Here is a 223037-nt window from a genome sequence, read left to right as displayed (position 1 = left end):
AGATGAGATTTCCCAATTAGTAAGACCCCTTGAAGACGACGAGGTTGATAGGCCTGGGGTGGAAGTGCAGCAATGCATGGAGCTGACAGGTACTAATCGGTCGAGGGCTTATCCAAAAAATCACCCCACAAAGTGAAGAACAGCTTCGATGCTGATTCCGAGTACTTTGCGGGGACCCCGAAAAACAAATAGGGGCTAAAACGCAAATACGTTTCGTATCCAGTTTTCAGGTGATCAAACATCTGAACACGTTTGGTGGCGATGGCGGAGGGGTTTCACGCGTACCCATCCCGAACACGACCGTTAAGCCCTCCAGCGCCGATGGTACTTGGACCGAAGGGTCCTGGGAGAGTAGGACGCCGCCAAGCGAAGAAGAAAGAGCACTACCGTATGAAGCGGTGGTGCTCTTTTTGTATGCTCTAATACAAATTGATGCAAATCTGCAACAATTTCCGAACGTTTGAGCCCCGAAAAGCGAAAAGGATGCAAATGTGCAGGAATTTTCGGCCTTTTTCTTGAAGGGAGCCCCAGCAACAAAAAAAGCCTGCAGATTTGCAGGAATTTCGGACAGAAGGGCCATCTACTCCAATAATTCCTGCAGATTTGCAGGAATTTGACCATTCCGCACTTTGCAACCGCTCGCTAGGTGTCGTTACGAGTTTATTTGTTTAAGCTTGAACTTTATGATAAAATTTTTGAGATTTGACAAGGTAGAGGAAATACGGATGAAGGAAGTGGATCATATGGATTTAGTCATTAAAAAAGTAAGTACAGCGGATGGAATGGCGGCGTTGGCGGAATTGGCCTCGGAAATATGGCATGAGTACTATGTTTGTATTTTATCCAATGAACAGATTGATTATATGGTGGACAAGTTCCAATCCAAGCCTGCTATTACGGAGCAAATCGAAAATCAAGGCTATGAATACTATTTCCTGAACGCACTAGGGGAGCATGCCGGTTACATAAGTATTAAAGAGGAAGAGGGCAAGCTTTTTTTAAGCAAGTTCTATATCCGAAAAGAACACCGCGGGAATGGCTACGCCAGCAAGGCAATGGAGTTTCTGGTGGAGTTATGCAAACAACGGGGGCTAGGGCTCATTTGGCTTACGGTAAATCGGCATAATGACGACTCGATCGCAGTATATACGAAAAAAGGCTTCAAGGCCGTTCGCACCCAGATAGCGGATATCGGAAATGGTTATGTCATGGATGATTACGTGATGGAGAAAGAAATCCGGCTGGCTTGACACGAAAGATTAATTAGAACAACTCCCAAGAAAGGTTACAGGCATCTTCAAACCATTCTTGGGAGTTGTTTTGCGTAAGTCTATGTTGTGCAACGCACAGCCAGGTATTAAGCAGGATAAACGCGGATTTCGACGACCTCCGCTCGCGGGCATCCGTTCGTCGCTTCAATAATAAGCCTCAGGGAGGTTGCCGGGATCGGGCGGTCAAGCCGATGGATGTTTTTCCGCTTCCTGTTGTTTTTGAAATGAACGACTTCGATGCTCCCCGAGGACGTCAGAACTTCGATCTTGTAATCCTTCACAAGTTCCGGGACGACTTGAAACGGGGTGCGATGATGATGGAGGTTGATCAGATCCTCGTTCACATCGTCCTGGAAGGTAAGATGAATTTCCCGTATAGTAATCTCTTGTTCCCATTGAAGCTCGATCCAGGCGGCTTTTCCCTCCGTCAGCGGTTCGGATGCCCAGCAGTGCGGACCGCCATAGGGACGGCTGAACCCGTCAATAACCTTATCAGGATCGAGGGCGTGGCCCGTCGGTAACCGGAAGCAAAGAGGGCGCCGGGAAAAAGGAGCGGCATTCCATTGTTGGACTGGTTGGGGAGGCTGGCGGTCACCGTATTCGGCAGACACGATCGGGGTCTGTCCTTTTCGGAAACAAAGCACGCCGGTTAAAGGCTGGGCCGATGTATATAATGCAACATGCGGATTCGCTTTAATTACGATAAAGGCATTGCAGGCTTCCTCCGGAGTCCAATCCAGCGGAACGGAAACCCATTTTTGCTCGCCGGAGAGAAGACGGATTTCAACGGTCTGAACCAAGGCATGAGGAACATAATTTTCTTTCTTGCCCGTATGATAAAGCTCAGCGGTCAGTATTGTGGCTTGCGAGCAATCCGTTAAAAGCTCCAAACCCGTTAAACGGCCATCCACCGGAACCAGGATGCCGAAGTCCGCCTCCAGCGGAACCCGCCCGACGGGGGCAGACGGCGCATAGGCGAAAAGTGTGGACGAGGCGCGAACGGCAGCTCGGGGTGCCAGGTCAGCGGGATCATCGGCTTTCAATCCGATGACCGATGCATCTTGGCGAAGCAGCGTCTGCTGCAAAGCGGCAAGATGAAGCCGTCCCAATTCCCGCGGCGTTACGGATTTGGCCTCGCACAGTGCGGCGGCTGTCCCGGCCGCCTCCCCCAGGATGGCGCAGGTAGCCATTACGCGCGTTGTGCCAAAAGCCACGTGGGAAGCGCTGATGTTCCTTCCGGCAAACAGGAGATTGTTGACGTTAACGGAATAAATCGAACGGTAAGGGATATGATAAATACCATCCGCAAACCAATGCTTGGAGCCATGCTCCTCAGCGTAAACGCCGCCCGGGGGATGGAGATCGATCGACCAGCCGCCAAACGCGATCCGGTCTTCGAAAGGCCGCTGGGCCAAAATGTCGTGCTGCGTCAACGTGTAATCCCCTATAAAGCGGCGATATTCCCGTTTCCCGGGAAGGCTGCCTACCCATTCGAGCGTCAGATTCTCGGATTCGAATTTTCCCGAGTTTTTGATGTAATCCCAGATCCCGTAAATGACCGACCAAAGCTCATCCCGGATGCGTTCATTATCGTGGACCGTATCCAGTTCGCCACCCCATTCGATCCACCAATAGGCGCAGCCGTTGTCCCCGCTGCGAATAATTCGCCGAAGCGGGATGGAGGTCTGAGTAATATCCGTAGCGAAGGAAGGAGGGGTGAAACGGACAGGCTCTCCGGCATCCTTCGTATAGAATAGCAGCGTACTGCCCAGCGTGATGGCATCCGCTTCTTCCGGGGCCCAAGGTTCGCCGAACTCGGTCCTCGACTCCCGGCCGATCCGGTATTTGGCTCCCGCAAGCGTGCCAATCAGTCCATCACCGGTACAATCGAGAAACAAACGGCTGCGAAATTCAATCCTTCGTTCGGAGCCCATCATCCAGCCGGTAACACTGCGGATGTTTCGGTCGTTCTCCGGCCCTTCGGCCTCCACTTCATGGACGTCCGTATTCAAATACAGGGAAAGATTCGGCTCCGCCTTCACAGCCTCCAGAAGAGTAAGATCCCATAGATAAGGATTGCCCTCCATGTTCCGGAACTGGTTTTCTAGAAACAGCTCTCCCATGATACCCGTTTCCCGGGCATACCGATTTACCCCATGTCCGGTTGCGCCACAGACCCAAACCCTCACTTCGCTGCTGGAATTCCCCCCCAAGACCGGGCGATTGTGAACCAAAGCCACGGTTTTCCCCAGCCTAGCTGCGGCTATGGCAGCGCATAAACCGGCAAGGCCGCCGCCGATGACGGTTATATCCGGTGTTACGGTCTCATTTCTCATTGTGAACACACTCCTTTTTTAAGATCGAACGCAGCAACTGACTACATCAAACTATCTTTAATTTCATAATAATAAAGCATATTTACTATACAAATAGCTTGAATTACAATATACATATCCAAAATTTCAAAGAAAGAGGTGAGAGAAGGTTGGGGCAAGGAGGTGTAACTGTCACGGGTTACCGGTATTGGGATTTCAAGCGTCAGTTTGCTTTGGAGAGGGACCGGAACGAAGACTGGGTAATGTTTGCCTTGGAAAGCGGAAGCATTTCCTATGCGGTCGGTTCAGAAGAGGGAGAAGCCGGAGGAGGAGAGGCGGTGATTTGCCCGCCGGGGGTATGGCTGAAACGCGAAGTCTTGAAACCGGTTTCTTTTCATTATGTCTCTTTTCGGATCACCGAGATGTCTAACCATACTAACACCTTGGCCCATTTTGAGGAGTATGACACGCTGCGGATTGTAACTTCCCGATGTCATATCCGTTTTACAGACCGGGAACGGTTCTTCTCAAATTTGCGGATCATGAGAGAAGTGGACAACCTGGGGAAGGATGAGGCGGTACGGTGGCGCAATTATGGATTTGGTGATTTATGTATGCAGGCCTCCTACCAGGATATTGTAAAAAAAACCGTACCCGCCGTGATCGATGTAAGAATGGCGGAAGCCATAAACGAACTGAGAAGCCTAGCCGACGCCCCGTTGGAAATTCGGCAGGTTGCCGCGCGCTACGGAATGACACCGGTTCAATTTATTAGGCGATTCCGTAACGCCACAGGCCAGACTCCGCTTGAGTACGTAACGGCTTTACGAATCGGCAAGGCCTGTCTTTTGCTGGAGGAGACGGATGATACACTTGAGGCGATAGCGGAACAGTGCGGATATGAGAGCGGGTTTTATTTGAGCCGGGTATTTTTGAAACAAAAGGGCATCCGCCCTTCAGAGTACCGCAAGTCTTACAAAGTGTAAGAAATTTGTGCACCCTATTGAACAGATTTGTTGACGGAAGTCTCCGCCCTCTTGAACTACAATCATAGAAAGAATGAATGGCTCAATGAGGATGGAGGAAAATCTGTGATACAATCCGAACAGGAAAATTACGATATGGTGGTTTGCGGCGGGGGGTTGGCCGGATTTTGCGCCGCCGTGGCCGCGGCCAGACTTGGAGCTACGGTATGCCTGATTGGGGATCGGCCCGTGTTCGGCGGCAACAGTTCATCTGAAATTCGGGTAACGCCGCATGGAGCGGCGGCTTTTCATGCGTATGCGCGCGAGACCGGTATCATTTCCGAGTTGTTGATTAAGGAACGCGCTTCTAATCACGAGACGATTCGGGAGAACGGCTGGACCAACAGTGTATGGGATATGACCTTGTATGATATGGCCGTAAGCACGCCAAATCTAACGTTCTATCTGAACACCACGGTCACCGGGGTACAAATGGATGGATCGCAAACGATCCGAAGCCTGACGGCAAGGATCGCCGGAGCCGAGACCGAACTCAGAATCGGCGGACAAATCTTCGTGGACTGCACGGGAGATGGCGTCATAGCGGATGCTGCGGGCTGCGAATGGAGATGGGGCACCGAAAGCAGAGAAGAATTCGGAGAACCGCACGCCCCGCGGATCGCAAGCGGCGACACCATGGGCAGTTCCATCCACTTTAAAGCGAAGGACATGGGCCGGCCGGTTCGGTTCCATGCTCCGGAATGGGCGGTGCGCTATGAGGATCCCGCTTTTTTTGCCGATCAAGGGAGACATTTTTATGAGCTGGAATCGGGCTACTGGTGGATTGAGATCGGGGTACCCTGGAATACGGTGTTCGACCAGGAACAAATCAGGCATGAGTTGACTCGGCATACGCTGGGGATCTGGGATTATATCAAAAACCGGGATCCGGTATTGAAAAAACGCGCCGCCCACCTGGCGTTGGACTGGATCGGCCAGATTCCGGGCAAACGGGAAAGCCGGAGAATTATGGGACGCTATCTGATGACCGAACACGATCCTGCCGGCAAAACGGTGTTTCCGGATGAAATTGCTTACGGCGGGTGGTTTATTGATTTGCATACCGCCGGAGGACTGCTGGCGGGGAGTGCGGAGCCTTCCAGTGCGGAGGGTTACGCCGAAACCTCGGAGTACGCGGTCAAAAGCTACTGCGGCCCTTACGGGATTCCGCTGCGTATCTTGATGTCCAAGGATGTGGAAAATCTGATGATGGCGGGGCGCAACGTTAGCGTTACGCACGCCGCTTTAGGAACGGTTCGCGTCATGGCCACCACCGCTTTGATGGGGCAGGCCGCCGGAACCGCCGCGGCCATTGCTTTGCGGGATAATATCCGCCTGACGGAAGTTCCCGGCCGTTGTATTGCCAAGATGCAGCAGCAGCTGCTGCGCGACGGTTGTTTTCTTCCGAATGTTCGGGGCTGTGACCCTGAGGATTTGGCAAGGGAGGCCCGCGTAACGGCCAGCAGTTCGGAACCGGTGGAAGGCGCCGGCCCGGAGAGCTCCGATGCCACCGGAGGCTTTATCCTTGGCAACAAGGAAGAGAGGCAGCAGGCGGATGAACCGCTGAACCACCGGCGAGGGCAGTGGATTGCCGTCGGTCCGGAAGGAATCCGCTCTCTCTCGGTTTGTTTATCCAATGGCTCGGATAAGGAGCAAATCTTGACCGCGGAGTTAGTTGCCGTAAATCATTTATGGGATTACCGCAGCCAGGGATCGGCCAGACTCGCCCATACCGAGCTGGTCATTCCTCCGGGGAAGAAACAATGGATCCCCTGGAATTTATCTCCGGCAGAAACCGCTCATTTGAAGCAGGGGAGCTATGTGCGTCTGGATCTGCTGCCTTGCCCCGCGGTGGAGTGGCACATTGCGGGAACCGTCATCCCCGGGCATACGTCCGCATACGAAATGGGGGACGGTCGGATGCGCCGTTATCGGGACGGAGGCACGCTCAGCTACAGAGTAACCCCGCCGCAAACCTGCTTCCTTGCGGAAAATGTGCTCACCGGGATCACTCGTCCCTATGATAATACAAACCAGTGGCGCTCGAATCCCGCGGATCCGCGGACCCCGTGGGTGGAGCTGGAATGGAAACAAGCCCGGACCGTCGGCATGATTGAGGTGACTTTTCCAGGCCATCTGTTCCGGGAATACCACAATTATCCTCCTTTCTACCGCGACCCTCAAACGGCGCGGGATTACCGCATTGAGGTTTGGGATGGCCATGCTTGGGGGGAAGTGGTTCACGTGGAAGGGAACGTTCAATGTAAAGTACGCCACAAACTGGATAAGCCGATTTTCATCGTTAAATTGCGGCTAAATATTCTGGCAACCTGGGGGGATCCGGCCGCAGGAGTGTATGAGATTCGTTGTTACGGTCCGTAATTAAAAATACGTTCGTCCCATATCCGTGCCTGTGTTACACTAGCTCTAACCGACACAGGTTAAAGACTATAGAGCATTTCACACAGCTGCCTTTCATGCAATCAATAGTTCCGCTTATATAGGCAGGGGGAATTGAGTTTGAGCTGGAACTGGAACTGGAACATGGCCCTATTAAACCGTCTCAGTCTGAAGCATCGCCTGTTTATCTCCATTTTGCTGTTCGTGCTGATCCCGGCCACCATTGTGCAAATTCATAGTATTTCCCGGCTGGAGACGATGATGAAGGACAACATTGCGGAGCAGAATATCGAGCAGCTGGATTCGTTGAAGAACAGTCTGGAGAATCTTCGGATCGGTGTGCTCGGGGCGATGCTTCAACTGGAACGCGATCCCGAGGTCGTCCGAATGCTCCGTACACCGGGGGAACCGATAACGGAGGAGCGCCGTCTATATTTACAGAACCGCTTATTAAGCGTTAAACAAGGCCTTATGAACGCGGTCGTCCCGGTTGATATCACATTAGCCGATGCTTCAGGCCATGTTTATACGTCTCTGGAGGAGGCGACCGTGGGGACGATGGAAGGGGGAGAGATGTATCAGGAAGGCAGTCCGGAGGGAACAAAGCAGCTTTTTGACGGAGCTACCTTTCAACGGCTGCTGTCTTCAGAAGAGCCTTATTTCTGGGCGGTTCATGCGCCGGAAGACAGGTATGAGAAGACTTTTCCGCCCTCGGAGCTCTTTTCCCTGTACGGCAAACTGCAAACACCCCAGGGGGATACCTTCGGCTACATCCGTATCAGCCTGGATATCAAATCCTGGATGGACTCCATCACGGGGGGATTTTTAATCAAGCAGAATTATTATTTGCTGGATGGAGATGGGCAGCCGATTCTGTTGGAAGCGGATGAAACGGAAGCGGACCATATGCAAACGATGCTGCCCGCATTCAAAAAGAATCCAAGCCGGTATTTCACAGATCATCAGGATCAATACATGTATAATGGAGTTTACATGCCCAATATGAACTGGTATATGTTAAACCGTTTCCCTTTGGAGGCGTTATCGGGGAATGTTTGGTCCATGAAACGGCAGGTCGTTTTTTCCTTCCTGCTGACGGTGGCCGTATTTATGCTGGTCACTTATGCCATCGTTTCCTCCATTCTGCGTCCGCTCCGTCAGTTGCAGCGGAAAATGACGCAAATGGCGGATCAATATATGCATCTTCATCTGCAGGAGTCCGGATATAAAGGCGAGACACGGGAGCTGGCCAGGTCCTTCAACCAGATGACCGATGATATCCGTAAGCTGATCGCCACTTTGCGGGCGGAGGAACGTCAAAAAGAAGCTTTGCGTTTTCAAATTCTGATGTCGCAAATGAATCCCCACTTCTTGCTGAATACCTTAAATACGTTGAAGTGGAACGCGCGGAGCCAAGGGGATACGGGAACTTATGAGATTTGCCAGAATCTGGGCAGGCTGCTGGAATGCGGTTTGAATACCGAGGTAGATCTGGTCCATTTAAAAGAGGAAATCGGACTCGTCCAGTCCTATCTTTATATTCAATCTTTCCGGTACGATCATACTTTTCAGTCGGAGATCGAGATCGGGGAAGGGCTCGATTACGCGTTAATTCCCAAACTCAGCTTGCAGCCGCTGGTAGAAAACTCGCTGCATCACGGATTGATACATATGCGTGAAGGCGGCCGCATTTCCATACGGGTTACACGGGATTCCCGAAAACTGAAAGTGGAGATTCTTGATAACGGGCAGGGCCCCGCCGCCTCCGAGTCTTTGCGTTCCTCAGGAAGGCGAAGGGGAATCGGCATCAGCAATCTAAGGGAGCGCCTTGCCTTGTTGTACAAAGGAGAAGCTCGCCTCGAGCTGATTCCAGCCAATCCGGGAATGCTGGCGGTGCTTGAAATTCCGCTGCTTATATCCTCACCCTATGACAAGGAGGGCATCCAACATGTGGAGTATCCTGCTGGTGGAAGATGAGCCTTTTGTGAGAAGAACGATCCGGAACACGATTCCTTGGGAGGAACACGGCTTTACGATCGCGGCGGAGGCCGCCCACGGTTTGGAAGCTCTAGAGCAAATGGAGACGTTGTCGCCGGACATTGTGATCAGCGATGTGCTTATGCCGTATATGGATGGTATCGAGCTGCTCCAGCAGGCGAGAAAAAGGGGGAATGAGGCGGCGTTTATCATGCTGACCTGTGCCGGTGAGTTTGAGTATGCCCGGATGGCATTGGAGTACGGAGCCTCCAGCTATATTTTGAAATTATCGATGGATGATGATAAGCTGCTGGAAGCGTTAAACAAGGTAAAGAGCCGCCTTCAACGAAAAGTCGAAGAAGAGGCCAGGCTGAAGTGGGACAGTCTGGAGGAACGCCTTCCTTACTTGTGGAAGAAGGCTTGCGGCAAGACGCTATCGTCGATGGAAGCGTTGAAATTAGCGGAGTTAAGCATGCACAAGCTGGGTACCAGACTTGTTTTGCTGACTTGGCTAGAGCGTGAAAAGGGGGTGTCTTGCGAGCAAGTGCGGGAAATGCTGGCTAATGAGGGGCCAGGCTCGTACCGACTTATGACGTTCCGGGCGATGGGGGTCAGTACGTTGTTGATTTGCCCCAGCGATGCAGCCGCTTCCGCCTCATTAACCAAGAAGCTGAGCGGCGATCCCCAAAAATTTGCGGGGGTGTGCCGTACGGTTTATCTGGACAATAAAACGGCGGACGATATCGCAGGGGAATGGGCCCAAAATTTGCGGGAGCTTGACCGAATCTATTATCACGGGTGCCGGACAGTGGTTCACAACGGATATCGGATTGATCGGCAGGACGAATATCCCGCGATTCCTTGGGAGTGGGAGCAGGAGATCCTTCGCAGTTTCGCCAAGGCTGCGGTGAACGAATGTGCGGATAAGCTTACGGAGTTGTGGGCTTTCATGGAAAATCATCAACTGCCGATGGTACAAGTGAAAGAAACGGCCGAACGATTGGAACGGCTTTTCGCTCATATTAGCCGCAAGCCGATTCTTCCCGGTGGGGAAGAAATGACGTTTTATTCCCGCCATCAAGTTTTGCTGGATACCCTTTCAGACCGGATGATCCAGTATTCCAAAGGAAGGACCACGCCGGCTTTGGAGGAAACGGACCATAAAGAAGTTAACCGGGTCATCCACTATGTGCTCGAGCACTATGACGAGGACATCTCGTTGCAAGCGATGGCCCAAAGAGTGAATATGGATGAGAATTATTTAAGCGGACTTTTCAAAAAGAAGACCGGCCAAACGTTCATCGGCTACCTTCAGCAGGTCCGTGTTCAGGAGGCCAAGGGGTATTTGGAGCGGACGGACCTGACGGTGGCGGAAATCGGCGAAAGATGCGGATTTGCCAACCCCAGTTACTTTTTCAAAATTTTTAAGAGGTGGACGGGGCTGCGGCCGAGTGAATACCGTCTTACTTTAAAAAGAGAGGAAGCCGGGCAATGAGCCCGGTTATTCTATTTTTTGCAAAAAAAACGGGTAATTGGGGAGGAAAGTGTAATTCGTTCATTCAGCAAGACAGATTTGTTGATTATGGCCCCAAAAAGGGTCTGATATCATGCCTTTGTAAGCGCTTAACAAAAAAAGAGTAATGGAGGGGTGCCAGGTGCAAGGGAGCTTTGGATCAAAGCGTATCAAAGGGCTGCTGTTGTTCGTGGTGATTTTTTCGTTGTGTTCGGGCGGTTTTATGGGGCCGTCCCCGCTCGTCGCAGCGGATAGTGAGGATGCGGGAGAAAGTGAATATTTCTGGGGGCAGGTGCCGATCGGCGGCGGAGGTTATATCACCGGGATCGTGATTCATCCGCAGGAGCCGGATCTGGTTTACATCCGCTCGGACGTGGGCGGAATTTTTCGCTGGAATGAAGAAAACCGCAGTTGGAAACAGCTGATTGGCGAAGCGGACCGTCAACATGCCAATTTATATGGCGGGGAAAGCCTCGCTATTGATCCGTCCGACCCCGATGTTGTTTATGCCGCTCTGGGAAGGTACGATTACTTGACGCCCAGCGACATTTACAAATCAACCGACCGGGGCGAAACCTGGTCTCCGACCGGGTTGAATCTCGGGGGCAAAGGGGTAAGAATGTCGTCCAACGGACAAAATCGCGCGGCCGGGGAAAGGTTGGCCGTGGATCCCAACGACGGGAACATCGTTTATTTCGGGTCCCGTTATGACGGTTTGTTCCGAAGCGTGAAGGCGGCCGAGCAGGGGAGCTGGATGCGGGTTGAGTCATTTCCTTCTCTGAAGAATGCGCCGTATGGCATCAGCTTTGTCCAGTTCGACCCGTCATCGGGAACCAAGGGAGCGAGAAGTTCCGTCATTTACGCGGGTGCGTACAATTATGGCGTCTATGTCAGCCGTGATGCGGGGAAAACCTGGACATTACTGCCCGGCAGTCCGCAAAAGCCGAACCGTGCCGCCGTTTCGAAAGAGGGTACCTTATATGTGGCTCATGGACAGGGACTGGCCAAATTTAAGGACGGGGTATGGACGAATATGACGCCTCCTGCGGACTCGGGCCAACCGTTCGGTTCCATCGCGGTGGACCCGGCGGATTCCGATACGCTACTGGCCGCTCGCCGGCAGGATGCGCACGGCAATCCGATTTATCGCTCGACCGACGGCGGAGCCACTTGGGCCAAACTGCAGATCAGCCGGAATTCGCTTGTCCCCTGGATGCCCTCCTGGCATTGGTCATCCGCCACGTCCGCTCTGGCCTTCGATCCGTTCCACAAGGGCCGGGTTTGGATGACGGACTGGTATTACGCCTGGAGAACGGAAGACGTGAACAAAGCCCCCTCCCAATGGAGCAATTACGCCAAGGGGCTGGAGACGGTAGTCAATGTAGCGAATCTCGTGAGCCCGCCGCAGGGTAGCCGGGTTCTGCACAGCGGCATCGCGGATAATGGAGGCTTCGACCATCGTTCGCTGGAAAGCTTTCCGGAGTCCACTTACTTTACGTCATCCGGCGGCATCAAGGAGCTGACCACCACCGGTATAGACGTTTCCGCATCCCGGCCTGATTTTGTCGTTCGTGTCGGCACGTATGGATGGAACGGCGACGGCCGGAGCGATCCAGGCGGCGGCGGGTATTCCACCGATGGGGGCAGCAGTTACACGGCGTTTCGCGCACTTCCTTTCAAAGGAGTTCAGGGCGGGAAAACAGCGGTGTCGGCCACTTACTCGAATAACGTAGTGTGGATGCCGCAGAAAGGCTCCGTCTATTATACGATGGACCTTGGAAACTCCTGGATGAAGAGCGCCGGTTTACCGGGAGACATGATTACGGGAGATCATATTTTTGCCGGTTACTATCAGCCGCTGGCCTCCGACAAGGTAAAAGACGGTGTGTTTTATGCTTATGATTACAGGAACGGGAGCTTCTTCCGCAGCGCAAATGGGGGAAGATCGTTTGAGACGGTCTCCGAGTTACCCACACAGCAAAACCCGTGGCATCATGTCCAGGCGGCTCCCGGGATGATGGGAGAGGTTTGGGTAAGCTTGAATGACAAAGGATTGTATCGCTCCGGCAACGGCGGCAGCCGATTTGACCGAGTGGACCATGTGGAGCAGGCGTACCTCTTCAGCTTCGGTAAAGCGGCTCCCGGTCGGTTGAATCCGGCGGTGTTTGTCTTCGGTAAGGTCTCGGGTTTTCCGGACGAAGCCATATATCGTTCTGATGATATGGGGGCAACCTGGGTAAAGGTCAGCGTTTCCGACCCATTCCCCGGCAATGAGCCGAACAGTATGGCGGGAGACATGCAGGTACACGGCCGCGTGTATGTCGGCACCAATGGTACGGGCATCCTGTACGGCGAGCCGGGCAGACCCATTCGGCTTCCCGAATTTAACGACGACAAATCGCCAAAACCGCCGAAAAGCTTGGAAATAATAGCCAAGGGCAATACGTTTCTGGATTTAGGCTGGGACAAGAGCACGGACTCGGGCTCAGGCATTCGCGGTTACCGCATTTCGAACGCGGCTGGGGAGATCCTGGCCGAGACTTACGGAACCTCATACAGCTTTTCCGGTCTGGAGGCCAAGACCCAATATACCTACTTCGTTCAGACAGTAGATCTGGCCGGTAATTTGTCGAAAGCCTCGAAAATTTCCGCCAAAACCGAACCAAATGATGGGACGCCGCCGGAAACGCCGCGGGATTTTCAGGCAGAGGCGATATCTTATGCAGAAATTAAACTGGTTTGGAAAGCGCAGGAGGATGAAGATATCGCCGGCTATCACCTTTACCGCTCGACCGAGCCGACTTTTGAACCGGGGCAGGCAAACCGGATCGCTTATTTGCTGCAGGGCGACAACCATTTGGATTCGGACGGGATAGAGCCTGAAACGGTCTATTACTACAAGTTGACCGCCGTGAACATGTTGGGAAATGAATCGGAGCCCTCCGGAGAGATTCGGGTGGAAACGCCGACGGATCAACGGGTGGACATCATCGTGGATAATCGGGATTCCGGCTTTTCCGTGGACGGTGGATGGCAGAGCAGCACGTACTCCGCCTCCAGGTACGGGGAGGATTATATGCATGACGGAAGAGCGGCCGGAAAGCAGGCCACATGGGTCCCAGACCTGCCGCAGGCCGGGGAGTACAATGTCTATATGCTTTGGAACGCTTCACCGAATCGGACCGCCAAAGCGGCCGTGGAGATCACTCATGAAGAAGGAAGCGAGGCCGGAATTACCGTCAACCAGACGCAAAACGATAACCAGTGGGTGTGGCTCGGGAAGTACCGGTTTGGAGAAGGGTCGGGGGGATCGGTAACCCTCCGGACGGCGGGCGACGAAACAACGATTGCGGATGCCGTCAAATTCTCCCTTGCCGCGCAGGATCCTTTTGGAGAAACACACCCGCGATAAATGAATAGAACACATCACGGTTAAAAACAGAAATATGTGCATGACACTGCTGAGAAATGGCAATATCGATCCTCTTACCTCTCCGTTATGATTGGAGTATATAACGGAGAGGAAGATGGTGAGCATGAAACAGCACGTCAATTTACAAGCCCATTCGCCCCAGCCCGCCGGGGGTATCCCCGGACAGCGGCTGCGCAGACTAACGGCGGACATTTGGAAGATGAAAGCGCTATACCTCATGTTGTTACCCTGTCTGATTTGGTATTTTATTTTTAAATATCTTCCCATGTATGGGGTCGTGATTTCATTTAAGGATTACAATTTTGCCGAGGGAATATTCGGGAGCCCTTGGGCGGATCCCTGGAACAAGCATTTCAAAATGTTCTTTGAATCCCCTTATTTCTCGCAACTTCTGACCAACACGCTGTTAATCAGTCTTTACAAGCTGTTGTTCGGCGTGTTTCCTTCGATTATCCTGGCTATCGTCTTTTTCGAATGCCGCGTGGGCTGGCTAAAACGCTGGGTACAAACGTTGAGTTACATGCCGCATTTTCTGTCCTGGATCGTCATTTACGGCATTTCCATCGCTTTCTTATCGGAAACTACGGGCCTCCTTAACCGCTGGATCACGGAGACGGGAGGGAACGCTATTCCTTTTCTGAACGGGACGGAGTGGTTCCGCAGCATCCTGGTTTTGACGGAAATCTGGAAGGATCTCGGTTGGGGGGCGATCATTTATTTGGCTGCGATCAGCAGTATTGATCCTACGCTGTTTGAAGCCGCCAAAGTGGACGGGGCCAGCCGGCTGAGAATGATTTGGCATATTACGCTGCCCGGGATCCGCAATGTGATTATTTTACTGCTCATTCTTCGGATCGGGAGCGTTTTGGACGCAGGTTTTGAACAGGTTTTTGTTTTTTATCACCCAAGAGTGTACGAGGTCGGGGATATTATCGATACCTGGGTGTACCGGACCGGCCTGGAGCAAATGAATTTTAGCCTCGGCGCGACCGTCGGACTGTTTAAATCGGCGATCGGGTTCGTTCTGGTACTAGGGGCAAACAAGCTGGCCAAAAGATGGGGGGGGAGCATATGGTAAGCAGCCGGTCGGATAAATGGTTCAATGCCGCTATATATGTCATCTTGGTTCTGATTGCCGTTGCCGCTGTTTTTCCGTTGCTTTATGTGATCTCGATGTCTCTGACCCCCTACAGCGAGGTGGTTAAAAACGGAGGTTTTATCGTTCTGCCCCGAAAAATCTCTTTTGAGGCTTACGAACGCATCTTTGCGGACCCGGCGCTGGGTCGATCGATGCTGGTGACTGTAATCGTTACGGTCGGCGGCACGCTCGTCAATATGCTTTTTACCACGTTGGCCGCTTATCCGCTCAGCCGCCGAAATTTGCCGGGACGTACTTTTTTTCTGCTGTACATGGTATTCACCATGCTGTTCAGCGGCGGCTTGATTCCAACCTATCTGGTAATCCAGTCGCTGGGCATGCTCAACACGCTGTGGGCCTTGATCATCCCGGGCGCGATCGCTACGTTTAACGTGCTCATTTTGAAAAGTTTCTTTGAGACATTGCCGGAAGAACTATTCGAATCGGCACGGATTGATGGGGCCAGGGAATTCCGCATCTTATGGCAGGTGGCTGTTCCGCTGTCGCTGCCTTCTATGATGACCGTTGGTTTGTTCTATATGGTGGGGCATTGGAATTCTTTTTTCTCGGCGGTGTTGTACATCACGGATACGGACTTGAATCCGCTTCAGGTGGTCATCCGAAATATGCTGCTTCTGACGCAGTCCAGCGAACTGCAGGCGGAAATTACTGTGCCGACGGCTGCGATGCAGATGGCGGCGGTCATTGCCGGCAGCCTTCCGATCATAGCGGTCTATCCTTTTATTCAGAAGCATTTTACCAAGGGAATGCTGTTGGGCGCAGTGAAAGGGTAATGGACGCGTCGCCGGAGATTTAACCGGGTTGCGGTATTTTAACAATGTAAAGGTGGGACGATCCATGAAAAGAAATCGAATTTGGTCATTATCTTTAGCTTTCGTATTGGCAGCAACGTTAGTAAGTGCGTGCGGAGGAAAGGAGGAGGGAGCGAAAGGAAATGGCTCCGAAGGCACAAAGGGCTCCGGTCCCGTAAAGATCAACGCATCCCAAATCAGCTGGGGGACAAATTTACCGGCCGACGATTTTGTTAAAAAAGAGCTGGACGCCAAAATGGGCATCGAGTTGTCGCAAACCTTAGTGGGGGACCAAGCCGATTATGAGAACAAAATTAATGTGCTCGCCGCTTCCAACAACCTGCCTGACTTGTTTATGGTGACAGGTAAGCCACACTTGCAGAAGCTGGCGGAATCGGGCAGCCTGCTCGATTTGACACCATACCTTGAAAAAATGCCCGATTACACCAAGTTTGCCGGTAGCGATGTGATCAAGAAAGGGCTTGTATCGGAAAAGCAATATGCGCTGCCGAAGGCGGGGCAGGCGGTCTCGTACACGTATTGGGTCCGCAAGGATTGGCTCGACAATTTGAAGCTTCAGCCGCCAACGACCGTGGATGAATTGCTTGCCGTAGCGAAGGCGTTCACGGAGCAGGATCCGGACCAGAACGGAAAAAATGACACTTTTGGCATAACGGGCACCAATTTTCAAACTTTTGATCCCATTTTCGGAGCCTATGGCATTACCAATATTTATGAGGGTTCCAAGCTGTTTGTGGAAGACGGTAAAGTAACGAATACGTTGTATCACCCGAAAATGAAAGAGGCGCTGGCGGCCATTAAAAAATTTGTGGATGCCGGAGTCGTCGATCCGGAGGTCGTGAGCAACAAAGGGACGATGGCGAAAGACAAAGCGTTTCAAGGCAAAGTGGGGATTATCAACCTGGACTGGGCGCAGATCATTAAAGACGATCAGGTGGCGGTATGGAAAGGGGCCAATCCCAAAGCCGAATGGATTCAACTGAATCCGCCAAAAGGACCGGATGGGACGCAGAATTCCAATTCCATCAATATCGGTGCTACCGGCGGGTTGTGGGCCATTCCGAAACGGCTGGAGAAGGAGCCGGAGAAACTGAACAAGATCTTGGAGCTTATCAATTACCTCGCAACGCCGGAAGGCGGCCGACTGGTGCAATTCGGTCTGCAGGACGTTCATTATACACTGAATGGCGAGCAATTAGTGATTACCGACAAAGGCAAACAGGAAGCTGGATTTACGTGGCTGTATCAATTTGCCGGGCGGGAGGAGACGGAGTATTTAAAAACGAAGTTTGCCGGCCAAGCCGAATACATTGAATTTGAGGCAAACCTGCCGAGAATTCAGACGCTCGATGGTTATGTGCAAAGCCCGCCCGGTTACAATGCGGCGGATGCCAACCGTTTTGTTGAGGAAGAAATGATCAAATTCGTATACGGTAAAAGCAGCTTGGACCAGTACGATCAATTCCTCAGTACGCTTGAAAGCACATTCAATTATAAAAATTATATGGATTCGGCTTTGGACCAGTTGAAAAAACTCGGATACGGCAAATAGAAGAATGTACGTTCGCAAACAAGATTGACATGAATTCCCTTTTCAGGTATATTATCTTTAAATCATAACGGAACAAGCGAGAGAAGCACCTCGCAGGATTGGCTGGATAGCCTGTCTTGCGGGGTGTTTTTTGCTTTTGGGGAACCCTGTTATGACATTAACCCATTTTACGAAGGAGTGGTACGGATGAATTTGAGGAAGAGTATAGTTCGGAGGGCTTTAAGGTTCACGCTGCTGATCGTCTTGGCGTTGGCCGTCCTGTCGGGCACCGGATTGTCAACAGCGAAGGCGGATAGCTGGGAGGATGCGCTGCTGACCGTGGACACGCTGCATGACAGTTTCTCCGCACTGGAGAGTGTAATCAAGCTGGCGAAGCTGGAGATGCAGACTCTCAGAAAGCAAAACAACGAGCGGTTGAAGGCGATTCAGGCCAAGATTAAAAATGTCGATAAGGCGAAAATCGACCAACTCAAGGCAAGCTATGATCAGGCGCAAAAGAAACACGCTCCATCGTTGGACCAATATAAGACGTTGACTAAGCAGGCCGCGGCAGCAAGAAAAGCGAAGGATTCCAAGAAGGCCGCCTTGCTTGACTTGAAGAGGAACAGCCTGAAGCCTTCGGTAGACGCGGCTAAGCAGGATATCGCGAACCGGAAATCGGAGCTTGCGGCGGCCAAGAAGCAGGCTGCGGCCAAAGCCAAGGAGATCAGAACGGCGCTGGCCCCGATTCAGCCCGTAAAGAAACAGATCGCTGCGGAGAACAAGTTGATCAGCCGGACCAACAAGAACAAGTCGGCGGCGGAGAAACTCTACCGCGTCGCGGTCAAGAAAGGAAACGCGGTAATGGCGGCGGCCCAGATGACGATCATGTACGCGGAGCTGGGCAAGGTAAATCAATCGCAAAAGAAGATCCATACGTGGGAGAAACAAATCGGCAGCTGCCTTGCTGCGGCCGAGGCCAAGCTGTCATAGGCGACCCCGGAATCCTAGTTGCATCATAGTGGTTTTAAGCCCGGCATATTCGGGCTTTTTTTTGTGGAACAAAGTCTTGACAAATTGTGGAGTACGATTCATAATGCAAATATGAGCACATGATCATATATAAAATAATACATAAGAAGGTTGTGATGACATTGGAAGCGAAGGAACATGCATTTTTAACGGAAGAGGAAGTGGAGTCGGTTTCGCAAATTTTTAAGGCCTTGTCGGATCCGACGCGGATTAGGCTGTTGTATTTGCTTTCGCAGGAGGAATGCTCCGTCAACCATATTGCCGAGGTGCTGGACATGTCGCAATCCGCGGTGTCGCATCAACTCAGTTTCCTGCGGAATAGGCGGTTAGTGAAGAAGAGGCGAGAAGGCAATATGCTGTTCTACAGCTGCGATGACGATCACGTCATTTCACTGCTGCATCAAGCGATTAACCATTGTGAGCATTAGAGAAGGAGGTAACCATTATGCATAACCATTCTCATCACGGGCACCAACACCATGGACATGATCACCATGGGCACCACGGCCATCATCATCACGATCATGCCAGGGAAGGCAATAAAAAAGGGTTGGCCATCGCCCTCTCGATTACGTTCGGCATTATGTTTCTGGAGTTTTTTGGCGGACTGATCACCAACAGCCTTGCACTCCTATCCGATTCCGGGCACATGCTTAGCGACGCCAGCGCCCTTGCGTTAAGCCTGGTCGCTTTATGGTTTTCGTCCAAACCAGCTTCGGCCAAGCGGACTTTCGGATTTCACCGCTTTGAAATTTTGACGGCGTTATTCAATGGTATCGTCCTGTTTATCATTGCGGGATTTATCGTATGGGAGGCCGTACAGCGGTTCAATAGTCCGCCTGAAGTGGCCAGCGGGTCCATGATGCTTATCGCGGCTGTCGGGTTGCTCGCCAATGTCGGCAGTGCCATCGCGTTGATGCGAAAAGGAGATGTGAAGAATAATTTGAATCTCCGCAGCGCATATATCCATGTTCTAGGTGACGCCTTAGGTTCCGTAGGCGCTATTCTGGCGGGAATCGTAATGATGGTTTTTAAATGGTACCTGGCTGACCCGATCATCTCGATCCTTGTGGCGCTCCTGATTTTGAAGAGCGCTTGGGGAGTTATTTCTCACACGATTCACATTCTGATGGAGGGGACGCCTGCCGCCATCGATCAGGGCGAAGTGAAGGAAGCGCTGCTTGCGATTGAAGGGGTCCAGGATGTCCATGACCTTCATATTTGGACAATTACATCCGGCTTCGATTCACTGAGCTGTCACGTGCTGGTTCGAGACGGTGAAGATAACCAAATCATTCTGCAGAAGGCGATTCATATCCTGGAGGAGCGTTTTCATATTGAGCATTCCACGATTCAAGTGGAGACCGCCGATATCCATCATGGGAAGTTAAAATGTTAACGAGCCGTGATCATACGCAACTCACATTTTATCGGCGCAATTCAAAAGCCTCCCCGAACGGGAGGCTTACGCGCGATAGAAGCTAATATATTTCATAAGCTCCGAAATCCCTTGAAACGCCAGCGTTAGATGGCTGTTCAATTTTTGCAGAGCGAACTGAAAGGAGCGTTCGACCCTGGCGAAATCCTGTGTCTCCAGCTCGTATAACAGCTGTTTCATGTTTTCGATGTAGTAGATCGTTTTCCGCAAGCTGCTGATTGCAATGATTTTTCTAAGTTCTGCCGTCGTAAAAATTCGGTACCCATTCTCCTTATTTCGCTTCGAGGCAATTAATCCCTCTTGCTCCCAATGGCGGATCGCCGATGGATTGACCCCGGCAATTTCCGCTACTTCTCCAATGGTCATGGCGTCCGTAACCTTTACGTTGTTGTATTTGGTAAAATCGGCGTTTCGGATCATGCTCATGATTTCTTCCACCCTGTGTTTCTCCATTTGAAGACGATACAGCTGCTGATTGACTAACCAAAGTGCAGGATCTACGTTCCCATGCTTTATTTTCCTCATTACCTCAAATACAACCGGTATTTCAAAGCCGCGCAGTAAAGCTCTGATCGCCGTAAACGCCTGTATGTGAACGGGGCTGTAGCATCTGCGGTTGCTGGGTGTTCTGGGAACGTCGGGAATGAGACCCTGATCCTCGTATCTCCTTAGTGTTGTCGTACTTACTTTCAACGCATGGGCTGCTTGAAGAGGAGTATATATTTCATCCATTGAAACTTCACCTCAAACCTAAAGTAAAACCTTCAAGTGCTTCACCAATATTAAAATTGAATATTTCAAAGATATCAAGGCCATTCGGAAGACAAACCGAAAGATTGCTTGAATGTTATAAGATGGAGATACAAAATGCCGAACAGGAGTGATATCATGAAAAAAATGATACAACTAAACAATCATACCGAAATTGAGGCAGGCCTGGCGGGAAATCCGCAGCGCAAAGTCGTTATGCTGCCGATCGCCAAAAAATCGGTTTACGGGCCGGAGGCCGAAAGCTTAAAACAATGGGGCGTGGATCCTCAGTTGGGGGAGCATTTCGTGGAGGGGTTGGCCGAACAGTTTCGGGTTCTTTATTTTGATTACGAAGGCCATTTATTTCAATATCCAGAGCCGGATCGCCTCACCGCGGAACATATTGTTCGCGATTTTTTGCAAATTGCGGATGAGATGGGCGTCCATAGGTTCAGTTATTACGGTTATTCCTGGCTGGGGCTTATGGGGCTTCAGCTGGCATTAAGAACCGATCGCTTGGAAAGTTTGATGATGGGCGGATATCCTCCTTATGAAGGACCTTATCGCGAAATGACGATCGTGACCGAAAAAACCTATGAGCTGGCTTGGAAGTCGAGTCAAGAGGTCTTCGCTTCCGCCGAAGGATGCCCGGGGCCCGACGACATGGACTGGGAAGAGATCCCGGTTACGATCGACCCGCGCATTCCCCGGCAGTTCCAAAGTTTATATAGAAGTTTAAACGGATTTGACGACCGGTTGGTTCAAGCGAGGCTTACGATTCCGAGACTTGCTTTTGCCGGATCAGGAGATACCCTCGTTTACGGAGAAAAGTTCGGAAATGTCACGGTCGATATTGGCGGAATTCTGCAGAGGAACTGCAGTCTCTTAGAATCTATGGGTTGGGATATAGAAATTCTGCAAGGGGACGGGATGGATCATACGAAGGCCATGCAGCCGGCGGCGGTTCTGCCGCTAATCAAGCCTTGGCTGATGAAAAGTTTGAAGTATATAAGTTGAACTAAAAAAAGCTCTAGGCAATAGTGTGAAATGATTCTGGAGAAGCGTAGCGTTCGCCTTTGTGACCGGATTTCTACCTATTCTGAATTTAATTGATGAGGAAATCTGGGAACAACAGCGATCGGAAGAACATTTCACACGGCTGCCTCATATGCGAATTAATAGTTCAACTTATATAGCAGGCCCGAGAATACGGAACCTCTAGTATTCATCCAGACGTGTAATAGAAATAGAACATAAAATACGTCATGAGGAGAAAAAGAAAGGGGGAGCCGGCAGTGCAGCAAAGCGTGTTATTTATCGTTTCCTCGACGATTTATTTGACCAGCCAACCTTTGAGCTATAGTGCGACGCGTTCCGCTTTCACGATAGAAGAACGGGCGCGGCAAACCTTGGGTACGATCGCGTCGATTCGGGACAAGTTTCCCGCGGCCCGCATATTGTTGATAGAAACAGGGCTTAGGCCAGATGTTCCGCCGGAATTGACGCAAAGTGCGGACCGCTATTTATATCTCGGACATCGAAAAATAATCAGACAGGCGGCGGATGGCCCCTATAAAGGATTGGGTGAGGCGCTCAGCTTATATCTGGCGAATCGGGCCATACGTTCTTTTCAAGCGGATTATTACTTTAAACTAAGTGGACGGTACTACCTGGATGACCATTTTGATCCACAAAATTGGGTAGGGGAGACCGTCATGGGCAGGGAATGCGGAAGCGGCCTGTATACGGTATTGTACGGATTTCCGCGCAGACTGTATGATAATTGGCGGAGTTCCTTAAGACAAAGCATTCCGGTTCTCCTTCGGGGGGAATCCCTTGAACTCATTCAACCGAAGTTTTTTGAAAAACCGATCCGCTATTTGCCGCGGTTAGGAGTTAGCGGCTGGAAGTCACATTCAGGGGAATTTGTGTCATTATAAATGAATAGCAGGAGCAAACCGTCTGAACGACAAATCGTCCGATGACGGTTTTTTTGTTTAAGTCAGATATTTGCGGTTCTGCTTCCTGTTCTCCGCTTTCTTTATTATCGACTTGGGGTATGTTACTATAATAACAAGTGAGTCGCAAGTCATATGATAACATATGATATGATAAAGACTTGCAATATCGGGCCTAGTTTAATTCCGAAGGAGAAAGAAAATAGATGAAATTGAATGTATCCAGTCAAAGTCCACTTTATCTACAATTAAAACAAATTATTAAAGAAGATATTTCCAGAGGCGTATACAAAGCGGGGCAAAAGCTGCCCCCTGAAGCGGAAATCGGGAAGACATACGGGGTAAGCCGTATTACCGTTCGACGGGCCATTACGGATTTGGTGGAAGAAGGGGTTTTGCATAGTCAACAGGGCAAGGGCAGTTACGTGCGTGAACTCAAGGAAAAACGGGAATTGATTTCAGTGGGAAGCTTTTCCGATATGACTACCTTGTCCGGAAAAACACCTAGCTCGCAAATCCTATCGAACCTGGTCATGGAAGCGGATGAAAAGTTGGCAAGCACTTTTAAAATTCAGCTAAATGATCCGGTGCTTAAATTGCATCGCCTTCTGTTCATCGATAACCAACCTTTCATTATTGAAACTTCCTTTTTTCCGCTGGAAATCCTGCCGGACCTGGAAAAATACATCGGGGAGTCTCCCTCCACTTACCACATTTTAAAAGAACGTTATGGTGTTGAACCTGCCTTTTCGGAAAAAACGCTGGAGGTTATTCTCGCGACGGAATACGAGTCAAGCTTGTTCCATTGCGACAGAGGGACCCCGCTTTATTTGCTAGGTAAAATTACTTATGATCAACAAGACAGACCTATGCATTATTCGCAATCCGTTTATATGTCCAGCAAGGTCATTTTTACAATAAATTCCGGGAAACGCAGTTAGCCTCAGGCGCTTAAATCCATACTGTATAAACACATAACAAAATGAAGCTCTCCATCTTCACTCCATCCAACGAGGAGCGAGAATGGCGGGCTTTTTTGTTGACTTGAACTTGGAGGTCGCAAGAATCTATGTAAGTGAATATTACATGGATATTCTGTTTTGGAGTATGAGGCATCAAAAAATGGGTTTATGAAAGATAATGTAACACAATGAAAACACTTACATAGAATTTTATAGTTGACTGGTGTTGTATAGAGATGGTATATCTTATATTATAACAACATATACAATTTGGATAGGAGACAAATACTCACCGAAAGAGGAGGCCGGTATGCGCGTAGCGGGAGTTGGGTTCAGTTGCATTGACAAGTATGATAATTTGGGCAAATACTATCCCACTGGTAACAGCGTTGATTTTGTGATTCATCTAAGCCGATTAGGCTTAGATGTCTCCATGGTAAGCGTCGTTGGCAATGATTTGTACGGGTCTATGATGATTGAGAAGCTTAGGGAAGAAGACGTAAATGTGACCTGTATGCATGTCCGCCCAGGCAAAACGGCGATCTTTAAGATGGATTTGAACGGGAATGACCGGGTGCATAAGGAGAAGATCGAAGGGGTCATGGCCGAATTTGCTTTAACCGAACAGGATTTGGCCTTCATTCTTCAACACCAAGCCATTCACACCAACCTATCCGGCCGGATCAATGAGCATCTTTCGTACTTCCGCAGCAAAGGGGTCAAGGTTATTTATGATTTTTCCACAAGGACCAAGAAGGAAATCGCCGGACCGATCTTGCCGGACACCGATTATGTATTCTTCTCCTATGAACAGGAAGACGACTACATTATGGAATTCATGAAGTGGGCGCACGCCCAAGGACCTTGTATCGTGGTCGTGACTTTGGGAGAACACGGAAGCCTTGCCTACGACGGAGAGTCCTTCTACCGGGGCGAAATCGTCCAAACCAAAGTTGTCAATACGGTCGGGGCCGGAGACTCGTTCTGCGCGGGCTTTATGTACGGGCAGTTGAAGGGGTGGCCGATTCCCGATTCGCTTAGGCAAGGGGCGGTTGTCGCCGCAGGAGTCGTTTCCCGATTCGAACCTTATTAAACACAGCCGGACAGGCGGAAAGGCGGATGATAAATTGATTATCGATGTACACACGCACCCCATTTTTCACAAAGCGATTAGTGATGACAAGCAAGTTTTGGACTACCGCAAAAAAGAGTTTGGTATTTTCAAGCAGTCCCCGAGCCCGCTGGAATCGGTGCTGCAGGAGATGGACTACATGCAAATCAGCCGGTCGGTTCTGCTGCCCATGGACCTGACCACCCAAAGCGGCGGATGGATCGTATCCAATGAAGAGGTCAAGCAACTGGTCGATTTGGCGCCGGATCGGTTTATTGGATTTGCCAGTGTGGATCCGCACCGGAAAGACGCCGTGAAGGTTCTTGATTACGCTTTCCGGGAACTGGGTTTAAAGGGGCTGAAACTCCACCCTTCCAAGCAGAAGTTTTACCCGGGTGACGATAAATTGAAACCGCTTTACGAAAAATGCCTGGAGTTCGATAAACCCATCCTGTTTCATGCCGGCATGAGCTGGGAACCGGATGCGCCATCGAAATATGCCCAGCCCGTGAATTTTGAAGATGTAGCCATAGCTTATCCCGAACTGCGCATGTGTCTGGCACACTTCGGCTGGCCATGGGTTCAGGAAACCGTTATGCTGCTGCTGAAATACCCGAACGTGTTTACCGACACATCGCTGCTTCACATGGATAATGCTCTCGATTTTTACCGGCAGGTGTTCAAAACGAATATGGGGCCCCTCTGGATCGAGCGGAATTTGAACGATAAGGTGATGTTTGGTACAAACAGTCCGCGTTTCAAGGCCAAAAGGCTGCTGCCGGCGCTCGAAGCGATGGAGTTCAGGCCCAAAACACTGGAAAAGATACTTGGCGGCAATGCACAGGTCTTTTTAGGCGAAAGGAGGAATGATCGGCCATGGTTAAACTAAAAACGATCGTATTGCGTTCAACGGCCGAATTTCAAATGATCAAAATTACCGATACAATCCGCAGCTTTGTTGAAGAATGCGGGGTTCAAAACGGGATCGCGGCCGTTATCTCGGCGCATACCACGACCGGGATCATGATTAATGAAGGACTTGAATGTGTGGAGACGGACATTGAGGAACTGCTGGAACGTCTGGTTCCCAAAGATTTCCCATATGCGCATGCGCATTTCCTGCCTTCTTACGGGGCAACGGGCAGCAATTCTCCTTCTCACTTGAAGTCGATGCTCTCGGGCAACAGTTGCTTATTCGTCGTGGAGAATGGCCGAATGATTGCCGGCGACGCTCAGGATGTGTATCTTGCCGAATTTGACGGTCCCAAGAGCAGAAAAGTTTACATTCAAGTCATTGGTGAGTAAGACAAGCCGCGGATAAAAGGACCCTACATTTCAAATCAACTTCAAAAGTGAAAGCGAGGATGGGGTATGAAAAACGAAAGACGCAAAAACGCAGTAGGCCATTGGGTGCTGATGATTTCGCTGAGTATGGTGGTTTTGCTGGCCGGCTGCGGAAAGAACGAAGCGGGCGCCGGCTCCGATGCGAAAGAAACGGACGGTAAAACCGGCAATACGGCGTCAGCCGCGCAGGCGGAAAATTTGCCGGATGCGCTAAAACAGCGCGGTAAGCTGGTCGTTGGCGTCAAAGTCGACTATCCTCCGCTGGGTTATTTGGATGAGAGCGGCAAGAATGCGGGTTATGAAATCGGCGTGGTCCAAAAAATGGCCGAATATGCTTTTGGCGATAAGAACGCGGTGGAATTCGTCCCGGTCAATGCCACAAACCGGATTCCTTATCTGGATTCCAACAAAATCGACTTTATCGCGGCCACCTTGGGTGTAACCGAGGAACGCAAGAAACAGCTGGACTTTTCAACGGAATTTTTTGACGGCGGTGTTGTTACGGTCGTCAAGAAGGACAGCGGCATTAACGCGATTCCTGATCTTGCGGGGAAAAAGGTCATCGTCATCAAGGGCTCTACAGGCTCCACCTATCTTGATGAAAATGTGCCCACGGCCGAGCAGATCAAGATTGAAAGCAATGCGGATGCTTTCCGCGCTTTAAAGGACGGACGGGCCGACGCGATGTTCCATGATGCCGTGCTCATGTCCGAATTCGTAAAAACATCCATGGACTACACGATTGTAGGGGAGCAGGTCGCCTTTGCGCCGATGGCGATCGGTGTCCGCAAAGGCGACGCGGCCATGCTGAAATTGGTCAACGATTCGCTTGAGCAGATGAGACAAGAGGATTATTTTAAATCGCTGATTGAAGAATATATGCCGAAGGCCGGCGATTTGGACCCGATGCAAATGATCCCGAGACCATAACGCCGGCAAAAAACAGGGAGGGGACAGCATGGAAACGAAGCGACCGAAATTATCCATCCGTAATCTGAAGAAGCAGTTTGGGGATAGCCTCATTCTTCGCGGTGTCGATATCGACGTCCATTCCCAGGAAGTGATCGTGATTATCGGGCCGAGCGGCTCGGGCAAAAGTACGCTGCTGCGCTGTATAAACGGTTTGGAGAGCATGAACGATGGAGAGATCTACATCGACGACCAAAAGATCGATTACACACCTTCATCCTTGCAAAAGGTCCGGCAAAGAATCGGCATGGTATTTCAGAGCTACAATCTTTTTCCTCACCTGACGGTCATGGAAAACCTGTTGCTCGCTCCGATGAAGGTGCAAAAACGGGCGAAGAGCGAAGTGCTGCCCCAGGCCAGCGAACTGCTCGATCAAGTCGGACTTCTGGATAAAGCGAACAGTTATCCCGCGCAGCTTTCCGGAGGCCAGCAGCAACGCGTAGCGATCGCAAGGTCGCTTGTCATGAATCCCGAAGTGCTTCTGTTCGATGAAGTTACGTCCGCGCTCGATCCAGAACGGGTACGCGATGTGCTGGATGTCATGAAGGACCTGGCTGCTCGGGGCACAACGATGCTGATCGTTACCCATGAAATGGGCTTCGGCCGCGATGTCGGCGATCGGATTATCTTCATGGACCAAGGCGTTATCGTGGAACAAGGGCCGCCGGAGCAGGTGTTTGGCAATCCGCAGGAAGAACGAACCCGCCAATTTCTTAAAAATGCCATGTAAGATGACACCATGAGGAGGTGCTAAGGCATGAGTTTTGATTTCGGTTATATCATCAACGCGTTGCCCCTCTTGCTAACGGGGCTCCAAATGACCCTTTTTATCAGCGTCATAAGCATTCTATTGTCGCTGGTGATAGGAATGAGCGGCGCCGTCGTCCGCACCTTGAAAATCCCGGTTTTATCCCAAATTGTAGCCGTCTATGTGGACGTGATCCGGAATACCCCGCTATTGGTGCACGTATTCTTCCTCTATTTCGGCCTGCCTGCCTTCGGGATTAAGCTGTCTGCGGTTGCGGTAGGCATCATAGCCCTATCCTTATGGGGCGGGGCGTTTGCGGCCGAAAACTTTCGCGGAGGAACCGACGCCGTGCCGCATGCGTTGATTGAATCCGGTCAATCGCTCGGACTCAGCACCTGGCAGATCGTCCGTCATATTATCGTTCCATTGGGATTTCGGATCAGTTTTCCCGCTTTCAGCAACACCGCCGTATCGGTGATCAAAAACTCCGCCTATATGACAAGTATTGGCGTTGCGGAAATGACTTTTGCGGCGATGGATCGGATCGCCTACGACTTTAAAACCTATGAAATGCTGATTACGATAGCGGTTATCTATCTCCTGCTGGTTTGGGGCACCTCGTATTTGTTCGGGCGTATCGAGCGCAAGCTGGATTACAAAAAAGCAAAGAAAGGCAGGGGGCGAAATGGAAGTATTAGCGAAAAATTCAAACTTTCTCCTCGACGGGTTGATTAATACGATCTTATTAAGCCTCAGCTGCCTTGGCATTGCCCTGCTGCTCGGCATGATCGTCGGTGTGCTGCAAACCGCAAACCATAAGGTTATCGTCTGGATCATGAAGGGATACGCCGAGCTATTCCGCGGCCTGCCGATCGTAATTACGTTGTTCCTGGTGTTCTTCCTGCTTCCGGAAATGGGCGTTCAAGTCAACAGTTACATTTCCGCGATGATCGCGCTCAGTCTATGGAGCAGCGCCAATATTTCCGTTGCGGTGCGCGGGGCTATTCAATCGATACCTCCCACGCAGACGGAAGCGGGAATGGCGCTCGGGCTAAGCCCCATTCAAACGATGCGTTATGTGATATTGCCGCAAGCCATACGGCGGATGCTGCCCTCCGTCATCGGACTGATGTCCAATCTTATTCAATCGACGTCACTCTCCGTCCTGATCGGCAATTTGGACTTCCTGAAATCGGTACAGCTCGTTATCGAGCGGGTCGAGCTATTGGAAGGCTTGTCGATCGCTACGCAGATGTATACCCTGGTGCTTGCCGTGTATTTCCTGATCTGTTATCCGCTTTCCCTATTGGCCAAAAGGATGGAACGGGTGTACCGCTAAAAATTTGGAGGCATCTATATATCGGAGGCGCTGCGGAAATTTTCGCTGCATCTGTACAATCAAGCCCAAGAAGCTGAACAATTCAACCTTATAATAATAGCAGGTCTCTGGGATAGGAGAGAGGCGAATGGGATATGAAAATCTGAGGCTGCGATTGGAACTGCTGCACGCAAAAGCCGGCTTCGGCGATGTGGCGGAGATCGTCAACCGACTCGGCGGTGATATCGTGTCCGTGGAGACGATTCGCTCGGATATCGGTTCCTCCATCCGCGACGTTGACATTCAATTGGAACGGGATGGTTACGAAGGGATCTTGAAAGAACTGGAATCGTTGAATGGGATCCGGATCATTGAGGTTTCCGATCGTGTTTTTCTTGCCCATCTGGGCGGAAAAATTTCCATTCAGCCTACCATGCAGATCAAGACCAATATGGATTTATCCCGGGTTTACACACCAGGCGTAGCCAGAGTATGTGCCGCGATAGCTCAAGATCCCCAAAGGGCGTATTCCCTTACGCTGAAGAGGAATACGGTGGCGGTCGTGACCGACGGCACCGCGGTGCTGGGATTGGGTGATATCGGGCCTAGTGCCGCGGCTCCCGTGATGGAGGGAAAGTCCATGCTTTTCAAACAGCTTGCGGACGTGGATGCTTTTCCGATTTGTCTGGATACGAAGGATACGGAGGAGATTATCCGCACGGTCAAGGCGATAAGCCCTATTTTTGGTGGTATCAACCTGGAGGATATCAGTTCGCCGCGCTGTTTTGAGATTGAGCGCAGACTTCAGGAAGAGCTGGACATCCCGGTTTTTCACGATGATCAACATGGCACGGCCATTGTGGTTATCGGCGGGTTAATGAATGCCCTGAAGGTGATCGGAAAGCGGATGGAAGAGGTTAAGATCGTCGTGAACGGCGTCGGTGCCGCCGGCGTATCCATCTGCAAAATGCTGATTTCCGCCGGTGTCAAGCACTTGATCCCCGTGGACCGGAGCGGAGCAATCGTCCGCGGCGGCAGCTATGAGCATCCGATGTGGAGCTGGCTGGCGGAGCAGCCGCAGGTGGGAGATCGGGCGGGTCAGCTATCGGACGTGATAGAAGGGGCGGATGTATTTATAGGAGTTTCCCGGGCCGGTGTGTTGTCGGCTTCACATATCCAAGCTATGGCGGAGAATCCGATCGTCTTCGCCATGGCGAATCCCGAGCCGGAAATTTCCCCGGAAGAAGCGATGCCGCATGTGCGGATTTTTGCAACCGGACGCAGCGACTATCCGAATCAAATCAACAATGTGCTGGTCTTTCCCGGCGTTTTTCGCGGTGCGCTGGATTGTGGAGCGGGCCTGATCAACGAGGCCATGAAACTGGAGGCGGCCAAAGCGATTGCGGATGTCATAAGCGAATCCGAGCTGAATGAACAGTACATCGTGCCGAGCATTTTCAACGAGAGGGTCGTCGTTAAGGTCAGGGAAGCCGTGATCCGGGCTGCGCTCAAAACGGGCGTGGCCAAAAGAGTCCCTTCCGATTTTAGCGCATCGCTGCCAGAGGAAGGAGAGATGGTTCATGCTGCCGGAATCACATAGAATCGAGATGGATTTTTTGGGAGAGAGACAGGTGCCCCTTGATGCCTATTATGGAATTCAGACGATGCGTTCCGTGGAAAATTTCCCAATCACTGGTTACCGGATTCATGAACGTTTGATCTGTGCCCTGGCCATGGTGAAAGAAGCAGCCGCGAAGGCAAATCGAGAAACGGGGAGGCTGGAGCCCGAAATAGGCACGGCCATCGAGCAGGCTGCCGAGGAGATCCGGGCAGGCCGCTTCCATGACCAGTTTGTGGTCGATCCGATTCAAGGGGGAGCGGGAACTTCGATAAACATGAATGCCAATGAGGTACTGGCCAATCGGGCGATTGAGCTTCTCGGCGGAGTCAAAGGAGATTATACCCGGGTAAGTCCCAATACGCATGTCAATATGTCGCAATCTACCAATGACTGTTTTCCGACGGCTTCGCAAATCGCGGTACTTGGTTTAATGGAGGATCTATTAAGCGAGATGGAATCCATGTATGCGGTGTTTCATGCAAAGGCCGAGGAATTTGATTCCGTGATCAAAATGGGGCGGACTCACCTTCAAGATGCGGTACCGATCCGATTAGGCCAAGAGTTTGGGGCTTACGCCAGAGTGTTTTTCCGGGATATCGGGCGAATTAAACGCGCTAGGGAGCATTTGCTGACGATTAACATGGGGGCGACTGCGGTAGGTACGGGTCTCAACGCGGATCCGAGGTATATCGAGCGGGTAGTCGAAGCGCTGGGCAAGATTAGCGGTTTGCCGCTCCGCCTTACGGAGCACATGCCTGATGCGACTCAAAATACGGACAGATTCACGGAATTGTCCGCCGCGCTAAAAATCTGCATGCTGAACATGTCTAAAATCTGCAATGACTTGCGTCTCATGGCTTCGGGACCAAGCTCGGGTTTTGGCGAGATACATTTGCCGCCCCGTCAGCCGGGCTCCTCGATCATGCCCGGGAAAATAAACCCCGTGATGTGCGAGGTCATCAACCAGGTGGCATTTCAGGTCTTTGGTAACGATCTTACGATCTGCCTGGCCTCCGAAGCCGGCCAGTTGGAGCTGAACGTGATGGAGCCGGTGCTTGTTTACAATTTGCTGCAATCGCTGGAGATTATGAAAAACGCCTTTGGCGCATTTAAAACCCACTGCCTTGAGGGAATAACGGCCAACGAGGAACGCTGCAGCGGCTATGTGAATTCAAGCACCGGCCTGATTACCGCGCTGAATCCATATATCGGCTATGAGACATCGTCCCGAATTGTCAAGGAAGCGCTAAGAACGGGGAAAACGGTTCGCGAGCTGTTGCTCGCTCATCATTTGATCGATCAAAAACAGCTGGAAACTATCCTGGATCCCTATCGAATGACAAGTCCAGGGATAGCTGGGGAGAGAAAAAACGGAATAAGAAGTTGACATTTTGTGCGAAAAAATGTATATGTATATATAATACAACATATAACAACTTAACTATGGAGGCGAGATCATGAGCGTAGCAAATGTATTGACTACAGCGCAGGAGCAAGTGAATCAAATCATTGAGGCCTATAAAGAAAGAGAAATCCGCCGGGTATTTCTGGTGGCTTGCGGCGGATCCTCCGCCTTGATGTATCCGAGCAAATATTTCATTGACCGGGAATCGACCCAAATCACGGCGGAAGTTTACAACTCCAACGAATTTATTTACCGCAATCCCGCAACGCTGGGTTCCGATTCGCTGGTTATCCTTTGTTCCCACAAGGGAAAAACGCCGGAAACGACCGAAGCGGCCAAATTTGCCAAAGGAAAGGGAGCGCTCACCGTTTCGCTGATGTATGTCGAGACCGCTCCATTAGCCGAAGAGTCCGACTTTATTGTAAATTACAGCTGGGCGCCGCCGGGGGAATTGGATCCCCATCCGGAAATCGCCAACTATGCGGTATTGTATCGTTTGACGATGGGGCTGTTGGCTGTTAAGGAAGGAAACAAGAAATACGAGAAGCTGCTAAGCAGCTTGAACAACTTCGGTCAAGTGCTGAAGAAAGCGAAGGAGCAGTCTTTGGAGAACGCCAAAGCTTATGCCCAAGCCTTTAAAAACGAGTCCGTCATCTACACGATGGCAAGCGGAGTGAACTACGGAATAGCCTACTCCTTCGCGATCTGTATTCTGATGGAGATGCAGTGGAAACATTCCCATGCGATTCATGCCGGAGAATTCTTCCACGGACCGTTTGAAATTCTGGATAAGGACGTACCGTTTATTCTTCTGAAAGGGCTTGACGAAACCCGCCCGATGGAAGAAAGAGCGCATAAATTTCTTAAGGAGCATGGCAAGAAACTGTTGATTCTCGATGCCAAGGAATTCGACATGAGTGGAATCGATGAGGAATTGAAAGGATATCTTGCGCCGCTGCTGCTGAACTTTGTTCTTCGCGTTTACGCCGTCGAACTAGCGGCCGCAACCGGACACGCACTTGAAACGAGACGTTACATGTTCAAGGTTCCTTATTAATCCCGTACGCACATTGAAAATAGACAAGAAAAATACAAAAAATGGCTTCCGCTTGCGGAGGCCATTTTTTGTATCATCTTTCGACCTTTCGCCGAAGATTTGACTCAGTCCAGCTTGTTTTTATTAAAGGTACGCCTCATTCGGGTCGTCGCCCAGCTCTTCGAGGATCAAAAAGTCAAATCGGACCTCCAGTTCCTTGCCTTGGGGACTGCAGGCGTACAATCCGGCATAAACCGGGGCACCCGCAGGAAGATCCAAGTGAGCGACGCGGATTTGCGACCAATGCTCTCCATCCCAGGAATAATCGGCATAACTGTTTTGACCGATTTTGGAAATCCGGAAGAACATCTCGATTTCGCCGCCGGAGAGCGAAACGGATTGGGTCGACCAGTCCGAATATCCGCGGTTTGTCACCACCGCTCCGAGTTTTCCGGTCCCTTCCGATATGTACTCCACGGAGGTTTTGATCCATAGATCCTCCGAGAACCGGACCATTAACCCAGCCTGATCGTATCGCGATTTCGGCCGGGCGATGACTTTGGTCGTCATTCTGAAATTATTCTTAGTAGTCGCATATAAGAAATGACCGCTGTCCGCTTGAAAACCGTAGTGAGTCTTTTGCCAAAAGTCCGTGTTCTCCTCGGTATGCAATACAAGCTGGCTAAGTTCCGCATCAATAAACCAGCTTTGAGGCTCGCAATGCCAGGCGAGCCCCTCAGTTAATTGTTGTTTCCGGAAATGTTCGTCCAATAGTAAGGTATTTATCATATTAACTCGAACTGCCCCTTCTGGATTTGTAATAGCCGTGCCCCAGATTTCCGTGACGGTGATGATAGTCGGAGGAGGAGCCCCGGTGCCGGGAATACCCGTGGCTGCTGCTGTACTTTTTACCGTAGTGTTTCGCGGAGCTGCTGTTATGCCTTCGATGATGGCTATGAGAGGAGGAGTGCAAAAGCTTGTCGATCAATTTTCTTAGCATCTTCAACGTCCACCTTTCTTGTTCATAATAATATACTTTAACTTTATTCGGATATTATCACAGATGGAACGGCACCTTCAACTTTTGGTAGATCAGGGAATGTTCATCCAGGGGAGAACTTAAGTCTGCACAAATCTTCTTTAAGTAAAGAAAGGCTAGAATACGGCTGCCGAAGCTTCAGCAAGCGCTCCAGGATCGTTCGAAGTTCCTTGGAGAGGTCCAATTCTTCCCGCCAACTCCGGCCGCTCGTTCCTCCGGCTGCGGTATTGTCCGGTTCATAGGAGGAATAAAGCAAAAACAGCATAAAATGCCCGATGTCAACAAGATCGGCCTGGATTTCTGCGGCTTTGAATTGAGCGGGAGATTGGCGCTTTAAACGAAAACCCTTTCCGGGAGGGGGAACCCGGGGAGGGGGTTCTCCGATCCTTCGGGCCAGCCCAAAATCGATCAGATGCAGGCGGCCATCGTTCACGAGCACGTTCGGGATGCGGAGATCCAAGTGAACGATGCCTTTGCTGTGAATATGTTCCACCAGTTCAAGCAATTTTAGCGTATAACGGACGCAATCCTCTTCGGCCAGCCGCTGGCCTTGATCAAAAATCAAGTCTTCGAACGTATCGCCGCTCAAAAAAGACATGACCAAAAAGGTACCGTTCTTTGCTTTGAACAGGTCAAGGTATTCGGGAATTTGCGGGTGTCTAACGGTTCTCAGAATATCCGCTTCTCTTTCCAATAAACCCGTAGCCCCGAGGCCTTTGCTGGGCCTTGCCTGTTTTACGGCAACGAAGGATCCGCTGATCCGGTCTTTACATTTATATATTAAGCCATAGCTTCCTTCACCAATCAGCTCTTTAACGATATACCGCTCCGCCAGCTTAAGGTTTGCTTCCAAAGGATAATCCCGCCAGGCCATCACAAAAGAGTTTAAATATGAAAATAAGCGCAAGTCCGTTACTCACCTTCCGTTTCCGGGAGTATCACCCGGCGTCTTAAGTAAATTATAGCGTATAACCGCGGGAACCGGCGAATACCTAGACTTTAGTCCAGAAGAAAAAACAGTCCGGAGTCGGTTTTTCATAGGGGTTCGTGTATAATAATCTAGAATAACAACTTTAGATCCTAATCATTTAAATTTTCTATATACAAGCTGAGGGATAACATCGGATGAGCAAAGCGGGAACCCATCAAGCGGAGGCTTGGTACAGGCGGGCCGAGGATAAGGCCGCTCAATATTTTTCGAGACTGCGGGTACAAGTAGAAGAAAAGACCTTTATCCCTGCGCTAATCGAGGATTTTCAGAAGTGGAAAAGGAAGCATGTCCGGACCGGTTCGATGCTGTCCTTTTTTTCACGTGTAAAGAAGCAGCCGGATTCGACAGATTTTCATAGATATATCACTTGGCTGAACTATACCGGAAAACTGGACAGCTATCTGGAACGCAGCATTTCCTATATCTACTTGCGGGATTTGGGAAAAGATCTGAACTCCGATCGGACGAAAGTTAAGGTCAACCGTTTCATCGACGACATGAAGAAGCTGCTTATCGATCCTTCCGAAGCAAAAAAGGGGCGCCAACCGGAATTTATCAGTCTGGCGGCGTTCTACCGGTGGGCTCAAAAGGAAGGCGTAGAAAATGCGGCCATTTGGGTGATCAACAAAATCAAAGGCGTCTCTCCCCGAATCCCCAAAGAGATGAACGCTGAGGAAGCGGAGCGTAAATTGATTAAAATCATCGTTGGCGTCGTCATGCACGCCCTGGATGAAATGGACGAGGTGAAAATTCCTCCTGAAGAACGCTCCCGGAGATTGGATGAGGCCATCCGGCTCGGTTATTTTTACGGGCTAACCTATCCTTTTATCGATGATCTGCTGGATTCCGGGGCATTGCTGGACGAGGATAAAGAACGGTATTCCGCGATCCTGCGCACCACATTGTCCAGCGGTGTCGTGCCGGAACTCGGGGAGTGGACCGGCAATAACCCCGAATTGGTTCGTTTTGTTCATGCCGAGCTTGGGGAGGCTTATGAGTATATCAAAAATTATCAACGTCAGGAGACGCGGGATATTTTTTATGAACACTCTTACGTATTCTTTCATTCCCAGGACGTAGACAGGCTCAAGGATTTAACCGAACCGGGTTATAGCAATGAAGATCTGTATTTGCCCATCATCATCAAAGCCGCTTCCTCCCGGCTGATCGTCCGCTCCGTTCTTAGCGCCCCGAAGGATGAAGGCTTTGATCAGCGGGTGTTTTATTATGGATTGTACAATCAGTTGGCCGATGATTTTGCTGACATGTTCGACGATTTGCGGGACGGAGCGGTTACCCCTTACACCTATTATCTAACCTATCGCCATGAACGGCCCGATTTAATCAACCCGTTTGAATTATATTGGACCGTCATATCTCATCTGATACACCACGTTTATCAATCGGACCCGTTAACGTGCGAGGTCATTCTGGATCGGGCGATCAATGGCTTAAAACGATATCAAAAACGGGTCGGTCAGAAGAAATATAACGAAATCATGGAGATCTTCGCCGCCGGAATGCCGGAATTGAACCGTCTCGTTCAGTTCATGGTCCGAAAAGCGGAGGATGTGGACTTTTTTGATAAGTTGCTGCGTGATCAATTGCTCCTTACAATGAGAACCAGTAACAGGGAGAAGGAAGATTTCCACACTACGATTCAAACAGCGCGCAGGCAAATCAACGAATGGTTGAAGATCCCGAAACCTGAATCTTTGGCGGATGCCAACGGACTGCTGATCGATACGGCCAACTACAGTCTGGAGGGCAGCGGCAAGCGAATCCGGCCCGTACTCTCATGGGTCATGGGGGTAAAAGAATACGGTCTTGACGCTTCCGCCTTAACGCCTTTATTTAGAGCGCTGGAATATATGCACACGGCATCGTTGATATTTGACGATCTTCCCTCGCAAGACAATTCGACTACGCGGCGGGGGAGACCGACGCTTCATCAGGTACACAACAGTGCGATCGCTGAATTGACGGGGATTTACCTTATTCAGAAAGCGATAGAAGAGCAGGCATCTTTGGAGGGCTTTGATCATAAAACCGTACTCCGACTATTGCGGTATTTATCCCGGAAGGCCGGGGAAATCTGTATGGGCCAAGCGATGGATTTGAATTCGAAGGGAAAAGTACTGGCTTTGGAGGAATTAAACACGCTTTGTTTTTATAAAACGGGCATTGCTTTTGAAGTTTCGCTCGTCGCCCCCGCCATGCTTGCACAGGTAAAAGAACCTGAAATCGCATTGTTGAAAAAGGTAGCCTATCATGCGGGAATCTCCTTTCAAATCAAAGACGATTTGCTCGATGGAGAAGGAGATCTTGAATTGCTGGGCAAGCCCACCGGCAAAGATGTGGAAAACAATAACTCCACCTTTGTAACGATTCTGGGACGGGACGGGGCCAGCCAGGCGATGTGGGAGCATTACTGCCTTGCCATGGAAGCGGTGAAGGAACTTCCGCTGAAGACCGGTTTTTTAAAGCACTTGTTGAATTATATCATCGTTCGGGATAATTAGGCTCGACACGAAGAGACGCGAATGAATTTTAGAAAGCGGCCGGGCCGGGAGGCCCGGCTGCGCTTCTCCCGGTTAACGGCGCTGCGTGAAGAGATGGAAGGTAACTCCGAAGCGGTCTTTAACCATGCCGTAAGCCGGGCTGAAATGAACTTGCTGCAAAGGAAAGACGATCTTCCCGCCTTGCGTCAAGGCGTCGAAGAAGTGTCGGGTCGTCACGGCATCCGGTGTTGTAATGCATACTTGGACGGTTTCGTTGTGCTCTGCGGATTTGTCGGTTTCCAGGGAATCAGCCACAAAAAGGTCGGCATCCCCGATTTTTAACACGGAATGGGCTAAACGGTTTCTGAATTCGGCGGGAAGGGGATTTGCGGAGGCGTCCGGCGCTTCCCCATAAGTTTGCTTAAACAACGTCTTGGCTCCCAGAGCCGTTTCATAAAACCGGATGGCTTCCTCGGCTTGGCCGTTTAGCATAATGAAGGGGGTGACTTGAAAAGACACGATAAATCAGCTCCTCGAATAGTGGATATTAACCCGGCTCCTTTTTTCGGATCAGGTTTGTTATCAGTATATCTCCTAATAGTGACAGCTCCTGTCATAGTCCGATGAATATGCGAAAAAAATTGACATTCTCAATAGTGGTAACTATAATGGTTACAACAGGAGGGTGGTTTCCTTGAAACAACTTAGCACGCGTTTTTCTATAGCGGTGCATACCCTTTCCCTAATTGTCGTAAGTCCCGTGGACTGTACAGGAGATTTTATCGCCGGCAGCGTGAATACGAATCCTGTGGTCATCCGCAGAATTATGGGCATGTTAAAAAAGGCGGGGCTTGTGGATGTCCGTCCGGGAGTAGGAGGAGCGGCATTGCTAAGGGGACCGGATCAGATCACGCTCCTTGATATATATCGTGCCGTCAATGTGACGGAAGAGAACCGGCTTTTTCGAATTCATGAGAATTCCAATATTCAATGTCCAGTGGGCCGGAATATCGAGAAAGTGCTGCAAGAGGAGTTGACCGAGGCCCAAACCGCGATGGAGCAAAGGTTGGCACAAACGACGTTGGATCAATTGATCCATAAATTCAACTGAAAATAAGCCTCTTAATGAGGCCTTATTTTATAGATTTGTTGTAACTTACATAGTTATAACAAGAGATATTACAACAATTTATTGGAGGAATGAAATATGAAGATGTTAGTTACAGGCGCCACAGGAAAGCTGGGCAAGAAAGTGGTGGAACATCTGCTGAAGACCGTACCCGCCAATCAGTTGGCCGTTAGCGTCCGGAACCCGGAGAAGGCGGAGAACTTGCGGGCCTTGGGTGTGGACGTCCGTCAAGGCGATTTTGATCTTCCCGAAAGTCTGGATTCGGCTTTTGCGGGAGTGGACCGCATCCTGATCATTTCCGCGGACGGGGACAATGAAACCCGAATCCGTCAGCATGCGAACGCCGTTGAAGCCGCCGTCCGGGCGAAGGTGGGATTCATTGCCTACACCAGTTTGGCGAATGCTCAGGACAGCAAGCTCTTCCTTGCTCCTACACACAAAGAGACGGAGAAAGCCATAATGAAAACGGGGATTCCATACTCTTTTTTACGCAACAATTGGTATTTGGAGAATGAAATGTCGAGCATTCAAGGGGTTTTCGCGGGGGCGCCATGGGTGACTTCGGCGGGTCAAGGTAAAGTCGGATGGGCTTCGCAACAGGATTACGCGGAAGCCGCGGCAGCGGTATTGTCCGGAGAAGGCCATGAAAATACGATCTATGAGCTATCCGGCAAACTGCTCACGCAAGAAGAATTGGCATCGGTGATCGGCGAGGTGCTGGGAAAAGAAGTTCCCGTGCAACAAGTAGATGATGAGACGTATGCGGATATCATGAAACATGCCGGTGTTCCCGACTTCGTCATCCCAATGTTGGTCAGCATTCAACAGGGCATTCGGGAAGGAGATTTGGAGATCCGGAGCGACGATTTCGAGAAAGTGCTTCGCCGGCCGCTAACACCACTGAATGATGTCCTCGGCCAGCTGGTCCGCGAATTGTCCTGATCTGACGGGGTATTTATTGAGCCGCTGCGGCGGACACGGTTGTAAGATAAAGCTGCAAGAAAATCATTTCTTGCAGCTCTTTATTTTTGACAATAATGCCTATCCGGCAGGAAGTAAGAGGGAACCATGGAAGGATGCCCTTGCTTATGGTAGACTTAGATCAAATTTTTGGATTTTATCAGTGTAGAGAATGAAACCAAGGAGTTGAATTCAACTGAAAAACCATGAAAGCGTCATCTTTGAGTCCTCGTCGACTTCCCCTTTAGAGAACCGGATTGCCAGCGTGTTTGTTCATGTTACGGATTTACGGAAATCCGCGGAATGGTACAGCCGTTTGTTAGGCCTTCCGGTTGTGGAGGAGCGGCTTAACGGAGGACCCGTGTATTGGTTTGATTTTGAGGGAACTCACCTGATCCTCGATTCGAATACGGCAAACCGGCAGAATCCAAAGTGGGATGAAGGCATGAGGCCTAGGATGATGTTCAAAACCTCAAATTTGGAGGAAGCTTACCGTTATGTCCAGGAGAAGGGAGAGATCATCCTCGAGCCTGAATATCACGGGACGATGGCCTATTTCAATTTCCGCGACGCCGAAGGCAATGCGCAGATGGTTTGCTGGACCGCTTCTTCGGCCGAGGACATTGAGCTCATGGCGCAAAGCCCGATTTTGCCGAAAATAGGCGGGGTGTTTGTGGACGTGAAGCATATCCCGGAAACGGCACGCTGGTATTCCGATCTGCTGGGCGTCCCGTATGATGCTTCCGCGGCAGGCGGAGCGATATACTCGGTTCCCATGGCTGATGGCGCCGCACTTTTGCTTGATCGGAACCGCTTTATGGATGGCGGTGCAATCACGGAGCTTTTATATTTCGAAACGGAACACTTTGATGCGGCGCTGGAATATATCGCGCGTCAGGGGTTTCAACTGGCGGGGGAGCCCGACTATTTTCCCGATTTGAAGGAAGCGGCCCTGCTGGATCCCGACGGTCATCGCATTATAGTGGCTCAGATAATGAGCTAGGAGGAGAGGGGATCACCGTTTTTATATTTTTTGCTTGACAAAAAACGGGCTCTTGCTTTAATCTGATGAAAATTATGGAAGCTTCGCAGGAAAGGATGTGAACTAGGATGAAAACACGGATGTTTTTCGTTGAAATTCCAAACTTGGAACAGTGGTCCCTTTATGAGGAGAGCCGCTTATTTCTTCGTGCCCTGAATAGATCTTCATCCTCTTCACGCGGAGTGTTCGAAATATCCTCCTGTACTCGTACAGGGACTGCGTAGGCATTCAAAAATATGTCTATATGTTTTGGATATAAGGCCGCTGAGGAAACTCGGCGGCTTTTTTGTATCTATGTTATCGAAAAAAAGTAAAAAAAGGGTTGACATCCAAAAAAACACTGTGATATTATCGAATCAGCAAAACGGTAAAACGTTAAAGCGATAATGTGTGAAAGTGAAACGGGTAACGAAAGTACGACAAATCTACGAAGAAAGGAAGGGATAGGTTATGAAACAGCAGTTAAAATCTCATTACGTCGAGACTATTTTCAATCAGATGCATCCGTCCAATCAAGATTGGCGCGAATGCGAAGTTAGCGAGTTATTGGCCGGCCTGTATGAGGCCTATCTCGAGCCGATCAAGAGTAGCTTTTACGTACCGCGTTTAGTCCGTATCATCCTGAAAAGAGGAGGAACGGTACTGACGTGATTGTGAATTGCGGACCGTTCTGAATCCAAATCCGTAGATCCATAGCTTTGTACGTAAAAGGCTGCTTGCACCTTCGCAAGTGGTCCATTTGTGCTTGCCTTCGTCAGCTCATGAAGTTGAATGAGGCCGGTTCAATGGAACGCTTGGAAGGGGAGTAGTCTTTTTTTGATCCCTATGAGGGAACGTGTGTACCGGTTAATTTCCCAATACTGCCTCTTAGCCAAGCCGGTAAGGCAGCGGCCTTTGAAGCCGCGACCCCAGGTTCGAGCCCTGGAGAGGCAGCCATGCGGTTGTGATGGAATGGCAGACATGCGGGTCTTAAAAACCCGTGAAGCGTTAGCTTCGGTTGTGGGTTCAAGTCCCACCGGCCGCACCAAAAGTACATAACATACGGTTCGCAAAGTGTGAGTCGGTCACTTGTCCGGGTTAGTTATGGTGGTCGAACGAAACACAAGCTGTAAAAAATCAGCGGGAGATAAGCCCGCTCCAAGCCAGGATTTACCGTAGTCCAACAACACAGTTTTACATGGCGTGGTGGTGAAATTGGAGAACACACCGGCCTTTCACGCCGGGATTTGCGGGTTCGAGCCCCGTCCACGTCATATTTCTCCAAATAGGGGTCCATGTCCTCGGCGGCGAGTCTGCCTCCAAAGCAGACTGAGGTGGGTTCGATGCCCACGGCCCCTGCCAATTCTTAATAAGTGCCGATGGGTGAGTGGTTGAAACCGCCAGACTGTAAATCTGGTCCGTGAAAAGAGCGCTGGTTCGAATCCGGCTCGGCACATTTCCGTTCACTTGGCGGCCATAATAACATAAGTATAAAAAACCAACATTGCCGCTCGTTGGGCAAAAATTCGGTCCCGTTCCAGGAACCAAAATCCAAAGCGAAAGGAAGAAGCCAGCCTTGCAGTACAGGTGAATCCCATGAAAAGAAAAATACGACAATACCCATTCATTCATGAAACGACCTTCCGGAATACGACGGAGCAGAATCTGGAATTTAACGACGTGCTGAATCGGATTTCCCGGTTCATGACAGCCGATCCGAGAGGCGTATATGATCTCGTGATCACGACCGACGCACAGACGCATCCGGGACACACCAAATTTGTCACCTACATTGTAGTGTACCGTGTCGGAAGGGGAGCTTGGTTATGCAGCCGTCAGGTAATCTTGCCCCGGGAAATCTATTCTGTCCAGGAGAAATTGTCATTGGAAACCTCCTTCAGTCAGGAAATTGCTGCGCAGTTTGGTTATGAAGAACGAGCCGTCCTCGAAAATATAATCTTGCCGCATATGGAACAAGGCGCGGATATCCGGTTCATCGTAGATATTGACGGCGGCAGCGAACCCAAGAATAAAACCGCTGCCTATTTAGCTGAAATGGTGGGTCGCATTGAAGCGATGGGGTTGATCGCGAGGGTTAAACCGGAGTCGGTAATGGTAAGCATCGCGGACCGCGAAACCAAAAAGCCGTATCCCTTCAAGGTTGTTTAGATTTGAGAACCGCGGCGGTATACAAACTTGAGGCGGAGGCCACGAAATTAGCCATCGCCTCTTTTTTATTGCAATTTTTTCCCCGACCCCGGATGATGGAATTAATAGCTTGTGGAGGGATGGAATATGGAAATCGTCAGGCTGCAGGAAAAGGATATCCGGACAGCGCTCGAGCTGGTATGGTGCGTATTCGAGGAATTCGAAGCTCCGGAGTCTACCGACGAGGGGGTAGAGGCTTTTAAAAAGGTCATCTCATACGAGAATGTGATAGATGGGTTTAGAGAAGAGGAGCTCCACTTTTGGGGGAGTAAGGAAAAAGGGGATTGGACTGGCGTTATAGCCACTTTGGGAGAGAATCATTTATTCTTGCTCTTTGTTAAACGAGAGTACCACCGGCAAGGGATGGCCAACCGGTTGTTCCGCACCGTGGAGGAACGATGCCGAAGCTTCCCTGGTATACAACGGATTACGGTCAATTCTTCGCGCTATGCGGTTCCTTTTTATCGCCGTCTTGGTTTTACGGAGACCGGGATCGAGAGGACGGTCAACGGAATCAGATTTACGCCGATGGAGTTTAGGTTTTAAATTTGGAAATCTGTTACCTGCCATACAAAATCCAAAAAAAGACCGTGCTAAGATGTTCCTCGCGGCAACGCAAACGAAAACTATGAGGAACAGGAGTTGGTTAGGAGTTGAAAAAGGAAATTGCCATACCCGCAAGAAGTCGATGGACCGCGACAGCCCTGGCGTTCTTGATGCTGTTTAGCAGCTTTTTCGCCGCAGAACCGCAAGCGGCCCTGGCGAAAACGGAGGTGACCGCGACGGCGACCGGCGAGAGCGGGGAAGTCCAGCCGGGATCAAGCACGACGATTCAGGTCCATATCACTTCCTCGGAGTCGACCGCTCTAATGCTTGATTTGGGGATCTACGACGCATCCCTGAAGCGGGTCGACCGAATCATTATCGATCCGGTTCACGTCGTGGCCGGTGAAACGAAGACGGTACCGGTCGTCTGGAACATTCCCGCCACATTGGCCCGGGGCGATTATATTGTCAGCTTCGGCGTCTTCGGTTCGGGTTGGAGTTCGAACGTGGATGCGTGGTTCGCCGGAGCGGCGCAACTAAAGGTTGGAGGCGGCGGCACAGGGCCGGTATCGCTCCCGGCGCCAACCGGATTGACGGCCGAACCGCAACAAGCCGCCATCGCTCTGCAGTGGAATTCCGTTACCGGAGCGACGTATTATGAATTGGAAGCGGATGGAGCCGTACTTACTTTAGGTGCGGTTACAAACTACCGGCATACGGGTTTGGAGCCGGATACGCAGCATGGTTACCGCATTCGGGCGAGGAATGCCGAAACGGCCAGCGAGTGGAGCCCGCTTGTAACGGCACGGACACTGTCCGATGTAACTACTCCGGCATCCGACATCAAGGTGGAGGTATCTTCGGATCCATCGGATCCATCCACTTCCATGTTGGGTCCGAATTTTACAGTTACGAATACGGGAAGTCGGCCGATAAAACTGGGTGACCTGAAAGTCCGGTATTATTTTACGGTGGATGACGAAGATATTCCATTGAACATCGGTTTTTGGAGCACGGTGGCAAAAGAAAGCGTGGTTCCGCGCTTTATTACGATGCCGATCCCTTCGGCAAAAGCCGACACGTATTTGGAGCTCGGTTTTAAACCGGAAGCCGGCAATTTGAGCCCGGGCGGATCGGTGATCATCGGGTCGTGGATCTATAAAAAAGATTACCCTAAGTTCGATCAAAGCAATGATTACTCGTTTACAGGCTCGAAAAATTCAATGGTAACGGCAAAAGTGCCCGCCTATTTGAATGACAAGAGAGTGTGGGGCGAAGAACCGGAACCGCTGGATATGCCTTCTTCTCCGACCGGGATCGAAGCAAGTCCTACGGATACGGCGATAACGCTCTCTTGGCAGCCGGTGGATAGAGCGGTTTCCTATGTGGTTAAAGCGGATGGAATCCCGCACGAGGTAGAGGGAACCTCCTTCACTCATGAATGGTTGAGAACGGGAAGCCGCCACACGTACAAAGTGAAGACGAAAACGGCAACACAAGAAAGCGCCTGGAGCGGCCTCGTCACAGTCAAAACGACGGGAGAGCAAGCCATAGCGGCACCCGTGAACATCCGTGCTACCAAAACGGATACATCCATCAAATTGACTTGGGGAGCTCCACCGGACGCGGAAATCACGGGTTATGACATCGAAGTGGACGGTCAAGTATCGGATAATGGTCTCGAGACGTCCTATGCGCACGAAAATCTTGAACCGGGCTCTGCGCATACCTACCGGGTCCGTGCCAAGGAAAACGCTACACTTGGCGCTTGGACCGATCTGCTGACGCAGAACACGACACGGACGCCAACGGGACCGTTCGACGTACGGATCGACGTGGACACGTCGAAGGACCGCGCACCGATCAGTCCCTACATTTACGGCACGAATGACGATTTGACGAACACGGAGAAATGGACCTCCCGCCGTGTCGGCGGGAACCGTTTAACCACCTATAACTGGGAGAACAACGCTTCAAACTCAGGCCACGATGAAAATTATCACAGCGATTACTACGTTGCTCACTACTACGGCGGTGTGCCGTGGAGCGCGAAACCGACGGAGCCGGGGATCGGCATCAGCGGCTTCCACCAAAAATCGCTGCAATACGGTGCATACACGCTCGCTTCATTGCAGATCGCCGGTTATGCGGCGAAGGATGCGGACGGATATGTGCGTGAAGGCGAACAGGCGCCTTCTGCGAGATGGGTTGAAGTGAAGCCGGAAAAAGGCGCACCCTTTGACGTGACCCCGAATCTGAATGACAATGCGGTATATATGGATGAGATGGTGAACTACCTGGTGAAAAAGCACGGGGACGCTTCGGCCAAAACGGGAATTCGCGGATACGAGCTCGATAACGAGCCGGGATTGTGGGTCGATAACCACAAGTATATACATCCTGGACCGGCGGGTGCGGAAGAGGTCTTGAACAAGGGCTTGTCGGCGGCCAAAGCCGTCAAGAAGGTGGATCCGCATGCTGAAATTTTCGGTCCGGCTACCTTTGGCTTCGACGATATGTACAGCATGCAAGCGGCCCCGGATTGGCCGCAGGTGCAAGGCAACTATGACTGGTATCTTGATTATTATCTCGACAAATTCCGGGTGGAACGCGAAAAGCCGGGCGGCAAGCGCCTGCTCGACGTATTGGATATCCATTGGTATCCGGAGACCTCTGCGGGAGGACACCGTATTCAGGAGCTGGAATCCAACAACGTCCTGGAGACAAACCTGGCCCGCATGCAAGCCCCGCGTCAGCTGTGGGATCCGAGCTATTCCGAGTCGAACAGCCGCTTCTTCCTGTTTCACAGTCAGTTTTTTCCGCTGATTCCGAAATTGCGGCAATCGATCGATACGTACTATCCCGGCACGAAGCTCGCCTTTACGGAATATAATTATGGCGCGGAAAACAACGTATACGGCGGGATCGCCCAGGCGGATGTGTTGGGGATCTACGGCAAGTATGGCGTGTACATGGCTCATTTTTGGCGAATGACGGGCGGGGTGGAACCTTCCGCGTATATCACTTTGGCAATGAGACTGTATAACGACTATGACGGCAATCACTCCAAGTTCGGCGATACGAAGGTGAAAGCCGAGACTTCCGATATCGAAAACAGTTCGGTCTACGGGTCCGTATACCGGGACAGCGACGATAACCTGCATCTTATCGTACTGAACAAAAACAATGATTTCGAAATGAACGCGAGCTTTAATATTGCCGGCGGAACCCGCTACAAGTCGGCCCGTGTCTGGGCGTTCGACGGTGAGAACGCGGCGATTACGGAGCGTCAGCCGGTCAGCGATATCGAGAATAACAAGTTTACTTACAAGATTCCGAAACTGACCGCCTGCCATATCGTTCTGAGCACAAATTGAAATATAGGATCCTCGAGCCCGGCGGTAAGCCGGGCTTCTTATACTTCCGTATAGAACAGCTCCAATATTAAATGATCGTTGTAGTTGCCGAAGCCCTTCCCGAATAAAGTCAGGCCCCCGATATGAAGCGACTCATCCTCTACGGATAGCCGTAAGGTCCATTGCCTCCGGCGAATGTCGATATCCTGCAGCGTAATGTCCGATAGCTTCAATCCATCCATATACGTACCCTTGCCGGTAATACGCAGTTGTTTCAGCAAACCGTACTGATTCGTCTGGGAAGGCCACCATTCGGGTGTATATTTGCCACGCTGATCTCCATAGTCTCCGGGGCTCGTCCAGGTACCTAATGTGATGTCGTTAAACCGGAAGGTGATGTCGGAAGGATAATTGTTATTGGTACCGGGTGCTTCCGAGGCTATTTCCATCGTCAACACCAGCTCTGTAGGCTGTTGGCTCGACAGCAAAAAGTTCGGGGCTTTATATTCAATAAAGCCTTTATTGAACCATAATACGGCGGCTTCGATTCTCTCCGGCTCCCAGAAATAGCGGGGATCGTCAAAGCTGCCGATAATTTTGTCGGTGGTCGCCAGGCCGCAGGTCGGTTCAATATAAAAATCGGAGTAATGTCCGACCGGGATTTCAACGCGATGGCTTTGACGGGACGGGAGAGCGTTCCCGAGAAAATGGATTTCCGCCGCGGAGACGGCCAGCGAGCAGATTTTTTGCAGACCGCTTTTGCCGGGCATCATTTGTGTCGCAATAAGCCTCGCTTCGGAGAGCTTGCGGACATGCATCGTCATGATCGCGCTCGATAGGCCTGTGCTCGCGGCCAATTCTTTAATATTCATCGGTCGTTCCGTCAATAAACGCAGTACGCGTAAGCGTACTGGACTGGCGAGAGCCTCATAGACAGGAAGCGACTCCTGTGAAAGGTCAAGTTTCATATTATACACGCCTTTTCCTAATTATGATTAATGAATATATTACTTAAGTTGAACAGGTTTTGCAACACACCGTAAATTTTTGCCGGGAATTTACGTAAAACAATTGACGAAGGTGGAATTAGGTGGATATAATATTTATGAAATTATAAATTAGTTAATGAATATATTAATTATCAAGGAGTGATAATGGTGGTATTACAAGGAATTTTAAACGCCGATCAGAGCCGAGGTAAGATTAACCGCAATATATACGGGCATTTTTCCGAGCATTTGGGCAGATGTATTTACGAAGGAATTTGGGTCGGGGAAGATTCACCCATTCCGCATACAAACGGCATTCGAAACGATGTGGTGAAAGCGCTTAAACAGATTAAAATTCCCGTCCTGCGTTGGCCGGGGGGATGCTTCGCGGACGAATACCACTGGAAGGACGGCATCGGTCCGAAAGAGAGCCGCAAACGCATGATCAATACCCATTGGGGCGGTGTGGTCGAGAACAATCATTTTGGCACGCATGAGTTTATGGAGCTGTGCGCGCAGTTGGAATGCGAACCATACATCAATGGAAACGTGGGAAGCGGCACCGTACAGGAGATGTCGGAGTGGGTCGAGTATTTGACTTTCGGCGGCGTTTCACCGATGTCTGAGCTGCGGGCTCAGAACGACCGCAAGGAGCCGTGGTCGGTTACCTATTTCGGAGTGGGAAATGAAAACTGGGGATGCGGCGGGAACATGCGTCCCGAATATTATGCGGATCTCTACCGTCGTTATCAAACTTATGTCCGCAATTATGACGGCAATAAGATTCACCGGATCGCCTGCGGCCCGAATGTGGATGACTACAATTGGATGGAAGTGCTGATGCGTGAGGCGGGAAGATACATGGATTCCATCACGCTCCACTATTACACGCTGCCGAACGACGACTGGCACGATAAAGGGCCGGCGACGGGATTCGAGGAGAAAGCCTGGTTCTCCACCTTGAGAAAGGCGCTTCGCATGGATGAACTGATTACCCGGCACAGCACGATTATGGACAAATATGATCCGGAGGGTCGGGTTGGATTAATCGTGGATGAATGGGGAACTTGGTATAACGTGGAACCGGGCACGAACCCCGGATTTTTGTACCAGCAGAATACGATCCGCGATGCCCTGGTGGCCGGACTGACGTTTCATATTTTTCATAAGCACAGCGGCCGCGTAAGGATGGCAAACATCGCGCAAACGGTGAATGTCCTGCAGTCCGTGATTTTAACCGAAGGCGAGAAGATGATTTTGACGCCGACCTATCATGTGTTTGACATGTATAAAGTGCACCAGGATGCCGAATCGCTTAATCTCGACTTGGAAACCGGCAGCTATCGGTTGGACGGTGAAGAAATTCCGGCGGTCACGGCTACCGCGTCGCGTGATGCGGAGGGAAACATCCACATCAGCTTCTGCAATTTGCAACCCCAGGCGGAAAGCCGGTTAGAACTCGCCTTACGCGGTCTGACTTCCGGCGAATTCGCGATTGCCGGTTCCACGCTGGCGGGCGGCAGCTTGGATGCGCATAACACTTTTGACCGGCCGGAAACCGTGAAGCCTCGGGTGTTTGACAATTTCGCGGAGGCGGACGGCAAGCTGTCCGTGACGCTGCCCCCGATGTCGGTAACGACCTTAAAGCTGGCCAGCAAGGGTTGATCCGGCATGGCGGATACGTCTTGCAAGGGTTGCCGCGACGATTATAAAGTGACGGAAGCCCAGATGGAACGGTTGCTCAAGACCACCATGTTCGCTCCAGAACGCCGGGTCAGCCAGGAGCGTTATGAGGAACGGCTGCGGCTCTGCGGGGATTGTCCGAAGCTGACGGACGAGGGGACCTGCATGGCCTGCGGCTGCATCATTCCGGTAGTGGCTTGGCTGAAGGAGCGATCTTGCCCCTTGCCGGGCGGAGGGTTATGGCAGGCCGAAACCGGGTCGTGAATAAGTCAGGGAAACCGGCTTCGATGAGCCGACATTGTGAATGAAACGCTGCCGATGATTCTCGGCGGCGTTTTCCTTTTGGCAGGAATTAGGGCAAAGCTCATTTGCATTCTTAATCCTCTTGTACTATTATTTGACACTGAGAAAGAACGGAGTATCGGGGGGCTCTTAATGAGCATGCAAAAGGAAAAAATTATTCAATCCGCAATCAGACTTTTTGCGGAGAAGGGGTACCAGGCAACGTCCATCCAGGATATTGCCGATGATTGCAGTATTGCCAAGGGTTCATTGTACAAGTTTTTCGCTTCCAAGGACGATTTATATATCCATATTCTCGAGAGACGGCAGCAAGATATGATCCTTGCGGTTGAACGGATCAGACTGAAAGAATTGGGAGCAAGGGAGACGTTTCTGGAGGAAATCGCTTGTCAGATCAATTTCTACATCGAGCATGGCTATTATATCGCACGTGATCACAACGAACTTACGATGATCAACAATGATCGTATCGGCCGCGTGATGAGTCAACTGCGCGTTGAAATGTTTCGCTACTATCGGGATATTTTGCAGCGGAGCTACGGAGACGCCATCGACGCTTGGACATGGGATGCCACGGCTTTATTTAGCGGAATGATTCGGGAATATACCTTTCATCTTCTCTTCGGCAGCAAACCGCTCGAACCGATGGTGCTTGCCGCTTTTATCGCGGACAGAATGGACGATCTTGTAGCCGGCGTCATGGAGAAGAAGCCTGCTCCATTACTGTCGGATGAACGGATGTCGGAGTATGCGCGGGTGGAGAACAAGTCTTTGCAAGACCTTCATGAAGCACGAAAAGTAGGGCTTTTTGACAGCTTGACCTCTTTGATTCCTGATTTGACCGTACCCAATTCCAGAAAGAAAGATTTGCTCGGCGTTCTGGAGCTTCTGATGGCCGAAATGAAGGAGGAGCATCCCAGAGCGTTTCTCGTGCATGCTTTAATGAAGGACCTTGCATCGGAAAGCGAGCTTGCTTACTATGTCCATCAGCTCCGTCCTTTGGTATTGGAGCAATTATAAGACCGAAAAGAACCTCCAGGGGCGGAGGTTCTTTTTGCTTGCCGTTCAATGGGCGGTATTTTGTCGAATTCGGCTCAGCGGCATGGATAAGCCGACTTTTAGGACTCTGGCGAAAATCGTTTCGGCTTTCTCAGGAAAAAACTTAATCCCAAACCCGCCAAGGCGATACAAGCCGCCAGCAGAAAGGTGTCGCCGTAGGCGGCCATACTTCCTTGCAACAAGCCGATGGCATCCGAACTATGCCCCTGATTCGCCGTTAACCTGGACGAAAGGACGCCTGTGAATCCGGCGATGGCAAAGGAAGATACAACCTGTTGGGACGCGCTCGTGAGCGGTGTTACCCTGCTGACCAAGGCCGGTGGAGTCGCGTTGAGCACGTGGGTATTCAGCGACATCATAGAGAGCCCCATACCGGATCCGAGTAAGAATAAGGACAGCAGGATCATGACGAGCGGGGAGTCCATCTTTTGAAACGACATCGTGAATAGTGCGGCCGAGATTAACGTCATACCAACGATAAGGGGAGGCCGAGCTCCGACCTTGTCAAACAGTCTGCCCGCCATCGGCATAAAAATCATCGCGCCTATGGCTTGCGGAAGCATAATCAGTCCCGTCTGAAAAGGCGAGTAAAATTTGATTTGCTGAAGAAGGAGCGGAAACAGCAGCACGGTGCCGAACAAGGCGGTTTGCATTATCCATAAATTAATAATTCCCCGCGTAAAATCCGCCGATTTGAATACCCGCAGTTCCATCAGGGGCTGAGGGTGACGAAGGCAGTTTGCGACAAACAGAACCAGTGCCGTTCCCCCCACAATCAGGCCCGTTAGGGTCCGGGTTGAAGTCCAGCTTACGCTGCCTTCGCTGACTCCAAAAGTAATCATGGCAAAAGCCAGCGGTCCCAGAATCACACCAAGGATGTCCAGAGAAGATCCCTTATTGCCGGGGAAAGAAGGCAGGTGCTTTGCACCGACCAGAATGCCTATAATCCCGATAGGGAGATTGATCAGGAAAATCCATTGCCAATTTGCATATTCGACCAGCCACCCGGATAGAACTGGGCCCAAGGCGGGGGCAAGAAGCATGGGAATGCCGAACATGCCGATAACCGACCCTCTTTTATCGGGAGGCGCGAGCCGATACACCATGGCGGTGCCGATGGGGGACACCATTCCTCCGCCAAGTCCCTGGATGATCCGGAAAAGAATCAACTGTTCCGGCGTTCTGGCGAGACTGCACAGAATGGAGCCCAGCGTGAATAATCCTATGGACATCAGAAAAACGCGTTTGGGTTGAAATTTATCCGACAACCACCCGGCCAGCGGAATCACCGCAGATAGGGCGAGAGTATAGGCGGTGACGGACCATTGAATTACCTGAAGAGACGCGTCAAAGTATCTTACGAGTGTAGGGACGGCTACATTTACAGCAGTACTGTCGAGAATAACCATAAAGGTCCCGATAATCACAGCCATCAGAGGAGCGAACAATTGTTTAATAGAAATGTCCTTGGCCTGTGACGAGCTTGAAGTAGAAATAGATGAACTGGACAATTTACATAACCTGCTTTCCGAGATATTTTGGAAGGTAACCTTCCATGTTAATGAAGGGCATTGATAAAAGACCGATCATTCGATATAATGACCAATAAGTTTTACAAAAAACCGACAAGTCAAATATTACTGCTTGAGAGGGGATTATGTCAAACACCATTTTTAATGAAAAGAGAAAATACTTGAAAAATTAACTTTCGTTAATCGTCTGTCGCGGTTTCCTTTGCTAGAATGACCTTTGGGGTAATACGGATTAAGTCGTGTTTATAGGGTTCTATCCTGTTTCTGGTCATCAAAGGTGTTACCTATGTTCCGGCGCTGGTTTTTGCAAGAGGCTTGGATGCAAGTTAGGAGTACGATAAAAGCAATGCTTCGTTAAATATAACTCTCTCTTAACCTACACCCTTCGGTGATATGATTTTTATATATTTCATAATAAATATTATGTAAACTTAATTGCGGAACCCGTTTTTTGGGTTCCTATTTGTTTAAACCGAATATATGTTCTTATTAGGACTTTAGTAGGTAGGGGAGTTTGTCAATATTAGGTATGATATAGAAGAAAGCCCTATAAGATAATTTTGGTAGTGCTGTAAACTTACCGATGGTGGAGGGGAACGACATTTGATGGAGATTACGGAGACTTGGATCGACTCACTGGCACCCAACAGCGCAGCGATTAAGAACGGTCAAGATTTGAACAAAAAAGGAAAATACATAGAACTGCACCGGTCCGAAGACGGGCGGGTACTTTTTGGACTTTGTGCGGGAAGCGGAAAAACGCCATACGCGCCTTCCGCGGATTTCGCGATTCCGGAGAAACCGGTCATGCGCTGCAGCTGCCCGAGCCGGCAGTTCCCATGCAAGCATGTGTTAGGGCTCCTGTACGCCTATGCGGAGGGAAGACCTTTCACGCCTGCGGAGGTGCCGGAAGATCTGGCAGCCAAACGGGAGAAAGCCGGGAAACGGGAGGAGCAGAAAGTGAAGGAGGCCGCCGCGGGAGTCGAAGCCAAGCCGAAAAAAGTCAATAAATCGGCGCTTAAAAAGAAGATCACCGCCCAACTCGAAGGACTGGAGCTGCTCGAAAAGCTGACGCAATCACTGGTTCGGCGAGGCCTCGGTACGCTTGACGCCAAAGAGCTTAAAGTGATTCAAGAGCATGTGAAGCAAATGAAAAGCCACTATCTGAACGGAGCGCAAATTCAGCTCGGCAAGCTGCTTCTCATCCTGTCGAAAAAGGACAATACGGAGCAGTCCTATACCCACGCGTCGGAGCAGCTTGCGGTCATCCACGCTTTTATCAAAAAAGGCAGAGCCCATTTAACCGCAAAGCTCGAAGACCCCGACCTTGCGCTGGATCATGTGTCGTCGATCGAAGAATGGCTGGGACACGCCTGGCAGCTGACCGAACTGAGAGAGGCGGGGTTGGTCGCTCCGGCGAAGGAACTGATTCAGCTGGCATTTACCAGCTATGACGATGCAGCCCGGCAGGAGTATGTCGACTGCGGTTACTGGATTCAGCAGGACAGCGGGGAGATCCACTATACGGTACAATATCGCCCTTATAAAGCCGCGAAATTAATGCGGGAGGAAGACAGCTTCTTCGAAGTCGCTGTTGTGCCTGAGCTGTACTGCTATCCCGGTGACCTGAACCGGCGTGTCCGGTACGATTCCATGACCTCCAGAGCGGTAGAGGAGCAAGACTTGGATTTAATTCGCCGGCATGCCGCGGCGTCGTTTGCCGAGATCGTAAAGCGGGTGAAAAACCAGCTTAAAAATCCGCTGGCAGACCCCAATCCGGTCGGGCTTCTATCCGTTGATCAGGTGGTCACCGACCCGGAGGGCCGGCTGTTTGCAACCGATACGCAGGGAGAAACGCTGGAGCTTCGCGACGTCTTGGAAGACGGAACCGTGCATTTATTGAAATTTTTGCCGGAGGACGCTCTGTGTGAGATGGCGATGCTCGCGATGTTTCATCATGATTCTCTCAGCGGTCGGCTCGTCGTGCAGCCGCTGACGATTTTGACCCGGGAAGAGCTAGTCCGGTTGCTCTACTAACATGCCGAATTGGAGGAACGCATATCATGAGTCAAACCTTACTAATGGAGCTGAACGATGAGATCCGGCGTCTTTATATTGCGGGGAGCGATTTGGCGGCCGGGGATTTCAGATTAAAAAAATTGCTTCCCTCTTTTCAACAGTTGGGGGAGCGGGCACCCGTGTTTAAAAAGCTTGCCGAAGGCATGGAGGCCTTGATCGGCGAAGACAGCGGAGGTGATTCGGCCCGGCGGCTGCAGGACGTCAATCTTCTCCTTCAGTCGGTGCTGCGTACCCAGGGGAAAAGCTCCGCCGAAGGAGAGACGGCCCCGCTGCGCAGCAAGCCCGTTTCGTTGAAAACGACCCGCTCCTTCCGGAAATTGTCGGCGGTCCGGCAAGCCCTTACCACCCGGGGCGGCGGGCGGCACGAAATCGTCGTCGAAGCCTTACGGGAGGGATTGTTTCAAGATCTTCGCCTGCTTCCGCTAGCGATGGACGCTTTGAACGATCCTTATGTGGAAATCGCCGATTTTGCCATGAACGACATTTTACCGTCTTACGGACCCGAAATCGTGCCGCATTTGCTTGAGAGCTTTCAACCGGGCGGGGGGAAACTTGAATCCCGCAAGTTGACCGTCATCGCACGAAATGGCGGTGATCAGGTGCTGCCCGTGATCTCTGAAGCGGCCGTTTCGGGGTCCGATGAAGTGCGTACGACGGCCATTCGCCTGTTAGCGGGGCATGGTGAATATGAGCAGACCTTGCTTGACTTCAGCCGCGACAAGAAGAAGAGCATCCGCGAAGCGGCCTATCAGGCATTGGCGGACAGCGATTGGGCGAGCGCGGCCGAGCGTCTTTATGAAGCGTCCAAAGGGAAAGACAGCGAACTTGTGAACCCGGCGCTAAACCGAAGCCAGTCGGAGCTGCTGGTCAATTGGCTGGCCCGGGACTATGCGGAGCTGCTTCAATCGATCGAAAATGAGCCCCCCGGGGAAGCGGTCGATCGGGAGGTTTCGCTGCAAAGCAGACGTTATCTTTGGGCATTGCACGAAAAAACCGGCCCTGAGCTGGAGCGGTTGTACTTGAACGTTTTACGGAAATATTCTTTTTACGCTCATACGCTGGGCTGGACCTATTTGGCGAACGAAGCGTTTCAGTACATAAGCGGGGTGGACTCGGCGGAAGGGCGGCAGCTTATCAGTGCTGCGGTTGAGCTTGAAATGAGAAAAACGGCAGGAACCAGCGCCTTTGTGCGGGAAACTTTTGTCAAGGCGCAACCCGTTTTGCCTCCGGATCGACTTTACGAGGAATATGCCGGCGTCCTGAAAGACCGGCTGAACGCTTCCGCCTTAAGCAAGAACGCCACCACCTGCAAACAGCTTCTCGACACGATGGAAGATCTGGTCATTCAGCGGAAATATCAGGAGGCCAGACCGGTTTGGGCGGATGAAAAAAAGAACTATATGTTTGTGGTCGAAATGGTTCCGCAGGAGGTGATCGCAGCGGCTTGGGACCCCCGCTGGCTGGATCACTTTATCGCCCTCGATCATCTGGCGTTGGTCAGCGTTTTTGCCCGGCCGGGACATGAAGGAGCCGCTTCCTATCTGCTTAGCAAGCTGAGCAAATCTCCGGAATTCCGCAACCGGTTTGCAAATTTGGCCGTCATGGGTCTGGTTCGCGCGGGGATCCCGGAAGCAGAGCTTCATGAAGCGCTGATGCGTGCGTTGGAGGATGAGTGGAATACGGAGTGTCATGAAATCGAGCCGTTTCTGTTTCATCAGCTATCCCGTTTGCCGGGATCTTATGCGGGCCGGATTCGGACGGCAATGCCCAAATTCGACTCCGATGCCGCCCTCCAGCTCGGATATATATTAAAAGCGATGGAATCGTAAATCATCCATTCCTTCCTAAAGGAGAGAAAACCTTATGAGTAAGACGGAACCCGTGATGCAGGATATCATGCGCAAGCCTGCGGAGGCGCTATATCAGGAAGAATTGCAGGCTTTGATCCGCGAGGATCAAGGTAAAGTTCCGACGGGGTGGCAAATGTCCCCGCAGTCGGTGCTTAAGTTTATTGTCGGCGGGAAAGCGGGAAGCCGGAGTATCACGCCGAAATACATCGGAAACCCGCGCCTCGTGGAGATGGCGATTGCGACGCTGGTGACCGACCGGGCGCTGCTGTTGATCGGCGAGCCGGGAACGGCCAAATCCTGGCTGTCGGAAAATCTTTCGGCGGCCATCTACGGCAGCTCCGGCTTGGTCGTGCAAGGCACGGCCGGAACGACGGAGGAACAAGTCCGCTATTCCTGGAATTACGCCATGCTGCTTGCTCAAGGTCCGACGCCGGAGGCCTTGGTGAGGAGCCCGATTATGCGGGCGATGGAAGCGGGCGGCATCGCCCGGTTCGAGGAAATTTCCCGCTGTGCTTCCGAAGTGCAGGATGCGCTGATCTCGATTTTATCGGAAAAGACGATCTCCATTCCGGAGCTTGGCAAAGAATTGAACGCGCGCAAAGGGTTCAGCATCATCGCTACGGCCAACACCCGCGACCGGGGCGTCAACGAAATGTCCACGGCGCTGAAACGCCGCTTTAATATGATCGTTCTGCCCGCGCCGGCCGATCTCGAAACCGAAGTGGAGATCGTAAAGAAACGGGTCGCCGAAATCGCGGCTTCGTATGATTTGCAAGCGGCGGCTCCTTCCGACGAGGCGCTGCAAAAGGTCGTAACGATCTTTAGGGAGCTGCGCAGCGGTATGACCCTGGACAAAAAGGAGAAAGTGAAATCCCCGGCCGGCGTGATCTCCACGGCGGAAGCGATCTCGCTGCTCACCAACAGCATGGCGCTGGCGGCGAGCTTTGGCGGTGGAGAGATGACGGATGAGGATTTGGCTGCCGGACTGCAGGGAGCCATCGTAAAGGATGACGACAAGGACCGTCTCGTTTGGAAGGAGTACCTGGATAATGTGATGAAAAAGCGCGGAGCAAGCTGGCGCGGCCTTTACAGCGCCTGCAAGGAGATGAATCAATGAAGACGGAGACGGCTAGCGGCGCTGGGGTGCATATTTTTGGCGTCCGGCATCTGTCGCCGGCCGGCGCTTGTCATGTGGGCGAATTTCTGGAGCGTATCCGGCCCACGGCCGTCCTGATCGAGGGTCCATCGGACGCTTCTTCCGAAATCGTCCATCTGACGAATGCCTCGACCCGGCCGCCCGTCGCTCTGCTGGCTTTCACCGAGGAGCTGCCGGTTCGGACCGTGCTTTGGCCCTTTGCCGTGTATTCCCCCGAATATCAGGCGATGCTATGGGCGCATAAACATGGGGCTTACTGTGCGTTTATCGATTTGCCTTCGTCTTCCGCGGTTTGTTTGCAGGATATCCGCGGCGGCGCCCAGGGCGGGGAGCCTGATGGCCCCAAGGATCAGGCTCCCGTCGCCGGACAACCGGTGGAGGAGCCGGGTGCACCGGGCGAGATCGCGGATTCGGAATCCTCCCTTTACGACAGGATCGCGGCCATCGCGGGCGAGTACGATTATGACACCTATTGGGAACGGAACTTCGAGCACAATTTGAACCCGGACGCGTATCGTCGGGTCATTCTGGCCTATTCCGGCGAGATGCGGGAACTGACGGAGGACAAGGAGAAGCGGAGCGACCGGCTGGAATATGCCTACAATGCGGTGCGGGAAGCCTATATGTGCCGGAAAATCGCGGAGGCGGTCGCGGCGGGGCATAAGCCGGAGCAGATTGCGGTCATTTGCGGGGCGTATCACGCTTCGGCTCTCCAAGATCTTAGCCATGCTATGAGCGATGAGGAGTTATCGCGGCTTCCTTCCCGCAAAACAAAGCTGACGCTTATGCCCTATTCTTATCTGCGGCTGTCGTCGCTTACCGGATATGGTGCGGGAAACGTCGCGCCTTATTATTTTGAAATGATGTGGGAACAGATGCGGCAGGGGGCACTGGGAGAGCTGCCCCATCGGTATCTCGCTTCCGTTGCGGCGGATCTGAGAAGAACGGGGACACACCGCTCCACGGCGGAAGTGATCGAGGCGGTCAGGCTGGCCGAAGCGCTGTCGGCTTTGCATGGCGGCAGTTCTCCAACGCTGATGGATTTGAGGGATGCCGCCAAAACCCTGTTGGGGCGCGGAGAGTTGTCCGTGGTCGCCGAGTCGCTCGCGCGCACCGAGGTGGGTACGGCGATCGGCGCTTTGGCCGAGGGCGTCAGCCAAACGCCGATTCAGGATGATGTAGCCCGTCAACTTAAACGCCTGAAATTGGAGAAATATAAAACCGCCGTTGCTCAGGATCTAGTCCTGGACCTGCGCGAAAACCGGAGAGTCTCTTCAGGGGAGGCGGCTTTCCTCGATTTGAACCGGTCATTCTGGTTCCATCGTTTGAAGCTGCTCGGGATTCATTTTGTCAAAGAGCAGAGAAGAACCGCGGAACAGGCCGTTTGGTCGGAGCATTGGATCGTCCAGTGGTCCCCGGAAGTGGAGATCGAAGTGGTGGAGTCCAATCTGCTCGGCGAGACCGTAGAGACCGCTGCGGGCTACATGCTGCAGCAGCGCCTGGAGGAATGCTCTGCGATCAGGGAGGCCTCCGAGCTGATCGCGGTCGCCTATGAATGCGGGATGATTCATCAAATGGAGGCCGCAAGATCGGTCTTGCAGAGGCTCGCGGTCCAAAGCCAGAATGTCGCTGAGATTGCGGCGACAGCGAGAAAGCTGTCGCAGCTGATCACTTTTGGCGGTATTCGAAGAATCGATACGACGCCGCTCGCTCCGCTTTTGGAGCAGCTGTTCTTGCGCGCTTGCCTGTTTCTGCAAGAGGCGTGCCAATGCAATGATGAGGCTGCGCAGGCGATGGCGGAGGCCATGAATGAACTGAACCATATCTCATCCGAACATAGCGACGGGGTCGACGAGGCGCTCTGGGTTCGGGAACTGACCGTCCTGTCGGACAGGGATGATGCCCATCCGAGATTATCCGGTCTGGCCTGCGCGATCTTGCTGGAGCGGGGGGAGCTGTCGGCCGAACAATGTTCAGCCGAGGTATCGCGCCGGCTCTCGCCGGGCATTCCGGCCGACCTTGGCGCCGGCTGGTTCGAGGGGCTGGCGATGCGCAACCGCTATGCCCTTCTATCGCGAATGAGCTTATGGGACCAGCTCAACGCCTATATCTGCTCGCTGGAGGACGACGAGTTTGTGCGGTCCCTGGTCTTTTTGCGCCGGGCCTTCAGCGTTTTCAGCCAGCGGGAAAAGACGATGGTCGCCGAACTGCTCGGCGAATTGTGGGGCGTGGAACCGGAGCGGGCCGCGGAAATGATCACGGAGGATCTGAAGGAGGAAGAAGCCCGGATGTTGGACGAATTGAATGATTTTGATTTTGAGGATTTTTAGAGATGGGCGGAGCGGTAAACCGTGAGGCCCTGTCCCGATGGCGGCTCATTCTGGGCGCGGCCGCCGAAGGGGACCTTGGCCGTTACGCCGGTCAAGGGCAGGTAGCACTCACGGAGGATGAACTGATTATGGACCGGGCGCTTGCCGCCATATATGATCAGACGGACAACGGCGGTGAAGGGACCTCCGGAAGCGGATCGGGGGCGCGCGGCGCGGGAAAGGGGAAATCCGCCCCGCGGCTTGCGCAGTGGCTCGGGGATGTGCGTACTTTTTTTCCGGAGGATGTGGTCTCCGTCATTCAACACGATGCGATGGAGCGTAAAGGCTGGAAGCAGCTTTTGTTCGAACCGGAGGTGCTGGCCACTGTAAAACCGGATATCCATCTTGTCGGTACGCTGCTATCGCTTAAGGGGAAAATACCGGAGAAGACGAAGGATACCGCACGCATGCTTGTGCAGGCCGTGGTGGATGAACTGGTCAAGCGCATGAGCCACGAGCTCCAAAGAGCCGTTACCGGTTCCCTAAACCGCAGGCAGCACACGCCGCTCCCTTCGTTGAGCGGAATCGACTGGAAGCGTACGATCCAGCGGAATTTGAAGCATTATGATGCCGATCGCAAGGCGATCATTCCCGAACGCTTCTATTACTTTGACCGCGCGAAAAGAAACAAGGAATGGACGGTCATTGTGGATATCGATCAGAGCGGTTCCATGGCGGAATCGGTGATCTGGGCTTCGGTGGTCGGCTCCATCTTTGCGAGTATTCCCGCGCTGGATACCCGGGTGGTCGTCTTCGATACCGAGGTGGTCGACCTAACCGAGCAATGCGCCAATGATCCGGTGGATATGCTGTTTGGGATTCAGCTCGGCGGAGGCACGAATATCGACAAATCCGTCGCGTATTGCGAGCAGTTTATTACAGAACCGAAGAAAACACTGTTCATCCTGATTTCCGATCTCTATGAAGGGGGCAATCAGTCCCGATTGGTTCGGAGAATGCGGGAGATGAAGGAGTCCGGCGTCAAAACGTTGTGTCTGCTGGCCCTGTCTGATGAAGGCAAGCCGTTTTATGATGAGCAGTTGGCCCGAGCTTTTGCCAGGGACGGAACGCCTTCGTTTGCCTGCACGCCTGCGATGCTGCCGGAATTGGTGGAAGGAGCGCTGCAAGGAAAAGATTTGACGGAGCTGGTGAAGAGGTTGGAGGGCCGAGGGAGAACAAAGGTCTGATATGCAGGAGGGTGCCGCGGCTGCGGCACCCTATCTGTTTATTTTTACTGCTCGGTCAACTGGGACAGCGCGACCTCTTGCTCTTGTTCTGGCTGATCGAGGGGATAGATCCGGGCGGTTTCTTTACGATCGTCCACATGCTGAATATAGATGGGTACGCCGTTGCAGGTGACGTTTACCATCGTAGGCGAGGCTACGATTTCCTTGGCGCGTTGGCTGTTCATCGCTTATTCCCTCCTGAGTGAGTATCTCGCATTTCCGTAATACGTTGTCCCACCTTTCTGGAATTTATTCGTCATAAAGGCGCGGCTTCGTACTTTCTTGCCAGTTTCGCTATAATGGGGGAAGTGAGCTATTAGAGAGGGATGCCAACATGAAGAAAATCATCGTCATTGGAGCGGGAATACTTGGAGCGTCAACGGCTTACCACCTGGCAAAAATGGGGGCCGATGTCGTAGTGATCGACCGCAAGGACGCCGGACAGGCTACGGATGCCGCTGCCGGTATCCTCTGCCCCTGGCTCTCCCAGCGCCGGAACCAGGCCTGGTATCGGCTGGCAAGAGCAGGGGCCCGCTTTTACACTGATTTCATCGAGGATTTGAAACGCGAAGGCGAAACGGATACAGGCTATGCCCGAGTTGGGGCTCTGCTTATTCACACTGAAGCGGAAAAAATCGATAAACTGGAAGAGCGGGCGAGGCAACGGATCGCGGATGCGCCGGAAATCGGGGAAATCACCCGCCTTTCGGAGCAGGAAACAATAGCCCGATTCCCTGTCCTCGGAGCGGGCTATCAGTCCTTGCACATTAGCGGGGCCGCCCGTATCGACGGGCGAGCGCTGCGCGACGCGTTACTCCGTTCGGCGCAGCGGAAAGGAGCGGTTATGATCAACGGGGACGCCGCGTTACTACATGAGAACAACCACGTGACCGGGGTTAGGGTCGGAGAAGAGAGCTATTTTTCCGACAGTGTTATCGTTTGCGCCGGGGCCTGGGCGGGTGCATTGCTGCAACCGTTAGGCCTTCGCTTTCTCGTCCGGTTTCAAAAGGCGCAGATCATGCATTTGCGTTTGGAGGAGGATCAAGATACGGGAAATTGGCCGGTTGTGATGCCTCCTTCCGATCAATATTTGCTGGCTTTTGACAGGCGGAAGATCATCATAGGAGCGACGCACGAAAATGAAGTGAAAGGCTATGATACACGGATTACGCCGGGCGGCATTCAGGAAATTGTGAATAAAGGGTTAGCCGTGGCGCCGGGACTGGCAGACAGTGCATTTCAAGAAATACGAGTCGGTTTTCGCCCATTTACGCCGGGATTTCTTCCGGTTATGGGTGCGGTCCCCGGCTGGGAAGGCTTGTTTGCCGCCAACGGTTTGGGGGCGTCCGGATTGACCGCAGGTCCGTTCATTGGAAGCCAGTTGGCCAAAATGGCGCTGGATCTGCCGCCGGATATGAATCTCGCCGACTATGATTTACGACAGGCGTTGGATGATGCGCAGCAAGGACCATCATAACCGAGGGGCTAACAAGGAGGCGTGAAGAGAGCTCGAGGACTACCCCCGAGCTCTCTTCAAAATAAATTAATCGGTGCTGAGTTCCACCGGTTCGGAATTCATCCGGCTGCCGGCCGCGCGAATTACGAACGTATAGTTATCCGCGGCGTTGATGTCGTTAACGGTCAAGCTGTAATCCGTCTTGCCGGACTCGACATTAACATAGGCATTCCAGTAGGGCTTGATCTTTCCGTTTGCTTCATAGATTCGGAAGCCTTGTACCGGTCCGGCGCTTGCGGCGGAGAGCTTCCAGGAAATGGTGGCTTTCCCGACGTTCACCCGGATTTTGGCGTCGCTGACTCGGTCCGGTTTGCTGTCCGTCCGTTTGATTCCGTACTCGTCGTATTTTTTGACGCCGTTGTTGCCGGAGGACTCATCCTTTTTGGCGGCGGTGTATGCTTTGATCTTCAGGAGGTCACCGGATACGGACACATCGGTGAACATCTTTTTAAAAGGCTGTTCATTGATCGCGGCAAAATAATCATCGTATCCGGGATATTTGGTATAAAATTTATCCCCGAAGGCGTTGGACATCAGGTAGACCGTTCCCTTGGGGTTGACGGCATTTCCTTGTGCATCGAACGTGATCTGGGCAGGAGGGACTACCTTGTCGTTCAGCATTTGATGAGATCGCATGTACATGTGGTCATGCGCTTCGAATACCAGGTCGATCCCCATTTGGTCGAAGGCCGGGACGAGGGCTTTTTTGTAAAATTGCACGCGGTCATCCTCCCATTCTCCCGCATTGTCACCCGCGGAATAGGGGCCTTTATGAAGGGCCACGAATTTCCATTTGGCATCGCTTTTGGCCACGATATACTTCATCCATTCGACCTGATCCTGAAACTGCCGGTCTTGCTTCTTGATACTTCCGTTACTGGACAGTTCCCCGGCATACTGCGTGTTGAAAATCAGAAAGAGGGCATTTCCGTATTCAAATGAATACACGGAGCCGTCATGCGTATTAGCTACAACTTGTTTCGGCAAATGGAAATGATTATAAAAATTCGAGTTCGGCGTCGTCTCGTCGCCATCATAGTCCTGGACCTCATGCCCGCCGAGCACCGGCACGATCGGGACATTCAAAAGCTGTTCCTGCGGGAGGCCCAGCATCCATTGCCATTGCTCCTCCAGGTCGCCGTTATCCACGAGATCCCCCGCATTGAGGATGAACTTGGGATCCCCGACCGTTTGCAGCGCTTTTCTGAACGTATCGGCCCAAGGTTCGAAGCCCGCCTTACTGGAGGCCTGCGAATCCGCTCCCGCGATAAAACGGAAGGGTTCGGCCTGGGCCGTATCGGTCGTGAAACTGCCGACCCGGCTCCAGCTGTTTGCGGCTCCGCTGCCGACGCGATATCGATACGTCGTTCCGGGCGTCAATGCGGTTGCTGCCACCTTATGGCTGTAAAACTTCTTTTTCTTGTTCGCTTTCCGGTCCGACTTCGTCACATAAGTGGCAATCTCTTCGGTCGTTCCTTGAAAGGTTAAGGCCTCATGCTCGGGGAAATCGCTCCCGGCTGCTTTGGAGGCCTCGACCACTTGCAGGACGGAAGGCGAATGTACATCCGTATACCACGCAAAACTGCGGCTCGTCTTTGTATCTCCGACCAGCGTCATATTGATCAGCTTAGGCTCCGTTTGCGGTTCCTGCGTACCCGTCGCCGTCCCCGTTATACGGATATCCTTGATCAAGCTGGACCCCGTGTCCCCGATGCCCTGACTCCCTTTGGTGTTCGTATTTGAACTTACGATCCAACGGATATAAAGCGTATCCTGATTCTCGGCGGCTGCCGGCAGAGGAGCATTATCAAGTTTGCATGAATTCCCCGGACAGTTGAAACTGGACCGGGCCATCTTCAATGACAGCTCCGGCACATCCGTCCAATTTTTGTTATCGGTGCTGTACTGAACCTTGAAGTCCCGCGGCCCTGTCCCGGAAGAAGTTTGCTGGGAGGAAAGGGCAATGTTCCCATATCCCTTGGTTGAAAGACTGGCGAGCCAGTACTTTTTGTTTTTGCCGTTGTCCCAGCCTTGATAGCTTATCGAGTGCTGGTCGCTGTCATAATACTCGAAATAACCGCCCACATTCCGGAAGCTGGAGGAGTCTTGATGGACGCCGCCCGTCGCAGGAAAAACGCCTTCATTTCCTTCATCGGAAAAGATCCATTCGGACAGCAGCACCTCCGCTTCCGATGAATCCGGTTCAGCCGCGCGCGAAACGCCTTGAATTTGGACGAAGAGCAGCAAGACAGCCAGTAGAGCACAGAAAAGACGGGCTCCGGTTTTTCCTTTACTTGAGAAAGTTAACATGCCAATCTCCTTCCGCTGAATGTTTAAAGCGCTTTAACTTTTTGGGTGTAACGCATCGAAAGGTCCGGCCGGCCATTCGCTGATAAATATATGGGAGGGGGGAGGAAATCAGAACAGAAAAACTCGCTCCATGAATCAAACCTTGTTTCGTGAACACACCATCACAAGCCGAAACATGGCGTTTATACGGAATTGACACCAGGCGTCGCCCATGTTATCATCCAATAAATTAGTGATAGGAGGATCGTTATCTATGTTGCACTCGATGCGTATTCGATAAGCCGGCAATAAAAAAGCGGATTTTCATCCACGAATGTGGGCTTTTTTTGGGCTGCTTATTTTTACGTATGGACACATAGATGGCGATTTGAATAGCTTGATTTGCTATGTCTGTTTCGCTGTGTTTCTTTCGTGATCAATGCAGATCCTGGCTCGCATAATGGCCTAGATCTGTATTTTTTATTGCAAAAAAACAGTCAAACAGCATAGAAAGGAGCTAATAAGTTATTATGCGAAGGATGCATTGGTACTTCTTTATATAATCCTCTCTTCATAATCGCAGGTGGACCTGCGAATCGACGTTACTGCGATTACTGAAGGAGGCTGCCAAGATGGAACTATTGATAAAAGCAAAAGATATTTATATCGAATATATGGGACGGGACGTCCTGGACATTGCTGATTTGGAAATTTACCAATATGATCGTATTGGTTTAATCGGATCGAACGGAGCCGGTAAGAGCACCTTGTTAAAAGTGTTACTGGGTGAAATTTCAATACCGTATGGAAGGATCAGCCGGGAGGGTGATTTTTCATACATCCCGCAATTAGAGGACGCGGCCATACATGAGATAAAGAATTATGCTTTAAAGGGTAAGCTTGGGATCGACAGAATTGAAAAGGATCATATGAGCGGTGGTGAAGAAACACGGCTTAAAATTGCACAGGCTTTGTCGAGTGAGATGCACGGGATCCTTGCCGATGAACCGACCAGCCACCTGGATCGGGACGGAGTAGACTTTTTGATTCATCAGCTTAAATCTTATCTCGGAGCTTTGCTCATTATCAGTCATGACCGATACTTTCTGGATCAAGTCGTCGACAAGATCTGGGAGTTAAAGGACGGGAAGATTACCGAGTATTGGGGCGGATATTCCGAATACTTGGCTCAAAAGGAAGAAGAACGGCAAAAACAAGCCGATCAATTCAGTCGGTTTACCGCTGAGCGTGAGCGCTTGGAGAAAGCTATTGCGGAAAAACAGCATCAGGCCCGGAAAATGGAGCAAAAGGCGAAAGGGGCTTCCCGAAAAAACAACACCGAGAGCGGTGGGCGGCTCGGTCACCAAAAAACGACGGGCAGCAAGCAAAAGAAGCTCTATAATGCCGCCAAAAATATGGAGCGCAGAATTGAAGCGATGGGTGAAGTAAAACCGCCCGAGACCATTCGTTCGGTCTTGTTCAGACAAAGTAAAGCCCTCGAGCTTCATAGTCCGTTTCCGGTCACGGGGACGGATATCTGCAAAAAGCATGGGGGCAGGGTCATTTTTGACAAAGCTTCATTTCAATTTCCGCTGGGTGCCAAGATTGCGATTACCGGACCCAATGGTACGGGGAAAACAACGTTGCTCAGGATGATACTCGATCGCGAACCCGGCATAACAGTATCTCCTAAAGCGGTCCTTGGTTATTTTGACCAAAAGGGTTATAGGTGCGACTGTAGCCAAAGCGTTATGGAGTTTATGATGGAACACAGTGATTATCAGGGGACGGAAATACATGCCGTCCTTGCATCCTTGGGATTTTCTCAACATGATATAAGAAAACGGGTATCCGTATTAAGCGGCGGTGAACTGGTTAAATTGCAGTTGGCTAAAATGATGCTGGGACGCTACAACATTTTGCTTATGGACGAACCGAGCAATTACCTGGATCTTCCAGCCGTCGAAGCCCTGCAAAATTTAATGATTCGCTACGCAGGAACTATCGTTTTCATAACGCATGACGTACAGTTAATTGAGAACGCTGCCGATGTGGTATATGAAATTGAACAGCAAAAAATCATACGGAAAACCTAATGGGTTCCCGCGAAAAAAGCGGGTCTGATTTATCCGTGAACATCATTTCGAGCTTTAGCAATGGACGCTTGTTTATTCCTCAGGCCGGTTTCTTCAGTGGGAAAAACACAGTGAACAATGGGGATATGTCCGTGGGGTACTATAAACTGGTTAATGTGAAGAGCGGTAAACCGGTAGCCCCGCTTCGCGTGATCAAAACTGGTTTATCGTCCCGGCCTCGGAGGGATTCGTTAAATTGATCAATACCAACAGCCGCAAAAATCTTGGGATCCTGGGAGCATCCCTCTCTTCCGGTGCTCCAGCCGTCCAATGGGCTGATAACGGATCGAAGGATCAGCAGTGGCTGTTGGAAGCAACGGGCGGTTATTTTATCGTCAACAATACGGGGAGCGGGAAGGTTTTGGCGGTGGAGCAGGCTAAATGGCGGACGGGGCCAAAATCGTTCAGATGGATGCAACGGGAGTGGCCGACCAGCTCTGGGAGCTGGTTGCAAATCAATAAAACCGGAGCTCGGAGGCGGATGCTTTCGAGCTCTTTCTTTTTAATGATGCGTGGAGGCATTCAGATATTGAGGTTGATGGGAGAGCAACATTGTACAATCGCGGTAAAAACCTTTCTGGTATAGTGGATAAGGTGGAATACATACGAGGAGGTACATTATGAGCAAGGAGATCCGAACGGTCTGTTACGACGCTGAACTGGACGTGGAAGCCTACCGGTTTGAGGGGATTATGCAGAAGTTTCCGCATCATTTTCATGACTATTACGTCTTTGGGTTTATAGAGAAAGGACAGCGTTACCTGGAATGTAACCAACGGGAGTATATCATCCATCCCGGTGATATGATTATTTTTAATCCGAAGGATATCCACACCTGTATGCAGGTTGATGGTGATGTGCTTGACTATCGCTGCATCAATATAGAGACCGACCGCATGCGAGAACTGTCCCTCGATATATTGGGAACGGAGGAGCTGCCGGTTTTTGCCGGACCTGTGCTGCGCGGAACCGAGTTGGCTCCTTTACTGAAGGAACTGCACCAGCTAATCAGTGAGGGCGAAGCGGACTTTATCAAGGAGGAATTGTTCTTTGTATTGATGGGGCAGATCGTCCAGGATTATTCGGAAGTTCGGGCAGAGTCTGCGCGAAGCGGGAAGGCGGCCGAATTTCGCAGGGTGTGCGAATATATGGAGAGTCATTACCCGGAGAAAATAACATTGGATAAGCTTAGCGGACTTGCCGGACTTAGCAAATATCATTTTATTCGTTCCTTTACCCGTGATCAGGGAATATCGCCGTACAACTACCTGGAGACGCTTCGAATCGGCGCCGCCAAAAAACTCCTGGAGCGAGGAATCGCCCCCTCGTTAGCCGCTATGGAGACCGGATTCAGCGACCAGAGCCATTTGACTCATTTTTTCAAACGGTATATCGGGTTAACTCCCGGCCAATATATGAAAATCTTCCGTGAGGAAGCCGCACCTGTGCTTTCAAAGCGGACGGTCAACGAATGAGCGGCCGGCGTCGTACCGCAACTGCACACACGGCCGCTCTTTTGACCATTTTGATATGGGGGACTACATTTATTTCGACCAAGCTGCTGTTGGAGGACTTTCTGCCTCAGGAAATTTTGCTGTTTCGCTTTTTAATCGGGTATTGCGTCCTCTGGGCGATTTACCCGAAGGTTGTCTCTTTGAGACCGATCCGGGAAGAGCTGCTATTCGCGGCAGCCGGGCTTACCGGGGTTACCCTGTATTTCTTGCTGGAAAATATCGCCTTGACGTACACGTTGGCTTCCAATGTCGGCATCATCGTGTCCGCAGCGCCGTTAATTACGGCGGTGCTGGCCCATTTTCTGCTGGGAGAGAAGTCACTGCACCTACGCTTTTTGGCCGGGTTTGCGGTGGCCATGGCGGGAATTGTTCTGATCTCCTTTAACGGAGCCCGTCAATTGGCGCTCAATCCGTTGGGTGATGTACTGGCCTTTCTTTCCAGCGCCATATGGGGGATATATTCGATTCTAATGCGCAAAATCAGTTCACTGGGTATTCCGGCCATAGGCTGTACCCGCCGGGTCTTTTTTTACGGATTGGTTTTCATGCTTCCGCTTTGCTTCTCGCCTGGATTTCGTCTCGGCCTTTCAAGGTTTCAAGACGGTACCCAGCTATTTAACCTAATGTTTCTCGGCTTGGGAGCTTCGGCACTGTGTTTCGTTACCTGGAATTGGAGTGTCGGCGTACTAGGGGCGGTGCGCACGAGCACCTACATTTTTCTGGTGCCGGCGGTAACCGTTATTGCGTCTTTTTCCATTCTGCATGAGCCGATTTCGGTGATCACGGCTTTAGGGATGATGCTGACGCTGGCAGGCTTGCTCTTATCCGATCGATCGATCCATCCGTTCGGGTTCAAGCGTATAAAGCGAAATCCCGGGGGGCACACCGATCTTTAGACGAGCTGGGATAGAAGCTCCGATATGGCGCAGGTGAACCCCGCGCCATATCGGATTTAAAGATAGAATTCATATTACTCTATTCTTCAAAGGAAAGATTCGAAGGTTCGTCCAGAATCTCGTAAACGAGCTCAAGGTTTGTGCTCGGCACGTTGGGATCGACTTCTTCAAACCGGCCCTCCTTTGGTTGTTATGATAACAGAACATGTAGATGGGGGTTTGATATTTTTTGCCCACTTGCAAAGATTTGAATTTCCTTAAGTCTATCAATGAATTTCAATGCAGACCGAACGTAAAATCAAAAGCAAAACCGCCTTCCGGAAAAAGGCGGTTTTTAATTCGTTGTGTTTAGATGGTCTTACCGTTTCTTTGCTAAGAATAAAGTGCTGATAAATTTAAGCGTTACCCTTCCACCATGTTTTAACATGATAGTTGTCGCCTCGTGAATTAATTGGGTTTGATCCGACTCTGGCAGAGCGAGGAAACCGCTCCCGGTTTTTAAAAAGCCAATGAAGCCGTCAATATTGTATTGTTGATTCCAAGGGAAACGATGAACAGAGGGCGTTTCGAAATGTTCACAATTGGAAATTTCTATTGTAATATTATTAATCCTATTTTCGATTTCTTCCAAACTATGAAATGGGAACACATCATAATTAATACAAAGGGAAATTAATTCTTTGTATTGTGGTTCGATTTCACTTAAGTACATATTCCAAAATAAAGCCAGATAACCATTCGTCTTTAAGCTGTTAGCGCACTTTGTATAACCAATAGGCTTTGGTACCCAGTGAAAGGCTTGCGCAGAGAACACCATATCATAATAATGGTTTGGCTCAATCCAATTTTCAAACCGTGTAACAACAAATTCCACCTTTTTGTCCTTGTGTTTATTCATGCCCATCTCTGCTAATTGAGGACTCGGCTCGATACATACAAGGCCATAGCCTCGATTTAAGAACAATTCGGATGCCTTTCCACTGCCAGCACCAATTTCAAGTATTTTTGAGTCCAAGCCAATATTCGAATTCTTTTCTATACAGTGGATTAATTCTTTGGGGTAACTTGGTCTGTAAAGATCGTAATATGCCGCTGTTGCATTAAAACGCTTGCTTTCTTCTTCCCAATCCACCCTTGACATCCTTGTCACACCCTCCCGCTATTTCAGCCGATATTCGGCAAACGGTTCGCTATATACGAATCGGCTGCTTATATCATTCAGCTTGCGCTCCATATCCGTATCATAAGGAATGGATACACTTTGCAGGCTGTCCTGCAATTGTTCTACCCGGGTGGCTCCGACAATCACGGTGGATACCGCCGGGCGGTTCATCAGCCAGGCTAAAGACAATGCGGTCGGGCTGGCCTCTACTTCTTTTGCGATCTCGCCGATTTCGTTGCCGAGTTGGATTCGCTCATCCGTAAGGAACCTCGCAAAATTGGGATCCGTGTCCGCTCTAGATCCGGCTGGCGCCCGATCCGCTGCGTACTTCCCGGTCAAAATGCCTCCCGCCAAAGGGAAATAAGGAATGATGCCGATTCCTTGGTCCAAACAAAGGGGAACCCATTCTTTTTCCGGCGTACGGTCGGCGAGGGAATAGCTGCATTGGAGGGAAATGTATTTCGATAACCGCAGCTGTTCGCTGACACTTAGCGCCTTCATCAGTTCCCAAGCGGCATAATTGGATGCCCCGATGTAGCGGACTTTCCCCAAGGTAATCATATCGTCCAGAGCACGAAGGGTTTCCTCCAACGGTGTGAACGGATCGAAGGTATGTATCTGGTAAAGGTCGACATAATCGGTCCCCAGCCGGCGAAGACTTCCTTCCAACTCCTGCTGCAGATGATGCCGGGAGGAGCCTCTTTGGTTGGGGCCTTGGCCGGTGGGAAGTCCGGCTTTGGTCGCAAGAACAGCCTGTTGCCTTCTTCCTTTAAGCGCTACACCGATGATCCGCTCGGATTCCGTTCCCGCGTAGATGTTGGCCGTATCGATGAAATTGATCCCGCTGTCCAGTGCGAAATGGACAATTCGAATGGAGGTGGGTTCATCGGCGCGTTTGCCGAACGCATTCGTACCCAGGCCCAGAGTGGAGACTTGCAGGCCGCTGCTGCCGAGATGCCGATAGTTCATGGTGATGCCTCCTCTTTTTTCACAATTAAGATTGTATTCATTATCGCAAAGACAAGGAGCGTAATGCAATGACCCCGTATTCCTTAAGAACTACCCGGCGTTTTTCTGAATTTAGTTTGTAAGATTCATTGCATGAAAAAATGAAAGGAGTATAATGATCAGCAGGAAATTCCTGTATATTCAGGTGTCGACCCCGGAAATTATATTTGAAAGAGGATGTTGGATGAAGAAGAATTATATCGTACTGGGATTAACGGCTTTTTTATTGCTGGCGGGTTTTTCGTCAAGTTATGCGGCAACCAGTTTAACTGAAGCAACCCATTTCTCGTATGATCATCAGGAGGAATGGGAATTTGTGTCGGGCAAGATGCAATCTCCCATCAATATTGTTACGTCCAAAGCCGTTAAGTATAAAGGTTCCGATTTGACGTTGAAGTATGATAAGGTAGGGACTTCGGTCGTTGATGACGGACACAGCATCCAAGTCGGTCTGCGCGGTACCGCGGAAATTGATGATCGCACGTTCTCCCTTAAGCAAGTTCATTTTCATGCCGTAAGTGAGCATACGATCAATGGCAAGCATTATCCGCTGGAAGGTCACTTCGTGCATGAATCGCAAGACGGGCGAAAGGCGGTGATCGGAGTGATGTTTAAGGCTGGCAAGGCGAACAAAGCGTTTCAACAAATTTTGGATGCGGCCAAGGCCAATGCGAAAGGGGAAAAGGGGGTAAAGATCGATAAATTGGACATTCAAAAATTGCTCCCCACCCACTTGAGTTACTATCATTATTTAGGGTCCTTGACGACACCTCCATTAACGGAAAATGTGGAATGGTATATTCTGAAAGAGACGGTGGAACTGTCCCAGAAACAACTGGATGAGTTCTATCAATACTACGACGACAATCACCGCAACCTTCAGAAACTCAACGGCCGGACCGTTTTCATAAAATCGTAAATCAATCCTTGGGAAAGGATGCACGTGATGTGCATCTTTTTTCTTTGGGGCTTTAGCCAGTTGAGCTCGAGAAGCGTGCGAAATAAAAAACCACCTGATGGGGTCGTTATCATAGGAGTGTTCAAGCTACTATGTATAATCGAAGTGATATGTCACATACAAAGAGGCGAATAGTCCAAACTTCCAACTCCAAAAAGATGCAAATCTGCAGGTATTTAGGCCGACCCCCGAGGGGATGCGAAAAAGATGCAAATCTGCAGGAATTCTATGTTATCAAGGTTGTTTGACGGGTGGTTATAATTTGGGGCGAAGGATTCGGCATAGGAGTGAAGAAATAAGGGGGATAGCATGGAAAATCATAGAGATTCGGGGGGTTCACATCGATAAACTTGATGAACGTATGAAAGAGTTTGGGAATGGCGAATATCGCCTGATACTTCGTCAATTGTTGGAAACCGCAAATCAAGAGGAACATTTGTATACACTGCTTGAAAAATACATTGAAGCTATACACAAACATAGAATCCAAGCCGAGCAGCGTCAGACCTACGTTCATCTTGTATTTAGTCTTTCGAATGCCGGTTCATTGAAGGTCGCGCTAAGCAAGCTCAATAGGAGTGAGGGACATCGGGTCGTCGCATTTAATGAGTTGTTCTCGGTCGGTCCGATCGCCGATTTGAACACTTTGGGAGGGCAGCGGAATAGGGAACTCTGGATGATGGAACATCTGCCGGATACCTTTTTCGGAGCGAGTTCTAATCAGGAACATCGAATCGATGATGGAGACGTTAAGAAAAATTCCGGTAAACAAGACGATTGTTATCTGGAGCGGGGATAACGCTCACGATCAGACGGGACTCCGTTTCGCCTTGCATTTATTAAGAGAACAAGAGAACCCGATTCATGTCGTCAATGTATCGCAAGCGCATAGAGACATGGGACATTCGGGGCGGCTCCTGTCGCATTAGCCCAGGGCGATTGGGAAAGTTTCCTGGAAGTCGTGAAGAGGTATGGTGAGGGGATTCCCCTGGACTCTCGTCAAAGGAAGCAATATGATCAGGAATGGTTGGAGCTCTCATCCCGGAATCATTTGCTTCGGTTGTGGGATTCGGGGGACATCATCGGCTGCGACGAAAACGAACTGGATCCGGTTATTGTAAGTGCGGTTGCCAAATTGCAAAGCGAAAATACGGAACGCGATTTTATAAAAGGCAGTGATGTCGTATCCGTGTTTTGGAGGAAACACGTCAGCTCATTTCGGTTTCCTTCATCACATATCGCATATGGAAATTGGTCAGCGATCGTGTCCTTAGGTTTCAGGGGTTACCTTGGGCTCCCCATCAATTTTCACTGCGGTTAAACGAAGAATGACCCCGACATAAAAATCCGATTTCCTCAATAAAGGAGGGTCGGATTTTTTGGCTTGTCCGACGCCAATAGTATACAAATTGATACTATATCACATGAATGTGCGTACTGTTCACTACCAAACCTATAGATTATACTGCCGATAACAACAAAAACTACCGTAAACGTAAAGGAGAGAAAAAACATGACGAAAGAGACAATGAAAGCCGTAGGTCTATATAAGTACTTGCCGATTGAGGATCTGGAAAGTCTGCTGGACGTGGAAGTGGGGAAGCCCGTACCGGAGGGGAGGGATTTGCTCGTTAAGGTAAGGGCGATTTCCGTCAACCCGGTCGACTACAAGGTGCGTTCCCCAAAGAACCGCGAGGAGAGCGAGCCCAAAATTTTGGGCTGGGATGTCGCGGGCGTGGTGGAGCAGGTCGGTCCGGAAGTGACGTTGTTCCGTCCGGGTGACGAAGTCTTTTATGCCGGCAGTATTACCCGGCCCGGAGGGAACAGCGAGTTTCATCTGGTGGATGAGCGGATTGTCGGTATGAAGCCGTCCAAACTGGATTTTGCCCATGCGGCCGCATTGCCGTTAACGTCGATCACCGCTTGGGAAAGTTTGTACGACCGGCTTGGCATTTCCCGTAACAAAGCCGATAATGAAGGGAAGACGATTTTGATCATCGGTGCCGCCGGCGGTGTCGGATCGATTGCGACGCAATTGGCGAAATATGCCGGTTTGACGGTCATCGGCACCGCTTCCCGGCCCGAATCGGCCGATTGGGTAACGGGGCTGGGTGCCGACCATGTCATTAATCATTTTAAGGCATTTCTTCCGCAGTTAAAGGCGGCGGGATGGGAGCGGGTCGATTATATCCTCTGCCTGAACAGTACCGAGAAGCATTGGTCGAATATGGCGGAAGCGATCGCACCGCAAGGGAAAATTTGTTCCATCGTCGAAACGGATGAATTATTGAACTTGACCTTGTTAAAGAACAAGAGCGTTACGTTTGTATGGGAATTGATGTTTACCCGGTCAACATATCAAACCCCGGATATGATAGAACAGCATAACTTGTTAAATGAGATCGCCCGGCTTGTGGACGACGGAGTCCTTCGGACGACGACGAACGAAACGCTGACGCCGATTAACGCCGCGAATTTGCGCAAAGCGCATGCTACGCTCGAAACGGGCAGAGCGGTTGGTAAGGTGGTTCTAGAAGGTTTTTAAATATGTTTTAGGAGCGGAGAAGTCATGAGAGACCGAAAGAGCGGATACGGATTTTGCCCCAACGATGAAGGCTGCCCGGTGGAATTCACGCTGGACGTGATCGGCGGTAAATGGAAGGGTGTGCTGCTGTATCATTTGATGTCCGGCCCCAAGCGATTTAATGAATTTCGCAAAATTTGCCCGTCCATTACTCAGCGTATGCTTACCCTGCAGCTTAGGGAGTTGGAGGAAGACGGCATCGTCCATCGCGAGGTCTACCATCAGGTCCCGCCCAAGGTGGAGTATTCTTTGACAAATTTCGGCCAGACTTTGACTCCGATCATTACAGCAATGAAGGACTGGGGAGAGATCTATAAAAGGTCGGCTCACAGCCCGGCGGACCTGGAGACGGCCAATTCCAATCCGAAAGAATAATTGTGGTAAAGGCGGGAAGACGTTGGCCCCCTTTTTGGCCGATCAAGGATTGAAGGTTGCCGTTGTGGAGAAATCTCCGCTGATGTATGGAGGAACTTGCATCAATATAGCCTGCATCCCGACGAAAGCATTGGAACATATGGCGCATTTGGTTTCACAAGAAGAAATGGACCATAAGAAGAAGGCCTTCTTCCGTTTTTATCGATTCCTCCGTTTTCGCACATGTTGGTCTCACGGAAGCCGAGGCCATCGAAAGAGGCTTCAAGGTGAAGGTGGCCAAGCTCCCCGCGGCGGCCTCGCCCCGGGCACGTCAATTGAAGCAAACGGAAGGGCTTCTGAAATGGCCGAGACGTTGAATGACCTGCTCGCCAACATTTAAGATATCAAGTCAAAATTCAATTACTATATCAACGAGCTCGCGGTTACCGTGGAGCTGGAACCCTAACTAAATAAAGACGGCAGTTAGACGGACGATACGTCGTTCGCGACTGCCGTTTTTTTTATTCCGGTTTATAAATTTGTTAGAAATAGGCCGTATGCTGATCTCCAGAGAATAAAGGAAAAGGATGGAGAAGCATGAACGACATTATTTTACAAACTAACCGATTATGTAAAAACTTCAAGGGACAAAAGGCGGTTCATAACGTATCCCTGACGATTCGGCGCAACACCGTATACGGCCTGCTGGGTCCGAATGGAGCGGGAAAGTCGACCACGCTTAAAATGTTGACGGGAATGCTTAAACCCGGATCGGGCGAAATTCTGTTCGAGGGAAAGCCGTGGGACCGCAAAGTCTTATATCAGATTGGAGCGCTGATTGAGGCTCCGCCGCTTTATGAAAATTTGACGGCGCGAGAGAACCTGAAGGTACGAACTACCCTTCTCGGTCTACCGGAATCCCGCATCGATGAAGTCCTGGACATGGTGGATTTGACGAACACCGGACGCAAACGGTCCGGCCAGTTCTCCATGGGAATGAAGCAGCGCTTGGGCATCGCGATCGCCCTGCTGAACCGTCCCAAGCTGCTTATCCTGGATGAACCGACGAACGGGCTGGATCCCATCGGAATCCAAGAGCAGCGGGAGTTGATCCGTTCTTTTCCCGAACGCGGAATTACGGTCATTCTTTCGAGCCACATTCTTTCGGAAGTGGAGCAGATTGCCGACGATATCGCGATCATGGCCGGAGGCGTACTGGCCTATCAGGAGCCGGTTATGCCCGGCGGGCATTTGGAAGATTTATTTATGGAAATTGCGAAAAGACACCGCAAGGAAGGGGTGTAATAGGATGCATCATTTTACAGGCATCGTTCGGGCTGAACATTTAAAGATCAGACGAACGTTTACTCGGAAGCTGGTCTTCATCGCACCGCTGGTTACCCTGATGTTGTGCGTCGTACTGATGGCGGGGCGGTTCTTTCAAAGCGGGAGCTTCAATTGGTGGTACGCTATGATTCTCCCGGGAACTTTGGCTCTCATGTGTATCGGTGTGCTGCAGAAAGATGCCCGGAAACTGCGTTATCGCTCGATTCTTGCCCTGCCGTTATCCCCATCTTTAACCTGGTCGGGAAAAATCGCGGTGGTCTCCAGGCTGTTTCTGGTGTCTTCCCTGTTCTTTTGGTTGATTCTTACGGCGGGGAGCACGGTATTTCCCGGGACCTTGTCGGCGATCACCAGCTTGATGGCCTGCCTCGTCATTTTCGTCACGTTTCTTTGGCAGATTCCGCTTTGGCTTTATCTTGTTGACCGGATCGGCGTATTCGTCACGTTAATCCTCAGCATGATCGGTAATGTGGGGTTGGGGATCATGTTGGCGACTTCCGATTTGTGGTGGTTGATTCCTTTTACGATTCCCGGCCGGCTGATGTGCCCGATTATCCAAGTACTGCCTAACGGCTTGCCGGTTCCGGCGGGCGATCCGCTGATGGACGGCAGCGTCATACTACCGGGATTGCTAATCTCGGTGGGATTGTTTGTTCTGCTGTCCTTCATTACGGCAAAAGCCTTTGATGCCAAGGAGACGAGGTAACATGAAATTATATTTGCGCTATCTGCGTTCCGACCTGATCAAACTGCGGAGGCAGCCCTTATTGTGGATACATCTTGTCATACCTCTGGTTGGAATCGCCGTGTTTCTGTCCTATTATGCGTTCAGCCCCTGGACCTCACAATCCAAGGTTGAAGCCTATTTACAAATCGTAGCTATTTCGCTTCCAGTCATGATCGGGATCGTGTGTGCCTTTGCCGCCGACCAAGAGGCCAATGCGGGGAATTATCAAGTGCTCCTGACCTCGTCCGTCAAACCGCTGCCGTTCGTAAGCAAGATCAGTCTGCTTCTTTTGTTGGGTCTTGGAAGCATTATGCTCGCTGCCGCCGGTTTCGGTTTCGGCTACATCTTTATCCTCGATTCAACCTTATATGATTTGACATTTTATGTTTGCGCGGGTGGGATTCTTTTTATAGGCAGCATTTTTATGTACATTCTTCATTTTATAATTAGCCTTCGCTATGGGCGCGGGGCTTCCATGGGACTGGGGATCGTGGAAAGTATGGTGGCGGCCCTGCTCCTGACGGGGTTGGGCGACTTCAATTGGATTTATGTACCGTGTGCCTGGTCAGCTCGATGGATCACGATTTGGGCGCAATATCCTTATGCCCGGCTTCAAGAGATTCCCCCGGAGATGTTGTTGAACAGAGGGCTCATCCACGTCATCGTCGGGACAGCCATCATCGCGATTTTGTTCAGCGTTTGGCTTTACCGCTGGGAAGGGAAACGTTCGCTGGAGTAGATCGCATCGTAGTACCATATTATTACATCCGACAGCGGGAATGTTATATATAAGAACGGAATGCGTTCCTAGTATACTTGGAAGAGGGATATTTCACCATTGGAAAATATGCCTATTCTTTTTCTGGAGGATGAACATGAGTCATAATTTGTTCCGGGTTGGGGAGAGGGAACGTTTAACATGGATGAACGAACCGACCGGTTGGGAGTATACCGCAGATGGCGGGTTGTGTGTTCATACACCGGCCAAAGCCGATTTTTTCGGGGATCCCGCGGGAAAACACGTGGTTCATTCAGCTCCGTTTTTGCATGTACCGGCCGAAACGTCCTTTCAGCTTACAACACAACTGCAGGTGGAGATGCATCATATTTATGATTCGGGATGTTTGATGTTAATGGCCGACGAGGACAATTGGGCCAAGCTTTGTTACGAATTCAACGGAGAACATGCCACCATCGTTTCCGTCGTGACCCAAAACAGGTGCTCCGATGATTGCAATTCGGAACGGGTAACGGTAGAGAACCCCTTCTTAAGAATCACGAAAAGGGAGAATACGGTTTCCTTTTTCTATTCGGCGAATGGGGAAGACTGGAAACTCATCCGTTATTTCGGGATGAAAACCCCGGTTGGGTTTAAGGCGGGGGTCGTAGCCCAGTCCCCGATGGGAACGGGGTGCCGGGTCGACTTCAAATATCTAAGCATGACCAAGCCGGACACCGACAGCAGATTTTAGGCATTTAAAATCAATAAAAGCCGCCATTCAGGCGGCTTTTTGACTTTAATCCGATGATGCTTCTATTGGCCCGGCAATATAGGCGCTTCGCTGTCTAGAGCGGTTTCCGGCACCGGGGGTTGCTCCGGTTGCTGGTCAAGCTGTCCCGGCGGAGTGTAAGGTTTGACGACCAGCACGCTTGAGGTGAAAGTATGCTCCCCATAAGTGGCCGTCACGGAAGTGAGCCCAGGCTTGATGCCGATGAGATATCCGCGCTCGTCAACTTGAGCAATATCGGGATTATCCATCGTAAACCGGGTTTCTCCGTTCACGATGGACGTATGGCCCGTATCATCGGTAAATAAAGCAAGGACGTCCAATTCACTGCCGATCTCCAGAGAATAATCCTCCGAATCCAGATAGAAACGCCCGGCGTTTTGACCCGGGGTCTCGGAGACGGTTACCGGCAGCGTTGTTGTGTAACCGCCGAATTCGGCTACAATTTCCGTGGTCCCGACAGATAGACCGGTAACGAAGCCATCGGGGTCGACGGCGGCAATTTCCGGGTTGAGAGAAGTAAGGGTGGCCGTACCGGTGATATCCGCAGCGTTTCCGTCGGCATATACGGCCTGTACGACACTCGGCTTACGTTCGCCGATTTGCAGAGTCAGTTCCGGATTCGCAAACCGAATTTCTTTTAATTCCGCGGACGGCTCCTCTGCTTGGCCCGATACTTTAATCAGCAGCATCCGTTGTTTATTGTTCTCGGTCATATTGCCCGAGAGCATAAAACCGCCGTCATCGGTAATTGTTCCTGTACCCGTGCTGGTCAGTCCCGGTACCTCTAATCGCAGACTTCTTATGAGTTCTCCAGTCGTGTCCAATTCATAAATTTGATACTGATGGTGGTAATCGGGGTATTCTCCTGTAGTATATTGACCTATTAACGAGAACCCGTCGGAGGTGGAGACGAGTTCTCCCAGAGCAAAGCTTCCCTCTTCAAGATTAAAAGACTTCTCCCAAAGGACCTCACCGTTGGTTGCTATATTAAGAACAAACACGGTCATTTTATTGTCTTGCCGCTTCGACCCTCCAACGAGATAAGTCCCGTCCGGTGCCAACTGGACGGCATCAGCCGAAATGCCGCTCCCCGGCAAGATCTGCTTTTTGGTCCACTCAATCTCACCCTTGCTGTCAAGCTTCACAATGAGGGAAGCATCGGGGTGTTGTTCGGAGATAAACTCCTCCATCTGCCCGACCGCCAGGATTCCCCCGTCAGGTGTGACTAACAGATCGTTAAAGTACTGAAAATCGCCCATCGGGTACTCCTCATCGGAAAAATGGTAATGTTTGATCCAAACTTCATCTCCATTTTCATCCACTTTCATCAAATAGGCCCAAACCGCTGCCGCTGGATTGATATTATAGCCGGTAACAACAAATCCGTGATCCGGAGTTTCCACGACACTATTTACATATCCGGAGGCCTGATAGTGACGCGTCCATTCGATATTCCCCTTATCATCCAACTTGGCCAACAATGGAACATTGTGGGGTCGGGAACTGTTGTCCGTCGCTGTTCCGCCAACGAAGTAACCGCCGTCGTGGGTAGGGATGACTTCTTCCAGCGAAAAGTTATATACATAAGAATCGTCTTCGGTAATCGCCACTGTTTGCTCCCATTGAAGCTTACCGTTTTCATCCACTTTCACAACATAGCCTGTTTGTTCGGTTTCAAAATTGGAGGACCTGACTTCGTCGACGTTTCCAACGGCGATGTAACCTCCGTCCAAAGTCGGTGTGACCGCATTTCCCGCTGATCGTGCGAAGTTATTGCCGTACGTCGAACTCCATTCTACTTTCGGCGTAAGCGGCTGATCGGGGGATGCGGCCGCAATGCTTGATCCGCCCCAACCGGTCCCAACCAGAGCGGAGCATAGGATCACGGCCGCAAGTCTTTTCGTCAATGATGACATTCGCATTTCTCCTCTCAAATGGGGATATTAAGAAACATTCCCTATCATTATCCAGGAAGACGGCTAGGGGAGAAATCCGCTAAACTCCCTAATTCTATCAAGCTATGAAATGGTTATTAAGTGGTAGAGTTCGGGTTTATATGCATCAAAGGGAGGGGGACGGAAGTGTGGGGAATTTGCGTTTCAAGAATAGGAAGAAAGTGGATTATATGCTACACTATCTAAAATGAATTCAAGGAGATTTCTATGATGTCAAAAACGACATACCGCCTGCGCCGTCCAACCCCGGAGGACGCCCAGGGTGTTTGCGACCTTGTGGCCGCCTGCGATACCGAAGACCTGGGCGCTCCCGACATCGTTCTTGACGATGTTCTGGATATGTGGTCGGGCTTCGATCTCGAGACCCAAGTTTGGGTCGTCGAAGATACGGACTCCGCCCTGATCGGGTATGCTTTTCTCGAGGAAGACAGCGAAGAAAAGCTGTTCAGCTATGGATGCGTGTTGCCCGCCGCGCGCGACCGGGGAGTCGGCTCGGCACTCGTGGCGGCCCTTGAAGCGCGCGCTGCCGAACTTCGGAACGAATCCGGCGTCGCCAAGCGACTGCAAAGCATGGTCCCTACGTTATGCGAAGATGCCGTCCGGCTGTTTGAAAATAGGGGCTTCGCCCCGGTCCGGTACTTCAAGCGCATGGGAATCCGCTTGGACGCCGAACCGGCACCGGCCTACCTGCCGGAAGGCTTCACCGTCATGCCTTACGTGAAGGGGGCCGACGAACGAGCTGTCTACGAAGCCTATATCGAATCTTTCGCCGATCATTGGGATTTTGCGGAGCCGTCTTTTGAGAAATGGGTTGAAAAAACACAACTGCCTACCTTCGAAGAACGGTGGTGGATGATCGCCCGGGACTCGGGTGGAAGTGTTGCGGGCTTTGCGCTCGCCCGTATGCGTGAAGATTTGTTATTCATCGAGAAGGTCGGCGTACGCCGGTCGTTCCGCGGACGCGGACTTGCGCTTGCACTGTTGCAAACCGTGTTCGAGGCATCCTATCGATCGGGGCAGCCGCTCGTTTCGCTTGGCGTGGATGCCGCCAACCCGTCGGGCGCCTATCGTCTTTATGAGAAGGCCGGCATGAAACCCGATTACGAAATCAGCATCTACGAAAAGACGCTGACCTAGACCAGCAGGTCTAAGTCTCTCAAAGGGTCCCTCCTGGTCCAACGAAACTTTTCATCAATACACTTCCTCCAATTACTGGTATTATTTCCTTGAGATGGGAGAGGATCGTTTGAAAAGGAGGAAGCGGATACAGGTGGGGGCACTGGCTGTCGCCATCACGGTAATTTTCACAATGGCTATGGCGGGGTGTAGCAAGGAGGAGGCTCCATCATCGCAACGCGTACTTGTTGCTTCCGATAGCGGAGAATCCAAGAACGGACCGTCAGAGTCTGAGATCTCCGTAATGCCGGAATCCCCAATAGAGGGGGCAGGAACCGTAACCAATCCGAATGCTCCCGAGCTCTCCGAGAATGAAAAGCAGTCATTAGAGCTAGTTTCCGAAAAAGACGGAGAGAAATTTCTGGCTGCACTGAAACAGAAGGACACGAAGGCATTGTCCTTGCTTATGATTTATGCCGAGAACGAGTATCCTGAATCTGATATGACAAAAGTCTTGGAAGGCTTTTTGTTGAGTTTTGACGACTTGAAAGAACTGCAGATGAAATTTAAGTCTAACGAGCAAAATGACGAGTATTATGTTGGACATTACACGATTATCGGCACGAAGGACGGAGAGACTCGCTCTATTCCATTCCAGGTAAAATACGACAAATCCCAGGGGATGGAACGGATTCGAGATGATAACAAGCGCGAGCCGTTGTACGATTCCCCTCTGATCGGACAATACCCCTTTGCCGGGCTGGCAGTTGAACGTTACATTCAAGCGTTGGAGCAAAAGGATGCGGCAAGCGTGGCGCTGCATTTGGGTATGTACGATGACAACGAGGAAACGAAATCGACAGCGGAGCGGGTGATTCAGAAGTATGAGGACTCGCTTGATTTAAGCTCGGTGGGGATCATATCCAAGGGTTACAATGAGCGTGATAATCAATTTAATTACGAGCTTCGTGATGAGAACCGGCAGACGCATGAGCTATATATTGTCGGAGAGGAGCTTAAGATTGTGGACGATTGGGCCACGAATAATATGGCAAAGTAATCCGTTCATTGATGAATCTATAAGCAGCAGGCTGCCGGGACAGATCGGCAGCCTTTTCTGCTTGAAGGGTTCCTCAAGAAATTTCCATCAGCGAAGAACGCGGGAAGTCGTGATCGTACCGCGAAGCTCTTGAATATCCAACATAGGCGGACGTCCATACATACGGGCGTATTCCCGGCTAAACTGGGATGGGCTCTCATAGCCTACGCGGAAGGCCGCATCGGAGGCTTGGATGCTCTCCGTCAGCATTAAGCGCCGGGCTTCTTGCAAACGCACCGTTTTCTGATATTGCAACGGGCTCATCGCCGTAACGCGTTTGAAATGTTTATGGAACGCCGAGGTGCTCATGTTTACGGACTTTGCCAGTTGTTCGACCATAAGTGGACGGTTGTATTGCCGATTAATCACTTGAATCGCTTGAGCGATGTTGTACGCGTGACTGCCGATGACGGCAAATTGCCGAATGATATCGCCTTGCTCGCTCTGCAGCACCCGATACAGAATTTCGCGGGTAATCAGCGGGGCGATAATCGCAATGTCCTTAGGCGTATCCAACAATTGCAAGAGCCGGACAAGAGCTTCCAGTAAGGCAGGAGAGGTTTGATTCACGGTGATGCCGCGGGCTTCGGGGGAACAGGTAAACGGTTCGTTCATTTCTTTCACAATGTCCCAAATAACGTCGGCGTCGAAGCCAAGCTTTAGGCTTAAATAGGGAATTTCCGGGGAGGCATCGACAATTCTGCCGACAATCGGCAATTCTACGGATGTAACGAGGTAAAAAGAAGGGTCATAACGGTAGATCTCATCGGCCAATGCGGCTGTTTTCGCTCCCTGCGCCACGACGCAAATGGACGGTTTATATACCGATTCGAGCGGCTCGGACGACTGTGTGGCCTGCATGAGCGTCAAGGAAGGGACGGCCGTCGGATGCGTGCCGGTTACCGATGCGTGCCGACGTATCAAGGACGCCATTTGTTGCAGCGCTCGCTCTTTGCGCATTAATTCATCCATGTTGCAGATTCCTTTCCGAAAGCATGTTTGTTTATTTTATATTAGCGTGGCGGAAGAGAATTAGGCAAGGATTGAACAGCAATGATCTAACGGGGCGAAGTGAAGGACCCTATAATGAATGTACGAGGTCGAAACAACTGGACAACGGATCGGCCAAATAAATATAAAGGAGAACGTGAACATGAGTTTAAATGAAAAAGTCGCTATCGTCACAGGAGCCTCCAGGGGGATCGGACGTCAGGTGGCCGTTCAATTGGTGCAAGCGGGCGCAAAAGTGGTTGTCAATTATTCCTCTAATCCTGAAAAGGCGGGCGAATTGGTAGATTCCATTGTACTAGCCGGAGGAGAAGCCGTGGCCATTCGCGCCGATGTGGGCGAGATAAGCGAAGTTGAGTCGTTGTTTACGGAAACAATCGAGCGTTTCGGGCATGTGGACATTCTGGTGAATAACGCCGGCATCATGGAATGCAGGTCTATCGAGGACGTGACAGAGGAGATGTTTGACCGGCACTTTGCGATTAATGTGAAAGGAACCTACTTCGCTTGCCAGCAAGCCATGAAACATATGGCTAAAGGCGGAACTATCATTAACTTCTCGACCTCCGTCTCGGGAGCGATGCTCCCGGCGTACAGCGTATACGCGGCAACGAAAGGGGCGGTTGAACAGCTGACCCGCCAATTGGCCAAAGAATTTGGTCCCAGGGACATCGTTATTAACTGCATAGCGCCTGGGCAAGTATCCACCGAGTTATTCTTGAACGGAAAATCGGAGGAACTGATCGAGTCGTACCGCCGAATGAATGGGTTCGGCCGGCTTGGGGAACCGGAGGATATTGCGAATGCGGTTGAACTGCTCGTCAGCGGCAAAGCCCGCTGGATCACCGGACAGACGATACGAGTCAACGGCGGGTTTAACTAAACTCCAAAAACGCGAATATTCAGGAAGAAAGGAGCTTAAGTTTTAAGCCCTTTCTTTTTTTGTTGTTGGATCAACTATTAATGAATTTCGTAAAAAGGAGATATTGCGATATTGCCAAGCAAATAAGCCATGACAGGAGTGTTCAAATGGTCGAATCATATCTTATTCGAGGAAAAAAACGGCAGTGGTGTCTAAGTCCCGTGATTTGTCCATATGTAATCAATGAAGTTTACAAATGAAAACAAAAAAAATAAACAAATGAATCAATTTGTTTTGACATATGTAAATCAAGGTGTTAATGTAGTTTTAGAATCAGGAATAATGTGGGAAATAGAGCAGGGGTTCTTAATATTATGATTGCTGGCTGAAGAGGGGGTTGTAGACATGAACATCGTCGATGATATTATTCATGCTGTTCCGGAATTGAACCGAAATTTTACTCATTATCAGGAGCTTAGCGGCGGGCTTTGCAACCAAACATTTAAGGTTAATACGAAACAACACACGTATGTGTTACGTTTGAACAGCCGGCAAAACGAATATTTGAATCTCACGCGTCATTCCGAAATCGAGGTCATGCGGAAGGCCAGCCAGAAGGGGATAGCCCCCGAAGTGATATTCGCTGATGACCCGCAGCGCTTTATAGTCACCAATTACATCGACGGCCGAATGCTCGAGAAGAGTGACCTTAATAACAACGCTATCAAGAACATGATTATGGATCGTCTAAAGATTATACATAGCATGGAAGGGTTGGATCGGACTTGTACGCCATACGACTTGATTTTTGGGTATCTGAAAGGTGCAGATCTGTTGGGGGTCAAATATCCGAGCGGACTGCTGCAAATTCTCAATCGCATTGAAAAGATAGCCCATATGCGCAGTAATGACAAAACTTACAATAACAAGTTCTGTCACAACGATTCTTTCTTGTGCAACATGATTTTTACAGGCGAGCAGTTACAAATCATTGATTGGGAATTGTCCGGTGTTGGCGATATATTTTTTGAATTGACCCTGATTCCGTTTTCGAATCAATTTAGCGAAGCGGAAGAGCGTGAGTGGCTTACCCTTTACTTCGGTTTATTTGAGGAAGATGCTTTTCGTATTTTTCTGGAAATGAAATTTGTGGCGATGGTCCGTGAGGTGGCTTGGGGCCTATTTTATAGCGGACTAACCAAAGATGATCCTAACCGTAATTTTGATTATTTCAAATTTGCCGAATCTTGCATTCAGCGAATTGAAGAGGGGATTTATCATATTTAATCGCATTTTACGTCGAATCATATCTTATTCGGGATATGACACTCATAGGAGTAAATCGGAGAGAAGAGCATCTCCCCAGAATAGCCGTGAAGTATGTTAAGAATAGTTCTCCATCATTTCATTTAAGTAATTTCGAAAGTCTTGCACATATGTTTTGGGCTCTACGATCACTAGATTTGTACCGAAACTCGCTAAAAATTGAAATCCAATACTGTTTTGAGGGATATGGATTGTCGCTTTTAAAAATTCAGAACTATAGTTTTCTATGCTCTTTCGACCGTACCTTTCAATGATTTGATCTTTAATGCTAGGCGATATCAACGCCTTTATAGCAACCAGTTGCGCTTGAAGACCATTTTTTTATATTATATCAGCGGTTGTGGATCTCATTCCCCTTAGAGAACATATGTGCTATAATAAGTACGCCAAACACGTATTTTGCGCACTTTTGATTTTAAGTGGTTTGTTTATGAGAAGATGGGAGTCAATTTTGTATAATAAACAAATGTTTTTTGCGAGGGAATGCATCGATGAATAAACATGACATAGAAGAAGTCTATTCGGGGCCGATCCAAGCATTTACGATTTGGATGAAGCAATCGGGCTATACCGAGACAACGAGAAAAGAATATTTGAGAGAAGTATACGATTATTTGTCCTCGCTGGATGAACTTCCTGTGCAGCAAGCAGGGAAATTGAATATCGTCAGCTTTCTCGTTTCCAAGCAAGAATCGGCTGGCGATAAGACGAGAAACCGGACTCTATCCGCGATCCGTTCGTTCTATACTTCATTGATCGATTTTGAGCTTGCCTCAAGAAACCCCGCATTAGAGGTCAAGAAATCGAAGACGGAAAAAAATAAAATTCCGGTTTATTTGGAAGAGCAGGATCTCAGGAAAGTACTTTCCTATGTGGATGGACGGTATCGAGATCGAAATTTAGCGATGTTCCTGCTCATGGGTTACTGCGGCTTACGGGTCGGCGAAGTTCACCGGATGAATTTGTCCCATTTTAAAAAAGAAAAGGGAACGCTCGAAGTGTTGGGCAAGGGTCGGAAATGGAATGAGATTCCGCTGCCTGATTTAGTTGTAGAATATCTTGTGAAAGTGGGGGAGGGGCGAATTCAACCTTATAATGCTAGGGAAGAAGCCTTCTTTGTATCCCAGAAAGGGAGAAGACTGTCGATCCGTCAGATTCAGAAGATCACTACGGCGGTTTTCGATGCTTTCAAACAGGATCATCCGCAGATGACCGATTTGAAATTATCCTGTCATAAGCTGCGGCACTCCTTTGCGACAATGCTGCTGAATCACAATGTTGATATCCGGGTCGTAAAAGAGCTGTTAGGCCATGCTTCAATTGAAACAACCATGATCTATACGCATATTAATGACGAACAGAAACGAAGCGCCATGACGACGATTGAGGTACCGACAGTCTGAACGGTTTAAATTTTTTGTCCAAGTTGGATTACCTGACCGCCTAAACTCAATCTGGTTAACATAATTAAATTTTTGTTAATAAGCCCTGCTCTTACATTCAAAACTTGATGCGAGAAACTCGTTCAACTTGTCCAAAGTAGGCTACTATAGGCACCATAGGCGAAAACCCACCATAATATATTGCTAAATAACTACAACAAAGGAGAAGAATGAATGATTCAATATAATGACGCTCCATCAAGTTACGCCCCGTATGGTTACGGTCCATTTGGGTACCCTCAAAACGGCTATCCTTTAGAAACATCCGGCGGCGGCTCAGCACGCCAGCAAGACTTGGGCGTTGAATGGCGTGAACAAGAAGGTGGATGGAGCGGGGTGTGGCGGCGCCGGGGAAGCAGCAACATTTTTGATGCCAGATGGACGATGCCTGGCGCACAACCCATAACGGCAGTTTTGACGATCTATATTTTCGGTAATTTTGTATTTGTCTTGCGGCAAAACAGCAGCGACGGCAATGATTGCGTTTACACCGGAACACTCTCGGGAGACGGGCGTACGGTTACCGGGACCTATCGATGCGATCAAGGGGGAGGGACATGGACCGCTATTATCATTCGGCGCGAAACTATAGGCTTAGGCAGAGTCTGGTATGAACAAGAAGGCGGATGGAGCGGCGTTTGGCGGCGCCGGGGGAACAGCAACATTTTCGATGCCAGATGGACGATGCCTGGCGCACAGGATGTCACGGCCGTTTTGACGATCAATATATACGGCAACAACGTTCAGGTTCTGCGGAGAAACAGCAGTGACGGAAATAATTGCGATTATACAGGTACCCTAGCGGCGGACCGACGAACTGTTACAGGCACCTACACTTGTACTCAAGGCGGAGGGTCCTGGAGAGCCACGATCACTTTTTAAGCCGATACGAAGGACTGCTCAATTAGGGGCGGTCCTTTATTATTTATTTCCGTGATCTGTCATCAAAAAAGGGAATTTAGTATAATGATCGGTAACAGCATACAAAGATTTCCTTTAAAAGATCATTTTGAAAGGTTTGGTGCATTCTATGAAATTTAGCGATTACCATTATGAGCGGCCTGATGTGCAGGTTTTCGAGCAAAAGTTCAGGGAACTCCTGAACGGCTTTACGTCTGCCGGTACTTATGAAGAGCAGGATCGGGCGATGACCGAAATCAACAAGCTTCGGAGCCAGTTCGATACGCTTCAGCAGCTCGCCAGCATTCGGCATTCGATCGATACCAACGATGAGTTCTATAAGGCGGAGCAGGACTTTTTCGACGAGAACGGTCCCGTCGTGCAGGAGTATATTACGGATTATTACCGGGCACTGGTCAATTCCAAATTCCGCGAGAACCTGGAGAAAAAATGGGGGCATCAGCTGTTTCGCCTTGCCGAGCTGTCGCTCAAAACATTCAGTCCTGAGGTTATCGAGGATCTACAGCAAGAGAACAAACTGACGACGGAATATGCTAAGCTGATCGCTTCGGCAAAAATTCCTTTCGAAGGTGAGGAACGTACGTTGCCTCAACTGATTCCTTTTCAACAGTCCACGGATCGGGAGATACGGAAACGCGCCATGGAAGCTTTCAGCGGTTTTATGGCCGAAAATGAGGAGACACTCGATCGCCTCTATGATGACCTGGTCAAAGTCAGAACGAAAATCGCCAAGAAGCTTGGATTCAACAATTTCGTGGAACTCGGTTATGCACGGATGGCCCGTACGGATTACAATGCCGAAATGGTGGCGAATTTCCGGAACCAGGTGCTTGAGCATATTGTTCCTGTCGCAACGAAGCTGAAGGCGCGTCAGAGGAACCGGATCGGCGTGGACCAACTGCTGTATTTTGATGAGAATTTTGCCTTCAAGTCAGGTAACGCAACGCCAAAGGGCGATCCCGAATGGATCGTAAGCAACGGGGCCAAGATGTATGCGGAATTGTCTCCGGAGACGAACGAGTTCTTCACGTTTATGCAAGAGAACGGATTGATGGACCTTGTCGCGAAAAAAGGCAAGCAGAGTGGAGGATACTGCACCTATCTCAGCGAGTACAAGGCCCCGTTTATTTTCTCAAACTTCAACGGCACGTCCGGAGACATCGATGTACTTACTCATGAAGCCGGACATGCTTTTCAAGTGTATGAAAGCCGGGGCTTTGAGGTGCCGGAGTACGGATTCCCGACTTATGAAGCTTGTGAAATCCATTCCATGAGTATGGAATTTTTCACGTGGCCATGGATGGATCTATTCTTCAAGGAGGAAGCCGATAAATACCGTTTCGATCATTTGGCCAGCGCGCTCCTATTTATTCCTTACGGGGTCACCGTCGATGAATTTCAGCATTTCGTCTACGAGAATCCGGAAGCGACGCCGGCGGAACGCAAGCAAGCTTGGCGGGAGATCGAGCGGAAATATTTGCCTCACCGCGATTACGCGGATAACGCCTATTTGGAGCGGGGCGGTTTCTGGCAGAAGCAGGGCCATATTTTCAATACCCCGTTCTATTATGTCGATTACACCTTGGCTCAAATCTGCGCATTCCAGTTCTGGAAGAAGATGCATGAGGATCGTCAGGCCGCTTGGGCGGATTATCTGAAGCTATGCCGTCAGGGGGGAAGTCAATCGTTCACGGAGTTGGTAAAGGTGGCGGGACTGATCTCTCCGTTTGAAGAGAGCTGTGTGACATCGGTCATCGGCAGCATTGAAGAGTGGCTTAATCGCGTGGACGACACGGCACTATAAAGGAAGCAGCAAACAAATTTCTAAAACCACTGATTAGCTGTATGAATCGGTGGTTTTTTTATATGCCGGACAGTCCGGATTATTAGGCAACTGCATAAGATGTAAATCATATATCTTGAAAAAGGAGAATGAAACATGTACCGTAAGGCATTTTGTCAATACCCGCTGGAAGATCCCGGGAATCCCCTGAATTCCCTGCGATATCCGTACCGAGATCAGTACATTAAAATCATGGATTATGGTTTAAGGCCTTTGGTGATAGATATAGAACAGGCTGCAGAGCAGAATCAAACTTTTCGAACCGCTTTATGGACGGGGAAACACTTTCAAGTGACCCTGATGAGCATTAACGTTGGGGAAGATATCGGCCTGGAAGCTCATCCCACAACGGATCAATTCATACGAATTGAAGAAGGACAGGGTCTTGTCCAAATGGGAGACAGCCGGGATCATTTAAGCTTTCAAGCAATGGCCCGTGAAGGTTATGCCGTTATCATCCCCGCCGGGAAATGGCATAACATAACCAACACGGGGAATAAACCGCTTAAAGTTTATGTCATTTATGCTCCTCCCGAGCATCCTTACGGTACGGTACATGAAACTAAAGCAGCTGCCCTGGCTGCCGAGGAACATAGTTGAACACACGAAAAGCAGCCGATCTTTGGGCTGCTTTTGTCATCGAACGAGGCAATACAGGGCAATGGGAACCCATTATGCAAAATTTGACATTCAATATACCGGGTGTATAAACTATAAATAGTTAAATTATTTAAATTTAGATTGTACAAAAAAGGGTAAAGGGCGCATTCCGAGTTTCAACAGACTAATATTTTTGGAGGGAATAACATGCGTTTGGAAGGTAAAGTGGCGGTCGTTACCGGATCTGCCTCCGGTATGGGAAAAGCTATCGCCGAATTATTTGCTAAGGAAGGGGCACGTGTTGTTGTATCCGACGTGAACTTGGAAGGCGCACAGGCGGTGGCCGAGGCCATAAATACAAGCGGTGGAACCGCCTTGGCTCTAAGAACCGACGTGTCCGATCTTAACGAGATCAACACGATGATCGATACGGCAGTCAACCAATTCGGTACGTTGGATATCCTGGTCAATAATGCGGGAATTATGGATAACATGGCCCCTGTAGGTGATGTGGATGACGAGAAATGGGATCGGATCTTCGATATCAATACAAAAGCCGTTATGCGTGCGACACGCAAAGCCATCCCGATTTTCTTGGAAAAAGGTAACGGAGTGATTATCAACACCGCATCGACGGGAGGGTTTAGCGGTGCGCATGCAGGCGCTGCTTATACCGCTTCCAAGCACGCCGTGATCGGCCTTACGAAAAACACGGGGTTCATGTACGCGCAAAAAGGCATTCGCTGCAATGCCATTGCACCCGGAGCAACGATGACCAACATAAGTTCCACCATGAAGAATGTGAATGAGTTTGGAGCTTCGCGAACCCAAGTGACACAAGGCCTCATACCACGAATTGGACAAGCGGAAGAAATCGCCAAAGTGGCTCTTTTCCTGGCTTCGGACGAATCGAGCTTTGTGAATGGCGCTGTAATCGCCGCTGATGGCGGATGGACGGCCGGTTTCTAACCGAGGTTTAACCTGTAAATGGAAGGTTTTCATGATTACCGCAAATCACGACATGCCGGAAAAAATAGGATTCCAATTATTCAGTGGGGAGGACGTGAAGCCTTCCTGTAGAAGACATTAGCTGGGAAGCGACTTTATCCTCGCAGAGTTTAAAATCTTTGCCGGTTTCCTTTTAACGGAAAAAAATGAGATTACATTGAGCAAACTGGCCACTATAATGAGAAGTATTAAAAGAGCTGAGCACCTATGGTGCCTAAAGCGATTGAAGGATGGTTTTTCCTTTAATCGCTTTTCTTGTGACCAATTGCTGGGGGAGCTTCAAAAAGCGCAGATAGACGTGGCTATCCAGTCCGCCTCCGGGCTTGATGTTTACCGGTCCAATCCGCAGCTCAGGGGTCCTTGTCGTCAACGGTTCGGTATTCTATTATTGAGGATGGCCGGTTGGTTGGGAGAGCGGTGATTTATCTGCCCAAATCATATACGGTCCCGTTGCGCATGATTTCAGGTGATTCCCACCTCTTGGTTCAAGTCCACCGTGGCTCATGATCAGGAGAATTACACATAAGCTGCTGGAGGAGAACTGTTATATGAAGTCACAGACCTTAGACCGCATTAAATTTCCGCCGGGATTTTGGGCCGGAATGCATAGGCTGGGGATTGCCGCCCAAGATGTAGCTCGAACAGCGGGATTGCCGGTTACTGTAATTACCGAGCCCGCCGTCACTACAGCTCAATATTTCGCGATATGGCAGGCCTATTCCGAGCTTAAGAATGGACCGGCGGAAGGGATCATCCAGTTGGCGACAGCCTTTGAAGCCGCAAAATACCCGCCAAGCGTTTTGGCGACATACCACGCCCGCGATTATCGTGACGCCCTGAACCGAATGACCCGGTACAAGCCGCTTTGTCCTCCCGAATGCTTGTATATTATCGAGGAGGGCGAGCGCTGTACGATCGAATTGGACTGGCTAGAGCCCGGGAAATCCGGTCCGCAGATCCTGATTGGTATTACGCTGGCCTTTCTTCTCGAGCTTGGACGCCGGGGTACAGGGCAACCTTTGACGGCGAAGCTCGTCGAATTTTCGGACGATATGGGCGATATCCGGGCTTTGGAAGCTTATTTTGGCTGCCCTATCCGGGTGGGCGCAGACGGCAATCGAATGACGCTGCAGCGCAAAGATCTGGACCTTCCCTTTGTCACATACAATGAAGAACTGCTGGAACTCCTCACCCCCGCCTTGGACCGCTCCCTGGCTGAACACCGGCGCAGCCGTTCCTTCACCGAAACGGTCATACGGATGATGAAACGTTCCCTTACAGGGGGACGCCCCGACATTCGTGTAATCGCGAAGGAACTGAACATGAGCGAACGTACGTTGCAGCGTCGGCTAGCGGAAGAGGATACAAATTTCAAGCAATTGCTCGTACAAGCCAGGCATGAGCAGGCGCGCGACTATTTGGCGGATCCGGAGCTCGAGATCAAAGAGGTGGCTCTTTTGGTAGGATATGAAGATCAGAACTCGTTCTATCGGGCCTTCCGCCTTTGGGAAGGGGATACGCCTTCGAACTGGCGCAACCGACAATTGGGGATGTATTGAATTTTCATTTGGCGCAGGATGCAAGTAGTTTGGCGTAACAGACTAGTTACCGACCCATCCCGACAAGGTATGATAATCACGTTCCGGACAAGTAAATGACAAGGAGAAGTTGAAGATGGACATGGGATTATACGGGAAAACAGCTTTGGTTACGGGATCAACAAAGGGGATTGGTAGAGCCATCGCCATTGAACTTGCCAAAGAAGGGGTTCATGTACTGATTAATGGACGAAATCATGAAGAGGTGGAGCGGACGGTCCATGAGATCAAGTTAGCTTACCCGACTACCTCGCCGCAAAATGCAGCAGCCGATTTAGTGGATAGGGGGCAAAGGGAAGCATTGTTTCAAAAATACCCCCACGTCGATATATTGGTTAACAATATAGGAATTTATGAGATTATGCAGTATGGGGATATCGACGAGGAGGTTTGGGACAATTATTTCCGTACCAATTTTTTAACTGCTAACGAATTATCCCGGTTTTATCTGCCCAATATGTTGAAGAAGAACGAGGGCCGTATTATCTTCATCGCCAGCGAAGAAGCCGTAATGCCTTCGGGGCTAATGCCGCAGTATGGGGTGACCAAATCGATGCTGCTGTCCTTAGCAAAAAGCTTATCGAAACTGACAAAAGGTACCGAAGTCACCGTCAATACGATCATGCCGGGACCCCCCCTCTCCGAGAAAGTGCTTCACATTATCGAGGGGGCGTATCCAGAGGAAGAGCTGTCTTTTTCCGAAAAAGAAAAACGTTTTTTGGCGGCCAACCTGCCTCAGTCCGAGCTTCAGCGATTTATCAAGCCGACGGAAATCGGGAGACTGGCTGCGTTTTTATGCAGTCCTTACGCCTCCGCGTTTAAAGGATCCCCCATCCGGATGGATGGGGGGATGGTCCCGACCATTTTCTAAATGCGTAAGGCAGGAAAAATGCCGCGCTCGGTTAGGTTTCGAGATGTTCCATTAAAATTTCCAAACCCTTCCGTAATTCATCCAGAGAAGTTGTGGAAGAAAGCGCGATTCTTAAGTAATTGCCCTGTGTTTTGCCTCCGGTCCAAAAACGGTCCGAATGATAAACACGAATCCCCTTACTCAAAAGAAACTCTCCAGGCGAGTTCCGGTGGCAGGGTCGGATATGGGCAGCCATCTATAATAACTTAGCGGGTGGCCCGTGCGCGGAGAGTGGGGGAACAGCTCGTCGAATAAACGGTTGGCGGATAGCGCCAACCGTTTTTTCTTCTCCGACATGGCGCTGGCCTTTCCGGATAAAATCAGCTCGGTCACGATCTCGGCATCCAAGGATGAAGTTTTGACATTCATATTAAAAATCGCCTCGTGTATCCTCTTTTGAAAAACATCGCCGAAAACAAGATAAGCCACCCTCAGCCCCGAACAAATGGATTTGGAGGTGCTGCAAATATAAATCGTTTGTTCCGGGACAAGCCGATAGATCGGCGGACTATAGAGATCAGGGGTATGGACCGACAAGAAGGCGTGGGGATCATCTTCGATAACGATCAAACGATGTTTCCGAATCAAAGCGGCCAATTCCTTCTTCCGGTATTCCGGCATCACAATGGCTGTCGGGTTGCTGCAGGAAGGCATGACAAACACGCCGTGTATATCCGATTGCTGACACTGATACTCCAGGGCGTGAGGGAGCATTCCATGCTCATCTCCGGGGATCGGAACCAGCTTGACTCGCAGCGATTTCGAAATTTCGATAAAATTCGCATAGGTGTACATGTCTACCGCAATTCTTTGTCCGGGTTCAAACAGACCCAACAACGTGATCGCCAGAGCATTCTGCGCTCCGGATACAATGCACACCTGTTCGATGTCCGCATCCATGCCGAAGCTCTTCATCCAATTCAGCGCGGCCGCTTTTTGGTGGGGCATTCCCGTAGGGTGATTATAATTAAAAAGCTGCTCCAAATAACCTTTCTCCATCACTTTTCTGGCGGCTTCGGCCACAAAGCTGTTGGTTCGTTCAAACGATTCGACAAAACCCAATTCGATGCACTCATGGGACATCTCTTTGGAAATGGTGATGGAGCAGCGTGCGGCATTGGGAGAGACAAACGTACCGCTTCCGGTAACCGCATAAATTAAACCTTTCAATTCGCATAGTTTGTACGCGCGCGTAATCGTCGTAAAGTTGACGTCCAAAAAATCTGCCAGTTCCCTCTGGGGCGGGAGTCTTGTGCCGGGGGCCAGCAAGCCGTTCGTAATATCGTGTTCCAGTAACGAGGCAAGCGACAGGTAAAGTGGGCGTGAAAGCGCCGTTCGCTCCGGTTTCCAAGACATAGGATAATCGGTAAAAGAATTGATGGGCATGGGATAGGGACACCTCTTAAAATTGTAATCCATACAATTATAACATTGATTGTATGGATTTTCGCTGTTAAAATGACTTGGATAAGTCATCTACCAAGGAGTTGCAAGCACCATGAACGACAGAAACGATGTTGCGACGGCGTTTCGCGCCGCCTTTCCCGTTACCCTTCCGATCCTTGCCGGTTTTTTATTTCTCGGGATCGCCTACGGGATTTTTATGAACGTTTCGGGCTTTGGTCCCGTATACGCCATTTTAATGAGCCTGCTTATTTTTGCCGGTTCGATGGAATTTGTGGCGGTCAATCTTTTACTCGGCGGGTTTAATCCGCTTGGCGCTTTATTCCTGACTTTGATGGTCAACGCGCGTCATCTTTTCTACGGGATCTCCATGCTTGAAAAATACAAGGGGACGGGACTTAAAAAGTTATATCTCATCTTCGGCTTGTGCGATGAATCCTTCACTATCAATTACACGGCTCATATCCCGCTGGGAGTGGACAAAGGGTGGTATATGTTCTTCGTAACCTTGCTGAATCATAGTTACTGGGTGATCGGAGCGACGATCGGGGGAGTGTTCGGATCGATCGTACAAATCAATATGGAGGGGCTTGAGTTTGTAATGACCGCACTTTTTATCGTCATCTTTTTGGAGCAGTGGAAGAACGAGTCGGTTCATTACAGCGCAATCATAGGCTTGGGAGCGTCGATCGTATGTCTATTCCTTTTTGGGAGCGGCAACTTTATCATTCCCGCCATGGCATTGATTCTCTTCGTACTCACTTTGACAAGAAAGCAACTGGAAAAGAAAACAGGTGAAACGGCATGACAATGAGTATTTTTGAACAAGTAATCACAATCGGCTTGATCGTAATCGGAACCATGATGACCCGTTTTATTCCGTTTATCGTTTTTCCTCCGGGCCGTCCCACTCCCCGTTACGTGCAGTACCTTGGTAAAGTGCTGCCCTCGGCGACCCTGGGGTTGCTGGTTATCTTTAGTGTTAAAGACGTGAATTTTACGGCAGGCAGCCATGGAGTTCCTGAACTTATGGCGATGGCTATCGTAACTTTCCTGCATTTATGGAGAAGGAATATGCTGTTGTCGATCGCTAGCGGGACCCTGGTGTATATGTTTTTGATTCAGTTTGTTTTTTGAGTTTTAGGGAAGGCGTCAAGGGGTCAACCGATTTTTAGGAGGGGAGTTAGGATGAACCATCGGGAACTTTTTCCCATCGTAGAGAAACTAGAGGAGCATCGGATCAAATACGCCCTGGGCGGCAGCGGATTAATGCATTTCCTCGGCTTGATTGATTCCGTGAATGACTGGGACATCACGGTCGAATGTCCAAAGGATACCTTGCTCAAGGCTATTTCGGGTTATGAATGGATAGAACAAACAAGCGGGGACGGCCTGCAACAGCAGGCGATCGGCATGTATACGAAGGCGGGGTTTGTCAAAGTGGCGGAGCATCCGAGCAACGACTGGGGCAAGCCTTTGCTTGAATTGACGTACGAGTTGAAGTTGGGTTGAGAAGAACGAAACGAAGTTTTCATCGGCAAGAAGAGGGGCAGAGTTTCCAAAAGGAGACTCTGTTTTTTGTCGAGCGTTCCCTTTTATGACATCGGTTTTGCCGTATAATGGCACAGACGAAATCGGGGCAGATTTTTCTTAATTTCTGTTCCCCGTTTTCGGCAAGGCCATGAAACGGCAAAAATCCAGCCAGTCAAGGGTTTAAGAGTGGAGATTTTGCGCCACTTCTCAGTCCTCAAAACTTATTTTATAAGCCAGTCTGAGCAGAAGGGCTGTTATACCCGCTAAGATAGAAAGTGTGATCAGATAACTAAGAGATAATTTTTCCGTATGCAAGATATACTTGTCGATGGCTTTAAACTGGATGAAAGCAGTTATAAAGCCGGTAAGAAAAGCGGTCAGTCGGATGGAGTCTTCTTTTAACCGGAAGTTTCTTAAAGACAGTACTAATATTGCTGATAGATATAGAGATGTAATCGGTATTAATCCAATATAGGTAAAGGTATATTTCTGCGGAGAGAGTACACCGTTTGGAATGATATCCGTAATAAATTCCGATAGTACAATACCGACTGTCCAAAGTAGAAAAAAGAGCAGAAATTCAAGGATAGCCCGATTAAGGTAACTGCTTTTTTCAATGCCGGCTTTTTTCTCTCTGATCACCTGAAAGATAACAAGGAGTAACAGTACCAAACACCAGTAATAGAAAATAATAGGTAAGCTGCCGGAGAAGAAACCGGACAGCAGTTCAATCCCTTGCTGCAATAAGGTTTTAAATAGTGAAAACATCCAATCCCCCCGTAACCTTATAGGTTGAACTATTGATTTGCATATTAGACAGCGGTGTAACTACAGCTGATTGTTTGGTTCGAATTAAAGGGAATTCTTCCCGTTAATTTAGTGCGTATGCGGCGGGAGAGGTGATTTAGCTGGATAACCTCCCGCTAATTCGCCTGAAATTCTGTATATCGGTCATTGGGCCGCGAAATAAATGGAGTTTTTCCAGCTAAATCCGATCTATGAGCCAAAAGAGGTACATTAACGGGAGGTTTTCCCGTTAGCGTATCCGAAACCCTATCACATCCTTGCCTAGCGCCAATTTTTAATTCAATCTATATAATCTGAAAAATTCAGATTTTGAGGTTGGCGGGGGTATTTATCTGCAGTACCCAGTGATTCGGTTACCGGTATATCTTTCCCCACCTCTTCAAAGCTACAAGAACTTAACCAGACCTGTCCATAACCGGATAGAAGAATTCCGATATTAATACGGTTGGCTTCCGGTGGGACATCCAGGACGCAGGCATAATGATTCCATTCCGTTGTACCTTTAATACATCGGGCCTCCATGTTGTCAAAGCCCAGAATATTCTCTGATATATCATCGATACGCATCCACAGACCACTCCAACCGGTGATGTTCTCTGACTTCACAAAACCTGAGAAGCGCATTCTTTTCCCAAGATAATCGGAAGCCTGGAATTGCTGCATGATTGTACTGAAATCATTGTCATGGAAGGTTTCACCTTCATTTGCGCGTATGGTAACGGAGCAGTTACTGTTTATAAAAACTTTCTTGTCCAGTTCGCAAACATATTTCTCTGGTGTGGTACCTGTAAATAACCATCCTTTTACTTTGTTCAATTTCTCATCTCCTTTTTGTTTAACAAATACCCTCATCTGCTCTCTGTATTTTGATGGGGTCAAGCCATATATTTTACTGAATGCTCTGGTAAAAGCTTCATGGCTTTCAAAACCTGTTAATAAAGCAATATCGAGAACTCTTTCGTCGGTGTATAGCAGCAGGTCTACCGCACGGGCCATCTTTCGATAACGGATGTATTCCGAGATATTCTTACCTACATACTTCTTAAATATCCTGTGAAAATGGTATTTGGAAAAACCCGTTTCGTTTGCCAAGTCATCAAGGCTAGGATTCTCATATAAATGCTGCTCAACATAGGAAAGACTACTGTGAATAATTTTCTCGTATATAGAAACCACCTCCTGACAACGATTATCTTACAACATCATAAAATATTCGGCTTGATATATTTTGCTCTGATTGGAAGCAAGGGAGGATTGATTGCAAGGGAAAAGGTGCTGCTCACCTGGGGAGAACCTGCGGGTAAAAGCACGACTGAAGCCAATGGCCAAACCGTAGAAACCTGGGTATACTCCAACTTCGATACCATCGCATTCGTGAACGGCAAAGTTAAGATCATTATTAACTGATAGTTGGAGCGTCTTCGTTATATATAAAAAAAGAAGCGCGGCAGCCAGTTCCCGGTGGCTGCGCTTCTTTGAAGATTATTATTCGCTGTTAGCCAAAGACAAGGGTGTCGGCTGTGGGGAATCAGCGCTTTACCCACGCATGTTTGAGATCCATTTCCTTTATGCATTCATCGGTGTCGTGTCCGTGAATGTCAATCAGTGGCGTCACCGCATACGCAACCATCTCTTCCGCCGAATGAGGGCGCAGAATCGGATCCAAGGCATCCGGATCGTTCGTCTCCTCGTCGAGCCAACGGCTTATGTTCTCCTTCGACAGAATCGCCGGCATCCGGCTCTCAAATTCCCCAATCAGCGGGTTGGCTTCCGTCATGACCAAGGTGCACGTACGTAAAGGCTCTCCGCGCGTATCCCGCCAAATTTCGTAAAGACCGGCCACCCCGAACATCCCGCGGTTTTTCATAACTACCCGAACCGGGTAGGACTTCTTGCCTTCCTGTTTCCAATAGTAAAATCCGTTGCAAGGGATGATGCACCGCTGCTTGTCCACCATTTTACGGTAGGTCGGGTTCTGGTGCACATTCCTGAGATCCGCGTTGATCGCGTCTTTTCCCCAGTAGGGAATGAATCCCCAGCGAAATTCATCCAAAATCCGCTCTCCGTTTTGCTGCAGCACGACCGGCATCGGCTGTGTTGGCCTAATGTTATAGCGATTTCTATAGTAATACATCACACGTTCGATCTGAAAATGCTCTTGAACCTCCGGCAGCTCGGCCGCCATGGAAAAACGTTGACACATGAAGCATCAGCCTCCTCTTGATGACTTATTGTTTGCCAAAGTAAGGAAATTTATCCGTGTTATATTCGTTATGGGTGATTTGGCTAATGAGTACGACACGACTGAACCAGCTACCGACTTCACAATTGAGCGGAATAAAAAAAGAACATTTATAAAAATATATAATTGTTTGAAAAAAAGAATTTTAACAGGGTGAACAGGATGCTCTTACTTAATCAGAAATTAATTTTAATGGTATGGGTCTTTTTAGGCGTGTTTGATTTAACAACTTCTGAACCACCAATTAAAAATGACAAGAGCACGCTTGAAATTGAAATATACCCCATGCGTCATGAGCTGCTTGTTCGAGATCATGGTCGGGTCATAAAGAGCTATTCAATAGCGGTAGGGAATCCAACCACCCCGACTCCTGTTGGAGATTTTAAAGTAGTGTATAAAGGTACGGATTGGGGCCCCTCCTTCGGCCCACGCTGGATAGGTCTAAATGTGCCATGGGGTCATTTTGGAATTCACGGTACGAATAAGCCGTATTCCATCGGACAACACCTGAGCCATGGTTGTATCCGGATGCACAATAAGGATGTAATTGAATTATTCGAATTGATTCCGGTTGGAACCAAAGTAAGAATTTACGGACATGTGCTGGGCGACTTGCACCGCAATCCGAGGGATTTGGCTGAAGGGGACGTTGGCGGAGATGTGCAGCTAATACAATCACGTTTAAAAAGTGCGGGGTATTACCACGGAAATTGTGACGGGAAGTTCAGAGCCAGTACTACCGAGGCGCTTAAGAAATATCAGCGGGACCATCGCCTTGCTCCAAATGGGGTTGTTTCGCGGAAAGTATATGAAGAGTTTGGCCTGTTTGAATGAACGAGAGGGAGCTGTTGCGTTTGCGGCCGCTCTTTTATTTTGATTGGAAACAGAACATATGTTTTGTATAATTATAAATTATAGTATAGATTACTGCACAGCCTGAAATCTAGGCGGGATGGGGGGCCACCAAATGCCTATTGAAATTAAAGAAATGTTATCGAAGAAAATACTGAACGAGGCGAAAGGGTACTTGAATATTGGATTCACTCATTCCTTGAATCCGTATAGCGGATGCGCCTTCTCCTGTAAATACTGTTACGTTCGAGAAATGCCGATTCAACAGTTTAAGGAAATTCCTTGGGGGGCATGGGTGGAAATCAAGACGAACGCGGCTGAAAATTACCGGCGCGAAGTCAGCGGACTTCGACGAAAAAATAAGCCGATCCATCTTTTCATGTCATCCGCAACGGACCCTTACCAACCGATTGAACGAACAGCGGAGATCACAAGGCAGGTCCTTCAGGAAATGATCGAGCATCCGCCCGATTTCCTGCAAATCCAGACAAGAAGCCCGCTCATTACCAGGGACCTTGATTTATTGGTCGCCCTGAAGGATCAATGCGAAATCCTCGTATCCATGACGATCGAAACAGACCGTGAGGATATGAAACGAATCTTTGCTCCAAATGCCCCCGGTATTCAACTACGGCTAAACGCCTTGAAAACAGTCCATGACGCGGGCGTGTCTACCCAAGCTTCCGTTTCTCCGGTACTGCCCTTTACTCCTGATTTTCCGAAATGTCTGGATGGTCTGGTGGACCGCATCTGGATCGACACCCTGAATATCGGCGACGGAATGAAAGGAAAGCGCTCCGAACGGCTGGGAATGCCCGGATTATTTGAAGCGCATGATCTATCGAAGTGGTACCAACAGGATATCCATGTCAACGTGGAAAAGTACTTCAGAAAATTTTACCCCGCTGAAATGATAAACGTATCAAAGAGTGGAGCATTTCCGGTAAGCACGAGGGAGTAAAAACAAATGTAGAGTATCTCATCCTTCGGATTACCTGAACAGATCTTCCTTTAAACTATCAGCAAATCCTCAGTGGCCTTCCACAGCCGACGCTGCATTTTGGGATCTCCTCCGGGCGGCACGGGTTCAATGGATTTGCCGGTTCCGTCATTAAAATATCCGCCGGTTATTTTTTGATATTCCGGCTCTACAATCAATCGGGTAATAATCTCTGCTCCTCTTCGCGGATCTCCGAGACGAAGAACCTTCAACAATCGCTCTAATATGGGGGCGAACCATAATTCTCGTCCGAGTCCGGTCACATTAAATCCCGGATTTAACGCATTTACGCTGATTCCCGTATTCGCCCACCGTCTCGCCAGTTCGGCGGTAAACATAATATTTAACAATTTCGTCTTTCCATAGAAGAGGGAGGAGCCGCGAGCGGTAAAGGAGCTTGTATCGGTTAAATCCTCGGGCAGCTTTAAAGTGCCGTGACGGCGTGAAGCTTCGGAGGCAACATTGACAACTCTGGCTTCACCTGCATTCAGAAGGCTGGATTTTAGCAGATGTGTCAGCAGCCATGGGGCAAAATAGTTGACCGCCATCATTTCGTGAAACCCCTCTGACGTAATGCGGGGCTCAAAAGCATGGATTCCCGCATTGTTCAACAGCACATCAATTTTAGGGTAAGCGGCGGCAATTTCACCCCCAACCCGTCTAACATCATTCAATAGTGATAAATCCCCATGAAAAAAATCAACTTTCGCTTGTGGCGCATTCGCCGCAATCCGCTTTTCCGTAACTCCGGCCCGTTCTTTACTCCTGGCAGTCAACACAAGGTTATAACCGCGTCTCCCCAATTCGATGGCGACAAGCTGTCCAAGACCGCTGGTGGCACCCGTTATAACAACCGTTTTTTTAGGCATCGTCATTTCCCCTTCATGTGATACAATTTTTAAAGTAGTCATTCAAAACAACAGACGAGATATAATTGATATATGTCTACTATATTTATTTTGTTGATATATGTCAATTAAATTCGGGCTGTTTATTGTGTGCAGAAAGGTGACCGGCGATGGAAAAGAATGAATTGGATAAAAAGCCGAGGGGGAAATTGGAACTTGAGCTAGGCGAGCAGATTAACGCGCTCATCAGTGCCTCGCATGCCCTGAATGTCAGAGCTGCAGCGAGATTTGATTCCTCATTACAGCCCGCAGCCTTCCACATTGTTCGTTGGCTTTACTCGTTTGGCCCGACTAACGCCGCCAGTTTAGCGGAGTCGACTGCGATGGATCGAAGCTCGGTAAGTCGCCTTGTCAAACAGCTCCAATCTTTGGGGTATGTGAACAAAGAGGCGTCCCCAAGCGATGGACGGGGAGTTGTATTATCTCTTACCGAACTTGGACAACAGAAAGTGGTTGAAGCGCTTAAGGAGAAAGAGGACGTTTTTTATAAACGAATCTCGGACTGGGAAGATGACGAGCTGCGTGATTTTATCCAAATGCTCAAGCACATTAATGGATTCCAGCAGAATAAAAATGAGAAGAGTGAAAATCATGAGGATAGGATTTTTTGATTCCGGTATAGGCGGATTAACGGTACTCCATCAAGCAATGCGGCTCTTACCCCAAGAGGATTACATCTTTTATGCGGACACTTTACACGTTCCCTATGGCGAAAAATCGAAGGAAGAAGTGCGGGAGTATATACTTCAAGCTGTTGAATTTATCGCTAATCAAAAGGTAAAAGCTTTGGTAATTGCCTGCAATACCGCCACAAGTATTGTGATTGAAGAACTGCGCCAGCGGTATAGCTTTCCTATTTTAGGTATTGAGCCGGCTGTAAAGCCGGCCGTTGAAAAATGGGAGGGGAGACACAAGAAGGTTTTAGTGTTAGCCACCAAACTAACCCTGAGAGAGAAGAAGTACCATGACCTGGTTAGTAAAGTTGATCACGGAGACATCGTTGACAGCTTGCCTTTGCCGGAACTTGTACAATTTGCAGAGCATTTTGAATTCAACGAGGACAAAGTTATCACCTATTTGAAAAATGAATTGTCCGCGTTCGATATAGAACAGTACGGAACGGTTGTATTGGGATGTACGCACTTTCCCTATTTCAAAAGATCCCTTCGAACTCTATTTCCTGGAGATGTTGATTTTATATCCGGAAGTGTGGGGACCGCCAAAAACCTAAAACGCATCCTTGAAGCTAAAAATCAGATTCACGATGGCACGGGTGACATCCAATTTTTTAAATCGGGCATTAAAGTGGAGGACGAAGAAATCTTGTCACAATACAAAGAGCTTTTTGTAATTCTCGATGAATTGGAGAAAGAGCTCACTTGAGCACAACAGTGGGATTAAGCGTAATTTCGAACGCACGCCCCCAGATATACTTCGGATTATTGCATTCCAGGGTAGCGCTGCTGTATTCCGCCAACGACCAGGCAGAACCGCGGATTTGCCGCACGTTATAGGAAGCATCCGTATCACCAATCATAAATGCCGGCTTGGCACGAAGCATAGCCGTATGGGTTTGCATTTGATCCCGAAGCAAAGCGGTTAAATATTGATAATCCGATCGCGAATTGAAAAGAAGCATATTTTGATCGGCTACACTTTGTGGCAGGTTAGCATACTTCATGTGATCTCTTGAATATTTCCGGACTTCGGCTATAGCTGCCGCTTTATAGTAGTAGTCTTTCAGGAAGCGCTTGAAGAGCAGTGATCCATGCGTATTGACAGCAGCACTAAGGGCGGCAGGCCGCGTCTCCGTAACCAGGAAAGCATAGCGTGCCTGTCCCATGCCCAGCGAAATTCCGATTTTATTCCCCGCTGTGTTCCAAGCGCTGTATCCCAAGATCCGCCCGGTGAATGGACTTGCCAGTAACGCCTCCGTCACAGTAGGGTCGGAAGCGCCTCCTCCCACAAAATCAAGAACAACGGTTGCCTTATGATCCGCCCCATTACTATTCACCCGGCAAGCGGCAATAGAAGCCTGGTCGGCGGCGGTGACGGCAATCACTTCCACATCGGGAGAACTTGAAACGAGTTGGCCGCCGATGATGTCCACATGCCGCAGAATATTATCATGTACATTCATATATTCATAAGGATTTATGATCGTGGAGCCGTGAGGACCGTAATATTGAATGCTATACCTGGTTTTGGCGCCGCCCCGGCGCAACTGGTTAGCCATGCGCGCCAAGAGGGAGTGCCCCAAGCCGTCCGCATCCGGCAGTATAATCGCCCGATTTGGATTTTGGCCGCCGCAGCCGCCTAATGAATGATTAATATAACGTTCCACGAAGCGGATTTCATTGATCTGTACGCCCTCGGTTTTCGCGTCGTCTACGCCAACAGCCAGGAAATCAATGAAACCGGGCTTGGCCAGCTGGTCCAATACGTATAAGTTTGTTTTAAACTTGTGTTGCCGAGCGAAGTAGTACTGATTCTTATCGAAGTAGGCGGTGTCTCCATAAGGAACTCCGTCACTCGATAGATTATAACCATGTAAAATATCGTTAAATTCGCTGAAAGTTTGCCGGGGCTGCCCCATAAAACTGCGGGATTCCGTATAGGCGTCAAAATCAAGATCTTCGACAAACGTATTTGTAGCCAACCGCATAATCGTATCTAGCACATAAACCGGCTTGCATGGATATAGCTGTTTAACCTCGCGAATGACATCAAGCAAATTAATCGCAGCGGCATCAAAATCGGGATATGTTCCTCCTCCGTTTGCCCGAAGACGTCTGCTGCCGATCAGCCCGCCATAAACCAGCATATCGATGGAAACAATAAAACCATCAGCCGTTGCGGCATTAGTAAAAATGAACTCACGAATCTTGGCGGTATGGCCGAAGGCAGGTGAAGACGTGCCGATCAGATGATCGCCGCAAGCGTCAGCCACGGAATCAAGCCGATTTCGAATATCGGTCAAGCTAGGCGTAATAAGCTCCAGCCCTGCGGAGTGTCCTTGGCGAATGACATCATCCAAATTAATGGGCCGATCGTCTAAAGGTACATACAAAATTTTCTTCATCATCGTACTCCTTTCAAAATGAAGATGAGCCAAGCTCTCATTTAAATAGGTAATTTTGCAGGCCATTTTACAACTGCTAGAAAGCTAATTTTTTGCTTGAGGCAGAAATTCCGAAAAAATACTGGACTATTCATTCCAGTTGGATTATACTGGTGTTGGAAAGGAGGAGATATCGATGGGACGGACCAAAGAATTTGACCGGGAGCAAGTGCTTCGCAAAGCGATGATCGTATTTTGGGAAAAGGGATACGAAGCAACAAGCATTCCGGATTTGTTGGAATCCATGGAGTTAAGTAGATCCAGTTTGTACGAAACGTTTCAGGATAAACAGACGCTCTATTACGAGGCGGTGCAGGCTTACAAAAAAATGTCGCAAAAAAAACGCGACCTGCTGATCAACGCCCCTTCCGCCATCGACGGGATCCGGCAGTATTTTGAGGTACATATCACTAACGCATTTGCTACGCACGGCGAAGCTTTTCCAAACGGATGTCTGATTACGAACGCATCGATTGGCCTGGATGCCATGGATGAGCCATTGCAGAAAGAGATTCGCCAAAGCTTTACGGAATTGGAGCGGCTCTTTTATGAGAAGTTAAAGAAGGGGCAAGAGACGGGTGAAATAGCCCCCGAGAAAGATATTAAAATGTTCTCGTACCTGCTGCTGAATCTGAACCACAGTATAAACGTGATGGCCAGAATCCAAAGCAGTAACGATAAAGTACGCGCAATGATGTACGCGGTCTTCGAGATGCTATAATTTTTTTTAATCAAATCGGAACGATTGTTCCAAAAAAAGAACCCTCTTTCCAAAGCGTAGAGGGGGAGAAAACCCATTCTTATTTCGGAACAATCGTTCTGATATTGTGAAGTTACATTCTATAATGAGGAGTGTTTTTTGATGAAAGCAATCGCTAAGGAGAAATTGGAGAATTCCGTTTCGTCATGGATCACGCTGATACTTGCTGTAGCGTGCGGTCTAATTGTTGCCAATCTGTACTATACTCAACCTTTAGTGGAATCGATCAGTTCGGCTGTCGGGTTATCTTCGGAAGCTGCCGGTTTGATCGTCACGCTGACCCAAATCGGTTACGGAATCGGCTTGTTATTTATCGTTCCCTTGGGAGATTTGCTGGAGAACCGCAAGCTGGTGATCACGCTGCTGATTTTGACGGCCGTCGTTTTAATCATCGCCGCTGAAGTCCATAGCGCTGCTCTGTTTCTTGCCGCCTCCTTCTTGATAGGGGTTGGGTCCGTCGCGGCCCAGATCCTGGTTCCCTATGCGGCCCATTTATCCCCTGAAGAGACGCGGGGACGCAATGTAGGCAATGTAATGAGCGGTCTGTTATTGGGCATTATGCTGGCTCGTCCGGTTTCGAGTTTAGTGGAAAATTATTTCGGCTGGCACGCCATTTTTATTATTTCCTCCGCCGTGCTGTTGGTGCTCGCCCTTGTTTTGGCCAAAGTGCTTCCGGCAAGACGGCCGCAAACCGCCGTCAGCTATCCGGCGATCATCTCATCCATGCTGCAGTTGTTGAAGACGACGCCGATTTTGCGGCGCCGGGCGCTGTATCACGCTTTTCTGTTCGCGATGTTCAGTCTGTTTTGGACAACGGTCCCGCTCGTTTTAACGAGTCCGCTGTTTCACTTTTCTTCAACAGGAGTTGCGTTGTTCGCTTTGGCCGGGGTATCCGGTGCGGCAGCTGCGCCAGTAGCCGGCCGCTTTGCGGATAAAGGCCTGATACGTCCGGCAACCGCATTATCCATCGCGCTGGTGATTCTTTCGGGACTTTTGCCGATTCTGTTTGCCGGAGGTTCGATTTTCTCCCTGGTGATCCTGGTGCTGGCCGCCATCTTGCTGGATATGGGCGTGTCCGCCAATTTAGTATTGGGACAGCGGGCGATCTTCTCTTTGGGCGCCGAGGTCCGGAGCCGGCTGAACGGCTTGTATATGGCGATCTTTTTTACCGGTGGAGCCATAGGCTCCGCAGCAGGGGGATGGGCTTACGCAATGGGCGGTTGGAAAGCGGCGATGGGTCTTGGCGTTCTTTTTCCGGTCTTGGCGTTGCTGTACTTTTTTACGGAAACAAAGAGAGCAGGGGGCGACAAAAATTGAACTATTGTCGAGTTGGCCTTATTGAGTAGAACAGGAAAGCATCCAATCCGTCTGCGGATTTGGATGCTTTTTTTAGTAACAGATTTAACGATGTAAAGAGCGGTATGCCAGCGGGGTAAGTCCAACTTCCTTTTTAAATAAATGGTAGTAATGGCTTAAATTATTGAAACCGGCTGAAAGAGCGATGTCCGTAATGCTGAGATCGGTGGTTGCCAGCATATATTTGGCATAGTCCAACCTCAGGAGGTTGATGTACTTAACCGGCGTAGTCTGAAGGAATTGCTTGAATACCCGGTTAAGGTGTCCGGGACTGCGCCCGGATAGCTCATACATCCGTTGAACTCCATCGGTAAAGTTATCCTTCCGCTGCATTTGCAGCAGCAGCTCTTCCAGCCAAAGCGGAAAGGCGTCTTCTCTTGTACGCTGATGTCTCCAAAAATACATCATAAGCAGTTCGACCAGGACAGCCCTCAGCAAGCCCGAAACTTGATGCTTGTCCGAGACAAGACGAATCCGGTCAAGACGATCCTTCACGCGCTCCAGTTCGCTTGCCTGCAATACCGTTACCGGGGGCAGAAAAGAGGACAACAAACGGTCGGCATCCACGGCTTTGTCCAGGAACGAAAAAACCTGATGCAAGGACCTGTTTGACCAGGCAAATATTCCCTATCCGTTCCCGGGTTATGCCGATGTGCGGAAGGAAGCCCTTGACCGAAATGTAGGGAAAATTTTCTTGTCACTTTTTTAAAGAAATCTTGGTAAGGTAGGAGCATAGCATTCAAAAAAAGGTGATGAGTTACTATGATGAAGAAACGCTGTTTGTTCTGTGATGAGATTGTTCCCGCTATTTCGGAAAGCGATTATGATAAGTATATGGGCTGTTCCTGTTCACCAGGCGGGTTCTATAACCTGCGGAAAGGCAGCTATGAAGCTATACAATCGTTCCCGCACCAAAAGAAACGCGAATTGTTTCATTTGGTATCCGCTTATATCCGGGAGCAAACGGATGGTAATAAAAAGGTCACTCTATCCGTCAACGATTTGGATTCCATTGCGAAATCTCCCGAAATTCCCGTGACCATTGAAGACAAAGGAAATCGTCTACTCCGGTATTTGTACAGACATTCTAAGGGTCCGGGGGAGACGGTTGTCATTCAACCGCTTTCCAGCAACTATAACCTGACGTATTCCCCCAATCTGCAAGAGTTGGTATATATCATTGATAAGCTGAGAAGCGAGCACTTGCTCATCAGGGAAGGGATCACCTTTCAGCTTACTGAAAAAGGATGGAACGAAGCAGCCGCCAGCGCCGGAGGAAAAAACTTGAAGCCATGCTCTGTTCTTATCCCGGATGAGGGGGATTTGCGTACGGAGTGGCTGGCCGGGCTGTTCCCTATAATCGAGCAGTACGGTTATCTGCCGCGCTTGCTTACACATAAGGAAACGGAGAACCGTGAAGCGCGCTTCATGGAAATGATATCGGACAGTAAACTCGTTATTGCCGATTTAACGGGTCAATCTCCCGAAGTGTATTTTGCGGGGGGATATGCGCTGGGTTTGGACATTCCGGTCATTTGGACCGTGAACAGCAGGGATGCCGATACGCTTCATGTAAAAGTTAATGAGATCCGTCCAATAGCTTGGGATAACGTTGAAGAACTGTCGGTCATTCTCCAGCATAAGTTGTGTCTATAGAGTCGAGCGGGATGGAACCGCTGTCCCTGCTCAGGAATGTCGTGACATAAACTTCGGATACAACATGATGCTTAGGGTCAACCAGCAGCCGCTAATGAAATAGCCTCCGATTACATCAGTCGGGTAATGAACTCCTAAATAGATCCGGCTGATTCCGATGGCGAATATAAACAGAGTACTCAAAAGGATGACTACCGAGCGGCCTAACGAAGTAGACACATGACTCCATATCAGGAATGCTAGGGCACCGTAAAAACTGAACGCAGCCATGGAATGACCGCTCGGAAAGCTGTAGCCTTCAGCTTCGATAATTCGGTGAATGACGGGTCGCGCCCGATGAAACAGCAGCTTTAGTCCCCAATTGATCAGGGTTGAGCCAAACATCACACCGGCCAGAAAAATCAGTTCCTTCCGGTGCCCCAGGACTGTATATAAAACGAACATTACCGTGATTATCAGGAGAAGAACCGGAAGTCCCCCTCCGATAGTTGTAAAAAACTTCATAAGAATCGTCAAAGCTGGTGACTCCCATTGGCGAATCCATGAAATGATAACTGTATCAAAATTGCGTAATGTGTTGTCTTGAACAAACGAGGCTGTCAGTCCAAACCCTAGAGTACATAATATAAGTATAACGAGTGTGATGAAGAGCTTCATTTTGAACATGTCGTACCTGTTTCCTCCGAGACTAGTTGTTATTGATTATTTTAGCATCAAACAAATTGTTTTCATAACAATGGATTTATACTGGACCGAATTTGAAAGAGTGTAATAACATTATGACATGTACTTTTATCACAGTGACATTCCAATCCGCATGAATTATAAGATATACTTGAGTTGCCTGATGTTAGATCCTAAACCTTGTGACATATACATCATTCCTCCGGGCACGTCGAATGTTGGCGTTCGAGGTGGACATTTCGGCAAAAATATAAGAAAGGATGAAACCAGGTGACTTATAACGCGCAAGAGAATCGATACGAGAAAATGGAGTACCGGCGGATCGGACGAAGCGGCGTCAGGCTGCCGGCCATTTCGCTCGGCTTGTGGCAAAACTTCGGCGGGGACAAACCGTTTGAGGATAGTCGGGCAATGATATTACGGGCGTTCGATCTTGGTATCACGCACTTTGATTTAGCGAACAATTACGGTCCGCCTCCCGGATCGGCCGAGGAGAACTTTGGAAGCGTTTTAAAAAAGGACCTTGCACCTTATCGGGATGAACTGTTTATCTCAACCAAAGCCGGCTTTTACATGTGGCCTGGTCCGTACGGTGAGTGGGGATCGAGAAAAAACCTGCTTGCAAGCCTGGACCGCAGCCTTCAGCGAATGGGACTCGACTATGTAGATGTCTTTTACCATCACCGTCCCGATGGTGATACCCCGTTAGAGGAGTCGATAGGAGCGCTTGCCCACGCCGTAAAGTCAGGAAAAGCGCTTTATGTCGGCTTGTCCAATTACGGACCGGAGGAGACGAAACAAGCAGCTGCGATCCTTAAGGATCTTGGTACACCGCTGCTCGTTCACCAGCCTATGTATTCCATGCTGAACCGGTGGATCGAGAACGGACTGCAGGACGTACTGGCTGATGCGGGAGCCGGCACAGTGGCTTTCTGCCCGCTGGGTCGCGGACAGTTGACGGGAAAATATATCGATAAGCTGGAACTGGAGTTTAAAACGGGCCTACGCACGCTGAAACCGGAGGCCGTTTCTCAGGAGCGGATCAACAAATTTCGCGCACTGGAGGCGATCGCGAAGCGCCGCGGCCAAACGCTGCCGCAAATGGCGCTGACATGGGCACTGCGCGAAGGCGGCGTCGATTCAGTGCTGATCGGTGCAAGCCGTGTGAGCCAAATCGAAGAAAACGTCCAGGCGGTACATGCGGATCCGCTATCAACAGCCGATCTTCAGGAGATCGACAAGATTATGCATAATATCGGGGATGTCCCTTGGTAAAAGCAAAAGCAACGGAATAGGATACACCCTCGCTTCGTACGCTGACTAACCCTCTGTATTTAACCTGATAACGCAACCATAATAAAAGAGAATGCTTTATCCAAACGCAGAGGGGAGCAGATGAAGTGAAAAATAAATGGTTGCTGGCGTCGCTGTTAACGTTGGCGCTTGTTATTGGCCAGACGTCGGCAGTAGTATCCGTGCAAGCGAAGGCTGGCGAAAAGAAGGATTCGACTTGTTTAAGTCCCAAAATGGTGCAGTTGAAAGGCGAAATGCAGAAGGCTTGGATCGACCATACAATATGGACGAGAAGCTATATCGTCAGCGCCATATCTAATCGTCCGGACCAGAAGGACGTATTGAACCGGCTTTTGCGGAACCAGCAGGATATAGGCAATGTGATCAAACCTTATTACGGGGAAGCCGCCGGCAACAAGTTGGCTGATCTTCTGAGGGAACATATTCTGATCGCAGGGAAAATTGTCGAGGCGGCCAAAGCGGGCAATCAGGCGGATGTAGCAAAATTAGAGACGGATTGGCATAGAAACGCTGACGATATCGCCGAATTTTTAAGCGCAGCGAATCCAAACTGGCCGTTTAAAACCATGCAAGATATGCTATATACGCACCTTCAGTTGATTACGGAAATAGTCCTGAACTGTATCAAAGGAGATTGGAAAGCGGATATTGCAGCAACCGACAAAAACGAGATCCATATGATTCATTTTGCGGACATCCTGACAGAAGGCATTGTCAAACAGTTTCCTGAAAAGTTCTAAGCGATAGCGATAGACGCTGCAGCGCAGTTTGCTTTGATAATCACTGTCTTAAAAACCAAGAACCAGAATCCATCGGGGATTCTGGTTCTTTTGCTAGTACGCCCAGCATGGGCGTCATCTCTAGGGTGAGAGTCCCGAACGGGGGCTGGCGAGCGCCTACCGTTAGCCAAAAGCAAGGGTGTCCATCGCGAGGTGGAATCTGAAGGAAGCCGGAGGCAAAAGCACGGGCCAAGGTACACGAATTGGATTTGAGGCAGGATTAGTCGGATGAGTTGCCTAGACACAACAAAATCCAAAGCCGCCAAGGGCTAATCTTGTAGACTCCCGTGGTCGCGGGCGGAAAGATGACGCTCTTATCTGGGGAGGCCTGTGGGAAAAGAAAAATGCGAAGTCACTTCGTAACCGCAACCGAGAGGTTGCGCTGAATCCACAGGAGTCAGCAGAGGCCATAGTGCGTAAGTACGGGACGCCGGAAAGCGGAAGGTCGTAAGCCGAAAGGAGAGAGGAAACCGATGCGTTCGAGTGAAGAGCAAAGACAGCCGAATATCCCGGAAGGGAGCTGCCAGCAAAGAGAAACGGTGAAGCCGTCAGGGTATGCTGGAGCGCCGAGCTATCCACCGGCACAAATCGCCCCTTCCTCCCGCCAAGCACAGAACGACTTGCTAGAGCGAATGCTCGAATGCTTACCGAGTATTATTAATTTTTAGTCTCACCAAGCAATAAATCAGCATGACAACCAGCCCTAGTATAAGTCCGATCAGACCTTCTCCGTTAATAAGCAGAAGATTGCCCTGCATGATTCCTTGCGTGTTTTTATAGATGTCTCCAAGAACTGTAGTATTTACAACATTCCATACGGAATGGATGAATAAGACGGGAATCAAATTTTCGGACAGGTAGTAACAATAACAGAAAGGCATGTTAAGCAAAAAGACGACTCCAAACTGAACGACTGTAACCAGTAAAGGATGCTCCATCCCCGTCGCTTTGGCTAAAAGATAAACTACCGGGGCATGATAAAGTGCCCATATGATGCCAATTGTCAAGACAGCCTTAACCTTGCCGTAAACCGTGGTGAGCTTAGGCAGCAAATAACCGCGCCAGCCGTATTCTTCGCCGAGTACGGTAAACAGGTTGAAAAAGATTGTCACCAGCGTCGTAATCACGTGGTCCCAAGAAAACCACTGAGCCGTGCTAGATTGAGCCAAGCCGGTCATCCCGGCAATTCCGGCCGATAAGATGATAAATAGAAGCGGGTATAAAATCCCGAAGGCAAGAGCTTTGATGTTCATGCGTTTGTGAAAGCAGGTCGTCCGGGTGTTGTTGATTTTGTCAAAATAAATGGCGGTAATCGCCGGTACTGCCATTATCACCGCAAAATAGCGTACGCCATTTTCGGGTTGGACAAATAGAATACAGGCAATCGACCAGGTAATGGCAAGGACGGTAAGGGCATAGAGAAACGGGACTTTAGCATTTGTTCGTGCTTGTGTTGAAAAGATCAATGAAATTCCACTCCTGTCTTCATTATTTTGCTTGAATCCCATTCTAACCTCAGTGTCCCTTCACGCATATAGACTTTAGTCATTCCACACTCATTACTTTCGTAATCTATTCCTCCGGAACCCAAGCTTGTATACTACTAAGATAAGAAACCGAAAAAGGATGACGTATCATGAACCTGGTCAAAACCAATTTAACCATCTGGATTCTTCGAATCGTAGTAGTGCTGACCATTGCCATCGATATGCTTTCCAATAAGCATTTTACTTTATCAAAATTTATTTGGCTGCTATTCGGCCTCATGCTGATTCAGTTGAACGATTTGCTGCGGGTATACGTCCTAAAGAATCGAAGAAACAATGGACTCTATCAGCTGTCTTTGGCATTCAGCATTTTATCTATCGCTTTGTATGTGTACTTGTTAGATAGTTTTGCCACGAATATTTATTACATATTTCCCATCTTTGAAATGTTTATGGGCGCCGCTATGGTTAGGCTATGGCTCCTCGCCCTTCATGCCGCCGTTTATCTCGGACTTGTATATTCACTTAATAGCAGCCTTCAGGATACCTTACTTTCCTATCTCGCCACTTTGCTTGTCGTCTTCCTTTTCCGGCAGAACCAATTGGAGAAGAACAAAGTCAAGTCGCTAAATGAAGAACTGCTTACCGCCAATATCAAGCTGCTGGAGAATGCCAGACAACTAAGAGAAATCACGATTGTCAAGGAACGGACAGACATTGCCCAGGAACTTCATGACAATCTTGGTCATTCCCTTGTAGCCCTAAAGATGCACTTGGAGTTCGCTGGGCAAGTACTGGACAATCGACCTTACCGCTCGGCCGAAGCGATAAATAAAGCGCTCGATATTTCGCAGGCTGCTATTTCTTCACTGCGCAAGGCGGTTTCAGTACTGAAAGAGGATGCGCTTAACCGGGGGGTTCAACTGCAAGAATCCATAAATGAATTGATCCGCAGTATGAAAATGGTCAGTAATCTGAAGTTTGATCTGCATTTTGATCCCGCATGTGAAGAAGCACTTCCCGCCCTTAAGGACGTAATATACAGAACCGTACAGGAAGCCGTGACAAATGGGCTGAAACATGGGCAGGCCGAGCGGTTCTGGATTAGTATCGCAGTTGACAAAACCGGTTCAATGATTAAGGTCCTTGTGGAGAATAACGGCGCAAATTGCACGAGTATCGTAAAATCACACGGTCTGCGCGGGATCGAGGAACGAATCCGGCTGCTTCGAGGAACGGTACGATTCAGCTCCGGGCCAAGATCTGGCTTTACCATCGCGGCTGATCTTCCGTATGCTTCGGGAAAAGAGGAGGGTATGAAATGATAGATATTATTATCGCGGATGATCAGGAAATGGTCCGGGACGGTCTGAAAATGATCATGAGTTTATACGAAGACGTCCGTATTATAGGCGAGGCCGCACACGGGGTGGAATTACTGGAACTACTTAAGTCGGTTAGTGCGGATGTGATCCTGATGGATATACGAATGCCGGTCATGGACGGCATCGAGGCGACAATAGCCGTTAAGGAGCGATATCCGGACATTAAGATCATTATCCTGACAACCTTTGATGAAGATGAGTATATTGTTAACGGTCTGAAAGGCGGGGCTTCCGGCTACATTTTGAAAGATTCCAGTTCAAAGGAAATTATGAAGTCTATTCTTGCGGCCCGGGACGGGAATCTGCTGCTTCATCCTCAAGTCTCTTCCAAGATTGTCCATGCGCTCCACAAGGTGACAATAGAAAGTACGCCTCCTCCGCGTATAGATCTCTCCGCTTTGTTAACGCCAAGGGAGCTTGAGGTAGCCAAAGAGATTCAGCAGGGCAAGAGCAATAAAGCAATCGGCGAAGCCTTGTTCTTAACCGAGGGTACCGTGAAGAATTACGTCTCGCATATTTTGGACAAGTTGGAGCTCAGCAGCCGCAGCGAGTTGATCGTATATCTGCAGCATCAGGGGAGTGCCGGATTAGAATAGTCGCGGAAAAGGGGTTCTAAGTTCCCTATTGACTGGGTTCAGGGAAATTTTTCTTGTCTATTTTTTGAAAAAATCTTGGTAAGGTAGGGGGCGGAGCAAACCGTGAAGAGGTGATAAGCTAACATGATGAAAAAACAATGTCTATTTTGCGATGAGATTGTCCCTACTAAATCGGAAAGCAATTATGACAGATATATAGGCTGCTCCTGTTCTCCCGGCGGATACTACAGCCTGCGGTCAGACAGCTACGAAGCTATCCAGTCGTTCACGCACCAAAAGAAGAGAGAGATGTTTCATTTGATATCCGCTTATATTCGGGAGCGGACGGACTCCGATGATAAGGTCACGCTAACCGTCAGCGATTTGGAAACCATCGCAAACTCGCCCGAGATTCCCCTGACTCTTGAGGACAAAGGACGTCGGCTACTTCAGTACTTATACAGACATGCCAGCAATCCGGGGGAATCGGTCGTCATTCATCCGCTCTCCAGCAACTATAACCTGACGTATTCTCCCAATCTGCAAGAACTGGTGTACATTATCGATAAGTTGAGGAACGAGCATCTGCTCATCCGAGAGGGGATCAGTTTTCAGCTTACCGAAAAGGGATGGAGCGAAGCGGCCGCTATCGCCGGAGGAAAAAAACGGACCCCGTGCTCCGTTCTCCTTCCTGTTCAGGAAGAGCTGCGGTCGGAATGGCTCGACGGATTGCTGCCAAATTCGAGCAGTACGGCTATCTGCCTCGCGTTGTTACGCTTTCGGGTGCGAAAAACCGTGAAGAGGAATTCTCTTTGGAAAGGATGTCGGAGAGTAAACGGCTTATCGTTGATTTAACGGGGTATTCTCCCGAAGTTTATTTTGCGGCCGGTTATGCGTTCGGTTTGAATATCCCGATCATTTGGACTGTGCACCACAGCAGTGGGGCCCATGTACAACTTCCCGGAATTGAAGAGATTCGTCCCATTGTTTGGGAGAGCGTAGAAGAACTGGCGTTTATACTCCAACATAAGTTGGGTTAGGTTCTGCCTGAAAATGAAACTTTCATAGCGCCATTGGCGCTTTTTTTTATTTTCTACATCGGAAAATCGCTGTTGGAGAAACCAGGTCAGAGTGGTAAAAAATATGTCGACTTTTGTCGAATGTTTCTATACAATGATTCTCACATACCGTCACGAAAAAACAGAACACTGTGCGGTCTTTGCTCAACATTTTGGGTTTTTGGGGGAGTTTTTTAGATGAAAAAAAAGATCGCCATCCTCGCGGTTTCATCGCTTATCGCTTTGACTCCGCAACATGCTTTCTATGGGCAGGCCCAGGCAAGCCCGATGCAGCCGACATTGCTGCAGGACGGAACTTGGGGAAAGCCGCCCAACGTTATCATGGATATAGAGCAGAACCTTGTGGGAAAATCGGCGGATGCCGTAATGGCGTATTATCGGTCGGCACTCCAATTCCAGCTGCCCGATCTCACCGGGCAGTCGGTTACCTCGGCTAAATTGCGCATTAAAGTCGACGCTATTGAAAAAAGTGATGCTGAACTGATTCCTTTTTTGACGCTCTATGGATCCACGGTCGATAGCTGGGGCGATTCCTTTCCCCTGAATGATACGGACCAAGCGTTGGGAACGAAAACGGGGAGCGATCTTCAGCCAGGCTGGCTTGAATACGATGTCACCGATTTTGTTTCGCGGCAAACGGACGGGATCGTTTCTTTTGCCTTGCTTGCGAATGAGACATTTGGCGGAAACGTGGACTATCTGGAAATATTCTATAATTCCAATGATGCCCCCTTCGATCAACCGGAACTTGTGTTGGTAACGGAAGATGCGGCTCCGCCCGTTACGCCGTCCCAACCGCCAGGCGCGATCTCCGAGACCGTTCAGGAAGATGCTGTGGCTGAAGGGCTCGTCGTTGCCAAGGTTCCGGGAGATACCTCGGATGTGACGCACTTCAAGATCACAAACATTACGGGAGGTAAATTGTACCGCTTTAATGATACGGTCGCCATCCAGGATGGAGAATTCATCACTTCGGCGGAAGGTTCGGCCGGTTTGAAATTCGTCCCGAATCCAAACGCCAACAGCGGCGACGGAGCCTTCTCTTTCCTGATGCAAGCGGCACAGGACGCTACCGGTAAAGGTTTGAGCGGCACGGCTGAGGCGCGCATTACTGTCACCGCGGTGAACGACAGCCCGATCGCGCATGACGACGCGCTTCCGTCGATCGAACAAAATTCGGGGGATTATACGATCCCCGCCTCGCAATTGCTCGGGAATGACGATTCGGGCGCGGTGAACGAGAACGATACGCTGCGGATCGCTTCGGTCTCAACTGACCCGAGTGTCGGCACGGTAAAGATCTCCCAAGACGGAAATAGCGTTATTTTCACGCCCGCGCACAATTACGCAGGACCGGCCTCTTTTACTTATGAGGTACAAGATAACGGATTGACCGGGGGAAATCCCGACCCGAAGACCAGTGAAAATGAAGCTACGGTCACCTTCCAGATCGAAGCTGTCTCCGACATCCCAAGCGTGACCGACGCCACGACGGCTGAAGACCAGCAGACCCAAAACGGTCTGGTCATTACGGCAAACTCGTCGGTCGGGGCGCCAACCAACTACTATAAAATTACCGGAATCACCGGGGGAATCCTGTTTAAAACCAATGGGACCGCTCCTATTGCCGAAGGTTCCTTCATTACGGTTTCCGAAGGACTGGAAGGGTTGAAATTCACGCCGAGTCCTAATGCGTATGGTACTTCCGGATTCGGGTTTTCCGTGCAGGCCGCTCCGGAGACCGATGGCAAAAAATTAAGCGGAAAGGCGCACGCTCAAATTACGGTGACCGAAGTTAACGATCCTCCCGTCGCCCTCAACGATACGTGGGACGATATTGACGAAGACGCCGCTCCCGTGCGTATCCCGATTTCTCATTTGCTGCAAAACGACTCTGCCGGCGCCTTCAACGAGAACGACCAAACCTTGACGGTTAAGCCGGTTAACGATTCGGAGAGCGGAACCGTCAGGTTGGATGGCGGCGATCTGGTCTTTACGCCAAAACCGAACTATAACGGCGCGGCGAGCTTCAAATATAAGTTGACGGATAATGGGACGACCCATGGTGAGCCGTCGCCGGAAGAGACGGAAGCAACCGTTTCGTTCACGATCCGCTCGGTGGCGGACATCCCCGTCGTAACCGATGCCGTCACGGAGGAAGACACACAAACCTCCGAAGGCTTGCAGATCGGACGAAACGCTTTTGACGGAGTGGATGTCCAGTATTTGAAGATCACCGATATTCAGGGAGGCACGTTGTACAAAAACGACGGCACTACCCCGATTCCGGCAAACAGTTATGTAACCATGAGCGAAGGTTCGCTCGGACTGAAGTTCTCACCAAACCTTAACGCCAACAGCCAGGCCGGAGACGCTTTCTCGTTTAAGGTACAGGCTGCGACCGGTCAAGACGGCAGGGGGCTGAGCGACCCCGCGAAAGTGACGATTTCAGTTAATACCGTTAACGACGCTCCGGTGGCGGTCGATGACGATCATCTGGAAGCGGTGCCGGAGAATTCGGGCGAACATACGATTCTTGCGTCCGAGTTGCTCAAAAACGACAGCAAAGGAGCGGATAATGAGTTTGGACAAACGCTGCGGATTACTTCGGTGGAAAAGGTTCGCGGCGGAGATGTGCGTCTTGATGACTTCGGTAATGTGGTGTTCACGCCTGAACCGGGTTTTCGGGATATCGCTTCGTTCCGTTATCGGGTAGAGGATGACGGCGGGGTGGAAAGCCAAGCCCTTGCGTTCATCACCGTAGCTCCGCTCACCGATCGTCCGCAAGTTACCGGGGCGGAGACGGAAGAAGATACCATGAATTCAACGGGTCTCGTGATAATCCCGACGGATGGCGGAGGATCCCCGGCGACGCATTTTAAAATCAGCGGGATCACCGGGGGAAGGCTGTTCCAGCATAACGGTTCAACACCGATCCAGGACGGGGAGTTCATCACCGTTTTGGAAGGTGCCGACGGCTTGAAGTTTATGCCTAATGAGAACGCCCATGGAAGCTCGGGATTCGGCTTCATGGTTCAGGCGGCGGCCGATGGGAATGGAGCATTGCTGAGCGATGCAGCGGAAGCGGTCGTCCATGTGACCGAAGTCAATGACGCGCCAGTGGCGAAAGATGACCGATTAGGCAAGGTCAAGAAAGGGACCGAGCAAGTCAATTTCTCCTTTAACGAACTTACGGCTAACGATGAGGTCGGCCCTCCCGATGAAGCGCTGTGGCAGTCCTTGACGATTACCGACGTTCAAGCGGTGGAAGGAGGGACGGTCGAACTGGCCAACGGCCGCGTCGAGTTCAGGCCGTCGGAGCAGTTCACCGGCCTGGCCAAATTCAATTATACGGTAACCGATAACGGTCGAACCGGTGACAATGACGACCCGAGAACGCATACGGCGGAAGCCAGTTTTTATATATTGGATGAAGATCAGCCGTTTATTACATTGGCCGGCGAACCGTTAATGTATCTGTTGAAGGGTGAGCCATATGTAGAACCCGGCTATTCCGCCGAAGACGAAGTCGACGGTGATTTGACGGAGCGGGTTACCGTAACGGGGGATGTTTACTCCGGCGAAATCGGACCTTATATTCTCCGATACAATGTAGAGGATAATAGTGGAAATGCCGCCCCGGAAACCACCCGGACGGTCCAGGTCGTATCCGGCGAGTTGGTGGATTTGTCGATCGGTTCCGCAACCTTGACCCCTTTGTTCGAACCCGGCGTTACGTCTTATTTCGCCGAAGTTCCCGGTGGCACAAGCTCCGTCACTGTTTCGGCTCAAACGGAAGATCCGGCGGCAACCGTGACGATTAACGGAATGACAGGAACTTCAAGAAGCTTGTCCCTGGCCATCGGGAGCAATCCGGTGACCCTCATTGTCACGGCCCCAGGCGGAGCTATTAAAATATATGACTTGGATATTACGCGAGCGGCCATGCCAAACAACCCGGAGCCGATTCCTGATACGAAACCGGATCCGGTTCCGACGCCGGGACCAAGGCCAGATTCAGGTTCCGGTTCGAATCCGTCCTCGGATTCAGATTCGAACTCAAATTCCAATCCCCCGGGCGCACTTACTCCGACAAGTCCCTCCCCGGCAATCCGTCAGGCCAAGGTAATGGCAGGGGAGAGAGAAGAGAATGTTGCGCGGGTCGAAATTACCCGTACCCTGAAGAACGGGGTTGCCGTAGACTCGGTGACATTCGGAAAATCAAAGGCTGACGAAATCGTGGCGAAAGCCGCAGCCACCGGCGCCGGCATGGCAAGAATCGTCGTCGACGACATCCCCGGCCAGCCTGCCGATGAAGTCAATGTCAGTATTTCCAAGGAAGCTCTTTTGAAGCTTAAAGAGGGGAATTTGGGGCTCGCCATCGAGGCGGGCGGTGCCAAGATCAGTTTGCCTATAGATTCGTTAGGCCAACTGAACGATGATGGAAAAGACCTTTATTTCCGGGTCGTCCCGATTCGTAAACCGTCCGAAACCGAGACGGTTCAAGATCGGGTAGAGTCGGCACAGGAGTTTCGGGAGTACGCCATGGGCCGGAACGCGCGTGCCGTCGGTCAACCGATGACGATCGAAACGAATTACACAAATCGGGCTACGAAAGTCATGTTTCCGTTGACGGGCATTGATCTTCCTGAGGATGCCCAGGATCGCAAGAACTTCTTAAACGGTTTGGCGGTGTTCATCGAACACAGCGACGGAGAGAAAGAGCTCGAGTTCGGACAGCCGGTTTACGATGAAACAGGGCATCCGATCGGCATTGAAATCGACGTCCGGAAATTCAGCACATTCACGATTATTTCTACGGAAGCGGACTACAAAACCTATTTACGGTATATCTCCGGTTATCCGGACGGGAAATTCCACCCTGCCGAATCCGTTACGCGCGCCGAGATGGCCAGGTTGATCGCCATTCAAACAGAATTCAGCGAAGGCGCCGGTGTAAATCCGTACTCCGATCTGGCGGCGTCGCATTGGGCCGCGAAAGCGGTTCTCCAACTGACCGGTGCGGGCATTCTTTCCGGCGATCTGAGCGGGCGGTTCCGCCCGGAGGCTGGAGTGACCCGCGCGGAAATGGCGGTCATTGCGTCCAGACTGCAAGGACTTGAGCTTACCAATACAAGTGAAGCGTTTACCGATACCCAAGGCCATTGGGCGGCCGGCGCCATTAACGCGGTACGTGAGGCGGGATACATGCTCGGATACGAGGATGGTTCATTCCGTCCGAACCAGACGATGTCACGCGCGGAAGCCATCGTTGTACTGAACCGGCTGTTCGATCGCCCGCTGCTGGATCGCCGGGCGATCGGCGAGTCCAGTTGGTCCGATGTCCATCCAGCGAGCTGGGCGGCGCCCGATATCGAATCGGCCTCCCGGAACCTGCGAGTGCATAAGAACGGCAGCGTGGAGATCGCTGCCGGAGATGAGCAGTAAATAGCCAGTTAAGAAGCTAAACAAAAGCCAACCGGTATACCAAATACCGGTTGGCTTTCTTTTGTAAGATAGACGAATACCCAGGGAAGGGATACTATAGAAAAAACGCACCGCCCGCCAATCTGAATCAAGACCATAATGACGATTTGCCCAAAAAGCGAATAGACACTACCGGTATCCACCACGATTAGGCCGTTCACACATATCGCCGAGGTGGCTGTAAATAAAGCATTCAGGAGTCCGACGGATTTCCCAGTGGAGGAAGAATGGGGAAGCGTCAGCAAGGCCGTGCCCATCCAAATTAAAATGAAAAAAACGATCATAATGAGTTGGGGAGGCGTCGTGTTCTTTTTTAGCCTGTTTATAAGGGACTCTGCTTTTAAAAAAGCGGAATGCTGTGGATTATCACTCACATTCTCCAGTTGCTTGTTCACCGGATCCACTCCGTTCTGTTGGGATAAATAAAAAATTTTTATCAAGCATTAGAAAAGCCCGGAGGCAGAGACATTCTGCCACCAGGCTCGGTTTTTCGAAGCATGGACTAGACTAAGTTACAAACATGTTCTCTCCCAAGACGCTGACGAGGTTAGCTGTCGGATTCGGGATTGAGAGTTCCCGTTCTTCCTTTCCCAGAAAGAATTCACCCCTTGAAACGGCCAATGGCCGTGGTTCCCCCGCTCCCCTAAGGGGATTAAGCGATAAGTTTATGAAATTATCGTAATTAATCTTATGTTAAATAGCTCTAAAAGTAGATATGAAGGTTCGATTTAAAGTCGCTCTTAATTCTTATCCATGCCTGTTTCTATCGGTCCTTTAGCTAACCCCAGTCTTTTTACCAAAGGCTTAATACTCAGCCCTTGCGCAAGTAGTGAGAACATCACAACACTGAAGGTCAGCACCAGGATTTCGTCGCGTCCTTCGAAGCTCGGGGGCAGGCTCAGTGCGAGGGCAATCGACAAGCTGCCTTTTAATCCACCCCAATTTAGAATTAACTTCCAGGAAGAGGGGAAGGTTTTCAGAGAGTAGAGACTTGTATAAACGGCCAACGTTCTGCCCACTAGAACAATAAGAATGGCCGCGCCGATTAAGGCCCACTTGTCCGTAAAATCAATATGCTTGATTTCAAGTCCGATCATGAGGAAAATCAGTGAATTGGCCACTAACGTAATCACGTCCCAAAACGAGTTGATATTCGTCTTTGTTGTTTCGGACATGCCAATGCGCGCCCCGTAACTGCCGAAGATCAGCCCGCCTACGACAACGGCGATCACGCCGGACACATGAAAATGCTCGGCAATAAAGAAACTTCCAAAAAAGAGGAGCATGGAAAAGGCGATCTCCAACGGATAATCATCGTAAAAGCGAATGAGCTGGGAAAAAAGATATCCCAAAATGCCGCCAACCGCGATACCGCCTAGGCTGAACTTCAGAAAAAGCAAGACACCGCTGCCAACCCCTCCCCAGCCCATTTCCATATAGGTGAGCAAATATATGGAGGAAATCTGGAATAATACGACGGCAATTCCGTCATTAAAAAGTGATTCTCCTTCAATAATGGTGACAACTTTCTTGGGTACTCCCAAAGACTTGAAGATGGAGATGACGCTGATCGGATCCGTAGCGCTCATGAGCGCCGCGAATGTGAAGGCGACAACGATCGGCAGCCCCGTCAAACCATACATGGCAAAGGCGATTAGGAGAAAGGAAAGCAGAGTGCCTCCGAACGCAAGGGCAATGACCGGTTTGCTCTGTTCCCGCAGATGCGAGAAAGGGAGTTTTAATGTGGCGTCGCCCAGCAGGATAGGAAGGAACAGGGAGATGATAATCGCCTGAAACACATTAGATTGGGTAATGAACGATTCGGCTTGATCCAGGACTGGTATATGTATCAAACCGAGAAGTAAGCCTACTATAACTAACGCTATGGAGTAAGGTTGATTCATTTTTTTGGCGAATGCGATTACCCCCATCGAAATGGCCAGTAAAATCAAGAGTTGAACGAAAACCTCGTTAAAGTGATGCATAGCGGCACCCCTCTTCAAAAATAGAATCTCCATAATATTGTACCCAAAAGATGCAGGAGGTCCAATCCATTGACATTTTGGACTAGAAGCGTTATTTTATGAATATAAAATAAAAATATTCACAGATACACAATGACGAATGTAATGTAGAGGATGTGCGATTTTAGATGCCCAAAAAATTTACCGATCAGGAACGCGAATGGATCCGGCAAAAGCTGTTGACGGAGGCACGCCATCTATTTGAGAAAGCAGGGCTCCGAAAAACGAGCGTTGAAGAATTAACGAGGGCCGCGGGTATCGCTCAAGGTTCGTTCTACATGTTTTTCGGATCGAAAGAGGAACTATATTATGAACTGCTTCAGGAGGAGGAGCAGCGTATCCGCAAGGCCGTTCTGGAATTGTTCCCTCCTAATGATGTATGCACCAGGGCAAGTATTCAGCGCTTTCTGTTATATTCCTTAAGATTGATGGATGAAAGCCCGTTGCTCAGACAAATGATGGATCGGGGAGAAATGGACCTATTACTCAGGAAACTGCCCCAGCACATGCTCGAACGAAACTTTACCCAGGATCAGGATGCACTTCTACCTGTGATCCAGGCATGGAAGAAAGCCGGCATTTTACCTGAGACTGCACCGGAGTCCATCGTAGGCATGGTCCGAGCCTTGGCGCTTCTGGCACTGCACAAGAATGAGATTGGAGAGGCGCAATTTACGGCAACGATCGAACTGTTGGTCGATTTATTGTCGGCCGGCATGCTCGCCGTGTCTAAGCAGCCGAAAGGAGACGGAAAGTCATGATCGAAGTAAGCGGACTTCAGTTTACGTATCCAAACGGGAAGGAGCGAACGCTACGCGGTCTTGACTTTGTCATTCCAAGCGGGGAGATTTTTGGTTTCTTGGGCCCGTCGGGCGCCGGTAAAAGTACGACACAAAAGCTGCTTATTGGCTTGCTGAAGGGATATCAGGGAAGTGCAAAAGTAATGGGCCATGAAATTCGCGATATCGGCCCCGAGTACTACGAGCGAATAGGGGTTGCCTTTGAATTCCCGAACTTTTACAACAAATTTTCGGTGCTTGAAAATTTAAATTTGTTTCGGTCACTTTATAAGGGAAAGACCGAGGAACCCATGAAATTGCTGGAACAGGTCGATCTTGCGGCTGCCGCAAACATGAAGGTTTCCCAGCTTTCAAAGGGCATGAAGATGAGATTAAACTTCTGCCGAGCGATACTGCACGATCCGGACATTCTCTTTCTGGATGAACCGACCTCCGGGTTGGACCCTGTAAACGCCAAACGGATGAAGGATTTGATCATGGCTAAAAGGGCGGCCGGCAAGACCGTCCTTATCACCACGCACCACATGCAGGCGGCAGAGGAACTCTGCGATCGGGTGGCCTTTATCGTCGACGGGGAAATCAAATTGATCGATTCGCCCAGAGAATTGAAACTACGCAAGGGAAAAAAGGCGGTTCGTGTGGAGTACCGAGAGGAGGGGAAAATCGTGGAAGCGGTTTTCCCTATAGATCGACTCGGGGATAATGATCAGTTTCTTCGGCTCATCCGGAAATCTCCGCCCGAAACCATTCATTCGCAAGAGGCAACCCTCGAACAAATATTCATCGAGGTTACAGGGAGGCAGCTTGTATGAAAGGCGTATCCTTATTCTTGTTTGATCTGCGTTTCCAATGGCGTCACGGTTTTTACGGGGTTTATTTGTTCGTTTGTTTCTGCTATTGGATTCTGCTTCGTTTCGTTCCCGAAAATTATCGGGAAATTACGGCCACGGTACTTACCTTCAGTGATCCCGCAGCCTTGGGACTTATTCTTGCAGGCGGTATAGTTTTGCTGGAAAAAGACCAGGGCATCCACGATCCACTGTTCGTAACTCCGGTTTACGTGCGGGACTATTTGCTGTCGAAGGCGACGTCGTTGACGGTATTGTCTCTTACCGCGGGATGGATCATCCATTTGTCGAGCGGCAGCCTCCCGAGTTCTTCATTCGCTTTTTCTGCGGGGGTTGTTCTAACCTCAACTTTTATGACCTTACTATCGATTGGCGTAGCCGCACGCTATAGAACCGTGAATAGCTTCATTTTAATGACACAGGTCTATGCGATGCCGGTTGTCCTTCCGTTGCTCGGCTTTTTTGATCTCTGGCATTCAAACCTGTTTTTGGGGCTTCCCACTGAAGGAACGCTGCGGTTGCTTCAATTTGACCATAACGGATCACCTGGAAATATGTTGTATTCCCTAACAATTTTAACGGTTTGGAATGTTGCGGTTTATTTCTGGGCTCACCGCTCATTTTCCTGTTTTATACTGAGGGAAGCGGGCAAAGGAGGTGGCGTCCGTGGGAATATATAAAACTCTTCTAATTAAGGATTTTCGACACGCGTGGCAAGATCCCGTGTTGATGGCAGCCCTGTTCGGACCGTTGGTGCTCCTGATTTTATCAAGATACGGTTCTCCTCCAGCCATCCATTGGGTCGAAGTGAATTATGCATTCCAAGTCGAACATTACCGTGGCTTTGCCGCATTATTCCTGGCTAGTACTATCCCTATGTTGACAGGTATGCTTACGGGCCTGCTTATGCTTGACGAACGCGACGAAAACATGATTGTTTATTATGCAGTTACTCCTTTGATGCGAAAAGGTTATTTGCTGTATAGAATGTTACTTCCATTTGTGCTATGCGTTGCTTTATCCGCGCTTTATTTGTCTTTTTCCGCTTTGCAGGCGATTGATTGGAACACGCTCACCTTGATTACATTGCTGTTGTTGGCCCTGGAATCGCCGCTGCTCGCGTTATTCCTTGCCACTTTTTCCGCGAATAAGGTGGAGGGGTTGGCCCTATCCAAACTGGGAGGGATATTAGTAGCAGGGCCGGTGGTGGCGTACTTCGTTCCGGGTTACTGGCAGGTATTAGGAGCCTGGCTGCCTAGCTACTGGCCGGCCAAGGTTCTGCAACTGACCAAAGAAAACGCCCCATCCCTAGCTTATGTTTTCTTATTAAGCGGGTTGTTGCTACATGTTATATGTCTATACTTTATGTTTTCTGTATTTAAAAACAAAGCCTCATAAGTTCTCATAAGTAGATGATTTTCATGCAGACTTTTAAACGATCCAACGTAAGGCACGGAATGAATAGCCGATCCTTCCGGTCCCTGGAGTCCCAGGGACCTTTTCAATTTTGTGTGATAAAGCGGACAGCAATATCAAATAATAAATGACGATTAAGACGTATCCGACGCCGGGAGAGAGCAAACGAAAGGAGCACTGCTGATTGGACACATTTTGGCTGCAATATGTATGGGCTTTGCTTATTCTGATTGGGCTGGAAGGTTTGTTGTCGGCGGATAACGCGCTCGTATTGGCCGTTATCGCAAAACACTTATCGGCTGAACAGAGAAAAAGAGCGATAAATTACGGAATCCTTATGGCTTTTGTTTTTAGGTTCGCCGCTCTTTTTGCCATTTCCTTTATAGCCAATGTTTGGCAAGTACAAGCGATTGGCGCAATTTATCTTTTGTATCTCGGATTAAAACACATCATTAAAGCGCGTAAAAGTAAAGATCCGGAGCCGCTGCATGGTGAAACGGCAGAACCACCCGCAGGCAAAGGCTTTTGGCCTACCGTCGGGAAGATCGCCTTTGCGGATCTGGCCTTTGCCATCGATTCCATACTTGCGGCGGTAGCTCTTGCTTTGGGTCTGCCGGATTCCCCGCTGGGGGAGTTTGGAGGGATGGATGGAGGACAGTTTATCGTCATCGTACTTGGTGGCATTGCCGGATTGATTCTGATCAAGTTTGCGGCTACATGGTTTGTGAAATTGCTGGAGCAGCGCCCCTCTCTGGAGACGACGGCCTATGCCATCGTTGCTTGGGTGGGGGTCAAGCTTACAGTAATTACTCTTGCTCATGAAGATATTGGAATATTGGATCCGCATTTCCCGCATAGTACAACGTGGACACTTATTTTTTATGGGGTTTTGATTGTGATTGCACTCCTGGGGTGGTTTGCTCCATATAGTAAAAAGCCGAAAAATGAATAACAGTCGTGGATCACTTTCCATTCAGTATTTTGTTCTTCGTTTTCTTGGGCCGGAGCAACGCGAATAGAAGTAACGGAACGAGAAGTGCGAAGGCTCCGAACAGGATGGGACGGGTCTCCGTTAACTCGCCCAGTTGCACGGCCGAATCGAAGAACCACATGGAACAAACGAGAGCCAATATGCCGACGGGAGCTGCGGCCAGCTTGGCGTTCAAATTCGGTATCATTAAGCATGTGACTTGGCACAAAAAATAAAGGGTGATCCCGATTTTCAGCAGCGCCGTGGGCATCCACGCCGCCGCGATCACCATATCGAGCCGATCCAGGAAATCGGTAACCCGGAGTTGCCGGATCAGTTCATACGGTGGATCCCAAAACATCGTCGTGAGGTCGGGGCCGAACAGCACCAACTCACCTAAAATCATAATGGTCGTGACGGTGATCCCGACGGCGATGCCAGGCAATATTTCAGCAAGGCGGAAGGTCCGTTGTCCGAATAACAAAGGCATCAGCATCAGCTCGGCAAAATGGCCGAAAGCATAAACGGACGCTTCCGCGACGCCGAGCGGACGCTCCAGCACGGGGCTTAAAAAAGCCAAACGGGCTTGTCCTGTCAAAAGTGCCGGAAGGAAAAACACCATAATCACGAATGGCGGCCCCAGAATGACACTCGCTCTAGCCGTTACGACGATGCCGCTTTTGGCGAAAAGCACGGCCGTAAAGACCGCGGTACTGGCAAGGATGAACAAAGGGGTCATCGGAAGCAGGTAAACATTCAGCAAACTGACCAGAAAACGGATGTCGTGTGAAATAGTAAAGATAAAGACGAATCCGTAAAGGAGAAGAACGCCTTTACCGACCCAAGGCCGCCGTGAAATCATGGCGTCAACCAGCGAAACATTCGGGAACCGCCGCTGCACAGCGTCCATTATCCCCAGGGGAAGAAGAACTGCGATTCCCGCTATTATGTATCCCATCCAGGCATCCTGCCGTGCCGCAAGAATCATCGGAACAGGCGGATGTTTGATCCCTATAGACACCATAAACAGCACGGCGATCATATTCGTTTGCAGTTTGGAAACGTTTTGTTGCATCCGGAAACCTCCTAACGAAAGATACCGTCCATCCAATTCCCCGGTCGCGGGAAATCGGGGCGGCTCGTCATCCAAACCCAGATTAGAATGCTTGCTGTATATAGAACCCCGGCAAACCACCGATTCGCCGCGGAGGCGGATTTATATTCTTTCCACTCCGAAATGAGGGAAAAAACAATCAAGACGACGACCGGGGCTAAATCTTTCATGAGGAAGGTTTCAACTCCTTTGATTTTCGGTCGAGCGATCGAATTAACGCTCCGTCATTTTCCATGTTAACGTTTGACTTAACTTTAATCTTGACTTGGGGAAATTCGGACTCCTCCCAGCGATCGCGCAGGCGGGTCCAGTGGTTTCGGTAACGCCGGTGCACCGCGTCTCCGAAGCCTAGAGCATCCGATTTATGCTTTTGCAAGGCGGCGACGGCGTCTTCGACCAACCGGGTGACCTGTTGCTCCGCCGCAGTCTCCAACAGGGCGCGCCGACGGTAGTCCGTTGTATCAGAATCGGACGTATTTTCGGCAAGGTTCGCCGTCATGGTCAACGAAATGTCCATCTCGATCCGGCCGTTCTTGAGCACCGGCCGAATATGCGACTCGGGCTTAGTCATCTGTAGAACAGCTTTTTTCCGTTCCTCTCCTGGAACCAGTACTTCGATCGCCGGATTCCGCGCTTGACCCATCGCCAACAATAAACCGGTAGCTAAGCGGTCCTCCAGTATGATCGCTAATTTATCATGTTTGAATACAGCAATCCCCGCCAACTCAACGGTAGTCTTTTGGTCCTTTTTCAAATTCGCCGCCGCCGGAATTTTACGGATCGCCGGAGCGATCGGGTCAATCCCTTCGGTCAACAGGGAATACACAAAGATTCGCATGTTAATCGGTTCAAGCGTGGCCATTTGAGCAAGTTCACGAATCATTTCCGCAGGGGTTCTCTCGAGCGGAGCTTCCGCGGTGAGCACTTCCTTGGCTTCGCCCATCGCAACGAGCGGGAACGAACTCAACCGGTTTTGGGGAAACCGGAAAATCGAATCGAATAGAGGAATGACGCCTTGCCGAGCAAGCGAATCACTGACGATCAGCACCCGGCGGTGGGAGAAGTGGAGAATCCGCGAAAGATGCTTCTGTTCCGCCTCCCTTGTGGCGGGGATCGTCCGACCAAAGGCGGATTCTACGTGCCATGCTTTCGAACCCGAACTTCCGCCGCCGCCCTGCGGACCTCCCATTTGTCCGACCGCTGCAATCTGCATCGTACTGCGATAGCCTCCATCTTCCATATCGATGGCGGAGCCAACGATAAAGGCAACGTCGTTGATTTCTTTCCGATCCCAACAACCGGCCAGCAGCACCAGACAAACGATCGAGATACCCATTTTTTTCATGGAGACTTTCCACCATCCTTTGAATCACCGCCTTGCGAGAGCCTTCCGTTCTTCATCCGATTACGGTTACGCGACGAAAAGGACGGACGCCGGCTCATTGCCCACCAAGGGGCGCGAATCAGAATATCTTTCTGATCTCCCTTGCGGAATGGCGCGACCCCGGTGAGGTACGGTACACCAAGAGAGGTCAGTCCGCATAGATGGATCACCGTCCAAACCGTCCCCATGACGACGCCATAAACTCCAAACATGCTGGCAAGCAGCATCAACGGAAATCGAAGCATCCGTACAGTAATCGCCAAATTGAACCTAGGAATCGTAAACGAAGCGATACCCGTTAAAGAAACGACGATCACCACCGGGGCGGACACGATTCCCGCTTCCACGGCGGATTGTCCGATCACCAATGCTCCTAATATGCTGACTGCTTGTCCGATGACTTTCGGTAACCGAATGCCCGCTTCCCGCAGCGCTTCGAACGAAATTTCCATAATCAGCGCCTCGATCAGGGCGGGGAAAGGAATCGCTTCCCGTGCCGCTGCGATGCTGAACACTAAGCTGGTAGGCAACATGTCTTGATGGAACGTCGTCACGGCAATATACAGAGCGGGCAAATACAGCGCAACGAATAAGAAACTGTAACGAAGCCATCGCAACAAATTCCCGATAAAATAACGTTCATAGTAATCTTCGCTAGAATGCATCAACTGCCAAAAGGTGATTGGCCCCGACAGGACAAACGGTGTACCGTCGACCAGAACGATCACGCGTCCTTCCAGCAGCATCGCCGCGGCGGTATCCGGCCGTTCCGTGTACTGAAGCTGCGGAAAGGGGGAAAAGGGATGATCTTCGATAAACTCTTCGATATACCCGCTTTCAAGGATGCCGTCGATTTGAATGGCCCGAATGCGCTCCAACACTTTTTGAACGATTTGCTCATCGGCCACACCTTTTAAATAAGCGACATACACCGTCGTTTTGGTTTGCTCCCCAACGAGGGCCGATACCATCTTTAGCTGAGGTGTTTTCATTTTGAAGCGGAGGAGGGCGGTATTTTTTTGAATATCCTCCGTAAACGCTTCTTTCGGACCGCGGATGCTTACTTCCGTCGTCGACTGCTCGACAGATCGTCTTGAGCCACCCTTGACGTGAACGATAACCGCTTCGGCGCATTGATCCATCAACAGAACGGCGCTGCCTTCCGTTAGCTCGCTGACGATATCGGCCAACCGCGTGAAGGTGGTGGAGGACGGAACAGAGAGAAGACTTTCACTCAGAAGCTTCGCCGGAGACGACTCGTCCCCGAGAGCGGTGGAGGCTTCAATGAACGGGCGAAGGGCATTGTCACTCAATTCCTTCGTTTCCACTAATCCGCCGATATAGATAAGGCACGCTTTCGTTCCGTTTACCACGGTTAGTTGCCGAAAGATCACATCGGCACAATCGGTGAATACGTCCTGCAGCGTTTGAACGTTGCGATCCAATTCGAGGACGAGTTTCCCCGTCGGTATGGCGGCTTCTTTATTGGACATCCTGGATCTTCCCCCGTTAACCCGGCTCATAAGCGCTGTTTGAATTCCGCATCATCGACAACCAAAGTTTGCCACAGCAGGAATTTATTTATGCGCTGTTTCTTGGGGGAAAAAGGTAAAATGAAAAAAACAATAACAAAGGCAATCTTCACGGTGACGCACCACCTGAAGATTGCCTTTGTTTTTTCTACAATTTAAGAATTCCGGTGGTGTGCAGCAGCATCAGGAACACGAGTACCGGAGCGATATACCGACCATGAACAGCCACACCCGGAACCAGCCCGCTTTAAGCCCTGCGGCTTCAACAGCGTTCTTCCAGAAATATCCCACAAAGACGGTAGTAATGAGTCCGCCTATCGGCAACAGAATATTCGATGTGATGAAATCAAGCCAGTCAAAGAAACTTTTCCCGCCCATATCCGTTAGAGCCAACGTGATTCCAAAGGAGAAGGCCGAAGGGAGTCCGACCAGCGGCACCAAGACGCTGATCAGTACTACCGACTTCACCCGTCCCTAGCCCCAACGATCCATGGCGAAGGACACCGGTACTTCAAGCAGTGATACCGCGGAAGTTAACGCCGCTATCGCCAACAGTACGAAGAACAGTCCGCCGAAGAAGGCTCCCAGCGGCATCGCCGAGAATGCGGCGGGGAGCGCCATGAAGACGAGGGACGGACCCGCGATGAACGCATATATCAAGACCCCGGCTCCGATCGCAAGCGTAGCCGCTCCAAGGGACTGACGCTTGTCCACATAAGCTCCATAGGTAAGCGTCCAGCCGGCAACGATGGAAAAGGAGGCGGTGAAGAGTTCGCAAGGGGAGGGGAAGGGACTAGTGCCCCTTAAGATATCGTAGTAGAAAAAAAATCGTATTGAACTCACGGAGATCAAGGGGCCGGCCAGGGGCACTTTCCAACCCTTATAACTCCGAAAAGATGCAAATCTGCAGGCATTTTAGGCAGATCACCAGATGGATTCGAAAAAAGATGCAAATCTGCAGGCGTTTCTGGCGATTTTAGAGAACCGAGCCGATTTTGTCGAAAATTCCTGCAGAATTGCAGGAATTTTGAAAATTTTGGCCCCCAACAAGAAAAAACATGCGCATATGCAGGAATTTTATGTTTTCAAGGATGACTGGCGGGGCACTAGAGCTTGCGTTCCTGGCGGCCGTCTTATCGAGACAGTCGAATCGCAGGCATAGTGTCGTCGTCGGTCAAAATCGGCTTCACTTAGAAAAGCTAGGGGAGATCAAATAAAGAGATGGAGGAGTGAAAAATAAAAACCTGATAGTTTATCAGGTTTGTGGATTGCATAAATGTAAGCTCAATGTTATAATCAGAGCGCAAGTCTTTTATTTATTGTTACATGTACCGCATTTTACATCTTAATAGTATCATGGCGGCAAACTCGTGTCAACTGTTTTTTTCTCAAATCGATGGTTAGGAGAGATGTTCAATGAGTTCTATTGTTCTAGGCTTTCAGGAAATGGATAAAACACAGCATTCGCTCGTCGGAGGAAAAGGGTTGAATTTGGGGGAACTATCCAAAATCCAAGGAATACGCGTGCCGGAAGGATTTTGTGTTACAACCGCGGGATATCGACAAGCCATTGAACATAATGAAACGTATCATGCATTATTGAATCGACTAGCCACGCTAAAAGAAGAAGATCGAGAGCAAATTGGTGAAATCAGCAGGAAGATCAGGGAAACGCTGATGGAAGTAGAAATTCCTTCCGATGTTGTGAAAACAGTTACTCACTATCTCTCCCGGTTTGGCGAGGAACATGCTTATGCCGTGCGTTCTAGCGCGACTGCCGAAGATTTGCCGCATGCCTCTTTTGCCGGTCAACAAGACACCTATTTAAATATCGTCGGCGTCGATGCCATCATGCAGCATATCCGCAAATGTTGGGCCTCCCTGTTTACGGAGCGCGCGGTTATCTACCGGATGCAAAACGCATTCGACCACCGTCAAGTTTATTTATCCGTTATCGTTCAAAGGATGGTTTTCCCGCAGGCTTCAGGGATTTTATTTACCGCTGATCCGATGACCGGAAACCGAAAGCTGCTATCGATCGATGCCAGTTTTGGACTTGGCGAAGCGTTGGTCTCCGGCTTGGTATCTGCCGATGGTTATAAAGTACGGGAAGGGGAAATCATCGAGAAGAGGATAGCTACCAAAACATTGGCGATCTATGGACGGAAAGAAGGCGGGACGGAGACCCGGCAGATCGATTCCGATCAGCAGAAGACTCAAACGCTTACTGAAGAACAAATTTTACAACTGGCACGCATCGGAAGACAGATCGAAGCTTATTTCGGCCAGCCGCAAGATATTGAATGGTGTTTGGCTGACGGCACTTTTTATATTGTCCAGAGCCGTCCAATCACGACTTTATACCCGATCCCTGAAGCGAATGATCAAGAAAATCACGTTTATCTATCCGTTGCTCATCAACAAATGATGACAGATCCCATTAAACCATTGGGATTGTCTTTTTATCTGTTAATTACTCCCGCGCCTATGCGTAAAGCCGGTGGAAGGTTATTTGTCGACGTTGCACCTATGCTGGCTTCACCTGCCGGTAGAGAAACTTTAGTAAATACCCTCGGACAATCCGATCCGCTCACAAAAGACGCACTCATGACCATAGTAGAGCGAAATTTTATAAAATTGTTACCAAATAATCAAACAGCACCGGTTCCGGGCAAAAGCAACACAGATATGCTGACCCAACTCGAAAACAATCCGACCATCGTTTCCGAGTTGATTAAGCGTACTCAAACATCTATTGAAGAGTTAAAGCAAAACATCCAAACGAAATCTGGATCTGATTTGTTTGATTTTATCCTGGATGATATCCAGCAGCAATTAAAGAAGATTTTATTTGATCCGCAAAGTACGGCTGTGTTTATGTCTGCTATGGAGGCTTCCTCATGGATCAATGAAAACATGTACAAATGGTTGGGCGAAAAAAACGCGGCAGATACGGTTTCTCAATCCGTGCCAAACAATATTACTTCGGAAATGGGGTTGGCATTATTGGATGTCGCGGATGTGATTCGCCCTTATCCGGAAGTCATAAATTATTTAGAACAAGCAAAAGAGGATGACTTTTGGGGAGAACTGGTTAAGTTTAAGGGCGGACAGGAAACCCGTGATGCGATCTATGATTATCTCGGCAAATACGGAATGCGGTGTACCGGAGAGATCGATATTACGAGAACTCGATGGAGCGAAAAACCAATCACTCTCGTCCCGATGATTCTTGGCAACATCAAAAACTTTGAGCCAAATGCCAGCAGTCGGAAATTTGAACAAGGGCGGAAGGAAGCTTTGGCAAAAGAACAAGAGTTATTGGAACGATTGAAGGCATTGCCTGATGGCGAACAAAAGGCTAAAGAAACCAAACGAATGATCGATCTGATTCGAAATTTCATTGGGTATAGGGAGTATCCCAAATACGGTTATGTTAGCCGCTACTTCGTTTATAAGCAGGCTTTACTGAAAGAAGCCGAGCGACTCGTGCAATTCGGCGTTATTCGTGAACAAGAAGATATCTACTATCTGACTTTTGAGGAACTTCATGAAGTCGTGCGCACCAATCAATTGGATTACCGGATCATCAGCAAACGAAAAGACGAGTACAAATTATATGAAAAACTAACTCCGCCGCGCGTTATTACTTCTGATGGCGAAATCATTACAGGCAGGTACAAACGGGAACATCTCCCCGCCGGAGCCATTGCGGGTCTAGCTGTTTCTTCCGGAGTGATAGAGGGGCGGGCACGTGTCATCTTAAACATGGAAGATGCTGATCTGGAAGATGGAGATATATTGGTCACCGCCTTTACCGATCCCAGCTGGACACCGCTGTTTGTATCCATCAAAGGCCTGGTCACCGAGGTTGGGGGACTGATGACTCATGGCGCGGTTATTGCACGTGAATATGGCTTACCCGCCGTTGTTGGAGTGGAGAATGCCACAAAACTGATCAAGGACGGGCAACGGATTCGCGTGCATGGAACGGAAGGGTATATCGAAATATTGTAATGGGTTGATTGTGCGATGAACCCGACGGCGCATAGGATAGATAAGAAGGATATTTTCAACTTAAGTGCTCAGAATAGTTGCACTAGGCAGGGAGGACCTAAGGATTCGATATACCAACTTTCACTGTTTGTGTTTCTAATTCCTCACATGGGTAATAACTCATAATGAGCACTAACCGATTGCAGATATCTGAAATCATTAAAAATAGAAAGGCGTGATCACGTGTATCAAAAGTATTCTACTTTCATGAAAATCTCGATTTTCGTCATGGTTCTATCGCTTACAGCTTGCTCAGGAGCAACTGAACCTTCCGCCAGCCCTGAAACTTCAACACCGGCTAATGAATCGGCCACGGCTCCTGCGGCTGAGAACGAGAAAGCTCCCCTTCCCGAAGTGACGCGTCCCCAGACCGAAACATTTGATTTGATGACTGGTGAGGGCAACCAATCACACACGGCCACTTTGCATCAAGGTGAGGGCTTTTCTTTATATGTATTCGAAAAGTTTGCATTCGACGCTGCCGAAGGACGTCTGTTTCTTAGCAGCAATCCGGAATACGATGTCAAAATCGGATCGCTACCTGCAAATTATGATCTAAAGCAGCTCGAAACTGCAGGAAAGGCGGAATTGGAAAAGTTCGGCGAAGTATCCGATTTTAGTGGTGAGCTTGTCGAGCATCCCCTGGGTTCCGCCGAGATCTATCTTCAAGCCTCGAGTGGTGAAGGGATTCGCGATTATATCGTGTGGAAGTCGGAAACAGGTGACGCGTTCCTGTTCCGTCTTCGCAATCCAAAAGGTGAGGAAGCTTCGGATTTTGCCGGTCCGGTCCTCGTTTCGTTATCTACGGTTCAAAGGGATTCAAAATGAATGAGGTTCTCGTGCCGATTCAATTTCTCCATCCAGACAACGAGAACTTTGCTAAAGGGACATCCGAGGGTACCCAAAAGCATCCTACTTTATCAAACATAACCGGGCGGGGGACGCCTTAAAGTTGTCAAATGAGAAGAACATATAGATATTGAAAGCCGGAGAAGTTGCGGCTTTTTTGTTTTAGGTCGTTAAGTATACGGAATCCCATGAATAGGATGGGCTCATTAACAAATAATAAGTCAATACATAACAGCCAATCCATTTCCTTTCATAATACTAGCGGTGCTATGTAAAGAACATTAGCGCACAAGGGGGAATTTCATTGTTTCGTTGGATAATTCGCAAAATGACGAATGGTGTAATGGACACCATGGTGGACCATTATATGAAGCGTATGATGCAAGATCCATATACGGAAAATGTGTTTTCCATGTTTACAATTATGCAAAAGCTGACGCCGCAGGTGATCATTGAAGCCGGGATACGGGCGGAAAGCGGAAAAGCAATCAAACGTACTTTGGGAAGTCCGATTGTGTTGTCGGACTGGCAGAAAATTTTGCTTAACCCCGTTCATATGTTCCGCTTGCCCACGCAAGACGACGTACAAATCCAAACAGGCGTCACTATTGGTCCTCAAGCGAAAAAGCCACTACATCTGGAAATTCCTATTCTCATCAGCGGCATGTCTTATGGTGGAGCCCTAAGTTTGAAGGTGAAGGTCGCTTTGGCTCGCGGTGCCAGTAAAGCCGGTACGGCAACCAACTCAGGAGAAGCCCCTTTAATCGAAGAGGAGCGAAGGGAAGCCAAGTTTTTCATCGGCCAGTATCATCGCGGCGGATGGATGAACAACGATGAATCTCTCCGGCAATTGGACGCTATAGAAATCCAGCTCGGTCAAGGAGCTCTTGCGGCCGCCCCGAAATCGATGGGATCGCACCAGATTGAGCAGGATTTGCGGATCGCCAAAAAACTGGAACCCGGCGAAAATGCCGTCATTCATTCCCGTATCTTGGGAGTAAACAAAACGGAGGACATTATTTCACTGGTACAGAACTTGAAAAGCAAATACGGAGTGCCGGTAGGCATTAAAATCTGTGCGACTCATTTTATGGAACGGGAGTTGGAGGTGGCCGTTCAAGCGAAAGTCGATTATTTTGTCGTGGATGGTGCGGAAGCAGGAACGCAGGGAGGTCCGACAACACTTCTGGATGACGTCGGGCTGCCAACGTTATTTGCGTTGGCAAGAACGGTTCAATATTTGGAAGAACGCGGAGTCAAACAAAGCATTTCCGTCATCGCTAGTGGGGGGTTAACGACTCCGGGGCACTTTCTCAAAGCAATGGCATTAGGGGCGGACGCGGTCTACATCGGTTCAATCGCCCTGATAGCCCTACTTCAGACGCAAATGGCGGAGGCGCTGTCGACCGCCCCCCCGCCGCAAATCCCTTTATATTTGGGAAAGTTCAAAGAAGATTTGGACGTTGAAAAGGGTGCTGAACATTTGGCCAATTTCCTCAAGTCGTCCGTCGAAGAAATGAAATTAGTCGCTTACGTCCTTGGCAAAACGGATTTGGCACAAATCAACAAAATGGATCTGGTTACAGTGGACCGGGAATTAGCCCAAGTATTGCAGATCGATTATGCCGGTTTCCCTCCGGGTAAGCAAAAACCCGCCCCAGGAACTAACTTATAATCTGATTATTATATGTTTGTTTTAGATAAAGCAAGCTGATCTTCAGGCAGCGCTTTCGTTGTACCGTCGTGATTAAGAACACTTCGCCATGAATAATGCGGTTCATATCCAAGAATATTCCTGGCCTTATCTATTGCCATCAGCGTCTCATGTCCCTGCACCTCTCTCTTTAAGGACACATTGGGAAAAAATCGTTTGACCAAATCCTGGCTAAGATCCGGCATGATGGTGTCCGGAGCTGTGATATGGAATACCTGATTACCTAAATTGTCCTTCTCTATTGCAAGAAGACAGGCCTTAGCTGCATCTCTAACATCACAATAGGCCCAGGCGTTTTTCTTTTGAATATCCTTTTGTTCATCATTCCAATGCATGATCGGGATTTTTTCATATTCATCAGGTTCATACATATTCGCAAAGCGCAGGGTGACGAGCTGTTGATTCGTAAGTTTGTGATACATGCCAGTTAGGTATTCGGTCAGAAGCTTCGCCATGGCATACGATGACTTTGCTGTAGTTGGATGCTCCTCATCAACAGGAAGGTAATCAAGTTGTTCCGGAACAAAAGGATAGCCCAAAACCGTTTCGCTTGATGCCCATACCAGCTTGGGGATTTTAAAATCTTTACATGCTTCAAGGATATTAAAGTTAACCAGCATATTATTCTCGAATATCGCCTGGGGGGTATTCCTTACATCGGTTGGGATGTTCCCAAGATGGACAACGGCATCTTTTCCCATCAAAAGCTGACAGACTTGACCATAATCACGTAACTCCGCTTGAATAAAATTTTTTGATGCAGATTCCTCCCTTAATAATCGATCTGTGGCTATAACATCATGACCGGCTTCCATTATGGTTCTTACCGCCCATCGGCCGATTTTTCCGGCTGCTCCTGTCACCACTACTTTCATCGTGCTCCACCCCTTATTCATATTTCCGGTCCAGAGTTGACCTGAGATCCTTGTTAGATTTCCCGTTACTTTCCGGTTTTATTACTCTGCAGATCCGCAGCATTTTCTATTCACTTTTGGCGTAAAGCCTGGCACGGTTTTCCGGAATACGATGCCAAAGTTAAACAATGTTGACAATCTCAAAATTCGTGCTATATTTAAACCGTCGGTCGGTTTATTTAATGGAGGTAAAACATGTCAAGATCAAACGATAAATATGAGAATAAAAGAAATGAACTTTCAAAAGAAATATTTGATATTTTTATCAAGTATGGATACGAAAACACAACGCTTTCTTTAATTGTAAAGGAACTTAATATCTCAAAAGGAGCGTTTTATCATTATTTTGCTACCAAGGAAGCATGCGCTGACGCGGCTGTATCATTGTATGCAAAAGATTGTTATCAGAAGGTTACTGGACAGATTAATGGAAAATTACCGGCAGAGGTCAACCTTAAAAATCTAATTATTTCTTGTATTGAATTATTCAAAGAAAATGAGATGAAGTTGGAAAGTATAAATACTACATCTAACGCAATTTTCCATCAAAAATTAATGGTAGCATTGGTTAAAACATTAGCTCCTTTATATGCAAAAATTATCGAACAGGGTATTCAGGAAAAAATATTTGAAACAGAGCATCCACTTGAGACAGCAGAGATGATCCTCACGTTAACGAACTTCTATTTTGATGCGGATTTGTTTGGCTGGGAGCCGAAAGAGATGCCCACCAAATTAAAAGCTTTCGATAACTTCCTTACAAACGCTCTGAAAGCAAAGCCAGGGTTGCTTTCTTTTCTTCACCATTTTGAATAGAGGAGTATTACTATGAACGTATTAATCGTCGGCACCGGCGTGATCGGATCGCTTTATGGATGTGCCTTGTCCCAAAAACACCATGTGTTTCACTATGTCCGTCAGGAGAAGCTGGCACTTTTGAACAAAAATAAAATCACCTTTGATTTTATTGACGAGCGTCAGGATAAAAAACATCAGAATACAACCGGCAGTTATACATATCACTGTGTTGATGATGCGAAGGGCAACTATGATTTAATTATAGTTCCTGTAAAAACCATTCAGCTACCAGAAGTTCTGCGTACACTGGCAGCACAGGTTCCGAATGCAAATTACCTTCTTATGACATTGGATTGGAACATGAGCAGCGAATATGACAAAATACTCGGCAAGAACCATTATGTTGTGGGATACGCAGGCGGAGGCGGGACTTTCCGTGGAAATCAGCTCTGGGCCAATTTAGGAGACGATATGATGCTTGGGGCAGTCTATCCGGAACAGCAGTCGCTTCTAAACAATGTGTCCGAACTGTTTAAAAGCTGTGGTATTATACCTCAAATAGAAGAAAATCCGTTGCATTGGTTATGGGTGCATAATGTTGGATCGGCTCCATTAGGTGCGGCTCTTGCAAAGTATCGCGATATCAATACATTGCTGAGTGATAAGCGGCTTATTAAAACGTCGTTTAAAGCTATGCGGGAATGCTACAAAATTTGTGAAAAACGGGGGGTCAACTTAAAAAAGTATGGGGAGGTAAAAATGATCTCACTTCCACTATTCTTATTGTACCCGATGTTTCGATTAAATTTTACTAAAAATCCTGTAATGCAAAGATATACTGCCCATGCGGTAGATAGCATTGATGAAATGGTGCAGAATTTTAAAGAGATTTTTGAAACCGGCTTAGGATTAGGCATTAATATGCCAAACATGCAATTTCTAATGAATATTGTTTCATCTATGGACAATTCAAAGAATTAAGTTAAGTGCGGCCGCCCCTGATATTTCGAGGGGCCGATCATATGCTTGTCTTAACTCATGCGGAACAACTAGCAAATTGCATCCAACATTTTAACACCGCTGCCTATTTGAGAGTCATTGAAAAGGCGCAGTATACCAACATGGCCGCCATGATTATTTTAAATGGATGTCATAACGTACCAAGAGTTTTTGGAAGAGCGAGCCAAGCAGGTTCCAGCTGAAGGTGCTTATAAACCCTACCGTTCCCAAAAGTAAAGAGAACGAAAGATAATGTAAGTAAGAGGTTGAATAGGGAACAATGAAGGTTGCTGTTACCGTTACTCCCATAAGAACGCCTTTTGGATTTATAAACTGTAAGATGAGGCCTGTAAGGAAAACGTTTCCCATTCCGGTATCGTTTTCCTTATCCCGGGTGGAAATCATATTGTGTTTCAACTCAGTGCGGTTGTGAGTATGGGTGCAAGTTTTGCGCCACCGGTACGATCGGACTGAAAAGAAATTTGACGCCCGACGAAATTACCGATCAATTGCTATATTTTCACTTGAACAGTCACAGCTTGGACAGCGTCTCCTTTATGGGGATGGGGGAGGCGCTCGCTAACCCGCATATTTATGATGCTTTGAACATCTTGACCGACTATAATCTTTTGTGCAATTACCTTATTTCCTTCTGCAACAACATACTTCATTTCGGGGTCCCGCCAACATTTTAACGAAAATATACGCTGAGCCTTCGGAGGTGACCGACTTAGCGTTTTTTCTTACTCTAGGCTAAAGCAATCCTGACCTGACGATCTCAGATGACCACAGTAGTTGGTGGTTAGTACAAACTCCTAAAGATACCGTCGGTACAATTCTTTTCGCCGTTCTCCACGAAGCTGAGCATCAATCTGTGTGGTGGATGCTTTTTCGTGCCCAAGCATTCCCTGGATAAACTCCAGCGGTGCACCGTATAACTGACAGGCGAGGAACACAATGATTCAGCTTTTATCGTATGATACGGTTCAGCTTAACGGTCATATCGGCGAAAGGCGATAGGACCAGCCGCGGCCAGCTCCTTCGTTGATTATAAGAAACATTTTTGATTTTATAAGTAGCTTAATTCATATAATGCTCTGGCTTAGAAGGCTGTCGCTTTGATTAAATCATCGATTTCTATAAATTCATCATTTTGGTGAGAGCTATTTTCCTTACCTGGGAACAGCGCACCATAAGCCACAGCATTTTTTAATAACGATGCATACGTTGCCCCGCCTGATGTTAAAAGCGCGGGTTCATCCCCTGTAATTGATTGATAAGCCGATTGTAGTGCTTTAATCATGGGATGATTGGCGGGGATATAATGCGTACTCATTGTCCGGATATCCTCGTTAGTTCGACTATTTATTTTTCCTTCGTCTTTCAGTACGTTTTTATACTTAAAAAATGGTAATAATAATTTTATGTTACAACATTCCCCTTATTGAAAAGAGTCTTGTTATGAGCCACTTCTGGTCTAATACCATCTGGTATTTGTTATTAGGTGTCACAACCATAATTCAAGTCGTCTATACTTTGTACCTTTCGGAAAACCGCTGCAGAACCTTTGCGTTCTATTTGACTCTTGTCGGCCTTCCTCTATATTTCGAAACATTTATCCTTATTTTCCTAGATGCATATGTATATTACCCAAAGATTATCCGCAGTCCAAACCTTGATCCCTTTAATGATGTGTTAGTGGGCAACCTGTTCTCGCAGACCGCTGTGGCAGCATCTGCGTTGTTATTGGCGGTTCGCCAAAAGCTGTTTTCTTGGTATGTGGTTGTTGCCTTCCTTTACTGTGTAGTGGAAGAATTCTTTAAGGCGTTGGGTATATACAGTCAACATTGGTGGAAAACCTGGATGACATTCATTGGACTGCTCCTGATGTTTGTCATTACGAAATGGATGTACTCCCGCTTAGTCCAGGGGCTTCGAACGATATACTACTATGGCTATATCATATTTGGAATGTTCCCAGTCTGTACTGTACTCTTTTTATGGGGTGTACTCGACTTGTCCGGCCTTATGCGATTTAAGGCAACTTTGCTTTCTAACCCCAAAATAAGCCGGTACGGTCTATATCTAGTCTTTTTTACCATCTCATATCCAATTATGGTATGGGGGTACTTCCGGCAACATTGGATATGGAAAGCAGCAGTCTTTGCCGTTGTAGGTGCTACTATATATTTAGGGTATCTATGTCATTTGTTAATCTTTCGAGAAGGTTGGTTCATACCAATAAGTATCCTCATGATCCTTTGGATATACGTTTCGGTATGGATATTAGATAGCTTATACAGAGGACAATTCTAAAGGGTAAATCAAAGCCAAAGCCTGTCTCAACCGTTCAGATCGGTCATTTGTCTGCGTCGGCCAAAACGGACGAGTTAGCATCTTCCATAAAATGGATGATGCAGAGATAATGAGAAAGTGCAAGTGGCTTTTTCAACCTGTTACAAAGAAATCCCGAAAAGAATTCATCTAACTTACTACTACCCATTTAATAATCCTCTGAATGAAGTATTTGATTCAAAGTTCTTGACTATGACGTTGGGTCATAGTGCATAATTCTCCCTATAAACTACTTGGGGTGGGAGAAATGAATATAAAATCACTGCGTTCAGATCAAATTTATCAAAAAATAGCCCAGGCTTCGCCCGAGGAAAAGCTTGAATTGTTCAGAAACGAAATGATGGCTCCCTTTATGAAACAATGGCAAATTCAACAGATCCGTTTTAGAGCTGAAAAGGCGAATGGTTTTGACGTTATTACGTTTAATAGTATGATGCATCGATCCCCAGATCAGATCAACCAGCAGATTCTACGCGAGGTGGAGTTGATTTCGTCAGATTCTTTTTGGCTAGAATGTGAGGAAACTGTTAAGAAAAGCCTACAACTATTTATTGAACATGAAATAAACCTCCCCGTATCCGACTATTTGTTTACCATTCAACTTGGGAATCCGGAAAACCGTTCCTTAACCATAAACGAGGGATATAGCGGCTTTGGGGGCATTCCCGGGTTTATCTGGGGCACAATCTTGCCAAATGAGTACACGATTCCTCGAATGAAGGCTGCGCTGGCGCACGAATGCAACCATAATGTGAGGTATCAATTTATTCAGTGGGATCACACCGTTAATTTGGGCGAACTAATTGTAAGTGAAGGATTGGCCGAAAACTATGCTACGTTCCTGTTTGGAGAAGAATTGCTCGGCCCTTGGGTAACGAAAACAAACGCAGAAACACTTAACAGGCGCATAAAGCCTGTGCTTAAAGAGCAATTGCAATTAACCGGGTTTGATAAATTTGCTCCGTATCTTTACGGTGACGAGATCGCAAAACTTCGAAACTTTAAACCAGTCAATATGCCTTATAGCGCTGGCTACGCTTGCGGATATTATTTAATCCGATATTATTTAAGAAAAACAGGAAGAACGATCTTTGAGGCCACAGTAACCCCTGCCGCTCAAATACTAGACGAGGTAAAAGGATTTTGGGATGAAGAAACCATTATTAGCTGTTAAAGATATTGTTCAGATTACGGGCATTACAGCTCGGACCCTGCATTATTACGATAGAATTCATTTATTTAAACCGACACATCTGACGGAAAAAGGGTATCGCCTATATGATCGAAGCAGTCTGGGAACGCTTCAGACGATTTTGCTATTCAAGGAATTGGATTTTTCCTTGAAAGAGATTGCGGACATTTTAAAGCTGACCAAACAAGAACAGAAACTAATATTAAAGAAGAAGAGACAAACCCTATTATCGAAAAAACAAAGACTAGAAACCATCATGATAGCCCTCGACGAATACGTTTCGGGGAAGGACATTAGTCAGTTGCAAATCTTTAACAATTCTTCCGTTTTGCCATTGAAAGAACAATACGCAAATGAGGCAAAATTCATTTATGGTGAAACAGAAACGTATAAAGAGTTTAATGAAACGTTGGAAAAATTATCTTCAGAGGATCAAGAGGAACGCTTTCAATCTATGGAGGAAATATTCAAACAAATGGCGGCTTGTATCGATCAGGATCCTGCCTCCGATGAAGTGCAGCGACTCATCGAGGAGTGGAAAGAAAATCTAAGTCAATTCATGACTTGTGATGCAGAGTTACTGGCTTGCATTGCCCATACCTACAAATTCGATGCACGATTTAAAAACTATTTTAATCAGTATGGCAGTGAGGATTTAGCGGATTTTCTTTACAGTGCGATTTTGTATCATATCAATCGGTAAAATTATAACCTCCCGTCTAGGAGCTAATTAAAATATAGCTTCTAGACGGGAGGTTTTGTTATGAAAATGAGCTCTGGATGAGGGAATAGATGAGTATATTTATAGTCGACCTTTCGTCGTTGTCATCTTTTCAAATATGATGTTTATGTATAATTGCGGGTTTAACCTTATTAACAGTGGAATGGAGGGCTTCATAATGAGCGAATTAAAAGCCGCAACACTGACACAGATTTTAAGCAATATGCTCGGTACAAAAATAGTCAGCGCCGATTTTCAAACCAAATCATTGCATGGCGGTACAGTGGGGGATGTACAGGTTGTAACGGGCTATGCCAAAACCACGGATGGCGGGGATTTTCCCTATAAAATCGTTTTAAAGACGCAAAAGAAATGGAAGCGCTACGGTGATCCCGATTCCTGGCGTAGGGAATATGACTTCTATAAATCCAATTTAGGCGTTCTGTTTTCAGAATCATTCCGTTGGCCTGAATGTTATCACGCTGAAATGAACGAAGAACAAAACGAAACGCAGATTTGGATGGAATATATCGATGGCATATCCGGTTTAGACTTGACCGGCGATATGTATGAACGCGCAGCCGAGGAACTAGGGCGGTTCCAAGGCAAGTTATATGCCGAGCAGCCAGTGGTTTTACAGAGCTTGACCAACCTGAGCAACGTGAATTATATGAAGAACTTCTATCTTCATTATGGGTCATGGAATCGAGTGTACGATTATATACGCTCCGACGATTGCGAAATCCCGAAACACTTGTGTAACATGCTCATCGACATTGATGAACAAGCAGATGAAATATTCAACCGTATTGAAAAGCTGCCGATCGTGCTGTGTCACAGGGATTTTTGGGTGGCAAACCTATTCTATTCAGACGGTAAAACCATACTCCTGGACTGGGATACCGCGGGATGGGGTTATTTGGGTGAAGATGTCGCAAGTTTGATCGCGGATGAAGCCGATATTGAACACATGGTTGAATATTACCATAGATGTATCCCGGCGTATTACAAGGGCTTTTCGGAATACGCGGACGTTTCACACCTAACGGATAACTGCGTTTATGAGATGATTCTACTCTTGTTCGGATACAGGCTTGTAGAGTGGTTTATGGACGCAGGATCGGGAAACCACCCCCAAGAACAAAACGATGAAAGAACGCTGCACATCAACACTCTGCAAAAAATCTATGAGATGAGGAATTAGCAGGAAATTCCCTGCTTATCCTCCTAATCAGGAATGGGGGGCCCAATGATGAATTCGAAATTAATCCTGATTGAGGGGTTACCGGGATTCGGGAAAACAACAACCGCTCAATTGGTTCATGAAATACTTACAGAGATGAACATGAAATCGCAGCTATTCTTGGAAGGAAATCCAGAACATCCCGCTGATTACGAGGGAGTCGCCTTTTTTCAGAAATGTGAATTCGATGAGCTATTAAGTACCCATATAAATTTCAAGGACTTGTTAAGTCATCATGTGATAAAACAAAATAACCATTACTTCCTGCAATATCGAAAAATAAAGAATGAGTATGGGGCAGATTTTCCAGATGAATTGCTGCACGCCGTTGCCAAAAACGATGTATATGAATTGCCGTTGGATCAAAACAGGAAGCGGATTGTAGAAAGATGGAAGAAGTTTACGGAAAATGCTTTGAATGGTTCGGAAACGTTTGTTTTTGATTGCTGTTTTATACAAAACCCTGTAACCATGGGGATGATTAAATATGGAGCAAAAAAGGAAGACGTTATAAGTTACGTTACAGAACTCGCAACCATCGTTGAGCGGCTAAATCCATTGTTGATTTACATAGAACAAAACGATCTTGATCTTTCTTTCAGAAGGGCTGTAAAGGAAAGGCCTAAAGAATGGTCAGAGGGATTTATTGAATATTATACAAACCAAGGGTACGGAAAAAAGCATAATTACAAAGGGTTAGGAGGAACTTTGCGGGTTCTTGAAGCTAGGAGGGAATGGGAAGAAGAAATTTTTAACGGCTTAACCATAGCCAAGAAAAAAGTGAATAACTCTTTATATGATTTAAGCGAGTATAAGTATGGTTTGGTGGGGATTTTATCGGAATATATCAACTCATAAAACAGTGAATTTCGAAAAAACCGCATTTCCCCAGTACCTGCACCACTCGGTTGCCATATTATATCTATAGCTCCTCACTGACCAGGAAGGGAGATGAATAGATGACATTTCCTCTTTATATTGTTGCAGGAACTAGCGGTTCAGGGAAATCGACAGCTGTAAAGGTAGTACGTAAAATAATGGGTTCTGGCTTCAATGTTTATGATATGGACACGATCATTGTCGATGGAAATTTCCAGACGGCTTGCCAACTGTGGCTCAGGATTGCATATGCAAACTCATTAAGCGGGAATACGACCATTTTATTTGGAGCCGTTCCTTATCCGTACGATGTAAATATATGTGATCATTTTCATTTCTTTCATCCAGTCCACTATTTACTGCTCCATTGCAATAGCTCCTGCCGAACTGAACGATTGCAGAAACGCGGCAAATGGACGAAACAGGGGATAGAGGGTACGAATATTTACGCGGATCAACTGTATAAAAATTATTTTTACGCAAACTTACCGATCATAGACACTACGAATATACCACCTGCACAAGTGGCGAACCAAATCAAGGAATGGATATTAACGAAGAAGCATAGCTGAGAATACTTTATTGGGCCACGCTGGATGATTACCGCAAATGGACAGGCCGCGTCCCGAACAATCACGCAACGGAAAGTCGCATCCGTTATGCTTGCAAAACCGGCGGGATCGAAAACTCCACTTGGGTGAAACATTCGAAACAAGGTAAGTTATAAGGTTCAATGAGCTATAGAAACGGACTAGCGTTCGACCATACGCTAGTCCGTTTCTGCTTGCATCGAGCCGCAAAATAAACCCAACCGCATGATTATTGTATATTGACAAAAAGGAACAAGACCGATTAGAATCGGAACGGTATGTTCAGTACGGGGCAACTGCGTTAGTGGAAAACGACAGGAACCTATAGAAACCATGGAAAGCCGCATACGTTGCGGTCTTTTTGTTTTAGGTCGGAGATTTTGCCAAAACAAAAACATTGGAAAAAATGTAAAGTAATCATTCAGACATCAGAGAGAGAAGAGGGGATTCATTATGAAAAGTGGTCTGGTCAACGCGATTATCGCGTATATCATGTGGGGGGTTCTCCCGCTTTATTGGAAGTTGTTCGACAATGTGCCGGCAGGCGAAATACTGTCACATCGGGTTGTCTGGTCGTTCGTCTTCATGGGTATTCTCGTCGCAGTCCAGCGTCGCTGGGGTGACATGAAGCGGATTGCCGCCAGCCGCTCGCTCCTGCTGTCGCTCGCCGCCAGCGGCCTGTTGATCGCCGCTAACTGGCTCATCTTCATCTGGGCGGTCAACAGCGGCCATGTTGTCGAGACAAGTCTCGGCTATTACTTGAACCCGCTGCTGAACGTACTGCTGGCGGTCGTCTTCCTTCGTGAGAAGCCAAGCCGCGGCCAATGGCTCGCGATTGCCATCGCTGGCGTTGCGGTGCTCATCATCGCCATCGACTACGGACGGTTCCCGTGGGTCGCGATCTCACTGGCCGTTTCGTTTGGCTTGTACGGCCTCGCGAAAAAGAAGATCGTACAAGACGCTTCTGTAGGCTTATTGTCGGAGACGGCTGTAATCCTGCCCGTCGCGCTCGCCTATTGGATTTATTTGGCCGCCGCGGGAAAGACGACGGCATGGTCGCTACCTGCGTCCACGTTCATCGAACTGCTTCTCTCCGGCGTGGTCACGGCGCTGCCTCTGCTCTTCTTTGCGCGGGCGGCCGCCCGGATGTCGCTGTCCGCGTTAGGCTTCGTACAATACATCGGGCCAACGATAATGCTTGTACTGAGCGTATTCGTGTTCAAGGAATCGGTCTCGCCGGTTCTGCTTATCGGGTTTGCGCTCATCTGGACCGCGCTCTTCGTATACGCTGCGGCATCGGTTCGCAGCTTAAAACTCGCAAAGGCGAGCTGACGGCAAAGGCGCCGTCATAACGGCCATTTCCGTCCAATGGGGCGGAGATGGCCGTTTTCCGTTCGTGGATGTCATCGTCGAACCGATAGCTTGTTATGTTAATAAGGGAAGCATTCAGAGACTTGTTGCGGAGTAAAGGATTTGATTCGATGACCATCAAGGATATCGCACAGAGAGCAACGATGAATTGCACCACCTTTTATGCCCATTATGAATCGAACGCGAGGTTTGCCTAATCCTCCAGGAAAAGGTAATGTTAAGTTGATTCCAATAAAGGTGTGAGGGGCAAAAATGATGCAAAGGGCGGTTTGGTGTTATGTTAAATCGGTTTAGCTGGAAAGAAAACGAGGTATATTTTATACCTGTTACTGAATCTGTTTCAACAGTCATTCAATTGCTGAAGAAGCCATATATTATTCTGTTTAACGCCTTTTCGCAAAATTCTATCACCGCTTGGGACAAGGTCAAATTACAGGATATTCAAGAATTTCGAGTTATCCGAGTGCTGCATTCGGCGGTGAAGCAGACCGCAACGCAAAAATTGAAAGATACCGCGATTGTCCCCACAACAGATGTGGATTTACCGAAACATTTTATCAGTCAAGATTTTGGAAATCACCCGGATTCATTTTCTCCTCGATTCAATTTGGTGTCTATCGATCCCGACACCGGCGATCTGGGAATGGGCAATCCGATTGTGGAAGCGGATATCTATCCCGCGAAATCGCTTGAACGATTAGAGCCTTATGAATTAACGGCATTGCATACGGCCAAAGATTTGATGAATAGGCTTTACTGGTCATACTCCATAAAATTTGGTCTGGATAAATATAAGGAGTGCTACCTGAATCGCATCATCCCCATTCCTGTCGACGAATGGGAGCAAGAGTACCTAAATGCTGGAGGGTATTCAATATGAAAGTAAGCATTCAAGGTTTGGTTTCGTCGGGAACCCCGGAAGCAATCCATCCGTGATCCCGCGCCCAAAGTTCCGGCAGGTTCCCATTCCGTGCATTGAGGGACAAGGTTTGGCTTCAAATTCAGGTCTGCGCGGCACACGTCTTGATCGTAGTAGAAGCCGAAAAACAGCCGATAGACAACCGAGGAACGATTGCTCCCGGTTTGGTTCTCCAATGGTTACGCTTTCTATGATTATTTTGACCAAATCCTGTACAACGTTGACGACGATGTAGTGGTTCCTGTTCAGAACGGGAAACTGTTGTCGCAAGGAAAAATGGCAACGGCGCAAACCGCATCCGAAACCAAGCCGGCAAGTTATGCGAATGATGGCAGCTACCAAACCGAGTGGACCGCCACAAGCAGCTCCTGGCCCCACTGGAGGACAGTAGGGGACAGCCCATTCATACATTTCGACTGATTAAAGCCCTCCTCATTTGGAGGGCTTTAACTTGACGTATTCACTATTGGTTGAGGTCAGTCATCCTTATATAAATTGAATTGCATTTTTTTGAACGATCGGTCGTTAAATTATTGACAATACATTAGGAAAATCCTTATAATGGCCTTAACTCAATGAAGGGGGCCTGAGGGCTATCAAGAAAAGAGATATTACATCTAGTCATATCATCCAAGCAGCATATGAACTTTTTGCAGAGTATGGGATAGAGAGAACGAGTTTGGGCATGATTTCCAAAAGAGTGGGAATTACTAAATCCTCCATATACTACCACTTTGACTCGAAAGAAGAGTTGATTAGCCGAACATTTGAGTATATTTTCAGAGATCATTATTTTGCTGCTTACTTTGATACTGGATCCGTTAATAAAGACAATTTTGTAGAGACGATAATTAGAGGCGGTTTAAAAATGCTGCCAAGCGATGACGAAGAGTACCGATCAACATTAAGAGTACTTAGTGAGTTTTCGATGCTGGCCGAGCGCGATGAGCAATTTAGAGCTCCCTTATTGAAAGTTCAACAAGATTTTGTAAACGGTTTTTTTAATTTATTGTCAAAGGGTTCTGAATTGGGTCTTGTCGAACCATCAAAAATCGAAGTTAGCTCTAAAATTCTTACCCTGCTTATTGATAATTTATCTAGATGTAAAATGATGAAGATGGATATGGAATATCAGATGATTTGGGAAGAGACTATTAATAGAATTATTATGCGAGAAAATACATAGTAGCTTATGAGGAGCGATACGTTTGAAACATATTATTATTACAGGTACATCAAGAGGAATCGGTGAACGTTTGGCTAATCAATTAATCGATAAGAACCACCACCTTATATGCATCTCTAGAACTACTAACCAACGGATTATCGATCAAGCCAAGGAAAAGGGCTGCAGAATTGATTATTTTAATTATGATTTAACAAATATTGGTGATATTGATCAACTTTTCGAAGACATCTTCAATCATATTGAGCTTTATTCCAACGATGAATCGATTTATCTTATCAATAATGCCGCCATGTTGACTCCTGTGAGCCCAATTGAACGGATAGGAACTGCAAAAATAATAAGTAAGGACCTTTTCCCATATGTTAATGAATTCATTCAACTTTCTGAGGAAGGGAAATTACAAACGCCTGAATACACTGCGCACAAATTAATTGAGATTCTATTAAGTGAAGATTTTGGAAAGGCTGTCGTTATAGAAACTATTGATCAATAAGGAATACCTTAAATTCAAAATAACCCTTGAAATATTCTTATCGTGGTATACTCAGAGCATGAGCTAAGCACTATCAAATGGGAGGGGAAATCAGAATGAATCAGGAAGTTAAAGCCTACATCGAAAATCTGCCGAAATGGCAAGGGGAGATTAGTTCAACTCTGCGAGAGATGGTTCATGAGACAATTTCGGAAGTAGAAGAACGGATTCAGTACAAGAAACCTCACTTTTTGAAAAATGGACATTATGCAGCGGTGATCTCACCTTCAAAGGATGCCATTGCGTTCATGATCATGAACGCAGACAGTATCGATTTTCCAAAAGAATTCGAAGGGCCTGCTGAACGAAAGTGGATCAAATTGCGGGAAGGCGACACTCCGGATCTCGCCCTGTTGTCAAGTCTTTTAAAGCAAGCCTCCAGCACGTTGTAACGTACATTATTTCCCCATGCCGCTTCTGAATTTCCATGGTATCTGTCTTTTTAAAACTTCGCGCACATTCGGAGATGCTCAGATGCGTGGCATCGGCAATTTCCTGCAGCGTGATGGTTTCCGTTTCTTTGATCATCATCAAATCTTCGGATACGCCAACCGCAATAGCAGGTATGTATAGGCTTTATATTTCGGCTGTCATCACGCTTCCGTTCATTCCTTGGAAAACGTTCCGCTCCTTAAGCATGAACGCAAATCGGATAATAAAGACGAAACCCACCGTTCAAGGCTGACCGCCTTCGGTGGGTTTTATTTTCTTAAATAACCTGATTCTGTGGCAGAGCAAACCCTATTGACAAACCAGCTACTACGTGTTACTTTATAGCAGTAGTAAGTAATACTTCATACCAGTCATACAGAATAGCAAAGGGTGATTGTATTGGAAAACCTAACGGAAATGCTCAAAGGGGTGCTTGAGGGCTGCGTCCTTGAAATTATAAGCCGCAATGAAACCTACGGTTACGAAATCACGCGGCAACTGAACGCCCTCGGCTTCACGGATGTTGTGGAGGGAACGGTGTACACCATCCTGATCCGGCTTGAAAAAAACAAGCTGGTAGAGGTTACCAAAAAACCCTCCGACATGGGGCCGCCGCGAAAGTTCTTCGCGCTCAATGAAGCGGGGGGCGAGGAGCTGCGGAGGTTCTGGGAAAAATGGGAGTTCGTATCATCAAAACTTAACGAGTTAAAGGAGAAAAAACAATGAATTTTTGGGAGAAAATCACTGGCAGTGACATGAATAAAGAATTCAAAACTTTTGAATTGCGAGCCAAAAAGCTGCCGGTTGATTATCAAGCGGCATGGGAAAAAATTAATGCCTATCTTTGGCCACACTCCGATTTCACCGGTCGCAACCTCATGCCAATTCTTGACGGTGTGCTTGGCCTGCTCGAAGAATCGGCGGCGGACGGTCAGAGTGTCCGAGAGGTTTTGGGTGACGATATCAAAGGCTTCTGTTCAGCGCTGGCCGGCGAAGAAGGGGCAAAGACTTTTCGCGACAAGTGGCGCGAGCAACTCAACCAAAATATTGCAAAAAAATTAGGCAAATAGGAGGTGGATATGATGAGAATACGAGATATCATCGAAGGCAAAAAAGAGTGGCGAGCCCACGTGGCGCGTGTTAAAGCGCTCCCGCAGGACTACCAGATTGTTTATAAAGAGATCCAAAAATATCTCTTTAAGATCGGCCCAGTTGAGCTAACCGACGGGACGGGATTGCTCTCGGGGATTGTCGATCTTTTTGAAGAGGGCGCGGCCTCGGGGAAAGGCGTGCTTGAAGTGACGGGCAGGGACGTAGCGGCTTTCTGTGACGATCTAATCAAAGATTCAAAAACTTACACTGACATTTATCAAGAATCTGTTGGGGGGGATCGGGATGGAAAAAGCAATTAAAGTGAAAGGTCTGCTAAAGTCTTTCAAGGACACAGAAGTCCTAAAGGGCGTCGATTTTGAAGTGAAGCGAGGTGAGATTTTCGCCCTGCTTGGCTCCAACGGCGCGGGCAAGACAACGACTGTCAGAATCCTCGCCACGCTGCTCAAGCAAGACGGCGGAACGGCGACCATTAATGGATTCGATGTTCCAACGCAGCCCGACCATGTGCGGCAGGCGATTAGTCTGACCGGACAATTCGCCGCTGTGGATGAAATGTTGACCGGACGGGAAAATCTGATCATGCTTGCCAAGCTGCGTCACCTCAAAAATCCGCGTTGCCGGTATCCTGCTGATGGCTATTGCAAGCGGTATATCCTATACGGCTTACCGCTTGTTTTTGGATAAACAACGGGGCATCATCGAGCGGTTCCACTCTATGCCGATAGCGCGTTCCGCCGTACTGTGGGGGCATGTGCTGACCTCGCTGGTATCCAATGCGATTTCGGTTGTCGTCATCATTCTGGTTGCTTTGCTTATGGGCTTCCGCTCGTCGGCGGGGTTACTGCCATGGCTTGCCGTAGCCGGTATTCTCATGCTGTTCACGCTTGCCTTGACTTGGGTCGCGACGATTGCCGGAATGTCCGCCAAATCGGTGGAAGGCGCAAGCGCGTTTTCCTATCCGTTAATCTTCCTGCCGTTTATCAGTTCGGCGTTTGTGCCCACCGAGTCGATGCCCCGGATCGTTCGGGCCTTTGCCGAAAATCAGCCGGTAACCTCGATCGTGGAATCCATTCGTGCGCTTCTGTCCGATAAACCAGTAGGCAATGATATTTGGGTCGCTCTTGCGTGGTGCTTAGGGATACTGATCGTCGCATATCTATTTGCGGTGCGCGTCTACAAACGGAAAGAAGCTTAATGTTTACAGGAAGGCTCCGGATTCCGTGACAACGGTGAAATATTAGGAGACGAGTAGGGCGGAGTTCTAAAAGAAAACGGTCAAATTTCAAAGAGATAACGGAATTACTCTATAATATATTTAAAGGAGAATAAAACTAATGAATGTTGACGAAAAGGTAAATAATGTATTTTTAGAAACAAAGAAGAAATATAATTCGCTTCGTGAAGATGAGAGAAAGAAAATCATACGCTATCTATCTGAAAGAGGATTTACAGCTACGAACCGTGGGGGCAATGGACGACCTGATTATACAAATCATCGGCAACTGGAAAAAAGCTATGATTTGACCAACTGGAAATATATTGAAGCGACTAAAGGGGATATTAAATATTTCATTTCATTGCAGGCATTTGATAGGGATATAAAAACTACAAATTATCATGTATTAATGGACAGAATTGGTATCTGTGCTTTTTCCAAGGAAGTAAAAAAGCCAGATTACTTTAGTCTTATGCAGGTGACTTCTTTAGAACTACCTTTCGGAGAAAAGGAACTCGATGAATTGTTAGAAATAATGAACAATATAAATATTATAAATTAAAAATTTCAGAAATACTTCTTGCAATAAAAAAAGGTGAAACTATGTTTTCATTGAGTCCATTCTTGGCTCGGTTTATTCTAGCAGTAATTGGAATTATCATGCTTATCATGGGCGGTAGGCAAGTATTGACAGGAAGATATTGTTAACTATTCAGCTATTTCGTACTTGAAAATACCGTTGTGTTCGTAATCAACCAACTTGGCCTCAGACAATCTGCGATCAAAGAAGGAACGTTTTTGACCATCTTCATCGAATTTTTCTGGAAGAATTAGCGTGGGAGTACAATCAGGAATTGGTTGAGACAGTTGTTCTTTTAAAATATCGATGTGTCGGTTATATACATGGGCATCATCGATACACCAATACAATGTGCCTAAATCATATTCGCATTGATCAGCCATTAATCTATGTAATACTGCATATTGGTAGACATTAAATGGGTGACCTAAGGCCATATCGGCAGATCTTTGTTTAACGTGTAAATCAAGCACATTATTATTTACTTTCCAATTTGTAGCCCAAACACAAGGTTCCAAGGTCATTTCGTCCAAGTCATCAACATCCCAAAGACTGGTCATGATCCTACGTGAACTAGGATTTTTTTCAAGCTGATACAGTACATACTCAACTTGATTTAACTTTTCTACTTGCCAGGAAACTTTACGACATTTCTTGGCAAGTTGATATCCATAAGCCTTACCAATCGTATTTTCTGTGTTTGCCCATTCATTCCAGACCTTACATTTATGGTCTTGAAGCCAAGTCACATCATTTGATAGCTCTTGCCAAATCCATTCTAGTTCAATCAAAGGCGTTTTTTGAAAGACTCGTTTTGAGCGCAAAATTGGTAATCCGTCTTCAGGTTGGATTTTAAAATTGATTCCTTGGATAAACTTAGTTGGTGCAGGACTGCCATCTGCGTATTTTGCGCGAACCAAAGCAGGATCTTGATCAGTGCCGTTTTCAATAATATCCATTATTACATCACGATATATCTTGTCGAACCCTGTGTAATTAAGCATAAACTCACCCTTTTGATTTCTTTATATCAATGTTTATCATAACATATGGGGGACACTCAGGTTAAAAAAATTGTCTGATTGCCCTATGTCACTCGGAATTATCGGAAGCTCATGGAAGTGATGTTTGAAGAAGTCATTGAGGTTTCATTGGTCATTTACATGTGTTAACGGAACTTTACAGCAATATATACAGGTACCGCGGGTCCACTATAAGAAGCAAAAGCTTGTCTTATCGGCAGCAAGTTACTTCAATGACAACGGTACTAATGAATTTTTTAGTAGAGCACAAGCTAATTGTTATAGAACCTTTCCATGAGGATGGTTCGCTCAAGGACGATTTGGAACTGCGGAGCTCTGATTTAACCGATATAGGAAATGTATTCTTCAAAGAAGTTTTCCCCAAATGGTCTGCGTATATTGATCGTGGCGGAGATATTCAAAAAACAACCATTCTTTTAAAGGGATTGAACAAGTTGCAAATATAGCAAATGGGCTTTGACCATTTTTTACAAAGCAATTGAGACATATGTAAAGGAATTGAATTTTTGTAACCGTCGATCTGGAAGTGATTGACGGTTCTTTGTGCAGAAGAATTGACTAGGTATCGATTACCGATTAGGCATAAATCTAATCGTGGTTCAGTGGGACATGCCGAGATCCAGATCGGGCGATTTTACGGGGGGACAATAGAAGGGGCTGCGATCAGTCTCAGGAATGGTTACACTACATGGTTACGTGCTAAGTAAGCGTCTTACAAAATTGAAAGGTAGATGTAAGGAAAGTCGATAGCTTAGGCCAGCATGGTAGGATAATATTGGAACAAGCGAAAATTTTTATAAAGGAGAGTCGAGATGAGGCTGTTTGAACTGTTGCTTTATTTGTCAAACATCGGTTTGTTTGCATTAACAGTCCTATTAAAAAAAGAACGGCGTAGAATTCCAGTATTCGTTGCAAGCGGGATCGCCACACTTTTACTGGTCATTCATTGGATGGTAGAAGGATACAGAGTTCAGCTACTTTTCCCATATTGCATAACGATCATTTTTTTAGCCATTTCGTGTTATAGCTTTTTTAAAAAAACCGGTCCCAAAAAAATCCCACGATTCATGTTGGGTTCAACTTATACCGCTATAGCGGTCATGCTGATCGTTACAGCTGGTCTCATGTATACTTTTCCTGTATTTAAACTACCTGAACCGACAGGCGAATTTAAGGTAGGAACGCAAACTTTTCATCTCGTGGATACAAATAGGGAAGAGATTTTCGACGAAGCCAGAGATGGTAAGAGAGAATTAATGGTTCAGGTATGGTATCCGGCTCAAGCTGGCACCGGTAAGCACACTCCCTTTGTTCCCGATCCCCAGATATTAGATTATATGGCCGCGGACTATGGCCTTCCCGGGTTTACTTTTCAACATCTGAAGTACGTATCCAGTCATGCGTATTCGGGGGCCGAAGTCTCTTCGGCACAGACTTCATACCCGCTGATCCTTGCGAATCCCGGCAACGGCTCCTCCAGGTTCCTCCACACGTCGCAAGCCGAAAATCTCGCGAGTCACGGATATATCGTGGCCGTGATCGACCACACCTACAATACATTTGCAACCGTGTTTCCGGACGGGCGAATCACGACCAGCACAACCAACGACTTATTCTCGCCCAACGATGATTACCGGACGAGTAGAGCAGCTCGCGACAAGCTGGGTAAAGTTCTAACCGACGATGTGGCGTTTGCGCTGGACCAATTTGAACTCATCCAATCGGGGCAGATTCCAAGTCTTCTAAAAGGGAGGATTGATCTCGGTCATGTCGGGGTGTTCGGTCATTCCATCGGCGGAGCGACGGCCTATGACGCTTCTTACGATCCGCGAATCGCGGCTGGGATAGACCTTGATGGAGGGCTTTATCGACTGCGTGACAGAGAGAGTCTGCGAAAGCCGTTTTTGTTCATCAACTCGGAAAGCTATTTCGAACAATTAAAAATGGCGATGGATAACCGGAGCTACACAGATGCAGAGCTTAACCGTATGGGCGAAACAAGAGAGTGGATGGATCAAGTAACGGAAGATAAAAAGTTGGAGCTTGAACGGATGCGCGAAACGGTAGGTGAAGGGGGGCGAGTGCTCTATATCGAAAATACGGAGCATATGAATTTTGCCGACGTACAGCTCATTTCTCCGATTTTCAACAAGCTGGGTATTACAGGAAAGATTGCTCCCGAAAGAGCGAACTCCGTTATCAATGCCTATATATTGGATTTTTTCGATATGTATCTGAAAAATCAAGGCGGAGTCTTATTGAAAGGTCCGGATAACCGCTATCCTGAGGTGAAATTCGCAACCTTATCATTTCGCTAACGGGAGACGATAGCTCAATGAAACAGTGACAGTCTATGACTTTATTTTCACGTCCTGGCTGTCGCTGTTAATATTTTCACGTTCAGTCTAAAACTTATTTTGGGGGTCTAGCGTTTAGTGCTTAATAGTACATATGGAGGTAATTAAGTTTGAAAACTCACTACTATCTCAGTTGGTTTAATGATTTTTTTCCAGAGAAGCTGGTCAAATTGTTGCATGAGGATATAAAATTTCCCACTCAAAGATTCAAAAATTGGTTGAGACGCTCTAATTAAAGTGAGTGGCTGTGACCTAACAGAATTAATTCCTTTTGATGTATAAATTCAAGGCGTACAGCGAATCATCTCAGGTCTCCTCTCTATGATTGGAATACTGTTTGTAAACAGATGCAATCTTAATGTCCCCAGGACTTATTGTCGGGCAGAAATGATAAATTTTTTACCACCAATTTAAGTTGGCCGAATCCTAGCTGATGAATTAAAGAGAAAATAAGAGTAGGGAGTAGATTATGGAATACCTAGTAAGAGAAATCCATATAACCGACTATCAAGACATTTACTTGTTGAATCAAGAATTTAACCCCAATCTTTCAAGTTTTACCGAAGAAAAGGTCAAGGAAAAAATTGGAATTATTACAAGAGAGACAACAGATAAGATTTTTGTATTCGAACTCAATAACGAGATTGTTGGATATATCCATGGAAGTCGCCATGAGTTGCTTTTTGCCGATCCTTTGATCAATGTTTTAGGCTTTGTAGTAAAAGAACGCTACAGAAATCAAGGTATCGGTAGCAAGCTAATGGATTATTTAGAGCACTGGGCGCGGGAAGAGGGTTATTCCGGCATAAAGTTGTTGTCCCATCCGAGTCGCGAGCAAGCACATAGACTCTACCACAAAAGAGGCTACCAATTTACGAAGGATCAAAAAAATTTTATTAAGTCTTTTGATTAGCGCCAAATGGAATAAAAGGCATTATTTAAGGGAGACAGAGCGCCTAAAGTTACAGGACAGGAACAGCTTCAGCAGGTTGTTCAGGCACTGAAAGAATGGATGAAATCAGTACAAAAAAAGGACCGTAAGTGTTCATCTTCCATCGATGAATGCTTTCGGTCCTTTTATGTTTATCCTGTACCTTTATGCCCTGGCAGCATCTTTATAAAAATATCTAATCAATAAGTCCACCAACAATGAGTACCCGGAGCAGAGCCATGGAGTGTTCTCCTTTCTTCGGGTTATTACAAGTTATGTTGGGCTCAGTGGAATATAGCTAATCTTCCAGTTAGTGGAGGAATCTAAAGTGTCTGTGCTAAGATGAGGGTAAATTATGATTCAAGCTGGGGAACAAGGCTAGAAGGGGTGCATATTGAAGAAAATACTTGTCATTGACGATGAAGTCGCAATCAGAGATTTAATTGAGCTCGTACTGAGAAGAGATAACTACGTCGTTCAAACGGCTGAAAACGGTAAAATAGCCCTGCAGCTGCTGGATGCTTTTGGGCCGGACCTGGTGGTGCTTGACTTGATGCTGCCTGACTGCACCGGATATGACCTGTGCAAGGAAATCACCGGGAAACGTGCCGTTCCTGTGATCATGCTCTCTGCCAAAAATGAGGTAATCGACAAAGTGTTGGGACTAGAGCTAGGGGCGGAAGATTACATGACCAAACCCTTTGATAATCGTGAATTGCTCGCTCGGATCAAGGTGATTCTGAGAAGAAACGAGAGCAAGGAGGAATCAAGTGAAGGAACAGAAGTGAAATCTACACGCATCATTCATGAAGAGCTGACATTTGATCTGGAAAGCCGAAGGGTGCTGAAAAACGGTGTACCCGTGTCTTTAACGGCCAAAGAGTTTAAAATTCTGGAAACGTTACTCAAAAGGCCAGACAAAATCTTTACTCGGGATGAGCTGCTGCAGATCGGATGGGGATATGACTTTATGGGAGACAGTCGCAGTGTGGATATGACCATCATGCGATTACGGAAGAAGCTGGAGGATAACGCGGACGAACCGAAGTATGTCAGGACGATCTATGGATTTGGCTATCAACTTGGAGGTGGCGAGGCCTGAAGTATGCAACCCGGTTACTGCTGAATTATTTATTTTTCTCCGTGCTGTCCTTTAGCATCATCATTTTTGCGGTGAATAAAGCCATCGATTACTACAGCTTCATTACCATTGAAAAACAGATGATAGAGAAGGCGGATCTGTCCGAGTTGTCCTTCCGTGAGGTGTTGGCACAGCATAGATCATCGACAGGAGAGCCGCAGACAAAAGAAATCGTCAGACTTGCTCTGGAGAAGCTGAAAGCTTCAGGCAAGGAAGTACGTATCTATGATAGCTCCAAGCAGTTGCTGGGCTTGGCTGTGGATGGCATCATCATTAATGATGGCAAACCTCATATTTTTAAAAAAAATATTGAGAAAGCCCTGAGCGGCAGTTATGCCTACACCGTAACGGAAGATCATCTGCTTTATTTTGCCACTCCCATTCAGGATCAATACTACCAAAACGCTTATGTGTATGAGTTCGTGGAGGACATTTCCTACTTTTATGCGATTATGGATCAAATCCGTTATATCCTGTTTGCGGGTGCAGGCGGATTTATTGTACTGATTACGTTATCCAGTCTGTGGATTGCCCGCAACACAACCAAGCCGATTAAGCTGTTGCTTGGCGCTGCGAAAAGTTTCTCTAGACAGGAGTTTCGGAGAGTTCATCTAAACCGGAAGGATGAGCTGGGTATGCTGGCAGATGGGCTGGATTCCATGGGGCGGCAGCTTCATGATTACATTCAGTACCAGAAACAATTTGTCTCCAACGTATCTCACGAGTTAAAAACACCCTTGGCAGCAATTCGTGGTTTCTCTCAATACTTGTATGAAGGGGAGAACGAGAACAAGGAGCTGCAAAAAATCTATGCTCATCTGCTGCAGGAATCGGATCGGCTGACGCGCTTGATTAATGAACTGTTGTTGCTATCCCGATTCGACAAGGCTGGTTCTAACGAACTGGAAGTCGAGAAGACGGAAATGAACGAACTGATTCAGCAAGTCGCAACGAGTATGGGTGCCAAGGCCAAAGATAAAGGAATCGAGATTATGTTCAAGGAGGCGGAAGCGGAACCGGAGGATAAGCTTATGACGAGAGTCCACGCCAACGTGAATCCAATGCTGATGTCCCATGCGATCGCCAATCTTGTGGACAATGCCATCAAATATTCAGGAAGTCCATCGCTAATCGAATTGAAGTTGGAACATACGCCAAGCGAGGTAGTTATACGGATACGTGATCAAGGTATCGGTATCGCGGGCGATGAACTGGAGAGAGTGCAGGAACGCTTTTACCGGGCGAAAAATGCAAGCACAGCGAACGGTTCAGGTCTAGGACTTTCTATTTGCAAAGAGATTGTAGAGCGGTTTAATGGATATATTAACATGGAAAGTCAAATCGGGGAAGGAACGACCGTTACGATTGTGTTACCCCGTGCGTAAACACGCGCGTAAATAGTTAACGTTACAAGATTGATACAATTCTGTTATGAGACTAACAAATGCTTTTTTTATAATCACTTCATAAGAAGAAATCACACATATGGAGGGATCATGATGAAATTGATAAACAAAGCTACAGCTGTTATCCTGCTGAGTATTTTACTAACGATGGCACTGACGGGCTGTCAGTCCAATAATGCCAAGTCGCCAGAAGCGGCGCAGAACTCGGCTGAAAAAAACACGTCGAACGAACAGGCCAAAGGCAAAGGAGCACTAAATTCTACTACTGCGCCTGCTTCAGAAAATTCGAAAGGACAAAGTGCTGAAGTTATTAAGGAGGGTTCGATGGAGAAGGAAGGCAATGTGGTGCTGAAGGAGCTTGCTTTTGTCTATAATAAGCACACCATTGCGATTTCGGATACAGCGAATGAAGATCAGATGGAACAGATGCTGGGCAAACCGGATAACCTGAAATCTCATACGTACAGTGCCGATGATGGAACAAACATGGATATGTTAATCGGTTTTACAGAAAAGGTTTATACGTATCCTGGTCTGGAGATTAAAACAATCAGTATACCGAAGGGGAAACAAGACTCCATCTTTCATATCGAAATTACAGATCCTAAGTACGCGACAGTGCGAAACATTAAAGCAGGAGATAGCCTGGATACACTCAAAAACGCCTACCCTGAGGGAAAACTGCTTGGTAATGGAGGCCCTAATGAGGAGGATGACTTCCGTTACGAGCCATCCAATTATGTGGATGTGATGTCGTTTCATATCAAGGATGCCAAGGTGGAAAGCATTCAGATCTACAGCCTTCTGGACTAATATTTAGCGTGATCGATGTTGGTAAGCCATTCAAACTTAGACATGGTACAATTTTGCCATACACAACTTTTTTCCAAGTGATGAACATAAGATCCTTCAAAAAACAGTCGACAACAAGAAGAACTGTCGGGGGACATGAACATGGTCCCAAAGAAAGTCGCTATTTTAGCGGCTTTTTTGTTTTATCGGCTTGTCCAAATCGAAGGACAAGAACATATATCCTTTACCGAAATGGACAAGAACATGCATCCTTAACCGATCAAGCTCATAAAACGATTATGGAAAGAAATAAAAAAGAAAAAGGGCAAGGTACGGGAATGTCGAAGGAGAAGAGAACAAGCGCCCGTCCTGAGCCTCTAGGCGATAGAAGACTTCTTCAAACTGGCCAACTTTTCTTATATCGGTGCTGGTAGTCATAGTCAATTTCCTGGTCATGAAGCAGTTCTCAAGTGCTGCCGGCGGGGCCGCCGGCAGCACTTGAGAGAGTTGGATCGGTGCGCGACCCCGTGCGCGTTAGGGGCAGTTCAGGGCCGTTCAATGCCCGCGAAGATGCGCAGGACTTCGGCCGCATGGACGGTGGGGTCGAATGGTGGGTTGCCAATCCCATGTGTGATAGGTTCCGTGGTCACGGAGTTCCAAAGCCGATCGTGCTTGCCTGCGGCAAAGTCGAGTAGGGCGTCGCGGACGAAGGTGTCCCGGATGGCTTGCTCGTCGCTATGTCGGGGGCGTTGCTGGCCGACGATGCCGTACATCTCCGTGCCGTGTACGGCTGGCGCACCCTCGACAGGGCCAACGGCGAGCAGGTGGGCGTTGCCGCCTGCAGCGGCGTGGGCGAGTGCCGCACGGGCGGCGGGTAGGGTATAGAGGTAGTCAGTCAAGAGCGCCCCGCGTACTTCGACCGGAGTGCGTCCGTTGACCTCGTAGGCGGCGACGATGCGCCGAGCACGGCTTCGAGGGATCCGAGACTTCGTTACCAATTCGTCAACGAGGTTGTCGATGCTGCCCGGGTCGAACTGCTCGGTCGCGTTGATAACCCACCAGTCCCCCTCGTTCGTCGCCGTACTAAAGAGAATGTCGACGTCGCGGTGACGCCCGGATTCGATGACACGCAGCGGTGTGTCGGCGAGAACGCCACCGGTCTGAGAGTGATCGTTCACGATGCCAATAGTCGTGTTGTCGATGCCGTTTCGGTCGCCGATATCACGTGGGTTAACCTTAACGAGCGTCTCGGCGAGGAGCTTCCCATCCAGGGTGAGCAGTTGTTCGGGTTCGTCCGCGATGCCGAGTTCGGTGAGAAACTTGATCGCTAGTTCTTCAGCCCACCAGGCCGGAACGATCCGAGATGCGCCGCCGGAGAACGCAGCGAGGCGCTGGTAGAGGCCGTCGGCCGCCGGAGCTGCGAGGAGCGCTATCGAGGAGAACGCGCCGGCGCTGTGGCCGGTGACGGTGACGTTCTGAGGGTCGCCACCGAAGCGAGCGATGTTCTCCTGCACCCATCTGAGCGCGGTGATGATGTCCTGCAGGCCGAGGTTAGTGGCGTCCGCGAAGGCGCCACCGTATTGGGAGAGCGAGAGCCAACCGAAGGGGCCGAGCCGGTAGTTCAGGGACACCCCAATGGCGCGGCCGGTCGCGGCGAGACCTGAGGCGTTCGAGGTGGTCTGGGTGTTCGCGCCGCGTTCGAAGCCGCCCCCGTAGATGTAGACGACCACGGGGAGCGGTTCGTCGCCAGCGTCTTCGGGTGCCCAGACGTTGAGGTTCAGGCAGTCCTCGCTGAATCCGTTGTAAGCCTCCAACCAGCTATTGTCGCCGGGTTGCAGCGGGGCGGGTCCCTTCTGGTCGTATGGCAGGGCCGGGTTGAACGGCAGCAAAATGGGTCGGCGGAAGCGTTCTGCACTGGCGTAGGGGATGCCCAGCCAGGAGCGGACCGCTTGGCCAGCGGTATCGGTCATATGTTCGGTGCTTCCGTTGAGGGTATGGTCAGGTTTCATTTGTATTAGTCCTTTCATAGGTAAGATGATATGATCATTTTAGGTCATTGTTTATAATAATAAAAGGTGAAATTAAGACTATGACTGACATATTTCGGACATTTCAATCAGCCCATCGGCCTTGGATTATTGAGGATGCCGTGATGGTGCGCGCATCCAACAAGAGGAAGACATCGAATGCCATAGCTACCACTATTACCATTATTGAAGTTGGCATTGCCAGCTACCTATTTTTGATTGATTTTATGTTTCCTGAAAGGTGTATACCCACCTGAATACAGTGATCCCGCCTGAAATCCCAGGGATTTCGCAAAGAGCAGCGGATCACATTCCTTTTTCTGTTCCATTAAATTTAACATAATTTGGGCACATGCCCGGGCATCATCGAGCGCGTTATGGTGATTTAGACGAATCCCGAAATAGTGAGAGATAATGTTTAATTTATGGGAGGATAACTCTTGTAGCAGCTTTTTCCCAATTCTGTACGTACATAAATATTGTATCTCTGGATAGCTTTTTTCAGCGGCATCTAAACAATACCTTAGCACGCTTATATCAAAAACAGCATTATGTGCAATAATAATTTCTCCGGATATTAGTGGTTCAATGGTTGTCCATAGTTCTCCAAATGCAGGTTGCTTGTCAACCATGGAAGGTGTAATACCATGGATGGCAATATTCATTCGATTAAAGGGCTGTTGTGGATTAATTAGCCATTCATATTCACCAGTTACAATCCCATCTCTAACTTGAACTAAACCAAGAGAGCACGCACTCGATCGGTTTAAGTTTGCCGTTTCAAAATCAATTGCTGTAAAATTCAAAAGTTCATTCTCCTTTATCTTTCTATACCTTAAACGTAGGATAGAACCCTCCTATTAAAATACTTTTCCTTTTAAGGGATAAATCTTATCGGAAGAAATAAATATCATTTCTTCCGGAAAAAACTTTTTAAAATACTTTTCCACTCTAAGATGAATATCCATTTGATACCATCCTGACAACTCGTTCTCTTTAAACAAAAATGGCATGCCTAGGCGCTCAGAACGTTTCCCTCTTGTTCCATCTCCAATGTTAAGTGTGTCGATGTAGATCCGATCAACGATGGACTCCAGTATTTTAGGAAAATCGGGTGTGAATGGAAGTACAGGCGAAATGGAAGCTTGGGTAGCGATTCCTACGTTATTCACTTCTTTTAATGCCTTCAAGCGTAACTTAATACCCGGAGCATGGGGAGCGAACAATCGTTTCATATCTTCCCGATCGGTTTCTATAGTCATAGAGACAAGGACCTCGCATTTTTGATTTAGTTCAAGTAATAGATTAAGATCCCTTACTACAAGAGGACTTCGTGTTTGTATCTGAAGGAAATCTGGAGGGTATTTAACCATTTCCTCTAAAATAGAGCGTGTTAGCTCCGTCTTCCGTTCCAGTGGTTGATAGGGATCTGTTGCAGTAGACATAAAAAGATTAATGGACTTATTTCTCCGGCGGAGATTGACCATCTCATTCCGATATTTGTCGGCCGCATTTGTTTTGGTGCTTACCCATTCTCCCCATGGAGTATCACTGTACTTCTGAATAGGCATTTCTCTAACGTAGCAATACCTACATCCAAATGCACAACCACTATAAGGATTTAATGAATGTGTGAAACCAACACTTGAATCTCCTTGCATTTCAGTTAAGATTTTTTTTGCTGTTATGCTATTAACCCGCATGTTATACTTCCTTATTTTGGGTAATGATCTCACATTAGGATTTTATGTTATTCCTAGCCACTACCTGTTTTGTTTCGTTCCAATATTATGGTATGATCATTTTAGGTCATTTGTCAGCTTTGCTGAAGGCAAAAACGGGAAATTTAGTGATATTTTACGGACATTTCGATTCATCAAATACTTTTAAAGGAGGTTCGTGTAATCGTTCATTCATTCAAACAGGAAAATAATATAAGACCTCTTAAATATAAACCAGTGTTTTCTTACCCATACGATCTGGAGATTTTTAGTGTATCTTCTCTCAAAGAGCGAACACCAGAGGATAGTATGAAAATTACTTATCGTTATGAATTTTATATGCTCATTTGTGTCACGGAAGGAAGGTGTACTCAATGGGTCGATTTTGAACCCATCCCTTGTAAGGAAGGAACACTGATAGTAGTAACACCGGGACAAGTCCATAATTTTGGACACGATGAAAACTGGGACGGATGGGTTATTCTATTCCGTGAAGAATTCCTTCTTCCTGCTTCACTTTCGTTGAGTGAACTGAATTTAACGTTTGATATTGGGAGAGCGCCTAATAGTTTGACTTTAAATAATACAGAGCTGCATCGGGCAATCACTTTAATAGAGCAAATGGTTCAAGATTCTTTAATTCAAGTAGCCAAAGAGGATGTTCATATGTTGTTACGCTATCAGCTTTATGCATTCGTAGCTTGGCTCAACATTATCCATAAACAAAAAAATATCCCTACTACTTCTCAGGTCTCACAAAAGTTTTTAAAATTTCAAGAATTAGTGGAGAAAAATTATGCCAAGTTAAATCATGTTAGTGACTATGCCGCCCTTTTAAATTGCACAGAAAAAACATTAACAAGGGTTACGGTCGCATCTGTTGGAATAAGTGCTAAAGCTTTCATATCCGCTCGAATTAGTCTCGAAGCTAAACGTTTATTAATGCATACAGATTACTTGATTAGCGACATTGCAGAAATGCTTAACTTTCAAGAAACTACTCACTTTAGTAAATTTTTTAAACGTGAAACTGGATATACTCCTGTAGAATTCCGAAAGCAGAACCTTTAAAGGGAGTGATACTGTGATACAAGGAACATTATTTGATAATGAACATGATCGACCTTTGGCTAGTCGTGTGCGTCCTCAATCGTTGGAAGACTTTATAGGCCAAAAACATTTACTTGGCCCTGGAAAAGTTCTGCAAGATATGATCAAAAATGATCAAGTGTCATCTATGATATTTTGGGGTCCTCCAGGGGTTGGCAAAACAACACTAGCTAAAATCATTGCCAATCAAACCAAGTCTAAGTTTATTGATTTTAGTGCAGTAACCAGCGGTATTAAAGAAATCCGAAATATAATGAAGGAAGCTGAGGAAAACAGGAAATTAGGGGAGAAGACCCTCTTATTCATTGATGAAATTCATAGATTTAATAAGGCACAACAGGATGCCTTTCTTCCGTATGTGGAGAAAGGGAGCATTATTCTCATCGGCGCGACAACCGAAAATCCATCGTTTGAAGTTAACTCAGCCTTGTTATCTCGTAGCAAAGTTTTTGTACTTCACCAACTAAGCAGTGAAGATATTGTTGAATTATTAAAAGAAGCGATTTTGAATCCTAAAGGATTTGGAGATCAAAAGATAGGTTTAGAAGAGGGCGTACTTTCTGCGATTGCAGAATATTCAAATGGAGATGCCAGGGTGGCATTAAACACCTTAGAAATGGCTGTGCTTAACGGAGAGAAACAAGGGGAATATATTGAAATTAGCAAAGAAGGGCTGCTAAAAATTATTCATCGAAAATCACTTTTGTATGATAAAGATGGGGAAGAACACTATAATATCATTTCCGCACTGCATAAATCGATGCGAAATAGTGATGTAAATGCATCTATTTATTGGTTGTCTCGAATGTTGGAATCAGGTGAAGATCCTTTATTTATTGCTCGTAGGCTAGTCAGGTTTGCAAGTGAGGACGTGGGTTTAGCGGATAATAGGGCTTTGGAAATCGCTGTTTCGGTGTTTCAGGCATGTCAATTCATAGGGATGCCAGAGTGCGATGTACATCTAACACAAGCCGTTATATATCTGACCCTGGCTCCCAAATCGAATTCCGCTTACTTGGCTTACCGCTATGCGAAAAAAGATGCCCTACATTCCATGAGCGAACCTGTTCCCTTGCAACTTCGGAACGCTCCAACAAAGCTTATGAAAGAGCTGAACTATGGTAAAGGGTACCAGTACGCCCACGACACAGAAGAAAAGCTAACAACCATGCAGACCATGCCAGACTCCCTGATCGGACGCGAATATTACCATCCGACAACACAGGGGTCTGAATTTAAAATTAAACAAAGGATGGAAGAAATTGCAGCATGGCACAAGAAAAACAACAATGAATAGCTTTACAGATAGGAGGATACAAAATGAAATTAGAAGATATCGTAGAATACTGTTCATCTTATCCAGCCTCATATGAGGATCATCCTTCAGGGGGTTATACCCCAAGAGCAAACCACCCGTCCAACGGGTGGTTATGATTTTTTGTAGGCTAGCCTCAAATTGCTATTCTTTCCAAACACTCATAGGGTCCCATGGCTTGACCCGATTGCCATATTTTCCGGCCAAAAAAGCTTTCATATCTTCCAGCTTAGCAGGCACCTCGTTCCAAATTGGAAGGGGGGGTAACCCTCGTTTGCTTTTCAATAGGATATCCACTGTAACATACAATCGTTCTGGCTGAATCCAATGAAGGAAGCGGGAAATATCAATTTGCTTGGTCAGGGACAAGGAATCAATTTCGTCATTGTAATGCTTGTTGAACTCGCTGATCAGGTTCAGGAGGTAGTCTCTCTGCTCCTTCACGAAGTCCAGGCCACAGATGGCGCCATGTCCCGGAACAACGATTTCGGGTTTAATTTCATCAATAATGCGATCAAGCACTTTAACCCAATTGAGGGTTCCCTCTTCGCTGTATGCGGTACAACCGTTAAACACGACATCGCCAGCGAACAGCACTTTTTCTTTTGGCATCCACAGAAGCAAGTCACTATCAGAGTGGGCCGGAGCTACGTTGTAAATCATAACTTCCGTATCGCCAAGCCGGATGTTGATATCGTCCTTTATCTCAATATTCGGGAGCACCCATTCTACGCCTTCCAGGTCGAATCCTTCAAATTCCGCTGCAAAAAACCGCTCACCCGAAGTCGATTCCGGAGAATCCTTTCCTCTTCTGATAACGCTGTCCATCCAGGCGATATTTTCGGTGAGACGCTCTCTGGAGGCTTCCTTGTGCATAATAATGCAAGCATCTTCAAACACTTTGTTGCCCCAGGCATGGTCGCTGTTATAGTGCGAGTTCACCACATATGCGGGAGAGCCGCCGTTGCTTACTTCCATAAAAGCCTCCCGCATTTCCTGCGCATGGAACAAATCGAAGAACGTGTCATACACTAGCCCTTCACCCTTGTTGATGAACCCAGCATTGGCCCAACTGATGCCGCGATACGGCGAAATACCGGCAAAGACGCCATCAGCGACTTCAAAAAATTTAACGCGAGGTTTTTGGATAATACGTCCATACTTCATAAAAATTCTCCTTTGAGTATATGTTTTTGGGATAAGGCCTACTGACTATGTCTTATTATAGAGAATGGAAATTCAAAATACAAGCGTGTACTTGCATGCATTTATTCTATGCTATATGATAGTAACAGAACAACATCACACAAAATGGATCGAGGCGCTGCTGTCGAACAGTTGCATCAATTCAATGAAAATGAAATCAGCCCGATTGCAGCGGTAAACCTGCTGCCGCCGGTTCCGAATCCGGCTGCGCTTATCGATTTCGGGCTGACGCCAAGACATCTGAGAAATGCTGGCGTAAATCTGCTGCAAAGAGAATATACAGGGCCGGAAAGAGAGGAGCTTATACGTAAAATTGCTGAAAAATTCCAGCAAGATCCGAATAAAGTAACTTTCAGTTATTATAAGTGTAACCACAATGCATTAATTGGCGATGGGGATACGATTCATTGGCCTTCGTACTCTTCCTATCTGGATATCGAGCCGGATCTGGCCTTTGTTACAGGGAAGGGGAACTGCATTGCAGGTTATGTTATTTTTAACGACAGTACTGTCCGCGATGTGCGTGGCCGGATTTCCAGGCGATGACCGGACCGACGCGCTGCAAAGATTTTGATCGCAGCAAAGGAATAGGACCATATCTGGTTACGCCGGATGAAATCGACAACCCGCTGGCATTGGATGTGGATGTACGCATCGGGGAGAGACTGCACTGGAAGGGAAGCACATCCGAGTATTCTGCACACCCAGCAAAAGTGATGGAGGAGGTTCTCAAAGTTTTTACGCCGCTCCCAGGCACGATTATAGGAATGGGGACGATACCGGATTGCTGTGCAATCGAGACCGAACAATGGCTATTGCCCTCTGACCGAATCCAGATTACATTTGATAAATTAGGCACGCTCACGCAATTGGTGCCTGATCATGTCAAGATTACGGAACCAAGCCGCTGGGAACAAAGAAGCGATTTGCTTTAAATAAACGTTTATGAAAATGATGAACCCCGGTCCTGCTGTGCATAGGCAAAACTTGTAGTAGAATAGGTTTAACATATGCAAAAGGAGAAATACAATGCAAACTTCAGAGAGAATCATCGAAGCCGCGACACGGCTCATCAAAAAGAAGGGCTATCGGGGGGTAAGCACCAAAGCCATTGCAACGGAAGCTAAAGTCAATGAATCTACGATTTTCCGGCACTTTGGAAGCAAGCAAGGCATATTGGAAGCCATCATTGAAAGACATTCGGATATCCCGCAATTTGAGAAGCTGCTAAAAGAGGACGCGACCGATAATCCGGAAGTCGATCTGCTGAATGTAAGCCAGCAGTACCGTTTGTTTTTCCATAAAAATGCGGACATCATTTTGATTGGCATCCGCGACAAAGGAATGCTTCCCGAATTGGACAGAGTGCTGGCCGATCCGCCCGTGAAGCTGCACTCCTTGCTGGTTGAATATTTTGAACGCTTGCAGAAAAAAAAAGTTATAGCCAGACAGGATGAGCGTCTTGCCGCCATGTCTTTTCTCTCGATGTGTTACGGATTTCAGATGAGCGAGCTGATTCACCGGCAATATCAGCCCCAACTCGTCACCGAGGAAGAGTTCTACAAGCACAGTGTCTCATTGTTTGTAAAAGGAATCTTGTCTCAGTCATAAGCTTTGTTGATTTCTTTAAGAAGGCAGCCGATTATCGATCGGTTGCTTTTTCGTTATACTAACGGGCAGTATAACGTAATGTGAAGAGTAGATTTCAAAAAGCTCAAGTTTGGGAAGGATATTTTTCCATATACATCGAACATATATTCCTAACGTTTAATTGTGAGGAGTGGCAAAGTGAATCTTCCTGTATGTTATGAGAATGAGAAGTTTGAGCCAATACACAGCTATATACATAAAGCACATCAGGGAGTTTGGCGGCAAAAAGAAACTGTGGCAAATTGGCATAGAAGTATTATTACATATGTACAAAATACGAGTTTTGTGAATAAGAATACCGCTGTGTGATTGTCATGCCCGCGGTATAGCGAAATGATCCGAGAAACCTACTTCAACGGATACCACTTGTACATGCTGACTGCCGCTAACAGCCACCATGATCTGCCGCTGTATTCCAGGCTCCAGCCTGCCTCGCGTCTCGATGCCGTGAGCTTTGTTGGCAGTACGGTAGAGTTTTCGCAACGATTCACTTTGGGTATGGTCGACAAGATGCTGCTCGATGCCGCCCATGATGCCGGCGCGATCTATGATCTGCTTGCGCATCAGCACATCGAGCCGTTCATTGATCTCAACGCCAGAAGCGTTTCAAATGGCTCTGTCCGATGATGACGACGCGTACCGAGTGCTCTTGTAATACGCCTTGCTCCACAGCCAAGTATGGACGTTCCTTCCACACGCAGAACAAGGACAATCCGCGTTTGTTTCCAAAGACACCGCTCGATTCGAAAGCTTGGAAGCTGACGTATAAACGTCGTACTACCGTGGAACGTTCCAATAAACGGGAAAAGATCGACTACAAGCTCGAAGCAGGCCGTCACTGCTCTACAAAAATGTGGTACATCTGCATTTACGGTATTATGATGTGCCAATACATCGACGCTTGGTATGCTCACCAGCAAAAAGAGCTTGATTTACTACAGCCACAACTACTAGGGAACGCTCCCTAACTACTTGCCTTTTTTGAAAAATGAACGCTGTCTGCTTGTTTGCCTTACCCATTATTGAAAGCGGGTTTAACATCCAGATTTACCTGTCTGATTTCCACGCTTTGAGCCTTATTTCAGCTCCGTACTCCCCTTTAACTCTGAGAGTCTATATGTGATTCAAGCGTCGGGGAAGCCTTTATCTTACTCCGCTCCCGCCTTCAACGCTTCGCTCATCGGGATACGGGCTACTTTTTTTCTGCACATCCGCTTTGCAAACTCAAACGTAATCATTACAATAACAAAACCGAGCACCATATAGAAGAAATTAAGTTTGACCGGCATTACGAGCTGCAATGACTCTGTGAGCGATTGATACAGCGCGCCTATGCTTCCCAGCAAAGCGGGAATACCGAACAGAAAGCCTGCCGCAACAATGAGTGTATTGCTGCCCAATATCAATGTATTGATTTCCTTCTTTTTGTATCCGAACACCTTCATTAGCGATATGCTGGCCCGGCTTTCGTCAACCATCATACCGGTTACAATATAGATGATAATCAGACCGACGATAAATGCAGCAAAGATTAAGCCGTAAATCATTGGCGCCATCTGATTGATCAAGCTGCCGAAGCCTGCGATTATGGCATCGATGGATTTGGTATTCTGGAGCTCGCCCTGAGAAAAGTTCATCGGCATGTCGCTCCAAATACCGATGTAAGCATCCACAGGCAAGCCAAATTCTTTATTGAATCGGTCGAGCGGCATAAACAAAAATTCGCCGGCGTACGTATCCGCCACTTTTTCAATGATAAACGTATGCTCCTTCCCGTTTTCCACATCGAACACGGTCACGCTGTCGCCTGTACTCACACTAAGCTTTTTCGCCAGCGGCGCCGTGATAATGTTGGAATCCGGTTTAAGTACTTGCCCGGAGCCATCTTTCAGTATGATCTTCCCGGTGTCTGGCAGAACGCCGGTCATATAAAAGCTGATTTCATCATTATTTACAAGGCTCACATACGCCGCGCCGAACGGTTCGCCTCCTGCGGGCGCAGTTCCGGTTTTCTCCGATTTGAAAACATACTCATATTTAAGGTTGTACATCTCCTTCACGCCTTTATTGAGCATATAGTCAACCGAGCTTTTCATCGCAAAACCGTATAATATAAGCATTGTGGCGACAACGACCCCAAACAACAGCAATAAGCTTCTCGATAAGCTGCGAACCTGCTCCCTGATCTGGAACTTTGTATTGAATTTCACACGGTCAAGCCGCAGGTTCCGTTCTATGAAATTCGTTTTTCTTTTGGTTTCTCCGCCTTTCATAAGGATGGCCGGAGGCGTTTTTAAAACTTTGCCGATAACGCCCCATGTGACGCTGCAAAGAATAATAACCGGAAGCAGTATGGCGACAATCATCAGCCAAGGATTGGATATCGTTTCATAAACCGGCATAGGGAAGGCCGTCAGCATAAAGTTGAATACGGGGGCCACCAACAATAACCCCAATATGGAGCCGACCACTGAGCCGATAACCGACACCATTAGCGGGAACATCAAATAATGGCGGCGTAATTCCCGTTTTCTATAGCCTTGCGCGTACAATGTCCCGATAATGACGGATTCGCTCCTGATCATCCGCCACATCAGCATTCCGAGCAAAACACAGGTGAGCGCAAGCATGGCAAGCGGCACAACTGCACTCATCGTGGATTGTATGCTTGCCTTCATAGGAACGTAGGATACATTGACTTTCTTTTCTGTGCTTTGCCAGTTCGTTATGTGGATGCCCTGCGAACGCAGCGCGTTTTTTAGTGCCGCTTCCTGGGATTTAATATTTCCCCTCTCGTCGAAACGGATGGCGTAAACCTTATTCCGATCCTGCATGGAATCAAAATCCGCTTTGCCGACAACACCGACGCCGAAGGTTTTAGGGTCGTTCATCATCGTATCTTTCGACGGGATAACATAAATAAAATGAGGCAGCAGCGTATAGCCCGAAACGGTATAATTTTTGTTTGCGACATGGATGGTGTCGCCGATTTGGTAACCGTTTGTTTCGGCAAACAGACGGTCGAGCATGATTTCCGAACGGCCCGGTACGTTCCCCTCTTGGACGGCGGGAATATTGACGGTGTTCATCATCGGAAACACCCGCAGCGTTTGACCGGGCTTCACTTCGCTGTCCGCCGTGCCGCCAATTTCAAGCTTCGCGGCAAATTGCCGGCTGAGAGCGGCCGCGTCAATGGCGGTATCGGTGGAAAACTCCGCGTCGGACAAAACGTTCCGTTCGGAAAACGTCTTGAACGTATAAATCAAATTGGCTGATGTCATATTTAACATGACAAACATCATACTGCTGATCATCAGTAAAAGCATAGACCCGATGTACCTGGATTTATGTTCCAGCATGGTCCTTGTTACTTTTTTTAGCAGTGTCATCACCACTCAATCCTTTCTGCTGCGGTTGTTTCTTCATGCCGGATCGTTTCCACAATCTCTCCGCTGCGCACCTTGTAGACCACATTCGCCATATCGCCGATAGCTGTGTTGTGGGTGATCATCAGGATGGTCGTTCCCAAATCGCGGTTTATTTTCTGCAAAAGAGAAAGCACACTGCGGGACGTCTCATAATCCAGCGCACCGGTCGGTTCGTCGCACAAAAGCAGCTTCGGGTTCTTGACAATGGCGCGGGCTATCGCGACACGCTGCTGCTCGCCTCCGGATAGCTCCCTTGGGAAATTCCTTTTTTTCGTTTCCAGGCCAACCGCTTTCAGCACCGTATCCATATCCAGCGGAGCTTTTGAAATATTGGCTACCACTTCGATATTTTCCATGACGGTAAGATTCGGTACGAGATTGTAAAACTGAAATATAAAGCCGACCGAATCCCTGCGGTAATCCGTCAGCTGATCGTCGTTAAGCGCAGCAAGCTCCAGTCCGTCGACACGGATACTGCCGCTGTCCGCAAGGTCCACGCCGCCAATAATGTTCATCAGCGTTGATTTTCCCGAGCCGGACGGGCCGAGTATGACGCCTGTCTGCCCTTTTTCAAGCCCAAGACTTACCCCTTTCAATATCTCGGTTTTGCTTTTGCCCGTAGGGTAGCTCTTTTTCAAATTCTTTACCGCAATAAACATAGTTATCTCTCCATCCCTTGTTTTAATAAGGTGACCATGCTTTTCAAAAGGCTCTCCATCTCGTTAAATTGTTCTTCCGTAAGCTCGCCCTCAAACTCCTTGGCCTTTGCAATAATGGTAGCAGTAAATTTTTCCGTTACCCCCTGAAAAAACAGCAAAAGAATGCTGTCGTCCAGGTCGTTGCGGATCGTTCCTCTTTTCTTGCCGTTGGCAATCAGCTTTAGCTCATATTCCTCACCGATCCTGTTTAATTCGCTATTGGCTTCCTTCGTCAGGCTGCCGTATTTGCCCGAGACGATATCCATGGAAAACGCAACAAGCAGAGGCTCTTTCATCAACAGCTCAAACCGTTCGCGGTTTCCAGATAGAAAGTAATCATAAACATCCATATCCTTCAATGGGGTTTGTCTGTCGATCGCCTTCATAAAATAATTCAGCCCCCATGTGACAGAATATAAAAACAAATCCTTTTTATCGTCAAAGTATTGATAGATGCTGCCCTTGGCAACTCCCGCATTTTGGGCGATCGCTTCTATTTTTGCCTGTTCGAAGCCATGGGCCTGAAATTCTTCAATGGCCGCTCGCATGACTCTTTCTTTTTTGTCGTCGTCCAGTCGGTTAAAGGTTCTTTTAGGCAATGTAATTCCTCCGCATTCATTATGACTTAATAGTCATATAATATGACCAAAAAGTCATAATGTCAATAGACTTCGTTACAAGTGATATTTCTATTACCGGCCATGTTTCAGCGGAATACAAAAAAGGCTGCCGATTGGGCAGCCTGCCTTGGATGTCGTCTAGAGGACGAACGCTAACGTTCTCCACTTCAAATTATCCGGTTGCATTCGAAACCGCGATCCGATATGTCCAGGAGCCGAGTCTGCATTTACGGACAAGATCCGGGCTTGGGCTGATGTATAATTACAATATATGTGAACCCGTTCTTGCATAACAAAAAAAGCCTTGATTAACAAGGCATTGAATGCAAACTATTTTAGTTCACCGTACAACATCGATTTTTCCTTACCTTACCTGCCTCATAAAAATAGACCATAACGTCCGCGCTATGCGTCGGATGGCTAACTCCTCAATAGCACTGAGCTTGTATGTAGGCATGAAAAAACTCCCCATACAGTAACAGGTTTTATTATTTCACCTGTCTACTGTATGGGGAGCATATCATTAATCGCTTGCTCGCCCTAAAATCGTGTACTTTTATTTCAAGTGTAGTTCAACATTCCCTTGCGGAAGTCTTCCCTCCGTCCTTGTTTCAATATTTTGCTCATCAAACCGAAGTCACTCAAGGTTACTTTGCAATCGGAGGTTGGATTTCCCACTGACTGGCCCCATTATTTATAAAAGATAAGAGCGATTTTAGTGCAATTTCTACCATATCACTTACCGCTTGATCAGTATAAAATGCCGTGTGCGGCGTTATAATTACATTCGGGAATGCCCTTAAGATGGCTAACTGGCGGTTGCTTAAAACGTTTAGACGATGATCTCCATGAAAAATACCCAGTTCATCTTCAATGACATCCAGTGCTGCTGAGCTTATTTTCCCCGTCTCAATCCCCTGAATCAGCGCCTCGGTATCAATCAACCCTCCACGCCCGCAATTCACTAGGCAGACCCCATCCTTCATTTTATTGATGCTTTCCTGATTGATCATATGATAATTGCTATCAAATAACGGTGCGTGCAGGGTAATTACATCGCTGTTAGATATTATTTCTTCTAACGAAACATATTCTATTACATTCTTTAAATGATCATTTTCGTAAATATCGTAACCAATGATTTTACAGCCAAATCCAGAAAGATTTCTGGCAACAGTAGCCCCTATTTGGCCAGTACCGATAATACCCACAGTTAAATTTCTAATTTCCCGGCCTTGAATGCCTGCCAAAGTGTAATCCTGTATGGCATTCCGAGCCAGGATTTGTTTGGCTTTTCTCACGCACATTAAAATTAACATTGTAGTAAAATCAGCAACACTATTGGGTGAGTAGGTCACATTGGAAAAATGTATGCCATACTCTTGAGCTGCATCGGAATCTACATAATTATACCCGGCGCTCCTTAACGCAAGATACTTAACACCAGCCTTGCTTAACGCCAGTAAAGTTTCCCGGTCAGCTTTATTGCTCCCTTGTATCGTTACACCTTGAGTTCCTTGTGCCTGACTTGCTGTCTCCGGGTTTAACTCTTGGGCTACATATTTAATATCCAAATTAAGTTCTTTCTCATATTTCCTAAAGAACTCTATTTCATCAGATCTCACACCATAGGCTACTATTTCTTTCAAAGTTATTTCCCCCTTTCAGTAATTATGGACGACACCGAGCTTAATCGTAAATCCCGACTCCATACGTTTATAAGAAGAAGGGCAGCAAAAAACTGATAACAACAACCATCACGGCTCCGCCGATTCGGTTGGCAATAGTTGCAAATGGCATCATGCCCATTCGTTCCGACGTTGACAATACCCCGATGGCACCGGTTCCCCCTAGGTTCCCCAAATTAAGACCAACAGCGATCATCGCATCAATAGAGTGGAACTTCATTAGCTTGCCAAAAATCAATGAACCCACCATAGAGCCGATAACACCGAAAATGATAATGATAAAATTCGAGATTGTAAAATAGGAAGCCACTTGGGTTAAATCGAGCGATGAAATACCGATTCCCGTGATCATAAACGGCAAAAAGTTCCGGACCATAAACCCTTGCCAATAATCACTAGATTGGCACAGGTTATTATCCAAAAAGCCTGTGGCTTTCACGATAATTACTAAAAGTACTGCCCATGCAATAAAGTTAAGCTGCGGGATGAGACTCTGCAAAATGTTGCCGGCAATCATAAAAACAACCGAAACAAACAAGCCTGTACCTAACTTAGTGATGTCTTTTTTTAAATCACCCGTGGCTTGTCCTTTTTCTTCGGCTGGTTGATCCGGGTTCTTACGCGCATTCTTTAGCAATTCGCCATTGCCTGTCAAAGAAGGATAACGCTTGCCCAACTTATGCAGCAAACCGGCAAAAATGACACAAACCAAGTTGGAAATATTCATATAAACAAGAAACTGTCCGGAATAAGTTCCCGCAGGCTGATGAAAAATCGGACTGTAAATGGACGGAACGACGGCTATTGCACCAGAAGAACCCCCGCTGTAATTCGGTAAACCCGTCATAAACAGACCCTGCAGCAACGACTTTCCTGTAAGGAAGGATCCTAACACCAAGAAGATGAATACAAAAACCAGTGCGCCAAGAATGCACGGTAAAAGCCTTAATGAAATGGTGACCAATGTCCTCCGATCCATACTTAATATGGAGCCAATAATGATTGCAGCCAAGAATAAATTGACAAAACCGGACCCAATAAAACCTGAAATATTCGTTTGGACGTAGTCTGGAATTAGGCCAAAATACACAAGTGCAGATCCACCAAATAACGGCAGGAGGATTGCACCTCCCATCCAACTGCCGAAAATGGGAATAATACCGCCAACATATGAGAATAAACCGCCAGCCATCAAGAGAAACGCAATTGAACCGATGATATCCTTATTCAAATTCCCAGTATAGGCCGCAATTAAAATGATGATTGAAAAAGTAATATAGTACTTTAACGGCAGTCCTGAAATTTTTATGCCTTTAAAACGGGTTATTAAAGTTGACTTCGACGGAATGGAGGTAACCTCAATTTGCTTGTCCATAGTAATCTCCTGACTGATTATTATTGTATAGCAAAGTGTTTAGCTGGATTAGTGATTACCCCCGTTAGTGCGGAAGCTGCAGCTACTGCCGGTGAAGACAAGTAAATCAGTGATTTTTTGGTCCCCATTCTACCGATAAAGTTTCGGTTATTCGTGCCAAGTACCACTTCATCGTCACTCATTAATCCATATGGCTGACCACAGCATAACCCGCAGCAAGGATGCGAGACACTGGCCCCAGCATCGATAAAGGTTTGAATATAACCGCGCTCGAGAGCTTCTTTATAGACGTTGACTGTCGCTGGTATCACAATCATTTTTAAGAAAGGCGCTATTTTTTTGCCCTCAAGAATTTTTGCTGCCGTTTCCATATCTTCGATACTGCCGTTAGTGCAGGATCCGATATAGACCTGATTTAGCTTTGTTCCTTCAACTTCTGAAATAGGATGGACATTATCCACCCCTTGCGGGCAAGACAGCTGAGGTTCTAGTTTGCTAACATCGTAATGAAGAACTTGTTCATACTTGGCATCTTCATCGAATTTTAGCCAGGAAATATCATTGTAGTTCATGCCATAATACTCAGCGGTTTTTTGATCCGCCTCAAATAATCCAACCTTTGCGCCGGCTTCTAAAGCCATATTGGCTATGGTGAAACGTGACTGTATACTCATGTTGCGAACTGCATTCCCCCCGAATTCCAGCGACTTATACTGGCCTCCGTCCGACTTGATGTCGCCAAGTATTTTTAAAATGATATCTTTCGCCCCGACGCCCTCAGTAAAGTCGCCATCAAGCACAATCTTGATGGCGGAAGGGACTTTAAGCCAAATCTCTCCCGTAGCTATGACCGCTGCCATTTCCGTATGTCCAATACCAGTACAGAAACAGCCTGCACCGCCATAGGTGGTCGTATGGCTATCCGTTGCTACAACGAGCTCACCAGGTCTAGCGTATCCCAATTCATGCATCAATGAATGGCAGATACCTTCGCCTTTGTGGACATTTTTAATTTGGAATTTCTCCGCTAAATCAAGTCCATCCACAAAATGGATAGGATCTGTATCGACCTGGTTTGTTGGCATAAGATGGTCAAAAATGATCACTCCACGCTCTGGGTAAACCGCCTTGGTCACATGCATATCCTTTAGAGCACGCTTTAGAAACGAAGTATAAATATCATGGATCATATAACGATCGGGCCGAGCGATCACAATATCACCAGGAGTCAAACTTTGTTCTCCCGAATTTTTCATTAACAGCTTTTCAGCCAGCGTATATCCCATTTTCTGTTATCTCCCTTCCGCTTCTGCTAGTTCCATTCGTTTAATGATATTGGGGATTAGTCCGCCATCTTGAATAATTTCAAATAAATTATCGGGCAGATTAGGAATGTTGAACGTTTTGCCGTTGACGGTAACCGACTTATTCACCTCAACAGTAAGAATATCTCCCTCTTGGCAGCTTTCAGGTATCTCCGCGCTTTCAATCAGCAACATCCCGTTGTTGATTGCATTTCTGAAGAATATACGCGCAAATGATTTGGCGATGATGCAGTACACCCCGTGTACATTAATCGCTTCAGCGGCCATTTCCCGCGATGAACCGCAACCAAAGTTTTTACCGGCTACTATAATGTCTCCAGGTTGTACCTGGGAAGCAAATTCAGGGCGAAGCGTTTCTAAGCAGTGCGAGCCCATTTCCTTCTTATCAAGAATGACACCATGACGGCCGGCAATGATGGTATCCGTATCTACGTCGTCAGGCAGTTTCCATACCTTGCCGCTAAATTTTTTTTCCATATTAATCTCCTCATCCCTTTGAGTTTAATGTAAGGCAGCCCTTTAATGCAGAGTTGGCGACGGTCTCCGCAGAAGCTAGGTAAACCAAAGAGTCTTTTGAGCCGTTGCAACCCTTAAAATTCCAACAACTAGCCGATAGCATAGTCTCGCCTTTACCGATAACGCCTTTCGAGGTGGTAACGCAGCTGGCACAACCCGTGCTCAAGATTTGAGCACCGCTTTCGATAAAGGTTTGAATCAAGCCTTCGGATATAGCTTGTTTATATACTTCATTGGTTTGTGGTGCGATCGATAAGCGCATATTAATTGGAATCTTTTTGCCTTTTAATATCGTTGCGGCTTTTCTCAAATCCTCAATGCTGCCTCCCGTACAGCCGCCAATGAAACAGGCCGACAATGGAGTGCCTTCCAATTCGGCTATAGGTTTCGATTGATTAATCGATCCCGGGAGGGCTGCCATGGGGTCCACACTTCCAAAATCATAGCTTTCTTGGCCGGACCCTTGATAATCCGAATTAACAAAAGCCGTAACCGCCCCGCTTCTGGTCGCCAATTGGCATAGATCGGCAGTTTCTTTTAAGGATAAATTTTTCAAGCCTTCGCCATAAAATTCAAGAGCTTTGCCAGAGTATTTAAGGTCGTCCGAGGCTAAAAATGAGAGCATAAAATCTTTGATGGACGCCCCCGGTTTAAGTTGACCGGCAAGCTCAATATGCACAGTATTCGAGACCACTAAATTCATTCGACCGGTTGCACACACGTTGAGCAATTCGGTAGCCTCCACATGGAGCCCAAGAGCCCCTTTCATGCCGAAGATACCGTTCATCTGTCCTGGTGAAACAACGATATCTCCCGGTTTTACATATTGATCTAGCAAAATGTGATACCCGATACCTTGGGATTGAACAAATTTCAGTTCATGCTTGCGGGCGAATTGAATAAGTTTCTTCTGAATTTCAGCCGATATGAAATTCCCTGCAGGCGTATCGAAATAGAGCATTACGATCACACGCTCAGGTGCCTCAAGATGATTAATATTTTCTAATTCATTTACAATATCCAACGATAAACTATCATTGAGAACGATAAAGTCGGGTTCAATAACCATGGCTGTACCGGACTTTTCGTTCAATATGGATTCGATAATTGTCATGTCAAACTAACTCCTTCCCCATTTCCCTGACCTTCTCAGATATGAGAGTACCCATTTCGCTGGTTCCAACAAGTCTGCTCCCCGGCAAATAAATATCCCTTGTCGCATAATTTTCATTTAGCACCCGCATAACTGCTTCTTCAATAGCCAGACTCTCTTCTTCCAAATGAAGAGCAAATCGCAGCATCATGGCACCTGACAAAATGGATCCGATCGGATTGGCTATATCCTTACCGACTATGTCACGATCTTTGTTATGGACTTGGTTCGGTGTAAACAATCCTTTGCCCTGGCCATTGAGCTCCGCCGACGGAAGTAAATTCGGCGCCCCTGCGAGTGCGGAAATTTCATCCGAAAGGATGTCCCCAAACATACTGGACGTTAATATTACATCGTAATCATGGGGATTTATAATGACTTGGGCAGCAGCATCATCGATGAATTGATGCTTAAGGGTAACATCGGCGTAATCTGCACTAATTTCTTGAACAACCTCACGCCACAATTTCGAACTTTCCAGGATCACAGCTTTATCCAAGCTTGTAACCCTCCTTCTGCGTTGGCGGGCAAACTTAAAGGCAAAGTGAGCATTCCCTGTAATGATTTCTTCATTGTAGTATTCTTTATCGTATGCTTCTTTACCGTGATCTCCAATTCCCTGGTATTTTTCAGACATAATCATGCCTCCGGCAAGATCACGAACCATAAGAATATTAAATCCCTCGCCAATGATGCCATTCTTTAAAGGACTCAATTCCGCCAAAGATTTATAAACAGAAACAGGTCGCAGGTTTGTTGTAAGCTGCAAATTTTTCCGCAATAAAGAGAGGACATAGCTGGGACGTTCTTTTTGTGGCAATTCTGGAAAACTGTCGAGCCAAAGGCTGCCTAATAATACTGCGTCGCTTTCTTGACATTGCCTTAAGCTCTTGTCAGGAAGGGGCTCACCGTACTTACGAACGGCCTCAGTTCCAGCATCGCATAGATGAAAATGAAAAGTATGGTGAAATACTTTGCCGACTTCGTTGATCACTTTGATGGTTTGGTCAACGATTTCTTTACCGATACCATCTCCATATATGACCGAGATGTTATAAGTCATCTATCCCATCCTCCTTTGTTTACAAAATTTGGAATAACATGATAATTCAATTGTCCAAAGCTACCGCTATATCGATCGCACTGACAATACAACCCGGATAAGTACAACGTTGTACTAATAAGGTAATGGTGTTCCTAAATTTAAGGAGATCCCCCCTCATCCTTTCAAAGTTTCGGCCGAAGTGATCATAGTGATTAAGTATATCGTTTTAGTAGAACGTTATACTGAATTGACATTCTCATTTTAAATCAATAAACTTAAGAAATCAATGATATGTTTTATTTTTCACAAATGTTCACATTTACTAATGAGTTGGCTATGATATTTTAAAGAAAAGCTTAGAGTCAATTATTTGTTGGATTGGAGACCTTAGAATGGTTACAATGAAGGATGTTGCAAAGTTAGCTGAGGTATCTGTGTCGACGGTATCTATTGTCGTCAATGGCAAAGCGAAGGAACGGAATATTCCCTTGAAAACCTACGATAAAGTCGTAAAAGCCATGGACGAATTGGGTTATCAACCGAATGTAAGTGCAAGACGTTTACGCAATTTGGATCAAGCCAAACCGATTATTGCTTTATATTGGACATTAGATGCTCGGACGAACATGCTGGCTGCACTACTGGCAGGTATTCAGTCCGAAATCGAAAAAAAACAATTTGAATGCGAACTAGTTATTCGAATTTATACGAATGATCAGATCGCCAAAGATGCTAAGGAGATCAAGAATAATTCCTACAGTGGAATTATTATAGGCGCTACCTCCGAATCGGACGTTGCCTACTTAGAATCGTTATCGCCCCGTATGCCGATCGTGCTCATTAATCGTAAGTCAAAAATATTCTCCACAGTCTATGTTGACTCAGAGGAAGTTGCGACGGAGGCTGTTTCTTTGCTGACAAAACAATCGATTAGGCAAATAGGAGTAGCGGCTATAGAGAGTCCTTATGTTGCTTCAAGCCAACGAATAAACGCTTTTCTTGAAGAGTGTAAGAAGCAGCAGATTTCGGTTGAACAACGGCACATGATTAAGGCGCCAAATTCGTTAGCTGGCGGTCTGATAGCGGCGGAAAAATATCTACAAATAACAGACCGTCCCAGGGTGTTATTCTGTGAATCAGATACGATCGTTCTGGGAATGATTCATCAATTTAACCGTCAGAATATTCGAATCCCAGAGGAAGTGGCCATTATCTCCATCGGGATGACCGGACCGGATGCTACCCAATACTCTACACCGTCTATCACAACCATAGATATTCCCTCCGAGAAAATAGCTGCGGCAGCCATTGCTATACTTCATGAGTCGCTGTCCAAGAAGAACCTGCATGAGCGGTTAATGCCTGTTCATCTAAAAATACCTCCTAAAACTTATATTCGAGCGTCATTTTTGGGATTACCAGATAAAGATGGTACATTATTTTCGGATCAATAGCGCAGAGTGTTTGTGTTCGATGTGTGTTTTTGGGATAACGTACAAATCGAGATATACGTTTTGGCTCATATAATTTATATTGGGGGATGGTACCGGCATGGACAAGAACTCTGTTTATAGAACAAACATTATAGGCGCTGGCGAGGTCGGCAGCGCGGTCTCGGTCGACATGGACAAGAATTCTATACATAAAACAAACAGCATCTTTTGGGATACTAAAGGAAATGACATCTTAGGAGCAACCGCGCTTCCTTTCTATGGAGCATTTGTCTCAGAAGAAAAATGCCAACTTTTTGGCGATGTCTCAGGAAAAAAGATGCTGGAAATAGGCTGTGGAAGCGGTCAATCCTTGCAATATCTGGGGGAACGAAGAGCATCTGAACTATGGGGTATGGATTTATCAGATAAACAAATCGAAAAGACAAAGCAACATTTGACGTCGTGCGGTCTTTCAGCAAAATTGATCTGTTCTCCCATGGAAGAAGAATGTGGTATTCCGGAGGATTATTTTGACTTCGTTTATTCGATTTATGCCATAGGCTGGACCACCGACCTTGAGGGAACTTTTTGCCGAATCGCTTCTTACCTAAAAAAGGACGGCGTATTTATTTTCAGTTGGTCTCATCCAATACACAAGTGTGTGGTTGCAGAAAATAATATGCTTTCTTTTAAAAAATGTTATTTTGATGAATCTTGGTATTCGGTATCACTTGATGAAGGTACGTTAACATTATCGGACCGAAAACTATCAACCTATGTGAATGCGTTGTCAAAAGCGGGATTTGTCATTGAGCAAATGATTGAACAGTCTGATGATGAAATTATGCAATCGCGGGACGATAACTGTGATTTTGCAAAAAAAGCAAGGATGCTTCCTGTTACCTTTGTATTCAAAGCAAGAAAACTATAGTAGTACTTGAATATAACTGCCCGTTGGCTTAACGAGAAGACCAGCCGATTGCATATCGGCTGGTACTTTCGTATGCTGAAACGCTCCTTTATCTACGTTTCTTTTTCTTGAGCAGCTTTGGCCATCGATAGGGTTCAACGTGTCTCGTCATTGCGATGAATACCCTGCCCCACTGTTCCTCATTTAAGGAACAAATGGGCTGATTACGATCTATTCTCAGCTCTTTCACTAATTTTGCGATTTGCGGAGGCGTAAATACCCTTCCCATCACCTCGTAAAAAGGTAAACCGGGATATCGAAGTCCATGTGAAGCAAAGGCTGTAAACTTTCCGCGAAGGTTTTGAGGAACCATTGAATTCTTTTTTCTAATCACAGTTACGACGGCTGAATCCACACTCGGTGGCGGTGAAAAATTACTCGGAGCGACCGTTCGAACAAGCCGAATATCATACCACATTCTCCATGCCAGAATTACCGGATTTGTAACAGGAACAGCCGTAAAACGTTTGGCAGCGCCTTTCTCGATGACAAAAACGGCCCGCTGCAGTTGCAGGGATGGGTCTCCCAAAAACTTCTCGAATAAGGGAGTGGTAATCGAAAACGGTATATTAGCCACCACGCAAAAAGGATTTCGTGGAAGTTCAAACCGTAGAACATCGATTTGCTTGATTTTTATGTTATTTTCTTCATTCATTTTGCTTCTTAGTTTCTGAATGCTTACGGGATCATTTTCGATTGCGATGACAGTTCCCGCTTTCTTGGCTAAAGAAAAGGTGATTGCCCCTCCTCCCGCACCGATATCAATTACTGTATCACCAGGGTGGATCCTTGCCAGACTAACCAATTCTTTTATTAAGGTTTTATTTATTAAGAAGTGTTGTCCAGAGAAATTAGACGTCTCCTGATGACGTCTTGAATTGTTTCTAGGCATGACAAAAAGCACCTCATTCATTCGTATAGTAAATGAAAAAGGCACAGCACAAATAAACCCATCGAGATATCCTAAAAAAAGGATAAGTGATTGCGGGTTATAAATGTTCTGTACCTGCCATTAACGAATACGAATGAATGAGATGCAACACATGTAAAACATGTCTCCTTAGACGTTAAAATAACTTAATTCGGAATGATCGTAACATACCTCAACTTTGACAGTCAAATTGCGGTTCCAAACGAAAAGCCCCCTTTCCGTTTAACGGTCAGGAGGCTTTTGAATCCAACCCCTTTGTTACGCTGTTTTTGTTATTTCAGTTTCTTCGCGGTATAACGATAATATCTGATCACTTTGCGGTACATTTTCTTATCCTTTAATTGATTAAAAATATACGGGTCAGGCTTCACGTTCACTTCAATAATCCAAGGGGTTAGACTTCGGTCGAGGCCGATATCAACGCCGATTTGTCTCAAATGCGGGTAAGTTTTCTTCATATGACGGGCGATTCGAAGCCCGAGCCCTTTCATCTCCTGAATTAGCGCGTTTTGACGCTGGGCGGAAATATGGGATTCCAGCAGCTTGTGAACATCCATCGGTTTTCCGCCGCTATGATAATTGGTCACGATTTTTTTGGGGTGGCCGAGCCGGCCAATGACTCCGGTGGCTTCCCATTGGTTGTCCGGACTTAATTGCACCATCACCCGAATATCAAATCGGCGGTTTTGGTGTTTTAACAGGTGGATGCCTTTTTGGATGAGATAGCTTCGTTTTTGAATCTGACGGGCAAGACTCGTATAGAACGCATCGAATTGGCTAAATGTCAGGCGCTTTTGATTGATTTGATAGGCAAAATAACGCGGGCTTTCCATTTCGGCTTTGATGACGCCCATTCCGTACGTGCCGCGGTCCGGTTTAATATAAACCATCCCATAACGGTTGATCATGCTCCTTAAATTCTCCTTGCTGAATTTCTGTGTATCGGGGATAAACGGCCGGATGGATTCATTTTTGAGCAGCACCCTTGTCTTTAATCCTTTGCTCCTTAAAGGTTGAAGCTTATCGTGCCCCACGCCACACCTCTCCTGTCTGCTGGGTAGTCTTCCTCGCTTTTCTTTCAAGGTCTTTCCATCATATGCAACTCCGGCCAGCTTATCGTGGTTCAAGAGCCCCTTTTTGCCGAGAACGAGATACATGCTCACGCCCTGACAAATCCTCTCAAGTACACATATCATGAACCCGACAGGATATTTTACGCAGGGAGTTGAGGAAATGCCGGAACGAAACGAAATACGGTTGAATCATGCGCCCGTCATCGATATTCTAATACCTGCTATTGAAAAAGACTTGGGAACCCTCCCCTATGTCATTGATAACCTTCGCCGTTACGTACAGCAACCCATCGGGCGTATTTATATCGTTTCCCCCGCCAGCAATAGGATCAGAGGCCTCTGTGCCAGTAAGAAGTGCGTCTTTGTTAATGAGAGCTCGGTTCTTCCCATCACGAAAAAAGACATCCATTACCAGTCATCTCGCTGGAACCGCTCGGGTTGGTTATACCAACAACTGCTTAAAATGAACGGAGATCATATTGTCAGAGCCAATCACTTTTTGGTGGTGGATGCGGACACCGTGTTGATCAAACCCCATTCTTTTCTTACCGGCGGGAAAACGGTTTTTTATTGCCGGGATTGGAGCCAGCCGGAATACTTCAACACCTATCGCAAGCTGCTCGGGATGAAGGCCCCCAGACCCCGATCTTTTGTCACCCATTATATGCTGTTCGAAAAATCGAAGCTCGCCTCGCTGAAGAAAAAAATCGAAGCCAGACACCGGATGCCTTGGTATCAAGCGATTATCCGCAGTATCAACAAGAAGAAACAGTTTGGATTTTCCGAGTACGAAACTTACGCCAACTATATGTATACAATCGCTCCGGGCAGTACGCTGCTTAAGAGCGCCAAGAACAAAAGCATGAATTCGAACGCATCTTCATTAAACGAGAAACAAATCCGCAGGCTTGCCCTTACCAACCGCTCTCTCTCCTTTCATAAGCGAAAAATATACAGTAAAGTCCGTCGGACTTAAGGAGGAAGCGGATCGTGCATCTTGTACTTCTGTGCGGCGGCGCCGGCAAAAGGCTTTGGCCGACTTCCAATGAGCTGCGTTCCAAATTGTTTGTGGAGCTGCTTCCTTCACCCGACGACGGTGTCGGCAGGGAGTCCATGCTTGGCAGGGTGTGCCGTCAGCTGGCGCAAGCCAACTTGTTGGATTCAACGCTCCTGATATCCCATCAAAGCCAAACCAACCTGGCTACCCGGCATTCGAAGGGCTTAATTCCGGTCATTGGCGAACCGTTCAAACGGGGAACTTTTACAGCCGCGGCTTTGGCCACGTTATATCTACAATCCCGCCGAGGATTAGGTGAAGAGGACATTATCTGCATTGCGCCGGCGGATGTCTTCGCCGGTGACGATTTTTTTGCCAGCTTCAAACTGCTTCCGGATCTCCTGAAGGCGGCAAAATCCGATATCGCCTTAATCGGGACAACACCCACCCATGCTTCGGATCAGTATGGGTACATCTTGCCGGATGTTCATGAACGTACCGGGTATATGTCTTTGGCTCGATTTTTGGAGAAACCGGATATTCACCTGGCCGAAACACTTCTGCAGCGTAAAGCTTTGTGGAACTGCGGGGTGTATGCTTTTTCAACGAATTTTATGCTTTCCCATATGAAGAAAGCCGGCATCCCGGCTAATTTTGATGATTTACTTCGCATTTACGAACAGTTACCCGAGAGGAGTTTCGACAAACAAGTCGCGGAGCAAGCGCAGCAGGCCGTTGTCCTGCCCTATCCGGGATTATGGCGGGATATCGGAAGTTGGGAGGCGCTGTCCGACCTGCTGGATTCCAATGTGTACGGCAACGGCAGCATATCCGGCCACTCCCCGGGTTCTCATATCGTTAACGAGCTGCCCTATCCGGTCCATGTTATCGGAGTTCCGGGCATCATCGCAGCCGCAAGTCCGGATGGCATTCTGATCGCCCACAAAAAAACCTCCAATGACATTAAAGCGCAGATGGGCGATATGCCGAAGCAACCGATGTACGGTGAAGCGACCTGGGGGAATTTTCAGGTGATCGACAGGTTCCCCGGCGACGGAAATACAACCGTCTTAACCGTGAAGCTGACCGTTTTTCCCGGAAAACATATCGGTCTGCGCAATCATCGGTCGGGATACAAGGCTTGGACTGTACTTGCCGGGAGCGGACAGGTGCTTCTTAAGGGACGGTTATTCGAGGTTGCGGCGGGCGAACAGTTCTCGATTGCATCTCAAGGGACTTATTCCATACTGGCGGAAACCGGCATGGAGATCATGGAAGTGCGAAGCGAAGATGATCCGTTCAATCCGGATGGTATATCCTATGAGACATACGACTGGAAAGACATTGTTAAGCGGGTTAAGAGTCGGAAGACGCCGGAATAAATGAACGATATGAAATCCTGCCCCGATTTCAGTCAGACCGGGGCAGGATTTTCCCTTATCCACCACCAAGCTCACCTAATTGTTGCTTTAAATTGTTAATATTTGCAATGAGGTCGGGAATACCGGTTCGTTGCCAGTTCTCTAAGCTAAAGCCTTGCGCTGCCAGCGATTCGTTAAAGTTAGTGACCGCAGTGATCAATTGGTCATTATAGGAGAGTAATTTCTCATGAATGGTTTCGGCGATGGCCGGCGGATGAATCTGTTTGAATTCGTTTGCCTTCGTTTGAAGCTGCTCTAATTTGTCCTTGAATTGGGCAGTGATATCGGCGTTGTTAACAGCATCCTGGGCCATTTGCTGAAGTTCAGTCCCCGCCTCCGAGACTTGCTGGATATAACCCGTTGCATCATTTACATAGTTTAACGACTCGTCCACGCTTTCAATCGCTGCACATGCGGATAAGAAGAATACGGATAAGATCGACGTCCAAATGGTCACAAACGGCCTTCGGTTTTGCGGTCTTTTCAAGTTTTTAGCTCCCCCTTCCATGCACACAGTCTTTTAATTGTTTTAACCGGATGGGAAAGATTCAAAACTAGCGTTACTATGGCTAACTTTATAACTTAATGTATTCGTGTTTGCAATTGCTTGCCACAGTAGCGGCATATACGGTTTAAATGATATGAATAATAGTTTACATAATAATATTTATATAAACTTTTAAGTAGGAGAAAAAAACAACCAGCCGAGCCGCTTCCCTCGGTCAAAGAGAGAGCCGGCTCGGCCATTAATGACAAGCTTCACTGGGTCACAAGGTTAATCAGATAATCCTTTAAATCAACCATCCGCAAATACGGCGGACGTTTCTCCGTGCCGCTAATGATAAGGGGAACCAGCGACTCCGCCTGTCCGAAAGCTCCGTGTCCTCCCCCTCCCGGATGTGTTGGTGAGTTGATATCCGCCAGCTCGTAACCGGGTTTGGCGGTCACAACCAGGAAATTTCCGGGGTGGGAATGTAAGGCCCCATATAGCCGCCGCAGCACATCCGGATAGCGTCCGTAGTTTAATTGGCGTCGGGCGGCGTCAATTTTCAGATCCAGGAGTATTTTATCTTGTTCAACGGACCATTTCTGTCGGTAAGGATCGATCAGGGACCCATTCTTCCTAAATCGCAGCATTGTCGTACCGCCACCCTGCATGACATGTATCCAGTCCCTTTCCTTCCATGATATGAAGCCGATCCGTGGATCCGTTTTAAGTATGTCGGCAAAAGGTTTCAGCTCATCCGATTTTAGATTATACACATAAGCCATCGTTTCATTGACCGCGAGAACCGCTTCTGTCTCGTCCGTCACTTTGTCACCCGGCTGCAGCACATTATACCCTCTGAAAAGGGAACGTAATTCGATGACCGAATCCTCCCGTTGCGGCAAGATCCGGGTCATCCCGCTGTCTCCTAACACGATAATCACGGCCTTCTGGAGAGCTTGCTCCGGCGAACCAAAGCTGTCCAGCAGCGTTTGCAGCTGTCGGTCCAACTCCTGGACCCCTTTTAACTTCGGAGAGGGGCCTTGCTTATGAATTTTCTTATCCAGATCGGGCAGATACACATACAAAAAATCCGGCAGCTTGTTGTTCCTGATCAAATAGTTGGCTGTCTCGATGGAAAAATCATTATTCATTCCCATCCGCCGAGTTAAACCATCCGGCAAATTCACGATCCCTTTAAGCGGATCGGACAAGGCCCCTAAAGCCAAAAAGTCCGGTCCTTTGACTGTAACGGATTTGGGCAGTGAGGTAGGAGCATGCATCCATGCGGGAGGAGATAAAGTATGACTCTCGGTTCCCCGATATATTAACCCGTTTATGCTGCCTGCTCTCCTCCCAAGACGGGCCAAATCCTCATAAATCGTAGGCAGCTGGGGATTCAGATGACGTCCGTTCAGATGGATGACGGCATTCGTCAAAACCGGATCTATTCCAAGCGTGGCGACCTCGAGCGGCCCCGTTCCATAATTGATCAGTTCCTGATCCTTGGTGGAATACCAGGTTAAACCGGGAATCCGGTGGTCATCCGGATAGGCGCCGGTAAGCAGCGAGCTGTCAATCGTGACGGACATGGTGGGAAAAGAGCTGACCATATTGCTATAGTACTGCCCATGCTCAATCAGGTACTGAAAGGCCGGGAGCTTTTTGTTGGTCAATCCGTCCTTAATGGCTTGAGGCATTAGAGAGTCGGCGACAATAAGGATCACTTTTTTCGACTCGCGCCCTTTCAGCGATTTTACATGAACCAAATCCGGTTCCCGGGTCGCCTGACCTTGCTTAAAGCATCCACTGCCAACTAGACAAAGCAAGATCATCGTCAGCCATAACCCGTTTTTTTTAAATATGGATATGAGAATCACCTGCCTTCGCAACATTCCCCAATCAACAAGGTTATCCCTAACCTCTCCGCCTTCCCGGCGGTTTATTCCATTATCAACTGGATTTTTTGTCGAAATATCAGTATGATATATCAAGGTTTGTAAAAAGGAGTGATCAAGCACTGATGAGCAAGAAATTTGTAGTGCTGCCAGTCATTATGCTACTGCTTGCTGCATTCGTATTCAGCGGCTGCAGTAAATACGGTGAGAAAACGGAAGAGTCGGCGGCGCAAACGCAAGAAACAACAGAGCAAACGCAAGCAACGAAGGAGCAAACGTCACCGGCTGCAAAGCCGCAGGAAACGGAGAAGAAATTAAGCTGGGACAACCCGCCGGAGATGGAGATCGACACCAAGAAATCCTATGAGGCAGAATTTACGACATCGAAGGGCAACTTCAAAATTGAACTGTTTGCCAAAGACGCCCCGAAGACCGTGAACAACTTCGTTTTTCTTGCGCGGCAAGGGTTCTACAATGATGTGATCTTCCACCGGATTATTCAATCCTTTATGATTCAAACTGGAGATCCGGAAGGAACTGGTGCCGGCGGACCGGGGTATCAATTTGAAGACGAGAAAACAAACTACGCGTACGAGCCCGGGATTGTCGCTATGGCCAATGCCGGACCTAATACGAACGGGAGCCAGTTTTTCATCTGTACCGGTGATGACAGCCGTACATTAAAGCCGGATTACACCATCTTCGGCAAGGTAACGGAAGGCATGGACGTGGTGAATAAGATTGCCGCCACCCCGGTTGAAGCAAATCCTTACACTGGAGAACCGAGTTCCCCTACGGAAACAGTCACGATCACGGAAATTAAAATTGTTGAAAAGTAAGATATTAATGAGATGAACAAAAAAACAGACCTTGCATACCGAAAGGAACTGCAAGGTCTGTTTTTTGTTCCATTGTTTCCCTTGGGTCATTCCATTAATTCACTACATAAATTAGTCCCTATTAATTAATGGAGTGAATTAAAATTGTTGGCTAGCTTAACATAAGATACCAGTACAGAGCCACTTCATCTTTGGAAGGTTCTATGGCTTTATAGACATATCGGTCGAACCCGCCGATCGTGAAGCCATAGCCCTCATAGAACTTGCACGCCAGCACGTTGTTATGTTGTGTCTCCAGCATGATCCCGGCCATCCCCCGGACTCTCGCCCACTCCTTAACCACGTCTATCAGCCGTTTTCCCAAGCCGTGCCGACGGTAGTCGGTATCCACCTTCAGCTCTTCCAGAAGTGCCAACCCATTCCAGTTTCTGCTCACTGCGGCCAGGCCGACGATCGCTTGATCCGTCCGCGCAATGACCAAATATTTATCGGGATTCTCAATGTATTCCGCCATCGGAAGAAGGTCGTCCGGGTAGTGCTTCGTATAAGCAGGGACGCTGACCGCTTCGTATTGGATAACGCCGTCTTTCATACTCAATTGGAGAACGGAATCCACGGTGAATTCATTGCGAATGTGCATCGGGAGCCCGAGATCGGACTTGCTTAGTGCCTTGACGTTAACTGTCATGTTAAAACGGGATGCGCCGCGTCGCACTCATCGTATAACCGTTACGTTCGGCCCACCCGTTCACCCCTTTCCAGTAACCTTCCAATACTTCCAATACGTTATCGGGGTCGGATAGACTTCCGGTCATGACAAGCTCGCATAGGCGATCAAACCCTTCCGGGCGATCCGGCAGCTCCAGCGCTTCGGACAGGACACGCGCTCCGGTCGTAAAACAAATACGGTGATGCAGGCCCATCAGCATCGCCCCCGCCTCCGCCACCTTCACAGCCAGACTAGGCAGAAAAGGAACTGTCCCCCTTGCCTCGGTATTTCGCCACTTTCCCGCATATTCAAACAGTTCCTCCACCAAAAGCCCCCGGATGGCATCGCGAAATTTAACCTTGTCCTGGGAGATCGCGATTTGCTTCAAATTCATAAAGAAACCTTCCGGATCGTAAAGCGGCAACACGGATAAAAACTGCCCGTGCGTAAGCGGCCAATCCCCTTCGATCGTACGGACATCCTCAATGAGGATATCTTCGCTGACGAAATTGACTTCCGCTTTCCACTCTCCGGTCGACCACTCATGGTTGTATTCCTCTCCCGCGCTATTCAGCACGCAGCGGATCTCCAAATCGGAGTAAGATCCATCGCTTCCTCGTCCCATGGAACCATAGACTCCGATCGCTTTAACGCGTTCCCCGTGTGTCTCCAAAATCCGCTCTTTAATCTCCTCCGCGATTTTCAGCCGGGAATCACGGCTCATGGGGAATGGTCCGTTCGTCTGCCGCAAATGCTCTCCGTCCGGCAGGCGCTTTTGAAAAACTGCGGCATTCGGGGCAAGCTGCCGAACATCCTCCAGGTAGTTTTTGACTTTCCTGTACTCTTCCAGTGGGTAATCCGCTCCCAGAACTGCCGCTACCTGTTGTGCCGTCTGTTCAAATAGCTCTGTCATCGCGTTAAGCGCCCGCCACATCTGCCCAATGGATCCTCCCGGAAAAGTGTGAAGTAACTGTCCCCATGATTTTTGATCCAGGTAACGGGGCAAGTATTTCGAATTTTTTCCCACACTACAGGAGAATTCGGTCTCACACCCTACCTTCCATCTCAGCATTTGCAGAAGCATGCCGCGGACGATATTCAGATGATCATAGGCGTATAACATTTCATTGCGCCATAACCCTTTGGCCACATAAGTGGATACCCACCAAAATTCATTGCAGCAATCCCTAAATAAGGCGGCTGTAGGTTTTTTAACCCGGTAGTCTTCATCGGTTGGCGGAGGAAGTTCGGGAAGTATGGCGTCTTTATCCAGGAGAATCGCCGTCAGCTTATCTTCCCGGAGATAAATTTCCTTCTCTTCCAGTGGAACCAGGGTCAGATCGATCCGGTTGCCGTCTGCAAACAGCATAAGATAGGGGAACCGCCCCCCGCCCTCCGGCGGAACCAGGGTCATCGTTTCCGGAGTCTGGAGAATCAGCCGCTCCCCAAAAACATCGATCCATTCGGGATCCTTAATAAAAGATTTTAAGTCGTCGACCAAATAAACAATGTCATAGTCTTGAAAAAGATCCTGCGCAACATTCAAATTCGTTCGAGAACCGTTCATCGCAACGGCTTTGATTCGTTCATCGTTTCGGGCTACATTAAGTATTAAGTTCAACATTTCCTGTTCGGATCGCATCCGAATCCCTCCTTTGGGCTTTAACTTTCTTTTCCTGCTATGGCCAAAAAGGAGGTCCGCGGATATCCGGAAGAGAGAGTTAATAGAAAGGCTCCAGCAAAATCATAGTGCATCCTCCTCGGAAGTAAGGTGATTTGAGATTTAAGTCATAATCAGAGCTTCGGGGTTCGCCCGGGCCCTAATTTGCGCAACCGTCTCTTCCGGACTGAGGCGAGAAGTGTCCAGCCAAAGACCGATTCGCGGGGTTTCTTGCTGTAGAACCGAGTTCAGCGCCTCTATCGTCCACGCGCCGTATCCCTTTTTCGCGCGTTCCGCTTCCCTTTTGGCGACAACCTTGGTATCGGGACACAGAACAATGACGTAAAGCGGCCGGCTGTGGACGTAAGCAATAAAATCGCTCAGCAGGGGACCGACTACAACATCCTGAACCACTACCGTAAATCCGGCGTTAGCGTAGGTATCAGCGGCTTCGGCGGCCAACCGGTACCTTAACCGAAGCTGACTTTCCGCCTCCGCCCGTTCCGCCTCAGGGGTCATTTCGACCCGATGATTTACGATCATTTTACGAAACACATCGCCTCGAAGATGAACAGAGTGTTCCAATTGTTCGGCCAGCAGCTGGGCGACCGTCGATTTTCCGCTGGCCATGATGCCCGTAATCAGGTAAATCGCAGGTTTGGACACTGACTTCCTCCCTCCTTCTCCCTTTTATTGTTTTGCAAGAGTAGTTTAAATTTGACATAATTCAGAATAAGACTTTATGAGAAAGGAAGATTGCATGTACATCTTCATCTTGATCCTAGTCATTACAATTACCATCATTTTCTTATTATCCCAATCCAGGAGAAGAAGATCAACTCGTCATCCAAAAGAAAGTTTACGCAACGCTCCTCCCCCTCCGCCGATCGCAGAACGGAACCGTGATGTGTGGCCGCTCGCGAACAAGCTGGAGCAGTCGATCCCCGCGTCTTACGAAGAGTCCCTTAAGCAGCGGGTTCTAAGGGAACATCCGGAAATGAGCGAGCGGGAATATGAATGGCGCTGGCTTGAGTTGCAGCGTTTTTATGTCATGTGCGCGGTTTTGGATCGCGTGCCCATGTTCAGTAAGGCGGTGGATGAAGTCTGGCACGAAATGCTTATGTATACCCGGGACTACCAGGCTTTCTCGGAAAAATATCTCGGCCGGATGCTGCATCACTCCCCCAACCCTGCCGAATCCGTTCCGATCCCCGGAGAGCGGGCTTGGTTCGATTTCGTTTATGTGGAGCTTTTTGGCTGGAACCCTTACAGCGAACGGTTGTGGGGCCGGTTTTTCCGCCATCCGATCCCGCGCGAAGAGTTGGAGGCATACAGAGATGCTTCTGCCCCTCCCACTCAAGGCGGTCGATTTAATGCTTGGGCTTACGACCGACTGCCCGAAGCTCGCAAAGCCATTCAATCCGTGAAGGATGCGCTGCAGTTCCGGTTGGAGGTGGAGCGAGCGGAAGACGTCCGCAAACCCGTTAACTTTAACAATACAGATGTTTTGCTGAGCTCCGTCATTTTCTTCTCCATGACCGACCCGGCCAACTTCTCGGATTACTTGACCCCCGAGGAACAGCTTAAGAAAGAGCAATCCGGCTCCAGCTGCGGCGGCACGGCTTGCAGTTCGGGAAGCGATGACCGGAGAGATCACCACGGGGATGTCTCGCACGGCTCGAATCATGATTCGGGTTCCTCCTGCTCCGACAGCGGCGGTTCATCCGACGGAGGCGGCTCTTCCTGCAGCAGTTGCGGCGGCGGATGCAGCAGTTAAAAGAGCCTTTTTCGAAACTGCAAATAATGAAGCTCAAAGCGGGATAGTCTAACCTATAGTACATTTCCGTTCAGAGGAGATTAAACCTATGGCAAAAACGAAATCCCGAAAGCTGAACATTACTTTTGAGAGCGATATCGATTTGAGCCGCCCATCGGAAACATCAGAAACAAGGGAGAACAAGAAAAAAAGCGGCGGCAGCAAAGGCCGAATCTGGGAGTTCATCGCCATCGCCACCATCCCGATCGTACTGGTCTTCGGCAATTCGATGCTGGTCCCGGTTCTGCCGCAAATGCAGAGAGAGCTTGGCATCAACAAATTCCAAAGCAGCTTGATTATCTCGATCTTTTCGTTGGCCGCCGGCATTTTTATCCCGGTGATCGGTTACTTGTCGGACCGGTTCGGGCGTAAAGTGATCATTATCCCGGCGCTGATCGTTTATGGAGCGGCAGGGCTGCTTGCGGGCTTCGGCGCGGTATGGGACTCCTATACGGTTATTATCATAGCGCGGGCCATCCAGGGAATGGCCGCAGCCGGAACGGCACCGATCGCCATGGCGCTGGTCGGCGATTTATACAAAGGGGGAACGGAGAGCCAAGCGCTTGGCTTGATCGAAGCCTCCAACGGCGTCGGCAAGGTACTCAGCCCGATTATCGGCTCCCTGCTCGTGTTGATCGTCTGGTACGCCTCCTTCTTTGCCTTTCCGGTGTTTTGCGCGCTATCCCTGCTGGCCGTACTTTTTATGATCAAGGAACCAAAGCATGAGCAGAAACAAAATCTGAAGAGCTATATCGGCAAAATCGGGGAAATCTTCAAGGAAAAAGGGCGCTGGCTTATCACCTCCTTTTTCGCCGGATCCCTGGGGCTTTTTATTCTCTTTGGCGTGCTGTTTTATTTATCGAATACGCTGGAAGATCCGCCCTATAAAATCGAAGGCGTCGTGAAAGGTTTGATCCTGGCTATCCCGCTGCTGGGCATGGTCATCACCTCATACACGACAGGTAGCTTGATCAAGAAAAAAGGCACCCTCATTCGCTGGCTCATGAATATCGGACTGGTGATGATGAGCGTTTCGCTCGCCGCCACGATCTTCTTCTTTACAAACATTTATGTATTCATCGGATTGCTCACGTTAAGCAGCATCGGAACAGGGCTTCTTCTTCCCTGCTTAAATACAATGATCACGGGGGCTGTCCAGAAAAGCGAACGGGGAATGATCACCTCCCTGTATAACAGCTTGCGCTTTTTGGGCGTCGCTTTCGGTCCGCCTTTGTTCGGCTGGATGATGGATCAATCGGACCGGCTCGTGTTCATTTCCGTCTCGGCCTTGTCCTTCATCACGTTGGGCCTGGTATTCTTCTTGATCAAGCCTCCCGCCAAATTGGCGGAGTGACGGTTTTACTGGCCTCTCCTCGCTTTGGGCACCTGTCAGGGTATCCACGCATAAGATATCAATGTCACCTGATGACATGAAAAGTCTAAAGAATTGAGGAGATTTCAAATGAAAAATTCCTTGCGTGGAGTTTGGCCATCCGAGCTGTGTGATCCGAGCGGACTTCGCCAAGATTCCGCAGCGGAGCCGGCTCTTTGCAACAGTGCCGCAGGGACGGGACGCGGACAGACGATGGTCATCGATAAAGGGCTGGGCAGGCATTCGTTTACGGACATGATCGAAACGGCCTCCTCCTATATCAGCTGCATCAAATTCGGTTTCGGCACGGCCCCTCTATACAGCACCGAACTGCTGCTTTATAAAATCAACCTGGCCAAACGTCACGGCATCGTCGTCATGCCGGGAGGGACGCTTTTGGAGACGGCCGTTCAGCAGGGTGTCATCCCCGACTTTTTCAATACCGTCTGCAGCCTGGGCTTTAACGGGATCGAGGTGTCCGATGGCACGATTGACCTTCCGCGACAAAAGCGGACCGAACTGATCAAGGAAGGCAAGCAGCGAGGGCTAATGGTGTTCACGGAACATGGCAAAAAATTGTCCGGATCACTGATCGATGCCGCCTCCCTTGCCGAAACGTTCGAAACGGATCTGGCGGCCGGCGCCGAACTGTTGACGGTGGAGGCCCGCGAATCCGGTACGGGGGTCGGCGTTTTCGACGAAAAGGGCGAATGCCGGACGAATCTGCTGGACGACGTCTTGAAATTTGTGCCCGACCTGAACCGTTTGATGTGGGAAGCGCCCTTAAAGCATCAGCAGGTTCTGTTTTTGCGCAAATTCGGGCCGGGCGTGCACTTGGGCAATATTCCTCCGACGGAAATACTTTCGTTGGAAACGATGCGGCGGGGGCTTCGCCAGGATACGTTTGAATTCGGGCTGAAGAAGCAGGAGTCCAAGGAATACGTATATGTCATTTAAATGAATCAGGAAAAGACGGAAGCGGTCAAACACGGGACTTCCCCCGGTTTAGCCGCTTTTTTATTCAATATATATTTGCATCCTGCAACCAAATACGTTATAACTAAATATCAAGAGGAGATGAATTTTATATGGAGAATACGCGTGAATTGCTTCATATGCTGACCCGCCGTTTCGGAGTATTGAGCAAAAATTGCTGTACGGCCGGCGGCGCTGAAATTTCGCTGGTTCAAAGCCATATCCTGTACGAAGTAAGCCGCCGGCACAAGCCGTCGATGCAGGAAATCGCCGATGCGCTGGGTACGGATATTACAACCTTCAGCAGACAGGTCCAATCGCTCGTTAAAATGAAACTGTTGAAGAAGAATCCGGATGCCGGAGACCGCCGGGTTTACAATTTGTCTCTAACTGCTGAAGGTCAGTTCATCGCCGCTTCCATCGACGCTCAAATGGCCGAAACATTTGAGGAAATCTTTTTGCACTTAACCGAATTCGAAAAAGAAACGATTCTGCGTTCCGTTCGCCTGCTGAATGAAGCCATGGGAAAATCAAGCTATGCAGCAGCAGTCCGGTAACAACCTGATTTGCTCGACATAAACTTGCAAAACACAAATATGAGGACCGGGGAGTTGCAATCTCCATTAAATTTATGTATCTTAGTTTTATGACTATTGAACTAAAGAAATCGGATGCCTCTTATCAACAAAGCAGCGTTTACCACTTTTCTTCCGGGGTTCCTTGAGTCGTTATGACGCAAGGACTCTATTTTATGTCTATTAGTTCAATAGTTGTTGTACTACATAACTAAATCATTGTTGCAAAGGAGATTGCCTCATGAACAGAATTATCATTCTTTACTTTTTACTTATGTTTCTAATCGGCACGGACACATTTCTGATCTCCCCGCTACTCCCCGTGCTGCGGGAAACTTACGGCATTTCGGTAGCAAGTTCCGGATGGATGATCGGTGCTTATGCGCTCGGATACGCCCTATTCGCCTTGGTAATCGGGCCCCTCTCGGATGGATGGAACCGAAAAAAAGTGATGCTATACGGGATGATCGGCTTCGCCGTATCGACTTTTTTATGCGGAATAGCTCCCAATTTTGCCGTAATGCTGCTGTTCCGCGCTCTTTCCGGCATCTCGGCGGCCGTTGTCACCCCGCAGGTTTGGGCCTCGATCCCTTCCGTCGTCCGTTCTCACCAAATTCTCAGAGCCATGGGAATGGTCACGGGGGGCCTTGCCATTTCCCAAACCCTGGGGGTCCCGGTAGGGGCTTTTATGGCGGCCCGAACCTGGTCGCTCCCTTTCTTTCTCCTGGGTGCCAGCGCCTTGCTGCTTGCTGTTCTGATTCGCTTCTTAGTGCCCGACCTCCCGCCGGGACAGGTGAATCGGCAAGCGTCCGGTCTTCGCTTTCTCCAAAGCTACCGCAGCGTTCTCACAGCTAAAAACGGAAAAATTTCGTTCATCGCCTACTTTGCTTTTCAGCTCGGCAATTTTGCGGCTTTCAGCTTTCTCGGAACCTGGCTCGCTGACGCCTATTCGTTGGACGTTGCGCAAACAGGCCAGGTCATGATGTTTTTGGGACTCGGCAATTTGCTCGGCAGTTTGTTTGGGAGCCAGGCCGTAAAGCGTTTCGGGAAACGCGGGGTGTTGGTGTTTGCTTTGGGCGCGGCAGGCGCATTATATCTCGGTATCTCCGTGTCCCCCTCTCCGTTTTTTGTAAAAGCCGGATTGTTTGCAATCTTCCTTCTCATGGGCACCCTGTTTCCGGTGATGATGGCCGAGCTTCAATCGCTCTCCCATCAAGCCCGGGGCACGATTGCTGCTCTAAGCAATGCCGTCATGTACGGGGCCACGACCGCAGGCTCTTATATCGCTGGCGTCCTGTACGGATGGACGGGCCAATTTATGGCCGTAGCTTCCCTTACGTTGGCTTGCTTTGTGCTTTCACTCGGACTATGGCTAAAAATCGGAAGTCGGGAGGCCCCGGCCCAACAAAATGCCGCACGGGGCCATCTTCGTGAAAATTGAACGGCTTCCTGGCGCCCGTCCGGATACTCTTTAGGAGGCTAAGGGGGGGGGCTTTCTTTCGGTAAGGTGAAAATAAAAATAAGAGCTGCAAGAAAATTACTTTCTCGCAGCTCAAATAAATACAGTTTAACCAGACCCGCGTGTTGCGGAGTCGGAATCTCAACGAGTCTTCGTCACAAGGAAAGCAGGACGAAAATGATCGCCAAAATGGCCGGCATACCTTGTTTTATTAATATTCCCCTGTTTGAGGTAACGGCTCCGAACGCCGCGGCAATGATTACGCAAGCCAAGAAAAACAGCTGGATCGATGTGTTATGAGGTGCCGGCGCAAACAAAACTCCCCAAAACAAACCTGCCGCCAAAAAGCCGTTGTACAACCCTTGGTTGGCAAACAAAGTCCTGACCCTTTGATCTTTAAGGAATTCCTCTGTCAGTCCAAATGTTCTTTGCGCCGCTTTGCTCGTGGAAAAAACCATTTCCAGCAGCATGATATATACATGCTCCACGGCTACAAGCAAAGTAAAAATAACCGCCAATGTTTCCATAAACGCCCCCTTGTCCCAAAGTCTTCTTTAGCTCTTCAAGGGCTGTCCGTCATAAACTTGTATATCCAACGGAGCGGTCAAAAACTCCCTCGCCTTAGCAGCGAATGAAGTAAAATGCGCGCTTGAATTATGAGCATCCACCGCCGCCGCATCTTTCCAAACTTCCACCATCATAAACTTATGTTCCTGTTCCGTATCTTTAAAAAATTGATACGACAGATTTCCTGATTCTCCCCTGGAAGCCTTAACCAACAAACCAACTTCAGCCAAAAAATCGGCTTCCTTCATGGGGTCTACCTGAAATCCGGCATGTATGAGGATCATCTTTACATCTCCCTTTTTCGCTTTATTTCCACTCGGCTACTTTAGCGATCGGCAGGCGGACGGATTGGTATCCTTCGTCGGCCGCTTTCCCGATGGAAAGGAGCATCACCGGCACATAACGTTCTTTATCCAAGCCAAAAGCTTCGGCGATTTGATCTTTTTCGTAGCCGCCCATAGGGCAAGTATCATACCCGTGTGCACGGGCCGCAAGCATAAGCTGCATGGACACCAGGCCGCCGTCAATGAGTACGGTCTCCCTATTGACTTGCGGGTCCAGCTTTGCGAAATGCGCGCTCAGGGCGCTCATTTGTCTTTCTTTTACCTCTAAAGGCATGTATCCCGACTCGACGGCTTTGCTGTAAATCTCCTCACCGTAATCGAAATTGTTCAAATCCCCGAATACGGCGATTACCGCCGACGAGGTGGTCACTTGAGTCTGATTGAAGCGCGCCAGCGGGGCCAGCTTCGCTTTCCCCTCTTCGCTTTCAATGACGAGGAACCGCCACGGCTGCATATTTACGGATGAAGGAGCAGTCGTGGCCTCCGTCAGGATCTCGGTCATTTCTGCTTTGCTGATCTTTACGGATGGGTCGTAGTTGCGGATGGAACGCCGTCCGGTGACAATTTCCTTGAAATCATTGGTTTGTTGCGCATTGGTCATGGTTATCTTCTCCTTTTTAGTCTGTTTCTGTTCGGTTGGTTACATTTCCTTAATCGCAAGTTGAATCCGGTTCAGCAGATCGAGCAGAATTTCCCGTTCTTCCTGAGGAATATCCTTGAGCATGATCTCGACCAAACGCTTCTTTTCCTTTTCAAACGTGCCGATTTTTTGCCGGCTTTGGTCGGTGAGCCGCACTAGCGTGACTCGGTTGTCGCTCTCTTTTTTTCGTCTCGAGATCATGCCGCTCGCTTCAAGCTGTTTTAAATGCCGTGTGATCGCCGCATTATCGATGTTCAGCTCTTTTTGGAGTTCTTGCTGACTCACTTCATCTTCCGTCTGATAAAGATGATGCAACAGCTCAAACCGCGATTGGCTGATGCCTGTGCACTCGGAAAATTTCGAGTTGATCTCTTTACTGAGAAAATGCAGTTTATATAAAATCACGGACTCCATCGAAGAGCACATTATGCTAATTCTCACCTTCTTTAAACGGATTAGTGCTAAAATTGACTTATCAATATTTGATTTATCAATGTTTGATAGGTCAAATATAACGCAGAAAGCATGGAAATGCAAGTTTTTTTGGGGAAGGGGAATACACTATCAAGTGTTTGAAAGTATAGATGGCTTGATTTATGGTGAAAATGACTAGTACTACATAGGACATTCCTATCCTGTTCCTGCAAGTTAAATAAATATTAAAGGATGGAATTCATAAAATGGCGGGTTTTAGCAAAACACAACTTTTCTCGCTGCTAATGCTGTTCGAAATCGGTAGCACCACCCTTTTCGCCAGAGGAATCGAGGCAAAGCAAGATGCGTGGTTGGCGATTCTGATTGCGATGCTCTTAGGTTTTGTTCTTCTCTGGGTCTATACGAAAATTCAAAGCTATTATCCGGAGAAAAACTGGGTTGAAATTCTAAGTACCGTTTTGGGGAAGTGGATTGCGGTCCCTTTGATTTGCCTTTATATACTCTATTTTTTTATATCTCTACGTTTGTACTTAGCGAGTTTGGCGAGCTTATCGTTACGATTTTTCTCCCTACCACCCCGATAGTGGTTGTTCTTGGCCTTTTTATGCTTACCAGCGTTTATGTACTTTGCCTGGGATACGAAGTATTGGCACGTTTAAGCGAATTGATGCTGCCTGTTGTAGTGCTCTTTAATCTGGTGATTTACACACTAATTTACGCTTCGGGGCAAGCTGATTTTTCCCAGTTAAAGCCTGTTTTGGCCAACGGAATCAACCCGGTTCTGCAAGCAACGATCCCTGGCATCGTCAACTTCCCGTTCGGTGAAATCGTGGTGTTTCTCCTATATTGGAGTTTGGTGGATAGGAAGACTTCGATGCGCCCAATATCGTTGGCTGCGATTGGAATATCTGGAGTTTTCATTATTGTTTCGACCATCATGTTGATTTCGGTATTAGGTGTCGAATATGCGTCAAACGCTACCTTTCCATTTTACGATCTGGTTAAAATCGTTAACGTCATGGATATTCTAACCAATCTGGATGTCGTCGTTGTTGTGGTCATGTTTATCGGCGGTTTTTTCAAAATGACCATTTATTTCGGAGGAGGGGTATTGGCAGTCAAGTCATTGTTCAAAATCGGCAATGAGAAGTGGATTATTGTGATCACCGGCATTTGCACGACTTGGTTTACGATCGTTTTCTATAGAAGTTTCCCCTTTCAACGCTGGTCAGGAGAGATAATGGACCGCAATATCCAAACTTTTTTTCAAATCATATGTCCGGCGCTGGTCTTAATGATCCTTTGGGTTAAAAGCAAACTTATCCCTACGAGGTGATACCGCTTGTTCGAATTTCTTCCGATAGACCTTTCTACGTTAAAACAATTGGGCCTCGTGGCAGTCATTCTGATATTTGGAGGCATTTTTTATACAGGGGCCCTCTTGTTGGTTCTTTTTTATCATATCATTCTACTTTTGCTCAAGATGGTCAGGCGGTGAAGAACTCTATTCTTTGGGTTCAAATGGAGATTTTTGTAGTCCGGTTCTTTTGGCATTAATGTTGACCGTTACGGTGTAATCGATATTAGGAAACATGTCGCTCCATTCCCCTTTTATCTCTTTCCACTTCTCGGGATATTTCTTGTTTAACTCGCTTCCAAAACCGAAAATATCGGATTTCACATCTTTTTGCGCCTTTTCCACAGCCGCCTTGATTTCTTTCATTATCACTTTCTTCGTTGCTTTTTCCGTTTGGTCTACAAGTTTAAGTATTTCACTTGGCCGATTCAGCATGCGATAGCTTTGTGTTTCAACGACGGAAATTTCTCCACTGACCTCAATGGCGAAAGTAACCCTGCTGTCGTTTATTTTAGGAATGATCTTTGTATTCGCTCTAAGCACTTCAATCGACATTAGCTTTCCCTCTTCCATAAAAGAAGGGAACGTAACAACTCCGCCTTTCACTTCGTCAAGGATCCAATTCATTCCCTTGGTTTCCATCTCATCAAGATATCCGGCCAACCGATCATTTTTGAAAACCGCTGTCCCCGAAAGCTTAACCCCCTTGGTGGACGACTGTTTTTCCTCGACTTGCAGATTTGATTTTTCAACAATTTTCAATGCGGTCATCACCGGATTGATTCCGTCTCCCAGCGCTTTTTTATAGTAATCGATGATATTGGAATTACTTATCCCCAAGTTATAGCGTTGATTTTGGATCATTTCTTTCAAATAGACGGCCTGGATTCTTTCGATTCCGTTTTTCACTCCCAATATTTCTCGCGCCTGCGCATTGTTTGCCACGCATAGCCAGACGTATCTCGGCATCTCCTTTCCTCGCGCAAAAAAATCAAGAACCGGCATAATCCCTTGTCTGGCAATTCCTTCTCCTATTACAATGACTTTCGTATGGGCGAAAAAAGCTTTACGATCCATTATCTTCACCATGCTTCTGATTGCCTCAAAAATGGTATCACCTTTCCCGGTGACGAGGATTACCGGGGCTTCATCTGTCATTTTTTCTTTTCCTAGTGCGCCGGGCCGTATGACTTGCGCGGTAAGGATTATTTTCCCCGTATCTGGCTCCCTATCTAACCCGATCGACATGACAATGCCGATCTCATCCAATTGTATACCATCCCAACAACCGGTCAAGAGCACAGCAAGGAGCAGCACCACACCCATTTTGCCTTTCAATGGTCGTCACCTTCCTTATTCGGTTTTGAAGGCACAGGCTTCAAGGATATACGCTGTCTCGTCGAATCGCTCCATGTAATGGACCGGGGCCTTGATTTCATTAGCCAATGAGGAGCCCTAATCAAGGAGTCCTTTAATTCGTTCCAAATAATGGGGGCGACCGGCGCTAAATAAGGAGCTCCAAAAGATCTTAAAGAACACATGTGCGCGAGAAGGATAAATGTGCCGATCAAGATTCCGTATACTCCAACGGTGGAAGCCAAGATCAGAATAAAAAACCGGAACAGAACGATCACATTATATAAAGTCGTAACAATAAAACTGGATATGGCGGTGATGGCGATCACGATAACCATCGGGGCGCTGACGACTCCCGCATTGACAGCCGCCTCTCCTATGACCAGCGCCCCGACAATGCTGATGGCTTGTCCGACAGGCCGCGGCATACGCACACCGGCTTCCCTGAGCAATTCAAAAACGATCCCCATAAGCACAGCTTCATATGCTGCCGGAAATGGAGTTCCTTCCAGCGACGCCGCCATCGTGATAAGCATAACTGTCGGAATCATCTCTTGATGGAAACTGCTTATGGCTACATAAAATGCCGGAGTGAAAATAGAAATAGAAAATGCAGCAAACCGGAGCAATCTGATTCCAGATGATAAAAAGGGCAGCGAATAATAATCCTCTGAGTTTTGCAAGTTTTCAACGAACAAGTGGGGTACGGTTAAAACAAACGGAGTGCCATCGCATAAAATGGCTACTCTTCCTTCCAGTAATTTTGCCACTACAATATCGGGCTTTTCGCTATTTCCAACGGTTGCAAATGGAGAGTACGGATGGTCTTTAATAAACTCCTCGATATACCCGGATTCTAAAATGGCGTCCGTATCGATTCGGTTCAGCCTCTGCTTTACTTCCTGAATAATTTGGGGGTTGGCAATTCCATCAAGATATCCGACACAGATCGTTGTACGCGTCTGTTTTCCTAAGACTAAATTTTCAAATATAAGCTGAGGATTTTTAATTTTTCTGCGTATTAAAGAAGTGTTCACCTGTAACACCTCAGTAAATCCTTCTCGTGGCCCTCTAACCACGGATTCCGTTTTAGGCTCCTCAATGCTTCTTGATTCAAAACCTTGCGTACTAATCGTCAGAGCGGAATCGCAGCCATCAATAAATAGGGCGGTTTCACCAGATAAAATGGCATCGATCACTTTATCCATGCAATCCGCTTCTTTTAATTCGGCGGCACTCAAAATGTGATTCTTAAAGACCTTAATCATTCGGGAACTAAATTGGCTGCCGTCCAAGTCAGCCAGCTCTAACGGCTCCATGACCGATTTAATAATATTCTTATTAATAAAGTCTAAATTTACTATTCCATTGATAAAACAAATCAATACTTTTACAGTTTTTTTGGTATTCAGTTCAAATTCCCGGAAAATGACATCATCGCTTTTTCCCAATGTACTCTTAAGATGAGCTTGATTGGCTTCAATGTTCTGTTGAATTCTTATTTGGAGAGGTTCAGTATAGCGCTTATTATCTATTAAAGACGAGGTTTTATAAGATGATTTTTTGAAAATAAATTTAATAAATTTACCAAACATGATAACTTCACCTCAACCGATTTGTTAAGCGAAGTATGTGTAAAAAAATTCAAAAAAATTCAATCCGGCTCACTTCCGGTTGTTAGATGAAGCCTATCAAACTTTGTTTCAAACAGTCGGCAAAAGCACGTCACCAATTACGTTAGCCCTGCAATATATATAGTGAGATCATTCCGCGGCGACAAGCGGACGCATTATCATCTTCGTAAAGGAGATTATTCCCATGCCTTTTAAAAACGGTAGGCAATATATCGAACGGATAGACCGGCAGCGCATCAACCTCTGGTATCGCGGTGAACGGGTGTCCGGGCCCCTGTCCGAGCACCCCGCCTTTCGCGGGCTGATTCGCACACAGGCCGACTTGTACGACCTGCAGGGTGACGAGGAATATCTCGACCGGATGACTTATCTTTCCCCGCTGACCGGCGAACGCGTCGGTCTCTCCTACCTGCCTCCGGTCAATGCGGACGATCTGGTTCGCAGAAGGCAAGTGACGGAGATTTGGTCGGGACGGCATCACGGGTTTCTCGGCCGATCCCCCGATTATATGAACACGGCGTTGATGTCCTATTATACCGCCGCTTCCGCTCTCGAACAAAACACGCCGGAATATGCCCGGAATTTAAGAAACTATTACGCTTACTGCCGGGAAAACGATATTACGCTGTCCCATGCCTTTGTGCAGCCCCTGGCAAGCAAATGGTCCGAACCCGCGGACACCGAGGAATCCATTACGGCTAAAGTCATTGAAACGAACGAAAAAGGAATATTCGTTAGCGGCGCCTTTATCATGGCGACCCAAGGCCCCACCTGCGAAGAAATCCTGGTATTCCCCTCCCCCTCCTTTTCGCTGTCGGAGGCCGGGAATCCCACTGCTTTTGCCTTTGCGGTCCCGAATGATCTTGACGGGATTACGTTCATTTGCCGCGAGAGCTATGCCCGCGATTCGGCCTATGACTACCCGCTTAGCAGCAGATTCGAGGAAATGGATACGCTGGTTGTGTTGGACCGGGTGCTTGTCCCGCATGATCGGGTGTTTTTTTACGGGGATGAGGGCATGTTCGACCGATTATTTCGGGAAGGAAACTTCCATGCTTATGCGGGACATCAGATCCTGTCCAGATACATCGCCAAAACCGAATTTTTGCTGGGTCTGATGCTCTCCCTGGCCGAAGAGCAAAACTCGGCAACGGAGTTGACGACAAAGAGCCGGATCGCCAGAGTGATGATGATGCTGGAGAATCTTCGCGCTTTGAGGCTGGCTTCCGAAACAACGGGTTATATGACCCCTAGCGGGTACTATGTTCCCGGGAGTTCTCCCTTAATCGCGGCTAATCTTCAATTTCCCGACTACTATGATGAAATGATCCATACGATTCAAACGCTTAGCGCCAGCAATCTGATTATGAACCCGTTTGAAGCCGATTTGTCATCCCCTCCAAAGAAATATTTGGAGGTTTATTTGAAGGGAATATCGTCTTCTGCCAAAGAGCGGATCGCCTTATTCAGGCTGGCGTGGGAACTGGGGGCGGGCCCTTTCGGGGGCAGGCAAAGCCAGTTCGAGCGCTTTTTCTTCGGCAACGCCAACACTACCGCTAACCGCATGTATCAAAGCTGCCAAAATCAGGAGGACTATAAAGCGCTGGTACATCAGTTGATCGGAAAAGACTTATCACAAGAAAGCGGCTCTACATGAGCCGCTTTCTTGTTGCTGCTATTATCTAATCCTTCTCACCATGCTTCTGTAAACGATCCCTGATGCAAACAGGATCATCCCCCCTGCAAACTGCCAATACTTCTCGATTAAACTTCCTTTTTCCAGTGAAAATAAATAGAAGTTGCCCAGCTTGGCCCCCGAGAATAAATTTAGCATATAATATCCTAGCGGCAGCATATAACCCACAACCATATTGTCGAACAACGAATACGCCGCAAACCCTATGGAACCCAGGAAATAGGCTGTAGCAAAGGTGCCAAAAATAAACGCATCGACAGCAAATTGACAGTCATTCAGCAGCATCACACCGATAAAACCGGTTAAAATACAAACAAGAGCAACCGTTGCCAGAATAAGTCTTGTTACATAGATTCCGCTTAATGGCGTCAATTTGGACTCAACTACCTCCTTGATGTTGTGATCCTGTTCCGGTGAAAACAAGGGTGTACACAAAACAATGCCGCTTAGGGCCACAAAACGTTCCAGAACAAGGCTGGAGGCAAGACTGTCCAGATTGCGGATGCTGAATACTACAGGAGTAACCGCAACAAGACCCAACGCTAATAACGTATTAGTACGAAGTGTTAGTTTGATTTGCACCCTGGCGATGTCTAAATATTTTCCGGAAATGTCCATGAAAATTCAGCCTACCCCTTCTCTTTAATTCATAAATTAGAATGGTTACACTTACCAAAACAAGAGAAAGCAGCACATATGCCACCCTGTTTATGACAAGAACCTGAATTCCGTCCTTCATCTCCTGCAGATTAAACAATGAATTGTGACGGATGCTCAGTTCAGCCCCATAACCGCCTCCATTCAGACGATTCATGGTCATGAGTAAATCCATATAGCTCCACAAAAACTGCACAGCAATCGCAATGGGAGTGTCCGTGAGCGTTGTCAGCACGAATCCAACCGCGGTTGTTGTCATCAGCGTAGGCAGCAGCCAGGCGATCATATATTTGAGGTAAGCCCACACATCCACGGTCAGGTGCTGGTCCATTCCGTATCCAAGCAGTTGGGTCAGCGGAATTAACGACAATAGAATAAAAGGAAGCAGCATCATCACGATCAAGGCAATATACTTAGTTATAATCAACCGGGTTGAGCTGCATTTTCGGGAATAGAGCAACTCATTCATTCTGGCTCTTCGATCTCTGCTCAAGTAGGCAACCGGGACAAAAATAGAAAACAACGAAACGGTAATCCCCATGTAATCGCAAAACAATCTGGCATAGGCGCCGCTGATTTGATCCTCTTGAATAAAAGTGTTGTATTCAGCCAACTTTTCTTGATAAGTAATCGGAGCTTGGCCAAATGACTTGAGCTTTTCCGGAGCGTATTTTGATCCGCCGCCCAAAATATCATCCACCTCGGCCATCTTCTCTTTAAAAGCGGGATAAGATGCCGGTTCTAATCCGGTGATCTCCTTTAATATCGATGCGATCTTGGTTTGCTCTTCTTGGCTTAATATCACATTTTTATAAAACCCTATAGGGTAGGTTACATATTGATTATCCTCGTATTCCAACACAAGACTATCTATAGCTGCCGGCATAACCTGCTCCGGGATTTCGGCCTCCCGGGTGCCGTAGTTCTCCGCATTGGCCGGAGGTTTCATCAGCGGGTTCTTGCTGTTGTATTCGGATGGGTGTTGTGCCTCCCGGATATCCGAGCCGACGCTGTCCCCAATCTGTGTAACGTTGAACAAAACGATAACGCCAATAAATACAAAATAGATGATGCTTTTGGAGATTTGCCGGCATTCTTGGAGAAGCAGACTCATTGCAGCTGTCCTCCCATCAGATTCATATAGGCGTCCTCAAGATTTTTTTCATTTCCGATAAAATCCTGCAGTAAGCCCTGAAAGATGATTTGCCCCTGATCAAGTACGGCAATCTTTTGGCAGGTCTTTTCAATGTCTTCCACGATGTGGGTGGACAATATAACAATCCGGTTGGCGGCAATTTCGCATAGCAGGTTGCGGAATCGGATCCGCTCTTCCGGATCCAGACCCGCCGTAGGCTCATCCACAATCAAGATGCGGGGATTGTGCAGAAGTGTTTGGGCGATGCCCAGTCTGCGTTTCATCCCTCCCGACAGCGCCTTAACTTTGAGTTTCCGGCAATCGTCAAGATTGACCTTTTGCAGCAGTTCGGGAATTCGCTGGGCTCTCTCCGCTCTGGATAATCCCGATAGCGTGCCCAAGTAATCCATGGCCTTATAGACAGTCATTCCGGGATACAAGGAAAAGTCCTGGGGTAGATATCCAATGAGCTGCCTGATTTCTTTAGCGTGTCCGATAGGAATTCCGCATACGGTAACCGTCCCGCTTGATTTGTTAAGCAAGGTTGCCAGAATTCTCATCAAGGTCGTTTTTCCTGCGCCGTTTTTTCCAAGCAGCCCATACATACCAGGTTCAAGCTGCAATGTGATTCCTTGCAGCGCCTGTTTTTTTCCAAAGTTTTTCGAGAGATTTTCAATGGTTATTTCAGTTCTCACGATCCATTCCCCCTTGAATGAATGAGACGTTTAAAAGAAAAAGCGTCCAGAATATAGCCCAGTATTAGACAACCCCCACCCGTTAGCAGAAGGAGATGGGAAGTCATTGAAGTCATCTTACTAAAGAAAACCAGGACCAAGAACACCATGCCTAGGGTAATATACAATATTATGCTCTGCAGTACTAAGGAGCGGTGCCTCTTTCTGGCCAACATTTTTTGCTGCTCCTCATACTCGATTTTTGCTATGCTGGCCCACATTTCCGTCAAAAATTCCTGCTCGTTTTTCATTCCTCCTCACCCTCCCCAACCCTCATATTGAGTTTTAAATTTTTTCCTTGCCCTATACAGCAAAATTTTGACCTGCGGCACGGTCTTCTTCATCGTTCTGGCTATATCTTTATAGCTGAAACCAGCTACGGCAAATAGATACAGGGCTGTTCGATAGTCGCCATGCAACTGATTTAAAACTTCAAAAATATGCTGTCGATCTTCTGCACTGCCTACGATTTCTTCTGGCGTATTACTATCGCATACCTTCTCTAAATCATTCCCACTCAGCTTTTGCAGAGCTTTATTGGCCCTCAAAAAATCAATACAGCTATTGCGGATTACGGTGAACAAATATGTATTAAAAGCATAAGTAGGGCGGTAAGATGTTCTTTTGATATAGATTTTCACAAAGCATTCCTGCACGATATCTTCGGCAGCGTACAGATCATGAACAAAGCTATTGGCAAAGGCGATGGCTTTCAGCCTGTACTTAAGCACTAATTTTTCATAAGCCTGTTGATCTCCCGCTTGTACAAGAGCCATTAACTCGTTGTCATCATACAAATTCTCTACCTCCATCCCAGCAATACTTACACGGATTTTGGATAAAAAGGTTACGCCTCTATTAATAAAAATTGGGCAACTCAAAAAAAGCAGGCCAACGATTTCACGTTGTCCTGCCCTTCCACTGATATTTATGCAGCCGTGTGATTTCATACCTTTATCACAGCATCTGCACGATAAGGAACAAATTGAGTCCGACGACCAGCGCGGAAATCATCCACCCCAGTACCGTAGTGATGCGCCGGTTGACCAGCCCGCCCATGATGCTGCGGTTGGCGGTAAATAGGATGAGCGGAATAAGGGCGAAGGCGATGCCGAAGGACAGAACCACCTGGCTCATCACCAAAGCGTCGGTCGGGTTTACGCCCGAGATAATGATCGCGAGCGGCGGTACCGTTGTGATGGCGCGCCGGAGATACAAATTAATCCGCTTGTTGATAAATCCCTGCATGACCACGTCTCCGGCCATCGTTCCCACCGAAGAGCTCGACAGTCCGGCGATGAGCAGGCCGAGACCGAACGAAACGGCGGTAACCGGACCGGACAACTGTCCAAATTGCCGGAAAGCCACGCCCAGGTCCTCGACCACCAACCCGTTCTTGAAGAACAGCCCGGCGGAAACAACGACCATCGCCATATTGACCGCTCCGGCAATAATCATGGCCAGGACGATATCAATGAACTCCAGCTTGAAAATTTTCTTCTTCTCCGCCTCGTTTCTGCCAACAATGCGGTTTTGCGTTAGCGAAGAATGCAGATAAATGGCGTGCGGCATGACGGTAGCTCCAAGTATGCCCGCAGCAAGCATTACGCTGTCGATTCCGTCAAACCGGGGGGTGACCACGCCGGCGGCAACCGCGGCGAAATCCGGCTTGGCGACGATTACCTGAAAGGCGAAGGCCAATACGACGATCAGCACCATCGCGGCGATACCGGCCTCAAGCGAGCGATATCCCCTCCGCTGCAGTTCCAGGATAGCAAAGGAACCGATGGCGGTGATAATGGCGGACGGCAGCATCGGAATGCCGAATAGCAAGTACAGCCCCAGAGCCGCCCCGATAAACTCGGCCAGATCGGTCGCGATGATGACCAGTTCGCTCTGAATCCATAAGAAGATCGATACGCCCTTCGGAAACCGGTCGTGTGCGACCTCCGGCAAATTTTTGCCGGTGGCGATGCCCAGCTTCGCCGATAGCGTTTGAATCAGAACCGCCATGAGATTCGAAGCCGCGATGACCCATAGAAGCAGGTAACCGTATTTGGAGCCTGCGGTAATATTGGTGGCGAAATTGCCGGGATCGAGATAGGCGACCGCTGCGATAAAGGCCGGACCCAAAAACGGCAGCAGGCGCTTCATTCCCTTCGCTTCACCGTTTAAAGCGGCATTTGCCGCTGCGGGCAAGGCCGTTCCTCTATGATCCATTTTTTTTGTTTGTTCATGTACGACACCTTGTTCCATCATGTCGATCCCTCCTTATGCACAGGTTAAAGTTGTCTTCAACCAGTAAAGTTTCCTTAGTGCAACTTTATATCATGAGTATATTCCTCCTAATGAAAAATGTAAACAATATTTTCGAAAATGGCACGAATCTATTCAATAATTACGGTCTTATACGGGTATTCCAGTTCTTTCTTCCGGTATTCCAGAGGGGACATTCCGAAGTAATCCCGGAACACCTTTCCAAAATAGCTTTGGGAATCGAAACCGCATTCCGCGGCGATTTGATGAACCGCATGATCCGTAACGCGGAGCGCGGCCGCCGCTTGCTCGATCCGTCTCCGCCTTACGAATTCCATAGGCGAATAACCAAGATTTCTCTGAAATAAGCGGCATAGATAATGTTTGGAAATCCCCGTATGATCCGCAATGTCTTCCAGGGTTAACGGTTCTGTAAAATGCCGTTTGATAAATTCCTCGGCTGTTACAAACGCAGGGAGCACGCGATCCGTCTCCCTTTCTTTCTCGTTCTCGTAGGCTTGCATGGCTACGATCCATTCGTACACCTTGGTTGATATTCGATAATGGCTCCGCAAGTTTCCTATGGCAATTTCGCGGTATAGGCTCCAGAACAAGCGCAGCGGAGGCGATTCCGGCTGCAGTTTGATCAAGGCCCCCTCCTCACCGCATAACCGATCCGCGAACCGATGAGCGTCTTCCCCTTTCACGTTCATCCAAATAAACTCCCAAGGCTCCTTCACCGAGGCCTCATAGTAGTAACGGGCTTCGCTCGGCACTTTGACCAAAAAGCCAGTCCCGGCCGGAAGCCGCAGCTCCTTCCCATTCAAGATGACTCTGCCTTCCCCGGAAAGCGTAAATTGAAATATAAAATGTCCCTGGTCCGCACGACGGGAAACATCAAAATCGTATTTTTCCGTCGCTTTACGGTCCCAACCGATCGAAGATAAAGTAGCGAATGGAAACGGCTTTTCATCCGCCGTTCGGAAATAAAAGGATGAAGGTGATAGCATCTTTTCGTCACCCGCCTTGGAGATGAGGTCAATTTTGCGACAATTCTGTTCAATATATTAAGATTGTTCATCCTCATGCCTCTTGCTAGTATAGATAGCAGCACAATGAGACAACATCACTTTATGGAGGATCGATATGAATTCAAATGTACGGCTGATTCACGAACAGATTTTATCCGACAATTGGTATGTACTGAAGAAGATCACGTTTGAAACCCAAAATCAAGACGGAAGCTGGACCGAACAATCCCGGGAAGCTTACGACCGCGGGAATGGAGCTGCCATACTCCTGTTTAACCGGGCTAAAGGGACGGTGATCTTGACCCGGCAGTTCCGGATGCCGACCTACATCAACGGCAATGACACCGGAATGCTGATTGAGGTCTGCGCGGGTCTCTTGGATCATGAAAGTCCCGAGAACGCCATTATTCGGGAAACCGAGGAAGAAACCGGGTACCGGGTTTCCAATGTGCAGAAGGTGTTTGAGGCCTATATGTCGCCCGGCTCCGTTACCGAAATTCTGCATTTTTATATTGCCGAGTACTCCGATGACATGCGTACAGGTGCAGGCGGCGGACTGGCCCACGAGCAAGAGAATATAGAAGTTCTGGAGATTCCTTTCAGCGAAGCGCTGAACATGATGGCGTCCGGGGACATCAGGGATGCCAAAACGATCATGCTCCTTCAATATGCGGTAACGGAAGGGCTGATTCGGCCGAAGACTCCGGAACCTGAATTAACCAAGCCATCTCTGCATATTTTGATCGCGGGCCCTTACCGCTCGGGGACGAATGATGATCCCGCGCTCATTTCGCGCAACGTACGGTTAATGCAGGCATTCGCCTCCAAAATTTACGAAATGGGCCATTTGCCTGTCCTGGGCGAGTGGTACGCTCTGCCGCTCATAGAAACGGCGGGATCCACCCGAATCGGGGACGACATATTCAACCGGATTTTCCATCCTTCCGCGGTTCGTCTCCTCGATCACATTGACGCGGTTTTGCGGGTCGGCGGTCCCTCCCAGGGTGCCGATGAAATGGTCAACACGGCCAGACGCAAAGGAAAAGACGTCTATTACGAGCTTCAAGAGATTCCGCCGGCTCGCTGATACGGATACGGCCTTGTTGTTTCTTCCCGCTTAAGCTTCCTCTCTCCGAGCCATCGCCGTCCGTACTTCACGCACACCGCCGAACTTGAACAGCAAGATTCCGCCTACGATGACAAGCACGCCCACAAGCTGCTTCAGTGTAAAAGGCACGACCTCCAGTCCCAGCAAGCCGAAAGAATCCCATAACAAAGCGAAAAAAAGTTGGGAACACATCACGACAGCGATGGTATAGGTCGGACCGAGCAGCTTCATGGCGTTCACCATACAAACGACTACTCCGACCCCTACGATGCCGCTGAACCAGAACCACAGCTCCATATGCTCCAAGTGAAACAACCGCTTTCCTTCAACCGCCAGTCCGATCAGGAATGAGGCCAGGAATCCGAGGCCCAAAACCAAGGTGGTTGTCGGCCAAGAACCTGCGCGTTCATTGACCCTGCTGTTAAATATATTTTGCAGCCCCACTAAAGAGCCGGCGAGAAGCGCCAACAACAATCCGATCATCATCATGAAAAGCCCCCTTATTAGTATTCGTAAATATTCCGGATCGCCAGTTTGCTCAAACCATCCGGATTTTTCACGACGATGCCGCCCTTTTTTCGTTCAAGGAGGCCGTTGGAACAAAATTGCAGCACGATTCGATTCAAATGTCGGTAACTGACCCCGATTAAATTGGCCACATCCTTAAGCTCTGCCGTACTAAGCAGTCCCGGTACCGGGTTATGAGACTCGTCGGAGGACACGGCCAGCAGATAACTGGCCAAACGAACATCGACGGAATACATCATGTTAAGGCTGATGGAGTTCGACTTCAGGTAAAATTTCTTCGTGATCACGTTCAGCAAAAACTGCAACAAAGGCGCGTGTTCCCGACCATGCTTCCTGAGAATCCGGTAGGGCACCGCGATCATATGGACGCCGGTAGCCGCCTCCACCGTATTCAAAATATCCGTATCCTGAACGTACTCAATATCCCCGACGAGCTCAAGCGCGGTTTTAAAAGAGATCACCAGCGTTTTCCCTTCGGCGTTGGTCATGAATACCTTCAGCTTGCCCTTGACGAGAATATATAGAAATTCCGGACTTTCGCCTTGGGAGCAGATCAGTTCCCCGCGGTCATACGCGTACAGGGCCATATGAGGTCTGATTTTTTCATAAAAAACGGACCCCAGCTCGTAGTCCCGAAGATAGGTTTCCAATAAGGCAGGATCCTTGATTTCTTTCATCGCTCACCACTCCTAAGCGTTCCGCTTAAAATTTCAATATGACGATGCCGATCACCATCAAGGCAATCCCAATAAATTGCGGCAGGCGCATTTTCTGCTTGACCACGCCGAACCAGCCATTAATGTCGACGAGGAAGGTCAGACTAAGCTGGGCGATCAATACGGCCGCAACTGTCAGCGTAACCCCCACATGGTGTATGGCCGTCATGTTGCTGGAAATAATGATCGCGGCCAAAGCTCCGCTGGTTAAATACACGGGTTTGACCTCTTTAAATCCCCGCCATCTCTTTTCTTTCACAAATAGAAGAATCAACAGCGCCGTCACAAAACCGGTAAACTGCGTAATCGTCGCCGCTTGCCAGGTGCCGATTCCTTCGCTGATCCGGGAATTGGCCACCCCCTGCAAAGTGACGAAAAACCCGGCCATAAACGCAAACAAGAGCCCTTTCATCTTTTTTTCTCTCCCCATTCCTTATTGATATTCCTTATTAAAAGGGATCTACAGGATTTTGGGAAGGACATATGTCCTCAACTTTCGGATGGAGAGCTTGGGCCCTGTTTCACCTTGCGGATGAGTTCAAAGGTAGAGCAGCCGCATTTCGGGCAGCCTTTATTTTTGAGCAGCTCAATCGTCGCGGTTTCGCCCCGTTCCCCTACCTTCACCTGGGTCATGCATCGTTTGCACTGATAGGTGCGGAGCGTTCGGTTTACCTCGCCGGTATACATCTCGTCTTTGAAGCTGTCCATAACCTCCGGTGCACTCTGATCGGTTGTGCGCAGCACGAACATCTGGCTCCGGTTGGCGATCGATTCGGCCCCTTCATAGACATTGAAATGAGGATAATTGGCGCATACGGTCAGCCCCATGTTAACGAAGGCGCGCTGCATCGCCAAGGTGAACCCGGGCGGTTTATGGGCGAAGGACAAAAAGATCGGCAGCCCGCTTTCATTGCGAAGCGCACTAAGCCCCCGGGAAAGAAACAGCGACATCCCTTGCAGGGTATAGGGCGGATCCGTAAAAAAGCAGTCATACCCGTTCAGCATATCGCCAGGCAAGGGTTCGCGCAAATCCCAAAGTCTGCACCGGATAGGCAATTGATAAGCCGCCGCCAATTCCTCGATATAGTTCAGAAATCTTGGGTCGATATCCACGACCTCGATTTCGGTGGCCCGGTGATCCGAACCCGGAAAAAGACGTTTCAGCAAAAAACCGGCCGAAACGCTGACAAGATCGTCATCGCCTACGCAGAGTATCTTTTTGCCGATAAAAGCTCGCTCCCGGAGACACAGAACCGCCCGCTTCAAGCTCGTTTCCGGCGTACACTTGGCCTGGTCCAGTTGGACATTGGCCTGAGGCCTTGCAGCATAGCAATCCGCTAACTCGACAAGTATGCTTTGAACCTCTCTTTTCCAATCCGCCGCTCCTTCGGCAACAAGCTGATGATAAAGGGATTTATCCAGCCCCCGATATCCCCAGTGCCTTTCGACCCAGGCTTCTCCCCTAGGCGTACAGCGGACACCGCGGTCCTGCGCCAAGGCGCCGGCCTGGATAAATTCTCTTTTGACAGCGGCCGTCAAAGGGACCGGCAGGCAGCATTTTATGGCCAATGCTTTGGTGGAAATACCCGGGCTAAGATAGCATTCCAGCAACACCCTTTCCAAGGCGACCGTCCCTTCCTGCGGCTGAATCCGTCCATATACTTGTTCAATCAAGGTCTTCATCCCATCGCTCCCTTTTTCTATATCTTCTTCTTTCATCTGCCGGATTAACGGGGCGTACAATTTGTTTCATTCCGATCACTCCTTAGTTCAAAATAAATAAAGAGCGGTCCATGAACATACGTTCACGCCCGCTCTTTTTGCAATGTCCCTACATGCCTCTAAACGAAAAAATCCGCGCTGAACTCAGCACGGATATACGTTGGGCGTATCGAGACGACTCCAAATTCGGAGGGTATCCGCTGTTCTTAACTAATCCATAAGCCGTCATTGCCCGCATATAAACAACCCTTCTGAACAGACATCAGAAAGAAAACGGGACAAATAAAGCCTATTTATGGAATTATCTTAGTTAAGAACGACTCCAGACATAAAAACTTCTCCTTCTTGGAAGATAGTTACATGTTATTATAGCCGATCAGCTATGTCAACCACGGTCCAGGAAAATCCTCACACGGGTTATGACGGGACGACAACCAGCTCGGGCTCCGGGACAAACCCGTAATGCCGCTCAAAGGCATCCTGCACTTTATGGATCAGGTATAGAATATCCTCCGCTTTGGCGCCCCCCCTGTTCTGAATCACATTGCCGTGTACGGGAGAGATCATGGCGTTTCCGTACTGCAATCCTCGAAGATTGAGCCGGTCCGCCAGCTTGCCGATCGGTTCTCCGATGTCATAATTGTTCTTGAATACGGATCCGCAAGAAGGATAGTCGAAATGATGTTTCCCCGTCCGGTCGTCAATGACGCCCCGCATCCTGGTGAGCGGCCGCCCTAGCCGGGACTCCAGGCGATCCAACTCGTCGGCATAAAATCCGTAAAATTCCGGCAGACTGGAAATGGCCGTTTTATCCCGGTCCAATCGGGCAAGAAAAGGGTTCAACCCATGCGGATTTGCCGGGAACTGCTTAAACTTTAAATGCGCTCCGGTAATGAACCAGTTCTTTTTCTGAAAAATCGAATGTTTGTACCTGAATTCACATTGATCTGCGGTTATCGATTGAATACC

208 protein-coding genes, 5 tRNA genes, 2 rRNA genes, 9 pseudogenes and 1 riboswitch (1 of these 225 only partly in view) are annotated in these 223037 nt (G+C 48.3%); of the genes and pseudogenes, 149 read left to right on the top strand and 75 right to left on the bottom strand.

What is annotated here, in order from left to right; genetic code table 11:
• The 3 genes from V4U88_RS18185 to V4U88_RS18175 form a co-directional block, all read left to right on the top strand.
• Positions 1–116: ribosomal RNA gene (locus V4U88_RS18185) — 23S ribosomal RNA — on the top strand; the annotation flags it as partial.
• A gap of 135 nt (positions 117–251) precedes the next feature.
• A 5S ribosomal RNA gene (gene rrf, locus V4U88_RS18180) occupies positions 252–368 on the top strand.
• Positions 369–743: 375 nt separating this feature from the next.
• Positions 744–1250 (top strand): GNAT family N-acetyltransferase, encoded by a 507-nt coding sequence (locus V4U88_RS18175; protein ID WP_334074649.1) that lies wholly within the window; start codon positions 744–746, stop codon positions 1248–1250.
• 107 nt (positions 1251–1357) lie between these two features.
• Here V4U88_RS18175 and V4U88_RS18170 read toward each other — a convergent pair whose 3' ends face one another.
• The gene (locus V4U88_RS18170) at positions 1358–3607 is read right to left on the bottom strand and encodes an FAD-dependent oxidoreductase (protein ID WP_334074648.1); all 2250 of its coding nucleotides are present in this window, start codon (positions 3605–3607) and stop codon (positions 1358–1360) included.
• Between the two features lie 149 nt (positions 3608–3756).
• Between V4U88_RS18170 and V4U88_RS18165 the strand changes: the two genes are divergently transcribed.
• From V4U88_RS18165 to V4U88_RS18115, 11 genes are all read left to right on the top strand, one after another.
• Positions 3757–4572 (top strand): AraC family transcriptional regulator, encoded by an 816-nt coding sequence (locus tag V4U88_RS18165; protein ID WP_334074647.1) that lies wholly within the window; start codon positions 3757–3759, stop codon positions 4570–4572.
• Between the two features lie 105 nt (positions 4573–4677).
• Entirely contained in the window at positions 4678–6993 is a 2316-nt protein-coding gene (locus V4U88_RS18160) for an FAD-dependent oxidoreductase (RefSeq protein WP_334074646.1), read from the top strand.
• Between the two features lie 138 nt (positions 6994–7131).
• Positions 7132–8988: a sensor histidine kinase gene (locus V4U88_RS18155; RefSeq protein ID WP_334074645.1), complete on the top strand. Its 1857-nt coding sequence runs from the start codon at positions 7132–7134 to the stop codon at positions 8986–8988.
• Positions 8960–10483 (top strand): helix-turn-helix domain-containing protein, encoded by a 1524-nt coding sequence (locus V4U88_RS18150; protein ID WP_334074644.1) that lies wholly within the window; start codon positions 8960–8962, stop codon positions 10481–10483. Before V4U88_RS18155 ends, V4U88_RS18150 begins: the two co-directional genes overlap by 29 nt.
• 160 nt (positions 10484–10643) lie before the next feature.
• On the top strand, positions 10644–13913 hold the full coding sequence (locus V4U88_RS18145; protein WP_334074643.1) for a golvesin C-terminal-like domain-containing protein: 3270 nt from the start codon (positions 10644–10646) through the stop codon (positions 13911–13913).
• A gap of 124 nt (positions 13914–14037) precedes the next feature.
• Positions 14038–15012 carry an ABC transporter permease gene (locus V4U88_RS18140; RefSeq protein WP_416367262.1) on the top strand — a complete coding sequence of 325 codons (975 nt, stop codon included), beginning with the start codon at positions 14038–14040 and terminating at the stop codon, positions 15010–15012.
• A complete protein-coding gene (locus tag V4U88_RS18135) occupies positions 15006–15866 on the top strand; it encodes a carbohydrate ABC transporter permease (RefSeq protein ID WP_334074642.1) in 861 nt (286 codons plus the stop codon). Before V4U88_RS18140 ends, V4U88_RS18135 begins: the two co-directional genes overlap by 7 nt.
• A 106-nt stretch (positions 15867–15972) precedes the next feature.
• Complete coding sequence (locus V4U88_RS18130) at positions 15973–17457, top strand: extracellular solute-binding protein (protein WP_334074641.1); 1485 nt, start codon at positions 15973–15975, stop codon at positions 17455–17457.
• A 186-nt stretch (positions 17458–17643) separates the two neighbouring features.
• The gene (locus V4U88_RS18125; RefSeq protein WP_334074640.1) at positions 17644–18429 is read left to right on the top strand and encodes a hypothetical protein; all 786 of its coding nucleotides are present in this window, start codon (positions 17644–17646) and stop codon (positions 18427–18429) included.
• A 155-nt stretch (positions 18430–18584) separates the two neighbouring features.
• On the top strand, positions 18585–18896 hold the full coding sequence (locus tag V4U88_RS18120; protein WP_416367261.1) for an ArsR/SmtB family transcription factor: 312 nt from the start codon (positions 18585–18587) through the stop codon (positions 18894–18896).
• Positions 18897–18913: 17 nt separating this feature from the next.
• On the top strand, positions 18914–19867 hold the full coding sequence (locus tag V4U88_RS18115; protein ID WP_334074639.1) for a cation diffusion facilitator family transporter: 954 nt from the start codon (positions 18914–18916) through the stop codon (positions 19865–19867).
• Between the two features lie 66 nt (positions 19868–19933).
• On the opposite strand, the gene V4U88_RS18110 is transcribed toward V4U88_RS18115, so the two are convergent.
• Positions 19934–20638, bottom strand: a complete 705-nt coding sequence (locus V4U88_RS18110; protein WP_334074638.1) for a MerR family DNA-binding transcriptional regulator — start codon at positions 20636–20638, stop codon at positions 19934–19936.
• A 156-nt stretch (positions 20639–20794) separates the two neighbouring features.
• Here V4U88_RS18110 and V4U88_RS18105 point away from each other — a divergent pair, with 156 nt between their 5' ends.
• The 13 genes from V4U88_RS18105 (at position 20795) to V4U88_RS18045 (ending at position 33149) form a co-directional block, all read left to right on the top strand.
• Positions 20795–21673, top strand: coding sequence for an alpha/beta fold hydrolase (locus V4U88_RS18105; RefSeq protein ID WP_334074637.1), 879 nt, complete (start codon positions 20795–20797; stop codon positions 21671–21673).
• Between the two features lie 278 nt (positions 21674–21951).
• Complete coding sequence (locus V4U88_RS18100) at positions 21952–22596, top strand: hypothetical protein (protein ID WP_334074636.1); 645 nt, start codon at positions 21952–21954, stop codon at positions 22594–22596.
• Positions 22597–22820: 224 nt separating this feature from the next.
• A complete protein-coding gene (locus V4U88_RS18095) occupies positions 22821–23555 on the top strand; it encodes a UTRA domain-containing protein (protein ID WP_334074635.1) in 735 nt (244 codons plus the stop codon).
• Between the two features lie 331 nt (positions 23556–23886).
• Positions 23887–24669 (top strand): fructoselysine 6-kinase, encoded by a 783-nt coding sequence (gene frlD, locus V4U88_RS18090; RefSeq protein WP_334074634.1) that lies wholly within the window; start codon positions 23887–23889, stop codon positions 24667–24669.
• A 34-nt stretch (positions 24670–24703) separates the two neighbouring features.
• The gene (locus tag V4U88_RS18085) at positions 24704–25576 is read left to right on the top strand and encodes an amidohydrolase family protein (RefSeq protein WP_334074633.1); all 873 of its coding nucleotides are present in this window, start codon (positions 24704–24706) and stop codon (positions 25574–25576) included.
• Positions 25564–25992, top strand: a complete 429-nt coding sequence (locus V4U88_RS18080; protein ID WP_148457792.1) for a secondary thiamine-phosphate synthase enzyme YjbQ — start codon at positions 25564–25566, stop codon at positions 25990–25992. The genes V4U88_RS18085 and V4U88_RS18080 overlap by 13 nt, the downstream gene beginning before the upstream one ends.
• A gap of 66 nt (positions 25993–26058) precedes the next feature.
• Positions 26059–26961 (top strand): transporter substrate-binding domain-containing protein, encoded by a 903-nt coding sequence (locus V4U88_RS18075; protein WP_334074632.1) that lies wholly within the window; start codon positions 26059–26061, stop codon positions 26959–26961.
• A 28-nt stretch (positions 26962–26989) separates the two neighbouring features.
• On the top strand, positions 26990–27730 hold the full coding sequence (locus V4U88_RS18070) for an amino acid ABC transporter ATP-binding protein (RefSeq protein WP_334074631.1): 741 nt from the start codon (positions 26990–26992) through the stop codon (positions 27728–27730).
• Between the two features lie 27 nt (positions 27731–27757).
• Positions 27758–28483, top strand: a complete 726-nt coding sequence (locus V4U88_RS18065) for an amino acid ABC transporter permease (protein WP_334074630.1) — start codon at positions 27758–27760, stop codon at positions 28481–28483.
• Positions 28476–29087 carry an amino acid ABC transporter permease gene (locus V4U88_RS18060; RefSeq protein ID WP_334074629.1) on the top strand — a complete coding sequence of 204 codons (612 nt, stop codon included), beginning with the start codon at positions 28476–28478 and terminating at the stop codon, positions 29085–29087. Before V4U88_RS18065 ends, V4U88_RS18060 begins: the two co-directional genes overlap by 8 nt.
• A 127-nt stretch (positions 29088–29214) precedes the next feature.
• On the top strand, positions 29215–30666 hold the full coding sequence (locus V4U88_RS18055) for an NAD-dependent malic enzyme (RefSeq protein WP_334074628.1): 1452 nt from the start codon (positions 29215–29217) through the stop codon (positions 30664–30666).
• On the top strand, positions 30647–32074 hold the full coding sequence (aspA, locus tag V4U88_RS18050; protein WP_334074627.1) for an aspartate ammonia-lyase: 1428 nt from the start codon (positions 30647–30649) through the stop codon (positions 32072–32074). The genes V4U88_RS18055 and aspA overlap by 20 nt, the downstream gene beginning before the upstream one ends.
• Positions 32075–32162: 88 nt before the next feature.
• On the top strand, positions 32163–33149 hold the full coding sequence (locus tag V4U88_RS18045) for an SIS domain-containing protein (RefSeq protein ID WP_334074673.1): 987 nt from the start codon (positions 32163–32165) through the stop codon (positions 33147–33149).
• Positions 33150–33272: 123 nt separating this feature from the next.
• Here the strand turns inward: V4U88_RS18045 and V4U88_RS18040 are convergent, their stop codons facing one another.
• The 3 genes from V4U88_RS18040 to V4U88_RS18030 all read right to left on the bottom strand — a co-directional run bounded on the left by V4U88_RS18040 (position 33273) and on the right by V4U88_RS18030 (position 35020).
• A complete protein-coding gene (locus V4U88_RS18040; protein ID WP_334074626.1) occupies positions 33273–33917 on the bottom strand; it encodes a DUF1349 domain-containing protein in 645 nt (214 codons plus the stop codon).
• 1 nt (position 33918) lies between these two features.
• On the bottom strand, positions 33919–34128 hold the full coding sequence (locus tag V4U88_RS18035) for a hypothetical protein (RefSeq protein ID WP_334074625.1): 210 nt from the start codon (positions 34126–34128) through the stop codon (positions 33919–33921).
• A gap of 103 nt (positions 34129–34231) precedes the next feature.
• On the bottom strand, positions 34232–35020 hold the full coding sequence (locus V4U88_RS18030; protein ID WP_334074624.1) for a serine/threonine protein kinase: 789 nt from the start codon (positions 35018–35020) through the stop codon (positions 34232–34234).
• 272 nt (positions 35021–35292) lie between these two features.
• On the opposite strand from V4U88_RS18030, the gene V4U88_RS18025 reads away from it, so the two are divergent.
• A complete protein-coding gene (locus tag V4U88_RS18025) occupies positions 35293–37680 on the top strand; it encodes a polyprenyl synthetase family protein (protein ID WP_334074623.1) in 2388 nt (795 codons plus the stop codon).
• Positions 37681–37752: 72 nt separating this feature from the next.
• Here the strand turns inward: V4U88_RS18025 and V4U88_RS18020 are convergent, their stop codons facing one another.
• Positions 37753–38178 carry a VOC family protein gene (locus tag V4U88_RS18020; RefSeq protein WP_334074622.1) on the bottom strand — a complete coding sequence of 142 codons (426 nt, stop codon included), beginning with the start codon at positions 38176–38178 and terminating at the stop codon, positions 37753–37755.
• A gap of 175 nt (positions 38179–38353) precedes the next feature.
• Between V4U88_RS18020 and V4U88_RS18015 the strand changes: the two genes are divergently transcribed.
• The 12 genes from V4U88_RS18015 (at position 38354) to V4U88_RS17960 (ending at position 46900) form a co-directional block, all read left to right on the top strand.
• Positions 38354–38770, top strand: coding sequence for an Rrf2 family transcriptional regulator (locus V4U88_RS18015; protein WP_334074621.1), 417 nt, complete (start codon positions 38354–38356; stop codon positions 38768–38770).
• A gap of 96 nt (positions 38771–38866) precedes the next feature.
• Positions 38867–39730, top strand: a complete 864-nt coding sequence (locus tag V4U88_RS18010) for an SDR family oxidoreductase (RefSeq protein ID WP_334074620.1) — start codon at positions 38867–38869, stop codon at positions 39728–39730.
• 283 nt (positions 39731–40013) lie between these two features.
• Complete coding sequence (locus V4U88_RS18005; protein WP_334074619.1) at positions 40014–40751, top strand: VOC family protein; 738 nt, start codon at positions 40014–40016, stop codon at positions 40749–40751.
• A gap of 489 nt (positions 40752–41240) precedes the next feature.
• Positions 41241–41441, top strand: a complete 201-nt coding sequence (locus V4U88_RS18000; protein ID WP_334074618.1) for a hypothetical protein — start codon at positions 41241–41243, stop codon at positions 41439–41441.
• Between the two features lie 210 nt (positions 41442–41651).
• Positions 41652–41726, top strand: a tRNA-Gln gene (locus tag V4U88_RS17995).
• A 1-nt stretch (position 41727) separates the two neighbouring features.
• Positions 41728–41817, top strand: a tRNA-Leu gene (locus V4U88_RS17990).
• 152 nt (positions 41818–41969) lie between these two features.
• Positions 41970–42043: transfer RNA gene (locus tag V4U88_RS17985), tRNA-Glu, on the top strand.
• A 13-nt stretch (positions 42044–42056) separates the two neighbouring features.
• Positions 42057–42131: transfer RNA gene (locus V4U88_RS17980), tRNA-Trp, on the top strand.
• A gap of 11 nt (positions 42132–42142) precedes the next feature.
• Positions 42143–42225 (top strand) — tRNA-Tyr (locus V4U88_RS17975).
• A 140-nt stretch (positions 42226–42365) separates the two neighbouring features.
• The gene (locus tag V4U88_RS17970) at positions 42366–42938 is read left to right on the top strand and encodes a ribonuclease H-like YkuK family protein (protein ID WP_334074617.1); all 573 of its coding nucleotides are present in this window, start codon (positions 42366–42368) and stop codon (positions 42936–42938) included.
• A 126-nt stretch (positions 42939–43064) separates the two neighbouring features.
• Complete coding sequence (locus tag V4U88_RS17965) at positions 43065–43523, top strand: GNAT family N-acetyltransferase (protein WP_334074616.1); 459 nt, start codon at positions 43065–43067, stop codon at positions 43521–43523.
• Between the two features lie 107 nt (positions 43524–43630).
• Positions 43631–46900, top strand: coding sequence for a glycoside hydrolase family 44 protein (locus V4U88_RS17960; protein WP_334074615.1), 3270 nt, complete (start codon positions 43631–43633; stop codon positions 46898–46900).
• A 38-nt stretch (positions 46901–46938) separates the two neighbouring features.
• Here V4U88_RS17960 and V4U88_RS17955 read toward each other — a convergent pair whose 3' ends face one another.
• The gene (locus tag V4U88_RS17955; RefSeq protein WP_334074614.1) at positions 46939–47847 is read right to left on the bottom strand and encodes an ArsR/SmtB family transcription factor; all 909 of its coding nucleotides are present in this window, start codon (positions 47845–47847) and stop codon (positions 46939–46941) included.
• A gap of 186 nt (positions 47848–48033) precedes the next feature.
• Between V4U88_RS17955 and V4U88_RS17950 the strand changes: the two genes are divergently transcribed.
• From V4U88_RS17950 to V4U88_RS17940, 3 genes are all read left to right on the top strand, one after another.
• A complete protein-coding gene (locus V4U88_RS17950; protein WP_334074613.1) occupies positions 48034–49533 on the top strand; it encodes an alpha-N-arabinofuranosidase in 1500 nt (499 codons plus the stop codon).
• 6 nt (positions 49534–49539) lie between these two features.
• The gene (locus V4U88_RS17945) at positions 49540–49815 is read left to right on the top strand and encodes a DUF6171 family protein (RefSeq protein ID WP_334074612.1); all 276 of its coding nucleotides are present in this window, start codon (positions 49540–49542) and stop codon (positions 49813–49815) included.
• Positions 49816–49986: 171 nt separating this feature from the next.
• Complete coding sequence (locus tag V4U88_RS17940; RefSeq protein ID WP_334074611.1) at positions 49987–50874, top strand: TetR/AcrR family transcriptional regulator; 888 nt, start codon at positions 49987–49989, stop codon at positions 50872–50874.
• Positions 50875–50972: 98 nt separating this feature from the next.
• On the opposite strand, the gene V4U88_RS17935 is transcribed toward V4U88_RS17940, so the two are convergent.
• Positions 50973–52346 carry an MDR family MFS transporter gene (locus V4U88_RS17935; RefSeq protein ID WP_334074610.1) on the bottom strand — a complete coding sequence of 458 codons (1374 nt, stop codon included), beginning with the start codon at positions 52344–52346 and terminating at the stop codon, positions 50973–50975.
• Positions 52347–53048: 702 nt separating this feature from the next.
• On the opposite strand from V4U88_RS17935, the gene V4U88_RS17930 reads away from it, so the two are divergent.
• Genes V4U88_RS17930 through V4U88_RS17910 form a run of 5 tightly spaced genes read left to right on the top strand, consistent with a single transcriptional unit; the run spans position 53049 to position 61086 of the window.
• The gene (locus V4U88_RS17930) at positions 53049–54482 is read left to right on the top strand and encodes an SWIM zinc finger family protein (protein WP_334074609.1); all 1434 of its coding nucleotides are present in this window, start codon (positions 53049–53051) and stop codon (positions 54480–54482) included.
• Positions 54483–54508: 26 nt separating this feature from the next.
• Entirely contained in the window at positions 54509–56353 is a 1845-nt protein-coding gene (locus V4U88_RS17925) for a HEAT repeat domain-containing protein (RefSeq protein ID WP_334074608.1), read from the top strand.
• Between the two features lie 34 nt (positions 56354–56387).
• Positions 56388–57491 carry an AAA family ATPase gene (locus V4U88_RS17920; RefSeq protein ID WP_334074607.1) on the top strand — a complete coding sequence of 368 codons (1104 nt, stop codon included), beginning with the start codon at positions 56388–56390 and terminating at the stop codon, positions 57489–57491.
• Positions 57488–59860, top strand: coding sequence for a DUF5682 family protein (locus tag V4U88_RS17915; protein WP_334074606.1), 2373 nt, complete (start codon positions 57488–57490; stop codon positions 59858–59860). Before V4U88_RS17920 ends, V4U88_RS17915 begins: the two co-directional genes overlap by 4 nt.
• Positions 59861–59862: 2 nt before the next feature.
• Complete coding sequence (locus tag V4U88_RS17910; RefSeq protein ID WP_334074605.1) at positions 59863–61086, top strand: VWA domain-containing protein; 1224 nt, start codon at positions 59863–59865, stop codon at positions 61084–61086.
• Between the two features lie 44 nt (positions 61087–61130).
• On the opposite strand, the gene V4U88_RS17905 is transcribed toward V4U88_RS17910, so the two are convergent.
• Positions 61131–61310 (bottom strand): small acid-soluble spore protein H, encoded by a 180-nt coding sequence (locus V4U88_RS17905; RefSeq protein WP_334074604.1) that lies wholly within the window; start codon positions 61308–61310, stop codon positions 61131–61133.
• 149 nt (positions 61311–61459) lie between these two features.
• Between V4U88_RS17905 and V4U88_RS17900 the strand changes: the two genes are divergently transcribed.
• Positions 61460–62602 (top strand): NAD(P)/FAD-dependent oxidoreductase, encoded by a 1143-nt coding sequence (locus V4U88_RS17900; protein ID WP_334074603.1) that lies wholly within the window; start codon positions 61460–61462, stop codon positions 62600–62602.
• A gap of 66 nt (positions 62603–62668) precedes the next feature.
• Here the strand turns inward: V4U88_RS17900 and V4U88_RS17895 are convergent, their stop codons facing one another.
• Positions 62669–64951, bottom strand: a complete 2283-nt coding sequence (locus tag V4U88_RS17895; RefSeq protein ID WP_334074602.1) for a metallophosphoesterase family protein — start codon at positions 64949–64951, stop codon at positions 62669–62671.
• Between the two features lie 611 nt (positions 64952–65562).
• Here V4U88_RS17895 and V4U88_RS17890 point away from each other — a divergent pair.
• The 4 genes and pseudogenes from V4U88_RS17890 to V4U88_RS17875 all read left to right on the top strand — a co-directional run bounded on the left by V4U88_RS17890 (position 65563) and on the right by V4U88_RS17875 (position 69475).
• Positions 65563–67026 (top strand): Msr family ABC-F type ribosomal protection protein, encoded by a 1464-nt coding sequence (locus V4U88_RS17890; protein ID WP_334074601.1) that lies wholly within the window; start codon positions 65563–65565, stop codon positions 67024–67026.
• A 202-nt stretch (positions 67027–67228) separates the two neighbouring features.
• Positions 67229–67651: pseudogene (locus V4U88_RS17885) on the top strand (RICIN domain-containing protein); the annotation flags it as partial.
• A 34-nt stretch (positions 67652–67685) separates the two neighbouring features.
• On the top strand, positions 67686–68540 hold the full coding sequence (locus V4U88_RS17880; RefSeq protein WP_334074600.1) for an AraC family transcriptional regulator: 855 nt from the start codon (positions 67686–67688) through the stop codon (positions 68538–68540).
• Entirely contained in the window at positions 68537–69475 is a 939-nt protein-coding gene (locus V4U88_RS17875) for a DMT family transporter (protein ID WP_334074599.1), read from the top strand. Before V4U88_RS17880 ends, V4U88_RS17875 begins: the two co-directional genes overlap by 4 nt.
• Before the next feature lie 79 nt (positions 69476–69554).
• Here V4U88_RS17875 and V4U88_RS17870 read toward each other — a convergent pair.
• The 3 genes and pseudogenes from V4U88_RS17870 to V4U88_RS17860 form a co-directional block, all read right to left on the bottom strand.
• A pseudogene (locus V4U88_RS17870) lies at positions 69555–69647 on the bottom strand (AraC family transcriptional regulator); the annotation flags it as partial.
• Between the two features lie 186 nt (positions 69648–69833).
• A complete protein-coding gene (locus V4U88_RS17865) occupies positions 69834–70607 on the bottom strand; it encodes a class I SAM-dependent methyltransferase (protein ID WP_334074598.1) in 774 nt (257 codons plus the stop codon).
• Between the two features lie 27 nt (positions 70608–70634).
• Entirely contained in the window at positions 70635–71606 is a 972-nt protein-coding gene (locus V4U88_RS17860; RefSeq protein ID WP_334074597.1) for an aldo/keto reductase, read from the bottom strand.
• A gap of 223 nt (positions 71607–71829) precedes the next feature.
• Here V4U88_RS17860 and V4U88_RS17855 point away from each other — a divergent pair, with 223 nt between their 5' ends.
• From V4U88_RS17855 to V4U88_RS17815, 11 genes are all read left to right on the top strand, one after another.
• Entirely contained in the window at positions 71830–72564 is a 735-nt protein-coding gene (locus tag V4U88_RS17855; protein WP_334074596.1) for a carbonic anhydrase, read from the top strand.
• Between the two features lie 301 nt (positions 72565–72865).
• On the top strand, positions 72866–73402 hold the full coding sequence (locus V4U88_RS17850; protein ID WP_334074595.1) for a DUF1835 domain-containing protein: 537 nt from the start codon (positions 72866–72868) through the stop codon (positions 73400–73402).
• The gene (locus tag V4U88_RS27040) at positions 73341–73532 is read left to right on the top strand and encodes a DUF1835 domain-containing protein (RefSeq protein ID WP_416367260.1); all 192 of its coding nucleotides are present in this window, start codon (positions 73341–73343) and stop codon (positions 73530–73532) included. Before V4U88_RS17850 ends, V4U88_RS27040 begins: the two co-directional genes overlap by 62 nt.
• 32 nt (positions 73533–73564) lie before the next feature.
• Positions 73565–73924, top strand: coding sequence for a DUF3658 domain-containing protein (locus V4U88_RS27035; protein ID WP_416367259.1), 360 nt, complete (start codon positions 73565–73567; stop codon positions 73922–73924).
• Between the two features lie 192 nt (positions 73925–74116).
• On the top strand, positions 74117–75148 hold the full coding sequence (locus tag V4U88_RS17845; RefSeq protein WP_334074594.1) for a zinc-binding alcohol dehydrogenase family protein: 1032 nt from the start codon (positions 74117–74119) through the stop codon (positions 75146–75148).
• A 24-nt stretch (positions 75149–75172) separates the two neighbouring features.
• Positions 75173–75562, top strand: a complete 390-nt coding sequence (locus V4U88_RS17840) for a winged helix-turn-helix transcriptional regulator (RefSeq protein WP_334074593.1) — start codon at positions 75173–75175, stop codon at positions 75560–75562.
• Between the two features lie 34 nt (positions 75563–75596).
• Positions 75597–75941, top strand: a complete 345-nt coding sequence (locus V4U88_RS17835) for a hypothetical protein (protein ID WP_334074592.1) — start codon at positions 75597–75599, stop codon at positions 75939–75941.
• A gap of 197 nt (positions 75942–76138) precedes the next feature.
• Positions 76139–76846, top strand: a complete 708-nt coding sequence (locus V4U88_RS17830; protein WP_334074591.1) for a lantibiotic protection ABC transporter ATP-binding protein — start codon at positions 76139–76141, stop codon at positions 76844–76846.
• A 4-nt stretch (positions 76847–76850) separates the two neighbouring features.
• Positions 76851–77591 (top strand): lantibiotic immunity ABC transporter MutE/EpiE family permease subunit, encoded by a 741-nt coding sequence (locus V4U88_RS17825; protein ID WP_334074590.1) that lies wholly within the window; start codon positions 76851–76853, stop codon positions 77589–77591.
• A gap of 1 nt (position 77592) precedes the next feature.
• On the top strand, positions 77593–78351 hold the full coding sequence (locus tag V4U88_RS17820) for a lantibiotic immunity ABC transporter MutG family permease subunit (RefSeq protein ID WP_334074589.1): 759 nt from the start codon (positions 77593–77595) through the stop codon (positions 78349–78351).
• Between the two features lie 136 nt (positions 78352–78487).
• A complete protein-coding gene (locus V4U88_RS17815; protein WP_334074588.1) occupies positions 78488–79084 on the top strand; it encodes a DUF1349 domain-containing protein in 597 nt (198 codons plus the stop codon).
• Positions 79085–79146: 62 nt separating this feature from the next.
• On the opposite strand, the gene V4U88_RS17810 is transcribed toward V4U88_RS17815, so the two are convergent.
• The gene (locus V4U88_RS17810) at positions 79147–81039 is read right to left on the bottom strand and encodes a hypothetical protein (protein WP_334074587.1); all 1893 of its coding nucleotides are present in this window, start codon (positions 81037–81039) and stop codon (positions 79147–79149) included.
• A 246-nt stretch (positions 81040–81285) separates the two neighbouring features.
• Here V4U88_RS17810 and V4U88_RS17805 point away from each other — a divergent pair, with 246 nt between their 5' ends.
• Both V4U88_RS17805 and V4U88_RS17800 read left to right on the top strand, forming a co-directional pair.
• Positions 81286–82215, top strand: a complete 930-nt coding sequence (locus tag V4U88_RS17805; protein WP_334074586.1) for a GNAT family N-acetyltransferase — start codon at positions 81286–81288, stop codon at positions 82213–82215.
• Between the two features lie 283 nt (positions 82216–82498).
• Positions 82499–83254, top strand: coding sequence for a hypothetical protein (locus V4U88_RS17800; RefSeq protein WP_334074585.1), 756 nt, complete (start codon positions 82499–82501; stop codon positions 83252–83254).
• 87 nt (positions 83255–83341) lie between these two features.
• On the opposite strand, the gene V4U88_RS17795 is transcribed toward V4U88_RS17800, so the two are convergent.
• Positions 83342–84265: an AraC family transcriptional regulator gene (locus V4U88_RS17795; RefSeq protein ID WP_334074584.1), complete on the bottom strand. Its 924-nt coding sequence runs from the start codon at positions 84263–84265 to the stop codon at positions 83342–83344.
• Positions 84266–84446: 181 nt separating this feature from the next.
• Between V4U88_RS17795 and V4U88_RS17790 the strand changes: the two genes are divergently transcribed.
• Positions 84447–85184, top strand: a complete 738-nt coding sequence (locus V4U88_RS17790; RefSeq protein ID WP_334074583.1) for an SDR family oxidoreductase — start codon at positions 84447–84449, stop codon at positions 85182–85184.
• 384 nt (positions 85185–85568) lie between these two features.
• Entirely contained in the window at positions 85569–86450 is an 882-nt protein-coding gene (locus V4U88_RS17785; protein ID WP_334074582.1) for a choline/ethanolamine kinase family protein, read from the top strand.
• Between the two features lie 96 nt (positions 86451–86546).
• Here V4U88_RS17785 and V4U88_RS17780 read toward each other — a convergent pair.
• A pseudogene (locus V4U88_RS17780) lies at positions 86547–86798 on the bottom strand (transcriptional regulator); the annotation flags it as partial.
• 182 nt (positions 86799–86980) lie between these two features.
• Between V4U88_RS17780 and V4U88_RS17775 the strand changes: the two are divergent.
• From V4U88_RS17775 to V4U88_RS17745, 7 genes are all read left to right on the top strand, one after another.
• The gene (locus V4U88_RS17775) at positions 86981–87892 is read left to right on the top strand and encodes a tyrosine-type recombinase/integrase (protein WP_334074581.1); all 912 of its coding nucleotides are present in this window, start codon (positions 86981–86983) and stop codon (positions 87890–87892) included.
• Positions 87893–88105: 213 nt separating this feature from the next.
• Entirely contained in the window at positions 88106–88813 is a 708-nt protein-coding gene (locus V4U88_RS17770; protein ID WP_334074580.1) for a hypothetical protein, read from the top strand.
• Between the two features lie 148 nt (positions 88814–88961).
• Positions 88962–90656, top strand: a complete 1695-nt coding sequence (locus tag V4U88_RS17765) for a M3 family oligoendopeptidase (RefSeq protein WP_334074579.1) — start codon at positions 88962–88964, stop codon at positions 90654–90656.
• Between the two features lie 135 nt (positions 90657–90791).
• Complete coding sequence (locus V4U88_RS17760) at positions 90792–91295, top strand: cupin domain-containing protein (RefSeq protein WP_334074578.1); 504 nt, start codon at positions 90792–90794, stop codon at positions 91293–91295.
• 207 nt (positions 91296–91502) lie between these two features.
• A complete protein-coding gene (locus V4U88_RS17755; protein WP_334074577.1) occupies positions 91503–92264 on the top strand; it encodes an SDR family oxidoreductase in 762 nt (253 codons plus the stop codon).
• A 587-nt stretch (positions 92265–92851) separates the two neighbouring features.
• Complete coding sequence (locus tag V4U88_RS17750) at positions 92852–93862, top strand: helix-turn-helix domain-containing protein (protein WP_334074576.1); 1011 nt, start codon at positions 92852–92854, stop codon at positions 93860–93862.
• A gap of 115 nt (positions 93863–93977) precedes the next feature.
• Positions 93978–94772 (top strand): SDR family NAD(P)-dependent oxidoreductase, encoded by a 795-nt coding sequence (locus V4U88_RS17745; protein ID WP_334074575.1) that lies wholly within the window; start codon positions 93978–93980, stop codon positions 94770–94772.
• Positions 94773–94952: 180 nt separating this feature from the next.
• Here V4U88_RS17745 and V4U88_RS17740 read toward each other — a convergent pair whose 3' ends face one another.
• Positions 94953–96197: an aminotransferase-like domain-containing protein gene (locus V4U88_RS17740; RefSeq protein WP_334074574.1), complete on the bottom strand. Its 1245-nt coding sequence runs from the start codon at positions 96195–96197 to the stop codon at positions 94953–94955.
• 112 nt (positions 96198–96309) lie between these two features.
• Here V4U88_RS17740 and V4U88_RS17735 point away from each other — a divergent pair, with 112 nt between their 5' ends.
• From V4U88_RS17735 to V4U88_RS17725, 3 genes are read left to right on the top strand one after another with little or no spacing between them, the layout of a single operon-like run.
• Positions 96310–97023, top strand: coding sequence for an AzlC family ABC transporter permease (locus V4U88_RS17735; protein WP_334074573.1), 714 nt, complete (start codon positions 96310–96312; stop codon positions 97021–97023).
• Positions 97020–97352 (top strand): branched-chain amino acid transporter permease, encoded by a 333-nt coding sequence (locus V4U88_RS17730; RefSeq protein WP_334074572.1) that lies wholly within the window; start codon positions 97020–97022, stop codon positions 97350–97352. Before V4U88_RS17735 ends, V4U88_RS17730 begins: the two co-directional genes overlap by 4 nt.
• 51 nt (positions 97353–97403) lie before the next feature.
• Complete coding sequence (locus V4U88_RS17725; RefSeq protein ID WP_334074571.1) at positions 97404–97727, top strand: hypothetical protein; 324 nt, start codon at positions 97404–97406, stop codon at positions 97725–97727.
• Positions 97728–97955: 228 nt separating this feature from the next.
• On the opposite strand, the gene V4U88_RS17720 is transcribed toward V4U88_RS17725, so the two are convergent.
• Positions 97956–98516, bottom strand: coding sequence for a DUF5823 family protein (locus V4U88_RS17720; protein ID WP_334074570.1), 561 nt, complete (start codon positions 98514–98516; stop codon positions 97956–97958).
• A 318-nt stretch (positions 98517–98834) separates the two neighbouring features.
• Positions 98835–99731, bottom strand: coding sequence for a helix-turn-helix domain-containing protein (locus V4U88_RS17715; protein ID WP_334074569.1), 897 nt, complete (start codon positions 99729–99731; stop codon positions 98835–98837).
• Positions 99732–99809: 78 nt separating this feature from the next.
• Between V4U88_RS17715 and V4U88_RS17710 the strand changes: the two genes are divergently transcribed.
• Entirely contained in the window at positions 99810–99962 is a 153-nt protein-coding gene (locus V4U88_RS17710) for a hypothetical protein (protein WP_334074568.1), read from the top strand.
• Between the two features lie 121 nt (positions 99963–100083).
• Here V4U88_RS17710 and V4U88_RS17705 read toward each other — a convergent pair whose 3' ends face one another.
• Positions 100084–100758 (bottom strand): SOS response-associated peptidase, encoded by a 675-nt coding sequence (locus V4U88_RS17705; protein ID WP_334074567.1) that lies wholly within the window; start codon positions 100756–100758, stop codon positions 100084–100086.
• Positions 100759–100989: 231 nt separating this feature from the next.
• On the opposite strand from V4U88_RS17705, the gene V4U88_RS17700 reads away from it, so the two are divergent.
• Positions 100990–101631: a L,D-transpeptidase family protein gene (locus V4U88_RS17700; protein ID WP_442951894.1), complete on the top strand. Its 642-nt coding sequence runs from the start codon at positions 100990–100992 to the stop codon at positions 101629–101631.
• Between the two features lie 133 nt (positions 101632–101764).
• The gene (locus tag V4U88_RS17695) at positions 101765–102610 is read left to right on the top strand and encodes an SPL family radical SAM protein (RefSeq protein WP_334074566.1); all 846 of its coding nucleotides are present in this window, start codon (positions 101765–101767) and stop codon (positions 102608–102610) included.
• A gap of 50 nt (positions 102611–102660) precedes the next feature.
• Here V4U88_RS17695 and V4U88_RS17690 read toward each other — a convergent pair whose 3' ends face one another.
• Complete coding sequence (locus tag V4U88_RS17690) at positions 102661–103518, bottom strand: SDR family NAD(P)-dependent oxidoreductase (RefSeq protein WP_334074671.1); 858 nt, start codon at positions 103516–103518, stop codon at positions 102661–102663.
• Positions 103519–103667: 149 nt separating this feature from the next.
• Here V4U88_RS17690 and V4U88_RS17685 point away from each other — a divergent pair, with 149 nt between their 5' ends.
• On the top strand, positions 103668–104168 hold the full coding sequence (locus tag V4U88_RS17685; RefSeq protein ID WP_334074565.1) for a MarR family winged helix-turn-helix transcriptional regulator: 501 nt from the start codon (positions 103668–103670) through the stop codon (positions 104166–104168).
• Positions 104149–104940, top strand: a complete 792-nt coding sequence (murI, locus tag V4U88_RS17680; protein WP_334074670.1) for a glutamate racemase — start codon at positions 104149–104151, stop codon at positions 104938–104940. Before V4U88_RS17685 ends, murI begins: the two co-directional genes overlap by 20 nt.
• On the opposite strand, the gene V4U88_RS17675 is transcribed toward murI, so the two are convergent.
• A complete protein-coding gene (locus V4U88_RS17675) occupies positions 104933–106642 on the bottom strand; it encodes a DUF4127 family protein (protein WP_334074564.1) in 1710 nt (569 codons plus the stop codon). The two genes, murI and V4U88_RS17675, sit on opposite strands and share 8 nt — an antisense overlap.
• 172 nt (positions 106643–106814) lie before the next feature.
• Between V4U88_RS17675 and V4U88_RS17670 the strand changes: the two genes are divergently transcribed.
• Both V4U88_RS17670 and V4U88_RS17665 read left to right on the top strand, forming a co-directional pair.
• A complete protein-coding gene (locus tag V4U88_RS17670) occupies positions 106815–107399 on the top strand; it encodes a TetR/AcrR family transcriptional regulator (RefSeq protein WP_334074563.1) in 585 nt (194 codons plus the stop codon).
• 141 nt (positions 107400–107540) lie between these two features.
• A complete protein-coding gene (locus V4U88_RS17665; RefSeq protein ID WP_334074562.1) occupies positions 107541–108755 on the top strand; it encodes an MFS transporter in 1215 nt (404 codons plus the stop codon).
• An 84-nt stretch (positions 108756–108839) separates the two neighbouring features.
• Here V4U88_RS17665 and V4U88_RS17660 read toward each other — a convergent pair whose 3' ends face one another.
• A complete protein-coding gene (locus V4U88_RS17660; protein ID WP_334074561.1) occupies positions 108840–109394 on the bottom strand; it encodes a helix-turn-helix transcriptional regulator in 555 nt (184 codons plus the stop codon).
• 162 nt (positions 109395–109556) lie between these two features.
• On the opposite strand from V4U88_RS17660, the gene V4U88_RS17655 reads away from it, so the two are divergent.
• Positions 109557–110450, top strand: a complete 894-nt coding sequence (locus tag V4U88_RS17655; protein WP_334074560.1) for a hypothetical protein — start codon at positions 109557–109559, stop codon at positions 110448–110450.
• Between the two features lie 30 nt (positions 110451–110480).
• On the opposite strand, the gene V4U88_RS17650 is transcribed toward V4U88_RS17655, so the two are convergent.
• Positions 110481–111116, bottom strand: a complete 636-nt coding sequence (locus V4U88_RS17650) for a phosphatase PAP2 family protein (protein ID WP_334074559.1) — start codon at positions 111114–111116, stop codon at positions 110481–110483.
• Positions 111117–111404: 288 nt separating this feature from the next.
• On the opposite strand from V4U88_RS17650, the gene V4U88_RS17645 reads away from it, so the two are divergent.
• Both V4U88_RS17645 and V4U88_RS17640 read left to right on the top strand, forming a co-directional pair.
• Positions 111405–112409: an aldo/keto reductase gene (locus V4U88_RS17645; protein WP_334074558.1), complete on the top strand. Its 1005-nt coding sequence runs from the start codon at positions 111405–111407 to the stop codon at positions 112407–112409.
• A 125-nt stretch (positions 112410–112534) separates the two neighbouring features.
• Positions 112535–113188 (top strand): glycosyltransferase, encoded by a 654-nt coding sequence (locus V4U88_RS17640; RefSeq protein WP_334074557.1) that lies wholly within the window; start codon positions 112535–112537, stop codon positions 113186–113188.
• 683 nt (positions 113189–113871) lie between these two features.
• On the opposite strand, the gene V4U88_RS17635 is transcribed toward V4U88_RS17640, so the two are convergent.
• The gene (locus tag V4U88_RS17635; RefSeq protein ID WP_334074556.1) at positions 113872–114735 is read right to left on the bottom strand and encodes a CPBP family intramembrane glutamic endopeptidase; all 864 of its coding nucleotides are present in this window, start codon (positions 114733–114735) and stop codon (positions 113872–113874) included.
• Between the two features lie 128 nt (positions 114736–114863).
• On the opposite strand from V4U88_RS17635, the gene V4U88_RS17630 reads away from it, so the two are divergent.
• The 5 genes from V4U88_RS17630 to V4U88_RS17610 all read left to right on the top strand — a co-directional run bounded on the left by V4U88_RS17630 (position 114864) and on the right by V4U88_RS17610 (position 123201).
• Positions 114864–116039: a sensor histidine kinase gene (locus V4U88_RS17630; protein ID WP_334074555.1), complete on the top strand. Its 1176-nt coding sequence runs from the start codon at positions 114864–114866 to the stop codon at positions 116037–116039.
• Positions 116039–116695 carry a response regulator transcription factor gene (locus tag V4U88_RS17625; protein WP_334074669.1) on the top strand — a complete coding sequence of 219 codons (657 nt, stop codon included), beginning with the start codon at positions 116039–116041 and terminating at the stop codon, positions 116693–116695. The genes V4U88_RS17630 and V4U88_RS17625 overlap by 1 nt, the downstream gene beginning before the upstream one ends.
• A gap of 123 nt (positions 116696–116818) precedes the next feature.
• On the top strand, positions 116819–117529 hold the full coding sequence (locus tag V4U88_RS17620) for a hypothetical protein (RefSeq protein ID WP_334074554.1): 711 nt from the start codon (positions 116819–116821) through the stop codon (positions 117527–117529).
• The gene (locus V4U88_RS17615) at positions 117496–117714 is read left to right on the top strand and encodes a hypothetical protein (protein WP_334074553.1); all 219 of its coding nucleotides are present in this window, start codon (positions 117496–117498) and stop codon (positions 117712–117714) included. The genes V4U88_RS17620 and V4U88_RS17615 overlap by 34 nt, the downstream gene beginning before the upstream one ends.
• Before the next feature lie 216 nt (positions 117715–117930).
• Positions 117931–123201, top strand: a complete 5271-nt coding sequence (locus tag V4U88_RS17610; RefSeq protein WP_334074552.1) for a tandem-95 repeat protein — start codon at positions 117931–117933, stop codon at positions 123199–123201.
• An 8-nt stretch (positions 123202–123209) separates the two neighbouring features.
• On the opposite strand, the gene V4U88_RS17605 is transcribed toward V4U88_RS17610, so the two are convergent.
• Positions 123210–123635: a potassium transporter TrkG gene (locus tag V4U88_RS17605; RefSeq protein WP_334074551.1), complete on the bottom strand. Its 426-nt coding sequence runs from the start codon at positions 123633–123635 to the stop codon at positions 123210–123212.
• Positions 123636–123760: 125 nt separating this feature from the next.
• Positions 123761–123909, bottom strand: a riboswitch (cyclic di-AMP (ydaO/yuaA leader).
• A 71-nt stretch (positions 123910–123980) separates the two neighbouring features.
• Positions 123981–125225, bottom strand: a complete 1245-nt coding sequence (locus V4U88_RS17600) for a cation:proton antiporter (protein WP_334074550.1) — start codon at positions 125223–125225, stop codon at positions 123981–123983.
• A 167-nt stretch (positions 125226–125392) separates the two neighbouring features.
• Between V4U88_RS17600 and V4U88_RS17595 the strand changes: the two genes are divergently transcribed.
• From V4U88_RS17595 to V4U88_RS17575, 5 genes are all read left to right on the top strand, one after another.
• Positions 125393–126025, top strand: coding sequence for a TetR/AcrR family transcriptional regulator (locus V4U88_RS17595; protein WP_334074549.1), 633 nt, complete (start codon positions 125393–125395; stop codon positions 126023–126025).
• A complete protein-coding gene (locus tag V4U88_RS17590; protein ID WP_334074548.1) occupies positions 126022–126876 on the top strand; it encodes an ABC transporter ATP-binding protein in 855 nt (284 codons plus the stop codon). The genes V4U88_RS17595 and V4U88_RS17590 overlap by 4 nt, the downstream gene beginning before the upstream one ends.
• Positions 126873–127592 (top strand): fluoroquinolone export ABC transporter permease subunit, encoded by a 720-nt coding sequence (locus tag V4U88_RS17585; protein ID WP_334074547.1) that lies wholly within the window; start codon positions 126873–126875, stop codon positions 127590–127592. The genes V4U88_RS17590 and V4U88_RS17585 overlap by 4 nt, the downstream gene beginning before the upstream one ends.
• Complete coding sequence (locus V4U88_RS17580; RefSeq protein WP_334074546.1) at positions 127579–128310, top strand: hypothetical protein; 732 nt, start codon at positions 127579–127581, stop codon at positions 128308–128310. The genes V4U88_RS17585 and V4U88_RS17580 overlap by 14 nt, the downstream gene beginning before the upstream one ends.
• A gap of 202 nt (positions 128311–128512) precedes the next feature.
• Complete coding sequence (locus tag V4U88_RS17575) at positions 128513–129280, top strand: TerC family protein (RefSeq protein ID WP_334074545.1); 768 nt, start codon at positions 128513–128515, stop codon at positions 129278–129280.
• 10 nt (positions 129281–129290) lie between these two features.
• Here the strand turns inward: V4U88_RS17575 and V4U88_RS17570 are convergent, their stop codons facing one another.
• From V4U88_RS17570 to V4U88_RS17545, 6 genes and pseudogenes are all read right to left on the bottom strand, one after another.
• Complete coding sequence (locus tag V4U88_RS17570; RefSeq protein ID WP_334074544.1) at positions 129291–130373, bottom strand: GerAB/ArcD/ProY family transporter; 1083 nt, start codon at positions 130371–130373, stop codon at positions 129291–129293.
• 11 nt (positions 130374–130384) lie between these two features.
• Positions 130385–130582, bottom strand: coding sequence for a hypothetical protein (locus V4U88_RS17565; protein WP_334074543.1), 198 nt, complete (start codon positions 130580–130582; stop codon positions 130385–130387).
• Positions 130579–131757 (bottom strand): Ger(x)C family spore germination protein, encoded by a 1179-nt coding sequence (locus V4U88_RS17560; RefSeq protein ID WP_334074542.1) that lies wholly within the window; start codon positions 131755–131757, stop codon positions 130579–130581. Before V4U88_RS17560 ends, V4U88_RS17565 begins: the two co-directional genes overlap by 4 nt.
• A complete protein-coding gene (locus V4U88_RS17555; protein ID WP_334074541.1) occupies positions 131754–133289 on the bottom strand; it encodes a spore germination protein in 1536 nt (511 codons plus the stop codon). The genes V4U88_RS17560 and V4U88_RS17555 overlap by 4 nt, the downstream gene beginning before the upstream one ends.
• A 26-nt stretch (positions 133290–133315) precedes the next feature.
• Positions 133316–133441, bottom strand: a complete 126-nt coding sequence (locus V4U88_RS17550) for a hypothetical protein (RefSeq protein WP_334074540.1) — start codon at positions 133439–133441, stop codon at positions 133316–133318.
• Positions 133442–133476: 35 nt separating this feature from the next.
• A pseudogene (locus tag V4U88_RS17545) lies at positions 133477–134087 on the bottom strand (sodium-dependent transporter); the annotation flags it as partial.
• 172 nt (positions 134088–134259) lie between these two features.
• On the opposite strand from V4U88_RS17545, the gene V4U88_RS17540 reads away from it, so the two are divergent.
• From V4U88_RS17540 to V4U88_RS17525, 4 genes are all read left to right on the top strand, one after another.
• The gene (locus tag V4U88_RS17540; protein WP_334074539.1) at positions 134260–134490 is read left to right on the top strand and encodes a hypothetical protein; all 231 of its coding nucleotides are present in this window, start codon (positions 134260–134262) and stop codon (positions 134488–134490) included.
• A 254-nt stretch (positions 134491–134744) separates the two neighbouring features.
• Positions 134745–137345, top strand: a complete 2601-nt coding sequence (gene ppsA / locus V4U88_RS17535) for a phosphoenolpyruvate synthase (RefSeq protein ID WP_334074538.1) — start codon at positions 134745–134747, stop codon at positions 137343–137345.
• A gap of 246 nt (positions 137346–137591) precedes the next feature.
• Complete coding sequence (locus V4U88_RS17530; RefSeq protein ID WP_334074537.1) at positions 137592–138212, top strand: hypothetical protein; 621 nt, start codon at positions 137592–137594, stop codon at positions 138210–138212.
• Between the two features lie 325 nt (positions 138213–138537).
• Entirely contained in the window at positions 138538–139908 is a 1371-nt protein-coding gene (locus V4U88_RS17525) for an FMN-binding glutamate synthase family protein (protein WP_334074536.1), read from the top strand.
• 8 nt (positions 139909–139916) lie between these two features.
• On the opposite strand, the gene V4U88_RS17520 is transcribed toward V4U88_RS17525, so the two are convergent.
• On the bottom strand, positions 139917–140822 hold the full coding sequence (locus V4U88_RS17520) for an NAD-dependent epimerase/dehydratase family protein (RefSeq protein ID WP_334074535.1): 906 nt from the start codon (positions 140820–140822) through the stop codon (positions 139917–139919).
• 234 nt (positions 140823–141056) lie between these two features.
• Here V4U88_RS17520 and V4U88_RS17515 point away from each other — a divergent pair, with 234 nt between their 5' ends.
• Positions 141057–141677 (top strand): TetR/AcrR family transcriptional regulator, encoded by a 621-nt coding sequence (locus tag V4U88_RS17515; RefSeq protein ID WP_334074534.1) that lies wholly within the window; start codon positions 141057–141059, stop codon positions 141675–141677.
• 12 nt (positions 141678–141689) lie between these two features.
• Positions 141690–142640, top strand: a complete 951-nt coding sequence (locus tag V4U88_RS17510) for a ketopantoate reductase family protein (RefSeq protein WP_334074533.1) — start codon at positions 141690–141692, stop codon at positions 142638–142640.
• 153 nt (positions 142641–142793) lie between these two features.
• Here the strand turns inward: V4U88_RS17510 and V4U88_RS17505 are convergent, their stop codons facing one another.
• Entirely contained in the window at positions 142794–143075 is a 282-nt protein-coding gene (locus V4U88_RS17505) for a hypothetical protein (protein WP_334074532.1), read from the bottom strand.
• On the opposite strand from V4U88_RS17505, the pseudogene V4U88_RS17500 reads away from it, so the two are divergent.
• Positions 143051–143287 (top strand): annotated as a pseudogene (locus V4U88_RS17500) (radical SAM protein); the annotation flags it as partial. The gene V4U88_RS17505 and the pseudogene V4U88_RS17500 sit on opposite strands and share 25 nt — an antisense overlap.
• Positions 143288–143760: 473 nt before the next feature.
• On the opposite strand, the pseudogene V4U88_RS17495 reads toward V4U88_RS17500, so the two are convergent.
• A pseudogene (locus tag V4U88_RS17495) lies at positions 143761–143991 on the bottom strand (M20/M25/M40 family metallo-hydrolase); the annotation flags it as partial.
• A gap of 1269 nt (positions 143992–145260) precedes the next feature.
• On the opposite strand from V4U88_RS17495, the gene V4U88_RS17490 reads away from it, so the two are divergent.
• The 18 genes and pseudogenes from V4U88_RS17490 to V4U88_RS17405 all read left to right on the top strand — a co-directional run bounded on the left by V4U88_RS17490 (position 145261) and on the right by V4U88_RS17405 (position 156972).
• A complete protein-coding gene (locus V4U88_RS17490; protein WP_334074530.1) occupies positions 145261–146187 on the top strand; it encodes a DUF2268 domain-containing protein in 927 nt (308 codons plus the stop codon).
• Complete coding sequence (locus V4U88_RS17485; protein WP_334074529.1) at positions 146162–146908, top strand: MerR family transcriptional regulator; 747 nt, start codon at positions 146162–146164, stop codon at positions 146906–146908. The genes V4U88_RS17490 and V4U88_RS17485 overlap by 26 nt, the downstream gene beginning before the upstream one ends.
• A gap of 196 nt (positions 146909–147104) precedes the next feature.
• Positions 147105–148130, top strand: a complete 1026-nt coding sequence (locus V4U88_RS17480; protein WP_334074528.1) for an aminoglycoside phosphotransferase family protein — start codon at positions 147105–147107, stop codon at positions 148128–148130.
• A 48-nt stretch (positions 148131–148178) separates the two neighbouring features.
• Complete coding sequence (locus V4U88_RS17475) at positions 148179–149027, top strand: hypothetical protein (protein ID WP_334074668.1); 849 nt, start codon at positions 148179–148181, stop codon at positions 149025–149027.
• A 101-nt stretch (positions 149028–149128) separates the two neighbouring features.
• Positions 149129–149620, top strand: a complete 492-nt coding sequence (locus V4U88_RS17470) for an AAA family ATPase (RefSeq protein ID WP_334074527.1) — start codon at positions 149129–149131, stop codon at positions 149618–149620.
• A 471-nt stretch (positions 149621–150091) separates the two neighbouring features.
• Complete coding sequence (rarD, locus tag V4U88_RS17465; RefSeq protein ID WP_334074526.1) at positions 150092–150970, top strand: EamA family transporter RarD; 879 nt, start codon at positions 150092–150094, stop codon at positions 150968–150970.
• Positions 150971–151065: 95 nt separating this feature from the next.
• The gene (locus V4U88_RS17460) at positions 151066–151206 is read left to right on the top strand and encodes a TetR family transcriptional regulator (RefSeq protein ID WP_334074525.1); all 141 of its coding nucleotides are present in this window, start codon (positions 151066–151068) and stop codon (positions 151204–151206) included.
• 80 nt (positions 151207–151286) lie between these two features.
• Positions 151287–151889, top strand: a complete 603-nt coding sequence (locus V4U88_RS17455) for a hypothetical protein (protein WP_334074524.1) — start codon at positions 151287–151289, stop codon at positions 151887–151889.
• A gap of 192 nt (positions 151890–152081) precedes the next feature.
• Positions 152082–152348, top strand: coding sequence for a hypothetical protein (locus V4U88_RS17450; RefSeq protein WP_334074523.1), 267 nt, complete (start codon positions 152082–152084; stop codon positions 152346–152348).
• Positions 152349–152613: 265 nt separating this feature from the next.
• Positions 152614–153114 carry a TetR/AcrR family transcriptional regulator gene (locus tag V4U88_RS17445; RefSeq protein ID WP_334074522.1) on the top strand — a complete coding sequence of 167 codons (501 nt, stop codon included), beginning with the start codon at positions 152614–152616 and terminating at the stop codon, positions 153112–153114.
• A gap of 22 nt (positions 153115–153136) precedes the next feature.
• Positions 153137–153610 carry an SDR family NAD(P)-dependent oxidoreductase gene (locus V4U88_RS17440; RefSeq protein WP_334074521.1) on the top strand — a complete coding sequence of 158 codons (474 nt, stop codon included), beginning with the start codon at positions 153137–153139 and terminating at the stop codon, positions 153608–153610.
• Positions 153611–153705: 95 nt separating this feature from the next.
• A complete protein-coding gene (locus tag V4U88_RS17435; protein WP_334074520.1) occupies positions 153706–154041 on the top strand; it encodes a DUF1801 domain-containing protein in 336 nt (111 codons plus the stop codon).
• A 457-nt stretch (positions 154042–154498) separates the two neighbouring features.
• Complete coding sequence (locus V4U88_RS17430; protein ID WP_334074667.1) at positions 154499–154807, top strand: PadR family transcriptional regulator; 309 nt, start codon at positions 154499–154501, stop codon at positions 154805–154807.
• Positions 154804–155151 carry a DUF1048 domain-containing protein gene (locus V4U88_RS17425; protein WP_334074519.1) on the top strand — a complete coding sequence of 116 codons (348 nt, stop codon included), beginning with the start codon at positions 154804–154806 and terminating at the stop codon, positions 155149–155151. The genes V4U88_RS17430 and V4U88_RS17425 overlap by 4 nt, the downstream gene beginning before the upstream one ends.
• 12 nt (positions 155152–155163) lie before the next feature.
• Positions 155164–155493: a DUF1048 domain-containing protein gene (locus V4U88_RS17420; RefSeq protein ID WP_334074666.1), complete on the top strand. Its 330-nt coding sequence runs from the start codon at positions 155164–155166 to the stop codon at positions 155491–155493.
• A pseudogene (locus V4U88_RS17415) lies at positions 155477–155845 on the top strand (ATP-binding cassette domain-containing protein); the annotation flags it as partial. The gene V4U88_RS17420 and the pseudogene V4U88_RS17415, both read left to right, overlap by 17 nt.
• Positions 155814–156389, top strand: a pseudogene (locus V4U88_RS17410) (ABC transporter permease); the annotation flags it as partial. The pseudogenes V4U88_RS17415 and V4U88_RS17410, both read left to right, overlap by 32 nt.
• Before the next feature lie 139 nt (positions 156390–156528).
• Positions 156529–156972: a hypothetical protein gene (locus tag V4U88_RS17405; RefSeq protein ID WP_334074518.1), complete on the top strand. Its 444-nt coding sequence runs from the start codon at positions 156529–156531 to the stop codon at positions 156970–156972.
• A 146-nt stretch (positions 156973–157118) separates the two neighbouring features.
• Here the strand turns inward: V4U88_RS17405 and thyA are convergent, their stop codons facing one another.
• The gene (gene thyA, locus V4U88_RS17400) at positions 157119–157994 is read right to left on the bottom strand and encodes a thymidylate synthase (protein ID WP_334074517.1); all 876 of its coding nucleotides are present in this window, start codon (positions 157992–157994) and stop codon (positions 157119–157121) included.
• Between the two features lie 251 nt (positions 157995–158245).
• Between thyA and V4U88_RS17395 the strand changes: the two genes are divergently transcribed.
• From V4U88_RS17395 to V4U88_RS17370, 6 genes are all read left to right on the top strand, one after another.
• Positions 158246–158479, top strand: a complete 234-nt coding sequence (locus tag V4U88_RS17395; RefSeq protein ID WP_334074516.1) for a hypothetical protein — start codon at positions 158246–158248, stop codon at positions 158477–158479.
• A gap of 366 nt (positions 158480–158845) precedes the next feature.
• Positions 158846–160351: an alpha/beta hydrolase family protein gene (locus tag V4U88_RS17390; protein ID WP_334074515.1), complete on the top strand. Its 1506-nt coding sequence runs from the start codon at positions 158846–158848 to the stop codon at positions 160349–160351.
• A 508-nt stretch (positions 160352–160859) separates the two neighbouring features.
• On the top strand, positions 160860–161303 hold the full coding sequence (locus V4U88_RS17385; protein ID WP_334074514.1) for a GNAT family N-acetyltransferase: 444 nt from the start codon (positions 160860–160862) through the stop codon (positions 161301–161303).
• Positions 161304–161715: 412 nt separating this feature from the next.
• Entirely contained in the window at positions 161716–162423 is a 708-nt protein-coding gene (locus V4U88_RS17380) for a response regulator transcription factor (protein ID WP_334074513.1), read from the top strand.
• Between the two features lie 41 nt (positions 162424–162464).
• Positions 162465–163847 carry a sensor histidine kinase gene (locus tag V4U88_RS17375; protein ID WP_334074512.1) on the top strand — a complete coding sequence of 461 codons (1383 nt, stop codon included), beginning with the start codon at positions 162465–162467 and terminating at the stop codon, positions 163845–163847.
• Between the two features lie 111 nt (positions 163848–163958).
• Entirely contained in the window at positions 163959–164681 is a 723-nt protein-coding gene (locus tag V4U88_RS17370; RefSeq protein WP_334074511.1) for a hypothetical protein, read from the top strand.
• A gap of 524 nt (positions 164682–165205) precedes the next feature.
• On the opposite strand, the gene V4U88_RS17365 is transcribed toward V4U88_RS17370, so the two are convergent.
• From V4U88_RS17365 to V4U88_RS17355, 3 genes are all read right to left on the bottom strand, one after another.
• The gene (locus V4U88_RS17365) at positions 165206–166669 is read right to left on the bottom strand and encodes a carboxylesterase/lipase family protein (protein WP_334074510.1); all 1464 of its coding nucleotides are present in this window, start codon (positions 166667–166669) and stop codon (positions 165206–165208) included.
• Between the two features lie 227 nt (positions 166670–166896).
• On the bottom strand, positions 166897–167493 hold the full coding sequence (locus V4U88_RS17360) for a 3'-5' exonuclease (RefSeq protein ID WP_334074509.1): 597 nt from the start codon (positions 167491–167493) through the stop codon (positions 166897–166899).
• Between the two features lie 54 nt (positions 167494–167547).
• A complete protein-coding gene (locus V4U88_RS17355; protein WP_334074508.1) occupies positions 167548–168390 on the bottom strand; it encodes an SPL family radical SAM protein in 843 nt (280 codons plus the stop codon).
• Between the two features lie 327 nt (positions 168391–168717).
• On the opposite strand from V4U88_RS17355, the gene V4U88_RS17350 reads away from it, so the two are divergent.
• Together V4U88_RS17350 and V4U88_RS17345 are read left to right on the top strand one after the other, a co-directional pair.
• A complete protein-coding gene (locus tag V4U88_RS17350; RefSeq protein ID WP_334074507.1) occupies positions 168718–169479 on the top strand; it encodes an AraC family transcriptional regulator in 762 nt (253 codons plus the stop codon).
• A 13-nt stretch (positions 169480–169492) separates the two neighbouring features.
• The gene (locus V4U88_RS17345; protein ID WP_334074506.1) at positions 169493–170815 is read left to right on the top strand and encodes a replication-associated recombination protein A; all 1323 of its coding nucleotides are present in this window, start codon (positions 169493–169495) and stop codon (positions 170813–170815) included.
• A 162-nt stretch (positions 170816–170977) separates the two neighbouring features.
• Here the strand turns inward: V4U88_RS17345 and V4U88_RS17340 are convergent, their stop codons facing one another.
• Positions 170978–172000: an MBL fold metallo-hydrolase gene (locus V4U88_RS17340; protein ID WP_334074505.1), complete on the bottom strand. Its 1023-nt coding sequence runs from the start codon at positions 171998–172000 to the stop codon at positions 170978–170980.
• A gap of 144 nt (positions 172001–172144) precedes the next feature.
• Here V4U88_RS17340 and V4U88_RS17335 point away from each other — a divergent pair, with 144 nt between their 5' ends.
• The 5 genes from V4U88_RS17335 (at position 172145) to V4U88_RS17315 (ending at position 174657) form a co-directional block, all read left to right on the top strand.
• The gene (locus tag V4U88_RS17335) at positions 172145–172585 is read left to right on the top strand and encodes a fumarylacetoacetate hydrolase family protein (RefSeq protein ID WP_334074504.1); all 441 of its coding nucleotides are present in this window, start codon (positions 172145–172147) and stop codon (positions 172583–172585) included.
• Positions 172582–172974 (top strand): fumarylacetoacetate hydrolase family protein, encoded by a 393-nt coding sequence (locus V4U88_RS17330; RefSeq protein ID WP_334074503.1) that lies wholly within the window; start codon positions 172582–172584, stop codon positions 172972–172974. Before V4U88_RS17335 ends, V4U88_RS17330 begins: the two co-directional genes overlap by 4 nt.
• Before the next feature lie 94 nt (positions 172975–173068).
• A complete protein-coding gene (locus V4U88_RS17325; protein WP_334074502.1) occupies positions 173069–173650 on the top strand; it encodes a TetR/AcrR family transcriptional regulator in 582 nt (193 codons plus the stop codon).
• 405 nt (positions 173651–174055) lie between these two features.
• Complete coding sequence (locus tag V4U88_RS17320; protein WP_334074501.1) at positions 174056–174316, top strand: hypothetical protein; 261 nt, start codon at positions 174056–174058, stop codon at positions 174314–174316.
• Positions 174313–174657 (top strand): hypothetical protein, encoded by a 345-nt coding sequence (locus V4U88_RS17315; RefSeq protein WP_334074500.1) that lies wholly within the window; start codon positions 174313–174315, stop codon positions 174655–174657. The genes V4U88_RS17320 and V4U88_RS17315 overlap by 4 nt, the downstream gene beginning before the upstream one ends.
• 180 nt (positions 174658–174837) lie before the next feature.
• Here the strand turns inward: V4U88_RS17315 and V4U88_RS17310 are convergent, their stop codons facing one another.
• The 9 genes from V4U88_RS17310 to leuB form a co-directional block, all read right to left on the bottom strand.
• Positions 174838–177078 (bottom strand): ABC transporter permease, encoded by a 2241-nt coding sequence (locus tag V4U88_RS17310; protein WP_334074499.1) that lies wholly within the window; start codon positions 177076–177078, stop codon positions 174838–174840.
• Positions 177078–177776, bottom strand: coding sequence for an ABC transporter ATP-binding protein (locus V4U88_RS17305; protein ID WP_213505821.1), 699 nt, complete (start codon positions 177774–177776; stop codon positions 177078–177080). Before V4U88_RS17305 ends, V4U88_RS17310 begins: the two co-directional genes overlap by 1 nt.
• Before the next feature lie 2 nt (positions 177777–177778).
• Positions 177779–178414 (bottom strand): TetR/AcrR family transcriptional regulator, encoded by a 636-nt coding sequence (locus tag V4U88_RS17300; protein ID WP_334074498.1) that lies wholly within the window; start codon positions 178412–178414, stop codon positions 177779–177781.
• Positions 178415–179082: 668 nt separating this feature from the next.
• A complete protein-coding gene (locus V4U88_RS17295; protein WP_334074497.1) occupies positions 179083–180084 on the bottom strand; it encodes a D-isomer specific 2-hydroxyacid dehydrogenase family protein in 1002 nt (333 codons plus the stop codon).
• A 67-nt stretch (positions 180085–180151) separates the two neighbouring features.
• Positions 180152–181498 (bottom strand): 2-hydroxycarboxylate transporter family protein, encoded by a 1347-nt coding sequence (locus V4U88_RS17290; protein WP_334074496.1) that lies wholly within the window; start codon positions 181496–181498, stop codon positions 180152–180154.
• 20 nt (positions 181499–181518) lie between these two features.
• Positions 181519–182784 (bottom strand): aconitase/3-isopropylmalate dehydratase large subunit family protein, encoded by a 1266-nt coding sequence (locus tag V4U88_RS17285; RefSeq protein ID WP_334074495.1) that lies wholly within the window; start codon positions 182782–182784, stop codon positions 181519–181521.
• Between the two features lie 6 nt (positions 182785–182790).
• A complete protein-coding gene (locus tag V4U88_RS17280; RefSeq protein ID WP_334074494.1) occupies positions 182791–183300 on the bottom strand; it encodes a LeuD/DmdB family oxidoreductase small subunit in 510 nt (169 codons plus the stop codon).
• 10 nt (positions 183301–183310) lie between these two features.
• A complete protein-coding gene (locus tag V4U88_RS17275) occupies positions 183311–184453 on the bottom strand; it encodes an aconitase family protein (protein ID WP_334074493.1) in 1143 nt (380 codons plus the stop codon).
• Position 184454: 1 nt separating this feature from the next.
• Positions 184455–185555: a 3-isopropylmalate dehydrogenase gene (leuB, locus tag V4U88_RS17270; RefSeq protein WP_334074492.1), complete on the bottom strand. Its 1101-nt coding sequence runs from the start codon at positions 185553–185555 to the stop codon at positions 184455–184457.
• Positions 185556–185929: 374 nt separating this feature from the next.
• Here leuB and V4U88_RS17265 point away from each other — a divergent pair, with 374 nt between their 5' ends.
• Both V4U88_RS17265 and V4U88_RS17260 read left to right on the top strand, forming a co-directional pair.
• Positions 185930–186991, top strand: a complete 1062-nt coding sequence (locus tag V4U88_RS17265) for a substrate-binding domain-containing protein (RefSeq protein WP_334074491.1) — start codon at positions 185930–185932, stop codon at positions 186989–186991.
• A 97-nt stretch (positions 186992–187088) separates the two neighbouring features.
• The gene (locus tag V4U88_RS17260; protein WP_334074490.1) at positions 187089–187901 is read left to right on the top strand and encodes a class I SAM-dependent methyltransferase; all 813 of its coding nucleotides are present in this window, start codon (positions 187089–187091) and stop codon (positions 187899–187901) included.
• Positions 187902–187989: 88 nt separating this feature from the next.
• Here V4U88_RS17260 and erm read toward each other — a convergent pair whose 3' ends face one another.
• Positions 187990–188832: a 23S ribosomal RNA methyltransferase Erm gene (erm, locus tag V4U88_RS17255; protein ID WP_334074489.1), complete on the bottom strand. Its 843-nt coding sequence runs from the start codon at positions 188830–188832 to the stop codon at positions 187990–187992.
• A gap of 311 nt (positions 188833–189143) precedes the next feature.
• The gene (locus V4U88_RS17250) at positions 189144–189854 is read right to left on the bottom strand and encodes a YheC/YheD family protein (protein ID WP_334074665.1); all 711 of its coding nucleotides are present in this window, start codon (positions 189852–189854) and stop codon (positions 189144–189146) included.
• Between the two features lie 250 nt (positions 189855–190104).
• On the opposite strand from V4U88_RS17250, the gene V4U88_RS17245 reads away from it, so the two are divergent.
• Both V4U88_RS17245 and V4U88_RS17240 read left to right on the top strand, forming a co-directional pair.
• Positions 190105–190920 (top strand): DUF6492 family protein, encoded by an 816-nt coding sequence (locus V4U88_RS17245; protein ID WP_334074488.1) that lies wholly within the window; start codon positions 190105–190107, stop codon positions 190918–190920.
• Positions 190921–190934: 14 nt separating this feature from the next.
• The gene (locus V4U88_RS17240; protein ID WP_334074487.1) at positions 190935–192323 is read left to right on the top strand and encodes a sugar phosphate nucleotidyltransferase; all 1389 of its coding nucleotides are present in this window, start codon (positions 190935–190937) and stop codon (positions 192321–192323) included.
• A 55-nt stretch (positions 192324–192378) separates the two neighbouring features.
• On the opposite strand, the gene V4U88_RS17235 is transcribed toward V4U88_RS17240, so the two are convergent.
• Both V4U88_RS17235 and V4U88_RS17230 read right to left on the bottom strand, forming a co-directional pair.
• Positions 192379–192849, bottom strand: coding sequence for a DUF6376 family protein (locus tag V4U88_RS17235; protein ID WP_334074486.1), 471 nt, complete (start codon positions 192847–192849; stop codon positions 192379–192381).
• Between the two features lie 272 nt (positions 192850–193121).
• On the bottom strand, positions 193122–194744 hold the full coding sequence (locus tag V4U88_RS17230; protein WP_334074485.1) for an alkaline phosphatase family protein: 1623 nt from the start codon (positions 194742–194744) through the stop codon (positions 193122–193124).
• A 128-nt stretch (positions 194745–194872) separates the two neighbouring features.
• Between V4U88_RS17230 and V4U88_RS17225 the strand changes: the two genes are divergently transcribed.
• Positions 194873–195586, top strand: a complete 714-nt coding sequence (locus V4U88_RS17225) for a peptidylprolyl isomerase (RefSeq protein WP_334074484.1) — start codon at positions 194873–194875, stop codon at positions 195584–195586.
• A gap of 151 nt (positions 195587–195737) precedes the next feature.
• On the opposite strand, the gene V4U88_RS17220 is transcribed toward V4U88_RS17225, so the two are convergent.
• The 4 genes and pseudogenes from V4U88_RS17220 to V4U88_RS17205 form a co-directional block, all read right to left on the bottom strand.
• The gene (locus V4U88_RS17220) at positions 195738–196274 is read right to left on the bottom strand and encodes a GNAT family N-acetyltransferase (protein WP_334074483.1); all 537 of its coding nucleotides are present in this window, start codon (positions 196272–196274) and stop codon (positions 195738–195740) included.
• A gap of 1 nt (position 196275) precedes the next feature.
• Entirely contained in the window at positions 196276–197046 is a 771-nt protein-coding gene (locus V4U88_RS17215) for an ANT(4')-I family aminoglycoside nucleotidyltransferase (protein ID WP_334074664.1), read from the bottom strand.
• A 66-nt stretch (positions 197047–197112) separates the two neighbouring features.
• Positions 197113–197943 (bottom strand): annotated as a pseudogene (locus tag V4U88_RS17210) (aminoglycoside 6-adenylyltransferase); the annotation flags it as partial.
• 135 nt (positions 197944–198078) lie between these two features.
• Entirely contained in the window at positions 198079–198621 is a 543-nt protein-coding gene (locus V4U88_RS17205; protein WP_334074482.1) for a phosphotransferase-like protein, read from the bottom strand.
• Positions 198622–198862: 241 nt separating this feature from the next.
• On the opposite strand from V4U88_RS17205, the gene V4U88_RS17200 reads away from it, so the two are divergent.
• The 5 genes from V4U88_RS17200 to V4U88_RS17180 all read left to right on the top strand — a co-directional run bounded on the left by V4U88_RS17200 (position 198863) and on the right by V4U88_RS17180 (position 204134).
• Positions 198863–199732: a hypothetical protein gene (locus V4U88_RS17200; protein ID WP_334074481.1), complete on the top strand. Its 870-nt coding sequence runs from the start codon at positions 198863–198865 to the stop codon at positions 199730–199732.
• Positions 199733–199820: 88 nt separating this feature from the next.
• Entirely contained in the window at positions 199821–201125 is a 1305-nt protein-coding gene (locus V4U88_RS17195) for an MFS transporter (RefSeq protein ID WP_334074480.1), read from the top strand.
• A 108-nt stretch (positions 201126–201233) separates the two neighbouring features.
• Positions 201234–202100: a phosphosulfolactate synthase gene (locus tag V4U88_RS17190; protein ID WP_334074479.1), complete on the top strand. Its 867-nt coding sequence runs from the start codon at positions 201234–201236 to the stop codon at positions 202098–202100.
• A 131-nt stretch (positions 202101–202231) separates the two neighbouring features.
• On the top strand, positions 202232–202675 hold the full coding sequence (locus V4U88_RS17185; protein ID WP_334074478.1) for a MarR family winged helix-turn-helix transcriptional regulator: 444 nt from the start codon (positions 202232–202234) through the stop codon (positions 202673–202675).
• A gap of 259 nt (positions 202676–202934) precedes the next feature.
• Complete coding sequence (locus V4U88_RS17180) at positions 202935–204134, top strand: MFS transporter (protein WP_334074477.1); 1200 nt, start codon at positions 202935–202937, stop codon at positions 204132–204134.
• Between the two features lie 173 nt (positions 204135–204307).
• Here V4U88_RS17180 and V4U88_RS17175 read toward each other — a convergent pair whose 3' ends face one another.
• Genes V4U88_RS17175 through V4U88_RS17160 form a run of 4 tightly spaced genes read right to left on the bottom strand, consistent with a single transcriptional unit; the run spans position 204308 to position 206129 of the window.
• Entirely contained in the window at positions 204308–204679 is a 372-nt protein-coding gene (locus tag V4U88_RS17175; protein ID WP_334074476.1) for a DUF1304 domain-containing protein, read from the bottom strand.
• A 27-nt stretch (positions 204680–204706) separates the two neighbouring features.
• The gene (locus V4U88_RS17170) at positions 204707–205003 is read right to left on the bottom strand and encodes a putative quinol monooxygenase (RefSeq protein WP_334074475.1); all 297 of its coding nucleotides are present in this window, start codon (positions 205001–205003) and stop codon (positions 204707–204709) included.
• 22 nt (positions 205004–205025) lie between these two features.
• The gene (locus V4U88_RS17165) at positions 205026–205664 is read right to left on the bottom strand and encodes a nitroreductase family protein (protein WP_334074474.1); all 639 of its coding nucleotides are present in this window, start codon (positions 205662–205664) and stop codon (positions 205026–205028) included.
• A 39-nt stretch (positions 205665–205703) separates the two neighbouring features.
• Positions 205704–206129, bottom strand: a complete 426-nt coding sequence (locus tag V4U88_RS17160; protein ID WP_416367258.1) for a MarR family winged helix-turn-helix transcriptional regulator — start codon at positions 206127–206129, stop codon at positions 205704–205706.
• 496 nt (positions 206130–206625) lie between these two features.
• Between V4U88_RS17160 and V4U88_RS17155 the strand changes: the two genes are divergently transcribed.
• Positions 206626–207474 carry a GerAB/ArcD/ProY family transporter gene (locus V4U88_RS17155; protein ID WP_334074473.1) on the top strand — a complete coding sequence of 283 codons (849 nt, stop codon included), beginning with the start codon at positions 206626–206628 and terminating at the stop codon, positions 207472–207474.
• Between the two features lie 168 nt (positions 207475–207642).
• Here the strand turns inward: V4U88_RS17155 and V4U88_RS17150 are convergent, their stop codons facing one another.
• Positions 207643–208833, bottom strand: a complete 1191-nt coding sequence (locus tag V4U88_RS17150; RefSeq protein ID WP_334074472.1) for a Ger(x)C family spore germination protein — start codon at positions 208831–208833, stop codon at positions 207643–207645.
• Complete coding sequence (locus V4U88_RS17145) at positions 208830–210446, bottom strand: spore germination protein (protein ID WP_334074471.1); 1617 nt, start codon at positions 210444–210446, stop codon at positions 208830–208832. The genes V4U88_RS17150 and V4U88_RS17145 overlap by 4 nt, the downstream gene beginning before the upstream one ends.
• 223 nt (positions 210447–210669) lie before the next feature.
• Between V4U88_RS17145 and V4U88_RS17140 the strand changes: the two genes are divergently transcribed.
• Complete coding sequence (locus tag V4U88_RS17140) at positions 210670–212142, top strand: 4-hydroxyphenylacetate 3-hydroxylase family protein (RefSeq protein ID WP_334074470.1); 1473 nt, start codon at positions 210670–210672, stop codon at positions 212140–212142.
• 21 nt (positions 212143–212163) lie between these two features.
• On the opposite strand, the gene V4U88_RS17135 is transcribed toward V4U88_RS17140, so the two are convergent.
• From V4U88_RS17135 to V4U88_RS17110, 6 genes are all read right to left on the bottom strand, one after another.
• A complete protein-coding gene (locus V4U88_RS17135; RefSeq protein WP_334074469.1) occupies positions 212164–212799 on the bottom strand; it encodes a hypothetical protein in 636 nt (211 codons plus the stop codon).
• On the bottom strand, positions 212735–213952 hold the full coding sequence (locus tag V4U88_RS17130) for an ABC transporter permease (RefSeq protein ID WP_334074468.1): 1218 nt from the start codon (positions 213950–213952) through the stop codon (positions 212735–212737). Before V4U88_RS17130 ends, V4U88_RS17135 begins: the two co-directional genes overlap by 65 nt.
• Positions 213949–214668, bottom strand: a complete 720-nt coding sequence (locus V4U88_RS17125) for an ABC transporter ATP-binding protein (protein ID WP_334074467.1) — start codon at positions 214666–214668, stop codon at positions 213949–213951. The genes V4U88_RS17130 and V4U88_RS17125 overlap by 4 nt, the downstream gene beginning before the upstream one ends.
• 296 nt (positions 214669–214964) lie before the next feature.
• Complete coding sequence (locus V4U88_RS17120) at positions 214965–215657, bottom strand: RNA polymerase sigma factor (protein WP_334074466.1); 693 nt, start codon at positions 215655–215657, stop codon at positions 214965–214967.
• A 7-nt stretch (positions 215658–215664) separates the two neighbouring features.
• Positions 215665–216927, bottom strand: coding sequence for an Nramp family divalent metal transporter (locus V4U88_RS17115; RefSeq protein WP_334074662.1), 1263 nt, complete (start codon positions 216925–216927; stop codon positions 215665–215667).
• Positions 216928–217094: 167 nt separating this feature from the next.
• Complete coding sequence (locus V4U88_RS17110) at positions 217095–217973, bottom strand: AraC family transcriptional regulator (protein WP_334074465.1); 879 nt, start codon at positions 217971–217973, stop codon at positions 217095–217097.
• 136 nt (positions 217974–218109) lie between these two features.
• Here V4U88_RS17110 and nudK point away from each other — a divergent pair, with 136 nt between their 5' ends.
• Positions 218110–219081 (top strand): GDP-mannose pyrophosphatase NudK, encoded by a 972-nt coding sequence (gene nudK, locus V4U88_RS17105; RefSeq protein WP_334074464.1) that lies wholly within the window; start codon positions 218110–218112, stop codon positions 219079–219081.
• A 30-nt stretch (positions 219082–219111) separates the two neighbouring features.
• Here nudK and V4U88_RS17100 read toward each other — a convergent pair whose 3' ends face one another.
• The 5 genes from V4U88_RS17100 to V4U88_RS17080 all read right to left on the bottom strand — a co-directional run.
• Positions 219112–219588: a DMT family transporter gene (locus V4U88_RS17100; protein ID WP_334074661.1), complete on the bottom strand. Its 477-nt coding sequence runs from the start codon at positions 219586–219588 to the stop codon at positions 219112–219114.
• Between the two features lie 17 nt (positions 219589–219605).
• Positions 219606–220307 carry a Crp/Fnr family transcriptional regulator gene (locus V4U88_RS17095; protein ID WP_334074463.1) on the bottom strand — a complete coding sequence of 234 codons (702 nt, stop codon included), beginning with the start codon at positions 220305–220307 and terminating at the stop codon, positions 219606–219608.
• Between the two features lie 25 nt (positions 220308–220332).
• Complete coding sequence (locus tag V4U88_RS17090; protein ID WP_334074462.1) at positions 220333–220758, bottom strand: DMT family transporter; 426 nt, start codon at positions 220756–220758, stop codon at positions 220333–220335.
• A 77-nt stretch (positions 220759–220835) separates the two neighbouring features.
• Complete coding sequence (locus V4U88_RS17085; protein ID WP_334074461.1) at positions 220836–222029, bottom strand: bis-aminopropyl spermidine synthase family protein; 1194 nt, start codon at positions 222027–222029, stop codon at positions 220836–220838.
• Positions 222030–222485: 456 nt separating this feature from the next.
• On the bottom strand, positions 222486–223037 hold the 3' portion of the coding sequence (locus tag V4U88_RS17080) for a UDP-N-acetylmuramate dehydrogenase (protein WP_334074460.1). Its footprint extends 465 nt past the window's final position; only the last 552 of its 1017 coding nucleotides appear in the window; the start codon falls outside the window, past its right edge — the gene reads right to left on this strand; it ends in the stop codon at positions 222486–222488.

The organism is Paenibacillus sp. A14 (genome assembly GCF_036864815.1).
GTDB classification, from domain to species: Bacteria; Bacillota; Bacilli; order Paenibacillales; family Paenibacillaceae; genus Fontibacillus; species Fontibacillus sanfengchensis.
The sequence above is the reverse complement of the archived record's forward strand: the minus strand, read 5'-3'. Positions and strand labels throughout refer to the sequence as shown.

What these genes read in the sequence shown, in the direction of transcription:
- V4U88_RS18175 (WP_334074649.1), top strand. Translation starts at nt 744, where the DNA reads ATGGATTTAGTCATTAAAAAAGTAAGTACAGCGGATGGAATGGCGGCG.
- V4U88_RS18170 (WP_334074648.1), bottom strand. Translation starts at nt 3,607, where the DNA reads ATGAGAAATGAGACCGTAACACCGGATATAACCGTCATCGGCGGCGGC.
- V4U88_RS18150 (WP_334074644.1), top strand. Translation starts at nt 8,960, where the DNA reads ATGTGGAGTATCCTGCTGGTGGAAGATGAGCCTTTTGTGAGAAGAACG.
- V4U88_RS18140 (WP_416367262.1), top strand. Translation starts at nt 14,038, where the DNA reads ATGAAACAGCACGTCAATTTACAAGCCCATTCGCCCCAGCCCGCCGGG.
- V4U88_RS18135 (WP_334074642.1), top strand. Translation starts at nt 15,006, where the DNA reads ATGGTAAGCAGCCGGTCGGATAAATGGTTCAATGCCGCTATATATGTC.
- V4U88_RS18125 (WP_334074640.1), top strand. Translation starts at nt 17,644, where the DNA reads ATGAATTTGAGGAAGAGTATAGTTCGGAGGGCTTTAAGGTTCACGCTG.
- V4U88_RS18120 (WP_416367261.1), top strand. Translation starts at nt 18,585, where the DNA reads ATGACATTGGAAGCGAAGGAACATGCATTTTTAACGGAAGAGGAAGTG.
- V4U88_RS18115 (WP_334074639.1), top strand. Translation starts at nt 18,914, where the DNA reads ATGCATAACCATTCTCATCACGGGCACCAACACCATGGACATGATCAC.
- V4U88_RS18110 (WP_334074638.1), bottom strand. Translation starts at nt 20,638, where the DNA reads ATGGATGAAATATATACTCCTCTTCAAGCAGCCCATGCGTTGAAAGTA.
- V4U88_RS18105 (WP_334074637.1), top strand. Translation starts at nt 20,795, where the DNA reads ATGAAAAAAATGATACAACTAAACAATCATACCGAAATTGAGGCAGGC.
- V4U88_RS18095 (WP_334074635.1), top strand. Translation starts at nt 22,821, where the DNA reads ATGAAATTGAATGTATCCAGTCAAAGTCCACTTTATCTACAATTAAAA.
- frlD (WP_334074634.1), top strand. Translation starts at nt 23,887, where the DNA reads ATGCGCGTAGCGGGAGTTGGGTTCAGTTGCATTGACAAGTATGATAAT.
- V4U88_RS18080 (WP_148457792.1), top strand. Translation starts at nt 25,564, where the DNA reads ATGGTTAAACTAAAAACGATCGTATTGCGTTCAACGGCCGAATTTCAA.
- V4U88_RS18075 (WP_334074632.1), top strand. Translation starts at nt 26,059, where the DNA reads ATGAAAAACGAAAGACGCAAAAACGCAGTAGGCCATTGGGTGCTGATG.
- V4U88_RS18070 (WP_334074631.1), top strand. Translation starts at nt 26,990, where the DNA reads ATGGAAACGAAGCGACCGAAATTATCCATCCGTAATCTGAAGAAGCAG.
- V4U88_RS18065 (WP_334074630.1), top strand. Translation starts at nt 27,758, where the DNA reads ATGAGTTTTGATTTCGGTTATATCATCAACGCGTTGCCCCTCTTGCTA.
- V4U88_RS18055 (WP_334074628.1), top strand. Translation starts at nt 29,215, where the DNA reads ATGGGATATGAAAATCTGAGGCTGCGATTGGAACTGCTGCACGCAAAA.
- aspA (WP_334074627.1), top strand. Translation starts at nt 30,647, where the DNA reads ATGCTGCCGGAATCACATAGAATCGAGATGGATTTTTTGGGAGAGAGA.
- V4U88_RS18040 (WP_334074626.1), bottom strand. Translation starts at nt 33,917, where the DNA reads ATGATAAATACCTTACTATTGGACGAACATTTCCGGAAACAACAATTA.
- V4U88_RS18035 (WP_334074625.1), bottom strand. Translation starts at nt 34,128, where the DNA reads ATGCTAAGAAAATTGATCGACAAGCTTTTGCACTCCTCCTCTCATAGC.
- V4U88_RS18025 (WP_334074623.1), top strand. Translation starts at nt 35,293, where the DNA reads ATGAGCAAAGCGGGAACCCATCAAGCGGAGGCTTGGTACAGGCGGGCC.
- V4U88_RS18010 (WP_334074620.1), top strand. Translation starts at nt 38,867, where the DNA reads ATGAAGATGTTAGTTACAGGCGCCACAGGAAAGCTGGGCAAGAAAGTG.
- V4U88_RS18000 (WP_334074618.1), top strand. Translation starts at nt 41,241, where the DNA reads ATGAAACAGCAGTTAAAATCTCATTACGTCGAGACTATTTTCAATCAG.
- V4U88_RS17970 (WP_334074617.1), top strand. Translation starts at nt 42,366, where the DNA reads ATGAAAAGAAAAATACGACAATACCCATTCATTCATGAAACGACCTTC.
- V4U88_RS17965 (WP_334074616.1), top strand. Translation starts at nt 43,065, where the DNA reads ATGGAAATCGTCAGGCTGCAGGAAAAGGATATCCGGACAGCGCTCGAG.
- V4U88_RS17955 (WP_334074614.1), bottom strand. Translation starts at nt 47,847, where the DNA reads ATGAAACTTGACCTTTCACAGGAGTCGCTTCCTGTCTATGAGGCTCTC.
- V4U88_RS17950 (WP_334074613.1), top strand. Translation starts at nt 48,034, where the DNA reads ATGGTGGTATTACAAGGAATTTTAAACGCCGATCAGAGCCGAGGTAAG.
- V4U88_RS17945 (WP_334074612.1), top strand. Translation starts at nt 49,540, where the DNA reads ATGGCGGATACGTCTTGCAAGGGTTGCCGCGACGATTATAAAGTGACG.
- V4U88_RS17940 (WP_334074611.1), top strand. Translation starts at nt 49,987, where the DNA reads ATGAGCATGCAAAAGGAAAAAATTATTCAATCCGCAATCAGACTTTTT.
- V4U88_RS17935 (WP_334074610.1), bottom strand. Translation starts at nt 52,346, where the DNA reads ATGGCTGTGATTATCGGGACCTTTATGGTTATTCTCGACAGTACTGCT.
- V4U88_RS17925 (WP_334074608.1), top strand. Translation starts at nt 54,509, where the DNA reads ATGAGTCAAACCTTACTAATGGAGCTGAACGATGAGATCCGGCGTCTT.
- V4U88_RS17920 (WP_334074607.1), top strand. Translation starts at nt 56,388, where the DNA reads ATGAGTAAGACGGAACCCGTGATGCAGGATATCATGCGCAAGCCTGCG.
- V4U88_RS17915 (WP_334074606.1), top strand. Translation starts at nt 57,488, where the DNA reads ATGAAGACGGAGACGGCTAGCGGCGCTGGGGTGCATATTTTTGGCGTC.
- V4U88_RS17910 (WP_334074605.1), top strand. Translation starts at nt 59,863, where the DNA reads ATGGGCGGAGCGGTAAACCGTGAGGCCCTGTCCCGATGGCGGCTCATT.
- V4U88_RS17905 (WP_334074604.1), bottom strand. Translation starts at nt 61,310, where the DNA reads ATGAACAGCCAACGCGCCAAGGAAATCGTAGCCTCGCCTACGATGGTA.
- V4U88_RS17900 (WP_334074603.1), top strand. Translation starts at nt 61,460, where the DNA reads ATGAAGAAAATCATCGTCATTGGAGCGGGAATACTTGGAGCGTCAACG.
- V4U88_RS17895 (WP_334074602.1), bottom strand. Translation starts at nt 64,951, where the DNA reads ATGTTAACTTTCTCAAGTAAAGGAAAAACCGGAGCCCGTCTTTTCTGT.
- V4U88_RS17890 (WP_334074601.1), top strand. Translation starts at nt 65,563, where the DNA reads ATGGAACTATTGATAAAAGCAAAAGATATTTATATCGAATATATGGGA.
- V4U88_RS17880 (WP_334074600.1), top strand. Translation starts at nt 67,686, where the DNA reads ATGAGCAAGGAGATCCGAACGGTCTGTTACGACGCTGAACTGGACGTG.
- V4U88_RS17875 (WP_334074599.1), top strand. Translation starts at nt 68,537, where the DNA reads ATGAGCGGCCGGCGTCGTACCGCAACTGCACACACGGCCGCTCTTTTG.
- V4U88_RS17860 (WP_334074597.1), bottom strand. Translation starts at nt 71,606, where the DNA reads ATGAACTATCGGCATCTCGGCAGCAGCGGCCTGCAAGTCTCCACTCTG.
- V4U88_RS17855 (WP_334074596.1), top strand. Translation starts at nt 71,830, where the DNA reads ATGAAGAAGAATTATATCGTACTGGGATTAACGGCTTTTTTATTGCTG.
- V4U88_RS27040 (WP_416367260.1), top strand. Translation starts at nt 73,341, where the DNA reads ATGATGGAGACGTTAAGAAAAATTCCGGTAAACAAGACGATTGTTATC.
- V4U88_RS17845 (WP_334074594.1), top strand. Translation starts at nt 74,117, where the DNA reads ATGACGAAAGAGACAATGAAAGCCGTAGGTCTATATAAGTACTTGCCG.
- V4U88_RS17840 (WP_334074593.1), top strand. Translation starts at nt 75,173, where the DNA reads ATGAGAGACCGAAAGAGCGGATACGGATTTTGCCCCAACGATGAAGGC.
- V4U88_RS17830 (WP_334074591.1), top strand. Translation starts at nt 76,139, where the DNA reads ATGAACGACATTATTTTACAAACTAACCGATTATGTAAAAACTTCAAG.
- V4U88_RS17825 (WP_334074590.1), top strand. Translation starts at nt 76,851, where the DNA reads ATGCATCATTTTACAGGCATCGTTCGGGCTGAACATTTAAAGATCAGA.
- V4U88_RS17820 (WP_334074589.1), top strand. Translation starts at nt 77,593, where the DNA reads ATGAAATTATATTTGCGCTATCTGCGTTCCGACCTGATCAAACTGCGG.
- V4U88_RS17815 (WP_334074588.1), top strand. Translation starts at nt 78,488, where the DNA reads ATGAGTCATAATTTGTTCCGGGTTGGGGAGAGGGAACGTTTAACATGG.
- V4U88_RS17810 (WP_334074587.1), bottom strand. Translation starts at nt 81,039, where the DNA reads ATGTCATCATTGACGAAAAGACTTGCGGCCGTGATCCTATGCTCCGCT.
- V4U88_RS17805 (WP_334074586.1), top strand. Translation starts at nt 81,286, where the DNA reads ATGATGTCAAAAACGACATACCGCCTGCGCCGTCCAACCCCGGAGGAC.
- V4U88_RS17800 (WP_334074585.1), top strand. Translation starts at nt 82,499, where the DNA reads ATGCCGGAATCCCCAATAGAGGGGGCAGGAACCGTAACCAATCCGAAT.
- V4U88_RS17795 (WP_334074584.1), bottom strand. Translation starts at nt 84,265, where the DNA reads ATGGATGAATTAATGCGCAAAGAGCGAGCGCTGCAACAAATGGCGTCC.
- V4U88_RS17790 (WP_334074583.1), top strand. Translation starts at nt 84,447, where the DNA reads ATGAGTTTAAATGAAAAAGTCGCTATCGTCACAGGAGCCTCCAGGGGG.
- V4U88_RS17785 (WP_334074582.1), top strand. Translation starts at nt 85,569, where the DNA reads ATGAACATCGTCGATGATATTATTCATGCTGTTCCGGAATTGAACCGA.
- V4U88_RS17775 (WP_334074581.1), top strand. Translation starts at nt 86,981, where the DNA reads ATGAATAAACATGACATAGAAGAAGTCTATTCGGGGCCGATCCAAGCA.
- V4U88_RS17770 (WP_334074580.1), top strand. Translation starts at nt 88,106, where the DNA reads ATGATTCAATATAATGACGCTCCATCAAGTTACGCCCCGTATGGTTAC.
- V4U88_RS17765 (WP_334074579.1), top strand. Translation starts at nt 88,962, where the DNA reads ATGAAATTTAGCGATTACCATTATGAGCGGCCTGATGTGCAGGTTTTC.
- V4U88_RS17760 (WP_334074578.1), top strand. Translation starts at nt 90,792, where the DNA reads ATGTACCGTAAGGCATTTTGTCAATACCCGCTGGAAGATCCCGGGAAT.
- V4U88_RS17755 (WP_334074577.1), top strand. Translation starts at nt 91,503, where the DNA reads ATGCGTTTGGAAGGTAAAGTGGCGGTCGTTACCGGATCTGCCTCCGGT.
- V4U88_RS17750 (WP_334074576.1), top strand. Translation starts at nt 92,852, where the DNA reads ATGAAGTCACAGACCTTAGACCGCATTAAATTTCCGCCGGGATTTTGG.
- V4U88_RS17745 (WP_334074575.1), top strand. Translation starts at nt 93,978, where the DNA reads ATGGACATGGGATTATACGGGAAAACAGCTTTGGTTACGGGATCAACA.
- V4U88_RS17740 (WP_334074574.1), bottom strand. Translation starts at nt 96,197, where the DNA reads ATGCCCATCAATTCTTTTACCGATTATCCTATGTCTTGGAAACCGGAG.
- V4U88_RS17735 (WP_334074573.1), top strand. Translation starts at nt 96,310, where the DNA reads ATGAACGACAGAAACGATGTTGCGACGGCGTTTCGCGCCGCCTTTCCC.
- V4U88_RS17730 (WP_334074572.1), top strand. Translation starts at nt 97,020, where the DNA reads ATGACAATGAGTATTTTTGAACAAGTAATCACAATCGGCTTGATCGTA.
- V4U88_RS17725 (WP_334074571.1), top strand. Translation starts at nt 97,404, where the DNA reads ATGAACCATCGGGAACTTTTTCCCATCGTAGAGAAACTAGAGGAGCAT.
- V4U88_RS17720 (WP_334074570.1), bottom strand. Translation starts at nt 98,516, where the DNA reads ATGTTTTCACTATTTAAAACCTTATTGCAGCAAGGGATTGAACTGCTG.
- V4U88_RS17705 (WP_334074567.1), bottom strand. Translation starts at nt 100,758, where the DNA reads ATGTGTCAACGTTTTTCCATGGCGGCCGAGCTGCCGGAGGTTCAAGAG.
- V4U88_RS17700 (WP_442951894.1), top strand. Translation starts at nt 100,990, where the DNA reads ATGGTATGGGTCTTTTTAGGCGTGTTTGATTTAACAACTTCTGAACCA.
- V4U88_RS17695 (WP_334074566.1), top strand. Translation starts at nt 101,765, where the DNA reads ATGCCTATTGAAATTAAAGAAATGTTATCGAAGAAAATACTGAACGAG.
- V4U88_RS17690 (WP_334074671.1), bottom strand. Translation starts at nt 103,518, where the DNA reads ATGCCTAAAAAAACGGTTGTTATAACGGGTGCCACCAGCGGTCTTGGA.
- V4U88_RS17685 (WP_334074565.1), top strand. Translation starts at nt 103,668, where the DNA reads ATGGAAAAGAATGAATTGGATAAAAAGCCGAGGGGGAAATTGGAACTT.
- murI (WP_334074670.1), top strand. Translation starts at nt 104,149, where the DNA reads ATGAGGATAGGATTTTTTGATTCCGGTATAGGCGGATTAACGGTACTC.
- V4U88_RS17675 (WP_334074564.1), bottom strand. Translation starts at nt 106,642, where the DNA reads ATGATGAAGAAAATTTTGTATGTACCTTTAGACGATCGGCCCATTAAT.
- V4U88_RS17670 (WP_334074563.1), top strand. Translation starts at nt 106,815, where the DNA reads ATGGGACGGACCAAAGAATTTGACCGGGAGCAAGTGCTTCGCAAAGCG.
- V4U88_RS17665 (WP_334074562.1), top strand. Translation starts at nt 107,541, where the DNA reads ATGAAAGCAATCGCTAAGGAGAAATTGGAGAATTCCGTTTCGTCATGG.
- V4U88_RS17655 (WP_334074560.1), top strand. Translation starts at nt 109,557, where the DNA reads ATGATGAAGAAACGCTGTTTGTTCTGTGATGAGATTGTTCCCGCTATT.
- V4U88_RS17650 (WP_334074559.1), bottom strand. Translation starts at nt 111,116, where the DNA reads ATGTTCAAAATGAAGCTCTTCATCACACTCGTTATACTTATATTATGT.
- V4U88_RS17635 (WP_334074556.1), bottom strand. Translation starts at nt 114,735, where the DNA reads ATGGGATTCAAGCAAAATAATGAAGACAGGAGTGGAATTTCATTGATC.
- V4U88_RS17630 (WP_334074555.1), top strand. Translation starts at nt 114,864, where the DNA reads ATGAACCTGGTCAAAACCAATTTAACCATCTGGATTCTTCGAATCGTA.
- V4U88_RS17620 (WP_334074554.1), top strand. Translation starts at nt 116,819, where the DNA reads ATGATGAAAAAACAATGTCTATTTTGCGATGAGATTGTCCCTACTAAA.
- V4U88_RS17615 (WP_334074553.1), top strand. Translation starts at nt 117,496, where the DNA reads ATGTCGGAGAGTAAACGGCTTATCGTTGATTTAACGGGGTATTCTCCC.
- V4U88_RS17610 (WP_334074552.1), top strand. Translation starts at nt 117,931, where the DNA reads ATGAAAAAAAAGATCGCCATCCTCGCGGTTTCATCGCTTATCGCTTTG.
- V4U88_RS17600 (WP_334074550.1), bottom strand. Translation starts at nt 125,225, where the DNA reads ATGCATCACTTTAACGAGGTTTTCGTTCAACTCTTGATTTTACTGGCC.
- V4U88_RS17595 (WP_334074549.1), top strand. Translation starts at nt 125,393, where the DNA reads ATGCCCAAAAAATTTACCGATCAGGAACGCGAATGGATCCGGCAAAAG.
- V4U88_RS17590 (WP_334074548.1), top strand. Translation starts at nt 126,022, where the DNA reads ATGATCGAAGTAAGCGGACTTCAGTTTACGTATCCAAACGGGAAGGAG.
- V4U88_RS17585 (WP_334074547.1), top strand. Translation starts at nt 126,873, where the DNA reads ATGAAAGGCGTATCCTTATTCTTGTTTGATCTGCGTTTCCAATGGCGT.
- V4U88_RS17570 (WP_334074544.1), bottom strand. Translation starts at nt 130,373, where the DNA reads ATGCAACAAAACGTTTCCAAACTGCAAACGAATATGATCGCCGTGCTG.
- V4U88_RS17565 (WP_334074543.1), bottom strand. Translation starts at nt 130,582, where the DNA reads ATGAAAGATTTAGCCCCGGTCGTCGTCTTGATTGTTTTTTCCCTCATT.
- V4U88_RS17560 (WP_334074542.1), bottom strand. Translation starts at nt 131,757, where the DNA reads ATGAAAAAAATGGGTATCTCGATCGTTTGTCTGGTGCTGCTGGCCGGT.
- V4U88_RS17555 (WP_334074541.1), bottom strand. Translation starts at nt 133,289, where the DNA reads ATGTCCAATAAAGAAGCCGCCATACCGACGGGGAAACTCGTCCTCGAA.
- V4U88_RS17540 (WP_334074539.1), top strand. Translation starts at nt 134,260, where the DNA reads ATGGATTCGAAAAAAGATGCAAATCTGCAGGCGTTTCTGGCGATTTTA.
- ppsA (WP_334074538.1), top strand. Translation starts at nt 134,745, where the DNA reads ATGAGTTCTATTGTTCTAGGCTTTCAGGAAATGGATAAAACACAGCAT.
- V4U88_RS17530 (WP_334074537.1), top strand. Translation starts at nt 137,592, where the DNA reads ATGAAAATCTCGATTTTCGTCATGGTTCTATCGCTTACAGCTTGCTCA.
- V4U88_RS17520 (WP_334074535.1), bottom strand. Translation starts at nt 140,822, where the DNA reads ATGAAAGTAGTGGTGACAGGAGCAGCCGGAAAAATCGGCCGATGGGCG.
- V4U88_RS17515 (WP_334074534.1), top strand. Translation starts at nt 141,057, where the DNA reads ATGTCAAGATCAAACGATAAATATGAGAATAAAAGAAATGAACTTTCA.
- V4U88_RS17510 (WP_334074533.1), top strand. Translation starts at nt 141,690, where the DNA reads ATGAACGTATTAATCGTCGGCACCGGCGTGATCGGATCGCTTTATGGA.
- V4U88_RS17490 (WP_334074530.1), top strand. Translation starts at nt 145,261, where the DNA reads ATGAATATAAAATCACTGCGTTCAGATCAAATTTATCAAAAAATAGCC.
- V4U88_RS17485 (WP_334074529.1), top strand. Translation starts at nt 146,162, where the DNA reads ATGAAGAAACCATTATTAGCTGTTAAAGATATTGTTCAGATTACGGGC.
- V4U88_RS17480 (WP_334074528.1), top strand. Translation starts at nt 147,105, where the DNA reads ATGAGCGAATTAAAAGCCGCAACACTGACACAGATTTTAAGCAATATG.
- V4U88_RS17475 (WP_334074668.1), top strand. Translation starts at nt 148,179, where the DNA reads ATGAATTCGAAATTAATCCTGATTGAGGGGTTACCGGGATTCGGGAAA.
- V4U88_RS17470 (WP_334074527.1), top strand. Translation starts at nt 149,129, where the DNA reads ATGACATTTCCTCTTTATATTGTTGCAGGAACTAGCGGTTCAGGGAAA.
- rarD (WP_334074526.1), top strand. Translation starts at nt 150,092, where the DNA reads ATGAAAAGTGGTCTGGTCAACGCGATTATCGCGTATATCATGTGGGGG.
- V4U88_RS17460 (WP_334074525.1), top strand. Translation starts at nt 151,066, where the DNA reads ATGTTAATAAGGGAAGCATTCAGAGACTTGTTGCGGAGTAAAGGATTT.
- V4U88_RS17455 (WP_334074524.1), top strand. Translation starts at nt 151,287, where the DNA reads ATGTTAAATCGGTTTAGCTGGAAAGAAAACGAGGTATATTTTATACCT.
- V4U88_RS17445 (WP_334074522.1), top strand. Translation starts at nt 152,614, where the DNA reads ATGATTTCCAAAAGAGTGGGAATTACTAAATCCTCCATATACTACCAC.
- V4U88_RS17435 (WP_334074520.1), top strand. Translation starts at nt 153,706, where the DNA reads ATGAATCAGGAAGTTAAAGCCTACATCGAAAATCTGCCGAAATGGCAA.
- V4U88_RS17430 (WP_334074667.1), top strand. Translation starts at nt 154,499, where the DNA reads ATGCTCAAAGGGGTGCTTGAGGGCTGCGTCCTTGAAATTATAAGCCGC.
- V4U88_RS17425 (WP_334074519.1), top strand. Translation starts at nt 154,804, where the DNA reads ATGAATTTTTGGGAGAAAATCACTGGCAGTGACATGAATAAAGAATTC.
- V4U88_RS17420 (WP_334074666.1), top strand. Translation starts at nt 155,164, where the DNA reads ATGAGAATACGAGATATCATCGAAGGCAAAAAAGAGTGGCGAGCCCAC.
- V4U88_RS17405 (WP_334074518.1), top strand. Translation starts at nt 156,529, where the DNA reads ATGAATGTTGACGAAAAGGTAAATAATGTATTTTTAGAAACAAAGAAG.
- thyA (WP_334074517.1), bottom strand. Translation starts at nt 157,994, where the DNA reads ATGCTTAATTACACAGGGTTCGACAAGATATATCGTGATGTAATAATG.
- V4U88_RS17395 (WP_334074516.1), top strand. Translation starts at nt 158,246, where the DNA reads ATGACAACGGTACTAATGAATTTTTTAGTAGAGCACAAGCTAATTGTT.
- V4U88_RS17390 (WP_334074515.1), top strand. Translation starts at nt 158,846, where the DNA reads ATGAGGCTGTTTGAACTGTTGCTTTATTTGTCAAACATCGGTTTGTTT.
- V4U88_RS17385 (WP_334074514.1), top strand. Translation starts at nt 160,860, where the DNA reads ATGGAATACCTAGTAAGAGAAATCCATATAACCGACTATCAAGACATT.
- V4U88_RS17370 (WP_334074511.1), top strand. Translation starts at nt 163,959, where the DNA reads ATGATGAAATTGATAAACAAAGCTACAGCTGTTATCCTGCTGAGTATT.
- V4U88_RS17365 (WP_334074510.1), bottom strand. Translation starts at nt 166,669, where the DNA reads ATGAAACCTGACCATACCCTCAACGGAAGCACCGAACATATGACCGAT.
- V4U88_RS17355 (WP_334074508.1), bottom strand. Translation starts at nt 168,390, where the DNA reads ATGCGGGTTAATAGCATAACAGCAAAAAAAATCTTAACTGAAATGCAA.
- V4U88_RS17350 (WP_334074507.1), top strand. Translation starts at nt 168,718, where the DNA reads ATGAAAATTACTTATCGTTATGAATTTTATATGCTCATTTGTGTCACG.
- V4U88_RS17340 (WP_334074505.1), bottom strand. Translation starts at nt 172,000, where the DNA reads ATGAAGTATGGACGTATTATCCAAAAACCTCGCGTTAAATTTTTTGAA.
- V4U88_RS17335 (WP_334074504.1), top strand. Translation starts at nt 172,145, where the DNA reads ATGGATCGAGGCGCTGCTGTCGAACAGTTGCATCAATTCAATGAAAAT.
- V4U88_RS17330 (WP_334074503.1), top strand. Translation starts at nt 172,582, where the DNA reads ATGACCGGACCGACGCGCTGCAAAGATTTTGATCGCAGCAAAGGAATA.
- V4U88_RS17325 (WP_334074502.1), top strand. Translation starts at nt 173,069, where the DNA reads ATGCAAACTTCAGAGAGAATCATCGAAGCCGCGACACGGCTCATCAAA.
- V4U88_RS17315 (WP_334074500.1), top strand. Translation starts at nt 174,313, where the DNA reads ATGATGACGACGCGTACCGAGTGCTCTTGTAATACGCCTTGCTCCACA.
- V4U88_RS17310 (WP_334074499.1), bottom strand. Translation starts at nt 177,078, where the DNA reads ATGACACTGCTAAAAAAAGTAACAAGGACCATGCTGGAACATAAATCC.
- V4U88_RS17305 (WP_213505821.1), bottom strand. Translation starts at nt 177,776, where the DNA reads ATGTTTATTGCGGTAAAGAATTTGAAAAAGAGCTACCCTACGGGCAAA.
- V4U88_RS17290 (WP_334074496.1), bottom strand. Translation starts at nt 181,498, where the DNA reads ATGGACAAGCAAATTGAGGTTACCTCCATTCCGTCGAAGTCAACTTTA.
- V4U88_RS17285 (WP_334074495.1), bottom strand. Translation starts at nt 182,784, where the DNA reads ATGGGATATACGCTGGCTGAAAAGCTGTTAATGAAAAATTCGGGAGAA.
- V4U88_RS17280 (WP_334074494.1), bottom strand. Translation starts at nt 183,300, where the DNA reads ATGGAAAAAAAATTTAGCGGCAAGGTATGGAAACTGCCTGACGACGTA.
- V4U88_RS17275 (WP_334074493.1), bottom strand. Translation starts at nt 184,453, where the DNA reads ATGACAATTATCGAATCCATATTGAACGAAAAGTCCGGTACAGCCATG.
- leuB (WP_334074492.1), bottom strand. Translation starts at nt 185,555, where the DNA reads ATGACTTATAACATCTCGGTCATATATGGAGATGGTATCGGTAAAGAA.
- V4U88_RS17265 (WP_334074491.1), top strand. Translation starts at nt 185,930, where the DNA reads ATGGTTACAATGAAGGATGTTGCAAAGTTAGCTGAGGTATCTGTGTCG.
- V4U88_RS17260 (WP_334074490.1), top strand. Translation starts at nt 187,089, where the DNA reads ATGGACAAGAACTCTGTTTATAGAACAAACATTATAGGCGCTGGCGAG.
- erm (WP_334074489.1), bottom strand. Translation starts at nt 188,832, where the DNA reads ATGCCTAGAAACAATTCAAGACGTCATCAGGAGACGTCTAATTTCTCT.
- V4U88_RS17245 (WP_334074488.1), top strand. Translation starts at nt 190,105, where the DNA reads ATGCCGGAACGAAACGAAATACGGTTGAATCATGCGCCCGTCATCGAT.
- V4U88_RS17230 (WP_334074485.1), bottom strand. Translation starts at nt 194,744, where the DNA reads ATGTTGCGAAGGCAGGTGATTCTCATATCCATATTTAAAAAAAACGGG.
- V4U88_RS17225 (WP_334074484.1), top strand. Translation starts at nt 194,873, where the DNA reads ATGAGCAAGAAATTTGTAGTGCTGCCAGTCATTATGCTACTGCTTGCT.
- V4U88_RS17220 (WP_334074483.1), bottom strand. Translation starts at nt 196,274, where the DNA reads ATGACAGTTAACGTCAAGGCACTAAGCAAGTCCGATCTCGGGCTCCCG.
- V4U88_RS17195 (WP_334074480.1), top strand. Translation starts at nt 199,821, where the DNA reads ATGGCAAAAACGAAATCCCGAAAGCTGAACATTACTTTTGAGAGCGAT.
- V4U88_RS17190 (WP_334074479.1), top strand. Translation starts at nt 201,234, where the DNA reads ATGAAAAATTCCTTGCGTGGAGTTTGGCCATCCGAGCTGTGTGATCCG.
- V4U88_RS17185 (WP_334074478.1), top strand. Translation starts at nt 202,232, where the DNA reads ATGGAGAATACGCGTGAATTGCTTCATATGCTGACCCGCCGTTTCGGA.
- V4U88_RS17180 (WP_334074477.1), top strand. Translation starts at nt 202,935, where the DNA reads ATGAACAGAATTATCATTCTTTACTTTTTACTTATGTTTCTAATCGGC.
- V4U88_RS17175 (WP_334074476.1), bottom strand. Translation starts at nt 204,679, where the DNA reads ATGGAAACATTGGCGGTTATTTTTACTTTGCTTGTAGCCGTGGAGCAT.
- V4U88_RS17170 (WP_334074475.1), bottom strand. Translation starts at nt 205,003, where the DNA reads ATGATCCTCATACATGCCGGATTTCAGGTAGACCCCATGAAGGAAGCC.
- V4U88_RS17165 (WP_334074474.1), bottom strand. Translation starts at nt 205,664, where the DNA reads ATGACCAATGCGCAACAAACCAATGATTTCAAGGAAATTGTCACCGGA.
- V4U88_RS17160 (WP_416367258.1), bottom strand. Translation starts at nt 206,129, where the DNA reads ATGTGCTCTTCGATGGAGTCCGTGATTTTATATAAACTGCATTTTCTC.
- V4U88_RS17145 (WP_334074471.1), bottom strand. Translation starts at nt 210,446, where the DNA reads ATGTTTGGTAAATTTATTAAATTTATTTTCAAAAAATCATCTTATAAA.
- V4U88_RS17140 (WP_334074470.1), top strand. Translation starts at nt 210,670, where the DNA reads ATGCCTTTTAAAAACGGTAGGCAATATATCGAACGGATAGACCGGCAG.
- V4U88_RS17135 (WP_334074469.1), bottom strand. Translation starts at nt 212,799, where the DNA reads ATGGACATTTCCGGAAAATATTTAGACATCGCCAGGGTGCAAATCAAA.
- V4U88_RS17130 (WP_334074468.1), bottom strand. Translation starts at nt 213,952, where the DNA reads ATGAGTCTGCTTCTCCAAGAATGCCGGCAAATCTCCAAAAGCATCATC.
- V4U88_RS17120 (WP_334074466.1), bottom strand. Translation starts at nt 215,657, where the DNA reads ATGAAATCACACGGCTGCATAAATATCAGTGGAAGGGCAGGACAACGT.
- V4U88_RS17115 (WP_334074662.1), bottom strand. Translation starts at nt 216,927, where the DNA reads ATGGATCATAGAGGAACGGCCTTGCCCGCAGCGGCAAATGCCGCTTTA.
- V4U88_RS17110 (WP_334074465.1), bottom strand. Translation starts at nt 217,973, where the DNA reads ATGCTATCACCTTCATCCTTTTATTTCCGAACGGCGGATGAAAAGCCG.
- nudK (WP_334074464.1), top strand. Translation starts at nt 218,110, where the DNA reads ATGAATTCAAATGTACGGCTGATTCACGAACAGATTTTATCCGACAAT.
- V4U88_RS17100 (WP_334074661.1), bottom strand. Translation starts at nt 219,588, where the DNA reads ATGATGATCGGATTGTTGTTGGCGCTTCTCGCCGGCTCTTTAGTGGGG.
- V4U88_RS17095 (WP_334074463.1), bottom strand. Translation starts at nt 220,307, where the DNA reads ATGAAAGAAATCAAGGATCCTGCCTTATTGGAAACCTATCTTCGGGAC.
- V4U88_RS17090 (WP_334074462.1), bottom strand. Translation starts at nt 220,758, where the DNA reads ATGAAAGGGCTCTTGTTTGCGTTTATGGCCGGGTTTTTCGTCACTTTG.
- V4U88_RS17085 (WP_334074461.1), bottom strand. Translation starts at nt 222,029, where the DNA reads ATGAAGACCTTGATTGAACAAGTATATGGACGGATTCAGCCGCAGGAA.